This window comes from Rhizobium sp. 3T7, assembly GCF_020166565.1.
In the GTDB taxonomy this organism is placed as follows: Bacteria; Pseudomonadota; Alphaproteobacteria; order Rhizobiales; family Rhizobiaceae; genus Rhizobium.
Genome location: NZ_JAIQXS010000003.1, coordinates 54726 through 278122 on the forward strand (window position 1 = coordinate 54726; position 223397 = coordinate 278122).

At 60.6% G+C, this 223397-nt stretch carries 218 protein-coding genes, 3 tRNA genes and 3 pseudogenes (2 of these 224 cut by a window edge); 107 read left to right on the plus strand and 117 right to left on the minus strand.

What is annotated here, in order from left to right; translation table 11 throughout:
- Positions 1-400: the 5' portion of a GNAT family N-acetyltransferase gene (locus K9B32_RS05470; protein ID WP_224560899.1), read on the minus strand. It extends 56 nt beyond the left edge of the window; 400 of the gene's 456 nt are visible here — the first part of the coding sequence; its start codon is at positions 398-400; its stop codon lies off the left edge, out of view.
- Positions 401-408: 8 nt separating this feature from the next.
- Positions 409-2040: an MFS transporter gene (locus tag K9B32_RS05475; protein ID WP_224560900.1), complete on the minus strand. Its 1632-nt coding sequence runs from the start codon at positions 2038-2040 to the stop codon at positions 409-411.
- Positions 2041-2266: 226 nt separating this feature from the next.
- Between K9B32_RS05475 and rimP the strand changes: the two genes are divergently transcribed.
- The 11 genes from rimP (at position 2267) to K9B32_RS05530 (ending at position 14917) form a co-directional block, all read left to right on the plus strand.
- Positions 2267-2872: a ribosome maturation factor RimP gene (gene rimP / locus K9B32_RS05480; RefSeq protein WP_224560901.1), complete on the plus strand. Its 606-nt coding sequence runs from the start codon at positions 2267-2269 to the stop codon at positions 2870-2872.
- A gap of 61 nt (positions 2873-2933) precedes the next feature.
- A complete protein-coding gene (gene nusA / locus K9B32_RS05485; protein ID WP_224560902.1) occupies positions 2934-4538 on the plus strand; it encodes a transcription termination factor NusA in 1605 nt (534 codons plus the stop codon).
- Positions 4538-5227 (plus strand): RNA-binding protein, encoded by a 690-nt coding sequence (locus K9B32_RS05490; RefSeq protein WP_007798986.1) that lies wholly within the window; start codon positions 4538-4540, stop codon positions 5225-5227. Before nusA ends, K9B32_RS05490 begins: the two co-directional genes overlap by 1 nt.
- Before the next feature lie 102 nt (positions 5228-5329).
- Positions 5330-8053, plus strand: a complete 2724-nt coding sequence (infB, locus tag K9B32_RS05495) for a translation initiation factor IF-2 (protein WP_224560903.1) — start codon at positions 5330-5332, stop codon at positions 8051-8053.
- 75 nt (positions 8054-8128) lie between these two features.
- Positions 8129-8536 (plus strand): 30S ribosome-binding factor RbfA, encoded by a 408-nt coding sequence (gene rbfA / locus K9B32_RS05500; RefSeq protein ID WP_007798984.1) that lies wholly within the window; start codon positions 8129-8131, stop codon positions 8534-8536.
- Positions 8537-8548: 12 nt separating this feature from the next.
- Positions 8549-9481, plus strand: coding sequence for a tRNA pseudouridine(55) synthase TruB (gene truB, locus K9B32_RS05505; protein WP_224560904.1), 933 nt, complete (start codon positions 8549-8551; stop codon positions 9479-9481).
- A gap of 128 nt (positions 9482-9609) precedes the next feature.
- Positions 9610-10461 carry an alpha/beta fold hydrolase gene (locus K9B32_RS05510; RefSeq protein ID WP_224560905.1) on the plus strand — a complete coding sequence of 284 codons (852 nt, stop codon included), beginning with the start codon at positions 9610-9612 and terminating at the stop codon, positions 10459-10461.
- A 157-nt stretch (positions 10462-10618) separates the two neighbouring features.
- Positions 10619-10888, plus strand: coding sequence for a 30S ribosomal protein S15 (rpsO, locus tag K9B32_RS05515; RefSeq protein WP_007528962.1), 270 nt, complete (start codon positions 10619-10621; stop codon positions 10886-10888).
- A gap of 316 nt (positions 10889-11204) precedes the next feature.
- Positions 11205-13346 (plus strand): polyribonucleotide nucleotidyltransferase, encoded by a 2142-nt coding sequence (gene pnp, locus K9B32_RS05520; protein WP_224560906.1) that lies wholly within the window; start codon positions 11205-11207, stop codon positions 13344-13346.
- A gap of 75 nt (positions 13347-13421) precedes the next feature.
- Positions 13422-14438, plus strand: a complete 1017-nt coding sequence (locus tag K9B32_RS05525; RefSeq protein WP_224560907.1) for a class I SAM-dependent methyltransferase — start codon at positions 13422-13424, stop codon at positions 14436-14438.
- A gap of 71 nt (positions 14439-14509) precedes the next feature.
- Positions 14510-14917, plus strand: a complete 408-nt coding sequence (locus K9B32_RS05530; protein ID WP_224560908.1) for an ester cyclase — start codon at positions 14510-14512, stop codon at positions 14915-14917.
- Between the two features lie 53 nt (positions 14918-14970).
- Here the strand turns inward: K9B32_RS05530 and fabI are convergent, their stop codons facing one another.
- From fabI to fabA, 3 genes are read right to left on the minus strand one after another with little or no spacing between them, the layout of a single operon-like run.
- A complete protein-coding gene (gene fabI, locus K9B32_RS05535; protein ID WP_224560909.1) occupies positions 14971-15777 on the minus strand; it encodes an enoyl-ACP reductase FabI in 807 nt (268 codons plus the stop codon).
- 4 nt (positions 15778-15781) lie between these two features.
- Positions 15782-17005 (minus strand): beta-ketoacyl-ACP synthase I, encoded by a 1224-nt coding sequence (fabB, locus tag K9B32_RS05540; protein ID WP_007798970.1) that lies wholly within the window; start codon positions 17003-17005, stop codon positions 15782-15784.
- A gap of 58 nt (positions 17006-17063) precedes the next feature.
- Positions 17064-17579 carry a 3-hydroxyacyl-[acyl-carrier-protein] dehydratase FabA gene (gene fabA, locus K9B32_RS05545; RefSeq protein WP_224560910.1) on the minus strand — a complete coding sequence of 172 codons (516 nt, stop codon included), beginning with the start codon at positions 17577-17579 and terminating at the stop codon, positions 17064-17066.
- 303 nt (positions 17580-17882) lie between these two features.
- Between fabA and irrA the strand changes: the two genes are divergently transcribed.
- Complete coding sequence (irrA, locus tag K9B32_RS05550; RefSeq protein WP_224560911.1) at positions 17883-18302, plus strand: iron response transcriptional regulator IrrA; 420 nt, start codon at positions 17883-17885, stop codon at positions 18300-18302.
- Position 18303: 1 nt separating this feature from the next.
- On the opposite strand, the gene K9B32_RS05555 is transcribed toward irrA, so the two are convergent.
- Positions 18304-18939 carry a trimeric intracellular cation channel family protein gene (locus K9B32_RS05555; protein ID WP_224560912.1) on the minus strand — a complete coding sequence of 212 codons (636 nt, stop codon included), beginning with the start codon at positions 18937-18939 and terminating at the stop codon, positions 18304-18306.
- Positions 18940-19064: 125 nt separating this feature from the next.
- Here K9B32_RS05555 and K9B32_RS05560 point away from each other — a divergent pair, with 125 nt between their 5' ends.
- Positions 19065-19547, plus strand: a complete 483-nt coding sequence (locus K9B32_RS05560) for a hypothetical protein (protein ID WP_224560913.1) — start codon at positions 19065-19067, stop codon at positions 19545-19547.
- Positions 19548-19552: 5 nt separating this feature from the next.
- Here the strand turns inward: K9B32_RS05560 and K9B32_RS05565 are convergent, their stop codons facing one another.
- From K9B32_RS05565 to K9B32_RS05575, 3 genes are all read right to left on the minus strand, one after another.
- Positions 19553-20338: a YdcF family protein gene (locus K9B32_RS05565; RefSeq protein ID WP_224560914.1), complete on the minus strand. Its 786-nt coding sequence runs from the start codon at positions 20336-20338 to the stop codon at positions 19553-19555.
- Between the two features lie 53 nt (positions 20339-20391).
- The gene (locus K9B32_RS05570; protein ID WP_224560915.1) at positions 20392-21114 is read right to left on the minus strand and encodes a YoaK family protein; all 723 of its coding nucleotides are present in this window, start codon (positions 21112-21114) and stop codon (positions 20392-20394) included.
- A gap of 108 nt (positions 21115-21222) precedes the next feature.
- A complete protein-coding gene (locus tag K9B32_RS05575) occupies positions 21223-21516 on the minus strand; it encodes a hypothetical protein (protein ID WP_224561304.1) in 294 nt (97 codons plus the stop codon).
- 512 nt (positions 21517-22028) lie between these two features.
- On the opposite strand from K9B32_RS05575, the gene K9B32_RS05580 reads away from it, so the two are divergent.
- Positions 22029-22556, plus strand: a complete 528-nt coding sequence (locus K9B32_RS05580; protein ID WP_224560916.1) for a hypothetical protein — start codon at positions 22029-22031, stop codon at positions 22554-22556.
- Positions 22553-22867, plus strand: a complete 315-nt coding sequence (locus tag K9B32_RS05585; protein ID WP_224560917.1) for a hypothetical protein — start codon at positions 22553-22555, stop codon at positions 22865-22867. The genes K9B32_RS05580 and K9B32_RS05585 overlap by 4 nt, the downstream gene beginning before the upstream one ends.
- Positions 22868-23581: 714 nt before the next feature.
- Here the strand turns inward: K9B32_RS05585 and K9B32_RS05590 are convergent.
- The 4 genes from K9B32_RS05590 to K9B32_RS05605 form a co-directional block, all read right to left on the minus strand.
- Positions 23582-24022, minus strand: a complete 441-nt coding sequence (locus tag K9B32_RS05590; protein ID WP_224560918.1) for a GNAT family N-acetyltransferase — start codon at positions 24020-24022, stop codon at positions 23582-23584.
- 75 nt (positions 24023-24097) lie between these two features.
- On the minus strand, positions 24098-24376 hold the full coding sequence (locus K9B32_RS05595) for a DUF1778 domain-containing protein (RefSeq protein WP_063828720.1): 279 nt from the start codon (positions 24374-24376) through the stop codon (positions 24098-24100).
- 316 nt (positions 24377-24692) lie between these two features.
- Positions 24693-24768, minus strand: a tRNA-Ala gene (locus K9B32_RS05600).
- A gap of 148 nt (positions 24769-24916) precedes the next feature.
- The gene (locus K9B32_RS05605; protein WP_007798949.1) at positions 24917-25303 is read right to left on the minus strand and encodes a TIGR02300 family protein; all 387 of its coding nucleotides are present in this window, start codon (positions 25301-25303) and stop codon (positions 24917-24919) included.
- 239 nt (positions 25304-25542) lie between these two features.
- Here K9B32_RS05605 and K9B32_RS05610 point away from each other — a divergent pair, with 239 nt between their 5' ends.
- The 3 genes from K9B32_RS05610 (at position 25543) to rpsA (ending at position 28711) form a co-directional block, all read left to right on the plus strand.
- Entirely contained in the window at positions 25543-26184 is a 642-nt protein-coding gene (locus K9B32_RS05610) for an FMN-binding negative transcriptional regulator (protein ID WP_224560919.1), read from the plus strand.
- 8 nt (positions 26185-26192) lie between these two features.
- Positions 26193-26840: a (d)CMP kinase gene (cmk, locus tag K9B32_RS05615; protein WP_224560920.1), complete on the plus strand. Its 648-nt coding sequence runs from the start codon at positions 26193-26195 to the stop codon at positions 26838-26840.
- Positions 26841-27007: 167 nt separating this feature from the next.
- Positions 27008-28711, plus strand: coding sequence for a 30S ribosomal protein S1 (rpsA, locus tag K9B32_RS05620; protein WP_007798943.1), 1704 nt, complete (start codon positions 27008-27010; stop codon positions 28709-28711).
- An 89-nt stretch (positions 28712-28800) separates the two neighbouring features.
- Here the strand turns inward: rpsA and K9B32_RS05625 are convergent, their stop codons facing one another.
- From K9B32_RS05625 to K9B32_RS05635, 3 genes are all read right to left on the minus strand, one after another.
- Complete coding sequence (locus tag K9B32_RS05625) at positions 28801-30348, minus strand: hypothetical protein (protein ID WP_224560921.1); 1548 nt, start codon at positions 30346-30348, stop codon at positions 28801-28803.
- Positions 30349-30579: 231 nt separating this feature from the next.
- Positions 30580-31206: a ribonuclease D gene (locus tag K9B32_RS05630; RefSeq protein ID WP_007798932.1), complete on the minus strand. Its 627-nt coding sequence runs from the start codon at positions 31204-31206 to the stop codon at positions 30580-30582.
- A gap of 74 nt (positions 31207-31280) precedes the next feature.
- Entirely contained in the window at positions 31281-32087 is an 807-nt protein-coding gene (locus K9B32_RS05635) for a MerR family transcriptional regulator (protein WP_224560922.1), read from the minus strand.
- A 202-nt stretch (positions 32088-32289) separates the two neighbouring features.
- Between K9B32_RS05635 and K9B32_RS05640 the strand changes: the two genes are divergently transcribed.
- Together K9B32_RS05640 and K9B32_RS05645 are read left to right on the plus strand one after the other, a co-directional pair.
- Positions 32290-33567, plus strand: coding sequence for a 4-aminobutyrate--2-oxoglutarate transaminase (locus tag K9B32_RS05640; RefSeq protein ID WP_224560923.1), 1278 nt, complete (start codon positions 32290-32292; stop codon positions 33565-33567).
- A 32-nt stretch (positions 33568-33599) separates the two neighbouring features.
- Complete coding sequence (locus K9B32_RS05645; protein ID WP_224560924.1) at positions 33600-35081, plus strand: NAD-dependent succinate-semialdehyde dehydrogenase; 1482 nt, start codon at positions 33600-33602, stop codon at positions 35079-35081.
- An 83-nt stretch (positions 35082-35164) separates the two neighbouring features.
- Here the strand turns inward: K9B32_RS05645 and K9B32_RS05650 are convergent, their stop codons facing one another.
- Together K9B32_RS05650 and K9B32_RS05655 are read right to left on the minus strand one after the other, a co-directional pair.
- Entirely contained in the window at positions 35165-35608 is a 444-nt protein-coding gene (locus K9B32_RS05650; RefSeq protein ID WP_224560925.1) for a PACE efflux transporter, read from the minus strand.
- A 117-nt stretch (positions 35609-35725) separates the two neighbouring features.
- Entirely contained in the window at positions 35726-35935 is a 210-nt protein-coding gene (locus K9B32_RS05655; RefSeq protein WP_224560926.1) for a SlyX family protein, read from the minus strand.
- Positions 35936-36117: 182 nt separating this feature from the next.
- On the opposite strand from K9B32_RS05655, the gene uxaC reads away from it, so the two are divergent.
- Together uxaC and K9B32_RS05665 are read left to right on the plus strand one after the other, a co-directional pair.
- A complete protein-coding gene (gene uxaC, locus K9B32_RS05660) occupies positions 36118-37533 on the plus strand; it encodes a glucuronate isomerase (RefSeq protein WP_224560927.1) in 1416 nt (471 codons plus the stop codon).
- Entirely contained in the window at positions 37530-38984 is a 1455-nt protein-coding gene (locus K9B32_RS05665) for a mannitol dehydrogenase family protein (RefSeq protein ID WP_224560928.1), read from the plus strand. Before uxaC ends, K9B32_RS05665 begins: the two co-directional genes overlap by 4 nt.
- 156 nt (positions 38985-39140) lie before the next feature.
- Here the strand turns inward: K9B32_RS05665 and K9B32_RS05670 are convergent, their stop codons facing one another.
- From K9B32_RS05670 to K9B32_RS05700, 7 genes are all read right to left on the minus strand, one after another.
- Positions 39141-41591 (minus strand): FAD-dependent oxidoreductase, encoded by a 2451-nt coding sequence (locus tag K9B32_RS05670; RefSeq protein ID WP_224560929.1) that lies wholly within the window; start codon positions 41589-41591, stop codon positions 39141-39143.
- A 1-nt stretch (position 41592) separates the two neighbouring features.
- Positions 41593-42468 (minus strand): phosphotransferase, encoded by an 876-nt coding sequence (locus tag K9B32_RS05675; RefSeq protein ID WP_224560930.1) that lies wholly within the window; start codon positions 42466-42468, stop codon positions 41593-41595.
- A 65-nt stretch (positions 42469-42533) separates the two neighbouring features.
- Complete coding sequence (locus tag K9B32_RS05680) at positions 42534-43613, minus strand: ABC transporter ATP-binding protein (RefSeq protein WP_224560931.1); 1080 nt, start codon at positions 43611-43613, stop codon at positions 42534-42536.
- A gap of 24 nt (positions 43614-43637) precedes the next feature.
- The gene (locus K9B32_RS05685; protein WP_224560932.1) at positions 43638-44711 is read right to left on the minus strand and encodes a Gfo/Idh/MocA family protein; all 1074 of its coding nucleotides are present in this window, start codon (positions 44709-44711) and stop codon (positions 43638-43640) included.
- Positions 44712-44732: 21 nt separating this feature from the next.
- Positions 44733-45617: a carbohydrate ABC transporter permease gene (locus tag K9B32_RS05690; protein WP_224560933.1), complete on the minus strand. Its 885-nt coding sequence runs from the start codon at positions 45615-45617 to the stop codon at positions 44733-44735.
- Entirely contained in the window at positions 45610-46566 is a 957-nt protein-coding gene (locus tag K9B32_RS05695) for a carbohydrate ABC transporter permease (protein ID WP_007798261.1), read from the minus strand. The genes K9B32_RS05690 and K9B32_RS05695 overlap by 8 nt, the downstream gene beginning before the upstream one ends.
- Before the next feature lie 5 nt (positions 46567-46571).
- Positions 46572-47858 (minus strand): ABC transporter substrate-binding protein, encoded by a 1287-nt coding sequence (locus K9B32_RS05700; protein ID WP_007798265.1) that lies wholly within the window; start codon positions 47856-47858, stop codon positions 46572-46574.
- Positions 47859-48059: 201 nt separating this feature from the next.
- Between K9B32_RS05700 and K9B32_RS05705 the strand changes: the two genes are divergently transcribed.
- Together K9B32_RS05705 and K9B32_RS05710 are read left to right on the plus strand one after the other, a co-directional pair.
- Positions 48060-48737: a TetR/AcrR family transcriptional regulator gene (locus K9B32_RS05705; RefSeq protein ID WP_224560934.1), complete on the plus strand. Its 678-nt coding sequence runs from the start codon at positions 48060-48062 to the stop codon at positions 48735-48737.
- Positions 48738-48892: 155 nt separating this feature from the next.
- The gene (locus K9B32_RS05710) at positions 48893-50167 is read left to right on the plus strand and encodes a Gfo/Idh/MocA family protein (RefSeq protein WP_224560935.1); all 1275 of its coding nucleotides are present in this window, start codon (positions 48893-48895) and stop codon (positions 50165-50167) included.
- Here K9B32_RS05710 and K9B32_RS05715 read toward each other — a convergent pair.
- The 3 genes from K9B32_RS05715 to K9B32_RS05725 are packed head-to-tail and all read right to left on the minus strand — an operon-like array spanning position 50164 to position 54060.
- Complete coding sequence (locus tag K9B32_RS05715; RefSeq protein ID WP_224560936.1) at positions 50164-51174, minus strand: hydroxyacid dehydrogenase; 1011 nt, start codon at positions 51172-51174, stop codon at positions 50164-50166. The two genes, K9B32_RS05710 and K9B32_RS05715, sit on opposite strands and share 4 nt — an antisense overlap.
- Positions 51171-53027 (minus strand): DUF2264 domain-containing protein, encoded by a 1857-nt coding sequence (locus tag K9B32_RS05720; RefSeq protein ID WP_224560937.1) that lies wholly within the window; start codon positions 53025-53027, stop codon positions 51171-51173. Before K9B32_RS05720 ends, K9B32_RS05715 begins: the two co-directional genes overlap by 4 nt.
- Positions 53017-54060, minus strand: a complete 1044-nt coding sequence (locus tag K9B32_RS05725) for a LacI family DNA-binding transcriptional regulator (protein WP_224560938.1) — start codon at positions 54058-54060, stop codon at positions 53017-53019. Before K9B32_RS05725 ends, K9B32_RS05720 begins: the two co-directional genes overlap by 11 nt.
- 139 nt (positions 54061-54199) lie before the next feature.
- On the opposite strand from K9B32_RS05725, the gene K9B32_RS05730 reads away from it, so the two are divergent.
- From K9B32_RS05730 to K9B32_RS05755, 6 genes are all read left to right on the plus strand, one after another.
- On the plus strand, positions 54200-55489 hold the full coding sequence (locus K9B32_RS05730; protein ID WP_224560939.1) for an ABC transporter substrate-binding protein: 1290 nt from the start codon (positions 54200-54202) through the stop codon (positions 55487-55489).
- Positions 55490-55663: 174 nt separating this feature from the next.
- On the plus strand, positions 55664-56686 hold the full coding sequence (locus K9B32_RS05735; protein WP_224560940.1) for a LacI family DNA-binding transcriptional regulator: 1023 nt from the start codon (positions 55664-55666) through the stop codon (positions 56684-56686).
- 43 nt (positions 56687-56729) lie between these two features.
- Positions 56730-57968, plus strand: a complete 1239-nt coding sequence (locus K9B32_RS05740) for an ABC transporter substrate-binding protein (protein ID WP_224560941.1) — start codon at positions 56730-56732, stop codon at positions 57966-57968.
- Positions 57969-58042: 74 nt separating this feature from the next.
- Positions 58043-58957, plus strand: coding sequence for a carbohydrate ABC transporter permease (locus K9B32_RS05745; RefSeq protein ID WP_224560942.1), 915 nt, complete (start codon positions 58043-58045; stop codon positions 58955-58957).
- Positions 58957-59820, plus strand: coding sequence for a carbohydrate ABC transporter permease (locus tag K9B32_RS05750; RefSeq protein ID WP_132589346.1), 864 nt, complete (start codon positions 58957-58959; stop codon positions 59818-59820). The genes K9B32_RS05745 and K9B32_RS05750 overlap by 1 nt, the downstream gene beginning before the upstream one ends.
- A 26-nt stretch (positions 59821-59846) precedes the next feature.
- On the plus strand, positions 59847-61769 hold the full coding sequence (locus K9B32_RS05755; RefSeq protein ID WP_224560943.1) for a glycoside hydrolase family 127 protein: 1923 nt from the start codon (positions 59847-59849) through the stop codon (positions 61767-61769).
- Between the two features lie 34 nt (positions 61770-61803).
- Here the strand turns inward: K9B32_RS05755 and K9B32_RS05760 are convergent, their stop codons facing one another.
- On the minus strand, positions 61804-62544 hold the full coding sequence (locus tag K9B32_RS05760; protein ID WP_224560944.1) for a type 1 glutamine amidotransferase: 741 nt from the start codon (positions 62542-62544) through the stop codon (positions 61804-61806).
- 117 nt (positions 62545-62661) lie between these two features.
- Between K9B32_RS05760 and K9B32_RS05765 the strand changes: the two genes are divergently transcribed.
- Entirely contained in the window at positions 62662-62958 is a 297-nt protein-coding gene (locus K9B32_RS05765; RefSeq protein WP_224560945.1) for a SelT/SelW/SelH family protein, read from the plus strand.
- A gap of 114 nt (positions 62959-63072) precedes the next feature.
- Here K9B32_RS05765 and K9B32_RS05770 read toward each other — a convergent pair whose 3' ends face one another.
- A complete protein-coding gene (locus K9B32_RS05770; RefSeq protein ID WP_411969679.1) occupies positions 63073-63501 on the minus strand; it encodes a BA14K family protein in 429 nt (142 codons plus the stop codon).
- Positions 63502-63675: 174 nt separating this feature from the next.
- On the opposite strand from K9B32_RS05770, the gene K9B32_RS05775 reads away from it, so the two are divergent.
- Positions 63676-63760 (plus strand) — tRNA-Leu (locus K9B32_RS05775).
- A 175-nt stretch (positions 63761-63935) separates the two neighbouring features.
- Here K9B32_RS05775 and K9B32_RS05780 read toward each other — a convergent pair.
- A complete protein-coding gene (locus K9B32_RS05780) occupies positions 63936-64268 on the minus strand; it encodes a hypothetical protein (protein ID WP_224560946.1) in 333 nt (110 codons plus the stop codon).
- 354 nt (positions 64269-64622) lie between these two features.
- On the opposite strand from K9B32_RS05780, the gene purU reads away from it, so the two are divergent.
- The 9 genes from purU (at position 64623) to K9B32_RS05825 (ending at position 76315) form a co-directional block, all read left to right on the plus strand.
- Positions 64623-65507: a formyltetrahydrofolate deformylase gene (purU, locus tag K9B32_RS05785; RefSeq protein WP_007798326.1), complete on the plus strand. Its 885-nt coding sequence runs from the start codon at positions 64623-64625 to the stop codon at positions 65505-65507.
- 108 nt (positions 65508-65615) lie between these two features.
- On the plus strand, positions 65616-68543 hold the full coding sequence (locus K9B32_RS05790) for an aminotransferase (protein WP_224560947.1): 2928 nt from the start codon (positions 65616-65618) through the stop codon (positions 68541-68543).
- A 520-nt stretch (positions 68544-69063) separates the two neighbouring features.
- Positions 69064-69258 (plus strand): hypothetical protein, encoded by a 195-nt coding sequence (locus tag K9B32_RS05795; RefSeq protein WP_007529092.1) that lies wholly within the window; start codon positions 69064-69066, stop codon positions 69256-69258.
- Positions 69259-69378: 120 nt separating this feature from the next.
- Positions 69379-70410, plus strand: a complete 1032-nt coding sequence (locus K9B32_RS05800; protein WP_224560948.1) for a P1 family peptidase — start codon at positions 69379-69381, stop codon at positions 70408-70410.
- A gap of 18 nt (positions 70411-70428) precedes the next feature.
- Positions 70429-71349, plus strand: coding sequence for a LysR family transcriptional regulator (locus tag K9B32_RS05805; protein ID WP_224560949.1), 921 nt, complete (start codon positions 70429-70431; stop codon positions 71347-71349).
- A 149-nt stretch (positions 71350-71498) separates the two neighbouring features.
- Positions 71499-73028 (plus strand): ABC transporter substrate-binding protein, encoded by a 1530-nt coding sequence (locus K9B32_RS05810; protein WP_224560950.1) that lies wholly within the window; start codon positions 71499-71501, stop codon positions 73026-73028.
- Positions 73029-73075: 47 nt separating this feature from the next.
- Positions 73076-74023, plus strand: coding sequence for an ABC transporter permease (locus K9B32_RS05815; protein ID WP_224560951.1), 948 nt, complete (start codon positions 73076-73078; stop codon positions 74021-74023).
- Position 74024: 1 nt separating this feature from the next.
- Positions 74025-74891: an ABC transporter permease gene (locus K9B32_RS05820; protein ID WP_224560952.1), complete on the plus strand. Its 867-nt coding sequence runs from the start codon at positions 74025-74027 to the stop codon at positions 74889-74891.
- A gap of 32 nt (positions 74892-74923) precedes the next feature.
- Entirely contained in the window at positions 74924-76315 is a 1392-nt protein-coding gene (locus tag K9B32_RS05825) for an amidase (protein WP_224560953.1), read from the plus strand.
- Here K9B32_RS05825 and K9B32_RS05830 read toward each other — a convergent pair.
- The 3 genes from K9B32_RS05830 to K9B32_RS05840 all read right to left on the minus strand — a co-directional run bounded on the left by K9B32_RS05830 (position 76308) and on the right by K9B32_RS05840 (position 79032).
- Entirely contained in the window at positions 76308-77165 is an 858-nt protein-coding gene (locus tag K9B32_RS05830) for an NlpC/P60 family protein (RefSeq protein WP_224560954.1), read from the minus strand. The two genes, K9B32_RS05825 and K9B32_RS05830, sit on opposite strands and share 8 nt — an antisense overlap.
- A 10-nt stretch (positions 77166-77175) precedes the next feature.
- The gene (locus tag K9B32_RS05835; protein WP_007798353.1) at positions 77176-77526 is read right to left on the minus strand and encodes a MarR family transcriptional regulator; all 351 of its coding nucleotides are present in this window, start codon (positions 77524-77526) and stop codon (positions 77176-77178) included.
- Between the two features lie 117 nt (positions 77527-77643).
- Entirely contained in the window at positions 77644-79032 is a 1389-nt protein-coding gene (locus K9B32_RS05840; RefSeq protein WP_224560955.1) for a leucyl aminopeptidase family protein, read from the minus strand.
- Positions 79033-79173: 141 nt separating this feature from the next.
- Here K9B32_RS05840 and K9B32_RS05845 point away from each other — a divergent pair, with 141 nt between their 5' ends.
- The gene (locus K9B32_RS05845) at positions 79174-80004 is read left to right on the plus strand and encodes a tetratricopeptide repeat protein (RefSeq protein WP_224560956.1); all 831 of its coding nucleotides are present in this window, start codon (positions 79174-79176) and stop codon (positions 80002-80004) included.
- A 2-nt stretch (positions 80005-80006) separates the two neighbouring features.
- Here K9B32_RS05845 and K9B32_RS05850 read toward each other — a convergent pair whose 3' ends face one another.
- The 10 genes from K9B32_RS05850 to K9B32_RS05895 form a co-directional block, all read right to left on the minus strand.
- Complete coding sequence (locus K9B32_RS05850; protein WP_224560957.1) at positions 80007-80639, minus strand: LysE family translocator; 633 nt, start codon at positions 80637-80639, stop codon at positions 80007-80009.
- An 82-nt stretch (positions 80640-80721) separates the two neighbouring features.
- Complete coding sequence (locus tag K9B32_RS05855) at positions 80722-81705, minus strand: type II secretion system F family protein (protein WP_224560958.1); 984 nt, start codon at positions 81703-81705, stop codon at positions 80722-80724.
- A 13-nt stretch (positions 81706-81718) separates the two neighbouring features.
- Positions 81719-82726, minus strand: a complete 1008-nt coding sequence (locus tag K9B32_RS05860; protein ID WP_007798366.1) for a type II secretion system F family protein — start codon at positions 82724-82726, stop codon at positions 81719-81721.
- 4 nt (positions 82727-82730) lie between these two features.
- Entirely contained in the window at positions 82731-84200 is a 1470-nt protein-coding gene (locus K9B32_RS05865; protein ID WP_224560959.1) for a CpaF family protein, read from the minus strand.
- Positions 84201-84229: 29 nt separating this feature from the next.
- Positions 84230-85507: a CpaE family protein gene (locus K9B32_RS05870; RefSeq protein ID WP_224560960.1), complete on the minus strand. Its 1278-nt coding sequence runs from the start codon at positions 85505-85507 to the stop codon at positions 84230-84232.
- Between the two features lie 17 nt (positions 85508-85524).
- Positions 85525-86256: a CpaD family pilus assembly protein gene (locus tag K9B32_RS05875; RefSeq protein ID WP_411969680.1), complete on the minus strand. Its 732-nt coding sequence runs from the start codon at positions 86254-86256 to the stop codon at positions 85525-85527.
- A gap of 17 nt (positions 86257-86273) precedes the next feature.
- Positions 86274-87785: a type II and III secretion system protein family protein gene (locus tag K9B32_RS05880; protein ID WP_411969681.1), complete on the minus strand. Its 1512-nt coding sequence runs from the start codon at positions 87783-87785 to the stop codon at positions 86274-86276.
- Positions 87786-87790: 5 nt separating this feature from the next.
- Entirely contained in the window at positions 87791-88609 is an 819-nt protein-coding gene (cpaB, locus tag K9B32_RS05885) for a Flp pilus assembly protein CpaB (protein WP_224560962.1), read from the minus strand.
- Between the two features lie 110 nt (positions 88610-88719).
- Positions 88720-89232, minus strand: coding sequence for a prepilin peptidase (locus K9B32_RS05890; protein WP_224560963.1), 513 nt, complete (start codon positions 89230-89232; stop codon positions 88720-88722).
- 84 nt (positions 89233-89316) lie between these two features.
- Positions 89317-89511 carry a Flp family type IVb pilin gene (locus K9B32_RS05895; RefSeq protein WP_007798388.1) on the minus strand — a complete coding sequence of 65 codons (195 nt, stop codon included), beginning with the start codon at positions 89509-89511 and terminating at the stop codon, positions 89317-89319.
- A gap of 404 nt (positions 89512-89915) precedes the next feature.
- Between K9B32_RS05895 and K9B32_RS05900 the strand changes: the two genes are divergently transcribed.
- The 7 genes from K9B32_RS05900 to K9B32_RS05930 all read left to right on the plus strand — a co-directional run bounded on the left by K9B32_RS05900 (position 89916) and on the right by K9B32_RS05930 (position 95319).
- Positions 89916-90326, plus strand: coding sequence for a pilus assembly protein N-terminal domain-containing protein (locus K9B32_RS05900; protein ID WP_224560964.1), 411 nt, complete (start codon positions 89916-89918; stop codon positions 90324-90326).
- Positions 90327-90436: 110 nt separating this feature from the next.
- Complete coding sequence (locus tag K9B32_RS05905) at positions 90437-91054, plus strand: TadE/TadG family type IV pilus assembly protein (protein WP_224560965.1); 618 nt, start codon at positions 90437-90439, stop codon at positions 91052-91054.
- A complete protein-coding gene (locus K9B32_RS05910) occupies positions 91054-91629 on the plus strand; it encodes a TadE/TadG family type IV pilus assembly protein (protein ID WP_224561298.1) in 576 nt (191 codons plus the stop codon). Before K9B32_RS05905 ends, K9B32_RS05910 begins: the two co-directional genes overlap by 1 nt.
- Positions 91630-91726: 97 nt before the next feature.
- Positions 91727-92947 (plus strand): phosphopentomutase, encoded by a 1221-nt coding sequence (locus K9B32_RS05915; protein ID WP_224560966.1) that lies wholly within the window; start codon positions 91727-91729, stop codon positions 92945-92947.
- Positions 92944-93912 (plus strand): adenosine deaminase, encoded by a 969-nt coding sequence (locus tag K9B32_RS05920; RefSeq protein WP_224560967.1) that lies wholly within the window; start codon positions 92944-92946, stop codon positions 93910-93912. Before K9B32_RS05915 ends, K9B32_RS05920 begins: the two co-directional genes overlap by 4 nt.
- A 106-nt stretch (positions 93913-94018) precedes the next feature.
- The gene (gene upp / locus K9B32_RS05925) at positions 94019-94648 is read left to right on the plus strand and encodes a uracil phosphoribosyltransferase (protein ID WP_024313419.1); all 630 of its coding nucleotides are present in this window, start codon (positions 94019-94021) and stop codon (positions 94646-94648) included.
- A 149-nt stretch (positions 94649-94797) separates the two neighbouring features.
- Positions 94798-95319 (plus strand): TIGR02281 family clan AA aspartic protease, encoded by a 522-nt coding sequence (locus tag K9B32_RS05930; protein ID WP_224560968.1) that lies wholly within the window; start codon positions 94798-94800, stop codon positions 95317-95319.
- A 38-nt stretch (positions 95320-95357) separates the two neighbouring features.
- Here K9B32_RS05930 and K9B32_RS05935 read toward each other — a convergent pair whose 3' ends face one another.
- The 12 genes from K9B32_RS05935 to K9B32_RS05990 all read right to left on the minus strand — a co-directional run bounded on the left by K9B32_RS05935 (position 95358) and on the right by K9B32_RS05990 (position 108491).
- Entirely contained in the window at positions 95358-96149 is a 792-nt protein-coding gene (locus K9B32_RS05935) for an ATP-binding cassette domain-containing protein (RefSeq protein WP_224560969.1), read from the minus strand.
- Positions 96142-98394 carry an ABC transporter permease gene (locus tag K9B32_RS05940; RefSeq protein ID WP_224560970.1) on the minus strand — a complete coding sequence of 751 codons (2253 nt, stop codon included), beginning with the start codon at positions 98392-98394 and terminating at the stop codon, positions 96142-96144. The genes K9B32_RS05935 and K9B32_RS05940 overlap by 8 nt, the downstream gene beginning before the upstream one ends.
- Before the next feature lie 78 nt (positions 98395-98472).
- Positions 98473-99555 (minus strand): substrate-binding domain-containing protein, encoded by a 1083-nt coding sequence (locus tag K9B32_RS05945; RefSeq protein ID WP_224560971.1) that lies wholly within the window; start codon positions 99553-99555, stop codon positions 98473-98475.
- 355 nt (positions 99556-99910) lie between these two features.
- Positions 99911-101230 (minus strand): thymidine phosphorylase, encoded by a 1320-nt coding sequence (gene deoA, locus K9B32_RS05950; RefSeq protein WP_224560972.1) that lies wholly within the window; start codon positions 101228-101230, stop codon positions 99911-99913.
- Position 101231: 1 nt separating this feature from the next.
- Positions 101232-102008: a deoxyribose-phosphate aldolase gene (deoC, locus tag K9B32_RS05955; protein WP_224560973.1), complete on the minus strand. Its 777-nt coding sequence runs from the start codon at positions 102006-102008 to the stop codon at positions 101232-101234.
- Positions 102005-102808 carry a purine-nucleoside phosphorylase gene (locus K9B32_RS05960; protein ID WP_224560974.1) on the minus strand — a complete coding sequence of 268 codons (804 nt, stop codon included), beginning with the start codon at positions 102806-102808 and terminating at the stop codon, positions 102005-102007. Before K9B32_RS05960 ends, deoC begins: the two co-directional genes overlap by 4 nt.
- Positions 102805-103194, minus strand: a complete 390-nt coding sequence (locus tag K9B32_RS05965; protein ID WP_224560975.1) for a cytidine deaminase — start codon at positions 103192-103194, stop codon at positions 102805-102807. The genes K9B32_RS05960 and K9B32_RS05965 overlap by 4 nt, the downstream gene beginning before the upstream one ends.
- Before the next feature lie 4 nt (positions 103195-103198).
- Entirely contained in the window at positions 103199-104170 is a 972-nt protein-coding gene (locus K9B32_RS05970) for an ABC transporter permease (protein WP_224560976.1), read from the minus strand.
- A gap of 12 nt (positions 104171-104182) precedes the next feature.
- Positions 104183-105286, minus strand: coding sequence for an ABC transporter permease (locus K9B32_RS05975; protein WP_132589408.1), 1104 nt, complete (start codon positions 105284-105286; stop codon positions 104183-104185).
- Positions 105287-105293: 7 nt separating this feature from the next.
- Entirely contained in the window at positions 105294-106805 is a 1512-nt protein-coding gene (locus K9B32_RS05980; RefSeq protein WP_224560977.1) for an ABC transporter ATP-binding protein, read from the minus strand.
- A gap of 68 nt (positions 106806-106873) precedes the next feature.
- Positions 106874-107866 (minus strand): BMP family protein, encoded by a 993-nt coding sequence (locus tag K9B32_RS05985; RefSeq protein ID WP_224560978.1) that lies wholly within the window; start codon positions 107864-107866, stop codon positions 106874-106876.
- A gap of 307 nt (positions 107867-108173) precedes the next feature.
- Entirely contained in the window at positions 108174-108491 is a 318-nt protein-coding gene (locus K9B32_RS05990) for a hypothetical protein (protein ID WP_224560979.1), read from the minus strand.
- 229 nt (positions 108492-108720) lie between these two features.
- Between K9B32_RS05990 and K9B32_RS05995 the strand changes: the two genes are divergently transcribed.
- Positions 108721-108810, plus strand: a tRNA-Ser gene (locus K9B32_RS05995).
- Between the two features lie 217 nt (positions 108811-109027).
- Here the strand turns inward: K9B32_RS05995 and msrA are convergent.
- The 8 genes and pseudogenes from msrA to K9B32_RS06035 all read right to left on the minus strand — a co-directional run bounded on the left by msrA (position 109028) and on the right by K9B32_RS06035 (position 118363).
- Positions 109028-109549 carry a peptide-methionine (S)-S-oxide reductase MsrA gene (gene msrA, locus K9B32_RS06000; RefSeq protein WP_224560980.1) on the minus strand — a complete coding sequence of 174 codons (522 nt, stop codon included), beginning with the start codon at positions 109547-109549 and terminating at the stop codon, positions 109028-109030.
- Between the two features lie 137 nt (positions 109550-109686).
- Positions 109687-110991, minus strand: coding sequence for a nicotinate phosphoribosyltransferase (gene pncB, locus K9B32_RS06005; RefSeq protein ID WP_224560981.1), 1305 nt, complete (start codon positions 110989-110991; stop codon positions 109687-109689).
- Between the two features lie 177 nt (positions 110992-111168).
- Positions 111169-111432 (minus strand): annotated as a pseudogene (locus K9B32_RS06010) (hypothetical protein); the annotation flags it as partial.
- 90 nt (positions 111433-111522) lie between these two features.
- Positions 111523-112482, minus strand: coding sequence for a 2-hydroxyacid dehydrogenase (locus K9B32_RS06015; protein ID WP_224560983.1), 960 nt, complete (start codon positions 112480-112482; stop codon positions 111523-111525).
- 8 nt (positions 112483-112490) lie between these two features.
- Complete coding sequence (locus K9B32_RS06020) at positions 112491-114128, minus strand: ABC transporter ATP-binding protein (protein WP_224560984.1); 1638 nt, start codon at positions 114126-114128, stop codon at positions 112491-112493.
- On the minus strand, positions 114125-115273 hold the full coding sequence (locus tag K9B32_RS06025; protein WP_224560985.1) for an ABC transporter permease: 1149 nt from the start codon (positions 115271-115273) through the stop codon (positions 114125-114127). The genes K9B32_RS06020 and K9B32_RS06025 overlap by 4 nt, the downstream gene beginning before the upstream one ends.
- On the minus strand, positions 115273-116367 hold the full coding sequence (locus K9B32_RS06030) for a microcin C ABC transporter permease YejB (protein WP_224560986.1): 1095 nt from the start codon (positions 116365-116367) through the stop codon (positions 115273-115275). The genes K9B32_RS06025 and K9B32_RS06030 overlap by 1 nt, the downstream gene beginning before the upstream one ends.
- 157 nt (positions 116368-116524) lie before the next feature.
- Positions 116525-118363: an extracellular solute-binding protein gene (locus tag K9B32_RS06035; RefSeq protein WP_224560987.1), complete on the minus strand. Its 1839-nt coding sequence runs from the start codon at positions 118361-118363 to the stop codon at positions 116525-116527.
- Positions 118364-118589: 226 nt separating this feature from the next.
- Between K9B32_RS06035 and mepA the strand changes: the two genes are divergently transcribed.
- The 6 genes from mepA to K9B32_RS06065 all read left to right on the plus strand — a co-directional run bounded on the left by mepA (position 118590) and on the right by K9B32_RS06065 (position 124579).
- Entirely contained in the window at positions 118590-119660 is a 1071-nt protein-coding gene (gene mepA, locus K9B32_RS06040) for a penicillin-insensitive murein endopeptidase (RefSeq protein ID WP_224560988.1), read from the plus strand.
- Positions 119661-119748: 88 nt separating this feature from the next.
- A complete protein-coding gene (locus K9B32_RS06045) occupies positions 119749-120129 on the plus strand; it encodes a methylglyoxal synthase (RefSeq protein ID WP_224560989.1) in 381 nt (126 codons plus the stop codon).
- Between the two features lie 37 nt (positions 120130-120166).
- Entirely contained in the window at positions 120167-121192 is a 1026-nt protein-coding gene (locus K9B32_RS06050) for a glucokinase (RefSeq protein ID WP_224560990.1), read from the plus strand.
- Between the two features lie 96 nt (positions 121193-121288).
- Entirely contained in the window at positions 121289-123076 is a 1788-nt protein-coding gene (locus K9B32_RS06055; protein ID WP_224560991.1) for an ABC transporter ATP-binding protein, read from the plus strand.
- Positions 123077-123097: 21 nt separating this feature from the next.
- A complete protein-coding gene (gene dapB / locus K9B32_RS06060) occupies positions 123098-123922 on the plus strand; it encodes a 4-hydroxy-tetrahydrodipicolinate reductase (RefSeq protein WP_224560992.1) in 825 nt (274 codons plus the stop codon).
- A 21-nt stretch (positions 123923-123943) separates the two neighbouring features.
- Positions 123944-124579: a 2,3-bisphosphoglycerate-dependent phosphoglycerate mutase gene (locus tag K9B32_RS06065; protein ID WP_007798485.1), complete on the plus strand. Its 636-nt coding sequence runs from the start codon at positions 123944-123946 to the stop codon at positions 124577-124579.
- 42 nt (positions 124580-124621) lie between these two features.
- Here the strand turns inward: K9B32_RS06065 and K9B32_RS06070 are convergent, their stop codons facing one another.
- Positions 124622-125035 (minus strand): winged helix-turn-helix transcriptional regulator, encoded by a 414-nt coding sequence (locus K9B32_RS06070; protein WP_224560993.1) that lies wholly within the window; start codon positions 125033-125035, stop codon positions 124622-124624.
- 87 nt (positions 125036-125122) lie between these two features.
- Between K9B32_RS06070 and K9B32_RS06075 the strand changes: the two genes are divergently transcribed.
- Positions 125123-125959 (plus strand): oxidoreductase, encoded by an 837-nt coding sequence (locus tag K9B32_RS06075; protein WP_224560994.1) that lies wholly within the window; start codon positions 125123-125125, stop codon positions 125957-125959.
- Positions 125960-125966: 7 nt separating this feature from the next.
- Here K9B32_RS06075 and arsK read toward each other — a convergent pair whose 3' ends face one another.
- The 6 genes and pseudogenes from arsK to K9B32_RS06105 all read right to left on the minus strand — a co-directional run bounded on the left by arsK (position 125967) and on the right by K9B32_RS06105 (position 129904).
- Complete coding sequence (gene arsK, locus K9B32_RS06080; RefSeq protein ID WP_224560995.1) at positions 125967-127211, minus strand: arsenite efflux MFS transporter ArsK; 1245 nt, start codon at positions 127209-127211, stop codon at positions 125967-125969.
- Positions 127208-127950 (minus strand): annotated as a pseudogene (gene arsH / locus K9B32_RS06085) (arsenical resistance protein ArsH). The gene arsK and the pseudogene arsH overlap by 4 nt, the downstream one beginning before the upstream one ends.
- Positions 127907-128329: an arsenate reductase (glutaredoxin) gene (gene arsC, locus K9B32_RS06090; protein WP_224560996.1), complete on the minus strand. Its 423-nt coding sequence runs from the start codon at positions 128327-128329 to the stop codon at positions 127907-127909. Before arsC ends, arsH begins: the two are co-directional and overlap by 44 nt.
- Positions 128326-129021: an MIP/aquaporin family protein gene (locus K9B32_RS06095; protein ID WP_224560997.1), complete on the minus strand. Its 696-nt coding sequence runs from the start codon at positions 129019-129021 to the stop codon at positions 128326-128328. The genes arsC and K9B32_RS06095 overlap by 4 nt, the downstream gene beginning before the upstream one ends.
- Positions 129018-129551: an arsenate reductase ArsC gene (locus K9B32_RS06100; protein WP_224560998.1), complete on the minus strand. Its 534-nt coding sequence runs from the start codon at positions 129549-129551 to the stop codon at positions 129018-129020. The genes K9B32_RS06095 and K9B32_RS06100 overlap by 4 nt, the downstream gene beginning before the upstream one ends.
- Positions 129548-129904 carry an ArsR/SmtB family transcription factor gene (locus tag K9B32_RS06105; protein ID WP_224560999.1) on the minus strand — a complete coding sequence of 119 codons (357 nt, stop codon included), beginning with the start codon at positions 129902-129904 and terminating at the stop codon, positions 129548-129550. Before K9B32_RS06105 ends, K9B32_RS06100 begins: the two co-directional genes overlap by 4 nt.
- 42 nt (positions 129905-129946) lie before the next feature.
- Between K9B32_RS06105 and K9B32_RS06110 the strand changes: the two genes are divergently transcribed.
- Positions 129947-130465, plus strand: coding sequence for a DUF6428 family protein (locus K9B32_RS06110; protein ID WP_224561000.1), 519 nt, complete (start codon positions 129947-129949; stop codon positions 130463-130465).
- A 93-nt stretch (positions 130466-130558) separates the two neighbouring features.
- Here the strand turns inward: K9B32_RS06110 and phnF are convergent, their stop codons facing one another.
- On the minus strand, positions 130559-131290 hold the full coding sequence (phnF, locus tag K9B32_RS06115) for a phosphonate metabolism transcriptional regulator PhnF (RefSeq protein ID WP_224561001.1): 732 nt from the start codon (positions 131288-131290) through the stop codon (positions 130559-130561).
- Positions 131291-131388: 98 nt separating this feature from the next.
- On the opposite strand from phnF, the gene phnG reads away from it, so the two are divergent.
- The 7 genes from phnG to K9B32_RS06150 all read left to right on the plus strand — a co-directional run bounded on the left by phnG (position 131389) and on the right by K9B32_RS06150 (position 136627).
- Entirely contained in the window at positions 131389-131856 is a 468-nt protein-coding gene (gene phnG, locus K9B32_RS06120) for a phosphonate C-P lyase system protein PhnG (RefSeq protein WP_224561002.1), read from the plus strand.
- Positions 131856-132479, plus strand: coding sequence for a phosphonate C-P lyase system protein PhnH (gene phnH, locus K9B32_RS06125; protein ID WP_224561003.1), 624 nt, complete (start codon positions 131856-131858; stop codon positions 132477-132479). Before phnG ends, phnH begins: the two co-directional genes overlap by 1 nt.
- 3 nt (positions 132480-132482) lie before the next feature.
- Entirely contained in the window at positions 132483-133589 is a 1107-nt protein-coding gene (locus K9B32_RS06130; protein ID WP_224561004.1) for a carbon-phosphorus lyase complex subunit PhnI, read from the plus strand.
- Positions 133586-134467 carry an alpha-D-ribose 1-methylphosphonate 5-phosphate C-P-lyase PhnJ gene (locus K9B32_RS06135; RefSeq protein ID WP_224561005.1) on the plus strand — a complete coding sequence of 294 codons (882 nt, stop codon included), beginning with the start codon at positions 133586-133588 and terminating at the stop codon, positions 134465-134467. Before K9B32_RS06130 ends, K9B32_RS06135 begins: the two co-directional genes overlap by 4 nt.
- A complete protein-coding gene (gene phnK / locus K9B32_RS06140; protein ID WP_224561006.1) occupies positions 134464-135240 on the plus strand; it encodes a phosphonate C-P lyase system protein PhnK in 777 nt (258 codons plus the stop codon). The genes K9B32_RS06135 and phnK overlap by 4 nt, the downstream gene beginning before the upstream one ends.
- 65 nt (positions 135241-135305) lie before the next feature.
- On the plus strand, positions 135306-136016 hold the full coding sequence (gene phnL, locus K9B32_RS06145; protein ID WP_224561007.1) for a phosphonate C-P lyase system protein PhnL: 711 nt from the start codon (positions 135306-135308) through the stop codon (positions 136014-136016).
- Positions 136013-136627 (plus strand): DapH/DapD/GlmU-related protein, encoded by a 615-nt coding sequence (locus K9B32_RS06150; protein ID WP_224561008.1) that lies wholly within the window; start codon positions 136013-136015, stop codon positions 136625-136627. Before phnL ends, K9B32_RS06150 begins: the two co-directional genes overlap by 4 nt.
- 88 nt (positions 136628-136715) lie before the next feature.
- Here the strand turns inward: K9B32_RS06150 and K9B32_RS06155 are convergent, their stop codons facing one another.
- A complete protein-coding gene (locus K9B32_RS06155) occupies positions 136716-136928 on the minus strand; it encodes a hypothetical protein (RefSeq protein ID WP_132589465.1) in 213 nt (70 codons plus the stop codon).
- 277 nt (positions 136929-137205) lie between these two features.
- Between K9B32_RS06155 and phnC the strand changes: the two genes are divergently transcribed.
- The 8 genes from phnC to K9B32_RS06195 all read left to right on the plus strand — a co-directional run bounded on the left by phnC (position 137206) and on the right by K9B32_RS06195 (position 144560).
- Positions 137206-138051, plus strand: coding sequence for a phosphonate ABC transporter ATP-binding protein (phnC, locus tag K9B32_RS06160; RefSeq protein ID WP_224561299.1), 846 nt, complete (start codon positions 137206-137208; stop codon positions 138049-138051).
- A gap of 90 nt (positions 138052-138141) precedes the next feature.
- Positions 138142-139047 (plus strand): phosphonate ABC transporter substrate-binding protein, encoded by a 906-nt coding sequence (gene phnD / locus K9B32_RS06165; protein ID WP_224561009.1) that lies wholly within the window; start codon positions 138142-138144, stop codon positions 139045-139047.
- Positions 139048-139115: 68 nt separating this feature from the next.
- A complete protein-coding gene (gene phnE / locus K9B32_RS06170; protein WP_224561010.1) occupies positions 139116-140087 on the plus strand; it encodes a phosphonate ABC transporter, permease protein PhnE in 972 nt (323 codons plus the stop codon).
- 8 nt (positions 140088-140095) lie between these two features.
- On the plus strand, positions 140096-141436 hold the full coding sequence (phnE, locus tag K9B32_RS06175; protein ID WP_224561011.1) for a phosphonate ABC transporter, permease protein PhnE: 1341 nt from the start codon (positions 140096-140098) through the stop codon (positions 141434-141436).
- Between the two features lie 132 nt (positions 141437-141568).
- On the plus strand, positions 141569-142264 hold the full coding sequence (locus K9B32_RS06180) for a DUF1045 domain-containing protein (RefSeq protein WP_224561012.1): 696 nt from the start codon (positions 141569-141571) through the stop codon (positions 142262-142264).
- A gap of 13 nt (positions 142265-142277) precedes the next feature.
- Positions 142278-143417 (plus strand): alpha-D-ribose 1-methylphosphonate 5-triphosphate diphosphatase, encoded by a 1140-nt coding sequence (locus tag K9B32_RS06185; RefSeq protein WP_224561013.1) that lies wholly within the window; start codon positions 142278-142280, stop codon positions 143415-143417.
- A complete protein-coding gene (gene phnN, locus K9B32_RS06190) occupies positions 143414-144013 on the plus strand; it encodes a phosphonate metabolism protein/1,5-bisphosphokinase (PRPP-forming) PhnN (RefSeq protein ID WP_224561014.1) in 600 nt (199 codons plus the stop codon). Before K9B32_RS06185 ends, phnN begins: the two co-directional genes overlap by 4 nt.
- A gap of 22 nt (positions 144014-144035) precedes the next feature.
- Entirely contained in the window at positions 144036-144560 is a 525-nt protein-coding gene (locus tag K9B32_RS06195) for a GrpB family protein (RefSeq protein WP_224561015.1), read from the plus strand.
- A 387-nt stretch (positions 144561-144947) separates the two neighbouring features.
- Here K9B32_RS06195 and K9B32_RS06200 read toward each other — a convergent pair whose 3' ends face one another.
- Together K9B32_RS06200 and polA are read right to left on the minus strand one after the other, a co-directional pair.
- Positions 144948-147296, minus strand: a complete 2349-nt coding sequence (locus tag K9B32_RS06200) for a DNA translocase FtsK (protein ID WP_224561016.1) — start codon at positions 147294-147296, stop codon at positions 144948-144950.
- 172 nt (positions 147297-147468) lie between these two features.
- Positions 147469-150468, minus strand: a complete 3000-nt coding sequence (gene polA / locus K9B32_RS06205) for a DNA polymerase I (protein ID WP_224561017.1) — start codon at positions 150466-150468, stop codon at positions 147469-147471.
- A gap of 423 nt (positions 150469-150891) precedes the next feature.
- Between polA and K9B32_RS06210 the strand changes: the two genes are divergently transcribed.
- Positions 150892-151308, plus strand: a complete 417-nt coding sequence (locus K9B32_RS06210; RefSeq protein WP_016552356.1) for a MarR family winged helix-turn-helix transcriptional regulator — start codon at positions 150892-150894, stop codon at positions 151306-151308.
- 2 nt (positions 151309-151310) lie between these two features.
- On the opposite strand, the gene K9B32_RS06215 is transcribed toward K9B32_RS06210, so the two are convergent.
- On the minus strand, positions 151311-153698 hold the full coding sequence (locus tag K9B32_RS06215; protein ID WP_224561018.1) for an EAL domain-containing protein: 2388 nt from the start codon (positions 153696-153698) through the stop codon (positions 151311-151313).
- A gap of 189 nt (positions 153699-153887) precedes the next feature.
- Between K9B32_RS06215 and K9B32_RS06220 the strand changes: the two genes are divergently transcribed.
- Positions 153888-155276 carry a M20/M25/M40 family metallo-hydrolase gene (locus K9B32_RS06220; RefSeq protein WP_224561019.1) on the plus strand — a complete coding sequence of 463 codons (1389 nt, stop codon included), beginning with the start codon at positions 153888-153890 and terminating at the stop codon, positions 155274-155276.
- Between the two features lie 509 nt (positions 155277-155785).
- Here K9B32_RS06220 and K9B32_RS06225 read toward each other — a convergent pair.
- Both K9B32_RS06225 and K9B32_RS06230 read right to left on the minus strand, forming a co-directional pair.
- A complete protein-coding gene (locus K9B32_RS06225; protein ID WP_224561020.1) occupies positions 155786-155968 on the minus strand; it encodes a hypothetical protein in 183 nt (60 codons plus the stop codon).
- 171 nt (positions 155969-156139) lie between these two features.
- Positions 156140-156466, minus strand: coding sequence for a GCG_CRPN prefix-to-repeats domain-containing protein (locus K9B32_RS06230; RefSeq protein ID WP_224561021.1), 327 nt, complete (start codon positions 156464-156466; stop codon positions 156140-156142).
- Between the two features lie 231 nt (positions 156467-156697).
- Between K9B32_RS06230 and K9B32_RS06235 the strand changes: the two genes are divergently transcribed.
- From K9B32_RS06235 to K9B32_RS06255, 5 genes are all read left to right on the plus strand, one after another.
- Complete coding sequence (locus K9B32_RS06235; protein ID WP_224561022.1) at positions 156698-159046, plus strand: transglycosylase domain-containing protein; 2349 nt, start codon at positions 156698-156700, stop codon at positions 159044-159046.
- A gap of 235 nt (positions 159047-159281) precedes the next feature.
- A complete protein-coding gene (dnaK, locus tag K9B32_RS06240; protein ID WP_224561023.1) occupies positions 159282-161198 on the plus strand; it encodes a molecular chaperone DnaK in 1917 nt (638 codons plus the stop codon).
- Between the two features lie 84 nt (positions 161199-161282).
- The gene (dnaJ, locus tag K9B32_RS06245; RefSeq protein WP_224561024.1) at positions 161283-162410 is read left to right on the plus strand and encodes a molecular chaperone DnaJ; all 1128 of its coding nucleotides are present in this window, start codon (positions 161283-161285) and stop codon (positions 162408-162410) included.
- A gap of 274 nt (positions 162411-162684) precedes the next feature.
- On the plus strand, positions 162685-164520 hold the full coding sequence (locus K9B32_RS06250) for an adenylate/guanylate cyclase domain-containing protein (protein ID WP_411969683.1): 1836 nt from the start codon (positions 162685-162687) through the stop codon (positions 164518-164520).
- 148 nt (positions 164521-164668) lie between these two features.
- Positions 164669-164878: a hypothetical protein gene (locus K9B32_RS06255; protein ID WP_007798606.1), complete on the plus strand. Its 210-nt coding sequence runs from the start codon at positions 164669-164671 to the stop codon at positions 164876-164878.
- Positions 164879-164899: 21 nt separating this feature from the next.
- Here K9B32_RS06255 and K9B32_RS06260 read toward each other — a convergent pair whose 3' ends face one another.
- On the minus strand, positions 164900-165268 hold the full coding sequence (locus K9B32_RS06260) for a helix-turn-helix domain-containing protein (RefSeq protein WP_007798609.1): 369 nt from the start codon (positions 165266-165268) through the stop codon (positions 164900-164902).
- Between the two features lie 316 nt (positions 165269-165584).
- Between K9B32_RS06260 and mbfA the strand changes: the two genes are divergently transcribed.
- Positions 165585-166568 (plus strand): iron exporter MbfA, encoded by a 984-nt coding sequence (mbfA, locus tag K9B32_RS06265; protein WP_224561026.1) that lies wholly within the window; start codon positions 165585-165587, stop codon positions 166566-166568.
- 80 nt (positions 166569-166648) lie between these two features.
- Here mbfA and K9B32_RS06270 read toward each other — a convergent pair whose 3' ends face one another.
- Together K9B32_RS06270 and K9B32_RS06275 are read right to left on the minus strand one after the other, a co-directional pair.
- Positions 166649-167248: a transglutaminase-like cysteine peptidase gene (locus tag K9B32_RS06270; protein WP_007798618.1), complete on the minus strand. Its 600-nt coding sequence runs from the start codon at positions 167246-167248 to the stop codon at positions 166649-166651.
- 151 nt (positions 167249-167399) lie between these two features.
- Positions 167400-168200, minus strand: coding sequence for an alpha/beta hydrolase (locus K9B32_RS06275; RefSeq protein ID WP_224561027.1), 801 nt, complete (start codon positions 168198-168200; stop codon positions 167400-167402).
- 180 nt (positions 168201-168380) lie between these two features.
- Between K9B32_RS06275 and infC the strand changes: the two genes are divergently transcribed.
- The 10 genes from infC (at position 168381) to pheT (ending at position 177571) form a co-directional block, all read left to right on the plus strand.
- Positions 168381-168917 (plus strand): translation initiation factor IF-3, encoded by a 537-nt coding sequence (gene infC, locus K9B32_RS06280; RefSeq protein WP_025658610.1) that lies wholly within the window; start codon positions 168381-168383, stop codon positions 168915-168917.
- A gap of 164 nt (positions 168918-169081) precedes the next feature.
- Positions 169082-169660: a hypothetical protein gene (locus tag K9B32_RS06285; protein WP_224561028.1), complete on the plus strand. Its 579-nt coding sequence runs from the start codon at positions 169082-169084 to the stop codon at positions 169658-169660.
- Positions 169661-169814: 154 nt separating this feature from the next.
- Positions 169815-170354 carry a PepSY domain-containing protein gene (locus tag K9B32_RS06290; protein WP_165933191.1) on the plus strand — a complete coding sequence of 180 codons (540 nt, stop codon included), beginning with the start codon at positions 169815-169817 and terminating at the stop codon, positions 170352-170354.
- Between the two features lie 4 nt (positions 170355-170358).
- A complete protein-coding gene (locus tag K9B32_RS06295) occupies positions 170359-171024 on the plus strand; it encodes a response regulator transcription factor (protein WP_224561029.1) in 666 nt (221 codons plus the stop codon).
- On the plus strand, positions 171021-172373 hold the full coding sequence (locus K9B32_RS06300; protein WP_224561030.1) for an ATP-binding protein: 1353 nt from the start codon (positions 171021-171023) through the stop codon (positions 172371-172373). The genes K9B32_RS06295 and K9B32_RS06300 overlap by 4 nt, the downstream gene beginning before the upstream one ends.
- Positions 172374-172605: 232 nt before the next feature.
- A complete protein-coding gene (rpmI, locus tag K9B32_RS06305; RefSeq protein WP_004108077.1) occupies positions 172606-172809 on the plus strand; it encodes a 50S ribosomal protein L35 in 204 nt (67 codons plus the stop codon).
- Between the two features lie 39 nt (positions 172810-172848).
- Positions 172849-173253: a 50S ribosomal protein L20 gene (gene rplT / locus K9B32_RS06310; protein ID WP_007798644.1), complete on the plus strand. Its 405-nt coding sequence runs from the start codon at positions 172849-172851 to the stop codon at positions 173251-173253.
- A gap of 275 nt (positions 173254-173528) precedes the next feature.
- A complete protein-coding gene (gene pheS, locus K9B32_RS06315) occupies positions 173529-174611 on the plus strand; it encodes a phenylalanine--tRNA ligase subunit alpha (protein WP_224561031.1) in 1083 nt (360 codons plus the stop codon).
- 4 nt (positions 174612-174615) lie between these two features.
- Positions 174616-175110, plus strand: coding sequence for a DUF4160 domain-containing protein (locus K9B32_RS06320; RefSeq protein ID WP_224561032.1), 495 nt, complete (start codon positions 174616-174618; stop codon positions 175108-175110).
- Between the two features lie 37 nt (positions 175111-175147).
- The gene (pheT, locus tag K9B32_RS06325; RefSeq protein ID WP_224561033.1) at positions 175148-177571 is read left to right on the plus strand and encodes a phenylalanine--tRNA ligase subunit beta; all 2424 of its coding nucleotides are present in this window, start codon (positions 175148-175150) and stop codon (positions 177569-177571) included.
- Between the two features lie 52 nt (positions 177572-177623).
- Here the strand turns inward: pheT and K9B32_RS06330 are convergent, their stop codons facing one another.
- Positions 177624-177983 carry a nuclear transport factor 2 family protein gene (locus K9B32_RS06330; protein ID WP_007790898.1) on the minus strand — a complete coding sequence of 120 codons (360 nt, stop codon included), beginning with the start codon at positions 177981-177983 and terminating at the stop codon, positions 177624-177626.
- A 94-nt stretch (positions 177984-178077) separates the two neighbouring features.
- Positions 178078-179073: an aldo/keto reductase gene (locus K9B32_RS06335; protein ID WP_224561034.1), complete on the minus strand. Its 996-nt coding sequence runs from the start codon at positions 179071-179073 to the stop codon at positions 178078-178080.
- Between the two features lie 129 nt (positions 179074-179202).
- Between K9B32_RS06335 and K9B32_RS06340 the strand changes: the two genes are divergently transcribed.
- Complete coding sequence (locus K9B32_RS06340) at positions 179203-180093, plus strand: LysR family transcriptional regulator (RefSeq protein ID WP_224561035.1); 891 nt, start codon at positions 179203-179205, stop codon at positions 180091-180093.
- A gap of 67 nt (positions 180094-180160) precedes the next feature.
- Entirely contained in the window at positions 180161-180778 is a 618-nt protein-coding gene (locus K9B32_RS06345) for a hypothetical protein (protein ID WP_224561036.1), read from the plus strand.
- Here K9B32_RS06345 and K9B32_RS06350 read toward each other — a convergent pair.
- Both K9B32_RS06350 and K9B32_RS06355 read right to left on the minus strand, forming a co-directional pair.
- Positions 180768-181211 carry a GNAT family N-acetyltransferase gene (locus K9B32_RS06350; protein ID WP_224561037.1) on the minus strand — a complete coding sequence of 148 codons (444 nt, stop codon included), beginning with the start codon at positions 181209-181211 and terminating at the stop codon, positions 180768-180770. The two genes, K9B32_RS06345 and K9B32_RS06350, sit on opposite strands and share 11 nt — an antisense overlap.
- 12 nt (positions 181212-181223) lie before the next feature.
- A complete protein-coding gene (locus tag K9B32_RS06355; RefSeq protein ID WP_224561038.1) occupies positions 181224-182171 on the minus strand; it encodes an aldo/keto reductase in 948 nt (315 codons plus the stop codon).
- A gap of 179 nt (positions 182172-182350) precedes the next feature.
- On the opposite strand from K9B32_RS06355, the gene K9B32_RS06360 reads away from it, so the two are divergent.
- The gene (locus K9B32_RS06360) at positions 182351-183337 is read left to right on the plus strand and encodes a Gfo/Idh/MocA family protein (protein ID WP_224561039.1); all 987 of its coding nucleotides are present in this window, start codon (positions 182351-182353) and stop codon (positions 183335-183337) included.
- 3 nt (positions 183338-183340) lie between these two features.
- Here K9B32_RS06360 and K9B32_RS06365 read toward each other — a convergent pair whose 3' ends face one another.
- The 4 genes from K9B32_RS06365 to K9B32_RS06380 are packed head-to-tail and all read right to left on the minus strand — an operon-like array spanning position 183341 to position 185825.
- Positions 183341-183727 (minus strand): GtrA family protein, encoded by a 387-nt coding sequence (locus tag K9B32_RS06365; protein WP_224561040.1) that lies wholly within the window; start codon positions 183725-183727, stop codon positions 183341-183343.
- Positions 183720-184082 (minus strand): transporter, encoded by a 363-nt coding sequence (locus K9B32_RS06370; protein WP_007790878.1) that lies wholly within the window; start codon positions 184080-184082, stop codon positions 183720-183722. The genes K9B32_RS06365 and K9B32_RS06370 overlap by 8 nt, the downstream gene beginning before the upstream one ends.
- Positions 184083-184093: 11 nt before the next feature.
- Positions 184094-184798 carry a class I SAM-dependent methyltransferase gene (locus K9B32_RS06375; RefSeq protein WP_224561041.1) on the minus strand — a complete coding sequence of 235 codons (705 nt, stop codon included), beginning with the start codon at positions 184796-184798 and terminating at the stop codon, positions 184094-184096.
- A gap of 28 nt (positions 184799-184826) precedes the next feature.
- The gene (locus tag K9B32_RS06380; RefSeq protein WP_318013314.1) at positions 184827-185825 is read right to left on the minus strand and encodes a glycosyltransferase; all 999 of its coding nucleotides are present in this window, start codon (positions 185823-185825) and stop codon (positions 184827-184829) included.
- 155 nt (positions 185826-185980) lie between these two features.
- Between K9B32_RS06380 and K9B32_RS06385 the strand changes: the two genes are divergently transcribed.
- Entirely contained in the window at positions 185981-187822 is a 1842-nt protein-coding gene (locus K9B32_RS06385; protein ID WP_224561042.1) for a hypothetical protein, read from the plus strand.
- Positions 187823-187824: 2 nt separating this feature from the next.
- Here K9B32_RS06385 and K9B32_RS06390 read toward each other — a convergent pair whose 3' ends face one another.
- Positions 187825-188061, minus strand: a complete 237-nt coding sequence (locus tag K9B32_RS06390) for a hypothetical protein (protein WP_224561043.1) — start codon at positions 188059-188061, stop codon at positions 187825-187827.
- Between the two features lie 605 nt (positions 188062-188666).
- Between K9B32_RS06390 and xseA the strand changes: the two genes are divergently transcribed.
- Positions 188667-190256: an exodeoxyribonuclease VII large subunit gene (gene xseA, locus K9B32_RS06395; RefSeq protein WP_224561044.1), complete on the plus strand. Its 1590-nt coding sequence runs from the start codon at positions 188667-188669 to the stop codon at positions 190254-190256.
- A 350-nt stretch (positions 190257-190606) separates the two neighbouring features.
- On the opposite strand, the gene K9B32_RS06400 is transcribed toward xseA, so the two are convergent.
- On the minus strand, positions 190607-191089 hold the full coding sequence (locus K9B32_RS06400) for a MarR family winged helix-turn-helix transcriptional regulator (protein WP_224561045.1): 483 nt from the start codon (positions 191087-191089) through the stop codon (positions 190607-190609).
- A 91-nt stretch (positions 191090-191180) separates the two neighbouring features.
- Here K9B32_RS06400 and K9B32_RS06405 point away from each other — a divergent pair, with 91 nt between their 5' ends.
- Positions 191181-192089, plus strand: coding sequence for an EamA family transporter (locus K9B32_RS06405; protein WP_224561046.1), 909 nt, complete (start codon positions 191181-191183; stop codon positions 192087-192089).
- Here the strand turns inward: K9B32_RS06405 and K9B32_RS06410 are convergent.
- A complete protein-coding gene (locus K9B32_RS06410) occupies positions 192037-193290 on the minus strand; it encodes an aminopeptidase (RefSeq protein WP_224561047.1) in 1254 nt (417 codons plus the stop codon). The two genes, K9B32_RS06405 and K9B32_RS06410, sit on opposite strands and share 53 nt — an antisense overlap.
- A gap of 117 nt (positions 193291-193407) precedes the next feature.
- Positions 193408-194124, minus strand: a complete 717-nt coding sequence (locus K9B32_RS06415; RefSeq protein WP_224561048.1) for a glutathione S-transferase family protein — start codon at positions 194122-194124, stop codon at positions 193408-193410.
- A gap of 19 nt (positions 194125-194143) precedes the next feature.
- On the opposite strand from K9B32_RS06415, the gene K9B32_RS06420 reads away from it, so the two are divergent.
- Complete coding sequence (locus K9B32_RS06420; RefSeq protein ID WP_224561049.1) at positions 194144-194650, plus strand: MarR family winged helix-turn-helix transcriptional regulator; 507 nt, start codon at positions 194144-194146, stop codon at positions 194648-194650.
- Positions 194651-194652: 2 nt separating this feature from the next.
- Here the strand turns inward: K9B32_RS06420 and ybaK are convergent, their stop codons facing one another.
- The 4 genes from ybaK to K9B32_RS06440 are packed head-to-tail and all read right to left on the minus strand — an operon-like array spanning position 194653 to position 196991.
- Positions 194653-195126, minus strand: coding sequence for a Cys-tRNA(Pro) deacylase (ybaK, locus tag K9B32_RS06425; protein WP_224561050.1), 474 nt, complete (start codon positions 195124-195126; stop codon positions 194653-194655).
- A 3-nt stretch (positions 195127-195129) separates the two neighbouring features.
- Positions 195130-195480 (minus strand): ArsC family reductase, encoded by a 351-nt coding sequence (locus K9B32_RS06430; protein WP_224561051.1) that lies wholly within the window; start codon positions 195478-195480, stop codon positions 195130-195132.
- Entirely contained in the window at positions 195481-196536 is a 1056-nt protein-coding gene (locus tag K9B32_RS06435) for a succinylglutamate desuccinylase/aspartoacylase family protein (protein ID WP_224561052.1), read from the minus strand.
- A gap of 35 nt (positions 196537-196571) precedes the next feature.
- On the minus strand, positions 196572-196991 hold the full coding sequence (locus tag K9B32_RS06440) for a hypothetical protein (RefSeq protein ID WP_224561053.1): 420 nt from the start codon (positions 196989-196991) through the stop codon (positions 196572-196574).
- 291 nt (positions 196992-197282) lie between these two features.
- On the opposite strand from K9B32_RS06440, the gene K9B32_RS06445 reads away from it, so the two are divergent.
- A complete protein-coding gene (locus K9B32_RS06445; RefSeq protein WP_224561054.1) occupies positions 197283-197846 on the plus strand; it encodes a methylated-DNA--[protein]-cysteine S-methyltransferase in 564 nt (187 codons plus the stop codon).
- A gap of 24 nt (positions 197847-197870) precedes the next feature.
- On the opposite strand, the gene K9B32_RS06450 is transcribed toward K9B32_RS06445, so the two are convergent.
- Both K9B32_RS06450 and K9B32_RS06455 read right to left on the minus strand, forming a co-directional pair.
- The gene (locus K9B32_RS06450; RefSeq protein ID WP_224561055.1) at positions 197871-198527 is read right to left on the minus strand and encodes a LysR substrate-binding domain-containing protein; all 657 of its coding nucleotides are present in this window, start codon (positions 198525-198527) and stop codon (positions 197871-197873) included.
- A gap of 224 nt (positions 198528-198751) precedes the next feature.
- Positions 198752-199033 carry a hypothetical protein gene (locus K9B32_RS06455; RefSeq protein WP_224561056.1) on the minus strand — a complete coding sequence of 94 codons (282 nt, stop codon included), beginning with the start codon at positions 199031-199033 and terminating at the stop codon, positions 198752-198754.
- Between the two features lie 46 nt (positions 199034-199079).
- Here K9B32_RS06455 and K9B32_RS06460 point away from each other — a divergent pair, with 46 nt between their 5' ends.
- Positions 199080-199361 (plus strand): hypothetical protein, encoded by a 282-nt coding sequence (locus K9B32_RS06460; RefSeq protein ID WP_224561057.1) that lies wholly within the window; start codon positions 199080-199082, stop codon positions 199359-199361.
- A 250-nt stretch (positions 199362-199611) separates the two neighbouring features.
- A complete protein-coding gene (locus tag K9B32_RS06465; RefSeq protein WP_224561058.1) occupies positions 199612-200298 on the plus strand; it encodes a methyltransferase family protein in 687 nt (228 codons plus the stop codon).
- Positions 200299-200412: 114 nt separating this feature from the next.
- Here K9B32_RS06465 and K9B32_RS06470 read toward each other — a convergent pair whose 3' ends face one another.
- From K9B32_RS06470 to K9B32_RS28920, 3 genes are all read right to left on the minus strand, one after another.
- Positions 200413-200901, minus strand: coding sequence for a methyltransferase family protein (locus tag K9B32_RS06470; protein WP_224561059.1), 489 nt, complete (start codon positions 200899-200901; stop codon positions 200413-200415).
- 139 nt (positions 200902-201040) lie between these two features.
- A complete protein-coding gene (locus tag K9B32_RS28915; protein ID WP_263490536.1) occupies positions 201041-201310 on the minus strand; it encodes a LysR substrate-binding domain-containing protein in 270 nt (89 codons plus the stop codon).
- Complete coding sequence (locus tag K9B32_RS28920) at positions 201291-201818, minus strand: substrate binding domain-containing protein (protein WP_263490537.1); 528 nt, start codon at positions 201816-201818, stop codon at positions 201291-201293. The genes K9B32_RS28915 and K9B32_RS28920 overlap by 20 nt, the downstream gene beginning before the upstream one ends.
- A gap of 569 nt (positions 201819-202387) precedes the next feature.
- Between K9B32_RS28920 and K9B32_RS06480 the strand changes: the two genes are divergently transcribed.
- Complete coding sequence (locus tag K9B32_RS06480) at positions 202388-202723, plus strand: helix-turn-helix domain-containing protein (RefSeq protein ID WP_224561060.1); 336 nt, start codon at positions 202388-202390, stop codon at positions 202721-202723.
- Positions 202716-203963: a type II toxin-antitoxin system HipA family toxin gene (locus K9B32_RS06485; protein WP_224561061.1), complete on the plus strand. Its 1248-nt coding sequence runs from the start codon at positions 202716-202718 to the stop codon at positions 203961-203963. Before K9B32_RS06480 ends, K9B32_RS06485 begins: the two co-directional genes overlap by 8 nt.
- A 109-nt stretch (positions 203964-204072) precedes the next feature.
- Here the strand turns inward: K9B32_RS06485 and guaA are convergent, their stop codons facing one another.
- The 3 genes from guaA to K9B32_RS06500 form a co-directional block, all read right to left on the minus strand.
- Positions 204073-205635, minus strand: a complete 1563-nt coding sequence (gene guaA, locus K9B32_RS06490; RefSeq protein ID WP_224561062.1) for a glutamine-hydrolyzing GMP synthase — start codon at positions 205633-205635, stop codon at positions 204073-204075.
- A 93-nt stretch (positions 205636-205728) separates the two neighbouring features.
- Positions 205729-206367, minus strand: a complete 639-nt coding sequence (locus K9B32_RS06495) for a 5'-methylthioadenosine/S-adenosylhomocysteine nucleosidase (RefSeq protein ID WP_224561063.1) — start codon at positions 206365-206367, stop codon at positions 205729-205731.
- Positions 206364-206813: a PaaI family thioesterase gene (locus K9B32_RS06500; protein ID WP_007799468.1), complete on the minus strand. Its 450-nt coding sequence runs from the start codon at positions 206811-206813 to the stop codon at positions 206364-206366. Before K9B32_RS06500 ends, K9B32_RS06495 begins: the two co-directional genes overlap by 4 nt.
- A gap of 247 nt (positions 206814-207060) precedes the next feature.
- On the opposite strand from K9B32_RS06500, the gene K9B32_RS06505 reads away from it, so the two are divergent.
- The gene (locus K9B32_RS06505; RefSeq protein ID WP_224561064.1) at positions 207061-208122 is read left to right on the plus strand and encodes a GH25 family lysozyme; all 1062 of its coding nucleotides are present in this window, start codon (positions 207061-207063) and stop codon (positions 208120-208122) included.
- A gap of 44 nt (positions 208123-208166) precedes the next feature.
- Positions 208167-208737 (plus strand): annotated as a pseudogene (locus K9B32_RS06510) (dienelactone hydrolase family protein).
- Between the two features lie 32 nt (positions 208738-208769).
- Here the strand turns inward: K9B32_RS06510 and K9B32_RS06515 are convergent.
- The 7 genes from K9B32_RS06515 to K9B32_RS06545 form a co-directional block, all read right to left on the minus strand.
- Positions 208770-209222: a TspO/MBR family protein gene (locus tag K9B32_RS06515; protein WP_224561065.1), complete on the minus strand. Its 453-nt coding sequence runs from the start codon at positions 209220-209222 to the stop codon at positions 208770-208772.
- Between the two features lie 62 nt (positions 209223-209284).
- Positions 209285-210373 carry a DUF1513 domain-containing protein gene (locus K9B32_RS06520; protein ID WP_224561066.1) on the minus strand — a complete coding sequence of 363 codons (1089 nt, stop codon included), beginning with the start codon at positions 210371-210373 and terminating at the stop codon, positions 209285-209287.
- A gap of 4 nt (positions 210374-210377) precedes the next feature.
- Positions 210378-211472 carry an imelysin family protein gene (locus K9B32_RS06525; protein WP_224561067.1) on the minus strand — a complete coding sequence of 365 codons (1095 nt, stop codon included), beginning with the start codon at positions 211470-211472 and terminating at the stop codon, positions 210378-210380.
- A complete protein-coding gene (locus K9B32_RS06530) occupies positions 211472-213010 on the minus strand; it encodes a di-heme oxidoredictase family protein (protein ID WP_224561068.1) in 1539 nt (512 codons plus the stop codon). The genes K9B32_RS06525 and K9B32_RS06530 overlap by 1 nt, the downstream gene beginning before the upstream one ends.
- Before the next feature lie 46 nt (positions 213011-213056).
- Positions 213057-214337 (minus strand): imelysin family protein, encoded by a 1281-nt coding sequence (locus tag K9B32_RS06535; RefSeq protein WP_224561069.1) that lies wholly within the window; start codon positions 214335-214337, stop codon positions 213057-213059.
- A gap of 139 nt (positions 214338-214476) precedes the next feature.
- Positions 214477-215766, minus strand: a complete 1290-nt coding sequence (locus tag K9B32_RS06540) for an RsmB/NOP family class I SAM-dependent RNA methyltransferase (protein WP_224561070.1) — start codon at positions 215764-215766, stop codon at positions 214477-214479.
- 155 nt (positions 215767-215921) lie between these two features.
- Positions 215922-216284, minus strand: a complete 363-nt coding sequence (locus tag K9B32_RS06545; RefSeq protein ID WP_024317743.1) for a septal ring lytic transglycosylase RlpA family protein — start codon at positions 216282-216284, stop codon at positions 215922-215924.
- 596 nt (positions 216285-216880) lie between these two features.
- On the opposite strand from K9B32_RS06545, the gene K9B32_RS06550 reads away from it, so the two are divergent.
- Positions 216881-218095 carry an MFS transporter gene (locus tag K9B32_RS06550; protein WP_224561071.1) on the plus strand — a complete coding sequence of 405 codons (1215 nt, stop codon included), beginning with the start codon at positions 216881-216883 and terminating at the stop codon, positions 218093-218095.
- A 10-nt stretch (positions 218096-218105) separates the two neighbouring features.
- On the opposite strand, the gene K9B32_RS06555 is transcribed toward K9B32_RS06550, so the two are convergent.
- From K9B32_RS06555 to K9B32_RS06565, 3 genes are read right to left on the minus strand one after another with little or no spacing between them, the layout of a single operon-like run.
- Positions 218106-218978, minus strand: a complete 873-nt coding sequence (locus K9B32_RS06555) for an SDR family oxidoreductase (protein ID WP_224561072.1) — start codon at positions 218976-218978, stop codon at positions 218106-218108.
- Positions 218978-220126 (minus strand): tRNA epoxyqueuosine(34) reductase QueG, encoded by a 1149-nt coding sequence (queG, locus tag K9B32_RS06560; RefSeq protein WP_224561073.1) that lies wholly within the window; start codon positions 220124-220126, stop codon positions 218978-218980. Before queG ends, K9B32_RS06555 begins: the two co-directional genes overlap by 1 nt.
- A gap of 12 nt (positions 220127-220138) precedes the next feature.
- Positions 220139-220831 carry a glutathione S-transferase family protein gene (locus K9B32_RS06565; protein WP_224561074.1) on the minus strand — a complete coding sequence of 231 codons (693 nt, stop codon included), beginning with the start codon at positions 220829-220831 and terminating at the stop codon, positions 220139-220141.
- Positions 220832-221081: 250 nt separating this feature from the next.
- Here K9B32_RS06565 and K9B32_RS06570 point away from each other — a divergent pair, with 250 nt between their 5' ends.
- Positions 221082-221879 carry an undecaprenyl-diphosphate phosphatase gene (locus K9B32_RS06570; protein ID WP_132591873.1) on the plus strand — a complete coding sequence of 266 codons (798 nt, stop codon included), beginning with the start codon at positions 221082-221084 and terminating at the stop codon, positions 221877-221879.
- A 155-nt stretch (positions 221880-222034) separates the two neighbouring features.
- Here the strand turns inward: K9B32_RS06570 and K9B32_RS06575 are convergent, their stop codons facing one another.
- Together K9B32_RS06575 and K9B32_RS06580 are read right to left on the minus strand one after the other, a co-directional pair.
- Complete coding sequence (locus K9B32_RS06575) at positions 222035-222187, minus strand: hypothetical protein (RefSeq protein ID WP_007799501.1); 153 nt, start codon at positions 222185-222187, stop codon at positions 222035-222037.
- Between the two features lie 285 nt (positions 222188-222472).
- Positions 222473-223397, minus strand: partial view of a complex I NDUFA9 subunit family protein gene (locus K9B32_RS06580; RefSeq protein WP_224561075.1) — the 3' portion only. It continues 56 nt past the right edge of the window; only the last 925 of its 981 coding nucleotides appear in the window; its start codon lies beyond the right edge, outside the window; the stop codon is at positions 222473-222475.

A 223397-nucleotide genomic window follows, 5' to 3' on the forward strand; every position in this document is an offset into this window, starting at 1 on the left:
ACCGGATCGAATCCGTCCGTGATTTGTCGCAGGTCAATTGTACTAGACCGCAGCCGCGCTCGGCGCAGCGCGCCATAGCCCATTCGATCAAATCGGAACCGAGGCCTAAGCCACGTGCATCTCTGGCGATCCGCACGCTTTCGATTTGCCCGCGCCACATACCTGTCCGCGACAGGCCGGGAATAAACGTCAACTGCAAGCAGCCGATCACGCGATCATGCTGATCCGCCGCGACGGCGAGCAGTTGGTTGGCATCGGATTCGATTGCCTTGAGCGCGGCAACATACCTGGCATCCGGCGGATCCGAGACAATTTCGCGCGTGGTTCCGAGATCGTCATCTGAAAGCAGCCCGATGATATCAGTCAGATCGGAAGGACGGGCAGGGCGGAAGGAATACATGTCGTGCCTCAATGGTGCAGATCGATCGGCGCCTTGTAGAAGACGTCATCATTCGGTGGAATGGCTTGGCGCTCGATCAGCCGGTGCACCTGCGGCAGTTGCTCGCCGCGGTGGAGCGCGCGCAGCCCTTCGATGTTTTCCGCATCGGCCTGCGTGCGGCGCTGATTGTGCCTGATATATTCGACCCAGGTCGGCGTGTGATAGGTCTCCGTCCATCGGCCCGGCTTTTCGAGATCGCGCATCAGCGCCCAGTTGCGGGCGCCATCGCGAATGCGTATGCGCCGCCGCTCGCCCATCAGCGCCAGAAATTCGCGAACATCCGCATCCGCGATTTCATAATCGATCTGGACGACGATCGGGCCGCTGCGCGGCGTAATATCAAGGCCGAGCGCCGGCTCCGTGAAGCGGTTCAGCGGATCGAGATTGAGCGAGGCAAAGGCCGGCATGGCAAAGCGCAGCCCGACCAAGATGCCGAAGAGCATGACAACGGCGGAGATCAGCAAGGCGTCGGAGACACCATAGCGGTCGGCGGCCACGCCCCAGATCCAGCTGCCGCCGGCAATGCCGCCGAAGGTCACCGTCTGATAAAGCGACAAGGCACGACCGACGACCCAGCGCGGCGTCGACAGTTGTACAATCGTATTGAACAGCGACAGCGCCAATACCCAGCACGCGCCCGATATCGCCAGTCCGGCACAGGTCAGGACGGCAATCGGACTGAAGGCGGCGATCGCGGCGCTCAGCGCAAAGCCGGCGAAGGAAATCCGCACGATCGTCTCGCTCGAAAAGCGTTCGCGCAGCCGATCATTCAGCATCGCGCCGCCGATCGCGCCAACGCCAAAGGAGCCGAGCATGAGACCGTAGGTCAGCGGCCCGCCGACAACGAGGTTGATCGCCACGATCGGCAGCAGGGCGAGAATCGAGCTGGCGCTGATCCCGAAGATGAGGCCACGCAGGAGCACCTTCTGCAGGTTGGGTGACATCGACACATAGCGAAGGCCCGCAAACACCGCACTGCCCAGCGTCTCCCGCGGCAGGGTGGAGGCCGGCAGGCTCGGCTTCCAGCGCATCAGCGCGTAAATCAGGGCGAAGTAGCTCAGGGTGTTGACGGCAAAGGCCGCTGCCGCGCCGGCTGCGGCGACGATGACGCCGCCAATCGCGGGGCCGACGCTGCGAGTGATGTTAAAGCCGACACTGTTCAACGTGACTGCGCCCGGCAGGTCGGCGCGCGGCACCATGTCGCCGACGGACGCTTGCCACGACGGATTGTTGAGCGCCGTCCCGCAGCCGATCAGGAAGGTAAAGAAGAGGAGCAGCCAGGGCGAAAGCCAGTCGAGGTAGGCCAAGACGGTGAGTAGCGCAGAAACCGCGAGCATGAAGTATTGCGCCGTCAGCATGACGCGGCGCCGGTCGAAGCTGTCGGCAAGGGCACCCGACACGAGAGAGAAGAGCATGATCGGCAGCGCTGTCGACGTCTGCACCAGCGCGACCATATTCTCGGATGCCGTGATGGTCGTCATCATCCAGGCGGCGCCGACCGCCTGGATCAATCCCCCGAAATTCGAGGCGAGGCTTGCAAACCAGATCGTCCGGTAGGTTTCGTGCCGCAACGGCGCCAGTGTCGACGAAGTGTAAGGCACGATCCCTCCCGATGCCGGTCCCTCAAAGCCAATATATGGCGAAAGATGCCTCTGGCTAGCGCCGGGGCGCATCCGGAAGGTTGGCGACGGAGCTTGCAATTTTGGAAAAACCGGCCTATATGGCTCTCAAATCTTGATCGTCTTGATGAAGAGTGGGCCGCAAGGACCCGCTCTTTTTTATTACTGCGATCATCCAAAATGCATGAAATTGCGAGGAGCGCATCGCTTGTCGGATCCGACGAAAGCAGACAATGAACTTGAGCCGCGGTTGATCACCGAGACCGGTCTCGACCAGCGTCTTGCCGACATTATAGAGCCCGTATTGGTGGACCTCGGGTTTCGCCTGACTCGCGTGCGGATGCTCAATCAGAACGGCGCCACCCTACAGATCATGGCCGAGCGCAACGACGGAACGATGACCGTGGAGGACTGCGAGGCGGTCTCGATGGCCATTTCTCCGGTGCTGGATGTGGAAGATCCGATCGATCGGGAGTATCATCTCGAGGTGTCTTCGCCGGGTATCGATCGTCCGCTGGTGCGGAAATCGGATTTCACCCGCTGGCAGGGACACCTTTTGAAGTGCGAAACGTCGATCATGATCGGCAACCGCAAGCGCTTCCGCGGCAAGATCGTGGAGAGCGATGCGGATGGTTTCACGCTCGAGCGTGACCAGGTTGCCTATGGCGAAGAGCAGAAGGTTGTTATCCCCTTCACTGCGCTCAGCGATGCGAAGCTCATTCTGACCGACGATCTGATCCGTGATGCACTGCGTGCCGACAAGCTGGCGAAGGCAGAGGTCGCGAACCAGAACGAAGCGGAAGACGAAGAATAAACCGATCAACTTGTGGCTCCAGGGACGGGAACCCGGGACGCCTAGACGGAGAGAAAAGACAATGGCAGTCAGTGCGAACCGGCTCGAACTTCTGCAGATCGCAGATGCAGTGGCGCGCGAAAAGGTCATCGACCGCGAGATCGTGCTTGCCGCAATGGCAGACGCGATCCAGAAGGCAGCGCGCTCCCGCTACGGCACCGAGTCCAACATCCGCGCCGACATCAACCCGAAGACCGGTGAAATCCGCCTTCAGCGTCTGCTCGAAGTCGTCGACAAGGCCGAGGACTATTCGACCCAGATCCCGCTCGAGCTGGCCCGCGACCGCAACCCGGATGCTGCCCTTGGCGATTTCATTGCCGATCCGCTGCCGCCGATGGATTTCGGCCGGATCGCTGCCCAGTCCGCCAAGCAGGTCATCGTCCAGAAGGTTCGCGAAGCCGAGCGTGATCGCCAGTTCGACGAATTCAAGGATCGCGTCGGCGAGATCGTCAACGGCACGGTCAAGCGCGTCGAGTACGGCAACGTCATCGTCGACCTCGGCCGTGGCGAAGGCATCATCCGCCGCGACGAAATGATCCCGCGCGAAAACGTCCGCTATGGCGATCGCGTCCGTGCGTACGTATATGATGTTCGCAGAGAGCAGCGCGGCCCGCAGATCTTTCTGTCGCGCACGCATCCGCAGTTCATGGTCAAGCTCTTCACTATGGAAGTGCCAGAAATCTACGATGGCATCATCCAGGTGAAATCGGTCGCCCGCGATCCGGGTTCGCGCGCCAAGATCGCCGTGATTTCCAACGACTCGTCGATCGATCCGGTCGGCGCTTGCGTTGGTATGCGCGGTTCGCGCGTTCAGGCCGTCGTTGGCGAGCTTCAGGGCGAAAAGATCGACATCATTCCGTGGTCGCAGGATCCGGCAACCTTCGTCGTCAATGCCCTGCAGCCGGCCGAAGTCGCCAAGGTCGTTCTCGACGAAGATGCAGAGCGCATCGAAGTCGTGGTTCCGGACGAACAGCTGTCGCTGGCCATCGGCCGCCGCGGCCAGAACGTTCGCCTGGCCTCGCAGTTGACCGGCTGGGACATCGACATCATGACGGAAGCCGAAGAGTCAGAGCGCCGTCAGAAGGAATTCAACGAGCGCACAAACCTGTTCATGGATTCGCTCGACGTTGACGAGATGGTCGGCCAGGTTCTGGCGTCGGAAGGCTTTGCGGCCGTCGAAGAGCTCGCCTACGTCGACCTTGACGAAATTGCTTCGATCGACGGTTTCGACGAAGACACGGCACAGGAAATCCAGACGCGCGCCCGCGAATACCTGGAGCGCCTGGAAGCCGAAATGGACGAAAAGCGCAAGTCGCTCGGCGTTTCCGACGAGCTGCGCCAGATCGACGGTATGACCGCCCAGATGATGGTTGCGCTCGGCGAAGACGGCATCAAGACGATCGAGGACTTTGCCGGCTGTGCCGCTGATGATCTCGTCGGCTGGAGCGAACGCAAGAACGGTGAGACCAAGAAGTTCGAAGGCCTGTTTTCCAAATTCGACGTTTCGCGCGTCGAGGCCGAACAGATGGTCGTTCAGGCTCGCCTTGCGGCAGGCTGGATCACCGAAGAAGACCTCGCCAAGGACGCGGAAGCCGAAGAAGCTCCCGAGGCCGAGCAGGAAGTATAATGTCCGCGCGTGAGCCGACCGTTTCTCCTGAGGACGACGATCTTGCAGGATATGACGTGAATGGTCGCATGTGCATCGTGACGCGCGAAAGCGGATCGCCGGATGAGCTGATCCGCTTCGTCGCAGCTCCCGATGGGACTGTCGTCGCCGACCTGAAGCGCCAGCTTCCGGGACGCGGCTGTTGGGTCAAAGTCGACCGTTCGCTGGTCGACAAGGCGGTGGCGAAGAAGCTCTTCGCCCGCGCTTTAAAGGCGGATGTGAAGGCGGCAGCCGATCTCGGCGAAACCGTCGAGACGCTGCTCGGGCAGCAATTGATGCAGATGATGAACATGGCTCGCAAGGCGGGCCAGTTCGTTACAGGCTCCGCGAAAGTGGATGCCGCAGTCAGGAGTGGAGCCGCGATCGCCGTGTTCCACGCAACGAATGCCGCCGAGGATGGCGTGAGAAAAATAGACCAGGCTCGCAAGGCTTGGCATCTCGGAATGGAAACCGAGGAGGAAATACCTTCCTTCCGTCTCTTCTCGGAGGACGAAATGGAAGGGGTGATGGGCCAGAACACTTTTATCCATGCTGCAGTGCTTGCAGGGCAGGCGGGTGAGGGTGTAGTGAAGCGCGCAAAGATGCTCGAACAGTACCGTAGTGGCGGTCAGTCCCGGGCACCCGGCGGCGCTGGCCGGCAAAAACAATGATACGGTCACCGGCATCGGCCGGCTGCTACATCATTGATCGACAGTATTTGAACGACAGGGTCTGATGACGTCATCGCTCCCTGTCCGAAGGAACGGGAACGAATGACCGATAGCAATGACGACAAGACACTGAACGGACCGGGCAAGAAAACTCTGACCCTGAAGCCGTCGGGAATGAGCCAGGGCACCGTGCGCCAGGACATGGGCCGCGGTCGCACCAAGGCGGTCGTTGTCGAGACCCGCAAGCGGCGTCCGATGCGTCCGGAAGACGAACGCCCCATCACGCCCGTAGGCTCCGCCCCGGCTCGCACCGAAGCTGCTCCGAGCACGCACCAGCCGCGCCCACCGCAGGCGCCGCAGCCGCGTATTCATCCGTCGGGTGGCCAGCAGTCACGTCCGCAGCAGCCGTCTTCGCAGCCGCCGCGCCAGCAGGATCGTCCGCGTCCGGTGGTATTGAATCATCTTTCGCCGGAAGAAATGGATGCACGCCGTCGCGCACTTGCCATGGCGCAAGTTCGCGATGCAGAGGATGCGGTCCGCCGCGCCGAGGAAGAAAAACGTCGCGCCGCCGAAGATGCTGCACGCCAGGCCGCGGAAGCGGAAGAGGCCAAGCGCCGCGCTGCCGAAGAGGCTCTGCGCGCTGCCGAAGCGGCTATTGCTCCGGCTCCGGCTCCGGCTGCGGTCGAAGCACGTACGGAAACGCCGCGCGTTCAGCCATCGGTCCCGGTCGCGCGCCGGCCTGATGCTACGCCATCCGCGGCTCCGGCAAGGCCTTCTCCGGCCGGCGCCCCTGCACCGGCCGCCGCTCGTGGTCGTCGCGAAAACGAAGATGATGACCGCGGCGCACCACGTGGTGCACCGGCTCGTGGCCGCGTCGTTCGTCCCGAACCGGCCAAGCCCGTAACGACCCGTCCGAAGACCGACGAGGAGCGTCGTCGCGGCAAGCTGACGATCAGCACCGCGGGTGTTGACGATGACGGCAGCGCACGCGGCCGTTCGCTCTCGGCCTTGCGCCGCCGCCAGGAAAAATTCCGCCGCAGCCAGATGCAGGAAACCCGCGAAAAGGTTGTTCGCGAAGTCATCCTGCCGGAGACCATCACCATTCAGGAACTGTCGCAGCGCATGTCCGAACGTGCCGTCGACGTCATCAAGTACCTGATGAAGGAAGGCCAGATGATGAAGCCGGGCGACGTCATCGACGCCGACCTTGCTGAACTCATTGCCGGCGAATTCGGCCACACCGTCAAGCGCGTCTCCGAATCCGACGTCGAACTCGGCATCTTCAATGTTGCCGACCAGGAAGGCGATCGCGTTTCGCGTCCGCCGGTCGTCACCATCATGGGCCACGTCGACCACGGCAAGACCTCGCTGCTCGACGCTATCCGTCATGCCAACGTGGTTGCCGGCGAAGCCGGTGGTATCACGCAGCATATCGGCGCCTATCAGGTCGAACAGAACGGTCAGAAGATTACCTTCATCGACACCCCCGGCCACGCCGCCTTCACGGCAATGCGTGCCCGCGGTGCGCAGGCGACCGACATTGCGATCCTGGTCGTTGCAGCTGACGACAGTGTCATGCCGCAGACGATTGAATCGATCAACCACGCCAAGGCGGCCGGTGTTCCGATCATCGTGGCGATCAACAAGGTCGACAAGCCGAGCGCCGATCCGCAGAAGGTGCGTACGCAGCTCCTACAGCACGAAGTCTTCGTGGAATCGATGGGCGGTGAAGTTCTCGATGTCGAAGTTTCGGCCAAGACGGGCTTGAACCTCGACAAGCTGCTGGAAGCCATCCTGCTGCAGTCCGAAATCCTCGATCTCAAGGCCAATCCGAACCGCACGGCGGAAGGTACGGTCATCGAAGCCCAGCTCGACCGCGGCCGCGGTTCGGTCGCCACGGTTCTTGTCCAGAACGGTACGTTGAAGCCCGGCCAGATCATCGTCGCTGGCGATGTCTGGGGCCGTGTTCGCGCGCTCGTCACCGACAAGGGCGAACACGTCAAGGAAGCCCCGCCGGCCATGCCGGTCGAGGTGCTCGGCCTTTCCGGTACGCCGCAGGCCGGTGACAAGTTCGCCGTCGTCGAAAACGAAGGCCGCGCCCGCGAGATCTCGGAATACCGCCAACGTCTCGCCCGCGACAAGGCCGCGGCCCGCCATTCGGGCCAGCGTGGCTCGCTGGAACAGATGATGACGCAGCTGCAGTCCGCCGGCGTCAAAGAGTTCCCGCTGGTCATCAAGGGCGACGTTCAGGGTTCGATCGAAGCGATCGCCGGCGCTCTCGAAAAGCTGGGCACGGACGAAGTTCGCGCCCGCATCGTTCACTCCGCCGTCGGCGGGGTTACGGAATCGGATATCTCGCTTGCCGAGGCATCAGGCGCCGCGATCATCGGCTTCAACGTCCGTGCAAACGTGCAGGCTCGCACGCTGGCAGAGCGCCAGGGCATCGAAATCCGCTACTACAACATCATCTACGACCTCGTTGATGACGTTAAGGCGGCGATGTCGGGTCTGCTTTCGCCGGAGCGCCGCGAAACCTTCCTCGGCAATGCCGAGATCCTCGAGGTGTTCAACATCACGAAGGTCGGCAAGGTCGCGGGTTGCCGCGTTACCGAAGGCAAGGTCGAGCGTGGCGTCGGCGTCCGCCTCATCCGCGACAACGTCGTCATCCACGAAGGCAAGCTCAAGACGCTCAAGCGCTTCAAGGACGAAGTCTCGGAAGTGCATTCCGGCCAGGAATGCGGCATGGCTTTCGAGAACTACGAAGACATCCGCGCCGGTGACACGATCGAGTGCTTCCGCGTCGAGCACATCACCCGTACGCTCTGATCGTGTGATATTGGAAATTTGGACGGGCGCCGGATCATGTGAGGCCGGCGCCCGAACCTTTTGAGGCAAAGAAAAATGGCAACAAGACCAACAACCTCCGCACCTTCGCAGCGCATGCTGCGCGTCGGCGAGCAGGTTCGCGCCGCCATCACGCAGGTTCTGCAGCGCGGCGAAGTGCGCGATGACGTGATCGAGAAGACCGTCATTTCAATCTCGGAAGTCCGCATGTCGCCCGACCTGAAGATCGCGACGGCCTATGTGACGCCGCTCGGCGTGACGGATCATGATGCGGTTATTGGTGCGCTGAACCGCAATGCGAAGTTCATCCGCGGCCGTCTCGGCCCGCAGCTGCGGCAGATGAAATACATGCCGGAAGTTCGCTTCCGCGACGATACGAGCTTCGACAATTATAAGAAGATCGACGAGTTGTTGCGCTCGCCAGAGGTGAGCCGCGACCTCGATCACGACACTGAAGACGAATAGTAGAAGAGACTGATGTCCAAACCACGTAAACCGAAAGGCCGCCCGATCTCGGGTTGGCTGATCCTTGATAAGCCGGTCGATTTCGGCTCCACTGAAGCCGTTTCCAAGATCAAGTGGCTGTTCAAGGCGCAGAAGTGCGGTCACGCCGGAACGCTCGACCCGCTGGCCTCGGGCATGTTGCCGATCGCGCTTGGCGATGCGACGAAGACCGTTCCCTACGTGATGGACGGCCGCAAGATTTACGAATTCACCGTGACTTGGGGCGAGGAGCGCGCAACCGACGATCTGGAAGGCGATGTAACGAAGAGCTCTGACAAGCGCCCGAGCGAACAGCAGGTCCGCGACCTCCTGCCGAAGTACACTGGCGTCATCAGCCAGGTTCCACCGCAGTTTTCCGCCATCAAGATATCAGGCGAGCGTGCCTACGACCTGGCCCGCGACGGAGAGGCGGTGGAAATTCCCTCCCGCGAGGTCGAGATCTTCCGTCTGACACTATTGTCCTGCCAGGATGCCAATACGGCACATTTCGAAGTCGAATGCGGCAAGGGCACGTATGTGCGTGCGCTGGCGCGCGATTTTGGTCGTGAACTCGGCTGTTATGGCCATATATCAGGTCTGCGCCGCAGCTTCGTTGCGCCCTTTGCCGAAGAGACCATGGTACCGCTCGCCGATCTCGTCGCGCTTGAAGCGATCGAAGACACGGACGATCGGCTTGCTGCCCTGGATGCTCTGCTGATCGATACCAGCGAAGCGCTTTCCTCGCTGCCGCATCTCGTTGTCAATGACGACCAAGCGCATCGGTTGAAGATGGGTAATCCGATCCTCGTGCGTGGTCGCGACGCGCCCGTTGCCGAAAGCGAAGCCTACGCCACGTCCCGTGGCAAGCTGATCGCGATCGGCGAGATCGGCCAGGGCGAGTTCCGTCCGAAGCGCGTCTTCGGCTGAGGTTCGCTAAACCTCCGGTTTCGGGTCGCTGCAGGCCGGAAAAACCACAGATAGCAATTGTCAACTTTCACCATTGGGATATGTTTCCCTGATCTGGGCCAAGGGTCCTTCAGATCAGGGAGACAGTCATGCGCAGACTTGCAGCCGGCATCCTGATGTTCTTCGCGGCGGTTTTGATGGCCGCCAACGTTTACTCTGCGGAGCGCTGGGCGACGTTGCCAGCCTTTCCACCAATGCCCACTGCAAAGACGAGTGGCATGGCCCCCGCCAACGACATCAAGATGTATTATGCCGAATACGGCGAGGGTGATCCGATCCTGTTCATTCACGGCGGGCTCGGTAGCGCCGATGTCTGGGGCTATCAGGTGGCTGAGTTTGCGAAGGATCATCGCGTGATCGTGGCCGACAGCCGCGGACACGGTCGTTCGACGCGCAACGGGCAGCCGTTCGGCTATGATCTGATGACCTCAGATTATGTCGCTTTGCTCGAATACCTGAAGCTCGACAAGGTGACACTGGTCGGATGGTCGGATGGCGGCATCATCGGCATCGATATGGCGATGAAGAATCCGGAGAAGTTGACGCGCGTGATTGCGCAGGCTGCGAACGTGACGACCGATGGCGTGAAGCCCGACATTATGACCAACAAGACGTTCAGCGACTACATCAATACGGCCGGCGAGGCTTACAAGAAGCTCTCGCCGACGCCGAGCGATTACGATGCTTTCGTCACCCAGATCTCGGCGATGTGGGCGAGCCAGCCGTCGTGGACTGCCGATGACCTTGGCAAGATCAAAGTACCCGTCACTCTGGCGATTGGGGATCATGACGAGGCTGTCAAGCTTGACCATACCGAGATGATGGCCAAACAGATTCCAGGGTCGAATCTGGTCATCCTCAAAGACGCGAGCCACTTCGCCATGCTGCAGGACCCCGACGGGTACAACGCAATGATACGCGAGGCGATGGCCGGCCGGTGACGAATCGGCCATCTGCGGCATGCCTCTTTCCATTGCAGCGCATTTGGTTTATACGCAGCGCCAGCAATCGGGCTCTGCCCGGATGCATTCGCGGCCGAAGCTGGACGACATCCCGGCTTTTGGCGACCTAATCTCCTCTCATAGAAAGGAACATCCGATGTCGATTACTGCTGAGCGCAAGACGGCTCTCATCAAGGAATACGCAACGTTCGAAGGCGACACCGGTTCTCCGGAAGTTCAGGTTGCCATCCTGACCGAGCGTATCAACAACCTCACGGAACACTTCAAGGGTCACAAGAAGGATAACCATTCCCGCCGTGGCCTGCTGACGATGGTTTCGAGCCGCCGCTCGCTTCTTGACTATCTCAAGAAGAAGGACGAAGGCCGCTACACCAAGCTGATCGGCAGCCTGGGTATCCGCCGCTAAGACTTCTCGGCGGGCGCTCCTCTTTCGGACGCCCGCCGGATTTTTTCGGGGAGACTTCCCCATCCCGCCACGTGTGGCGGACTGCTCGGCAGACCCGGATGGGCCGGTTCTGCCAAACCAACCGTTGACCTGTCATGGGGCAGGATTGCCGGATGCTTTTGGCCAGAGCTTCACAAGCTTTGGCCCGGTCTCTTCGGAGATCGATGATGCAAAGCCTCCCGTTGTCTTGCCCATGATGCGTCACACCGATTGCAGTTGACCGTGCGCCGTGCCTTGGAAGGCGACGTGCATGTTCCTGCATTGAAGGACAAGACATATGTTCGATACTCATAGTGTGGAAATCGAGTGGGCAGGCCGCCCGCTGAAGCTCGAAACCGGCAAGATCGCCCGCCAGGCTGATGGCGCCGTTCTCGCGACCTATGGCGAAACCGTGGTTCTCGCCACCGTTGTCTCCGCCAAGGCGCCGAAGCCGGGCCAGGACTTCTTCCCGCTGACCGTCAACTACCAGGAAAAGACCTACGCAGCCGGCAAGATCCCCGGCGGCTATTTCAAGCGCGAAGGCCGTCCGAGCGAAAACGAAACCCTCGTTTCCCGCCTGATCGACCGCCCGATCCGCCCGCTCTTCCCGGAAGGCTACAAGAACGACACGCAGGTCGTCGTCACCGTCATCCAGCATGACCTGGAAAACAACCCGGACATCCTGTCGATGGTTGCTGCTTCGGCAGCTCTGACACTCTCCGGAGTCCCCTTCATGGGCCCGGTCGGCGGCGCTCGCGTCGGCTACATCAACGGTGAATACGTCCTCAACCCGCATCTCGACGAGATGGACGAGTCGATCCTCGACCTCGTCGTTGCCGGCACGCACGATGCTGTTCTGATGGTTGAATCCGAAGCCAAGGAACTCAACGAAGAAATCATGCTCGGCGCCGTCATGTTCGGCCACCGGGGCTTCCAGCCGGTTCTCGACGCGATCATCAAGCTCGCCGAAGTCGCCGCCAAGGAGCCGCGCGACTTCCAGCCGGAAGACTATTCCGAACTCGAAGGCGAAATGCTGAAGCATTTCGAAGCCGAGCTTCGCACCGCCTACAAGAACACGCAGAAAGCTGAGCGCTACGCTGCCGTCGACGCCGTCAAGGCGAAGGTCAAGGCGCACTTCCTGCCGGAAGAAGGCGAAGCCAAGTACACGGCCGAAGAAGTCGGCGCGATCTTCAAGCACCTGCAGGCAAAGATCGTTCGTTGGAATATCCTCGACACCAAGAGCCGCATCGACGGTCGCGATCTCGAGACCGTTCGCCCGATCGTCTCCGAAGTCGGCCTCCTGCCGCGCACGCACGGCTCGGCGCTCTTTACGCGCGGTGAAACACAGGCGATCGTCGTTGCGACGCTTGGCACCGGCGAAGACGAGCAGTATGTCGACTCGCTCACGGGCATGTACAAGGAGCGCTTCCTGCTCCATTACAACTTCCCTCCCTACTCGGTTGGCGAAACCGGCCGCATGGGCTCCCCGGGCCGCCGCGAAATCGGCCACGGTAAGCTCGCATGGCGCGCTATCCGTCCGATGCTGCCGACTGCTGAGCAATTCCCCTACACGCTGCGTGTCGTTTCCGAGATCACCGAATCGAACGGCTCTTCCTCGATGGCAACCGTCTGCGGCACCTCGCTTGCTCTGATGGACGCCGGCGTTCCGCTCGCTAAGCCGGTTGCCGGTATTGCCATGGGCCTGATCCTCGAAGGCGACCGCTTTGCGGTCCTGTCCGACATCCTCGGTGACGAAGACCACCTCGGCGACATGGATTTCAAGGTCGCTGGTACGGCCGACGGCATCACTTCGCTGCAGATGGACATCAAGATCGCCGGCATCACCGAAGAGATCATGAAGGTCGCTCTCGGCCAGGCTCAGGGCGGTCGCGCCCACATCCTCGGCGAAATGGCAAAGGCCATCACCGAGAGCCGCGGCCAGCTCGGCGAATTCGCTCCGCGCATCGAAGTCATGAACATCCCGGTCGACAAGATTCGTGAAGTTATCGGCTCCGGCGGCAAGGTCATCCGCGAAATCGTTGAAAAGACGGGCGCAAAGATCAACATCGAAGACGACGGCACGGTGAAGATCGCCTCTTCTTCCGGCAAGGAAATCGAAGCCGCCCGCAAGTGGATCCACTCGATCGTTGCAGAACCGGAAGTCGGCCAGATCTACGAGGGCACGGTCGTCAAGACCGCCGACTTCGGCGCGTTCGTCAACTTCTTCGGCGCCCGCGATGGCCTCGTCCACATCTCGCAGCTTGCTTCCGAGCGTGTTGCCAAGACGCAGGACGTCGTCAAGGAAGGCCAGAAGGTCTGGGTCAAGCTTCTCGGCTTCGACGAGCGGGGCAAGGTCCGCCTGTCGATGAAGGTTGTCGATCAGGCGAGCGGCCAGGAAATCCCTGCCGACAAGAAGAAGGAAGAAGCTGCAGCCGAGTAAGCTGCGCCTTCCCAAGACGTCATGGGCGCGGGGTAATTTCCGCGCCCTTTTTGTATTCGAGGACGAGATAGACCCATGAGCAGCGAGACGCTGAAGACACTGTTCCACCCCTTTGTAAGCGGTACCGTCGAGGCGCCTGGCGAGGGCGAGCACGTGCTTTTCCTCGGTGCCAAGGCGGGCTTCGCGCTGCCGGAGGCCTTTGCCGCCTCGCTGAGCGCCGTACAGGGCCTCCGGCCACTTTACCGGCAGTTGCTCGCCCAGCGCATCGAAACCGCACCTGAGATCGAAGGCGAGGACTACGACGCCGTTCTAGTGCTGTGCAACAAGCATAAGGGCGAGAACGAGGCGAATATCGCGGCTGCCCTTCAGCGTGTTAAGGTCGATGGCCTCATCGTGATTGCCGGCGGCAAGGAGGATGGCATCCAGTCGCTGCGCAAGCGGATGGAAAGCCTCGGCCTCGAGGTCGAGCATATGCCGAAGTATCACGGCGTCGCACTGTGGTTCGCGCGGCCGGCCGATATCAGTGAGATCGTCGGCAAGTTCGCCAGACGGCCGGTTCGTGTCGACGGTCGCTTCGTGGCCGCGGCGGGCATGTTCTCGCACGACCGCATCGATGACGGATCCGAGCTGCTCGCCTCGCGCCTGCCTTCTGATTTCACCGGCGATGTCGCCGATTTCGGCGCCGGTTGGGGTTATCTCTCGGTCGAACTGGCGCAGCGCTCGCCCGGTGTCAGCCGTCTCGACCTCTACGAAGCCCATCACGCCGCTCTGGAGGCCGCCAAGGCAAATCTGGCGGAGAATTGCCCCGATGCGCCTGCTCGCTTCTTCTGGCTTGATCTGGCAGGCGAACCGGTCAAGGACAAGTACGACCTCATCATCATGAACCCGCCCTTCCATGAGGGCCATGCGGCGGAGCCGTCGCTCGGTCAGGCGATGATAAAGACGGCTGCGTCTGCACTGCGCGGCGGCGGGCGCCTGCTGCTGGTTGCCAATCGTGGCTTGCCCTATGAGCCCGTGCTGGCTGCGAACTTTAAGGAAAGCGGCGAGACGTGCCGCAATGCCCGCTTCAAGGTGCTTTGGGCGAAGAAGTAAGCTGTCCGCATAGGCAGCCTTGGGAGATCTGCCAGACTTGCAGCAGATGGAGAGACAACGGGGGAAGATGCATGGAGACGGAAGCCAACAAGACGCTCGTGAGGGCGTATGTCGAGGCATTCAATCGCTTCGACATGGCGGCACTGCGAGAGCTGTTTGCCGCCGATGCGCGGGTTTACGGTGTCTTGGGATATGGAGGCCTGGATGACGTCGAACCCATCTGGCGTGAGCTCCACGAGGGTATGAATATAAACCTCGAGATCCTCGATATCGCCGCGGAGGGAAGGAATGTCGTGGTCCGCTTTAGGGAACGCGGGCGCTATTCCGGCTTCTTTCGTGGACTCGTTGGTCATGACCCGACCGGCAAAAGCTACGAGGTCACTGCAATGGAATGGTTCGTCGTCGAAAACGGAAAGATTACGACCCGCTGGGGCGCCAGGGATTCTGCGGCTATCTTGCGGCAGGTCACTCATCCCTAGAGGATGGGTTTTGAAGAAAAGCCGGGCTCGTCTTCAAGCCCGGCTTTCCGTCTTTATTCCACGTCTGCCCTGCGCAGCGCGTCGAGCGTCGGCATCGAGGTGATGTTGAACCCGGCATCGACGAAATGGATTTCGCCGGTCACACCAGCGGAAAGGTCGGACAGCAGGTAGAGGGCGGAATTGCCGACCTGATCGATCGTCACCGTCTTGCGCAGCGGCGAGTTGCGCTGGTTCCACGAAAGGATCGCGCGTGCATCGGAAATGCCGGCGCCGGCTAGCGTCCGGATCGGGCCGGCGGAGATCGCGTTGACACGGATGCCGCTCGGGCCGTAGTCCGCAGCCAGATAGCGTACCGACGCCTCGAGAGCGGCCTTCGCAACGCCCATGACATTGTAGTTCGGGATGACGCGCGTCGAGCCGTTGTAGGTCAGTGTCAACATAGAACCGCCTTCATTCATCAGCGGTGCGCAGCGCTTGGCGATTTCCGTGAAGGAGAAACAGGATATCACCATCGTGCGGCTGAAGTTGTCGCGCGTCGTGTCCGCGTAAAGTCCCTTCAACTCGTTTTTGTCGGAGAAACCGATGGCATGAACGATGAAATCGAGGCTGCCCCATCGCTCCTTGATGGCATCGACGGTGGCATCGACAGAGGCGATGTCCTCGACGTCGCAAGGCAGAACGAATTCGGATCCGACTTCAGCGGCCAGCGGCTTGACCCGCTTGCCGAGAGCGTCACCTTGATAGGTGAAGGCGAGTTCCGCGCCCTGCGCTGCCAGAGCCTTCGAAATTCCCCACGCGATGGAATGGTTGTTCGCGACGCCCATGATGAGGCCGCGCTTACCCTGCATAATTCCCGTCATACTATTATCCGTTGTAGCGCTGGAAGACGAGCGTGGCGTTCGTGCCGCCAAAGCCGAAAGAGTTGGAAAGGGCGATGTCGATCTTGGCATCGTCGATGCGCTTGCGAACAATCGGAACGCCGTCGAATTCCGGGTCGAGCTCGGTGATATGCGCGCTTTCGCCGATAAAGCCGGCCTGCATCATCAGCAAGGAGTAGATCGATTCCTGCACGCCCGCTGCGCCCAGCGAGTGGCCCGTCAGCGACTTGGTCGACTGGATGTGCGGAATCTTGTCGCCGAAGACTTCGCGGATCGCGCCGATCTCCTTGCTGTCACCAACAGGGGTCGAGGTGCCGTGCGTGTTGATATAGTCGACATCGCCCTTAACGGTCGCGAGCGCCTGGCGCATGCAGCGGATCGCGCCTTCACCCGACGGAGCGACCATATCGTAGCCGTCGGAGGTCGCGCCGTAGCCGACGATTTCGGCGTAGATCTTCGCCCCACGCGCCTTGGCACGCTCTAGCTCTTCCAGGACGAGGACGCCCGCACCGCCGGCAATGACAAAGCCGTCGCGGCTCACATCATAGGCGCGCGAAGCTGTATCTGGCGTGTCGTTGTACTTGGAAGACATGGCGCCCATGGCGTCGAAGAGATTCGACATCGTCCAGTCGAGGTCTTCGTGGCCGCCGGCAAACATGACGTCCTGCTTGCCCCACTGGATCATTTCCGCGGCGTTGCCGATGCAGTGCGCCGAGGTCGAGCAGGCCGACGAGATCGAGTAGTTGACGCCATGGATCTTGAACCAGGTGGCAAGCGTCGCCGATGCCGTCGAGGACATCGCCTTCGGCACGGCAAACGGACCGATGCGCTTCGGGCTGTTGTTTTTGATGGTGATGTCGGCCGCTTCGATCAGCGTGCGCGTCGACGGGCCGCCCGAGCCCATGATGATGCCCGTGCGTTCGTTGTTGCTGATATCGCCTTCTTCCAGACCGGAATCCGCGATCGCCTGCTTCATGGCGACATGGTTCCAGGCGCCGCCCTGTGACAGGAAGCGCATGGCGCGGCGATCGACCAGATCGGTCGGATCCAGCGTCGGGCGACCCCATACCTGGCATTTGAAGCCGTGTTCGGCAAAATCGTTGGAGAAGGAAATGCCGGACTTGGCATCGCGCAGCGAGGCAGTGACCTCGGCGGCATCATTGCCGATCGAGGAAACAACGCCCAGACCCGTGACAACTACCCGTCTCATGTGTTTCGACCTTTTCGTTTTTTCTAACTTGGAAACCGGGCATGTATGCCCGGTGCAATCAGGCTTCTTTGTCCTTGGACAGGCCGACGCGCAGGTCGGTGGCCTGGTAGATGGTTTCGCCGTCGGCCTTCAGCCAGCCATCGGCGGTGCCGAGAACCAGGCGGCCGCGCATGACGCGCTTGAAATCGATGCCGTACTCAAGCAGCTTCGTTGTCGGGCGGATCATGCCCTTGAACTTCACTTCGCCTGTTGAAAGCGCCATGCCGCGCCCGGGCTCGCCCAGCCAGCCCAGGAAGAAGCCGGTCAGCTGCCACATGCCGTCAAGGCCAAGGCAGCCCGGCATGATCGGGTTGCCTGCGAAGTGGCATGGAAAATACCAGTCGTCAGGCTTCACGTCGTATTCGGCGCGGATGTAGCCCTTGTCGAAGGTGCCGCCGGTTTCGGAAATGTCGGTAATGCGATGAACCATCAACATCGGGGGGAGGGGAAGCTGCGCGTTGCCCGGACCGAACAGTTCGCCGCGGCCGCAGGCCAGAATTTCCTCGTAGTTGAAGCTGGATTGTTTCGTCGCCATGAAAACTCTAATTCCCCCCGCAACTATGCCGATGGATGTGAACGTTTAGTCCAACTTCAGCGGAAAATGAAGCATAAGCATGACTGAGCTTCACCCACCTTCGGAGGACCGGCTGCGCGCCTTATTTGGTGGTCGCATACAGGAAGGCCAAGCCCCCGGCCAGCACTAATTGCGTCAAAAGCCCGATTTTGCGGCGCTTTAGCACTCTTTGTCCCCATTGAAACTATTGAAACGCTTTTGCGCAAAAGTTATATGGCTAATGAAACCTGATTGCTTGACGCTAGATTAACCGGAGTTCGTTGGATGGTGGCAGAGGCCCCGCTTACCATTGAGGCACGGCTGAGGCACGCCGGCCTACGTCCGACGCGCCAGCGCGTCGCGCTCGGCGACCTGCTCTTTGCTAAGGGTGATCGGCATTTGACGGTTGAAGAACTCCATGAGGAGGCTGTGCAGGCGGGCGTGCCGGTGTCGCTGGCGACCGTCTACAACACGCTGCACCAGTTCACCGAGGCCGGCATGATCCGGGTTCTTGCGGTCGAAAGCGCCAAGACCTACTTCGATACCAACGTCTCCGACCATCACCACTTCTTCATCGAAGGCGAAAACGATGTGCTCGATATTCCGGTCAGCAATCTGACCATCGGCAATCTGCCGGAGCCGCCGGAAGGCCTCGAAATCGCGCATGTCGACGTGGTGATCCGCCTGCGCCCGAAGCGGCGCTGATTCACATTACATCATCAGGGTGCCGGCCGGGCTTGGCCTTGTAGGTTGGGAAGGTCCAGCCAAAATATAGCGCGCCGCCACGCACGGAGAAGGCCGCGATGACACCGACCGCGGAGGCTGCGTAAAGCGGTAGGTCGAGCGCGTTCGCAGCTGTAAACAGGCCGCCGCCGACAAGTGCTGCCGTGATATAGATTTCCGGCCGCAACAATACTGACGGCTCATTGGCCAGAAGATCGCGCAAGATCCCGCCGAAGGTTGCCGTCAGTGTTCCGGTGACGATGCCGATCGTTGGCGAGCCGGTGGCCGCGAGGCCCTTTGCCGCACCCATCACACAATAGGCGGAGAGCCCGATGGCATCCAACCAGATCAGCAAGCGATAGCGCGACTCGACAAGGTGGGCGGTAAAGAACACCAGGATGCCGACGGCGCAGCAGACGATAACATAGGTCGGGTTCAGCACCCAGAATACCGGCACGCGGCCAAGGATAATGTCGCGCACCGTGCCGCCGCCAGTGCCGGTAACGATCGCAAAGAAGAGAAAGCCGATCAGGTCGAGCTGCTTGCGCGAAGCCGCGAGCGCGCCTGTTGCCGCAAAGAGCGCAACGCCGGCATAATCCACGTAGACGAACAGCGGCATGCAGTCCTCCAGAACCGACGTGTATCTTTGCGAAATATGAATCACGGCGGCAAGGGCGGCGCAAGGCGGATCAAGCAAACTGCGCGGCCAACAGCGTCCTTATCCGACCAAAAGAGAAGCCCCTCGTGAAAACGCTCCTGATCGCTCTGAACATTGCCGCGTTACTCGCCGCCCCGGTTGCGGCCTTCGCCCAACAGTCGCTTATCTCGGACCCGGAGATCTATGAGAAGAAGCACTTTCAGGAGCAGTGCACCAAGGCCGAATTTTCGGATGGCTACGTCATCCGCCAGGATATCAACAATGACGGCCTGATAGACGCCGTCGTCAACGAGGGCGAGCTGACTTGCGACGGAGAGAAGGGTCCGCAGTGCAATGACGACGGCTGCACCTACAATTTCTATCTGCAGGTCGCCGAGGGCGGCTATTTCATGATCGCGACCGCCCAGATCTACGGCTATGATTTCGTGAAGCGCTTCGGCAACATGGTGCTGGCGATGAAAATGCACCCGCGCTTCTGCGATCGCCCGGATGTCGAAAAGGAGAAGGAGCCCTGTATCGTCACGGCCCGTGTGCGCGGCACCAAGTTCGTGACGATCTCAAAGAAATAGCGCGGTCAGCCGGGATAGAATTCTGAGGTCCGGCCGGCAAGATAGTAGCCGACAAGCCCGAACCATTCGCGGATTGCTGTCGCCAGGTTCTGAGAGTTTCGGCTCGGCTGTGTGAAATCGAGGCCAAGGCTCTCCCGCCCGTCGGTCCGGTAGTCGGTCGGCCAGGGCACGACGTCGATATCAAGCTTGCGGAAAATGCCGACAGACCGCGGCATATGATAGCCTGAGGTGATCAGCAGGCAATTCGAAAGGCCTTGGCTCGCCAGGAGTTCCTTGGTGTTCATGGCGTTTTCGAACGTCGTCCGCGACGTCGTTTCTTCAACCAGGCGTTCCCCGCCGACACCAAACATCGGGAAGAAGCGCGCCGAAATCACCGCGTCGCCTTCATAGATTCCGGAGATCGATCCATCGCCGCCCGAAATCAAGATTCGCGCCTGCGGATATTTCTGTGCCAGACGCAGCGCCTCGACGAAGCGATCGCCACCGGCATTGAGCTCGATGCCGTGGCGGGCGGTGTTCACCTCGTTCTCGAAAGCGCCGCCGAGCACGATCATGCACTGCAGATTTGCCGGATCCTGCGGTTTAACAAACCGATCCTCCAGCCCCTGCAGAAGGTAGTTGCCGACGGTCGTGTAGAGCGTGACGAACAGGATGAGGCCCGCAATCGCGGAGGAAACGAGGCTTGTCGCGCGCCGGCGGAAAAGACCCGCTACCAGGGCAAACACGACGAAAAGAAAAGCGAGCGACAAAGGTTGCCCGAACACCCAGACGAGCTTTGAAAAGAGAAACAAGGATGCCTTCCTCTAGCGGTTTCCGCGTGCCCTCTATCTGATTCGATGGGGTTTTATTGCGACCGTGACTTCATATGCACTGGCGAGTTTGGCGCGGCATTGAACCGGCGTTGCGTGCGTTTCGGAATTAAAAGGGTGGCGAGCGCAACCAGCATCGCAAAAACGGCAATCAGCCAGAGCGCCGCTGCCCCCGCGATCTGTGTCAGCAGCGCCCCAATGATAGCCCCACCCAGCATGCCGACCCAAGGCACGATCTGGATCGTCCAATCCGATCGCCTGTCGCCAACGACCCAGCGTCCGAGACCGCGTCCGAAACGCGAAAGTGCCCCTGTCACATAGGTCAGCCCGATCGGCAGCCCTTCGATCTGCTCCACGGCCGCGTTCACCATCCCCATGGAAGCAACGATGAGATAAAAGCGCGGCATCGCCAAGTTCCCGCCCGCCATGAGGGAGGCCGTTGCCAGCGCGATGCTGACGCATGAAAGCACGGCGAAGGTGCGCCGGTCCGAGAAATGTGCGATCACGATGCCAACGGCATTGCCAAGCACGAAGACCATGATCGCCGAGAGAAGAATGGCTGCATGACGCAAATCCCCATTTCCGAGCGACAGGGCAGCACGGGTCGTGTTTCCCGTCATGAACGACACGAAGTCTCCCGTCAGTGCAAGGCCAGTCGCATCGGTCATACCGGCCAAAAAGGAGATCGCGCCGGCAAGAGTCAGGCCCGTTGCCGTTCTGCGCGTATGGATAAGCCGCCGTCGTCTTTCTCGTGTCATTGAACCAAGGCTCCAGTCCGCCGGACAAGTCGGCATGGAAACCATAGTCGCCGTTGCTAAAAATTTGGCAAAGCATCGGCGTGCGAAGCGCCGCGGCAAACTGTTTCTTCAGTTGATCGTGACTCTGCCTGAATTCGGCGCACTTAACATGTAGTGCTGCTCTATCGGGTCGCGGTGGCTCATCGGCCAAGCCAAACCCGTGAGGGCTGGGAGGTAGGGGTCCGGAAGGAACTTGTCTTCGGTCTCCTTGCGATTCAGCATGCCTACCAATTCGCCGCCTTCCTCAGCGGTCACCATATCCATGACAAACCCGTCGAGCACGGCCTTCTGGCCGGTGACGTCGTCAAACACTGTCCAATAGATGTTGAGGTTCTTGTGCAGGCTGTATCTCTGGGCTTCCATGGGAAAATCCTCCGGCTTTCCGATATCGCCAGGCTTCCGCGCGGAATTGGGTGGTGGCGCAGAACCTTTGAACACCCGGTAAGAAGACCATGATTGCTCCGCGAAATGAATCGCACGCGCGTATAGGCAGCCTATCCGTTCGGATAGGATCCTGAGTACAGGGAAACCGAAGGATCTGCTCTGGCCCTTTGCCAGCAGGCGTTAAGACGCAGGCCTTTTAATGCAATAAGACAGTCAGCACCATCTGCTTGGTAGATTTGGTGGAGCTAAGCGGGATCGAACCGCTGACCTCTTGCATGCCATGCAATGGGCCATCGTTTCCGGGTGTTTCCGCATGCCGTCGCGCCTTGCCGTAACACCTTTCATTTCAATGAAAATCTAGTACCATGCCTCCGTATGTTTCCGCTGGTTTCCGATTTCGTGCTTCCCCCGTGTTTCCCTAGTTAGGCGCCGCGAATGCCGATAAGGGGATTTGCCGTACCGATGCAGAGTGGGACATTATCGGCCGCTATATGATGAGGGATACATGTGTCCTCACCAAGCGGCTCGCCGCGAAGTTTCGACAGGCCAACCCGACAGCTTGTTTCGTCGTCATGTCGGTGGAGGATGCCCAAGAGAGACTTGAGCGGGCGACAACTTATGTTCCAAAGGGCCGGACGGAAAAGGCCCTTGCCGCGAAACGCGCGCTGAAGGAGCGGTATATCGCCGAAAGTGAACGTCAGCTTGTTCTCGCTCGCGAATACCATGCCGAGACCACCCGCCTCCGGATAGCTGCAGGCGTTGACAAAGCTAAGCGACGCGTCGGCCATGCAGAGACCGCAGTCAGTGATGCATGCACAGACATCTCCCAGGCTGCGGCATTCACTCCTGAAGGTCTGCGCATCAAGGCCGAGGCAATCAAGGCGAGCGGCATCTTCGAAGCCTTCAGGGGGTCGGGCGGGATTATGGCTGAGATGGCCAGTTTCGTTCAGTCGGTCATAAACCTTGCCCCGAAGTCGGTTGCCATCCACGTCGCTGATCTCGACAAGGTGGCCTCATGAACTCGCACATCCGAGTCCTTCAATTCGGCCGCAAGGCGGTAGAGGCTAAGATTGAGGAACTTATCGATCTCCTCGATCAACTCGACGGCGATGCGGATCTTGAAGACGGCGCCGACGATGAACCATCTGTCGGCTCTGCATGGGTAGGAAATCGAGTGGTAGACGACATTGAGTTCGACGAGGCGGAGCGAGGCATCGCTGATAAGGACGCGCTTGAACTTTTACAGAGTGATGGTGGGTTCGGGGAAGGGTTCCACTTCGACGGTTCCGGTCAGGCGATAGCACGTAAGATGCTTCGTGGCATTCGTTGAGGCAGGTAATCGTTAGCAGATGGCATCGACCTTGACGTCTCATTCCTTTCAGTGTCAGTTCGCTCTGGCGGCACTGAGAGGAACGAATGTCCAAAGACCAGAAGCCGCCGCATATCCATCTTGCCGTCGAAAATGACCACGTGAACTGAATCGGCGTAATGCCGAGTTTGATCTACGTTGGCCTCTCAAGAGGTTGGCCGCCAACGTCCTTCGGATTGTGCGAGGCGCTGGCCGCCCGGAAGAGCTTGGGCGCCAGTGTGCCGAGGTAGTGCAAGCCTATCGCGACTATCATGATGCCCTGGGCGAATGGCCCAGTTCCTTCCTGATCTCTGACATTCTCTCCCTTCGCCATCGGGAGTATCACGCGAAGACCGACCGAGCGTGGGAATGGGAGGATGGGGTTCGGCAAATGGTCGCCGGGGGTCTGCAGATTGCTGCGTTGCAACTGCTGGCTCAGAATACCCAGGAGCGCGCTGGGGAGAGATGTTTGATGGGCTGCGTATTATCGAAAAGCAGCGAAGTGAGAACGCCGCCGCTCGTACGCCCAAGCTGAGGAAGCCCGCAAAGCGCAAAGCGAAGCCGCAGGGGGCAGCGGCTCGTAGAAGACCACAGATCGACTAATCCTAGGTTCCGGAAAGTTAAAGGTTATCGGCACTCAAAAACGTGCCCAGATCAGCAAACTAGGGATAGAACGGGTGCGCCTTCTGCGTGGTGTTAGCCTGTGGCCTCGTTCAGAGAAGCTGCTATGTCCTTAGTCGGCAGAATGAGACGCCGCTCCATGTTCTTCGTCTCCTGGAAGCCGAATTTTTTATAGAAAGTGACGGCATCATCATCGAAAGCGTGGATTATCACGGCGCGAAAAGCGACTACTTGCGCGGCGGACACCACACTCATGAGCGCGTTTTTGAGGAGCGCTTTGCCAAGACCATTACCTTGATGATCGGCATCAACCGCAAGTCGGGCTAGAACTGCAATCGGAATTTCGGTGGGAGCTTTTGACCCTTTCACCGATCGGGAAACATCGCTTCGGTGTATCATGCCTGCACAAACCGAATGGTAACCTACGACTTTGAAGTTTTCGTCCGCAATTACAAATGTACGGGTGTATCCCTGCTCCTGATTATGTAAGGCCATTTCCTTTAGCCACGAATCCAAGGAGGGCTTCCCCGAAGAGAAGCCCTCAATGATGTGCTGATTTGTAATAGGGCAAGGCTTCCGATACGGCAAACGTCAGTCCATCCAATCTACTTTGGTCTGAAAAAGCTTGACCAAGTTGTCTCTGGCGACGCCTGGAGCAGCAAGCTGCTCACTTACAGCTTCAAACACGTCAGCGGAAACGCCTATGAATCGTTGATCTAGCAACTCTTCCTGCGCGGTATACACAGAGGCTTCGGTCATGAACGCAGTTATGCTCTTTCCACAAACCTCAGCAGCACGTGCAATTAGATCATGCGTTTCCGGTTCAATCCGAAGATTGACGGTTTTGGTTTTCCTAGGAGCGGACATCATACTTCTCCATCAATCGCACAGTTGATTTTGATTTGTGCGACGTACTCGATGAACGTTCGGATACGACCATGTGTAGTCAATGTAAATACGTTTCTATAATTTTCAATTACTGAAAAGGTTGCATTTCCGCTAATGCGCTGAATCCATTTCTGGATTTTTGTCATTGCGTAGGTTCGTGCGCCGACTCTATGAGCACAGAGGAGGATGCTGATTTCAGACATCAGCGCTCGTACTTCCCTGGTGCTTCCCCGGAACGAAGTCAATTTTCGTCACGGCCGAAGCCAATCTATATGGAATTGATCTTGCAGGGAAAATTTGGTGGAGCTAAGCGGGATCGAACCGCTGACCTCTTGCATGCCATGCAAGCGCTCTCCCAGCTGAGCTATAGCCCCATCAAGGCAGTCCGGCGAGCCGGTCCTGGGATGCTTCGCGAAGGCTTGCCTCGCGGAGTGGCGGCTTCTTACTTCCGGTTTTGGGAGATAGCAAGCCAAAAAAATCGGCCCGGCGAAATTTTCTCGTCCGGGCCGACACTTAATCGGATCAGACTTCGTCTTCGTCGCCGGTGACGCCGATGATGTCGCTCATGTCGTCGTCATCATCATCTTCGTCAGCTTCGAGAAAGGTGTCGTCGTCATCGCCTTCGATTTCGACATCGTCATCGCCCATATCTGGAATATCGTCGCCGGATGCGCCTTCATCGGCGTCCTCGAGCGAAACGAGTTCGACTTCCGTGCTTTCGGTATCGACTTCCGCCACTTCCTCTTCATCCTGGGCTTCAGCCGCTGCAGCAGCAGAGGTTTCCTCGAAGAAGGAAAGGGGATAGGACTTGCCGGTGTAAGGAGAAACAATCGGATCCCGGTTCAGGTCGTAGAACTTCTTGCCGGTTTCCGGATCGGTACGCTTCGTTCCAAGTTCAGCTTTCGCCACTGTAAGCCTCGTGAGAATGGCCGAATCAAGATTCGGCAAATGCCGTGAAAACCGGCGTTCTATTCGGAATTTATAAGCCGGTCCCCATAATCGTTGCAGCACGGCATGTCAAAGCCAAACTTCATGCATCGCTCATGCGCGCCCGATGACCGGCGCCGCCATTTGTGGTAGTGAGCCGGCGATTGTTCGTTTGCAAGGCAGATCGGTGTGTGGCCGGCTGCCGGAATGGGTTTAAGACAATGTACCAGCCGCCGCATTTTCGTGAGGAAGACCTAAGCGTCCAGCACGCCTTGATCCGGGCGCATCCGCTCGGCTTGCTGATCACCGCGGGTGCTTCAGGCCTGATGGCGAATTCGGTTCCCTTTCATCTCGATGCAGCAGCTTCCCAGAAGGGCACGCTGCGCCTTCACCTCGCCAAGGCCAATCCGCAGTGGCGCGATATCGGGGCGGGCGCCGACGTGCTTGCAGTGTTCCAGGGTGCCGATGCCTACATTACCCCGTCCTGGTATCAGACGAAGCAGGAGACCGGCAAAGTCGTGCCGACCTGGAACTACGCCATCGTGCAGGTGAGGGGCAGGGCGCGTGTCATCGACGATGCGGCCTGGTTGCTTCAGCAGATCAACGCGATCACCACGCAACAGGAAGGGCCACGTGACAGGCCCTGGGCGGTCGGCGACGCGCCGGATGATTTCATTCGCGCGCAGTTGAAAGGCATCATCGGCGTCGAGATCGAGATTGCCGCGATCGAAGGCAAGTGGAAGGTAAGCCAAAACCGACCCGTTGCCGATCGCGAGGGCGTTGCTGCCGGTCTCGGCGAAGAGGCCGGTCAGGCAGACATGCTCGATCTCGTCCGCCGTTACGGCGGACTGACAGAGAAATGAACGGATAAATGAGCTCCAAACAGTTTACGATTGCCATCGATGGGCCTGCCGCGGCCGGCAAGGGAACACTCTCGCGCCGCATCGCGGAGACCTACGGATTTCATCATCTCGACACGGGACTGACCTACCGCGCGACTGCCAAGGCTTTGCTGGATGCTGGCCTGACGCTCGACGACGAGGCCGTGGCGGAAAAGATGGCGCGCGAGGTTGAACTGGCCGGACTCGATCGCGATATACTCTCGAAGCACGAGATCGGCGAGGCGGCCTCGAAGATCGCCGTCATGCCCGCGGTGCGGCGTGCACTGGTTGAGGCACAGCGGCGGTTTTCGGAAAAGGCGCCCGGAACGGTGCTCGACGGCCGTGATATCGGCACCGTCGTCTGCCCGGCAGCGCCGGTGAAGCTCTATGTGACGGCAAGTCCCGAGGTTCGGGCGAAGCGCCGCTACGACGAAATAAGAGGCAACGGAGGAATTGCCGATTTCGATGCCATTTTCGACGACGTCAAGCGCCGCGACGAACGCGACATGGGACGGGCCGACAGCCCTTTGAAACCAGCCGAAGACGCGCACTTGCTTGATACGTCGGAAATGAGTATAGAGGCCGCGTTTCAAGCTGCGAAATCGATCATCGATGCAGCTTTGAGCCGAAGTACCTGAATTCGAGCGATTTGCCCAAGCGTTGGCTGGGTCGCTTTTGAAGACTAAGCCTGAAATTCCGTCCAAGCGCCGGATTGCTTCCCGACAGGAGGCGGACTGGGTTCAGGCCCGTTCAACACGAACCAACCGGCGCATACGTATCCGGATTCGGATATGCAGGAGATTACATGTCAGTAGCTACTCCCTCTCGCGAAGATTTCGCGGCCCTTCTCGAAGAGTCCTTTGCCAAGCACGACCTGGCTGAAGGGTATGTCACCAAGGGCATCGTAACGGCAATCGAGAAGGACTCTGCCGTTGTCGACGTCGGCCTGAAGGTCGAAGGTCGCATCCTACTCAAGGAATTCGGCGCCAAGGCCAAGGACGGCTCGCTCAAGGTCGGCGACGAAGTCGAAGTTTACGTTGAGCGCATCGAAAACGCTCTCGGCGAAGCTGTTCTGTCGCGCGAGAAGGCTCGCCGCGAAGAAAGCTGGATTAAGCTCGAAGCCAAGTTCGAAGCTGGCGAGCGCGTTGAAGGCGTCATCTTCAACCAGGTCAAGGGCGGCTTCACGGTCGATCTCGACGGCGCGATCGCCTTCCTGCCGCGTTCGCAGGTCGACATTCGTCCGATCCGCGACGTCACCCCGCTGATGCACAACCCGCAGCCCTTCGAAATCCTCAAGATGGATAAGCGCCGTGGCAACATCGTCGTATCGCGTCGTACGGTTCTGGAAGAATCCCGTGCCGAGCAGCGTTCTGAAATCGTTCAGAACCTCGAAGAAGGCCAGGTTGTTGACGGCGTCGTCAAGAACATCACCGACTACGGTGCGTTCGTTGACCTCGGCGGCATCGACGGCCTGCTGCACGTCACCGACATGGCATGGCGCCGTGTGAACCATCCGTCGGAAATCCTGTCCATTGGCCAGCAGGTCAAGGTTCAGATCATCCGCATCAACCAGGAAACCCACCGCATCTCGCTCGGCATGAAGCAGCTCGAGTCGGATCCGTGGGATGGCATCCAGGCCAAGTATCCGGAAGGCAAGAAGATTTCCGGTACCGTCACGAACATCACCGACTACGGTGCGTTCGTCGAGCTGGAGCCGGGCATCGAAGGCCTGATCCACATCTCGGAAATGTCCTGGACCAAGAAGAACGTACACCCCGGCAAGATCCTGTCCACGAGCCAGGAAGTCGAAGTCGTCGTTCTCGAAGTCGATCCGTCCAAGCGCCGTATTTCGCTCGGCCTCAAGCAGACGCTGGAAAATCCGTGGGCGGCATTCGCTCGCAACCATCCGGCCGGCACTGAAGTCGAAGGCGAAGTCAAGAACAAGACCGAATTCGGCCTGTTCATCGGCCTCGACGGCGATGTTGACGGCATGGTGCACCTCTCCGACCTCGACTGGAACCGTCCGGGCGAACAGGTCATCGAAGAGTTCAACAAGGGTGACGTCGTCAAGGCTGTCGTTCTCGATGTTGATGTCGAAAAGGAGCGGATCTCGCTCGGCATCAAGCAGCTCGGCAAGGATGCTGTCGGCGAAGCAGCAGCTTCCGGCGACCTGCGCAAGAATGCAGTCGTTTCCTGCGAAGTTATCGCAGTCAACGACGGCGGCATCGAAGTGAAGCTCGTCGACCACGAAGACATCACCTCGTTCATCCGCCGCGCAGACCTGTCGCGCGACCGCGACGAGCAGCGTCCGGAACGCTTCTCGGTTGGCCAGGTTGTTGACGCCCGCGTCACCAACTTCTCCAAGAAGGACCGCAAGATCATGCTGTCCATCAAGGCTCTGGAAATCGCGGAAGAGAAGGAAGCTGTCGCTCAGTTCGGTTCGTCCGACTCCGGCGCTTCGCTCGGCGACATCCTCGGCGCGGCTCTGAAGAACCGCGGCGGCGAATAATCGCCAGCCTCAGGCTTGAAGAATCAAAGAACCCGCCGGAGCGATCCGGCGGGTTCTTTGCATTTCCGCTGCTGGTGTAGGGTCGCGGGCTATTCCCAGTCGACCTTGCGCCGATAGCGCGTATAGGCTTCGTCCGGGCTCGCCGCCATTGGCAGGGCCGGTGCCGGACGGTGAGGCGGCGTCCCTGCCTTGATCTGGCTTTCCCGGGCGGCCACGGCAGCGGCGGCTTCGTCGTCGACTGCGACACCCGTCTCGTCCTCGTTCGGCGGCTCACCTTGCTGGTCCGCATCCTCCTCCGACGGCTCGCCGCCGTTGTGATCTTCGCGGTACATCTCATGGGCGCCGCTATCGTCGGCCTCGTCCTTCGAGAATTCGTAAGGCTGCGTCGCGTAAGGAACGCCCTCGATGATCTTCATCAGCACCGGCACATAGGTTTCGTCGATGGCCTGCTGTACGATCAGGGGCATTGGGATATCCGGAGCCGGATGTTTCTTCGCTGTTGCGATAGCGGCTTCGCCTGCCGGCTGTTCCCCGACAATCGGCGATTGGCGCGCCATGCTTTCCGGCAGGGAGGCGCGATCAGGCAGCGCAGTCAACTCCTCCGGGAGATCGGTCAGGATACTCTCATCGAGGATGATGTCGATTTCGACTGCCGGATCCGGTTCGGCTGCCTCGAGCAATACTTCTGTTTCCTGGTCCTGAATGATTGTTACGATCAGCTTCGTCGTATCGTCCGAGAGGGATGCAGGTATCGCCGGCCAACTCTTTGGAATGATGGGATCGACCTTGGATGCTGGCCCGTGCGTGTTCCCTTGCACTGCTTTGTGCGCCGACTCGACCTCTTCCTCGGACGCTACACTTTCTTGCAAGTCTTCGCCGAGCTCAGGGAACACTTTTTCGCGGGCTGCCTCGACGGCCGACTTGGCGAGAGGCTCGTCGGCAGGGACAGATCCTTTGATGAGTTGGACCTGTTGGCCGTCTGCATCGAGATAGGCGGCGGCAACGAGCGCCGTCTGCGGCCGCAGAGCTTCCGGCTCCTGCCTCGTTGCGACAGGAGTCCGCGCAGCGCCAGCCAGATTGTCCCGATGGATGCTGATTTCGGTGCGCTGCTCCTGGCGCAGCGGCGAGGCATCATTCTGGCCGTAGGAGCGAACCACGGCGCGGGCCGCGAGATCGCGATCCTTGTAGCGAATGGTTTCGAGATAGGTGGCAATGCGGGCGGCCTCCGGTCCGGCCGGGTTTCGGAGCGCCTCAGCGAGCTGGCGAAGCGGGACTGCATGTCCCTGCATTGCAAGCTGACGCTCTACCTGCTCGATTTTCGCCGGCGGCAACTTCTGTATCGCGGTCGCAAGGCGGGAGGCAAAGATAAGATCTGTTTCGTCGTCCTCTCGCGGGATTGAAAGCGCCTCGCTGGTCGCATTGAGGACATCAAGAAGGGCATCGACCATGCGTGCACGTACGGCCAGCAGGAGGATGTTGAGTTTGCCGGCAATCGAGGAGTTGAGATCCGCGCCCTGGATCTGGCTGACCGGAGCAACGGCACTGGCAGTGCGCACCAGGCCGTCGGTGCTGACGGCGGTCGTCTGGCTCTGGGTGGATAAACTCGCATTTGACGCTGAACGAACCGGAGTCAACATGCCATGCTCCTTCTTTCGTAAAGTGCGATGAAAGCAGGTTACAAGAAGGCCGCGCTCATCCGGCCCGTCGCATTCCCCGGCAGTTCCTTCCTGCGCGACGTGACGCTCCATCGCGCCGTCGAATGCATAAAAATTGGTAAAGAATTTAACGAAGCGACGGTTAACGAATTGCTAATGGCCAGTGCGCGGATGGCCACGCCCGGTTCTATCTTTGCAAAATCCAGAAATGTCTCAGCTATGCGCGAAGATGTCGGCTTCTTCCCAGCCGAGCAGATCGAGCTTGGCGCGTGTCGGAAGGAATTCGAAGCAGGCATTGGCGTGATCCATGCGGCCGTCGCGCACCAGCCGTTCCGTCAGCTTGTCGCGCAGCGCATGCAGATAGAGCACATCAGAGGCGGCGTATTCCAATTGTGCCTGAGATAGCGTCGCGGCTGCCCAGTCGGACGACTGTTGCGTCTTGGAAATATCGACGTCCAACATTTCCTTGAGATTGTCCTTGAGGCCGTGCCGATCGGTGTAGGTGCGGATGAGGCGTGAGGCGATCTTCGTGCAGAAGACCGGTTGGGCGGTGACGCCGAAGGTATGAAACAGGACGGCAATATCGAAGCGGCCATAGTGGAAGATCTTCTGGCGGGAAGGGTCGGCCAACATTGCAACGAGGTTCGGCGCGTCCTTTTGGCCGGCAGCGATGCGGATTACATCGGCTGAACCGTCGCCCGACGAAAGCTGCACGACGCACAATCGGTCGCGGCGCGGCACAAGCCCGAGCGTTTCGGTGTCGATGGCAATGGCTCCGGTGTAGCGCGCAGCATCCGCCGCGGAAATATCACCTTCATGGTAACGTATGGTGGCTGCCATCGATCTCGTCTCTCACTCAAACTGTCACTTGTGGCGCTATAGCGCAAAGCCATGGCGGGCGATACCGCCAAGGCTTAAAATGTCGGCGGTGTATTGATCCAGATGAGAATGGTTTCGCCGTCGTGACGGTTGCGCCAGGAATGGTAGCGGCGGCTCTCGAAGTAAAGCGAATCGCCAGGCCCGAGGTCGAAAAACTGGTCGGAATCGAGCACGAGTTCGAGCCGTCCCGACAGCACGTGCATGAACTCTTCCCCTTCGTGCCGGTAGGCGCCCTCGCTTGCCGCGCCGGGCGCGAGCACGAACCGGTGGCAATCCATCATGGTTCGGCCCTCGGCCAGAAGCTGGACCGAGACACCAGGCGTCGTCTCCGGCCATGTACGCCAGGCGCCGGCGCGGACGACCACAGGCACGTCGTCGCGTTCTTCGCCGGACAAGCGGGAAACCGTTGTGCCGTAATATTCGGCAAGGTCGTGCAGCGTCTTGAAGCTCACGCCTTGCGAGGTCCGCTCAAGCGTGGACAGCGTCGAGGCGGCAATACCGATGTCACCTGCGACCTGATCCAACGTCTTTCCCGCGCCATGGCGAAGGCTGCGCAGGCGCCGCCCGAGATCCGACGAGTCGGCTGTGTCCGAGTTTTCCGACGGTTCCTCGCCTTCCAGCGCCTCGCGAATGGCCGCCGGATTGAGGCCGCGCTCGGTTCGATACCAGGCTATCTTTTTCAACCTGGCCACGTCCTCGGCGCTGTATTGCCGGTGTCCGGTCTCTGAACGGTCCGGCACGACGAGGCCCTGGCTTTCCCAAAGGCGCAAGGTGGATGCGGAAACGCCCGCTGATTTCGCCGCCTCCGCCACCTTGTAGCGCACGGTCGTCCCATTGCTCATAAGCCAAATATTCCCGGTTCGCTTGTCTTCTTGAGGCCGTTTCCCGGCCCTTCTTTTCTTGAGGGACCATCGCCGAAAACAGCGACGGTTTGAAGCGGAAAATGCCGCTTGCTTTCTTGCAGGAAAAATGTAGGAATTTTCTACACCTCTTGCCGAAGTTATGCAAGATAGTTCATCAATTCCAGAGCGCAGGAACGCACCGATGACCGCGACCACCCTCACAGACCGGAAGAATGCCGCCATTTCGCGCGGCGTTGGCATGACCACGCAGATCTATGCCGACCGCGCGGAGAATGCCGAAATCTGGGACAAGGAAGGTCGCCGCTATATCGACTTCGCGGCCGGCATCGCCGTTCTCAACACTGGCCATCGCCATCCGCGCGTGATCGCCGCCGTCAAGAATCAACTCGATCACTTCACCCATACCTGCCATCAGGTCGTGCCCTACGAAAACTATGTGCATCTTGCTGAGCGCCTGAATGCGCTGACGCCGGGTAATTTCGCCAAGAAGACGATCTTCGTCACGACAGGCGCCGAAGCCGTCGAGAATGCCGTGAAGATCGCGCGTGCCGCAACCGGTCGCTCGGCCCTCATTGCCTTCGGTGGCGGCTTCCACGGCCGCACCTTTATGGGTATGGCGCTCACAGGCAAGGTCGTGCCCTACAAGGTCGGTTTCGGCGCGATGCCGGGCGATGTCTTCCACGTCCCGTTCCCGGTCGAGCTCCATGGCGTGACACCGGATCAGTCGCTGGCCGCGCTGAAGAAGCTGTTTGCCGCCGATGTCGATCCGCAGCGCGTTGCCGCAATCATCATCGAGCCGGTGCAGGGCGAGGGCGGCTTCTATGCGGCGCCGGTTTCGTTCATGAAGGCACTGCGCGAACTCTGCGATCAGCATGGTATCCTGTTGATTGCCGATGAGGTCCAGACCGGCTTTGCCCGGACTGGCACGATGTTCGCGATGGATCAGCACGAGGTCGCGCCCGACCTGATGACCATGGCCAAGAGCCTCGCCGGCGGCTTCCCGCTGGCGGCCGTCACCGGCCGTGCCGAGATCATGGATGCGCCTGGGCCCGGCGGCCTTGGTGGCACCTATGGCGGCAATCCGCTTGGTATCGCGGCTGCTCACGCAGTTCTTGACGTCATCAAGGACGAAGATCTCTGCAACCGCGCCAATCAGCTCGGCAGCCGGTTGAAGCAGCGTCTGGAATCGTTGCGCGAAAAGGCGCCGGAGATTGTCGATATCCGTGGCCCGGGCTTCATGAACGCGGTCGAGTTCAACGACAAGACGACAAAGCTGCCGAGCGCGGAATTCGCCAACAAGGTGCGTCTGATCGCGCTCGAGAAGGGCCTGATCCTTCTGACCTGCGGCGTCCATGGAAACGTCATCCGCTTCCTCGCCCCGATCACCATCCAGGACAGCGTTTTCGGTGAAGCGCTCGACATTCTGGAAGCCTCGATCCTCGAAGCAAGCGGCAAGTAAGGCGATAGCTTCTTTGCCCGGAGTTACATGACATGGCATTCACGACTGCACTGACAAAACACGTTCCGTTTTCCTCGCCCTTCCTGCGCGATGCCGGTTACATCAACGGTGTCTGGACAGCCGGTGGCGCGACGAAGACCTTCGACGTCCTCAACCCTGCCACGGGCGAGGTTCTCGCCTCGCTGCCCGACATGGGCGGCGCCGAAACGCGAGAAGCGATCGATGCCGCCTATGCCGCGCAGCCGGCCTGGGCCGCGCGCCCTGCCAAGGAACGCGCCGGTATCCTCCGCAAGTGGTTCGACCTTATGGTCGCCCATGCCGATGAGCTGGCCGCCATCCTCACCGCTGAAATGGGCAAGCCCTTCGCGGAGGCCCGTGGCGAAATCCTTTACGCCGCCGCCTATGTAGAATGGTACGCAGAAGAAGCTAAGCGCATCTATGGCGAGACGATCCCCGCGCCGTCGAACGATAAGCGCATGATCGTCATCAAGCAGCCCGTCGGCGTCGTCGGCACGATCACGCCCTGGAATTTCCCAGCCGCGATGATCACCCGCAAGATCGCACCGGCGCTCGCCGTCGGCTGCACCGTCGTTTCCAAGCCGGCCGAGCAGACGCCGCTGTCGGCACTGGCGCTCGCGGTTCTTGCCGAGCAGGCCGGCATCCCGGCCGGCGTCTTCAACGTTATCGTCGGCGAAGACGGCCCGGCGATCGGCAAGGAACTCTGCGGCAACGACAAGGTGCGCAAGATCAGCTTCACCGGCTCGACCGAGGTTGGCCGCATTCTGATGCGCCAGTGTGCCGATCAGATCAAGAAGATCAGCCTCGAGCTCGGCGGCAACGCGCCCTTCATCGTCTTCGAGGACGCGGATCTGGACGCAGCGGTCGAGGGCGCTCTGGCGTCGAAGTACCGCAATGCCGGTCAGACCTGCGTCTGCGCCAACCGCCTCTACGTGCAGTCGGGCGTCTATGACGCCTTCGCCGCCAAGCTTGCCGCCAAGGTCGAGACGATGGCGGTCGGCGACGGTTTCAAGGCAGGCGTAAGCATCGGTCCTTTGATCGATGAGCAGGGGCTGGCGAAGGTCGAAAGCCACGTGGCGGATGCGGTATCGAAGGGTGCTAGGATCCTGACGGGCGGTAAGCGCGTCGAAGGTGCCGGCACTTTCTTCACGCCGACCGTGCTCACCGGCGTCACCCGCGAGATGAAGGTCGCGCGTGAAGAGACGTTCGGTCCCGTTGCCCCGCTGTTCCGCTTCGATACCGTCGCGGATGTGATTGCTCAGGCGAACGACACCGAATTCGGTCTTGCTGCCTATTTCTTTGCTGGCGATCTGAAAAAGGTCTGGCGCGTCGCCGAGGCGCTGGAATACGGCATGGTCGGTATCAACACCGGCCTCATGTCGACGGAAACGGCGCCCTTCGGCGGCATCAAGCAATCCGGCCTCGGTCGCGAAGGCTCGCGTCACGGCGCCGAGGATTATCTCGAAATGAAGTATATCTGCATGGGCAATGTCTGAGCGACATCTGGCTCAGATGCGTTGAGACAACAAGAAAGGGATCGCCGGTAGCGGCGATCCCTTTCTCTTCGACTGCGTGATGCCTAGCTTTGCGATGCTTGCGTGACAGGCTGCCAATCCGACAGTGGGAAGATACGGTCATAGGCCCAGTTGAAGACGAAGGCGTAGACCATGTAGAAAAGCGCGAAGGATACGTCCATCATCAGCGCTTGTACGACACTGATGCCGAGGTACCACGCAATCATCGGCAGCAGCGCCAACAGCAATCCCACCTCGAACATGACAGCATGCAGCACGCGGGTCGCGACACTCTTCTGCGTGCCGCCGGTCAGGCGCTGCATCAGGTGGTCGAAGCCGAGATTGTAGATGTAGTTCCACATCGTCGCCAGCGTTGCGCCGGCAACGCCGACCACGCCGATATCGGCCATGGGCATGCCGAAGGCCAGCGCACCGAGCGGCGTGACGAGCGCTAGTCCAATGAGTTCGAAGCTGATGGCGTGACGGATACGGTCTGCGGTTTTACGCATAGTTACCCCAACGGGAATGTTCGGGTCGTCCCGAGTTGATGCCCGTACTGGGGGAGGTCGTCCTCACGCCCCCTTAATAGGTATTCCGGCCGCCGAAAACAAGGGTCGGAGCTTTGTTCAGTAGTGCGGGGGTCGCGTAATGGCGGGGGCTTCCAGTGATTGCTCCTCGACCGACAGAAACCGCTCCGTCAGCCTGTCGAGCTTGGCGCGTGTCTGCTCCATCACCTTCCACTGTTCGGCCAGTTGATCGGACAACTCTTCGATCGTCTTCGCCTGATGGGCGACGATTTCCTCGAGCTTCGTCACGCGGCTCGTCTCTTCGGACATGGAACCTCCTTGCCGCAAGCGGCCAATTTCATCCGCATCTGAAAAGCGGAAATAGTCCGTACGGTCAATCATTTCGAGGGTTGGGCGGGGCGATTTGAGAAAGCGAACTGTTTGGTTACTAAAAGCCCTTGCCGCATTCCGACTTGTGGGGTAGGCCGGTAGCCCTTCAGGGAGGAATTCTCATGGATGTTGGAAACGGCTTTCTTCATCCGGACCGGCTCTTTCCGGCCGATCCGACAACACGCACGATCGCGCGGGACCTTTACGAGACGGTTCGCACGTTACCGATCGTAAGCCCGCACGGGCATACGGAACCGTCGTGGTTTGCCGAAGACAAGCCATTCGAGGATGCTTCTTCGCTCCTTGTCATCCCAGATCATTATCTCTTCCGCATGTTGCATAGCGTCGGCGTCAAGCTTGACGATCTCGGCGTACCGCGCCTCGACGGCAAGCCGGTCGCCAAGGGCCGCGACATCTGGCGCGCTTTCGCCACGCAGTACCATCTCTTCCGCGGCACGCCCTCCAGCCTGTGGGTCGATCACGCAATGTCGGCCGTCCTCGGCTGCAAGGAACCGCTGACGCCTGAAAATGCCGATGCGCTCTACGACCATATCAATGCGCAGCTGGCGCTTCCCGAGTTTCGCCCGCGCGCCCTGCACAAACGCTTCGGTATCGAGACGATCGCCACGACCGAAGGCGCGCTCGACCCGCTGGTGCATCACCAGAAGATGGCGGAAGACGGCTGGGTCGGCCGCGTCCGCACCACCTACCGGCCGGATAGTGTCACCGACCCGGATGCCGTCGGCTTCCGCGAAAATCTCGTTCGGCTTGGTGAACTGACCGATTGCGACGTGACGAAGTGGGATGGGCTGATCGATGCCCATCGCAAGCGCCGCGCCTATTTCCGCAAATACGGCGCGACCGCCACCGACCATGGCGTGCCGACGGCCTTCACGGCGGACCTGCCGCTTGCCGACAAGCAACGGCTGCTCGACCAGGCGCATAAGGGTACGCTGAGCGCCGAGCACGCTGAGCTTTTCCGGGGACAGATGCTGACCGAGATGGCCGGACTTTCGGCCGAAGACGGCATGACGATGCAGATCCATGCCGGCTCGCGCCGCAACACCGATCGTGAACTGTTCCAGACCCGTGGTCCGAACATGGGTGCGGACATCCCAACGCCGACCGATTGGGTCGGCGGTCTCTCTGCCATGCTCGCAAAGTACGGCCATGCGCCGGGTCTTCGCGTCCTCCTGTTCACCCTCGACGAGACAACCTATGCCCGCGAGCTGGCGCCGATGGCCGGCCATTGGCCGTGCCTGATGATCGGCCCGCCCTGGTGGTTCCACGACAGCCCGAACGGTATTCGGCGCTACCTCGATCAGGTGGTGGAAACGGCCGGTTTTGCCAATCTGGCAGGCTTTAACGACGATACGCGTGCTCTTCTGTCGATCCCGGCTCGCCATGATGTCTGGCGCCGCGAGGTTTGCCGCTTCCTGGCGCAGTTCGTGACGGAACACCGGATGTCCCGCAAGGAAGCCGAGACTGTCGCCGGCGAACTCTCCTACGGAAACGCGAAGAAGGCATACAAGCTGTGATCGAACGTCTGACGAGCCTTTCCGGCCTCGCGCCGACCCCAAAGCTTCCCGGCTATGATCGCAAGGCGCTGAAGCCGGGTATCCTGCATCTCGGTCCGGGCGCATTCTTTCGCGCCCACTTCGCCCCTTTCACCGATGCCGCGATTGCGGTCGCTGGCGGCGACTGGGGCATCGAGGTCGCGAGCCTGCGCACGGCCGACGTTGCCGATCACCTGAACGAGCAAAACGGGCTCTACACGATGCTCGTGCGCGACACCTCGGGCACGACGGCGCATGTCATCGGCCCGATCCTGCGTGCCCATGTCGCGACCCGCAACCCCGGCGATCTGCTCGCCAGGCTCGAGGATCCTGCCATCCGCATTGTCAGCCTGACGGTGACGGAGAAGGCTTACGGCTTCGACCCCGCCACGGGCGGGCTTGACTTGAAGCACCCCGACATTGCCGCCGACCTTGCCAATCGCCATGCACCCCGTGGCGTTATCGGCTATCTCGTCGAAGGCCTTGCGCGCCGCCGCGCCAAGGGTATCGCGCCATTCACGCCGCTCAGCTGCGATAACCTGCCGAGCAATGGCGCCGTGTTGAAGCGGCTCGTGCTCGAGTTTGCCGGTCGCATCGATCCGGAACTGAGGCAGTGGATCGAAGAGAAGGTACCCTTCCCATCGACCATGGTCGATCGCATCACGCCGGCAAGCACGGATGCCACCTATCGCGATGCCGAGAGGCTCACCGGCAGGCAGGATCTGGCAGCGATCGAAACCGAACCCTTCACGCAATGGGTGATCGAGGATCACTTCGCCAATGGCCGCCCGGAATGGGAAAAGGCCGGTGCGCTGATGGTCGAGGAAGTCTCGGCTTACGAAAAGATGAAGCTGCGCATGCTGAACGGCGCGCATTCGCTGCTCGCCTATCTCGGTTATATCGCCGGCTATGAATTCATCCGCGACGTCATGGATGATACCGGCCTGGCAGCCCTTGCGCGTCGGCACATGAACGCAGCCGCTGCCACGCTCGATCCCGTGCCCGGCATCGATCTCGAAGCCTATGCCGACGAGTTGATCGCACGCTTTGCAAACAAGGCGATTGCCCACCGCACCTATCAGATCGCCATGGATGGCACGCAGAAACTGCCGCAGCGTCTTCTGGAGCCCGCGACCGAGGCTTTGGCGCATGGCGCCAAGGCTGAGACCTACGCGATCGCCGTGGCAGCCTGGATGCGCTATGCCGTTGGCGTTGACAGGAACGGCAAAAGTTACGAATTGCGCGATCCCCGCGCGGCGGAAATTGCTGCGCTGTTGGCCGACGTGCCGCGCAATGGCGGCGCGGTGTCGAAAGCGCTGTTCGGGCTGCCGGGTCTCTTCCCGGCGGCGCTGTCCGGGAATCTCGCGTGGACGGAGGATGTGGCGAACAAGCTGGAGATCCTGATCCAGGACAACAAGCTGCCGCTGTTTTGAGAAAGGCGCGGCGATGGTCGCGCTCGGCGCAGCATGGTTTTTCCAGGCAGGTTATTAGCGGCTGTGCATCCGGGGTGATCGCCGGGCGGCTGCCCGCGTCCAGTCCGTCATTCCTGTGACAAGCACAGGAATGAAGGCCTAAGAGCTCAGCGCCGATCATCCTTTCACGCGCACCATCTCTGGATCGTAGAGCGGCTTCAGCGCGACCCGGCAGGGCACGCGCTTGCGCGCCACGTCAAGCTCGTAGTTGCCGGAGAGCACGAAGTCTTCGCTCACACCTTCCGGGTTGCGGACATAGCCGTAGCCGATCGGCTTGCCGATCGTGTAGCCGAAGCCGCCGCTGGAGAGCCAGCCGACACGCTTGCCGTTGCGGTAGATCGTCTCGCGGCCAAGCAGCACGATATCGGGATCCTCCGGCACGAAGCAGGCCAGCATCTTCTTCACGCCCGACGCCAGTTGTCGTTCTATGGCCTCGCGGCCGCGAAACGGCGTGGTCTTTCGGGTCTTCACCGCCCAGCCAAGCCCGGCTTCAACAGGTGTGTGATCCGGGCCGATATCCGAGCCCCAGGCGCGATAACCCTTTTCGAGGCGGCAGCTTTCGATCGCACGATAACCGGCATTGGTAAGCTGCAGCGGACCGCCTGCCGCCATCAGCGCGTCATAGACCGTCGTTGCGTATTCGACCGGTACATGCAGCTCGTAACCGAGTTCCCCGACATAGGTGATGCGTAAAGCCCGAACCGGGCAACCGGCAATGCCGATTGTCTTGATCCGGCCGAAGGGGAATGCGGCCTTGGAAACATCGCTCGTCGTGACCTTCTCGAGCACGGCGCGGGCATTCGGTCCCATCAGCGACAGGACGGAATAGGCGGAAGTGACATCGACGAGTTCGGCCTGCATCCCATCCGGAATATTGCGCGCGATCCAATCGAAGTCATGCGTCGCGAAACCGGTGCCGGTCACGATGTAATACTCGTCTTCGGCCACGCGTGCGCAGGTGAGGTCGCACTCGATGCCGCCCTTGTCATTCAGCATCTGTGTGTAAACAAGCGAGCCAACCGGCTTCGCCACGTCGTTGGAGGCGATCCATGACAACGCCGCCTCGACATCGCGCCCTTTCAGCACGAATTTGGCGAAGGACGTCTGATCGAACATCACGGCGGCCTCGCGCACAGCCTTGTGCTCACGACCGACGGCTTCGAACCAGTTCTGGCGGCCGTAGGTGTAGATATCCTTCGGCTCCTCGTTGGCGAAGAGATCGGCGAACCAGTTGGGCCGCTCCCATCCGAGCTTTTCGCCGAAGCAAGCGCCCTGTGCTTTCAGCCGGTCGTAGAGCGGTGATTTGCGGCATGGCCGTCCGCTTGAATACTCTTCAAAAGGGAAGGCCAGTGTGTAGTGCTTTCCGTAAGCTTCAAGCGTGCGGGTACGCACCCAGTCCGTGTCGAAATGCGGGCGCCCGAAGCGGCGGATATCTACCGGCCAGAGGTCATAGGGTGGTTCGCCCTCGGTGACCCATTCGGCGAGTGCCATGCCGGCGCCGCCGCCGGAGGCGATGCCGAAGGCGTTGAAGCCGGCGCCGACGAAGAAGTTCTTCAGCTCCGGCGCTTCGCCGAGAATGAAGTTGCCGTCAGGGGTGAAGCTCTCCGGTCCGTTCAGCAGCTGCTTGACACCGACATTTTCCAGCGCCGGCACGCGGCCGAGCGCCTGTTCCATGATCTGTTCGAAATGGTCGAAATTGCTGTCGAGCAGCGTGTAGTGGAAACCATCGGGGATGCCATTCTTCGCCCAGGGGATCGGGTGCGGCTCGTAGCCGCCCATGACGATACCGCCGACCTCCTCCTTGTAGTAGGTCAGCCGGTCTGGATCGCGCAGTGTCGGCAGGTTCGAGGGAACACCGAAGGATTCGGTGATGATGTACTGGTGCTCGACGGAAACCAACGGCACATTGACGCCGAAGCGCGCCGCAAAGGCCCGCGTCCATTGCCCGGCGCAGACGACGACACGTTCACACTCGATGCGTCCACGCTCGGTGATGACCGCGCGAATCCGGCCCTTGTCAATCTCGAGGTCGATAACCTCGGTATCCTCGAAGATCGAGACGCCGGACATGCGGGCGCCTTTGGCCAGCGCTTGAGTGATATCGGAGGGGTTGGCCTGGCCGTCAGTCGGCAGAAAGGCAGCGCCGACGAGATCGTCTATGGTCATCAACGGCCAGAGATCGAACGCCTCCTGTGGTGTCAGCAACTGCATTTCGAGTCCGAAGGATTGCGCGGTCGTCGCCTGCCGCTTGACCTCGGTCCAGCGTTCTTCGTTGCAGGCGAGGCGCAGGCCGCCATTCATCTTCCAGCCCGTCCCGAGCCCCGTTTCGGCCTCCAGCTTCTTGTAGAGATCGACGGAATAGCCGAGCAACTGGGTGATGTTGGCACTGGTGCGCAATTGGCCAACGAGCCCAGCGGCATGGAAGGTCGTACCCGAGGTCAGCTTCTTGCGCTCGAACAGCACCGTATCCGTCCAGCCGAGCTTGCCGAGATGATAGGCCGTCGAGCAGCCGATGATCCCGCCGCCGATGACAACCGCCTTGGCGGTCTTTGGCAATTCCTTCGTCATACTATCGATCCTGTTCGAATGCATCGTAGGCGCGCTCGAAGCGCGCAAGATTCTCGGCCGTATAGCCGGCATAGTCGAAATCGATGGTGGAGTGGATTTCGGACACCATACTCCACAGCGTCTCGCGCAACAGCGAGGCGCATTTCATGGCGTGATAGCGCCGCCCGAGATCCGCAGTCAGCGGCAGCTGATAATAGGTCTCGAGCATCGATCGCTCGGTCGCCTCGGAGAACTCGCTGTTGGAGGCGAGGCCGCCCAGATCGAAAAGCGGCGTGTTGAACCCCGCGTAGTCCCAGTCGATCAGCCATAGGCGCTTGCCATCATCGAGAAAGTTGGCGGCCAGCATGTCGTTATGGCCGAAGGCGATCTCGAAGGGGCCACCCGCCGCCTCCAGCTTTTCGGCTTTTGCCAGAAAATCCGGGAAAAGCCCGCAATAGGGGCTGCTGGCGGCCTTCAGATTGGCGATGTAATCGCGGATGACGTGGAAGACCCAGAAGATCGCCGCCGCGCCGCGAAATTCACGGGCGATGTCATGGTGGCAAGCCCGCACCAGCGGGATGACGCGCTCCAACATCTCGGTGCGTCGCAGGTCTTCAGGCGAGAGCGCCTTCGACTCGATGTAGTCGAGAACCAGCGCACCCGGCGCATGATAGATGACCGCCGGCGATAGCCCTGCTGCATGCGCGGCGCGGCTGGCGGCGAGCTCGTTCTGTCGGCTGATATGATGAACCGGAATGTCCTCTCCAAGCCGGACGACGCGGCGCACCGCGCGATCCTGCACGAGATAATTCCGGTTGGTGATCCCGCCGGCGATCGGCACAATTTCAATCGGACCCTGCCAGATGCCAAGCGCATGAATCCGATCTTCAGGCGTCACGCTTTTCCCTTTCGTGGCCTATCCTATTGAAATCATGGCCAGAGCGGGATCGGCTGTCAAGCGCGCTAGATGGCTGCGCCCGATGCGTCGAATATGTGGCACCGCGCCGGGTCGAAGGAGGCTCTCACGTTCGTCCCGCGCTCCACCTTCTGCTGTCCGTCGAGCGCGATCGTCAGCTGCTGTCCGTCCGGCGTCGTGGCGTAGAGCATCGTCGCGCCGCCGAGGTTTTCGACTAGATCGACATTGACGGTAGCAAGTGTGATCCCGCTGTTTTCGAGCACGGAAAGATGCTCCGGACGGATGCCGAAGGTCACAGTCTGGCCGGCTTCGGCCCTCAGCCGCCGCGGCAGGCGAACGGAGTTGCCGCAGACATTGATGGTCGTCTCGGCTTCGCCCACCTGCTCGACCCGCGCCTGTAGGAAGTTCATCTTCGGGCTGCCGATGAAGCCCGCCACGAAACGATTGGCCGGATTGTTGTAGAGATCGAGAGGTGCCCCGACCTGCTCGATGCGGCCGGCGTTCAGCACCACGATCTTGTCCGCCATGGTCATGGCCTCCACCTGGTCGTGGGTGACGTAGATCATCGTATTGCCGAGGCTGCGATGCAGCCGGGAAATTTCGACGCGCATCTGCACCCGCAGTTCCGCGTCGAGGTTGGAGAGTGGCTCGTCGAACAGGAAGATGCGCGGCTCGCGCACGATCGCGCGACCGATCGCCACGCGCTGGCGCTGGCCGCCGGACAATGCCTTCGGCTTGCGTTCCAGCAGCTTTTCGATCTGCAAGATCTCGGCAGCGCGTCTCACCTTCGGCTGGATCTCGGTCTTCTTGTAGCCGGCCGTCTCAAGCCCGAAGGCAAGGTTCTTGTAGACCGACATATGCGGATAGAGCGCATAGGACTGGAACACCATCGCGATGCCACGCTTGGCTGGCGCCACCTCGTTCATCCGCTCGTTGTCGAGCAGAAGCGCACCACCGGTGATCTCCTCAAGACCGGCGATCATGCGCAGCAGCGTTGACTTGCCGCAGCCCGAAGGGCCGACGAAGACCGCGAACTCGCCGGGATCAATCTTCAGGTCGATACCGTGGATGACGTCCAGGGCGCCGTAACGCTTCTCGACCTTCTGGAGAACGACGCTTGTTGCCATGATCTCAGGATCCTCCCTGGTCCGTTATTTCGTGTGAGCACGCCAGTCGGCGTACTTCGGGCTGTCCGATCCGATCGGCAGGATGACTTCGCTGCCGGTATCGGACGATTGATAGATGGCGGTGACGAGCTCCAGCGCACGGCGCGCATCCTGGGTCGTCACCGGCAGCGGCCCGTTGCCGCTGAGATAGGCATGGAATTGTTTCATCTGCGTGGTGAAGCGCGGTGCGACCGGCCGCCAATCGCCGGTGACGGCATCGATGCGCGCCTGCACGTCGTCATTCGCGGCGATGATCTTCCAAGGGTCCTTGCCCGGCGAATAAGGTTCGTGATTGCTCTCGAAGGTGACGTTCTCGAAGTGCAGCCGCAGGCGGCTGATCTGCTCCTGCGAACCAAGAGTGCAAGAGAGCGACACGAAGGCGCCATTCTGCATCAGCAGGCTTGCCGAGGCGCAGTCTTCGACCTCGATGTCGTTGACGCGGGTCGCAACACGGCCGAACACCTTTGAAACCGGGCCCATCAGGTGCAACAGCATGTCGTGCAGATGCAGCGCGTGGGTCACGAGGACGCCGCCAAGCTCGGTCGCCCATTTGCCGCGCCACGGCACGGAATAATATTCGGGCGTCCGCAGCCAGAACGTCTCCACCGAGCCTATGTAAGGCTTGCCGGCGATGCCGGCCTCGATGATCCGCTTCGCCTTCTCGATGCCGTCGCCGTAGCGATACTGGAAAATCGGCATCAACGTGCCGATGGCTGCCTTTTCCGCCTCCATGATCGTGTCGACGCCCGAGAGCGAGCCAGTCAGCGGCTTTTCGCAGATGACGTGCTTGCCCGCAGCCAGCGCCGCCACCACCTGCTCAAGATGAATGCCGGGCGGCGTGCAGATATCGACGATGTCGACGCTCTCGTCGGCCAGCACATCGGCAAACGAGGTCGTGCGCTTGGCGATGTCGAACTCGTCGCCGATCTCGCGCAGCCGCTCTTCATTCAGGTCGCAGATCGCCACGACCTTGAACTTGTCGGGATGCGGCAGGTAGCCTTCAACGATGTGGGAACGGCCGATGCCGCAGCCAACGATCGCAACATTCTTGATACTCATTGACCTAAATCCGTAACTGCATCAGCGCTTCATGCCTGTCGTGGCGATGCCTTCGATCAGCAGTCGCTGGAAGAACAGGAAGAAGAAGAACACCGGCACGAGCGTCAGCGTGGACATGGCAAACAGACCGCCCCAGTCCGATGCGCTGGTCGAGTCGACGAAAGTGCGCAGACCGAGCTGGATCGTGTAGGTGTTCATGTCGTTGAGGTAAATCAGCGGGCCGAAGAAGTCGTCCCAGGTCCAGATGAAGGAGAAGATCGCGGCGGTCGCCAGCACTGGCAGCGACAGCGGCAGCATGATCTTCCAGTAGATCCGCCAGGGGCTGCAGCCGTCCATCATGGCGGCTTCATCGAGTTCGCGTGGGATGCCGCGGAAGAACTGCACCATCAGGAAGATGAAGAAGGCATCGCTTGCCAGGAACTTCGGCACCACGAGTGGCAGGATGGTGTTGACCCAGCCGAGATTGAGGAACAGCACATACTGCGGAATGAGCGTCACGTGATACGGGATCATCAGCGTGCCGAGCATGATCGCAAACCAGAAGTTCCGGCCGGCAAAGCGCAGGCGCGCAAAGGCATAGGCTGCCAGCGAACAGGCAACGACATTGCCGATGACGGTCAGCACCGAGATGACGAGCGAGTTCCAGAAGAAGCGACCGAAGGTGATGTCGAGCCCGGTCCAGCCGCGAAGATAAGATGAAAAGTCGATCGACGACGGAATGAGCGAGGTCGACGAGAAGATCTCGTTTTCCGGGCGGACCGAGGCCGAGACCATCCACAGCAGCGGATAGAGCATCAGCAGCGAGCCAAGGATCAGCAGCGTGTGGATCGCAACCGACGCCGGAAGGCTGCGCTTGGTGATGTCGGATGGCGGTGCCGCAACCGCGGTGGTGATCCCGTTAGTCATCGTAGTGCACCCAGTAACGCGAGGTCAGGAAGGAGAAGGCCGTGAAGATCGCGATGATCAGCACGAGGATCCAGGCGAGCGCCGAGGCGTAGCCCATGCGGAAGTTTCCGAAAGCCTCCTGATAGAGATAGAGCGTGTAGAACAGCGTCGAGTTGATCGGCCCGCCCGTTCCGCCTGAGATAATAAAAGCCGGCGTGAAGGCCTTGAAGGCGTCGATCGTCTGGACGACGGCATTGAAGAAGATGACCGGCGTCAGGAGCGGCAGCGTGATCTTGTAGAACTGCCGGAACTTGGATGCGCCGTCGAGGCTGGCGGCCTCGTACATATCGGTCGGAATCTGACGCAAGCCGGCGAGGAAGATGATCATCGGCGAACCGAACTGCCAGACGCTCAGCGCCACCAGCGTGTAGATGGAATAGCTCGGGTGCGAGATCCAGCTCGGGCCTTCGATCCCGAAATGGGCGAGCGCCGCATTGACCAGACCATCGCCGGCAAAGAGCTGTCGCCAGAGGACGGCGATCGCCACGCTGCCGCCGAGCAGTGACGGCAGGTAGAAGATTGCGCGGTAGAGCGGCAGGCCGCGAACGCCCTTGTTGAGCGCCATCGCGACCAGGAGTGCGAAGGTCAGCTTGAACGGCACGGACAGCACGACATATGTCAGCGTGACCGTCATTGCCGCGGCAAATTTCGGGTCGGCGGTTGCGATGCGCACGTAGTTCGCCGCTCCAACCCACTCGGCCGACCGGATCATGTCGAAATCCGTGAACGAGAGGTAGAGCGAGATGACGGCCGGTCCGAGCGTCAACCCGAAAAAGCCGATCAGCCACGGCAGGAGAAAGAGGTAGCCTGGAGCATTGGCAGTCCAGAGGCGTTTGAAACGCCCCTGGGCCGCCGCCCCATATTCACTCTTGATGGCGTCCGGGGCGGTCGTGCGCATCACATCACTCATCCGCGTCAGCCTTTGGCGAGCAGGCGGCTGATCTCATCGACCAGTTGCTTGCCACCGTCGCTCGGCGAAAGCTGGCCGAAAGCGACTTGCTCGGCGATGGTGCGCAGCACCACCTGGCCTTCGCCGGCGCCTGAGGGGGGCGGCGGCGGCAGCTTGCCCGCGAGGTCGCCGAGACCGCTGACGTAGTTGAGCGGGACTTTGCCCGTTTCGTCGAGCTTGGCGGCCACGACGTCGCGCATCGCCTTCGATTCCGGAATGCCGCGTTCGACGTCGAGCGCGAGAGCAGCATCGGGATTGGTGACGAAGAAATTGACGTAGTCGACCGCCTGGTCAATCACCTTCGACTGCGAGGATACGGAGAAGAACATCGATGGCTTGCGATAGTGGCCGCCCTTCGAATCCGGCTTGATGCGCATGTAATTGGTCAGCGCCAACTTGTCTTTGCTGATGGCCTGGAAGCCGACGAACTGGTTGCTGTGCGCGTAATCGGCCGCAGCCTTGCCAAGGGTGAGCGGGCTGGTGTCGATCGTGTCCTTGTAGAGCGCCTGAACGTCGGGCGGTACGCAGGCGCTCGCCTCGCGGAATTTGCTCCACATGTCGAACCATTCGGAAGCCTCTTCGGCGCCGAAAGCGATCTTGGAATCGGCCGTGTAGAGTGCTTTGCCGCGCTGGCGGAGATAGTTTTCCAGAAGCGGTTCGTTGCCGCTACCGTCGGCAAAGCCGTAGAAGCCCTTGCGCTTGCCGGCCTTGGTGATCTCGGCGCCGATCTTGCCGAATTCCTCCCAGGTGGTTGCCTGTGTCGGCAGGTCGACACCGGCTTCCTGGAACGCGGTGGTATTCAAGACCGTTGATGCGGCGTTTGCGCCGAGGCTGACGCCGTAGAAGTGTCCGTCAACGCTGCCGCCCTCGATCTGTGCCGGGTCGAAGTCGCCAAGATTGAGCTTGGCCGGCATGTAGGATTCGAGTGGGGCGAGCGCGCCGCGCCGCGCATATTCGACGATATAGCGGTAGTCCATCTGGATGACATCGGGCGCATTGCGGCCGGCGACCTGCGTCGCCAGGCGTGGCCAATAGTCTCCCCATCCGAGAAATTCGCCGGTGATCGACGTTCCCGCATTCTTCGTCTGATAGAGCTGCGAAACCTTGTTGGTGCGGTCGGCGCGCGGCTGCGAACCCCACCACAGAAGCCGCAGGCGGGTATCGGCGGCAAAGGCCTTCGATCCCAGTGCGGACAACGAAAGAAGCGTTGCTCCCCCCGCCATGAAATTACGTCTGCTTACGCGTAGTGTCATCTGTTCTCCTCCTCCCTTGGGGAACGCCTCCACACGTTCCTTGCTGGTTTCTCTTGCAACAAATAACCAATTGGTTACAAGCTATGGACAAGCTTTGAGCCTGTCAAGCGCTGATGTGATAGTGCTCCTCGCGGTTCTCGTTTTTTACAACTTGCTCACAACGTACTATGAGCGCATTGGGGAATTAAGAAAGGTGGGTCGATGGACAGCGCCAGCGAAAATAGGGAAAAGAAGACAGCAAGGCGTCAGTCATCCGAGCGGGTCTTGCAGAGAGACCCGGAGCGGACGCGCGCGGCAATCCTCCAAGCAGCAACAAAGGAATTCGCCGAAAACGGCATGGGCGGGGCGCGCGTAGATGCGATCGCCGAGCGAGCCGGCACCAATAAGCGCATGCTCTACCACTATTTCGGCGACAAGGAGCAACTCTATCTGCGGGTGCTTGAGGAGGCCTATGTCGGCATCCGTACGGCGGAGCGCGAGCTTCACATCGGCGACCGCACGCCGCAGGAAGGGATTGGCGAACTGGCGCTGTTCACCTGGCGCTATTTCCTGAAACACCCCGAATTCCTGAGCCTGCTCGGCACCGAAAACCTTCATCGCGCGCGTTGGCTGCGCCAATCCGTTCGGCTCAAGGAACTGCATTCGCATCTGATCGGAGAACTTGCCGAGGTGCTGGAGCGCGGCAAGAAGGCTGGCATATTTATTGCCAGCGCTGATCCGCTGAATGTCTACCTGACGATCGCCTCGCTCGGGTACTTCTACCTCTCCAACCAGTATACGCTTTCGACGATCTTCGGCCGTGACCTGGTCGAACCGGGCAATCTCGACGCCTGGGAACGGCACATCGTCCATGTGACGCTCGCGTCGATTTCTGCCTGATCTGCGAAATTCGCGATCGGCTATTGACAGTGGACGGCGTCTACCATCAGGTAACTGTTTAGTTACAGCCTGATATGGTCCGCAGATTGGGGAGCCGCGACTTGTTGGGCACCAGACCAATTTTCGTTTCATGACGCATGAAGGAGGATCATAGGATGGAGAAACGTCGCTTTGCCTTGATTGGAACGGGAAACCGCGGCACAACCATGTGGGGCAAGGAACTGCTTGCCGGCTGGCGCGAGCATGTGGATCTCGTCGCGATCGTCGACACCAATTCGCTGCGTGCCGAGCGGGCCCGCACGATGATCGGCAGCAATGCGCCGATCTATGAGAGCATCGACGCCATGCTGGCCGAACAGCAGGTCGACCTCGTGATCGTCTGCACGCCCGACTATACGCATGACGATATCGTCGTCCGTGCGCTGGAAGCGGGCATCGACGTCATCACAGAAAAACCGATGACCACCGCTGTCGACAAGATCCGCCGTATCCTCGATGCCGAAAAGCGCACAGGCAAGCGCGTCGACGTCTCCTTCAACTACCGCTATGCGCCGACAGCCGCCAAGATCAAGGAACTGCTGAACGCCGGCGAGATCGGCCGCGTGACTTCGGTCGACTTCCACTGGTATCTCGACACCAAGCATGGCGCGGACTATTTCCGCCGCTGGCACGCCTATACGGAAAATTCCGGCAGCCTTTTCGTCCACAAGGCGACGCACCACTTCGATCTCTTGAATTGGTACCTGGATAGCGACCCGGATGCAGTCACCTCTTTTGCCGATCTGCAGAATTACGGCCGCAAGGGACCGTTCCGCGGCCCGCGCTGCAAGCTCTGTCCGCATACCGGCGAATGCGACTACTATCTCGATCTCGAGGCCGATCCCTTCCTCGATTCTCTGTACGAGGATCCGTCGAAGATCGACGGCTACTTCCGCGACGGCTGCGTTTATCGCGAGGATATCGACATCCCCGACACGATGGTCGTCAGCATTCGCTACAAGAACAATGTCCACGTCTCCTATTCACTGAACACCTTCCAGCCGATCGAAGGCCACCACATCGCTTTCAACGGCACGCAAGGGCGCATTGAGTTGAGGCAATACGAGAAGCAGCCGTGGGAAACACCTGATGAGGACACCATCGTGCTCGTACGCAACTTCCCGAAGGACAAGGATGCCGTCGAGCGGATCGTCGTGCCGCACTCTCCGGGCGGCCATTACGGCGGCGACGACCGGATGCGCAACATGATCTTCAAGCAGGGCATGGACGACAAGCTCGGTCAGCGGGCCGGAACGCGCGCCGGCGCCATGTCGGTCCTCTGCGGCATTGCCGCTCTGAGCAGCTCGCGCACCGGCAAGGTCGTGAAGATCTCCGACCTGATGCCGGAGATCGTCGCGGGTGGCGCTCCGGCAAGTTTGAAGGCTGGCTAAGCGATGAGCGCCAGATCGCTACGCAGGATTTGATAGAGGAGCGGTTCGCTTTTGACGAACCGCTCTATTTCATCGACCACCATGTCGCCGAGCCGGCCGCGCTCCAGCCCCACTGCGCCGGCGATATGCGGTGTCAGGAAGACATTCGGCAGGTCGTAGAAGGCGGAAGCCTTCTCCGGTATTTCAGGATCCGTCACGTCGATGATGGCGTCGATCCGCCCGGTGGCAAGCGTCTTCAGCAGCGCGGCTTCGTCGATCAGAGCGCCGCGCGCCGTATTGATCAGCGTGGCCCCATCTTTCATCAGCGACAGTTCTTCGGCTCCGATCATATGACGTGTCGACGGCAGCGAGGGTGCATGCACGGAGACGATGTCGGATTGTTTAATGAGCGTAGGCAGATCCGCCTTCTCGGTTCCAAGACTGATCGCCTCGGCAGTGTCGACGGTGGGATCGAAGAGAAGCACGCGGTATTCGAATGGTCGCAGCAGTTCGATAACCCGTCGACCGATGCGGGAGGCGCCGACAATGCCGACCGTGCGACGATAGTTGCCGATTGCCAACCGCTGCATCGCATGCGTCCGGTCGCGGTTGCGTTCAGTGACGTAGAGGTCGCGGAAGCGGAACACCTGTTTGCCGGCGAAGATGATCGCCGCAAGCGTAAACTCGGCAACAGGGATCGAATTCGCCTCTGCCGCATGCGTCACGGCAATCCCGGCATCGAAGATCTGCTCGTCGACAATCCCCTTCACGGTCCCGGCGGCATGGGCGATCAGCCGCAGCCCGGGAGCAGCCGAAAGGACCTCGCGCCCGACATAGGGGGATCCCCAACCGGTGATGAGGATGTCGGTCTCGGCGAGAATACGCCGGGAGCGATCGTCATCGAAGCTCTGGAGTGGTTGAGGATCGAGAAGGTGGCCCATTTCACTTAGGCGACGCAGCGCCGCGGGGGTCAAAACATGCTCCGTCCGGGACGGCTGCATAGCGAGCGCAATGAAGTGGCGCTTCATGGCATCTGTCCTGGCGCTTCTATGGCACTCACCCTGAGACCTCGATTTGCGACCAGCGCTTCGAGTTCGGCAATATCAATCGCCCGCGGTGGGGTGATCCAGGCACCGGCTACGGTACCTGTGTCGTTTGCGGCAAGCACGGCTGTCATCAGGATTGTCCGGCCAGCCGGTACTTCTCCACGCAACTGCGGCACCAGCGTCTTGGCGACGATCATGTTGGTATTCGGAGGCGCCTTCTGCGTCAGGCCCGTGCGCGGCACCTCAGAACCGATGTCGAGAATGCCGCTGAAATCCTCTTCGCCGATCGCGTAGGCGCTCGAGCCCTCCGCGACCAGCGTATCGAGCTCGAAATCGCGACGCGCAATCGCAAAGCCGCCTTCCGCCGTCTGCAGCGGCCGTGGCGTGTTGATGCGGTGAACGCGGATGTGCCAGGGCGCTGCCGGCACCAGCCAGGTTTCGACCTCCACGTCCCGGAATGGTGACCACTTTGAGTAGAGAACGTTGCTCGCAAGCTTGGCTTCCTGGTTGGTCTCCCGAACCCGGTAGTGCAAACCGTCATCGCTGAAGGCGAGGGTCGAATCGAGGGCCGCGCCAGCGAAGTTGCGCTCGTCGGATTCCACACTGAAGCCGTAGCGGCTGGAATAGGCGAATTTCGCGTATTTCTCCGTGCCGAACCGCATCTGCAGGTTCTCCTGGCCGGAGGAGAGCGCCACCACGTCGCCGGCGTTGCGCATGATCACCATGCCGGGATGGCGTTGCGGCAGGACACTCGCCGTCTCCTGAGGCGGCGTTTCCTCGGTCGTCCAGAAGGGGTGATTTTCTGCGAGGGCAAGCGGCAGAAACGCCTTGAAGGCCCAGTAGGGCGAACCGGCGGAATTGTAGTTCTCCGACATCAGCAGGTTGGGATAGCCGAAACCGATCGACAGAATGCCGTCACGGTTCGTCATTGGCTTGTCCTTCCACCAGCGCAGATGCTGAAGGCACAGGCTCTTGATCTCGCCCCAAGGCAGCGCTTCAAGATCGGCAAAGGCAAGCGCTGACCAGAAGCCTGCACACGCGAAACGGTAGGTCAGGCTGCGGCCGAACGGGATCGTCGCCCCATCCGAGCCGAACCAGTGCTTGAAGTCGTTTGCGAAGAGGAGGGCGCGCTCGCGATAGCGCTTTGCGTAATCGTCATCGATGAGCTTGGAATAGATCAGGCCGTAGAAATGCATGGCGAACGGGATGTAGTGGTCGATGCGGCGCACATTGCCGTCACGGTACCATCCGTCGCCGATGTAGAAGCCCTCCAGCTCCTCGAGATATTGCTTGGTCAAGGTGCGGTCGAAACTGGCGCCGACGCCGTCGAGTGCGATGTCGACGAAAATGCGGAAGAATTTCCAGTTGTTGTCGGCATAATCGAACTGCCGCGCGTGCTTGAGGTAGGCGACGACGTTGTCGCGTGCCCGGCCGCCAAGCGGCTCCCAGACCTTCTCCGGCACGAGCGCCAGCGCGAAACCCAGCGCCGCAAGCTCGACCATGCGCTGGTCGCGGCCGTTGACGGTTCCCCAATATTCGGGGTGTTTCGGGTCGGTACCGTTGGCGATGCCTTCGGCAAAGCGATGCCACTCCGTAAATTCGCCGCCGCCGGCTCCTAGCGGCGCCAATCCCCAGAGCGGCCGCGCAAAGCCCTCGAGATCCGCTGCAGCGCGGTCGAAATGCGCAGCCGCTCCGTCGAGCCGCACGCGCGCATTGCCTGCCGAGAAATAGGACAGCAACGGATCGAAGAGGTCGCGAAGCGCGCGCGACATATCTTCGCGCGTTTTCAGCGGGTTGTTGGCGAGCGGATTTGCACTGGCAGGGTCATAGGTCATCGGCATTGCTCTTTGAGGAGTGCGGGACGGTGCCGCCGGCAATCGGCACGACGGCATGGCAAATCTGGCGGGCGGGGGCGGCGCGGTCCTTGAAGCGCGCAACCATGAGACTGGCAGCCTCCCTGCCGAGCGTCACGCGATCCACACGCATGGTCGACAGCGGCGGGTTGGTCATCAGCGCGCAGGGAAGGTCGTCGAAGCCGACAATGGCGAAGTCATCGGGCACGCGCAGCCCGGCCTCGGTTACAGCCTCGAGAACGCCGACGGCGATGAAGTCGTTCATGCAGAAGGCGGCGGTGAAACCAGCATTCTCGCCGAGGACGGCGGCCGTCAGTTCATGCGCCTCATGGCTGGCGCTCCCCTGGAAGGTCATCGACACGAGCCGCCCTTCGGCGCCTTCGACCTCGGCAATCGCAGCCTTGAAACCCCGCACGCGTTCGCGAATGGTGTGACGATGCGATCCGGTCAGATGTAGGATCCGGCGGTGGCCGGCATTCAGTAGGCGGGTGGTCGCTTCATATGCGCCGAAGAAATTCGATGGCGAAACGCCATCGAGCCGCAGCCGCGGATCGGTGCCGTTGACAAGTACTGTCGGAATCGCCGCGTCCTCCAACCAGGCGCGCAACTCGGCGCTCGGATCGATCCCGACCAGGAACAGTCCGCCGGCGCGCGCCGTCTGCATGTATTCGTGAACGACATCGGGCGTCGCCCGGTTCTCGCGAATCAGCCGCACCTCAAAGGGTATGCCGGCGTCAAGTGCGCCGGCGCGCAATCCCTCGACGATCCCTTCGTAAAAGACGCTCAGCCCCCCGGTTACGCCATCGCTTGCAATCAGCGCCAGGCCGCCGCGCAGCGGGCCGGTCACGGTGCGGGCCGAATAGCCGTTTTCGGCCGCCACTTTGAGAATATGCTGGCGCACGCTCTCGCTGATGCCGGGCTCGTTGGCGAGCACGCGGGATACGGTGGATACGGACACGCCCGCCATTGCGGCGATATCGGCCTGTCTCAGGCGCTTGGTCTTGATCTCGTTCATGACAACGAAATTATGCAAATAATGCAAATTTGCAAGAGAAAGATAATTTGTTGCATAGGAGATTTTTTTGCGTAATCTACGCCGCATGGCCCGTTAAGCTGTTGGAGGATGGCGGGGCGATGAAAGAGGAGGATGAAACATGCAGGTCAATCGCCGTTCATTTCTGATGGGCTCGGCAGGTGTCGCTGCCGGGCTGGCCTTCGGCGCCGGAAACGCAATTCCGGCCTTTGCGGACGACGCCAAATTGCGTGCCATGTGGTGGGGATCGAACGATCGTGCCAAACGCACGCTCGATGTCGCCAAGCTCTACGAAAGCAAGAATCCCGGGGTCTCGATCGTTGGCGAATCGCTGAGCGGCGACGGCTACTGGACGAAGCTCTCCACGCAGATGGCCGGCCGCGCCATCGCCGACGTCTTCCAGCTCGAGCCGGGAACAATCTCGGACTATTCCAAGCGCGGCGCATGCCTGCCGCTGGACGAATTCGTCCCCTCGACATTGAAAGTCGATTCCTTCGGCAAGGACATACTGAAGCTGACGACGGTGGACGACAAGCTCTACGGCATCGGTCTCGGTCTCAACTCCTTCGCACTGTTTTTCGACCAGACGGCCTTTGAAAAGGCCGGCATTTCGGTGCCGACGGCGGATCTGACCTGGGATGAGTACGCCAAGCTCGCGGTCGAACTCACGAAAGCCGGCGGCAAGGATAACTACTGGGGCGGCCCTTATGGCGCGCGCTACGCCTACGTCTTCGATGCTTGGCTGCGCCAGCGCGGCAAGAGCCTCTATGCCGACGGCAAGCTCGGCTTCAATGTTGATGACGCAACGGCCTGGTTCACCTATTGGGAAGATCTACGCAAGAAGGGTGGCACGGTCGCGGCAGACGTGCAGACGCTCGATCAGAATACGATCGACACCAACTGCCTGGCGCTCGGCAAGTCGGCGATGGGTATGGCCTATTCCAACCAGCTTGTCGGCTATCAGCTGATTTCCAAGAACAAGCTCGCGATCACGCTCCTGCCGCGTGAAAAGAAGGGTGGTCCGTCCGGCCACTACTATCGCCCGGCGTTGATCTGGAGCGTTGGCGGAACCACGAAGAACGGCGAGGCTGCGGCCAAGTTCATCGATTTCTTCGTCAATGATGTCGAGGCTGGCAAGATCCTTGGCGTGGAGCGTGGCGTGCCCCTGTCGCCTGCGGTGCGCGAGGCGATCCTGCCCAACCTTAATCCGACCGAGCAGGCCACCGTGAAGTATATTAACCTGCTGAAAGATCAGGTCGGCGAATATCCGGCGCCCGCGCCGCTCGGTTCGACCCAATTCGATCAACGCGTCTTCCGCCCGATCGCCGACGAGCTCGCGTTCGAGCGGACGAAACCTGCCGAAGCGGCGGCACGTCTCCTGGAAGAAGGTAAGGCGACGATCAAGGGCTGATCGCACGCCACATCGGCTAAGCTTTGGATCGCGGCGGCCATTGGTCTGCCGCGTTTTTCTTTGTCTCCAAATGCTTTGATGACAATCGTATGATTTTTGCGTGAGAAAACCTTTTCTCACTTGACGCAAAAGTTGGGAAAAGCTTTTCTCATCCTTAAACGAGGAGAAAGCGCGGTGAACATCGCGGGAGGAAAAAGAGGCCGGATCACCATCCACGACGTCGCGGCGGCGGCGGGGGTCAGCATTTCGACCGCCTCGAAGGCTCTGAACGAGACCGGTCGCATGAGTGCGGAAACCCGCGAGCGCGTAAAGCGCATTGCCGGCGAAGTTGGTTTCCGCCCGAATGCGCTCGCCCGGGGCCTCTTGAGCAAGCGCAGTTTCACGATCGGCCTGCTGACCAATGATACCTACGGGCGCTTCACGCTGCCTGTGATGGCCGGCATTTCAGAGGCGCTCGTCGATCACGGCGTATCGGTTTTTCTGTGTGCGATCGAAGATGATCCGGCGCTTGGCCAGATTCATGTCGACGCAATGCTCGAAAAGCAGGTCGATGGCATCATCGCCACCGGCAAGCGATTGGATCGGCAGCTTCCGGTCGATCTGTCGAACCTGCATGTCCCTGTCGTCTACGCATTCACAGAGGGGACGCCGGCAAGCGTCATCTTCCGCTCCGACGACGCGCAGGGCGCGCAATTGGCGGTGGAGTGGTTGGTCAAAATGGGCCGTCGGCGGATTGCCCATGTGACTGGGCCGGAGAGCTTTTTTTCCGTCCGCGAGCGCGCGGATGCCTATCGTGATGTCATTGGCGGCGAGGGCCTCGTCATGTTCGGCCATTGGGCGGAGGCCTGGGGGCACGAAGCCGTTGCAGAGATCTGGAACGGCGAGAGCGAAAAACCGGACGCCATCTTCTGCGGCAACGATCAGATCGCCCGTGGCGCTGTGGATGCGCTCCGCGAGCGCGGTGTTCGCGTGCCGGAGGATGTTTCCGTGGTCGGCTTCGACAATTGGGAGATTGTCGCCGGCCAGACGCGGCCGCCGCTTACCTCCGTCGATATGGAGTTGAAGGAGCTGGGGCGCCAGGCCGGATTGACGGTTCTGGCGCTGGCGGAGGGACGCCCGGTTGAACCAGGCGTCAGGAAATTGCCGTGCCGTCTCGTGGTGCGGCAGTCATGCGGGGCCCAAAACCCCAGGAGATGAAGAACCGGCGCGGAGGAGATGCGCCAATTTGGGAGGAAGTGCCATGATTAAGCGTCTGCTGGCTGCGACAAGCGTTGCCACCCTATGCCTGGTGTCCGGAGCATCGGCCGCCGAAAAGGTCGAAATGTGGGTCCGCACGGGTATCGGCGAGTCCTTCAAGAAGGTCGTCGAAGCCTACAACTCCAGCCACGAGAACCAGGTTGTTGCGACGGAGGTTCCGTTCTCGGAACTTGTCCAGAAATACGCAACGGCGATAGCCGGCGGCCAGGCGCCTGACGCCTTGTCGATGGACCTTATCTACAACCCGGCCTTTGCCGCTGCGGGACAGTTGGAAGACTTGACGGATTGGGCAAAGAAATTGCCCTATTTCAATTCGCTGTCGCCATCGCATGTTCGCCTCGGCACCTATCAGGATCGCGTCTACGGCCTGCCGCTTTCTGTCGAAACGTCGGTCTTCGCCTGGAACAAGGACCTGTACAAGAAGGCTGGTCTCGATCCTGAAAAGGCGCCCGCGACTTGGGAGGAAATCACAACCAACGCCGAGAAGATCCGCAAGCTCGGCGACGATACCTACGGCTTCTATTTCTCCGGCGGTGGTTGCGGCGGCTGCATGATCTTCACGTTCACGCCGCTCACCTGGGGTGCAGGTGCAGATATCCTGTCGGCCGATGGCAAGACGGCGACGCTTGACACCCCGCAGATGCGCAAGGCCGTCGACTACTATCGCGACATGGTGAAGAAGGACCTTGTCCCGGCAAGTGCTGCCAGCGACAATGGTGCCAACTTCCTGACCTTTACCAATGGCAAGATCGGTCAACAGAGCCTCGGCGCATTCGCGATCGGCACGCTTGTCACCGAGCATCCCGACATCGACTTTGGCGTGACCCTCATCCCGGGCGTTGACGGCAAGCCGTCCTCCTTCGCCGGCGGTGACAACTTCGTCATCACCAAGGGCACCAAGAAGATCGATGCCGTGAAGGAATTCCTCGAATACATTTATTCGATGGACGGCCAGAAAGTCATGGCGAAGTACGGTAGCCTGCCGACCCGCGGTGATATCGCCGACAACGTGCTCGCGGGTCTCGATCCAAGGATGCAGGTCGGCCTGAAAGCCATCTCCGTCGCAAAGACACCGTACACGCTGCAGTTCAACGATCTGATCAACAGCGCCAACGGTCCGTGGGCAACCTTTACGAACGCCGCCATCTTCGGTGACGACGTCGACGGTGCCTTCAAGAACGCACAGTCGGAGATGCAGTCGATCATCGACAGCGGCCAATAATCTCCCAACGGCCGTGGCCGGAGGGTGGTGGCAGTCCTCCGGCCGATTTTATCAGGATGATGCGGAGTGTTTCGATGACCGTGACGGGTCGAAAGCAGACAGCATGCGTGCGCAGACGTGCCCCGAGACCGGAATGGACCGGTCTCCTTTATATCGCTCCAGCGATGCTTTTGGTGATCATGTTCTTCGTGCTGCCGGTCGGGTTCACCGCCTGGATGAGCCTTCACAACTGGCCGCTGATGGGGGCCTCGCGCTGGATCGGCTTCAACAACTACTTCCGCATGTTCAATGACGGCCGTTTCGTCGCGGCGCTGAACTTCACCGCCTATTACACGGTCATCGTGACGATCCTCATCTTCGCGGTTGCCTTTCCGCTTGCTCTTTTCGTCGAGCGGCAGCGGGCCTTCGTCAGTACCTATCGCACCGTCATCTTCCTGCCCGTCGTCGTCGGTCTAGCGTCGGCGTCGCTGCTGTGGGTATGGCTTGCCAATGTCGACAGCGGGTTCATCGGACCTTCCTTGAAGGCGCTCGGACTTGTCGAGAAGAGCCCCAATCTGCTTGCCACCTTCGACAGCGCATTCCTGACGATCTGCGTCATGGTGGTGTGGAAGATAGCCGGCTTTACAATGATCATCCTGCTGACAGGATTGCAGGCAATCCCGGCCGATCTGACGGAGGCCGCCGTCGTCGATGGGGCAAGCTGGTGGCAGCGTTTCCGCTTTCTGACGCTGCCGCTGATGCGCAGGACGATCGCGCTCGCGCTCATCATTTCCGTGACGGGGTCGATCCTCGCCTTCGATCAGTTTTACATCATGACCTCAGGCGGACCGCAAAACCGTATGATCTCCGTCGTCTACTACATCTTCAACCAGTCTTTCGTGTCCTTCAATCTCGGATATGGCGCGGCTTTGTCGATTGCGCTTCTCGCCATTCTCGTGGTCATCAGCGTCGCGCAGCTCTGGCTGCTGCGTGTTGGGGAGGAGAGCTGATGAGCCTCGTCACCGGTCGCAAGAGAAGCCGCGAAATCCGTGGGCAGGCCGCCTACCACGGCACCGGAATAGCCGTTGCCATTTTCTTTCTCGCTCCGTTTGTCATTACGCTGCTGGCCTCGTTCCGGCATGGAACGGAGGCGCGGCTGCCGCCGCTGCCGCCATGGCCGACAAACGGCATCAGTTTCGATTCATACCGTTCGCTCGACAGTTTCGGCGCCGGCATTTTGCAGCACACCCTCAATTCGCTCATCGTGTCGCTTGCGACCGTTGTGCTGACCGTGGTGATCAGCCTACTCGCCGGCTACGGCTTTTCGCGCTATCGCTTCCCGCTGAAGAATGTCTTCTTCATCCTGATCATCGCGACGCTGATGATCCCGTTCCAGTCGATCCTCACGCCGCTCTTCATCATCCTCGCCAGGCTCGGGCTCAACAATTCGCTCTTTGGCCTGACGCTGGTTTACGTGACGCTGCAACTGCCGTTTTCGGTGTTCATGATGCGCAACGCCTTCGATGCGGTGCCGAAGGAGATCGAGGAAGCAGCGCGCATCGACGGCGCCCACGATCTGAAGATGCTCGTGCTGGTTCTGCTGCCGCTCGTACTGCCGGGTGTCGCGACGGTGGCGATCTTCGCCTTCCTCAATGCCTGGAACGAATTCCTGGCCGCGCTTGTGCTGCTTTCCAGCAACGAGAAATACACGCTGCCTGTCCTGATGATGGCGGTGCGCGCCGGTCGCCTCGGGGCGATCAACTGGGGTGCCGTGCAAGCGGGTGTCGCAGTCATGACCATCCCTTGCCTCATCGTCTTCCTGCTTCTGCAACGCTACTACATGCGCGGGCTCATGGCCGGCGCGGTGAAATGATTTCTGAAAGAGAGATGGATCAAGCCATGAACAAGTTGAAAAGAGACCGCCAGTTTCGTCCGCTTCCCGTGCCTGATGTCGATGTGCACGGCCTCTTCGGGGAGCGCCAGGACGCGATCTGCGATTCCACCGCTGAAACGCTGCTCGACCGTTGCGTCGAGGCGGGGATGCTGCGTGCGATCGATATCGACCAGCCGAGCCCCGGGATCGTGATCCCGATCGGCCCATGGGGTGGTTCTACGCAAATGTTCTGGGACAGCGATTTCGGCAAGTCGATCGAGACGGTTGCCTATTCGCTCTATCGCCGCGCCAATCCCGCTCTGGAAGCCCGCGTCGATGCCATCATCGACATGTATGAGAAGCTGCAGGACAAGGACGGCTATCTGAATGCGTGGTTTCAGCGGGTTCAGCCCGACCGCCGCTGGACCAACCTGCGTGACCACCACGAACTCTATTGTGCCGGCCACCTGATCGAGGGCGCCGTTGCCTACTACCAGGCTACCGGCAAACGCAAGTTGCTCGATATCATGTGCCGCTTTGCCGACTACATGATTACCGTCTTCGGCCATGGACCGGGCAAGATCCCGGGCTATTGCGGTCACGAGGAGGTCGAACTGGCACTGGTCAAGCTTGCCCGTGTGACGGGCGAGAAGAAGTATTTGGACCTCGCCAAATTCTTCATCGACGAGCGCGGCACCGAGCCGAACTTCTTCACCGAAGAAGCAATTCGTGACGGCCGCGATGCCGCCGACTTCCATCAGAAGACCTATGAATACGGCCAGGCGCACGAGCCGGTTCGCGAGCAGAAGAAGGTCGTTGGTCATGCCGTGCGCGCCATGTATCTCTATTCCGGCATGGCCGACATCGCGACGGAGTATAATGACGACAGCCTGACCGGGGCGCTCGAGACGCTCTGGGACGACCTGACGACCAAGCAGATGTACGTCACCGGCGGCATCGGGCCGGCGGCCGCGAACGAGGGCTTCACCGACTACTACGATCTGCCGAACGAAAGCGCCTACGCCGAAACCTGCGCATCAGTCGGCCTGGTTTTCTGGGCGAACCGCATGCTCGGACGCGGCCCGAACCGGCGCTATTCCGATATCATGGAGCAGGCGCTCTACAATGGCGCCATGGCCGGTCTGTCGCTCGACGGCAAGACGTTCTTCTACGAGAACCCGCTGGAAAGCGCCGGCAAGCACCATCGCTGGATTTGGCACCATTGCCCCTGCTGCCCGCCAAACATTGCCCGGCTGCTCGCCTCGATCGGCTCCTATATGTACGGGGTCGCGGAAGATGAGATCGCCGTCCACCTCTATGGCGAAGGCAGGGCGCGATTCAAGATGGCGGGTGCCGATGTTGAGCTGACGCAGAAGACCCGCTACCCTTGGAACGGCGCCGTCCACTTCGACGTCAAGGCGAGCAAGCCGGCGCGGTTTGCGGTTTCACTGCGCATTCCGGAATGGGCAAAGGGCGCGACGCTGGCCGTCAACGGCGAAACGATTGGTCTTGGCTCAGTCGAAGTCGATGGCTACGCCCGCATCGAACGCGAATGGCGCGATGGCGACAAGATCGATCTGAACATCCCGCTGGAAGCGCGCTCCCTCTGGGCAAACCCGTTGGTGCGCCAGGACGCCGGACGCGCAGCACTGATGCGCGGCCCGCTCGTCTATTGTGTGGAGGCAACGGATAATGGGGCAGGCCTGAACGGCATCCGGCTTGGCGAAGACATTGCGGCAAAGACGGCGGAGATCGCCGAGCTCGGTGGTGCGATTGCCCTCGATATTCCTGTGACGAAGGATGAGGCGGATTGGGGCGAGACGCTCTATCGCACCAGGCCTCCCGCGGCCGAGAAGGCGACAGCCCGTTTCGTGCCCTACCATCTCTGGGACAATCGTGCGCCCGGTGAAATGCTCGTCTGGGTCCGTTCCGCGACCCAGCGTGAGTGATGCCGCGTTAGTTCGCCAACTGTCGTCGCCGGCTTTATCTGCCGGCGACTGCCTTGGGTTGCCGCGGCGCCTCCGCTTTGATCATGCATACCCAATTGCGCCCGATCGCAAGGCCGCTTGCATCTGATTCGCTCGCATGCTTGGCAGCAAGCTCCGCATAGCCTTCATGCCAGCCCGGCTCCATCTGCTCGATCGAAGCGGCAAATTCGGCCTTCCAGCTGTCGATCACCGATGCGCTGGCCTCGAAGTGGAACTGCATGCCATAGGCCGCGCGTCCAACGCGAAACGCCTGGTTCTCCGTCAGGCTGCTTGTGGCGAGACGTGTCGCGCCCTCCGGTAGCGTAAACGTGTCACTGTGCCACTGGAAGGTTGTGAAATCGTCCGGGAGGTCGAAGAGCAGTGCATCCGTCTCGCCCTCCTTGGACTTGCTGACCGTGTGCCAGCCGAACTCCAGTCCGGCGTTCAGATGGTTCTCCGCGCCGTAAGCACGCGCGAGAATCTGTGCGCCGAGGCAGATACCGAGCACTGCCTTGTCGTCCTCGACGAAGTCGCGCATCAATTGCGCAAGCGTCGGCAGATACGGATAGTTCTGATCATCGATCGCATTCTGCTCGCCGCCGAGCACCATCAGAGCGTCATGATCGGCACTGCCCGCAGGCAGCTTGCCGTCGATCCAGGGACGGAAGCGCTCAATCTCTGCGTTGGCCTCCGCCAGCGCCACGCCCAGCGAGCCAAGCGGCGTGCTCTTCATGTTCTCGATGACGGCGACCCGCATCAGCATCTCCAATACGATCTTCGGCTCGGACAGGAACACCAAGCGCTTGGTGATTGCAATATCGATTGCGCCACACCTCGGCAGTTCTTAAATCGGCATGACGAAAGGAAACCTGACATGAGTGACAAGAAAGCCCGCGTGACGATCCTCTACTGCACCCAATGCAACTGGCTACTGCGTGCCGGCTGGATGGCGCAGGAGCTTCTGCAGACCTTTACCGACAGCGTCGGCGAGGTGGCGCTCATTCCTGGCACTGGCGGCAACTTCGAAATACGGGTCGATGACGCGCTGATCTGGGAGCGCAAGCGCGATGGCGGCTTTCCCGGTCCGAAGGAGTTGAAGCAGCGCGTCCGCGACATCATCGAGCCCGGCCGGGATCTCGGCCACGTCGATCGCGCCTCGCTGGAAAGCTGAACCTGAATCAGGATGATGTTAGGCCGACCGGTCTAAAATCCGTATCCTGAACTGCTTTAAATAGCTGGAGCGGGATTTCAGCCGAAATCCGCTGACACTTTTCGGCGTCCCGCTCTAGTCATAGGGCGAATTGCAGGTCTTGTAGATGCCTTCGTAGGTCACGAATCGGTCGGTCTTCGGATTGTAGGTCCGATACTGATTTCGGCACCAATCCACGTGGAATTGTCGTCCCTGTGTCTTCGGCTGCACCGTGCGCACGGGCGGCGGATCATAGTAAAGCGGTGCAGGCCCCCGCGCGCCTGGCCGATAGTAAGTCGGGCCGGTGGCTGTCGGCGGTCGATAGTTTGGCTGCACATAGGACGGGCGGAACGATTGCACCGGCCCGAAGGTAAAGCAGCCACGCGCGTCGCACATGGTCGAGCCCGCATGGACGATGTCCGATTGGCCGGCGGCGGGCGCAAACATGCCAAGCGGCATCGCAAACGTCGCACAGGGCAGCAGCGAGAAGAGCGCGATCAGGCAGAGATTGTGAAGGCCAGGCATCGGACGATCCTTTCTTGCTACACATATAGGGCGGATTGCGCTGATCGCTACCGCCGCCTCAGATTGCGCCGCCGTCAACCTACGCCGGCATCAACGACTTTTTTGCTGCCTGTCGGGAAAACTACAAAAACCCTGTTGACAGCAAGAGGCCACCCCCGTACATGGCTCTCCGTCGCCCAGATGGCGGAATTGGTAGACGCGCAGGTTTCAGGTACCTGTGCCGCGAGGCGTGGAGGTTCGAGTCCTCTTCTGGGCACCATTCCCTTTGAACTGCAAGTGAAAGCCGATACCAACGGCTTCCCGGTTCTTCCCCCTAGAAGACATTGCCAGCGAAGGTCACGGCGTCCGGTCAGGCTGCTGATTGTAGTCATCCTTGGGGTGCCCGGCCTCACCGTTCTCCGACCACTCGCATCCAGCCTTTGGCTAGCGCAGCCTCAGCGAACCGGCTGATAGTGTCCGCGCAGCGGCACCTGCGTCCCGACGCTCTCCACGCCGTCACGATCGCAGACATAGACGAGGGTCGGCAGCCCGCCGGTACGGAAGATCTTATCGTATCCGCGGCGAAGCGGCCGCGTCTCCGTCCGGCAGTTATACTGTTCTTCGTCCTTCGGCCCCGGCCGCGCCTTGACGCCCGGCAGGTTCACGTAGGGATAGACCGACTGGGTCTGTGCTTCGCCGGCGCGCCGCCAGTCCGTGGCAAAGCTCGCTCCCGGCGCCAGGCTTGCGCCGGCGGCCATGGCTATCAACAACGCTCTTGCGAACCGCATATTTGCCGCCTCGCCGGATAACGGACTTCATTTTCTTCGTGGATGTAGGCGCACCCGCGATCCGCATCAAGCAAGCGGATCACTCTGTCGGCCGTCATCTCGAAAACGTGACTTCGTCGAGGTGAGTTGCCTGCGGTGCTGTGTACGGCGGGGATACGCGTCTTGACGACGCAAGCGGAACGGAGTTTTGCGAGCTCTGCCGTAAGTTGGTCGTGACGGGGAGACGCAAGGGCCTGCAAGGTTCTGACGGTTTCTCTTGCAAATAGTTGCACGAATGAAGGCGCGGTGCTCTATCCGTGACTTTCGCTTTGATCTAAGCAGCCGGCCGATAGGCGGCGCGAGAGGACGGAACAGATGACGAGCTATGTATTGACGGTGACGTGCAAGTCGACGCGCGGGATCGTTGCAGCGATTGCGAACTACCTGGCTGATCAAGGCTGCAACATCGTCGATTCGTCGCAGTTCGACGACCTCGATACCGGCAAGTTCTTCACCCGTGTTAGCTTCATTTCAGAAGAAGGTGTGGGCCTTGCGGCGCTGAAAGAAGGCTTCAAGCCGGTCGCCGAGAAATTCGAAATGGATGCTGAAATCCATGCTGGCGACAGCCGCATGAAGGTGCTTCTGATGGTGTCCCGTTTCGGCCACTGTTTGAACGACTTGCTCTACCGCTGGAAGATCGGTGCTCTGCCGATCGATATCGTCGGCGTGGTCTCCAATCATTTCGACTATCAGAAGGTTGTGGTGAACCACGATATCCCGTTCCACCACATCAAGGTGACGAAGGAAAACAAGCCGCAGGCCGAGGCTCAGCTCCTCGACCTCGTGGATCAGACCGGCACCGAGTTGATCGTGCTCGCGCGCTACATGCAGGTCCTTTCCGACGCCATGTGCCGCAAGATGTCGGGCAGGATCATCAACATCCATCACTCCTTCCTGCCAAGCTTCAAGGGCGCCAACCCATACAAGCAGGCCTATGAGCGCGGCGTGAAGCTCATTGGTGCCACGGCGCACTATGTGACGGCGGATCTCGATGAAGGGCCAATCATCGAGCAGGATACGGCCCGCATCACGCACGCTCAGAGTGCGGACGACTATGTCTCTATCGGCCGGGACGTCGAGAGCCAGGTGCTGGCGCGCGCCATCCATGCCCATATCCATCGCCGCGTTTTCCTGAACGGCAACCGCACGATCGTATTTCCCGCAAGCCCGGGCAGCTATGCCTCCGAGCGCATGGGCTGATCGCTGCGGCGGGTTGCCGTTGAGTGAGTGAGATCTCCTCGCTTGCCGGTGGCAAGGATTCGATTATCTGCTTAGTCTGCAAAATCGAATCATGCCGCGGGGGATGCCATGACTGACGAGACGCTTGCCGATCGCGCGATGTTGCCACGCCCTGACGTGAGCGCCGCGGAAGCTGGCGACATTCTTCAGTCGCGCTATGGCTTGTCGGGTACGATCACTGAGCTCGGCAGCCAACAGGACCGCAACTATCGTCTGGATACGGACGAGCGGCGCTACGTGTTGAAGATCTGCCACGTGGCGTACGAGACGCTAGAGCTCGAGGCGCAGAACGCGGCCATCCACCACATCACTACGAAGGAGGGTGCACCGCGTGTCCCGCGGGTGATCCCGTCGACCGACGGCCAGGACATAGTTGCTGTCACCGTCCGCGATCAGACCTATCAGGTTCGCCTTCTGGAATATCTGGAAGGTGAGGGGCTGACGCATCGGAAGTATCTGCCGAAGGAGTCGGTCGCGGCACTTGGGGGGCTCTGCGCACGCCTGGCGAAGTCGCTGTCCGATTTCACGCATCCCGGACTCGATCGCAGCCTGCAATGGGATTTGCGCCGTGCCGGTCCAGTCGCCGTCCAGCTGCTGTCGGCGATCACCGACAGCGCTGCGCGCGATCGCATCGCCAAGACGATGGTATCAGCCGTGCGGCGAATCCAACCCTTGGCGCCATCCTTGCGTCTGCAGGCCGTGCACCACGATGTGACCGGCGACAACGTCGTCAGCCGTCGCGACGATCGCGGCCACCTGGTTCCAGACGGCGTCATCGATTTCGGCGATATCATCCGCGGTTGGCTGATCGGGGATCTGGCGGTCACCTGCGCCTCACTGCTGCACCAGGCAGATGGCGATCCGCTCTACATTCTTCCTGCGGTAAAGGCATATCACGAGGTCTATCCGCTCACCGAAGAAGAGCTGCGGGCGCTCTGGCCACTGGTCGTTGCCCGCGCCGTCATTCTTGTCGCCAGCAGTGAGCAGCAGATCTCGATCGACCCCGAGAACGACTATGTTCGCGGCAATCTCGAACTTGAGCGCCGCATATTCGATACGGCGGTATCCGTTCCGTTCGAACTCATGGAGATCGCTGTCCTCAAGGCAGTCGGTATCGAAACGGCCGCGCTGTCGTCGGAGAACTGGCAGCCGCTGTTGCCCGATGTCGATCCGGCGACCATTTCCTTCGTCGATCTCGGTGTCCAGAGCCCGCATTTTGCCGCGGGCAACTGGTCGCAGGCCGACATGGATTGGCGGCTGCTTGCCCGCGCGGCGGCGGAGACCGGTACCGCGGCGACGCGCTACGGTGAATACCGATTGTCGCGCTCGAAGCTTCTGAGCGCCGCCCCGTCTTCAACCTTCACACTGCATTCCGATATCTGCCTCGCAGGCGGCACCACGGTTGTTGCTCCATTCGCCGGGAAGGTGAGTTGGAAGAACCACCATTTCGTTCTGGCAGGCGAGGGCATCAGCCTTCATCTCGACGGAGTTGAGCCGTCGCTTGAGGATGAAGCAGAGGTCGAAGCCGGGCAGTCGATCGGGAGGGTCTCTGGCGAAGACGGCTCTCTCGGTGGGCTGCGCGTGCAGCTCTCCACCCTGCAAGGCGCGGAGCCCCCGCTGTTTTGCGCCCCGCAGGAAGCGGTCGCCTGGTCTGAACTGTGTCCGTCGCCAGCCGCCCTTCTCGGCCCCGATGTGAATGCGCGCAAGCCGGTGTCGGCGGAACTGTTTGCGCTCAGGCAGGCCCATCTCGCAAAGCCGCAGAAGAACTACTACGAGATGCCGCCGCACATGGAGCGCGGTTGGAAAGAGCATATGTTCGATGTCGAAGGCCGCGCCTATCTCGACATGCTCAACAACGTCACGATCCTCGGCCATGGCCACCCGCGCCTGGTGGAGGCGATCAGCGAACAGTGGCTGCGGCTGAACACCAATTCGCGATTCCACTATGCCGCCATTGCCGAATTTTCGGAGCGCCTTGCATCACTTGCCCCGGAGGGGCTGGACACGGTGTTCCTCGTCAATAGCGGATCGGAGGCAAACGACCTCGCGCTACGGCTTGCTTGGGCTCACACCGGCGCCAAACACATGCTCAGCCTTCTCGAGGCCTATCACGGCTGGTCGGTTGCGAGTGACGCAGTCTCCACGTCAATCGCCGACAACCCGCAGGCTATGACGACGCGGCCCGACTGGGTGCATGCCGTTCACTCGCCAAATACATATAGGGGTGCCTTCCGTGGGTCGGAATCAACGATCCACTACCTGGAAGCGGTCGTTGAGGTCCTTGAGGCCATCGACGCAAAAGGCGAGGGGCTGGCCGGCTTCATCGCCGAGCCGGTCTTTGGAAATGCCGGCGGAATTTCGCTTCCGGACGGTTACCTTGCGGCGGTTTATGGGCAGGTCCGTGCTCGTGGCGGCGTCTGCATCGCCGACGAAGTGCAGGTGGGTTACGGACGGCTTGGGCACCATTTCTGGGGTTTCGAGCAGCAGGACGTCGTCCCCGACATCATCACTGTCGCGAAGGGTATGGGAGACGGGCATCCGCTCGGCGCTGTGATCACGACTAGGGCCATCGCCGGTTCACTAGAGAAGGAAGGCTATTTCTTCTCGTCCACGGGCGGCAGCCCTGTCAGTTGTGTGGCCGGTATGACGGTGCTCGATATCATGGCCGATGAAGGTCTGCAGGAGAACGCGCGCGATGTCGGGGATCACCTCAAGGGTCGTCTTGTGGCGTTGATCGAACGCTATCCGATCGTCGGCGCCGTGCACGGCATGGGACTTTATCTTGGCCTCGAACTGGTCCGCGACAGAACGACGCTGGAGCCGGCGACCGAAGAGACCGCGGCAATCTGCACCCGACTCCTCGATCTCGGCGTCTTGATGCAGCCGACTGGCGATCACCTGAATGTGTTGAAGATTAAGCCGCCGCTCTGCCTGACGGTCGAGAGTGCCGATTTCTTCGTCGACATGCTGGAAAGGGTGCTCTCGGAGGGGTGGTAGGCCGTTTGTGGCAGCGTTAACCATTTCGGTCATTTCGAGGTTTTCCGTCTTTTAATCAAATGCCCCATTGCCGGAATCAGCAGCACTTCCTATGTCTGCTCCGTGATCGAAAGAGAGCTTCGGACCGTCACGTGAATTGCACAAAGACTTGATAGGGTTCTTGCAGTCAATTCGAGCATGATGGAATGAAATTTTCCGAATGGTCGATTTTTTGACATGTTTCGGAATATGTTTCTGACAGACTGCGATGTATAGTCTACCAATGAAGTAGATTAATAGCGGAGTCGTCGCCGGCCCTGGAACACCAGGGCCTTCAGCAAGCGCAACGCCAGAGAAAGGAACGAGACATGACTGACATCGATACTCTCGCCAATTTCCTTGGGCGATCCGTGCTTGGCAATGACCGTCCGGGCGCCCTCTCCCGCCCGAACTGTCGAATGTGACCTTCGTCCACCTTTAACGGAATCAGACAAGTCAATTCGCCATCGCCAGCGCATACCGCGCGGCAGGAGTTCTACGCATGAAAAAAGAAGTAATCGAGTACGCAGGTGTTCCCGTCGGGATCGTCATCCCGGATGAGAACCGGTTGAAGTTCATCGCAGTGAAGTTTCACGTTCACGATCTGGACGAGCAGCATTTCAGCTCGCCGGCGGAAGTGAAGCTCGCTATCCATGATCTGATGACCCGCCGCCACCCGAAGCCCATCCATGCCTGAGAGCATGAAGCACGGCCTAACAAGCCTTGACGGATTTCAGACCGGTCTTGCCAAAGGTGAGGCCGGTCTTGTCTTTTGATCGCCGTTGCGGTCCTATCGCGCGCTCTTGCTTAAACAAGGATGACGCGCGTGCTCAATCTGATCACCGACATTGAAGGAGTCTCCGTCGGGAACGCGACGGATCTGAAGCTCGGCTCAGGTGTGACCGCAATCGTCTTCGACGAACCTGCGACGGCGTCCGGCGTGGTACTAGGCGGTGCTCCCGGCGGCCGCGACACAGCTCTTCTCGATCCGTCGATGACGGTCGGCGCAGTCGACGCCTTCGTGCTTTCCGGTGGCTCCGCATTCGGCCTTGACGCAGCAGGCGGCGTTCAGGCGGGTTTGCGGGAAGTCGGCCGAGGCTTTCCGGTCGGCGATGTGAAGGTGCCGATCGTTCCCCAGGCGATCCTGATGGACCTGCTGAACGGCGGTGACAAGAACTGGGGTCTGCAGTCGCCCTATCGCGACATGGGCTATGAGGCTTTCAAGGCGGCGGCGAAAGGGCCGTTCGCTCTCGGTACCGTCGGCGCTGGCGCGGGTGCAACGACCGCGACTTTCAAAGGGGGGCTCGGTTCGGCAAGTGCCGAAACCAGCGCTGGCCTGAAGATCGCGGCGATCGTCGCCGTCAACGCGCTTGGCTCGGCGACGGTGGGGGAGGGGCCGCATTTCTGGTCGGCGCCCTTCGAGCAGAACGGAGAATTTGGCGGCCTTGGCTTGCCCTCGCCGATCTCTGAAGCTGACACCCGCATGCGGCTGAAGGGCATGAGCACCACGGCGACAACAATCGGCGCCATTGTGACCGATGCCGAATTGACCAAGCAGGAGGCACATCGCCTGGCGATCATGGCTCACGATGGTTTCGCGCGCGCCCTGCTGCCGGCACATCTGCCGCTTGATGGCGATACCGTCTTTGCGGCCTCGACGGGCAGGAAGCCGCGGCTGGATCTTTGCGCTTTTCTGGAGCTCTGCCACTTTGCTGCAACGGTAATGGCGCGCGCCATCGCGCGTGGCGTCTACGAGGCCACCGTTCTTCCCGTCGCCGGCGCGCAAGAGGCTTGGCGAGACCGCTACCCGGATCGCGCAAGATCGCCTAAACAGGGCGACATTGCCTGAAGCGGCGGAGACCAAGACATGCAGATCCGTGCCCTGATGTATTTCGACGAGCTGGTGCGCACCAACTCCATGCGCCAGGCCGCGGAGAATCTGAACGTCGCGCCGACGGCGATCAGCCGCCAGATCGAGAATCTGGAGTATCACTTTGGCGCGCCGCTTGTGGAGCGCAGCGCCCGCGGCGTCAAACTGACCGCCGCCGGCGAGTTGCTTGCGGCGCGCGCAGGACGGACGCTGCGCGAACTCGATCACGTCGGCCAGCTTATCGAAGACCTGAAGGGGTTGCAGCGCGGCAAGGTCAGCATTTATGCCAACGGCGCCACCGTCGCCAATCTGCTCGCTCCGGCGCTGGCGGAATTCAGCTTGAAGTATCCAAAGCTGCGCTTCGAGGTCGCGATCACCAGCGCGCGGCAGGCGATCGAAGCGGTCAACGGCGCGGAAGCCGATATTGCCGTGACGTTGTTCGCGCCACCGCTGTCGGGTACGAAAGTACGACTGCGCTCGGAAATCGCCTATGATCTGATCGTTGCTCCAAAACATGTCGCCGCGGAACGGGCCGAGATCCAGGTGAAGGATATCGCCGCCTACTCCCTGGCGCTTCCCGACCAGTCTTTCGGTTTCCGCCAGGCTTTCGATGCGCGCATCGAGAAGGATGGCCTTGATGTTGAGCCCGTCTTCGTCACCAGTTCGCTCGAAATGCTCAAGGAGCTGGTTTTGAGCGGCGCAGCCGTAACTCTGTTGCCGGCGTTGACCGTCCGTCGCGAGATCGAGGCAGGCCAGCTTCGCGCCATTCCCTTGGCCGGCAAGAATGCAATACGCACCCATGTCGATCTCTGCGTCGCTCCGGACCGCCAGCTTTCCTTTGCGGCAACAAAGTTGGTGGATTTTATTGAACGGTTCATGCGTGAGCGCGCGGAAACAAGTTTGCAGGCAAAAGATTAGCCCCATGGACTTGCTCGGAACACATCTTCGAGTGTAGCAATTTCGGCTACACTGAGAACACATAATCGCCATTGTGTGTGCACTCCGACAGTGACACCTTAGCGCGCGTAAAGGTCATCGCTACGGCGGCGGCCAGACAGGGGAATATAATGATGAAGGTTTCGCTTGCGCCGTCGGCGCGGCTGGTTCGGCGGCTCTATCTCGGCGCGGCCGCTTCGGTCGGCGTCGCTCTGCTGGGGCTTACCCCGGCGGAAGCCGCCAAGACCACGCTGACCCTCGGTATGACGGTAGAGCCGACTGGCCTGGATCCAACGATTGCGGCCCCTGTCGCAATTGGCCAAGTGACATGGCAGAACATCTTCGAAGGACTTGTCGCAATTGATGAGGACGGCAAGGTCCAACCGCAACTCGCCAAGAGCTGGGAAGTCTCCCCGGACGGCCTCGTCTATACCTTCAAGCTACAAACCGGCGTCAAATTTCACGATGGCGAGGCTTTCGATTCCGCTGCGGCGAAGTTCGCGCTTGATCGTGCCCGCGGTGCCGATTCGGTAAACCCGCAGAAGCGCTTCTTCGCTTCGATTGCTTCCATCGAGACGCCCGACCCGGAAACGCTCATCCTGCATCTCTCGGCTCCAACGGGCAGCCTCCTCTATTGGCTCGGCTGGCCAGCCTCCGTCATGGTGGCGCCGAAGTCTGCCGCCGCAGACAAAACCACGCCTGTCGGCACCGGCCCGTTCAAGTTCGTGAATTGGGCAAAGGGCGACAAGGTCGAGCTCGAAAGGAACGCCGACTATTGGAATAAAGATGATGCGGCAAAGCTCGACAAAGTGACCTTCCGCTTCATCGCCGATCCGCAGGCCCAGGCCGCGGCGTTGAAGTCGGGCGATGTCGACGCCATTCCGGAATTCGCGGCGCCCGAGCTGATGAGTTCGTTCGACGGCGATGCCAAGTTGGTGACTAAGATCGGCAATACCGAGCTCAAGGTCGTGGCCGGCATGAACAACGCCAAAAAGCCATTCGACGACAAGCGCGTGCGTCAGGCCCTGATGATGGCGATTGACCGCAAGACGGTTGTCGACGGTGCCTGGTCCGGCCTCGGCACGCCGATCGGCAGCCACTACACACCGAATGATCCGGGTTATATCGATCTCACCGGCGTTCTGCCCTACGATCCCGAAAAGGCCAAGGCACTGCTTGCCGAAGCCGGCTATCCCAATGGTTTCACCTTCACGATCAAATCGCCGCAAATGGCCTATGCGCCACGAAGCGCACAGGTCATGCAGGCAATGCTGGCTGAAATCGGCGTGACGTTGAACATCGAGCCGACCGAGTTTCCGGCCAAGTGGGTGCAGGATGTCATGAAGGACCGCGCCTACGAGATGACGATCGTCGCCCACGCAGAACCGCTCGACATCGACATCTACGCCCGCGATCCTTACTACTTCAATTATAAGAATCCGGCTTTCAACGACCTGATGAAGAAGGTGCAGGAAACCTCGGATCCTGCGGCGCAAGCGAAGATCTACGGAGAGGCTCAGAAGATTCTGGCCGAGGATGTGCCGGCGCTCTATCTCTTCGTCATGCCCAAGCTCGGCGTCTGGGACAAGAAGCTGAAGGGTCTCTGGGAAAATGAGCCCATTCCCTCGAACGTCCTCACGAAGGTCTCCTGGGAAGACTGATTGCGGATGGATGACATGGCGGGGCGGCAAACAGTACCGGACGTGAAATGATAGCCCTTCTGTCCCGTCGCCTTGTTGGTCTGATCGCAACGCTCGCCGTCGTTTCCCTGTTGATCTTTGCTGTGATGGATTTTCTGCCGGGCGATCCGGCCTCCATCATGCTCGGTACGTCGGCGGCGCCGGAAACGCTGGCAACTCTCCGTCATGAACTTGGCCTCGATCAGCCGCTCTTGTGGCGCTATGGTGAATGGCTCGCCGGCGTATTCCGCGGCAATCTCGGCCAATCCTATACCTACGGCGTGCCGGTTGCCGGGCTGATCCTTGAGAGATTGGCGGTGACGCTGCCCCTGGCGCTGATGGCAATTGCGCTCTCCGTCGCCATCGCCATTCCTCTGGGTGTCCTAGCGGCCGCGCATCGCGGTGGGCTGCCGGATGCAGTGGTTTCGGTATTTTCGCAGATCGGCATCGCCGTTCCCGGTTTCTGGGTGGCCCTGTTGCTGATCATGCTCTTCTCGACTGCGCTCGGCTGGATGCCGGCTGGAGGTTTCCCGGGGTGGGGTGTCGGCATCTTGCCCGCTTTCAAGGCACTTGCCATGCCCGCAATAGCGCTTGCCTTGCCGCAGGCAGCCGTCCTGACGCGCGTCACGCGCTCTGCCGTTCTGGAGACCCTGCATGAGGATTTCACGCGAACAGCGCTTGCCAAGGGACTGTCGAAGCGCCGGGTCCTGTGGCGCCATTCGGTGCCGAATGCCCTCGTTCCCGTTCTGACGATCCTGGGCTTACAGTTCACTTTCCTGGTCGCGGGCGCGGTTCTTGTCGAAAACGTTTTCAACCTCCCAGGCCTCGGTCGGCTTGCCTATCAGGCGCTGTCGCAACGCGACATTATCGTCATGCAGGATGTCGTGCTGTTCTTTGCCGCGCTCGTTATTGTCATGAACTTCATCGTCGATCTCTCCTATTTGGCGATCGACCCGCGCTTGCGAAAAGGCGTCTGATATGGCGCCCATCGTATCCAATCAAATGAACGCTCGGCGCCGGCGATTTGAAATTAGCCGGAGAACGGGTCTGGTGGTGGGCGGGGGCATCATTGCTGTTCTTGTTGTCGTCGCGTTGCTGTCGCTTGTCTGGACACCGCTGCCGCCGGCAAAGATGCAGATCATTCACAAGCTGCAGCCACCCTTTGCGTTCGGCGTTCTCGGCACCGACCAGTTTGGCCGGGACGTCCTTTCGATGATGATGGTCGGCTGCTGGAATTCTCTTTCGATCGCCATCGCCGCCGTGTTGATCGGCGGGACGCTCGGATCAATCGCCGGTATCTCGGCCGCCGCCGTGCGGGGCACATTCGAAACATTGCTGATGCGCGCCTGCGATGTCGTCTTCGCACTGCCGCCGATCCTCTCGGCAATGATGCTGGGAGCCTTTCTCGGTCCGGGTCGACTGACGGCGATCACTGCGATCGCGACATTTATGATTCCCGTGTTTGCGCGGGTCACGCTTGCCACAGCCCTGCAGGCGTGGAGCCGCGACTATGTGCTCGCCGCTCGCGCAATCGGGAACAGCCGCTTCACGATCTCCGTTCGACATGTGCTGCCTAATATCATCAGCCAGATCATCGTCCAGGCGACGATCCAATTGGGGCTGGCAGTGCTGACGGAAGCGGGCCTCAGCTTCCTTGGCCTCGGTATCGCGCCACCGGCTCCTACCTGGGGCCGCATGCTTGCTGACGCACAAACTTACCTTGCACTCGCGCCGTGGCTGGCAATCCTGCCTGGGCTTGCCATCGCGCTCTGCGTCTTCGGCTTCAACATGCTCGGCGATGGGCTGCGCGACATGCTCGACCCTCGCGAGGCGAATCGCCGTTAGTTTTCGAAACCACAGGCCCGGATGACAATGCCATGTCCGAAACCGACTTAACGATCCGTGACTTGAGGCAGCGTTTTGCCGATCGCAGCCTGTCGCCGCTCGAATATTGGTTGGCGTTGGAGCGACACATCGAAGCGTGGGAGCCCGCCATCTGCGCCCTTTACGCCTACGATCCAGAGGCGGCGCGCAAGCAGGCGCAGGCTTCGACCGACCGATGGATGAAAGGCGGGACATTCGGCCCGCTCGACGGCATCCCGGCGACGCTGAAGGAGTTAATCGCCACCAAGGGGCAACCGGTGCCGCTCGGGACCCGAGCCGTCGAATTGGTGCCTGCGACCGAGGATGCCCCCCCCGCCGCGAGGCTGCGCGAGGACGGCGCCGTGATCTTTGCGAAGACAACCTGCCCGGACTATGGGATGCTCTCCTCAGGCCTCTCGAGCTTCCATCCTCTGAGCCGAAATCCCTGGGATACGACGCGGAATCCTGGAGGATCGAGCGCCGGGGCCTCCGCCGCGGCCGCCGCGGGTTACGGACCTCTGCACGTCGGTACCGATATCGGTGGGTCGGTGCGCTTGCCGGCTGGCTGGACAGGCACCTTCGGCTTCAAGCCGAGCCATGGCCGCATACCTGTCGATCCGTTCTATGTCGGCCGCTGCGCCGGGCCAATGACGCGTACCGTCGAGGATGCCGCCTACGCAATGGCCACGCTCTCGCGCCCTGACTGGCGTGATGGCACCAGCCTGCCCCCGAACGATATCGACTGGTTGGACCTCAACACGGATCTCCGCGGCCTAAAGATCGGGTTGATGCTCGATGCCGGATGTGGCCTTGCGGTCGACGACGAGGTACGTGCGGCGGTCGAGGTGGCCGGTCAGCGATTTGAAGATGCGGGCGCAATTGTCATTCCGGTTCAGCCTGTTCTGACGCGGGTGATGCTCGACGGACTGGACACATTCTGGCGGTCCCGCTTCTGGGGCGATATCGAGAATCTGAGCCCGGAGCGTCGAACCAGAATTCTGCCTTACATCTACACTTGGGCCGAAGGCGGCGCCTCCATCAGCGGCGCCGAGGCCGTCAGGGGCTTCAATCAGACGATCGAGATGCGCAAAAGCTGCGGCCTGCTGTTCACGAAGGTCGACGCCGTGATTTCGCCAACCAACCCCATTGTCTCCTATCCGGCAGACTGGGCTTCGCCGACGAACGATCCGGCGCGCCCCTTCGAGCACATTTGCTTCACCGTGCCGTGGAACATGTCCGAGCAGCCCGCCGCGTCGATCAACTGCGGTTTCTCGCGCTCCGGAATGCCGATCGGCCTGCAGATCGTCGGTCCGCGCTTCGACGATATGCTGGTGCTGAGGCTGTCGAAGGCTTTCGAGAGCTGGACAGGCGGTGTTAGGTCATGGCCGAAGCCGCCGGTCAGGTGACCGGGCGGCGATAGCCCGTCGGCTGTTGGTAAAGCCAGCCGATGCGCTTGATCGCCTCCTCGAGGTTTTCGCGAGCAACCGTCATCGTATGTCCGTTGGCATGAATAATCGTTTCCGGATCTTCCAGAACGGCAACGTGACCCTTCCAGAAAACCAGGTCGCCTCGGCGCAGTTCCGACCGACCGATCGGCTCCCCAAGGTTTGCCGACTGCATGTCGGTGTCGCGCGGCGCGCTTCGTCCGGTCATCAGCATCGAAAGCTGGACGAGGCCTGAGCAGTCGATGCCAAGCCCGGAGCGACCGCCCCAGAGGTAAGGCGTCTCGATGAATCGGCTTGCCACGTCGACATAATCGCCCCCTTCGCCTGCGCCGATCGGCTGCAGATGCTTGGCAAAGATCGCCGTACCGTCGTCCAGCATCGCATAGCGGTTGCCGCGCGTTTCGGCCTCGCCGACAATCCGAACCCGGCTGCCCATGGACAAGATGCTCTTGTGGGGTTTGCGCAGCTCAGCTTCCAGATAGAGAAACGTCCGCTGAACCGTGACGATATGCGTCGGCTCAACCAGCGCATCCGAAAGGGCGGCCTCCGGCAGATAACCGACATAGCCATCGGAGGCGGCCTTGATCCAGCACCAGCCGTCTGCTCGGTCGAACACGGTAACGTCCTCGCCGAGGAGCAGTTCTGTATCGATCCCCTTGGCGACATCCGGTGCGGGTCTGAGCCCAACGACGGGCACGCCTACACGGGCCGGCGTGCCAGAAACGAAGCGCAGGGCTTCCACACGTCCTTCCAGTCCAGCCTCGGCGAGGTCCGGTCGGTAGGCATGAAGGCGGCGATCAAGCATCGTCATCGTATCCCTTTCACGGCGTCAGGCGGCGACCCTTGTCGCGCACGAGATCACCAAGCTTTTCCAGATAGAGCGCCCCGCCGACGGTGCGCTTTATCACGACGTTTCGCCGGTCGCGTTCGTCCCGCACACGGTCGACCAGACCCATATCTCCCATCGTATCCAGTGCCCGGGTAATGACAGGCTTGGTCACGTTGAGCGTCGCCGCCAGGCCGCGCACTGTATGCGGTGGCGGCACGAGATAGATATGCAGCAGGATCGCCATCTGGCGCAACGTCAAATCGCGATCGTCGAGCCTGACCTGATCGAGCGTCACACCATGCCACAGGCCCAACGCCTGCGAAGCCGTCAGTTCGATCGGCATGGGTCCTCCGGAAACTCGTTACGCTCGCGTTCCATTTTCCGGCAGTGCACCGTGCGACGCAATGGGGCGGCAAACTTTGCCGCCCGTCACGGTGAATAAAATTTTAACGATCGCCGCCTAGCGTACGCTTTGCCGGATGTGATGGTAGAGCGCGCGAATTGCCTGCGCCTCGCCGCCGCCAGGAGAGTGCGGTCGTTCGGACGGCGCCCAGCCGTAGATATCGAAATGCGCCCAACTCGTGGTGGTGGAGACGAAGCGCTTCAGGAACAGGGCGGCAGTGATCGCACCCGCCATGCCGCCTGCCGGTGCATTGGTGATGTCGGCAAACTTGGCGCGAATGTCCTTTTCATAGCCAGCGTAGAGCGGCAGCCGCCAAAGGGGATCGTCGGTCTCGAGGCTTGCCTCGGTCAGGTCTTGGGCCAGTTCGGCATTATCGGTAAAGAAGGGTGGCAGGTCGGGACCGAGCGCCACGCGGGCAGCACCCGTCAGCGTCGCCATGTCGATCAGGAGGTCCGGCGCGTCCTCATCTGCATAGGCAAGCGCATCTGCGAGGATCAACCGGCCTTCGGCGTCCGTATTGTCGATTTGCACCGTCAGCCCCTTGCGGCTCCGGTAGATGTCACCCGGGCGGAAGGCATTGGACGAGATCGAGTTTTCGACGGCAGGAATGATTACCCTGAGATCGACCTTGAGCTTGGCGTCCATGATCATCAAGGCGAGGCCCATGACGTTTGCCGCGCCGCCCATGTCCTTCTTCATCAGCAGCATCGAAGACGCCGGCTTGATGTCGAGACCGCCGGTATCGAAGCAGACGCCCTTGCCGACGAGCGTGATCTTGCGGTGCCCCTTCTTGCCCCAACGCAATTCGAGCAGGCGCGGCGCATCGGCGCTGGCGCGGCCGACGGTATGGACGAGCGGAAAGTTCTGTCGGAGGTCGTCGCCGCTGACGACGTTGATCTCCGCCTTGTAGTGGGCCGCCAGGCCGCGGAAGGCTGCTTCCAATTCGTTCGGCCCCATATCGTTCGTTGGCGTATTGATTAGGTCGCGTGCCAGGAAGACGCCGGCCAGCTGCCGCTTGATGTCAGCTCCATCGGCATCGCGCGGGATCATCAGCGTGGGCGCCGAGGTTTTCTCCGATTTGTATCGGTCATAGCGATAGCTGCCGAGGCCGAAGCCAAGCGAAAGGCGGTTTGCCGTGAGCGGCGCCGTTTCGATGTGCCAGTCGCCGGCCGGCAGCGCGCGCGCAAGCTTGCCGGTGATGTAGGGTTGTTCAGACGGATTGGTGCCGAGCCCGAACAGGGCGCCACCGAGATGGCCTTCGTCCGTCGGAACGAGCAGCAGCGAGCCGCTCTCGGCCTTGTAGCCAGCCTTCTTGGCCCAATCGAGTGCGATCGGATCGATCGTGCCCGTTTCGATATGCGCGGGAGTGACGGCAAAGATCGGCAGCGTCGAGCCACCCTTGCTGTTGAACGGTGTCGGTCTCTCGATGAACTGATAGGGTGCCATGAGTATCCTTTGGGGCGTCCGGGAATCGCGTCTTAACGGTCTGTTAGGGTTAACAGACTATTGCTGGAGTGAAGATTGCGTCAAAACCTTTCCCTGTTCCGTTTTGAGGTCAGACGCCGATTCGGATCTCAGGGACGCACGATGCCTGCTTCGGCCAATACTTTGCTTGAAACCCGTGTTTTTCAGGGCGTGGCGACTGCGCTCGTCGTACTGGCGCTTGCCGGTTGCACGACGACCAAGGACCGCATGACGACCGGATCCGTGCCGACGCTCACCAAGCCGGTCGAAACGATGAATGAAGTCGAGCTGCGCAGCTCGACCGAGCGCGTTGGACAAGCATACGAGAAAAATCCTCGTGATGCCGCCAATGGCGTGAACTACGCCAACCTGCTGCGCATGCAGGGCCGCGACGCCCAGGCACTGGCCGTCATGCAACAGGTTGCGATCGCCAACCCGAACGACCGAAACGTTCTGGCCGCCTACGGAAAAGCTCAGGCCGCAGCCGGTCAACTGCAGCAGGCGCTCGATACGATCGGTCGCGCCCAAACGCCCGACCGTCCCGATTGGAAATTGACATCGGCCGAAGGTGCCATCCTCGATCAGCTCGGCCGCTCCGCCGAAGCCCGCCAGCGCTACCGTGAAGCGCTCGACATCCAACCAGGCGAGGCATCGATCCTGTCCAATCTCGGCATGTCCTATGTGCTGACCGGCGACCTGCGGACAGCCGAGACCTATTTGCGCCAAGCGGCAGAGCAGCCCACGGCCGACAGTCGCGTTCGCCAGAATCTCGCACTGGTCATTGGTCTTGAGGGCCGGTTCCCCGAGGCAGAGAAGATTGCGCGCGGAGAGCTTTCGCAGCAGCAGGCCGATGCCAACGTCGCCTATCTGCGCTCGATGCTGTCGCAGCAGAATTCCTGGCAGAAGCTTGCGGCCAAGGATGGCGGCGGTAGCGCTCCCACCAGCACCAACTGACATCAGCGGCCGGCCAGCCCCGAGGTGACGAGCTGTACGCCGAGGCCGGCCATCACCGTCCCGGCCAGGCGATCGATCCACGTCTTCGCAGCCAGATAGAGCCGTCTCGGATGTCTGGCCGAGAACGCGAGCGCTACGACCGCGTACCAGCCGGCTTCAACCGTAAAGACGCCGATCGGCACTGCGAAGATCAGCCCGAGTGGAACCGTCTTCGGCAGCAAAGCTGCAAAGATGCTTGCGTAGACGACGATCGTCTTTGGGTTGCTAACCTGCGTCAGCAAGGCGGTGGTAAAGCTTCGGGCGAGTGCCCGACGATCGCTTCCCGCATCTCCGACATGGATCGGCTCGCGTGCCCCGCGCCAGATTTTGAAGGCGATGTAGACGAGATAGGCTCCGCCAGCCACCTTCAGAACCAGATAGAGCCATTCGAATTGCGAAAGCAGCGCTGTTAGTCCCGCGAGCGCCAAGATGCTGAACGCAACACCACCAATCCCCATGCCGAGCGCCGCCGCAAGCCCGTCGAGACGTGAACGCGACATTGCAATACGTGAAACGAGAACAAAACTCGGGCCGGGGCTCATCGCCCCGATAGAGAGAGCAGCGATGATGCTCAGGAAGATGCTTAGGGACGACATCAACGGCTCCTGCCGGCTTACGGAGATGTCGGTTAGCCTATGCGCAATGCTTTGAGATGACCAGCCCGGCGGAAATGGCTGGCTAGAAGCGGTCGGCGACCTGGATGCCAGCCGGGCCGAGGATGACGGCGACGAGAACCGGCAGGAAGAACAGGATCATCGGCACCGTGAGCTTCGGCGGCAGGGCGGCAGCCTTTTTCTCAGCCTCGTTCATGCGTTCGTCGCGACCTTCCTGCGCCAGTACGCGCAGTGCCTGCGAAACCGGTGTGCCGTAGCGATCCGCCTGGATCAGCGCCTGGGTGACGGACTGCACCAATGGGATCTGCGTCCGTAGGCCGAGGTTTTCCAGCGCAACGCGTCGGTCGGGAAGGAAGGAGAGTTCGGCCGTCGTCAGGATCATTTCTTCCGCCAGCGGCGGGGAGGCCTCGCCCAGCTCTTCCGAGACACGGCGCATGGCTGCCTCGATCGAAATACCCGACTCGACGCAGATCAGCATCAGGTCGAGCGCGTCGGGCCATGCACGCTTGATGGAGTGCTGGCGCTTCGACATCCGATTGGAGATGAAGATATTCGGCGCATAGAAGCCGACATAGGCTACGCCAAGTGTCACGAGAAAGCGCATCGGCGTCGGCTTGTCGGCCAGATGATCGAGACCGAAGACCCAGAAGACCGCAAGGCCGAAGAACAGGAATGGCAGCAGGAAACGCGCGACAAGGAACATATTCAGCGCATTTTCCGAGCGGAACCCGGCGGCGCGGAGTTTGTTCATGGTGTTTTCGTCGACCAGCGCCTCGCGGAGGTTGAACTTCTCTACGATCTGCCGAACAGAACGGTTGTTCTGGGTACGAAGCGTGGTCTTTCCGCTCGTATCGGCGTTCATGCGCGCGCGTTCGCGGGCGCGGATCTGTTCGCGTTCTGTGGAAACAGCCTTCATGCGCTTGTTGAGGTCACCACGTTCGAAGAACGGGATCGCGACAGTGTAGAGGCTGGCGAAAACCGCGATCGCGACCAGCACCGCGATCAGCATGGCGGGGTCTGTCAGTTTACTAGCGAGATCAGATGACACGGCCCGTCCTCCATCAGATGTCGAAATTGACCATGTTGCGCATGACGAAAATGCCGATCGACATCCAGACCGCCGAAACGCCCATGATCAGATGGCCGCGAGGGTCAGTGAACAGGATCAGCATATATTGGGGCGATGTCAGATAGACGAGCGTTGCGACGATGAACGGCAGCGCACCGATGATGACGGCAGAGGCCTTGGCTTCCATCGACAGTGCCTTGACCTTCGCCTTCATTTTCTTTCTGTCGCGCAGCACTTTGGCGAGGTTGCCGATGGCCTCCGAGAGGTTGCCGCCTGCCTGTGACTGGATCGCGATGACGATCGCAAAGAAGCTCACTTCCTGCAGCGGCATGTAGTTGCTCATACGCGCGCAGGCATCCGGCACACTGAGACCCACCTGCTGTGATTCCACAACGCGACGAAACTCGCTTTTCACGGGATCCTTGCCCTCGTTGGCAATGAGCCGGATGGCGTCGTTTAGTGGCAAGCCAGACTTGATCGAGCGCACAATGACGTCGAGCGCATTGGGAAACTCCGCGAGGAACTTGTTCTGACGCCGCTTGATGAGAAAGCCAAGCACCCAGCGCGGCAGCCCAAGCCCGGCAATGATGGGCAGGCCGAGCACGACCATAACAGGTGCATCGGCCAGAAACGCCACGAACATCAGGACAAGGCCAAAAATAGCGCTGAACATATAGAAGCGCCCGGGTGTGATCCGGAGACCGGCCTGCGTCAGCCGCGACTTCAACGACAGCTTTTTCTTGGTGTTTTCCTGCTGGCGCTTCTCGAGATCCTTCAAATTGTCCTGCACCGATTTGCGGCGCTTCGACATTTCCTGGACGCGGTCACGAGCCGCCTTGACGCTGGCCTTGTCAGCCTCAGCCGAAACGACACGGTTGACGCGGTTTGCCGACTTCTTCTCGGTCTCGATCCGCGCGAAGAGAAGGCCATAGCAAACGGCACCGGCCGCGACGGCGGCAAGCACGATAATGGCCAACACGACAGGATCGAACCCGAACATCTTACTAATCCTTGGACTTGGCTTCCATTTCGTCGAGGGCGGCGGCAAGGCGCTTTTCTTCGTTGAAGTAGCGTGCGCGATCCCAGAAATGCGGCTTGCCGATACCGGTCGATTTGTGCCTTCCGATCAGACGGCCGGAGGCGTCTTCGCCTTCAATTTCGTAGCGCATCAGATCCTGGGTGATGATGACGTCGCCTTCCATGCCGATTACTTCGGTGATCTGCGTGATGCGACGCGAGCCATCGCGCAGGCGCGCCGCCTGGACAATGATATCGATCGAACCGGAGATGATTTCGCGCACCGTTTTCGCCGGTAGTGTGAAACCACCCATTGCGATCATCGACTCGATACGGCTGAGGCATTCGCGCGGCGAGTTCGAGTGGATCGTGCCCATGGAGCCGTCGTGACCGGTATTCATTGCCTGCAGCAGGTCAAAGACCTCAGGTCCGCGCACTTCACCGACGATGATCCGTTCCGGACGCATACGCAGGCAGTTCTTGACGAGGTCGCGCATGGTGATCTCGCCTTCGCCTTCGATGTTTGGTGGGCGGGTTTCCAGGCGCACAACATGCGGTTGCTGCAGCTGCAGTTCGGCCGTGTCTTCGCAGGTGATGACGCGCTCATCGGCGTCGATGTAACGCGTGAGGCAGTTGAGCAGCGTTGTTTTGCCCGAGCCGGTACCACCCGAAATGACGATGTTGCAGCGAACGCGGCCGATGATCTGGAGCAGCGTCGCCCCTTCCGGCGTGATGGCGCCGAAGCGAACGAGTTGCTCGAGGTTCAGCTTGTCCTTCTTGAACTTACGGATCGTGAGTGCCGGTCCGTCGATGGCGAGCGGCGGGGCAATGACGTTGACGCGGGAGCCGTCGGGCAGACGGGCGTCGCAGATCGGGCTTGATTCATCGACGCGACGGCCAACCTGGCTAACGATGCGCTGGCAGATCGACAGCAGTTGCGAATTATCGCGGAAGCGGATTTCGGACTCGATCGTCTTGCCGCCGACTTCGATGAAGGTCTGGCCAGCACCGTTGACCATGATGTCGGCGATGTCGTCTCGTGCAAGCAACGGTTCGAGCGGACCATAGCCGAGAACGTCGTTGCAGATGTCCTCGAGCAGTTCTTCCTGCTCGGAGATCGACATCGCGAAGTTCTTGATCGTGATGATGTCGTTGACGATATCGCGGATTTCTTCACGTGCGCTTTCACCGTCGAGCTTGGCAAGCTGCGAAAGATCAATCGTATCGATCAGCGCGGAGAAGACCTGCGCTTTGGTATCGTAATATTCGTCTGTACGGGTAGGACGCTTTCGCTGCGGCGTCTGCATCGGTGGCGGTGAAACCTGTTGACGGGGAGGCTCGCGCTGCGGTTCGACCAGAACCGCAGGTGCTGACGGGGAGGATTGTTGCGCCGGCTGAGGCGGTGCGAACGCGCCACCCGCCTTGCCAAAACCCTCGTTTCCGCGCTTTCCGAACATGCCTTATTCCAATCCACTCTTGGCGGGCGTCATTTGCGTTTCAGCAGGCCGAGCAATCCGCCCTTCCGTGCCTTTTTGATAGCAATCCGCCCGGTTACGACGTGCGATATCTGCGAGAATGTTTCTGCGGTTGGCGACTTTGCATCCATCTCCGAAATCATCCTGCCACTGTTGGCCGCGTTACCGAAGAGGTTGGCATCGAAGGGGATGATCGCGATCGGATCGGTTTCCAGTGGCTCGCAGAAATCGGAGGGGCTGATCTCCGGCCGCTTCGGCATGCCGACCTGATTGAGGATCAGATGCGGCATCTTGTCGTTGGGCCGCATCTTTCTCAACGCGTCCATCATGTTCTTGGCGTTACGCAGGTTGGCGAGATCGGGCGACGCGCAGATGACAACCTCGTCGACGCTAGCCAGCACGGAGCGCGTCCATTCCGACCAGGCGTGAGGCACATCGAGTACGGTGACAGGCGCGTTGCGCTGAAGGACATCGAGAACAGGCTGGAACGCCTGTCCTTCGAAATCATAGGCGCGGTCGAGAAGCGAGGGGGCAGCGAGCAGCGATAGATGCTCCGAACATTTCGTCAGAAGACGGTCGAGAAATACCTCATCCAACCGGTCAGGCGCGTAGACGGCCTCGGCAATGCCCTGTGTTGGGTCTTGGTCAAAGTCGATGTTGGCCGTGCCATAGGGCAGATCGAGATCGGCCAGGATCGTTTCGGTCGAAAACAGGTTGGAAATGCCGAAAGCGCAATTGTGGGCGATCGTCGATGAGCCGACACCGCCCTTGGCGCCGATGAAGGCTATGCTGCGGCCAAGCGGCTCGGCATCCGGGTCTACGAAGATCGTCGCCATCGCCGCCATGATGTCAGGCATGGCGACTGGCTGGACCATGTATTCGGAAATGCCGTTGCGCACGAGTTCGCGGTAAAGCGCGATGTCGTTGTAGTAACCGACGATGATGACCTTGGTGGAAGGGTCGCAAACGGCGGCAAGCGGCGCCAGCTCGCTCAGCAGGTTCGCGGCTCCCGCCTTGGTTTCGAGAATGATCAGATTTGGTGTCGGCGCTGTCGCGAACATGTTCGCCGCGGCCCCAATGCCGCCGCTGGTGATCCGCAAGCCGACCTTGGACATGCGGCGGTCATGGCTGCAGCGTTCCATGACCCGCTGCAGTTCCTCGCTCTCGCAGAAGGCGTGCACCGATATGCGAGGGAGTGGGCGCATGTTCTCGAGTTCGGCCATGCGAATGGCGTCCTCGGCGTTGCGTAGCTCGGTGGTATTCTTGATCTCGTATTCGACGGTACTCATTTTCGGTCCTACCCCGATCAGAAGCTGTTGGCGCTGCCGCTGACTTCCTCGATATTGCTCGTCCGTTCGCGATATTCCTTGATCGCGGCGTTGCGGCGGGTCGCATCGATCGGAGTCATGCCGCGAGGTGCGATTAGGTCTTCCGGGTTCGCTATTTGTGCAGCCAGGTTGTTCTGCGTTGCGCAGCCGAAGTTGTAGTAATTCTGGTTGCTGAAATCGTTGATCATGTCCCTCGGCCATTGACCGCACTGTGAGGTCATCGCCGTCGTCCCGACGAAGGTCAGGCGGATGGGGGCAGCGTCGCCGATACCAGTGGCCGCGTAAGTGCTGTTGACGATCTTGGAGCTCGCGATGCCGCGGGCCGAGAGTTCGGCGCGCACCTGGCCGCGCAACTGACGTGCGGCTGCCGCATTTGGCGATCCCTCGGGCGTCAGCAGATAGACCGGTCCGGTCGCCCGCGACGTGTAGTTTTGCGCGAAGCCGCGGATCATGTCGCGCTGGGCGATGTTGAGGCGGCGGTCAGTGGAGGCGACCGGGATATCGACCGATTGCTCGGCTTCGGCCACCACGATCGGGTGGCGCTGGCGATAGTCGTCGGGGATGCCGCCGGTCGTCAGTTCGTCGTGGGAGGCGCAGCCGGAAAGCAGGGCGGCCGCCACCGCGACCATGGGCAGCAGCGATTTCGAAAGGCGGGATTCATGCGCGGTGTTCTGCTTGCGGGCCATCGGCTGATCTCTGTGTTGTGCCATTGCTGATCCTGCCGCGCTCATTTGTAGATGAACCCGATGGAGCCATGGAATTGAGCGTCGGCGACGGGCGTTTCGCGGCCGCCGTAAACCTTGTTGACGCGATTGAGCAGGAAAGCCGCAGCGTCGTTCTCAGGGCTGAAGTTGTCATCCGGACGGTTGAGCTGATTGCGGGCGACCGGGCGGACGAGATAGGGCGTTGCGATGATAACAAGCTCGGTTTCGTCACGCTCGACCGTGCGCTGCCGGAACAGTGTGCCAAGCAGCGGGATCTTGTTGACGCCGGGCGTACCGTTCGAGGTCTGCGCAACGTTGTCGCGGATCAGGCCAGCAAGCGCGATCGAGCCGCCGGAGGGAAGCTCGATGGAAGTCTCGGCGGAGCGGCGTTGATAGGTTGGCGTCGAGCCGGACACCGAAGGTGCAGGCTCCGATACGTTCGTCTTGATCTCCAGGCTGATGCGACCGGAGGAAAGAACCACCGGCTTGAAGGCGAGATTGATGCCGTAGTTGTAGGGGACAATCGTCGTGTTGCCGTCGTTGTCGGTCGTGGAATAGAGTACCTGGCCGCCCGAATTGAACGTCGCGGCCTGCCCGGAAATCGCGGTCAGGGTCGGCTCCGCCAGCGTCTTGACCACCTTGGCCTGCTCAAGCGCGCTCAAGTATGTCGAGATATCGTACTTTCCAATCGAGCTTTTGAAGAGTGCTGCCAGACCGCCGCCAATTGTCGCCGTTGCGCCGTTAACGCTCGGAGAACCCAGTTGCGCGACAGTCAGCCCCCCCGAATTCGAAACCAGATTGTCGAAGCCGAGCTGCTTCAACACCTCTCGACGCACCTCGGCGATGGTGACCTTGAGCGTCACTTGATCTTCGCCCTGGATCTGCAGGAGATTGACCACCTGCGAGACTTGGCGACCTTCAGCAAACAGTGCCACTGACCCTTCTCCGCCCGAGCCACTGGCTGTTTCCGTACGCGTTGTCGCTTCGCCACCTTTCAGGAAGACCTGTGCAAGGTCGGCCGCCTGGGCAGCGTCCTGTGGCGTGCGTACCGTGCCTGTCAGCACGATGTTGTCTGACACGATCTCGACTTTGATGCAGGAGTCCGGGATGAAGCGCCGGAGATTGGCTTCGAGGCCCGCGACATCGCGCTCGATCGCGATATCGAGGCTGACGATCTGCTGGCCGTCGGCGCCGAAAATGAAGATGTTCGTCTGCCCGACCGTCTTGCCGAAAAGATAGATGCGACGCGAGCTGCGGGTGACTGCGTCGGCCATGGAAGGGTCCGAGACGAGGATATCGTGGGCATCGGCGGGCAGATCGACGACGATCGCCTTCTTCAGACCGAGTTTCAGGCTGCGATGAGCACCGGGACCCGTCTGGGTTATCGTGACCATCCCGTCGGAATTGGCCCAGGCGGCCCTTGCGCCGAGGACGGGAGCAAGAAAGCCCGGCGCCATGCCGGAGAACCCGATCGCAAAGGACAAGCACCCCGCCATCAAGGGCTTCATATGGCGCTTCAAATTGCCCATTCCCATTTCCTTTACTCGGCCTTCGGCGCGCTGCTGCTGCTGTCTGTAACGATTGAGCCTGATTTGATGACTTGGACGATGGCGCTGCCGTTATCGCCGCTGAGGAGGTAGTCCGCAGCGCTGGTATCCTGCTCCTGGGCGTCGGCGACGGAGCGCAATGCCAGCGACAGCCGGTTGGCCATCTGCTGGGCAACGGCCAGCACCTTGGTTTGGTCAGGAGTAAGCTCCAGGGTCGCGGTCGTTCCGACGACCGCTTTGGAGCCGTCCTCTTTTTCCTGGATCTGTTGGTCGATCGCGAGCACGCGCACATTGCTGAGCACCGTCTCGGTCAGATACTTGTCGGCTTCCTTGGACTTGCGGACCATGATGACGTCGACGCGGTCGTTCGGCAGGATGAAGCCGCCGGCACCCGTGGAAACCGAGATTTCGGTTGCGACGGCACGTTTTCCGGAGGGCAGGAGCGAGGACATGATGCGGCTGTTTGAATCGGCGATCTTTTCCGCGCGGATCGGTTCGCCCTCGAAGATAGGCAGGCGAACGACGGCGCCCTGCATGTCTTTCAGCGCGTCGGGCTTGTCGGCTTCGGTGATAAAGCCCTGGACGACGCCACTCTGCGGCCACCCCATCCAGTGAACCGCCTTGTCATCCAATCGTGCGCCGACCGGGAGATTGGCGCTGGAGACGAGCACGTTGACAGTCGGCTCCTTCTCGACGACCGACTGAACCTGGGTGACGACGGAACCGCGCCCCGCGAGGCTCATCGCCAGCACGCCGGCAAGGCCGGCTGCAACGACAGCCACTCCAAGTATTAAAAGGCGCGCGGGTTTCATCGATCATTCCTCGGGGATTCGCGATATTCGCCCCGAAGAATGGCCTGTAATTGGTATAATTATAGTTAATGAAAGCCTTCGATTTTAAGTTAACAGAAGCTTAAGCGCCTCTATTTCAGGTTTTGCAACGCTGCAACGAAAAGCGGCGAGGAGGGGAACGCAATAAAACCGCCCGCAGCGATAGCAATGCCATAGGGGATCTTCTTGGCGACGAGAAGCGAATCCGGTACTCGTAACCCGATTGTCGTGATCACGTCGCTCTGCATTCGTACCATGAGGATGGCTGCGGTCAGCAAGCCACCCATGATACCGACATAGCCAATGAATTCTACCAACGGTTCTCCGAAACCGAACCAGACGGCTGCGGCAGTCAACAGCTTCGCATCCCCCCCGCCCATAATGTTGAGGGCGAAGAAGACAAAGCAGGAAGCAAACACGACGGCAGCACCGAGTAGATGGTAGCCGAACGTCTGCCAATCCATCCCAATGAAGGGGGTCAGCGCAAGGAAAGACAGCAAAAGAATTGCTGAGATGCGGTTCGGGATGGTCATCGTCAATGTGTCCATCACCGCCGCGAATGCCAGGCACATCGGAAAGATGGTAATGATGACGCTTGAAGTCATGACCTGATTTACCTCGAAAGCCGGACAAAATGCAAAGCCGTCCTGAGGGTCAGGACGGCCTCTTTCCTCAACGGCGGCTTGGCATCAGCAGGTCATGTTGCCGGTGCCGCAGGCGCTGTTCATCTTGTTGGACAGGCCATTGAAGAGGTTGTTCAGTTTGCCGCCCAGTGCGGTTGCGCCGGTGATGAGCGCGACAGAGATAAGCGCTGCGATCAGGCCGTATTCAATTGCGGTCGCGCCGGATTCGTCCTTCAGAAAACGGCTAACAAGCTTGGTCATGGTAACTCCTAACTCCAGTTGAGGTTCAGCACGTCCGCCAACTGTTGCCGTTGATCGGATTGCTACAATTTAACCAACGCCTGTTTCTATCAACTTAAAGAGTTGGGTTACCACTTCGTAAATGCCGAGCGACACTTAAGAATGGTAAGTATTCTCTTTCCTGAATGTTTAGAAATCTAGGAAAGGCGCCGCGTGCCTTGCAGTAATTTAAGTTTCCGTTGCTTGTTGGAGCTTCCGCCGATGCTCGGGGCGATCAGCAAGCGCATTGCATCACGAGGGAATTGTCTCTTTATGGGTGCGAGCCGCTGGAATCCTGCGCACGTCAGAACAGAATTAAAGCTTCATTCACCAATTTTTCTCATGCTGTTTCGTAAAATCGCCGTAACTCTTGAGAGAGAATCAAAATGTCGCCGAGTGGCAAGAGGATCATCCTAGCCAGCTTTCTTGCCGCCGCCGGCTTTAGCGAATCCGTGTTCGCGCAGCAGGATACCCTGCGGGTCTATATGGACCAGGCGCGCGTTTTGAAGCTTGATCGCCCGGTGAGCAAGGTCATCGTCGGCAACGCCAAGGTTGCGGATGCTACAGTCGCCGACGCGAAAACGATCGTGCTGACCGGACGCAGTTTTGGAACCACCAACCTTGTGCTGCTCGACGCGGATGGCAATGCGATCTTGGACGAAAGTATCCTAGTCTCTATCGACGAGGCAAACACCGTCCGTGTCTTTCGTCAGACGGAGCGCTCGGTCCTTTCCTGTACCCCCAACTGCGAACAGCATAGCCAGCAAGGAACCGAGGCTGCAGCGGCGGCCCAATAGTTAGACGCCAGATCTCGTGAACCTCCGTTAAACTTCTGATCCGGCTTGAAACGGAAAATCAACGATCACCCTTTAAAACCGTGTGGTCGAAGCTGTCCCGGATGCATGCCATGAAGGAAACGGATCAAGCGGCGGACGCGGCCTCCCGCCCCCCTCGGCGGAAGCGGCCGCGGTTAACCGCATTTGCGCGCTCTCGCGACGGGTCGGCCGCTATCGAATTTGCACTCCTCGCCATCCCCTATTTCATGGTGGTCTTTGCAATCATCGAGACATTCATTGCCTTTGCCGGCGAGGAACTCCTGTCCAATGCGGTGGATACGATGAGCCGCAAGATGCGAACCGGACAAATCACGCCCGCGAATACGGATGTGGCAGCTTTTCGCACGGCGTTCTGCAACGAGATTTCGATTCTGATAAAGTGCTCTACAACGGAAGTGGCCACACCGAGCAAGCTGTTCATCGACGTGCAGAACTTCGCCACCTTTGCCGCCATTCCCACGACGATACCGAAGACGTCCACCAGCGCCTATGCCGACATCAAGACCTCTGATTTCAAATATCTTCCCGGTGGCTCGGGCACGATCAACATGGTTCGAGCCTACTATCGCTGGCAAGTCATAACCGACCTGATCAGGCCTTATATTACAAACGTGCGCCCTACTGATGGGTCGTCGTCATACTTTCTGATGGTCGCCACGACGGCGTTCCAGAATGAGCAGTACCCGTGATGGCAGGCCGTGGTGTACTGATCCGGCTTCATCAACTCGCAAGACGCTTCGTCGGCGACCGGCAGGGCGTGGGTGCGATCGAGTTCGCCATCCTGTTCCCGATCCTGGTAATGCTCTATGTCGGCGCATTCGAGATCACGATTGGTCTCAGCATGAGCAAGCGTGCAAGCCGTGCAGCCGGGATGATCACGGATGTCGTGACGCAGCAAAAGAGCGTAACCAAGTCCTGGCTTGCCGATATGCCCTCGGTCGCCTCCGCGGTGTTCGTTCCCTATGGTTCGACCGGCCTTACCATCAAGATCACGGGCATCGCTCTGGATGGTACCGCAAACCCGACGGTGGCATGGTCGTGGGCGCAGGATGGCAGCCGTCCATACGTGGCGAATTCCGCCACGACGGTGCCCGCCGATATGAAGAAAGCGAATATCTTTCTGGTTCGTACCGAGCTGAGCATTCCGTATAAGCTGTTCCTGTTTGCGCCGAACTTGGTACCGAACGACAGCACGATCACGATCAGTCGCAATTATTATTACCTGCCCCGTGCAAGCGATACCGTCACCTGCGGCGATTGCTGACGCCCCAAGCTCGTTTGCCAAGTCCGCTCTGCCGTTATAAGGCTTCAGGAGTGGTCCGTGATGCGCGGGCCGTCAATTTTCTGTCGCTAGGTGGAGCATGGCGCGAGCCTTTCTTTTCGTTCTGGATTCATTTGGTGTCGGCGGGGCGCCGGATGCGGCTGCCTACGGCGACGAGGGCGCCGACACGCTGGGACACATCGCGGAATTCTGTGCGGCAGGCGCTGCCGATCGCGAGGGATTGCGCTCGGGGCCCCTCCAGCTTCCGAATATGTCGGCTCTTGGTCTGGTCCATCTCGCCAAGGCAGCCTCGGGACGCTTCCCGGCCGGTATGCCGGTGCCGGAAAAGGTCTATGCGATGTTCGGTTCGGCCAGCGAAGTTTCGCGTGGCAAGGATACTCCATCCGGCCACTGGGAAATCGCCGGGACGCCGGTAACATTCGACTGGGGCTACTTTCCGACTGAGGGCGAAGCCTTCCCACCGCAATTGATCGAGGCGCTCTGCAGGGCCGCGGACGTTCCGGGGATCCTCGGCAATTGTCATGCCTCCGGCACCGACATCATTGCCCGGCATGGCGAAGAGCATATCCGGACTGGAAAGCCGATCTGCTACACCTCGTCCGACTCCGTCTTCCAGGTTGCCGCGCACGAGACGCATTTCGGCCTCGACAGGCTCATGACCTTCTGCACGATCGCGCGGGCGCTGCTGGACCACCATAACATCGGCCGCGTCATCGCGCGGCCGTTCGTTGGGGAAACCGCCTCCAAGTTTCAGCGTACCGGAAACCGGCGCGACTTCTCGGTGCCGCCGCCCGAGCCGACACTTCTCGATCGGTTGGTCAAGGAAGGTCGCAAGGTCCATGCCATTGGCAAGATCGGCGACATCTTTGCGCATAAGGGAGTGTCCCGGGTGGTCAAGGCGAATGGCAATGAGGCGCTGATGGATGCGAGCCTCGCAGCCATGGACACCGCCGAGGATGGCGACCTGGTTTTCACTAACTTTGTCGATTTCGACATGGTCTATGGCCATCGCAGGGATGTAGCGGGCTATGCCGCCGCCCTTGAAGCCTTTGATTCCAGGCTACCCGAAGTGGGTGGCAAGCTGAAGCCCGGCGATCTCGTCATCCTGACCGCCGATCACGGCTGCGATCCGACGTGGCGTGGCACGGATCACACGCGCGAACGGGTGCCGATCATTGCCTATGGACCGGGGCTTCGTTCTCGCGATATCGGCATACGCGCCACCTATGCTGATATCGGCGAGACGATCGCCCGGCATCTGCGCATTCCGCCGGGCGCGCACGGGAGAAGTTTTCTATGACATCGCATTTGAAGAAGGTCGAGCTGCACTGCCATCTGGAAGGTGCGGCACCGCCAACGCTTACCTTGGCGCAGGCCCGCAAGTACAACATCGACATTAGCAGCTACCTGACCGATGGCGCCTATGTCTGGCATGACTTCGCAAGCTTTCTGCAATGCTACGATAAGGTCTCCGAGGTCTACAAGACCGAGGAAGACTACGCGCTGCTGACCGAAACCTATCTTGAGGAACTCGCCGCTATAGGCACGATCTACAGCGAGCTGATCGTGTCTCCCGATCATGGCAAGCGGATCGGGCTTGGCGCGGACGCTTACATCGAGGGCGTGTGCGAGGGAATTCGTCGTGCGAAGGCGAGAAGTGGTATCGAGGCACGTCTGATTGTCACGGGGGAGCGTCATTTCGGTCCTGAGAGTGTCATTGGCGCCGCGGAATATGCTGCCAAGGCAAAGAATCCGCTCATCACTGGTTTCAATCTTGCCGGTGAGGAGCGGATGGGTCGGGTCGCCGATTATGCGCGTGCCTTCGATATTGCGCGTGATGCGGGGCTCGGCCTCACCATTCACGCGGGCGAAGTGTGCGGTGCCTTTAGCGTTGCCGATGCGCTTGACGTTGTCAGGCCCTCGCGCGTTGGGCATGGAGTGCGCGCGGTCGAGGACATGGATCTCGTGAAGCGGCTCGCCGATCTCGGAACGGTGCTGGAAGTGTGTCCCGGCTCCAATATCGCGCTGAAGGTCTTTCCCGATTACGCATCGCACCCGCTGCGAAAACTCAGGGACGCCGGTATACGCGTGACGATCAGTTCGGACGACCCGCCGTTCTTCCACACGTCGCTGAAGCGCGAGTACGAATTGGCCGCCGATGCCTTTGGCTTCAGCGATGCCGCGATCGATGAGATGACGCGAACTGGTATCGAGGCAGCCTTCGTTGATGAGCCGACGCGCCAGGCGCTTTTTGCCCGGATGTGATCGGCTCGCCTTGGGATCAGGTTGCAAAATGGCATCCGCTCTTGCGGTGGAGGCAATTTCCATGGAAGAAACATCCGATAAGAACAACGACAGAAAGGGCTCGGCCATGGACGGCGTAACGGTCATCGATCACCCGCTTGTGCAGCACAAACTCACGATCATGCGGCGCAAGGAGACATCGACCGGAAGTTTCCGTCGGCTCCTGCGCGAAATCTCCACGCTGCTCTGCTACGAAGTGACCCGCGATCTGGAGCTCACGATGGAGACCATCGAGACTCCCCTGCAGACGATGGAGTCGCCGATCCTTGAGGGTAAGAAGCTTGTCTTCGCCTCGATCCTGCGGGCCGGCAACGGCCTTCTCGAAGGCATGCTTGACCTTGTGCCGTCGGCGCGCGTGTCGCATATCGGCGTCTACCGCGATCACGAGACGCTGCAGCCGGTCGAATATTACTTCAAGGCTCCCGAGGACATCTCCGAGCGCTTGATCATCGTCGTCGACCCGATGCTCGCGACCGGCAACTCGTCGATCGCCGCGATCGACAAGCTCAAGGAACGCGGAGCCCACAACATTCGTTTCCTCTGCCTTCTGGCCGCGCCGGAGGGCATCAGGAATTTCCGCGATGCGCATCCCGATGTTCCCGTCTTCACCGCCTCCATCGACAGCCATCTGAACGAGAAGGGCTACATCATGCCCGGCCTCGGAGACGCCGGCGATCGCATGTACGGCACGAAATAATTCGCAAACCGTTTACCAGTTGATGGCCCGGACACGCTTGCCGGGCCATTTGCTTGCCGGCATTAGCAACTTGTCAGCAATTATTGCGTAGCAGGTAGAAGCATGGCCACGCATGACGCGGGGTTTATACAGGAAGGATTTCTGTCCCGATGCTCCTGCGTACCGTAATTTTTGCAAGCGTGGCTGCTGCGCTTGCCACACAAATACCGTCCCTCATGGGAAAACCCAGAAGCGAATCGGTCGTCTCGGCCAACTTCGTAACAGGCAGCGCCGGGCAGGTGCCTGCCGCGGCGGTTAATGGTGGCACGATGCGCCTGCAGGCCGATGCCCAGGGACATTACTCCGGAGACTTCAGGATCAACGGTCGACAGGTCCAGGGCCTGATCGACACAGGCGCGACCTATGTCGCGCTGAACGAGAGCTTCGCCCGACGCCTTGGCTATACCGGCAACCAGCTCGATTTCCGCTATTCGGTAAACACTGCCAACGGCACCACGAAGGCGGCGCACGTCATATTGGATCGAGTGGAAATCGGTGGGATCCGCGTGCGCGACGTGGAGGCTTTCGTGCTGAAGGATGATGCCCTTTCCTTCACGCTCGTCGGCATGAGCTTCCTGCGCAAACTTGCCTCCTATTCCGTTGCAGACGGATCGCTCAGTTTGAAACAATAGAAGATCCGGGTATCGGGATCCTTCTTGCGCGTGCGGCATCATGACCGATCAACGCTTCTTGCCTCGTCGGCCGTCAGTGCACTCTTCCGGGTGCCGGAGACAATGATCTCCAGGACCTCATGCTCGTCCGTGTTCCTGACATGGCGGTCGCCGACATACTCGCCGCGCTTGAGAACCATGACGCGATCGCCCACCGCAAAAATGTCAACCAGACGATGCGAGATAATGATTTGGGCAACGCCTTGTTTCTTCAGCTCCAGCATCGTTTCGAGCAGCCGCTCGGTGGCCATGACGGAAAGGTTGGCGGTCGGCTCATCGAGGATCACGACGCGCGGTTCAAAGGAGATCGCGCGGGCAATGGCCACGGATTGCTGGCGGCCACCCGACAGGCTCTCGACCTTCTGATAGACGGAATTCACGTCGACTTTGAGCCGTTTCAGAACGCTGTCCGCTTCGGCATACATTTTCCGTCGATCGACGAAGGGGCCTTTGAGGGGCCAGCGACCGAGGAAGATGTTCTGGCCGACATCCATGTTCCCGCAAAGTGCGAAGTCCTGATAGATCATCTCTATTCCGGCGTCACGGCTCTCGTGCGGGCTCTTGAAGTACACCGGTTGCCCGGCAACCAGGATTTCGCCGGAATCGCGCTGATAGGCGCCGGTTAGGATCTTCATCAGCGTCGACTTGCCGGCCGAATTGTCCCCGACCAAGCCAAGAATCTCGCCAGGATAAAGGATGAGATCGACTTTGCGGAGCGCCTGCACTGCTCCGAAGGCTTTTTCGATGCCCCGCATTTCCACAATCGGCTGTAAGGGCTGTACGTCAGCCATGGATGTGCTCTCCCGTTGGCGCGGCTGCCGCGAAACGGGTTCGCAGTCGGCCGAAGAGATTGGCCTGTCGCACCCAGATGTCGATCAGCACTGCCACGATGAGGATGACCCCAATGAAGACATTGATCCAGTGCTGCGGCATGCTGAAGCCCTGGACGTTGAGCTGCAGGAGTGCACGCACGAGCGTGATTACGGCTGCACCTGCAAGTGAGCCGATCATCGTTCCGTAACCGCCGAAGATCGATCCGCCGCCGATGATGACGGAGGCGATGGCGTCAAGCTCTCGGAACTGGCCGGCAACCGGGTTGAAGCTGCGGAAGTAAGCGACGTTGATGATCCCGGCCATGGTCGCGCAGAGAGCGGCCAGCATCAGTGAGATGAAGCGCACGCGGTTGGTGTTGATGCCGGCATAAGCGGCCGCGCGCACGTTGCCACCCGCAGCGCAGACCTTCAGTCCAAACGGTGTGTAGGCAAGCACGATGCCGGCGAGGAGGGCGACGAAAAACATAAAGATCGTCTGGATGCTGACGACCTCGGCCACCGTGCGAATGATGCCCGATGGTAGCGAAAGGCCGAAATGCAGGAGAACGTCATTCACCTTGCGGCCAAGCAGGTTGTAGCCTTCGGGCCAGCCGGTCAGTTGCTGGCCGGCGACAAACCAGGCGGCGAGACCTCGAGCAATGTAGAACATACCGAGCGTGGCAATGAAGGCCGGCAGCTTGAAGCCGACTGTGACGACGGCATTGACGAAACCGGCAGCCGTCCCGGCAAGCAGACCCATCGCCACGGCGGTAAACGGATCGGCGCCCAGCACCTTCAGGAAATACGCAGCGGCGCTCCCGGCAAGCGCAAGCACGGCCCCAACGGAGAGATCGATATCGCCGGCTGTAATGACATAGGTGAGCCCGACGGTAATGAGCGCCAGCTCTGTGTAGTTGAGCAAGATCGCAAAGGTGTTGGGCAAGTTCCACCAGTAGTCCGGCCTCAGCGCCAGACCGGCCAACCAGAGCACTGCAGTCAGGATGATGGCCAACGCGTCGCGCCGCGCAAAGAACTTGCCGAGCCCCGTGGCCGAGAGTGCAATGTCGGTCGCCATCGCCCCTTTAGTCTGGACACCTTCCAGCGCCACGCCGCCGGTCTCATAGGCCGGCGGCGGTGGTCGACTGCGGAGCCAAGCCCAGAACCGGGCAGCAATCTGACGTCGAATGAGGAAGGGTTCGATGAGCACGGCCGTGACAAGAAGCAGGCCCAAGAAAACCAATACGGCACCGGCGGGCAGGGTAAACCTGGCGCCGACGGCAATGCTCTCCCCATCGATAACGACGGTGCGCGTGATCGGCCAGCCTTCGCGCAACACCTTGTCGATCAGCACGACGACTGCGGCGCCTAGGCAAGACCCGATGACGCGCCCGCGCCCGCCGAGAATCGATGCGCCGCCAATGACGACAGATGCGATAGCAGTAAGTTCCCAGCTGACGCCGTAGAGAGGGGTGACGCCCTTGTCCTGCGCAGCTGACAGGAGCGCGGAAAGCGTCGCGCAAAGCGATGATAGCAGATAAGCGCGAATGCGTACCCACCGCGTGTTGATGCCGGCATAGGCAGCAGCTTGCTCGTTTCCCCCGGTCGCGAAGGTCTCGTAGCCCCACCGGGTCTTGGCAAGTACATAGGCACCGACGATGGCGACGAGGAGGAAGATTACGATCTGGTTATTGAAACCGAAAACGTTGATCTCTCCGAGATGGAAGAAGAGCGGATAGTCTTTGGCTTTGCCGGAATAATAGATCGCCTGACCGTGCGTAAGCGCGAGAACGAAGCCGCGACCGATAAAAAGCATCGTCAGCGTTGCAATGAAGGCGGGCACTCTCAGGATCGTCACGAGGACGCCGTTGACGAGGCCAACCACTGTGCCGAGCAGCAAACAGAAGATTGCGGACTCGATGACGCCGAAGTCGAGAATGTTTGACGCAAAAAGCCTGGCGAAAACCACGGCGATCAGGCCGTAGGTGGAGCCGACCGAGAGATCGAGATCCTTGTTGGCGATGACAAAGGTCATGCCGACCGCGATGATTCCGACACGGGATGTATCGCGAAGTAACGCCAGAAGGGCTTCCGTAGAACCAAAAAAGGCCGGATTAACGACGGCGCCGCCGAGGTAGAGCAGGGCGAGGAATATCAGCAGCCCAGCCTCCCAGCCGCCGACGAGCTGAGGCGGCGCACGGCCTAGCGATGTCGTCGTGGACGCCATGGTTTCCGCCGATCAATCTTGCCGTCGCGATGCGGGAGGCTTGCGTCATCCCGCATCGATCTCAGGCGTTTCGAACCGTTAGTTCTCGAAGCGCTTGCCAACTTTTGCGACGTTCTCCTTCGTCACCAATTGGGCACGCGTGTCCAGGTTGGCGGCAGAAATACCGCGATCGATCTGGAGGTAAAGCTGCATGACAGGCCAGAAGCCCTGCAGGAAGGGTTGCTGCCCCAGGGAGCCGGTCAGGTTTTCAGCGGCGATCCCCTCTTGCTGTGCCGGGCCGAGATCGAACCCAAAGGCGCAGAACTTGCCGGTCTTCCCCATCTGTGCGACCGCCTTCACGAGCGGCGGCGTAAAGACGTTGTTGGCTGTAAACGCGCCGACTGCGTCGCCACGGGACTCGAAGAGCGAAACAAGCGCGTTGACGGGATCATTCGGATTCGTGTCTATGCCGACATTCTCCGGCCCGGCATCAACCTTAAAGGCGTCAAGCTTGCCGGCATCCTTTAGCGTCTTGACGATGGCGTTGAAGGCGGCGGTCACGCGATTATTGACCTCGATGTTGCCCATCGCGGTAGACGACGGCAGCAGGATCGAGCCGCTGGTCGCGCCGCTGTCAAGCACGCACTTGGCAAGCGCCTCGCCGCCGATTGCCGCAGCCGATGCATCCTGGCCGGTGTGACTTATGCCGTTGCGGTTCAGGATCGTTGCATCGAACGAGTTGGTTGTGGCGACCGGTATGCCTGCCGCCTTGGCTGCCTTGACGATGTCATTGTAGGCGCCGATCTGCGGCGTTGTCATGATGATGCCGTCGATTGTCGGGTCCTGAACAATCTGGTTCAGGATCTCGATCTCACGCGCCGGATCGTCAACCGGTGATTCCGAGCCGAGCAGCAGGATCTTGGCACCGATCATGTTGCCGGCAACGGTTGCACCGACATAGACGGGGTCAAAAAAACCATTGCCTGCCGTATGCGTCACAATCGCGAAGGTCAAATGACCATCAGCCGAATGGAAGTTTTTCGTGTCGGGCGCTTCCTTGGCAGCTTCGGCAAAATCATAGCCGCCAACCGCTTTCTCAACACCGCCCGACTGCGCAAATGCATGCGTAACGCCGAGCGACAGTACCGCAGCAGACGCCGCGTACAGCAAAGTCCGCCTCATGATTAGTCCTCCCTTGAGCCAAAGGGAGGAAAGCCGTTCGGGCGCAATTTATAGAGAGCGAAGGCCCGAAGGCTTCCTCCCATGCGCTAATATTCTGCGCAATTCCAATGCAAGTAAACGGCGAACTCATCGTAGGGGCGAATTTGTTCGCCTCGTAAGCATCTCTTGGTTGCTTTTGCTGGCAAATAGCCGCCGAAGTCGTGTTTGGTGCCTACAAGAAGGCATGGGGGCGCGTAATTCTAGCGCTGTCGTCCCGCCTTCTCCTTAAAGAATGATGACCTTTCATCCACGCAGGCCGATATGAGTTTTCTCAGGAAGCTTGCCTTCTATTCCGTTTCTGAGGAGTTCCTCAGCCTCAGGCAATAGCCACGATGCGCTCGCAAACGACATCAGGGATTGCAGGTTGGCGTTCGCCGATCCTGTAGTTGGCAGCCAGGGCAGCGATTGCCGCATCGGCTGAATCCTCGCTGGCGGCATGCACCAACGCAATCGGATCGCCTCGCTCGACACGGGTGCCAACCGGCAGAATGTCGGATATCCCAACGCGGTGATCGATCCTGTCGTCCGGATGCCGTCGTCCCCCCCCGAGATCGACGATGGTCATACCGATCTCCCGTACGTCGCAGCCCGAAAGCCAACCGGACTGAGGAGCAGGAACCGCTTTGGTTACTGGCGCTTTGACGAGGTATTTGTCTGGCTTTTCCAAGAGATCCGAGGGACCGCCAAGCAGGTGGACCATACGGCCGAAGTTTTCGGCTGCTTTGCCTGTGGAAAGGGCGTCCGCGGCCTTCGTTTCACCGTCCTGCAGTGACGAAGCCATACCTGATTTCATCAGCATCTCGGCCGCAAAGGCCAGCACGGCCCCCTCGAGGCGCGTATTCTTCTTCCTGCCGGCCAGAAACTCCAGGCAATTACGGATCTCGACGGCGTTTCCTGCAGCATCCGCGAGCGGCTGGTTCATGTCGGTGATCAGCGCCGACGTCCTGACGCCAGCGCTATTGGCGACATCGACAAGCGCGCGTGCCAGTGTCTCGGCGTCTTTCGGCTCGGCCATGAACGCGCCGCTACCGACCTTGACATCGAGCACCAGTGTCTGCAGCCCGGCCGCGAGTTTCTTCGACAGGATGGAGGCGGTGATGAGGGGGATCGAGTCGACGGTCGCGGTGACATCTCGCACGGCGTAGAGCTTGCCATCCGCAGGTGCAAGGGTTCCGGTCTGGCCGATGATGGCGCACCCGACATCCTTCACGACCCTGCGGAAAAGCGTTGCGTCAGGGGTGATGGTGTAGCCGGGAATGGCCTCGAGCTTGTCCAGTGTCCCCCCGGTATGGCCGAGACCGCGCCCGGAAATCATCGGAACCGCCAAGCCGCACGCTGCCGCGATTGGTGCAAGCATCAGGGAGACATTATCGCCGACGCCGCCTGTCGAATGCTTGTCGGCGATCGGCCGGTCTATGTCTGCCCAGCTGAGCGTGTCGCCCGAACGCGCCATCGCGAGCGTCAGCGCAACAACCTCGTCCCGCGACATGCCCTTGAACCAAACTGCCATGGCGAAGGCGCCAATCTGCCCTTCCGAAAGCTGACCGGACGCAAGTGCGGCGATGAACGATTGGATGTCCTCTTCGGAAAGCGTTCCGCCGTTTCGTTTTTGGCGGATGATCTCCTGCGGGATCATTTCAATAGCTCGATGCGGCAGCGGGAGCAGACTGCGTGCCGCTGAGAACGGCAAGGATGTCGTCGAGCAATCCGGACGCGCCGAAACGGAAGGTGGATGGCATCGGCCAGTCGGGCGCCATGATCGTTTCCGCAAGGCTCAGATAGAGGGCCGCGTCCGGGACCGAGCCGATACCACCCGCCGGTTTGAAGCCGACCTTGTGGCCGCTCTGGCGGATGACCCGCAACATGATATCAGCCGCTTCCAACGTCGCATTGACGGAGGCCTTGCCGGTCGATGTCTTGATGAAATCGGCACCGGCCTCGATCGCAAGTTCGGAGGCACGACGGATCAGCGCCGCATCCTTGATCTCGCCAGTCTCGAGAATGACCTTCAGGAGGATCGGATCCTTGCATTCGGCGCGGACGGCCGCGACCATATCGGTGACGGCCTTGCCGCTGCCCGTCATGAATTTGCGATAAGGGATGACGAGGTCGATTTCATCGGCGCCATCTGCGATCGCCTCGCGGGTTTCGGCGGCGACGTCGGCAACTTCCATTTCGCCCAAAGGGAAATTGACGACAGTCGCAATGCGTACCGGATGACCTGTACCGAGAATGGCGCGGGCATGGGCGACGAAGCGCGGCCAGATGCAGATCGCTGCGGTGTTGCCGTAGGGTGTCTGAGCCCGCGCGCACAGCGCGTCGATCTGCGCCTCGGTGCAGTCGTCCTTGAGGTTGGTCAGGTCGAGAAGCGAGAGTGCGACGGCGGCCGTCTCCTTGCTGGAATGACTGGTCATTGTTCGCGTTCTCCTGCAATCATTTCTTTTAGTATGGCGGCGAGGCGTGCCCCGCCGATCGGAGCCATGTCCTTGGTTTCGTCATGGCTCAGTTCGCTGCCGGTCATACCGGCTCCATAGTTGGTGATAACGGACGCTGCCGCAACCCTTAAGCCCAGCATTCGCGCGATAATGACCTCCGGCACGGTCGACATGCCAACGGCATCTGCGCCGAGAATGCGGGCCAGCCGGATTTCGGCGGGCGTCTCGAAGCTCGGACCGGAGAACCACATATAGACGCCTTGCGACAGGGCGATGCCGATCCTTTCTGCAGCCTTGCGCATCTCGTCGGCGAGGCCTGCATCGTAGGCGCTGGTCATGCCAACGAAGCGGCGGTCGCTTTTCTCGCCAATGAGCGGATTCATGCCGGAATAATTGATGTGATCGGTGATCTGCATCACAGAGCCGGGCGGCATGTCGTCCCGCAAGGAGCCGGCGGAGTTGGTAAGGATCAGCGTCTCGATGCCAAGACCCTTGAGTATTTCGATCGGCAGCCGCATCGCGCCCGCGTCGCCCTTCTCGTAGAAATGGACCCGACCGGACAGCATGATAACGGGAACGCCGCCAAGCGAACCGGCAACCACCTCGCCGGCATGGCCCGAGACGGCGCTGACCGGGAAGCCCGGCAAATCATGATAGGGAATGCGCTGCGCATCCGTCATTTCGCCGACCAGCGAACCAAGGCCGGAGCCAAGCACGATGCCAACACGCGGCGAAAGGCCGCCGAGCCTGCCGGCAAGCACGTCCATCGCGGCACTCATCCGAGTTGGGTCTCGAAGCTGAACGGCAGGAGCTCGTCCATGGTCATCGTCTTCTTCACGCCGGCTTCGTCGCACAGATAGATCTTCGTATCCTTGGAAGCGAACTCCGAGATCTTCTGCCGGCAACCGCCGCAGGGCGGGCAGAGCGGCAGCTTCTCGGCGATCACCGCCATTTCGACGATCTTCTTGGCACCGCCCATGATCATGGCGCTGATCGCCGTCGGCTCCGCGCACCAACCCTGCGGGAAGGACAGGTTCTCGATATTGGCGCCAGTGTAGACCTTGCCGTCCTCGGCGCGGATCGCCGCGCCGACGGGAAACTTCGAGTAGGGGGCGTGAGCGAAGGCCATAGCCCCGCGAGCGGCTTCGAAAAGATCGTGGGACATGTTCTCAACGTTCCTTCGTATAGGGGACACCACCCGCCTTCGGCGGGATTGCCACGCCGATGAAGCCGGCGAGCAGGATGCAGGTGAGGATATAGGGCAGCGCCTGGAAGATCTGCACTGGCACTTCGCCGATCAGTGGTACCTGCTTGCCCTGCATGAAGTTTGCCAGCGCATCGAGAAAGCCGAAGAGCAGGCAGGCGAACATGACGGGCACCGGCTTCCACTTCGCAAAGACCAGCGCTGCAAGCGCAATGTAGCCCTTGCCGGCCGACATGTCCTTGATGAAGGCCGCTGACTGCGCGATCGCCAGGTAGGTTCCGGAAAAGCCGCAGAGGATGCCGGCGCACATGACCGCGCGATAGCGCAGCCAGCTCACAGAAATGCCGGCCGTATCGACAGCGCCCGGATTTTCGCCGACGGCGCGCAGCCGCAGGCCGAAGCGGGTGCGATAGAGAATCCACCAGGAAAGCGGAACCGCGAGGAAGGCGAGATAGGTCAGGATGTTGTTGCCCGAGATCACATTGGCGTAGAGCGGGCCGATAACCGGGACGCCGCGCATTGCGTCGGCACCGGGCAGCACGATCGGCGAGAAGCGGGCTTCGGGAAGCAACTGCGGCGTACGACCACCCTGGCCGAACCACGCACCGCCGAGGACGATCGTGATACCGGCGACGAAGAAGTTGATCGCCACGCCCGAGATGATCTGGTTGCCGCGATTGGTGATCGAAGCAAAGCCGTGGACGAGGCTGAGCGCCACCGAGCAAATAATGCCGGCGCCAAGACCGAGCCAAGCCGAGCCAGTCAGATACGCGACGCAGGCTGCCGCAAACGCCGAACCAAGCATCTTGCCTTCGAGGCCGATATCGAAGATGCCGGCACGTTCGGAAAACAGACCTGCCAGCGCCGTGAAGATCAGCGGGATCGACAAGCGGATCGTGGAACTCAGGACGCTGATGAAGATGTCGTAATAATCCATCGTCCGTTCCCCTCATGCGGCCTTGAACTGTTGGTAGACGCGAACCATCGCAGGTCGGAACATGTATTCCAGGGCGCCCGCGAAGAGGATGACGAGACCCTGGATGACCAGAATCATTTCGCGTGTGATAGTCGGCATCTCGAAGGAGATCCAGTCGCCACCCTGATAGAGGATGCCGAAGAGGATCGCCGAGAAGATGATCCCGACGGGATGATTTCTCCCCATCAGCGACACGGCGATGCCAACGAAACCGGCGCCGCCCACGAACTCCACCTGCAGACGCGCCGACGATCCCATGACCGGGTTCAGCGCCATCATGCCGGCAAGCGCGCCTGACAGCAGCATGGCAATCATGACGATACGAGCATAGGGAATGCCGGCATAGGCCGCCGCGCTCTGGCTGACGCCAAGTGTCCGCATCTCGAAGCCGAGCTTGGTGCGCCAGATCAGCAGCCAGACGAAATAGGCGGCAACGAGCGCGATGAGGAAGGAGACGTTGAACGGTGCGGCGCCAAGCTTGGCGCCGAAAAGGTTCATTAGCCAGCCGAGCTTCGGCAATTGACCGCCTTCAAGGAAGGTCCGCGTTTCCGGAGCCATCTTGCCGGGCACGATAAGCACATGCACCAGCAGGTACACCATCAACGCCGCGCCGATGTAGTTGAACATAATGGTGGTGATGACGATATGGCTGCCGCGCTTTGCCTGCAGGAACGCGGGGATGAACGCCCAGGCGGCGCCAAAGAGACCTGCGCCGACGACCGCCACCGGCATTGTCACATACCATGGAACATAGTGGTCGAGCGCCAATGCCACCAGCGCGCAACCCAGGCCGCCGAGGTAGGCTTGGCCTTCCGAACCGATGTTGAACAGGCCCGCATGAATGGCCACCGCTACGGAAAGACCGGTAAAGATGAAACTCGTCGCATAATAGAGCGTAAAGCCGATGCCTTCGCCGCTGCCGAGCGCGCCTTCGATCAGCAACGACAGGGCGGCAAGTGGGCTCTCCCCGATCAGCCAGACGACGAAACCGGAGATCAGGAAGGCGACTAACAGGTTCAACAGCGGGATGAGGCCGTAGTTGATCCAATTTGGAAGTGGAACAGAAGCAGTGCTCATCAAGGCCTCACGCGGCAATGCCGGCCATCATCAGGCCGAGGGTCTGTTCACCGGCATCGGGCGTCTTCTCGCCGACAACATGGCCGGCAAACATGACAAGGATACGGTCTGAAAGGGCGCGGATTTCGTCGAGTTCGACGGAGACGAGCAGGATCGCCTTGCCCGCGTCGCGCATCTCGATGATCCGGCGGTGAATGAATTCGATGGCGCCGATATCGACGCCGCGGGTCGGCTGGCCGATGATCAGCGCTGTCGGATCTCGCTCGATCTCGCGCGCCACGACGATCTTCTGCTGGTTGCCGCCGGAGAAATTCGCGGTCTTCAGCCGCGGGTTCGGCGGGCGGATGTCGTATTTCTCGATTTTCTCCATTGCGTCCTTGCGGATCGCGTCGAGATCGAGCAGCGGGCCCTTGCTGTAGCCGGGATTGCGATGGTAACCGAGGACCGAGTTCTCGTATTCCTCGAACTTCAGCACCAGCCCCATGTGATGCCGGTCTTCCGGAATATGGGCGAGACCAAGCTCGCGCAGCCGCGCAGGATCGGCCTTGTCGATCGTTTGCCCGTCGAGGAAAATCTCGCCGGAATGCGGCTTGCGGATGCCTGATATCGCCTCCAGTAATTCGGACTGCCCATTGCCGGCAACACCGGCAATGCCGACGATCTCGCCGGCGCGGACATCGAAGGATACGTTGTCGACCATGATGACGCCGCGATTGTCCTTAACCGTGAGGTTGCGGACCGACAGGATCACCTTGCCCGGATTGGCTTCGCCCTTCTGCACGCGCAGCAGCACGCGACGGCCGACCATCAGCTCGGCAAGCTCCTCCACCGTCGTCTCGGCTGTCTTGCGGGTCGCGACCATCTCGCCACGGCGCATGACTGACACGGTGTCGGTGATCGCCATGATCTCGCGCAGCTTGTGAGTGATCAGAATGACGGTCTTGCCTTGGTCGCGCAGGACACGAAGGATCTTGAAAAGATGGTCAGCTTCGGCCGGAGTTAGCACGCCTGTCGGCTCGTCGAGAATAAGGATCTCGGCGCCGCGGTACATGGCCTTGAGGATCTCGACGCGCTGCTGCAACCCGACCGGAAGCTCTTCGATCAACGCATCGGGATTGACCTCGAGGCCGTAGTCCTTCTCCAGACGCCGCAGTTCGGCGCGCGCCGAAGAGACGCCCCTCGCCAGCAACGCACCGCCCTCGGCCCCAAGCATGATGTTCTCGAGCACCGTGAAATTGTCGACCAGCATGAAGTGCTGGTGCACCATGCCGATCCCGGTGGCGATCGCGGCCTGGCTGTCCTTGATGGTCACGGGATTGCCGTTGACGCGGATCTCACCACTATCGGCATGATAGAAACCATAGATGATCGACATCAAGGTCGATTTGCCGGCACCGTTTTCCCCGATGATGCCATGAATCGTGCCCTTGGCGACGGTAAGATTGATGTCCTTGTTGGCGTGAACGGCACCGAATTTCTTGTCGATGCCCACAAGTTCGATAGCGGGCGTGTCTGTCACAGCAGGCTCCAAATACGAAAAGGGCGTATGACGGAGCAACTCCGCCATACGCCCGTCTCAGTCACGTATCACTTCGGGCAAGCGTTGTCCGTTGTGTAGTCGTGAACCTTGATGGTTCCCGCGATGATGCCTTCCTTGGCCTTGTCGAGCGCGGCCTGCATTTCCGGCGTGATCAGGGCCTTGTTGTTGTCGTCGATGGCGGCGCCAACGCCGTCCTCCTTGACGCCGAGCGCCAGGACGCCGGCCGTGAACTTGTCGCCCTTGACGTCGCTGAAGCCGTTGTAGACGGCGAGGTCAACGCGCTTGACCATCGAGGTCAGGACGGAGCCCGGGTGAAGGTGATTCTGGTTGCTGTCGACGCCGATCGAGAGCTTCTTGTTGTCGGCGGCCGTCTGCAAGACGCCGAGGCCGGTTGCGCCCGCTGCCGCGTAGATGACGTCCGCGCCCTGATCGATCTGGTTCTTGGTGAGTTCGCCACCACGGACCGGATCATTCCAGGCAGCGCCCGTCGTGCCGGTCATGTTCTGGAACACCTCGACATCGGCCTTGACGGAGCGTGCGCCCTGCTCGTAACCGCATTCGAACTTGCGGATCAGCGGAATGTCCATGCCACCGACGAAGCCCACCTTGCCGGTCTTCGAAGCGAGGCCTGCGAGAGTGCCAACGAGGAAGGAACCTTCTTCTTCCTTGTAGACGACGGAACGGACGTTCGGCTTGTCGACGACGGCGTCAACGATGACGAACTTTGTGTCGGGAAACTCAGCCGCGACCTTCTCGATGGCCGAGGTCCAGGCAAAGGAGACGGCGATAACCGGGTTGAAGCCACGGCTTGCAAAGTTGCGGATTGCCTGTTCGCCCTGGGTGTCGCCGGTCGGCTCGAAGTCGCGATAAGCGATGCCGGTTTCTTTCTTGAATTTCTCAGCGCCATTAAAGGCTGCTTCGTTAAAAGACTTATCGAACTTCCCGCCGGTGCCGTAAACGAGCGCCGGCTTGACGTCGGCGGCGAGCGCCGTCGTGGACATGGCAGCCACGGCCAGGAGAGTCAGAAGGGATTTTTTCATGAGTTGCAGCCCTGTTGTTTCTATTTGTTTGGGTCCTCCCGCAAGCCCGTTCAGGCATGTCTGCGGAACCACCGACCTCCCCCCGGAGGCCTGGCTGGGCGCATCCTTGCATGGCTCAAAAAAAATTTCACGAGAAATTTTTCGACTGGTAAAAATTTGCCGCAATTGCCAAAAATCAGCTCAGACGGGCTGATTTTTGCTCAAAATCATCGTCGGGTTGCGATTTTTCTAGCCAATCCAGGCGTGACGACCGTTGCGATATCGTCGTCTGATGTCGGGCTGGGGATGTCCAGGACAATGCTGCTTCTTATGCGGCAAAGCGGCCGGCGATCGGCGGTTTCTTGTAGCCCGCCATCCACAACAGCAGCGACAGCACCAGAAACACGGCGAAGGCCGGCTGGAGCATCAGCCACTGAAAGGCGAGGGTATAGAACCGCGGGTGGATATAGTAGGCGATCGTTGCTTGCAGGCTTTCCAGCGACGACGGGCTCAGATCCTGCCACGCGTCGCCCATCCGCGTTATGACCACGGAGGAGGCGGCAACGGACTGAATTGAATCGATCGTTCCGGCAATCACGGCAACAGCCAGCGCAACAAGACTCGCCAAACGCAAAAGGAAACGCATCGAACTCTCCGGCCATCAAGTGCACCGGGCTCTCGCCCGGCCAGCCGTGCCATTTTCCACCTGTAATAAAAGATAGCTACGGGCCGATGGAACTGCAATGGAAGGCTTAGCCGCACTTTTACCGGAAGAAGTCAAAAAACTGTTAGATTTGGGTTGATCGGCGAAAATTCATCGGTATATATCGCGGCCGTTCCGACGATTTGCATCCTCGCCGATGCAGACCGCCAAAGGACAGGTGGCCGAGTGGTTGAAGGCGCACGCCTGGAACGCGTGTGTACGTGAAAGCGTACCGAGGGTTCGAATCCCTCTCTGTCCGCCATTTCTTTCAAGGAAGTGATTTGTTTACAACTGCTTGGGAGATCACGTGGCAACGGTTGCGCGTCTCGACCGACCGTCTGCATGGGCATGATGGCCGCTTGAATGGCGATCGAGGGCAAAAGCTTGCTTCTTGATGTGCGTTACCTCCCGACCTCCATCCCGAAATGCAAAAGGCCCTGCCTGACGGCAGGGCCTCCTTCGTTTCGCACACGTTCCGGTCATCCAACGGCTGCGGTGTCTTGCTGCCGTTTCGGCAACTTCCACCCGGGTCGGACAAAGTGGCATGTGTATCCGTTCGGAATGCGTTCCAGATAGTCCTGGTGCTCAGGTTCCGCTTCCCAGAAATCGCTTGCGGGAACGACTTCGGTAACCACTTTCCCGGGCCATAGACCCGATGCGTTTACGTCAGCAATGGTGTTTTCGGCGGTCAACTGCTGTTTGTCGCTCGTGTAGAATATCGCCGACCTGTAACTGGCGCCGAGATCATTGCCTTGCCGGTTGAGTGTCGTCGGATCATGGATCTGGAAAAAGAACTCGAGGATGTCACGGTAGCTGATCTTCGCGGGATCGAACATGATCTCGATCGCCTCGGCGTGATTGCCGTGATTCCGGTAGGTAGCGTTTGCCACCTCGCCACCGGTGTAGCCCACGCGCGTGGACACGACGCCCGGATAGCGTCTGATGAGATCCTGCATGCCCCAGAAGCAACCGCCTGCCAGCACCGCACGCTCTACAGTCATTGGATCATCCTTTCAGGTCAAAGATGGGCGTCAAACTTCGGCAGCCCGCGCTCGCACTTCCCTAGATGGGGACCGTGCCCGGCTTTTGCCAGTCTCGGCGCGGTTATCGCGGCTCCGTCCGGCGTCACGGAAATCTCTCAGACAAGCACCGCCTGATCGACGCGGTCTTCCGTCCCGAAGAATTTCAGATAGCGCTGGACCTCCGCCGGATCGCCAGTCGCCTTCTGCGGATTGTCCGACAGTTTCACGGCAGGGCGGCCGTTGGCGTCGATGACCTTGCAGACGATGGAGATCGGGTTGAGCCCGGAGATCTCGGTCGGTGCACAGCCGGCGAAATCGTTGGTGAGGTTGGTGCCCCAGCCGAAGCTCATGCGCACCTTCCCCTCGAAGTACTTGTAGGTGTCGATGATGGCATCGACATCGAGCCCGTCCGAAAAGATGAGCAGCTTCTGGCGCGGATCGCGGCCCATCTTTTTCCACCACTCGATGATCTTCTCGCCGCCCTCGATCGGTGGTGCGCTGTCCGGACGGAAACCAGTCCAATCAGCGACCCATTCGGGCGCGTCGCGCAGGAAGGCGGCGGTGCCGAAGGCATCCGGAAGGACGATCAGCAGGTTGCCGCCGTAGAGCTTGTTCCAGTCGCGCAGAACTTTGTAGGGGGCGTTGTGCAACTCGGCGTCGTTCTTCGCCAGTGCTGCGGCCACCATCGGCAGTTCGTGGGCGTTCGTGCCCACCGCTTCGAGATCGGAATCCATGGCGAGCAGGACGTTACTGGTACCGGTAAAGGCGGGACCAATGCCTTCCTTCAGCGCCTCGACGCACCAGCGCTGCCACAGGAAGCTGTGGCGGCGGCGCGTACCGAAATCGGAGATGCGCAGACCGGGCAATTCGCGCAGTCGCTCCACCTTTTCCCACATCCGTGCCTTGGCGCGGGCATAGAGTACATCGAGCGTAAACGGCCCGAGCGCCTTCATGGCCGAGCGCGACCGAAGCTCGTTGATGATGGCGAGCGCCGGAATTTCCCACATGGTCGTGTCCTTCCAGGATCCGTGGAAGTCGAGCACATATTGGCCATCGCGCTTCGACAGCTCGTATTCGGGCAGCTGGAAATGCGAGAGCCAGGCTAGGAACTCAGGCTCGAAAATCTGCGCGCGCCCGTAGAAACTGTTACCTGCGAGCCAGATCATCTCCTTCTTGGAGAGGCGGAGCGAACGGGCATGATCGAGCTGCTCGCGCAATTCGCCCTCGTCGATCTCTTCGGCCAGCAGCACGCGTTTGGTGCGGTTGATGAGCGTGAATGTGGCGTTTACATCAGGATAGAGCTTCCAGATCATCTGCAGCATGAGCAGCTTGTAGAAATCTGTGTCGATCAGGCTGCGAACAATCGGATCGAGCTTCCAGGTGTGATTGTAAACGCGCCTTGCGATATCGGTCTTGGCCATGAACTCCGCCCATTCCCAAACCGGACAAATCGCGTCATAAGCCGACGCACGAAGACCGGCTCGTGCGCCTTCTTATCGAAAAATCAGCCGGTAAAGTCCAGCGCAAATAGAAAGCACCCTGCCGGCTGTGCGACAGGATGCTTGCTTGTGACCGCCTGACCCGCGCGGTTCTTATTGCGCCGGGGCATTCGGGGTTGCCGGTGCCGGCTGTGCCGATTGAATTTGTTGTCCAGGTTGCTGCGGAGCGATGTCCGCCGCCTCCTTCTTGCCCCAGATTTCAACGGGGATCCATACGATGAAGGCAAGCGCCAACGCGACGATCAGGACCATAAGAATACGAGTGCCCATTCGGCCCTGCTTCGCCTTGACTGACGAGATCGTTTCTTCGGCGTGGAGCTTGCCGCCGGACTTTTCCCAGCGCGTTTCCGTCTGGTGAGCCATGTCTTTCTCCTTCCGGAGTCGCGCGAGCCATTGTCGGCCCCGCACTTCATCTGGGAGAAAAACGAATGGCGCGCAGCATGGTTCCTGCGCTCAATAGCCCACCTGTCTGTCGACAACGAATCGCAGCGGCTCGCCGCTCTCATAGCGGGCGATCTGGCGCTCCACGTGCCGGAAGAGCGCGGTTTCATCGGATACGGCAGCATCGTGCGGCGTGATGAAAACGTTCTCCAGCTCCCAGAGCGGATCGTCGGACGGCAGCGGCTCGACCGCGAATACGTCGATCGAGGCGCCCCCGAGCACACCGCCCTGAATTGCGGCGACGATGTCGGCCTGCACCTGGCTCCTTCCCCGCCCAGCATTGATGAACACCGGCTTGCCGAGCGCGCCGCCCTGGCGCAGTTTTGAAAACAGCGCCGCATTGTAGAAGCCGGTCGTCTCGGGCGTCAGCGGCAGCAGACCGACGAGAAAATCCGTTCTGGAGAGGAATTCATCGAGCTGACCGGAATCGAACGTCTCGATACCCTCGATATCCTTGCGGCTGCGCGACCAGCCGATGACGTTGAACCCCATGACCTTCAGCTTGTACGCCGCGTCCTGTCCGAGCACGCCAAGGCCCATGATGCCGACGGTGATCTCGGACGCTTCAGGCGGAACCAGCTTGCCCCAGATGCGCGCCCGCTGGTCCTTGTCGTGCTGATGCTGCTGTCGGAGGTGCATGAGGCACTGCATCACCACCCATTCGCTCATCCGGGTCGTCAGGCTGCGGTCGGAGAAGCGAACGATCGGCACATCAGGCAAGCCCGGCAGGTTCATGAAGCTGTCGACGCCGGCGCCACCCGAGAAGATGACCTTGAGATTGGGAGCGCGAGTGAAAAGATCCGCGTTCGGCTTCCAGAGCAGCGCATAGTCGATGCCGGTCAGATCGCGATCCTTGTTTGCGGGATCGGCGAGATTGATGCTGCCGCGATCCGGAAAAGCGCTCTTGAGGATGCGGGCAACGGTGTCGGGGTCGAACTTGAGATCGACGAGAATGGGCGGTCTTGTGGGCATGATAGTCTTTACTGTTGGATGGCGGGCGTCGGCACCGCCTCGATGTTGAAGGCGGCAGCCATCAGCGCCTTGGTGTAGTCGTCCTTCGGCGCACCGAAGATCGCAGCGGACGGGCCTTGCTCGACGACCTTGCCGAAGCGCATGACGATGACGTCGTTCGCCAGCGCCTTCACCACCTTCAGGTCGTGGCTGATGAAGAGGTAGGCGAGATCATGCTTCTTCTGCAGGTCGCGCAGGAGGTCGACGACCTGCGCCTGGACGCTCATGTCGAGCGCCGATGTCGGCTCATCCAGCATCACGAAGCGCGGTTTAAGGACCATGGCGCGGGCAATGGCGATGCGTTGGCGTTGTCCGCCGGAGAATTCATGCGGATAGCGCCAGCGGGTCAGCGGGTCGAGGCCGACTTCCTCCAGCGCCCAGCAGACGCGTTGATCGCGTTCCTCGTAGGAGAGCGACCGCTCGTGCACCTTGAGGCCTTCCGCGATGATGTCGCCAACCGACATGCGGGGGCTGAGCGAGCCGTAGGGATCCTGAAACACGACCTGCAGCTGATTGCGAAGCGGCCGCATTTCCGTAAATGAATAGCTGGCTATATCCTTGCCGACGAAGCTGATCCGACCCTGCGACGAAATCAGCCGCGTCAGCGCGAGACCGAGCGTTGTCTTGCCCGATCCGGATTCGCCGACGACGCCGAGCGTCTGCCCGGCGCGCAGCTGAAGATCGATACCATCGACGGCCTTCACATGGTCGACGACCTTGCGCATGAGCCCGGCCTTGATCGGAAACCAGACGCGGATATCCGATCCCTGCATCACGACAGGCTTCGAGGAATCCGCAATCGGCGGCTCGCCACGCGGCTCGGAGGCCAGCAGATGCCGGGTATAATCGTGCTTCGGATTGCGGAAGACCTCTTCCACCGTGCCGGTCTCGACGATCTTGCCCTTGGTCATTACGCAGACCCGGTCGGCGAACTTGCGAACAATGCCAAGGTCGTGGGTGATGAAGAGCATCGACATGCCATGCTGGCCCTTCAGCTGCCGCAGCAGCTCCAGAATCTGTGCCTGCACGGTCACGTCAAGCGCGGTCGTCGGCTCGTCGGCGATCAGCAGTTCCGGTCGGTTGGCGAGCGCCATGGCGATCATCACGCGTTGCCGCTGGCCGCCGGAAAGTTCGTGTGGATAGGCTTTCAGCCGCTTTTCCGGCTCGCGGATACCGACCTGGTTCAGCAGTTCGAGAATCCGCTTGCGCGCGCCCTGACCGGTCACACCCTGGTGCAGTTCGAGGATCTCGGCGATCTGCTTCTCGATCGTGTGCAGCGGGTTGAGCGAGGTCATCGGCTCTTGGAAGATCATCGTGATGTCATTGCCGCGCACCGCGCGCAACGCCTTGTCGGATGCCTTCAAGAGGTCCTTGCCCTTGAACAGGATTTCGCCGGAGGGATGGCTGGCTGAGGGGTAGGGGAGCAGACGCAGGATCGAATTGGCGGAGACCGATTTGCCCGAACCGGACTCGCCGACCAGCGCCACGACCTCGCCCTTGCGAATATCGAAGGAGATGTGATCGACGGCCAGCGATGTATCGCCGCCCTGGTGGAACGCCACCGAAAGCTCGCGAACGGACAGTAGTGTTTCGGCAGCGTCACTCATTGAAACGTCTTCCTGGGATCGAATGCATCACGAACCGCTTCGCCGATGAAGATCAAGAGCGATAGCATGATCGACATGGTGAAGAACGCCGTCAGCCCGAGCCATGGCGCCTGCAGGTTGGCCTTGCCCTGCGCGATCATCTCGCCGAGCGAGGGGGAGCCGGGCGGCATGCCAAAACCGAGGAAGTCGAGCGAGGTCAGCGTCGTGATCGAGCCCGACAAGATGAAAGGCAGGAAGGTGAGCGTCGCCACCATCGCGTTCGGCAGCAGGTGGCGCCACATGATTGTCCGGTTGTTCACCCCGAGCGCACGGGCGGCACGCACATATTCGAAATTGCGGGCCCGCAGGAATTCCGCGCGCACGACGCCGACGAAGCCAACCCATGAGAAGAGCAGCATGATCCCGAGCAACACGAAGAAGCCGGGCGGCAGGATGGCTGCGATGATCAGCAGGATATAGAGCACCGGCATCGACGACCAGATCTCGATGAAACGCTGCAGCAGCAGGTCCGTCCAGCCGCCGAAATAGCCCTGGATCGCGCCGGCGCTGACGCCGATGATGGCCGAGCAGATCGTCAACACCAGCCCGAACAGCACGGAGATGCGGAAGCCGTAGATGACGCGGGCAAGCACGTCCCGCGCCTGATCGTCAGTGCCGAGCCAGTTGAGATTGCCGAAGTTGCAGCCGGGGTCGGCCGCTCCTTGCGGATATCCGGAGCAGCGCTCCTCCTTGTTCATCAGCCAGAAGGGTGGGGTCGGCGCCGAATGCGGGATGTTCGAATTGACAGAGCGATAGGAGTAATGGATCGGCGGCCATATCATCCAGCCGTTGGCGTTGATCTCGTCCGATATGACGTCGGAGCGGTAGTCGGTTTCAGCCAGGAATCCGCCGAACTTCTCTTCGGGATAGTTGACCAGAACTGGGAAGAGGATCTCACCCTTGTAGGAGGCGATGATCGGCCGGTCGTTGGCGATGAACTCGGCAAGCAGGCTGAGCACGAACAGGACAAGGAACAGCCACAAGGACCAGTAGCCGCGCCTGTTGGCCTTGAAATTCTTCCAGCGGCGGACGTTGGTCGGTGACAGCAGGCCTTTGCGCGGCGGCTTGACCGGCGTTGCGGTCGTCGGATTGGCGGCGGTGTCCATCAGACGTCCCTCCGCTCGAAGTCGATACGCGGATCGATCCACGTGTAGATCAGATCGGAAACCAGGCTGACGAACAGGCCGAGCAGCGAGAAGATGTAGAGCGTCGCAAACACGATCGGATAGTCGCGGTTGACCACCGAGAGATAGCCAAGCCGCCCCAGGCCATCGAGCGAGAAGATGTTCTCGATCAGCAGCGAGCCGGTGAAGAAGGCGGAAATGAAAGCGCCGGGGAAGCCGGCGATGATGATTAGCATGGCGTTGCGGAAGACGTGTCCGTAGAGCACTTGGCGCTGGTTCAATCCCTTCGCGCGAGCGGTCACGACATATTGCTTCTTGATCTCCTCGATGAACGAGTTCTTGGTCAAGAGCGTCGTCGTGGCGAAGGCCGCCAGCGAAAGCGAGATCAGTGGCAGCGTCAGATGCCAGAAGTAGTCGAGCGGCTTCTGCCACCAGGCAAGCTGGTCGAAATTGTCGGAGACAAGGCCGCGCAACGGGAACCAGTCATAGAAGGATCCGCCGGCAAAGAGCACGATCAGCAAAATACCGAACAGGAAGCTTGGAACCGCATAGCCGATGATGATGACACCCGACGTCCAGACGTCGAACGCGGAACCGTCCTTGACGGCCTTGCGGATTCCGAGCGGGATCGAGATGCCGTAGGAGAAGATCATGATCCAGACGCCGAGCGAGGCTGAGACCGGCAGCTTTTCTTTGATCAGGTTAAGCACCGTAGTGTTGCGAAAGAAACTCTCGCCGAAGTCGAAGCGGATGTAGTTCCACATCATTTGGCCGAAGCGCGTCAGCGGCGGCTTGTCGAAACCGAACTGCTTTTCGAGCTTGGCAATCAATTCCGGATCAAGCCCCTGGGCACCGCGGTATTTCGAGCCGCCTTCGTCAAGGCCGCCGCCGCCGAGAAGATCACCGCCGCCGCCGGAAAGCCGCGAGTCCGCGCCCTGCGCATCGCCGGTCAGCTGTGCGATGACCTGCTCGACTGGGCCGCCGGGCGCGAACTGGATGACAGTAAAGGAAATGGCCATGATGCCGATGATCGTCGGGATCATCAAAAGCAGGCGGCGAAGGATATAGGCGCCCATCAGTGAAGGCCCTTCCGGGAAAGCTTGCGTCGAGCGCTGTCCAGTCTATCGCCGTTCAATCCGTGCGGTCTCCTTGTGGTGTGGCCAAGCGCGCTACGCCTTGTCCTGATTCGCATCGTTCATTTGGAGCCCAGCCGTCAGGCCAATGCAAGCCTGCTCATTTTGACGCGGCGGATGACCACCAGGCATCGGGGAAGCCGGTCGCGTAGGTCGGATATTCGGCCGGCCGGGTGATAGTGTTCCAATAGGCGATCGATTGCGTACCGCGATAAAACAGTGGCACGACATAGTGCCCCGCCAAAAGCACGCGGTCGAGCGCCTTAATCGCCGCCACCTGCTCGTCGCGGTTGGGGGCGAAGATCACCATGCGGATCAGCGCATCGATCGCCGGATCGGCGATGCCCGCATAGTTGCGTGAGCCCTGCTGGTTGGCCGATCCCGAGCCCCAATAGTCGGCCTGCTCGTTGCCGGGGTTCATCGTCTCGGCCCACACGTTCCAGATCATGTCGTAGTCGAAGCTGCGCACCCGGTTGGTGTATTGCGAGGCATCCACGGTCCGGACGCGCGCATCGATGCCGATCTTCTTCAGATTGTTGGTATAGGGCACCGCCCAGCGTTCCAGCATCGGGCTCGACAGCAGGATCTCGAAGCTCATCGGCTTGCCGGTCCTGGTGTTGACCATGCGGTTGCCCTTGATCTCCCAGCCCGCTTCCTTGAATAGCCCGATCGCCTTGCGCAGGTTGTCGCGGCTCTTCTGCGGATCGCCGCCGACCGGATTGGTATAGGGGGTGGTGAAGACCGCGGGCGACAGCTTATCCTTGAGGCCGTTCAGGATCTCCAGTTCGCGGCCCTGCGGTAGCCCCGAGGAGGCGAGCTCGGTGTTCCAGAAATAGCTGTCGATGCGCTTGTAGGTGTTGAAGGCGACGGTGCGGTTCAGTTCCTCGAAGTCGAAGCCGTAATTCAGCGCCTCGCGAACCTTTTCGTCCTTGAAGATATCGCGGCGCGTGTTCGGTACCAGGGCCTGCATGATGCCGGTGGCGCGCAGTGCGTTGGCGACGTCCTCTTTCTTCACGCGCCCGTCCTTGACGGCGGGGAAATCATAGCCGGTCGCCCAGCGTGCCGCCTGCGTCTCCTGCCAATAGTCGCTGTTGCCGGCTCGGAAGGCTTCGAACTCCACGTCCCGGTCGCCGAAATAGGTGTAGGTGATCGAGCCGAAATTGTTCTGGCCGACATTCACGTTGAGGTCCTTGCCCCAATAGTTGTCGCGCAACTCGTAGCGGATCGTTGCGCCCGGCGCGAAGGCAGCGATCTTGTAGGGGCCGGATCCCATCACCGGCTCGAGCGTCGTCTTGGTAATGTCACGCGGCTTGCCGTCAGGCCCCGTGCCCTCCCACCAGTGCTTCGGCACTACAGTCAACTGACCGAGGATATTGGGAAGCTCCTTGTTGTTCTTCTCGTCGAACGTGAAGGTCACGTCGCGTTCGCCGGTCTTTTCGGCCTTGACCACGTGCTTGTAGTAGTTGGAGGCGAGGGGATTGAGCTCCTTTGTCTTGTCGAAGCTGAAGATCACGTCCTCGGGCGTCACCGGCTTCCCATCCGCCCACTTTGCCTCGGCCCTGAGTCGGAACGTCGCGTTCGAGACGTCGTCGGGATAGGAAAGGCCTTCCGCCAGCAAGCCGTAGGAGGCGAGCAGCTCGTCGTCGGCCGATTTCATCAGCGTTTCGAAAGGCAGGGTCAGGCCGACCGCCGTTTCCCCCTTCGAAAGCAGCGGGTTGAAGGTGTCGTAGGTGCCGGAGGCGGAAAGCCGCAGATTGCCGCCCTTCGGCGCATCCGGATTGACGTAGTCGAAATGCTTGAATCCCGGCTTGTATTTCAGCTCGCTGATGACGGAACTGCCGATCTGGAAATTTGGCTCCTGGGCAACGGCCTGCAAGGGCAACGCCAATGTGCCGAGAAGAGAAAAGACCACACCAAGTTTCGACCGCGTAAGCGCCATTCGCCAACCCCGATTATTGTCTGCTTTCGCCGACAATAGGCGAAAAGCAGGCGAAAAACAGGTGAGGCGACAGTTTTTGTCCGGTTCGCAGGATCGTGAGCATTTGTTGCCCGGGTAAGCTCGGGATTCCCTGCTTATGCAAAACATCGATTCACCAAAATTGCTTTTCACGGTAGATTCGATTGCAAATCACTCGGCCGCGGGCCACAGACGCTCAGGACATGGCATGGCTCTCCATACCACCAGGACTTTCCAGACATTTTTGAAATTGGCATTCGCCGGCGTGCTCGGCGCAAGCCTTGTCGCCGGCGATGCCAGCGCCGAGCAGAAGCAGCCAAGTCCCGGGAGCGCCAAGGCCCTCTTCGGCGCCGTCGCACTGCCAAATCAAGGGGCGGCGCAGCCCTTCGGTTTCTACGCGAAAGGCTGCATGTCCGGCGCCGTGGCGCTGCCGACCGACGGTCCGACCTGGCAGACCATGCGGCTTTCGCGCAATCGTCGCTGGGGCAATCCCGCGATGATTTCACTGTTGGAACAGTTGTCCCGTGATGCGGCAAAGTACGACGGATGGCCGGGCTTGCTGGTCGGCGACATTTCGCAGCCGCGCGGCGGACCAATGTTCAACGGCCATGCCTCGCACCAGATAGGGCTTGATGCCGACATATGGCTGACGCCAATGCCTGCTCACCCGATGAGCGTCGAGGAACGCGAAAGCCTGCCTTTCACGACAATGCTGCAGAAGGGTGCCTTCCTGACAATCAATCCGAATGTCTGGACCAAATCGCACGCCCGGCTGCTGATGCGCGCGGCGAGCTATCCTCAGGTAGAACGGATTTTCGTCAATCCGGCCATCAAGAAGAAGATGTGCGACACCTGGACGGGTGATCGTACCAATCTCGGCAAGCTTCGCCCGATTTACGGTCACGATTCCCACTTCCACATCCGCATGAAGTGCCCACCGGGCGCAGCCTCTTGCAAGCCGCAGGCGCCGGTGCCTGCTGACGATGGATGCGGCAAGTCGCTGGCATGGTGGTTCACGAAGGAACCATGGGCGCCGCCGAAGCCGCCGAAGCCCGATGCGAAGCCGGTCAAGCCGCGCGAAGTGATGGTCTCCGATCTTCCGAACGCCTGCTCGTCGGTTCTCACAGCGCCGTCCGTCGACTCGGTGCAGACGGCCACCTTTGGCGGCGCTGCTGCTGCCCCGGAGGTCGCGCCGATGGCGGTGATGCCTGCCGCGGTGTCTGACGAGGCGCTGCCAGCCATCGGACCGGTACCGGACGACAAGCCGTCCGGCGAGTGAGGCGCTGGCAGCGCGGTGGTCTTTCAAAAGACGGGCGCTTCGTATAGAAGCAGCCAAATCGATTGAATTTCAGGTGGAGGTCCTTTTCATGGCCGGCGGCAAGTGCCTTGCATTGATTGCGCATGACCAGAAGAAGGATGACATGGCGAAGTTTGCACGCCGCAACCGCGAGACATTCGCGAACTGGAGAATCGTCGCCACGGGCACGACCGGCGGCCGGGTGTTGGAGGCCGCTCCTGATCTCGACGTGACCCGCTTGAAAAGCGGCCCGCTCGGCGGGGACCAGCAGATCGGCGCTCTTATTGCCACCGGCGAAGTCGATGCCTTGATCTTTTTTGTCGATCCTCTGACGCCAATGCCGCATGACGTCGATGTCAAGGCTTTGATGCGGCTTGCAATCGTCTACGATATCCCGATGGCGCTCAACGAAGCGACCGCCGACAAGCTTATTGCCACCCTTCACGCGTAAACCGGCGCTTGAATAGCGCGCACGCACGGAACCTGCCATGCCACAGCTCGATACCAGCGAAACTGCCATGCCCTTTCCGATCCTGATCGGCGACATCGGCGGCACAAATGCGCGTTTTGCGATCATCCCGGACGCTGCGGCCAAGCAGATCCATTTTCCCAATGTCCGCACCGCCGACTTCGAGACGATCGATGACGCGATCCGTAGCTGCATTCTCGAAAAGAGCAGCTTGCGGCCGCGTTCGGCGATCCTGGCGGTGGCCGGCCCGATCAGCCGGGACGAAATACCGCTGACCAATTGCGACTGGGTCGTCCGCCCGCGAACCATGATCGATGGCCTCGGCATCGAAGACGTTCTCGTCGTCAACGACTTCGAAGCGCAAGCACTGGCAATCGCCAATCTCTCTGATGACAACCGCGAGCGCCTTGGCGATGCAGCGGGTGACATGATCGCATCCCGCGTCGTTCTCGGCCCAGGCACCGGTCTCGGCGTCGGCGGGCTCGTTTACGCGCAAGCGTCCTGGATTCCCGTGCCTGGCGAGGGTGGTCACGTCGATCTCGGGCCGCGTACTGCACGCGATCTGCAGATCTTCGCGCATGTGGAGACGATCGAAGGCCGGATTTCGGCAGAGCAGATTCTCTGTGGCCGCGGCATCGTCAATCTCTACCGGGCAATCTGCACGGCGGATGGCGTTGCCCCCGTCTACTCCGACCCGGCAGACATCACCTCGGACGCGCTCGCTGGTTCCGACAAGGTTGCCGTCGAGACGATCAGCCTGTTCTCGACCTATCTCGGCCGCGTCGCCGGCGACATGGCGATGATTTTCATGGCGCGCGGCGGTGTCTTTCTGTCAGGCGGTATCTCGCAGAAGATACTTCCCGCGCTCAAGAAGCCAGAATTCCGGGCTGCGTTCGAGGACAAGGCGCCGCATTCGGCGCTGCTTGCGACGATCCCGACCTATGTCGTCACGCACCCGCTTGCGGCTCTTGCAGGGCTTTCGTCCTATGCCCGCAAGCCAGAGAGCTTCGGCGTCTCGACCGACGGCCGCCGCTGGCGGGCGTAACGGCTCTGGTCAAAAGGCCGCCAACTCTTTATAGAGCCGCGCGAGCGCACGCAGTCATGAGGACATGCGTGTCCTGACACACAGGAAGACTGATTTTTGCAAGCACCGGACACCAAGCAGACGCCTGTAAACAGCGATAGCATCACCGGCATCTTGAAGCGCATCATCGCAGAAAACGGCCGTGATCATCTTTGGGGCTATGTTTTTGCCATCAGCTGCCTCGTCATCGTTGCCTTGTCGACGGCATATACCGCCTGGATCATGAAGTCGGTCATCAACGAGGCATTCGAACACCGGCGCGCGGACATTGTCTGGGTGATCTGTTTTACCATCTTCATTGCCTTCGTGTTGCGCGGTTTTGCGAGCTACGGCCAGGCGGTGGTCCTTTCCAAGATCGGCAACAACATTGTGGCGCGGTACCAGCAGCGTGCCTATGCGCACCTCATGAAGCTGTCGCTCGGCTACTTCAACCAGACGCGCTCGGCCCACGTCGTTGCACAGCTCAATCAAAACATCAGCGGCATCCGCGATGTGATGAACCTGACGATCACGTCGACAGTGCGCGATCTCCTGACGTTTATCTCTCTGCTCGCCGTGATGATCATTCAGGATCCACTGCTCAGCCTTGCGGTTTTCATTCTGGCACCACCTCTTCTTTACGCGTTGCGATACGTGTCGAAGCGGCTTCGTGTGGCAACCAAGGATGCAATCCACGTCAACAGCCATGTCGCCGGTGCGATGCAGGAAACCATCCAGGGTATCGCTATCGTCAAGGCCTTCACCATGGAGCGCCAGCTGGGGCAGAAGGTTGACAGGCTGGTGGAAAGCGCCGAACGGCGCGCAAATCGCATCGCCCGCCTGTCTGAGCGGACAGCGCCGCTGACGGAAAGCTTCGCCGGCCTGGCGGTGGCCAGCGTCCTTGCCTATGCCGCCTACGGCACGATCTATAACAATATTCCGCCAGGCGCTTTCTTCTCCTTCGTAACGGCGTTGCTGCTGGCCTATGACCCCGCGCGCCGCCTCGCACGTCTTCAGGTGCAGATGGAGCGTGCCGTCGTCAACGCCCGCATGATCTATGAATTCCTCGATACGGTGCCGCATCAGCGCGATGTGCCCGGTGCAAAGGCGCTCGTCGTTACGGAAGCCAAGATAGAGTTCCGCAATGTCTCTTTCGCTTATGGTGAGGATGAAGTCCTTAGGGATGTCAGCCTTGTCGCCGACGGCGGAAAGACAACGGCGCTTGTCGGGCCATCCGGCGCCGGCAAATCGACGATCATTACGCTCATTCCGCGCTTCTACGATCCGAAGGCTGGGCAGATCCTCATCGACGGCCAGGATATTGCGCATGTGACGAAACAATCGCTGCGCGAGCAGCTGGCCTATGTTTCCCAGCAGCCGTATCTCTTCGAAGGTACGATCCGCGACAACATCCGCTATGGCCGCCAAGAGGCTACCGACGAGGAAGTGGAACGCGCCGCCCGCCTTGCCTATGCACACGACTTCATCCTGGCGCAGTCCCAAGGCTACGACACGCCGGTTGGCGAGAATGGCGTGACGCTCTCGGGCGGTCAGCGTCAACGCCTTTCGATCGCCCGTGCTCTGGTGCGCAACGCTCCGATCCTGCTCCTCGACGAAGCGACCTCGGCGCTCGACACGGAGTCGGAAGCGGCCGTTCAGAAGGCGCTCGATGAAGCCATGGTCGGCCGCACGGTGGTCGTCATTGCCCACCGCCTTTCGACCGTCGTGCGCGCCGACAAAATCGTCGTCATGCAGCAGGGCCGGATCATGGAGGAAGGCAATCACGAGAGCCTTGCGCAGCGCAGCGACGGTCTCTACGCTCGCCTCAACAATCTGCAGAGGCCAGCAGCCTCCGATGCCCGCTGACAAATAGGATGATCGACTGACATGAGCGATGCTGCGATGAAACTGGTAGTGGTTGGCGCGGCAGGGCGCATGGGGCAGACGCTCATCCGTCTTATTCACGCGCTCGATGGCGTGACACTGCATGCCGCGGTCGAACGCGCGGGCTCTCCCTTCGTCGGCAAGGACGCCGGCGAAATTGCCGGCCTTGGCACGAATGGCGTCACCATCAGTGATGATCCGCTGGCGGCCTTTCTCCACGCTGAAGGGGTTCTCGATTTCACATCCCCTGCCGGCACCGTCGAGTTCGCGGCTCTGGCCGCTCAGGCACGCATTGTCCATGTGATCGGGACAACCGGCTGCTCGGCGCAGGACGACGCGAAGATTGCGGCCGCCGCCCGTCACGCCCGGGTGGTGAAGTCGGGCAACATGGGCCTCGGCGTCAACCTGCTCAGCGTCCTTGTCGAGCAGGCCGCTCGTGCGCTCGATCCGGCCGACTGGGATATCGAAGTCCTCGAAATGCATCACAAGCGCAAGGTCGACGCGCCCTCGGGCACGGCGCTGCTTCTTGGCGAAGCGGCGGCCAAGGGCAGGGGCATCGATCTCGCATCGAAGTCGGTGCGCGTGCGCGACGGCCACACCGGACCACGCGAGCAAGGCACGATCGGCTTTGCAACCCTGCGCGGCGGCTCGGTTGTCGGCGAGCATTCGGTGATCTTTGCCGGCGAGGGCGAAACCGTGACCATGTCGCACAGCGCCACCGATCGCTCGATCTTCGGCCGCGGCGCCGTCAAGGCAGCGCTCTGGGCGCGCGACAAGAAGCCCGGTCTCTATTCCATGCTCGACGTGCTCGGGCTTTCTTCAAAGTAATCTTTTTCGGAGGCATTTTTCATGAGCGGCACTCTCGTCCTCGTTCGCCACGGCCAGAGCGACTGGAACCTCAAGAACCTTTTCACCGGCTGGAAGGACCCTGATCTGACCGAGCTCGGCATTCAGGAAGCCAACACCGGCGGCAAGGCGCTGGTCGATTACGGCATCAAGTTCGATGTCGCCTTCACGTCCGACCTGAAGCGCGCTCAGGACACGTTGAAGATCATCCTCGACAATGTCGGCCAGCCGGACCTCAAGACGTTCAAGGATCAGGCGCTCAACGAACGCGATTACGGCGATCTCTCGGGCCTCAACAAGGATGACGCCCGCGCCAAGTGGGGCGAAGAGCAGGTCCACATCTGGCGCCGCTCTTACGACGTTCCGCCTCCGGGAGGCGAAAGCCTGCGCGACACCGGCGCCCGCGTCTGGCCTTACTACCTGACGGAAATCCTGCCCCGCGTCCTGCGCGGCGAGAAGGTGCTCGTTGCCGCCCACGGCAATTCGCTGCGCTCGCTGGTGATGGTGCTCGATCGCCTGACCAAGGAACAGATCCTGGCGCTCAACCTCGCGACCGGCGTTCCCATGGTCTACAAGCTCAACGCCGATTCCACCGTCGCTTCCAAGGAAGTGCTCGGCGACATGTCCGGCGCGCATTGATATAAAAGCGCCGCGCTTCATTTGAGAGCGCGGCGCGTTCTTCTAGCGCTCTGCCGCGTCCGTTGCCCGTGACGCCTTCGCGCGGGCGGCCTCGAAATCCGGCAGGCGATTGGCGATCCACTGCCAGAGCGTCACGACCTCCACCAGAAGCTCGCCGCCAAGCGGCGTCAGTTCGTATTCCACGCGTGGCGGCACCTGCGGGTAGAGTGTGCGTGTCACCAGCCCGTCGCTCTCGAGCGTCCGCAGTGTCTGCGTCAGCACCTTCTGGCTGATCCCCTCCACCCGTTCCAGAACGCGCGAGAAGCGTAAGGGCCCGTTGGCCTCCGCCAGTATGTGCATGACCCGCAGCGGCCATTTGGCGCTGGCGCGTTCCAGCATCTCGCGAGCAAGCGTGTCCTGCGCGTCCGTCAGCGTTTCGCAGAAATCGAATGTACCATCGTTGATCTTAGTTACCATTAGGTATGTATAGCTCCTGCGGGTTCCTTCTTTCAAGATGAAACCGAGTTGCCTATATGTCCTTCGATAGAATAAGGAGATTTTCGGATGTCGCAGATTTGGTTGATTACCGGCAGTTCCCGTGGGCTCGGCAGGGCGCTCGCTGAAGCGGTGCTGGCGGCAGGGCACAGATTGGTCGCAACGGCGCGCGATCCGTCGCAGCTTGACGATCTCAAGCAACGCTTCGGCGCCAGCATCCTGACAGCCACCCTCGATGTAACCGATGAGCGGGCTGCCGCAGCGGCCGTGAAGGCGGCGGTCGATCGGTTTGGCCGGCTGGACGTGCTCGTCAACAATGCGGGTTACGGCGATGTCGGCTCGATTGAAGATACAAGCCTAGCCGACTTCCGCGCCCAGATCGAAACCAACCTCTTCGGAACCATCATCGTCACCAAGGCAGCGCTGCCGCTGATGCGCGAGCAGGGCTCCGGTCACATCATCCAGTTTTCCTCCGTGGGCGGCCGCATCGGCCCGGCCGGTCGCGCGCCCTATGCCGCGGCCAAATGGGGCGTCGAGGGTTTCTCTGAAGTGCTCGCCCGGGAGGTCGGCCCGCTTGGCGTCAAGGTGACGATCGTCGAGCCCGGAGGCTTCAGGACCGATTTCGCCGGCTCGTCCACCACACTTCGGGAAGGCCGGCCGGAATACGACGACACTGTCGGCAAGATGGCGCGCTATCAGCGCGACTATACGGGCAACCAGCCGGGCGATCCGGCAAAGGCAGCAGCCGCCGTCGTCCATCTCGCCAGCCTTGCCGAACCGCCGCTGCGCTTGCTGCTTGGCAGCGATGCTGTGTGTGGCGTCGAGCAGAACGACGCCGTACGAGCCAAGGAGCAAGCGGCTTGGCGGGACCTCAGTGTCTCCACCGATTTCGAGCCCGGCGGCTGACGAACAGTCAGCGGGGAAGCTCGTCGCCAGGTAGCGTCGTAAGATGTGATCGGTAAGGCAGCTGCCCCAATCGGCCGATCGCGGCAAATGCCAGGACGGCGATCGCACCGACGACGGCGGTAATCGCGAGCGACCACGACGCGCCGATGTTCTCCATCATGAACGCGAGGATAAATGGGGCAGTCGACGAGATCATCAGGCGAATGGACAACACGTGCCCCTGTCGTCGCCCGTAGCCTTCGCTGCCAAAGAGTACGAGCGGCAAGGTTCCCTGCACGATGCTGCTCAGTCCCGAGCCAAGGCCGAAGACGACGGCAAAGACCAATGCGCCCGGTACCGACGGGGCGGTGACGATCAGAATGATCAGGGCCGCCGGCAGCAACACGGCGGAGATGAACGCCAGCGTCAGTTGCGACAGTCCGCTCCCGAAGACCATGTTGATGAAGCGGCTCAGCACTTGCGACGGCCCAAACAGTGTCCCGACTATCACCGCCATCGCTCCAAGCCCAAGTCCGGATAATACCGGAACCATGTGCACGAGGAGTGCCGCGTTGACGAAGCTCTGCAGCGCAAACCCGATGACCATCAGGATGAAGGCCGGTGTTCGCACGGATGGCGGAAGGCTCGGTTCGACGTGCTTTGCCGCTTCGTTCTTTTCCCGTTTGCGCGTTTCGCTGACGCTGCGCGACAACCATGCATGAATGGGTAGGCAAACCAGAAGATTGATAGCCGCGAAGATCAGATAGACGTCCTGCCAGGGCATGTGCGCGTTGAGCGCCGTGGCGATCGGCCAGAAAATCGTTGAAGCAAAGCCGGCGATCAGCGTCAGATAGGTGATGCTGCGCTGGGCAACCTTCGGCCTGATCTGGACGAGCAAAGCAAAGGCGGCCCCATATTGGACCAGATTGGACGCCGTCTCGATCGCGATCAGTGCGGCGACGAAGGCAGCCTTGCCGGGAGCGAACGCGCAGGCGGCAAGCGCTGCGGCGGCGATCGCCGAGCCCGCCGTCATGACTCGGCCGGCGCCAAAGCGGTCAATCCACCTGCCCATCGTCGGCGCCGCCAGGCCGCCGATCAGGAGAGCTACGGACAGCGCACCAAAAATCCATTCCGACGACCAATCGAGATCCCGCGCCATGTCAGGCGCAAGGATGCTGAAGCTGTAATAAAGCGTTCCGTAGCCGATGATCTGCGTCAGACCGAGGGCGAGGATTGCCGCGACAGGGGAGCGTTCGGTGCTGGTCGTCGTCATTGGGATTTGAGGCTCACGCGCTGTTTGAGTTTTTCGGCCTCCTCCTTCCGCTCGCTGGAGCGATCGGTGAGATAGGCCGAAGCATCGCGCGTCAGCAAGGTGAACTTCACGAGCTCCTCGCACACATCGACCACGCGGTCGTAATAGGACGACGGTTTCATGCGGCCGTCGGCATCGAACTCCTGGAAGGCTTTGGGCACCGAGGACTGGTTGGGGATGGTGATCATCCGCATCCAGCGGCCGAGGATGCACATCTGCCCGACCGCGTTGAAGGATTGCGAGTCGCCGGAGACCTGCATGACGGCGAGCGTCTTGTGCTGCGTCGGCCGGACCGATCCGACCGACAGCGGGATCCAGTCGATCTGCGCCTTCATGATTCCGGTCATCGCGCCATGGCGTTCGGGCTGACCCACACCTGGCCTTCAGCCCATTCAGACAGCGCGCGCAGCTCCTGCACCTTGGGATGCGTCACCGGAGCGCCGTCGGGAAGCGGCAGGCCTTCCGGATTGAAGATCCTAATATCGCAGCCGAAGTGCTCGAGCAACTGTGCTGCCTCCTGCGCAAGCAGGCGACTGTAGGATACAGTCCTCAGGGAGCCATAGAGGATCAGGATGCGCGGCTTGTGGGTCGAGAAGGGCGGCCGCAGCGCCGCCAAATCCACTTGGCGCAAATATGTCGGGGATGCGGCAGGCAGATCAGACAATGCGCTTGCCCTCGGCGTCGAGCACCTGTTCACCATCCTCTTTGGTGAAGGCGCCTTTGTGGGTGTCGGGCAGAATATCCAGAACGACTTCGGACGGGCGCGCAAGCCTGCTGCCGAGCGGCGTGACGACAAACGGCCGGTTGATCAGGATCGGGTCTTTCAGCATCGCGTCGAGCAGTTGATCGTCGGTCAGGGCAGGGTTGTCGAGACCGAGCTCCGCATAGGGCGTGTCCTTGTCCCGGATCGCCTGGCGCACGGTCAATCCCGCGTCGGCGATCATTTTCACGAGCAGCGCACGCGACGGCGGGTCCTTCAGGTATTCGATGATATCAGGTTCGATGCCAGCGCTGCGGATCATCGCCAGCGTGTTGCGCGACGTGCCGCATTGCGGGTTGTGATAGATGGTGACGTTCATAGCGTTGCCTCCGACGATACGGTTGACGAAGCACCTGGCTGCAGGAGCCAGGTAAACAGGAGAAGGGCTAAGACCGCGCCGGCGATCTCAGCAACCCAGAAGCCCGGTAAATCGACCGGGCGGATCCCGGAGAAGGTGTCGGTCAACGACCGTGCCAAAGCGACGGCGGGATTGGCGAACGAGGTCGAGGCGGTGAACCAGTAGGCGGCCGTGATGTAGAGCCCGACCAGCCAAGGCACCGCCCTCTGTTCGAACTTGCTGCCGGCGAGGATCACCGCCACCAGCCCGAATGTCGCGACGCCTTCGGAGAACCACTGCGCGCCGCCGGTACGAGCCTTGCTCGACATTTCGACCAGCGGCAGGCCGAACATAAGGTGGGCGGCGATTGTGCCGGCCACGCCGCCGGCGATCTGAGCCAGGATGTATCCCCCAAAGTCACGCTTCGGCAACTTGCGAGAGATCGCAAAAATCAGCGAGACCGCCGGATTGAATTGGGCTCCGGAGATCGGGCCGAGGATGGTGATCAGCACCACAAGGATCGCGCCCGTCGCCAGCGTGTTGCCTAACAATGCAAGCCCGACATCGCGGGTCAGCGATGCCGCCATGACGCCGGATCCGACCACCGTTGCGACAAGCATGGCTGTCCCAAGCCCCTCGGCAACAAGCCGTCGCGGCAGATCGAACCCGGTCATCGGTTTGCCTTGGATGGTTTTAAGGTCGCGCCTTCCATGGCACCGATCTGATGCAGGTGCGTTTCCAGCGCAAGCTTGTCGATCGAGGATAGCGGCAGGCTCAGAAAGGCGGTGATGCGATTCTTCAGGAAGCGGGCGGCTTGCGCGAAGGCGCGGCCCTTGTCGACTTCGCTGCCTTCGACGGCAGCGGGATCCTCGACGCCCCAATGGGCGGTCATCGGATGGCCGATCCAGACCGGGCAGGCCTCGCCGGCGGCGCTGTCGCAGACCGTGAAGATGAAGTCCATCTCCGGCGCGCCCGGCTCGGCGAACTCGTCCCAGCTCTTCGAGCGGAAGCCGGTCGACGGATAGCCCTGCGCTTGCAGCTCCTTCAATGCATAAGGGTTGACCGCTCCCTTCGGCTGGCTGCCGGCCGAATAAGCCTTAAACCGGCCTTTGCCCTCCGCGTTGAGGATGGATTCTGCCAAGATCGAGCGAGCGGAATTGCCCGTGCAGAGAAAGAGCACGTTGTAGACGCGGTCAACGCTCATGGTAATTTTTCCTCCATTTTAGGGGCGCAACAGGCCACGACCTCTGCGGCGGGCGCGCAAATTTCCGGGTGTCCGGAACAGCAGTCTTCCATCAGGAAGCGAACCAGGCCGCCGAGCGCCTCATAGTTCGCGGTGTAGATGATCGATCGGGATTCGCGTTGCTGCGCGATCAGGCCAGAGCGTTCCAGTTCCTTTAGATGGAAGGAGACGTTGGACGGCGATACATCTGCCTCTTCCGCGATCGCGCCTGCCGCCATGCCGTTTGGGCCGGCGACCACAAGCATGCGGATGATGCGCAGGCGAGTTTCCTGAGACAGCGCGCCAAACGCGACGAGGGCTTGACGTTGATCCATATTTCAACAATCCTTGAATGATTGAAATGAGGAATAACGCAGATGAACGCGATCGACAATAGCAAAGTTCAGGAAGACGATATCAGCCTCGGCCTGTTGCTCGGCACACTTTCCGGTGCCAAGGATTCTCCGCTGATATTCTATTACGACGGGCGACCGGTGAAGCCTGGATACCACGTTACCGAGGTCAAGGCCGGTCAGTTCTCGGCGCTGGACTGCGGCGCCAACCCGGAAGCATGGACAGAGATTTTCATTCAGCTCTGGGATATCGAGGAGAGCGACCGCACCCATATGCCTGCTGGCAAATTCTACGCGATCATCCGCAAGGTCACGGAGCACGTGAAGCTCGATGATTCAGCCAAACTGACATTCGAAGTCAGCGACGGCCTTCAACCGATGCGGCTCTACCGCGCCGCGATGCCAACGCTGCGCGCCGGCACTATGCACGTCGAGCTATCGCCGCGGCCCGCCAGCTGCAAGCCGCGTGATCGCTGGCTTGCGGAACAACAGACACAATCCTGTTGCGCTCCTACAGCGGGAAGGAACGCCTGTTGCGGCTGACGCCGCAGAGCGATTTCGCATGACTGTCAGACAAGGCGCATAAAACCAATGCTGGTTTTGGAAGGCCGGGTCCTCCGGCGCGCCCGGCCTTTCTCAGTTCTCGATCGTGAATTGCACCCGATCCGCCGAAAACCGACTGATCGCATATTGCACTGGCACACCCTGTAGATCTGTGTTCATCGCCTTGGTGATCAAGACGATCGCCCCCGGCGTCAGCTCGAGTGCGGCAAGATCGGCGGCGTCGGCATGGGCGGCGGTGACCTCCGTCGTCGCGCGCACGTAGTCGGACAGGCCGAGTTCGGCAAAGGCCCGGGTGATCGATTCCGTCTTCTCGTAGGCCGCCGGCATGCCGGCAAAGCGGTCTGCAGGAAACCAGGTCGTTGCGCAGGAGACCGGCCGATTGTCGGCCTTGCGCACCGTCTCCATACGGATCACCGGCGCGCCCGGCCGCAGTTTCAACCAGCCGGCCACCTCTTCGTCCGCTCTCTCTTCGCTATGCCCAAGCAGCAGCCCGCGCATTTCGCGCGCCTGCCCGCCGATCCCGGCCGTGAACCGGGTACGCTTGGTGATCGGAAAGTTCAGCCGTTCCTTGCGCTCGATCAGCGTGCCGCGTCCCTGCACGGCGCGCACAATGCCTTCCTGGGCAAGAGCGGCAATCGCGCTTCGCACCGTATGTCTGTTGACGCCGAACTGCAGGGCCAGCACCGTCTCCGGCGGCACCATGCCGGTCTCGTCATAAGCGCCGGCGCTGATCGCCTGGCGAATGCGATCGGCGATCTGACGCCAGAGTGCCACGCCCGTCTGCCTTTGTACCTGCCCAGCCATTTTGCCCCTTGATGTCACACGCTTGTCACGTCGGCAATTTAAGCGTAACCATATCTTGTATAGTTGTCTATATCAATAGACATGTAAAGGATGTGGCTATGACCTTAGCGGAAGAGAATGAGCCGGCGGCAGGTGGGCGCAAGCGCGTCGTCGACCTGCTTGCGCGCGCGGAACGGCAGGAACTGCTCGAGGCGTGGGACAAGCTGGCGGAAAAGCCTGCGGTCCAGCCGGTGCGCGGACCGGAAACAGGCCTCGTCATGGTCCGCGGCCGCATGGGCGGCGGCGGTGCGCCTTTCAATCTCGGTGAAGTGACAGTGACGCGTGCCACCGTGCGCCTTGCATCCGGCACTGTTGGCCACGCACAGGCACTCGGCACAGACCGCGAGAAGGCACGGCTTTCCGCCATTTTCGACGCGCTCTGGCAGGAGCCGGCCACCCAGCACTTCGTCGAGCAGACACTTCTCGCGCCGATCGCAGCGCGCGTGGCCGCAGCCGAGGGCCGTAGGGCCGACGAGACGGCCGCGACCCGCGTCGATTTCTTCACCATGGTTCGCGGAGACGACTGATGAGCCTCAAGACGGAAGCCCCCAAGAATGATGCGTTGGCCGGCGGCTTTGCTGAGCCGGTCTTCCACGCACAGAGCGTATTCAAGCTGATGATGGATGCGATGGGGCGTCCAGGCCTGATCCAGACGGTCGCTCCCCACGCCGCGCCTCCGGCGCCGCTCGGCGTTGCGGCTGGCGCAATCGCGCTGACCCTGTGTGATCACGACACCCCGGTCTGGCTGTCTGCCGGGCTCGCAAGGTCCGCCGTGCCGCAATGGCTCGGCTTCCACACCGGCGCGCCGGTCACATCGGAGAAGGCCGAAGCGCGCTTTGCCTTCGGCGAAGCCGGTGTGACGCTGTCCTCCTTCGGGCTCTTTGCCGCCGGCACGCAGGAATATCCCGACCGCTCCACGACCCTTGTCATCGAACTGGCGGATCTCGAAAGCGGCAGAAGGCTGGCGTTGATGGGACCGGGCATCAAGACGGTGACTGATATCGCGCCCATCGGTCTGCCCGATACTTTCCCGCGGCTCTGGACGGAGAACCGCGCACTGTTCCCGCGCGGCATCGATATCGTGCTGACCTCCGGCAGCCGGTTCCTCTGCCTGCCGCGCACCACCAAGATCACCGCAACGGAGATGTGACTCATGTATGTTGCTGTCAAAGGGGGCGAGGCCGCCATTGCCAATGCCCATCGCCTGCTGGCGGATCGCCGTCGCGGCGACCGTTCGTTGCCGGCTATCGGGATAGATCAGATCGTCGCGCAGCTGGCGCTGGCCCTCGACCGTGTTATGGCCGAAGCCTCGCTCTACGATCGCACGCTCGCGGCCCTCGCCGTTCGCCAGTCGCGGGGTGATATGATCGAAGCGATCTTCCTTCTCCGCGCCTACCGCACGACGCTGCCGCGCTTCGGCTATAGCAAGCCGATCGACACCGCCCGCATGAAGATCGAGCGCCGTGTCTCCGCCACCTACAAGGATCTTCCGGGCGGCCAGCTGCTCGGCCCGACCTTCGACTATACGCATCGCCTTCTCGACCCGTCGCTGTTGACCGACGAAGCCATCGGGGAGCCGACGCTCCGCGATGCCGAAACCGGCCGTGTCATGCGCGTTTCGGAAATCCTCGCTGCGGAGGGTCTGATCGAGGGCGACGGCGAAATGCCCGAAGATCACGAGATCGGCGACCTGACGCGCGAGCCGATGGAATTCCCAATGACCCGCGATCTGCGGCTGCAGGCGCTGGCTCGCGGCGATGAAGGCTTCCTCCTGGCGCTCGGCTATTCGACCCAGCGCGGCTACGGCCGCAACCATCCCTTTACCGGCGAAATCCGCATCGGTGAAGTCGAAGTGGAGTTCGATGTTCCTGAACTCGGCTTCGCGGTCTCGTTCGGCACGATCCAGGTTACGGAGTGCCAGATGGTCAACCAGTTCAAGGGTTCGTCCAAGGCACCGCCGCAGTTTACCCGCGGCTATGGCCTGGTGTTCGGCCAGAGCGAGCGTAAGGCAATGTCCATGTCGCTTGTTGATCGCGCACTACGCGCCGAAGAGCTCGGCGAGGACATTACGGCTCCGGCGCAGGACGAGGAATTCGTCATCTCGCATTCAGACAACGTTCAGTCGACTGGCTTCGTCGAGCATCTGAAGCTGCCGCACTATGTCGACTTCCAGGCGGAACTCGATCTGGTCCGCCGCATGCGCAACGAATTCGAAGCCGGCCGCATCGGCGGCGACGACACCATCAAGGAGGCAGAATGACCAATCTAGCTACCTACAATTTCGCCTATCTGGATGAACAGACGAAGCGCATGATCCGCCGCGCGATTCTGAAGGCGATCGCCATACCCGGCTATCAGGTGCCCTTTGCCTCGCGCGAAATGCCGATGCCCTACGGTTGGGGAACCGGCGGTGTGCAGGTGACGGCCTCGATCATCGGTCCGGACGACGTACTGAAGGTCATCGACCAGGGCGCCGACGACACCACCAATGCCGTCTCGATCCGCGCCTTCTTCCAGAAGGTCGCAAACGTCGCGGTGACGACCCACACGAAGGATGCGACGATCATTCAGACGCGCCATCGCATCCCGGAAGAGAAGCTCGGCCTCAATCAGGTGCTGGTCTACCAGGTGCCGATCCCCGAGCCGCTGCGCTTCCTCGAGCCGCGCGAGACCGAAACCCGCAAGATGCACGCGCTTGAGGAATACGGCCTCATGCATGTGAAGCTTTACGAAGACATCGCGCACAACGGTCGCATCTCCAAAACCTACGCCTATCCGGTCAAGGTCGCCGGCCGCTACGTCATGGATCCGTCCCCGACGCCGAAGTTCGACAATCCGAAAATGCACATGTCGGACGCGCTGCAGCTTTTCGGGGCAGGACGCGAGAAGCGCATCTACGCCGTCCCGCCCTACACCGAAGTCGTCAGCCTCGATTTCGAGGACTACCCCTTCGAGATCCAGCGCTTCGGCAAGCCTTGTGCACTCTGCGGCGCTGAAGAGGTTTATCTCGACGAGGTAATCCTCGACGACAAGGGCGGGCGCATGTTCGTCTGCTCCGACACCGACCATTGCGAAGACCGGCGCGCCCACGGGCATGTCGGCGAGATGTTGGCACCCAATCAGGAGGCTGCCGAATGAGCGACACCCCGCTTCTCAAAGTCAATGACGTCTCGAAGTTCTACGGCAACCGCATCGGCTGCCGGAACGTCTCCTTCGAGCTCTGGCCCGGCGAAGTGCTCGCCATTGTCGGTGAATCCGGCTCGGGCAAGACCACGTTGCTCAACTGCATCTCGACCCGTCTGATGCCGACGACCGGCAGCGTCGAGTACCATATGCGCGACGGCGCCTATCGCGATCTCTACCGCATGAGGGAGGCCGAGCGCCGCTTCCTGATGCGCACCGACTGGGGTTTCGTGCATCAGAATCCGGCTGACGGCCTGCGCATGACGGTCTCTGCCGGCGCCAATGTCGGTGAGCGCCTGATGGCGATCGGCGACCGCCACTACGGCAACATCCGCTCCACCGCCGTCGACTGGCTGCAGCGCGTCGAGATCGACGAAGGCCGTATCGACGATCAGCCGCGTGCTTTTTCGGGCGGCATGCGCCAGCGCCTGCAGATCGCCCGCAATCTGGTCACCGGCCCGCGTCTGGTCTTCATGGATGAGCCGACGGGCGGCCTCGACGTGTCGGTGCAGGCCCGCCTGCTCGATCTCGTCCGCGGACTCGTCAACGATCTCGGCCTTGCGGCGATTATCGTCACCCACGATCTGGCCGTCGCACGCCTGCTGTCGCACCGCATGATGGTGATGAAGGATGGCCATGTCATCGAGCACGGATTGACCGATCGCGTCCTGGACGATCCGCGCGAGCCGTACACGCAGCTCCTTGTGTCCTCCATCCTGCAGGTCTGATCGCGATAGGCCATTCGGAATCCGGCTATCGGCATTCGTGGCAAGCGAAACTAAGGAAAGAAATCATGGCAACGCCACTCGTTGTTTCTGAAGTCGCCAAGAGCTTCACCATGCACCTGCGCGACGGCATCAAGCTGCCGGTCGTTTCGGACGTGTCCTTCTCCGTTGCGTTAGGCGAATGCGTCGTCCTTGGTGGCCCCTCGGGCATCGGCAAGAGCTCGCTGCTCAAGATGATCTATGGCAACTATGCCGTCGACAGCGGCCAGATCCTCATCAAGCATCACGACAAGATCGTCGATCTGGCAACGGCCGACCCGCGCACGATCATCGATGTGCGCCGCCATACGCTCGGCTATGTCAGCCAGTTCCTGCGCACCGTCCCGCGTGTCGCGGCAATCGACGTGGTTGCCGAGCCGCTGGTCGCCCGCGGCGAGAAGGCGGAAACGGCGCGGGCGAAGGCCGCAACCCTTCTCTCGAAGCTGAACTTGCCCGAAGCGCTCTGGCAGCTGCCGCCCGCCACCTTCTCCGGCGGCGAGCAGCAGCGCGTCAACATCGCCCGTGGCTTCATCACCGAGCATACGGTCCTGCTGCTCGACGAGCCGACGGCCTCCCTCGATGCCAAAAACCGCGCCGTGGTTGTCGGCATGATCGAGGAAAAGAAGAAGGCGGGTGTCGCGCTCCTCGGCATCTTCCACGATGAGGAAGTGCGCGAGGCCGTCTCCGACCGTATACTCGACGTCCAGAAATTCTCGCCGCGAAAGGCAATCGCCGCATGAGCCGCAAGATTGGCCTGGAGCCCTATTTTCATGAAACCGCTTCCGTGAAGAACGCCACCTTTGGCCGCTTCACGGAAGTCTCGGAGCGCTGCCGCATCGAAGAGGTCGAGTTCGGCGACTACTCCTATGTCATGCAGGATGGCGCGATCTGGTGCGCGACGATCGGCAAGTTCGTCAACATCGCCGCCTCGGTGCGCATCAATGCCACCAACCACCCGACCTGGCGCGCGACGCTGCATCACTTCACCTATCGCGCCGCTGACTATTGGTCGGATGCCGATATGGAGACCGATTTCTTCGAATGGCGCCGCTCCAACCGCGTCGTTATCGGCCATGACGTCTGGATCGGTCACGGCGCCACCATTCTACCCGGCGTCAAGGTCGGTAACGGCGCCGTCATCGGCGCCGGCGCGGTCGTCTCCAAGGATGTCGCCCCCTACACAATCGTCGGCGGCGTCCCCACCAGGCTGATCCGCGAACGCTTTCCGAAAGAGGTCGGCGAACGCATGGACAAGCTAGCCTGGTGGGATTGGGAGCATGACCGCCTGCGGATCGCCCTGCAAGACTTCCGGAACCTGAGCGCGGAAGATTTTCTCGCGCGCTACGAATAGCGACAAAAGCCCCTCAGTTTTCTTAGGGGCCATTCCCCGACGTTTTGGTCCGCGAAGGCCGGCCGCCCACGGCAGGCCACGCCGTATCCTATGGATTTGGGTTCTTCGCCAATTGCCATTCGCCGGTCTCGTCCGGCTCTACACGCTTGTTGCCGCGGTAGAAGATCGGCAGTCCGGTCTTTTTATCCATGGAGAAGCGGCTGGGCGTGAACTTTTCGTCCTCGTGTCCTCGGATGGCGAGGCCAAGTGCCTCCTTAAACTTCCCGGCGTTGCACAGGCTTTTGAAGAGAGTCTGATCCATCGCTTTACTCCAGCATCCTCGATGTCCCTTGCGTTGCCTGCCATCGACCGGTGATCGGGTCAACTGTCAACAACCCACTTCGTGTGCAATCGCCAGCCGGCTGCGATTGGCAGGACCTCTCTGCATGTTGTTTATCCGGCACACAACCAGGCCGGATTTTAGCGGGCCGCCAAAGCCTCGATTATGACAGTCCTTACACAAAACTGACATTGGAGCTTCATCAACCGGGACTAATGCACTCCCTCATATCGCGTTTGGGCTATGAGGGAAGAGCATGATGTTCGAGCTGAAGAATGTCACCCGCCGTTTCGGAAACAAGACCGCCGTCGATTCCGTGACGCTCGACATTCCTCAGGGCCAGATGGTCGGCATCATCGGCCGTTCCGGCGCCGGCAAGTCCACGCTTCTGCGCATGATCAACCGCCTGCAGGAACCGACGTCAGGCTCGATCCATTTTGCCGGCGTTGAGGTCTCGAGCCTCCGTGGTCAGGCCCTGCGCAACTGGCAGCGTGATTGCGCCATGATCTTCCAGCAGTTCAATCTCGTCCCGCGTCTTGACGTGTTGACCAACGTCATGCTCGGCCGTCTGAACCATCGCTCGACCGCAATGAGCCTGCTCGGCATCTTCACCCGCGAAGAGCGCATTCATGCGATCGCAGCTCTTGAGCGCCTCGGTATCGAGCAGACGGCACTGCAAATGGCTGGCACCCTTTCCGGCGGTCAGCAGCAGCGCGTCGCGATTGCCCGCGCCCTGATGCAGAACCCGAAGATGGTGCTTGCCGACGAGCCGATCGCTTCGCTCGATCCGCTGAATGCCAAGATCGTCATGGACGCGCTACGCGACATCAACGAGCGCGAAGGCATCACCGTCGTCACCAACCTTCATACGCTGGATACCGCCCGCAACTACTGCGAACGCATCGTCGGCATGGCCGCTGGCCGCGTCGTGTTCGACGGCAAGCCGTCCGAGCTGACGGCCGATGCCGTCAAGCAAATCTACGGCACCGACAAGGATGGTGCCGGCATCGACGAGACGATGACCTCGACGTCGATCAACATTCCCGCGGCTGTAGCCGCCCAACAATCCGCCGGCTTGCAATCGCTGGCGCTGGCCGGTCTCTGAGAGGGCCGGCCTCGATCGTAAGCCCGCGTTATGGGCACATTTCTTCTTAACCAGAGATCGCCGGGAACACCGGTCAATCAGGAGAGTACCATGTTGAAGAAAGCACTCTTTGCCGCGACGGCGCTGTTTGCGCTTGCCGGCGTCTCGCATGCTGCAGACCTCAAGGAATTCCGCGTCGGCATTCTCGGTGGCGAGAACGAAACCGACCGCCTGCGCAACTACGCTTGCCTGGCCGACCACCTGAAGACCGAGTTCGGCTTCGAGAAGGTTTCGCTCTTCCCGGCTGCTGATTATGATGGCGTTATCCAGGGTCTGCTCGGCGGCACGCTCGACTTTGCAGAACTCGGCGCTTCGGGTTACGCTGCAATCGCCATCAAGAACGACAAGGCTGTTACCCCGATCCTCACGACGGTCCAGAAGGACGGCTCGACCGGCTACCACTCGATCGGCCTGGCTCTGAAGTCCGCGGGCATCAAGGACATCAAGGACGCCAAGGGCAAGAAGCTCGGCTACGCCGATCCGGACTCCACCTCGGGCTACCTCATTCCGCTGACACAGATCCCGAAGGACACTGGCATGCCGAATGACCAGTACTTCGCTTCCACGCAGTTCAACGGCGGTCACGAGAACAACCTTCTCGCTGCCTATGACGGCAAGGTCGACATCGCTGTTGACGACTCTTCGGGTATCGGCGATTTCAAGGACGGCTACACCTCCGGCACCTTCCGCAAGGCTGTCGACAAGGGCACGGTAGACCCGAACAAGCTCGTCGAAGTCTGGCGTTCGCCGCTGATCCCGAACGGTCCGCTCGTTGTTCGCAACGAACTCGGTGCTGACTGGCAGGCAAAGCTCACCGACTTCTTCATGAAACTCCCGGCAAAGGATGCCAAGTGCTTCGCAGCCATCGAAGGCGGCGACTACCAGGGCTACACCAAGGTTCAGCCTGACTTCTACAACGCCATTATCGACGCTCGCAAGGCTGCCATCGGCGGTTGATCGATCCTGATAGCTGGAGGGCGGCCGTTGCAGGCCGCCCTTTTCCTGCGAAGAAAGCGGACACCTTCATGACTTTTGCCGATCCCAACGCCCACGCGCCGGCCACGCCGCAAAGCGCCCGTGAAATCGGTGACGCCTGGAGCAAGATGGTGGCCCGCCGCCGCCTCTATACCGGCCTCGGCCTGGTGATCCTGTTTGCCGCCTTCGTCGCCTCGATGCGTTTTGCCGATGAAAGTAATGCCGGCCATTTCTTCGAGCGCCTGCCGCATCTCTTCGATTTTTTGAGCTGGCTCATTCCAAAGGATTGGAATGACGTCTGGCGCGCCCTGTTCGACATCGCAAGCCCGACCCAGAAGACCGGTGAAGAGCATAATTTCGCCGAGGGCCGCGTCTATGTCTGGGGCGGCTTCTATATCCCCGAATATTTCGAGCTGATGATCATCACGATCAACGTCGCGCTCGTTTCGACGATCATCGGTTTCATCTTCGCCGTGCCGCTGAGCTTTCTCGTGGCCCGCAATCTGGCGCCGTCCAATCCGCTGCGCATCATCGCCAAGCGTCTGACCGAACTCCTCCGCGCCTTCCCCGAGATCGTTATCGCCGGCCTGTTTTCAGCCATCCTGTCGATCGGTCCAGTTGCCGCCATCATCGCCGTCAGCCTGCACACCATCGGTGCGCTCGGCAAACTCTTCTACGAAGTCGTCGAAAACATCGACATGAAGCCCGACGAGGGTATGAAGGCCGTGGGCGCCAGCTGGTCGGAGCGCGTGCGCTTCGCCGCCATGCCGCAGGTCATGCCGAACTTCGTCTCCTACGCACTGCTGCGCCTTGAGATCAACGTTCGTGCCTCCACCATCATCGGTGCGGTCGGCGGCGGCGGCATCGGCGAGGAGCTGAAGCTGTCCATCTCGCGCGGTTTCGGCGCCAAGACGATGGCGCTCGTTCTCCTGCTTTTCATCACTATCGTTGCGGTCGACCAGTTCTCCGCATGGCTGCGCCGCCGCCTCGTCGGCGAGCACGCCTTCCTTCTGCAGCATTGAGGTCAGCCATGACGGTGATCGACGCCAACCGGATGCACGAAATCGAGCAGCGCTACCCGGAATATTTCAAACGTTCCTTCCGGCAGCGCTTCGGCGGCCTGATGATTGTGATCGCGACGCTTGTCTATGCGCTTTACGCAACCTGGTTCTTCGACTTGCCAAAGCTGCTTGCCGATGCCCATTGGGAGCGCGTCGGCCTCTATCTCAGCCAGTGGGTAAGCTATGATGTACAGCCCGAATTGCGCATCGGCGATGACGGCATCACGATCAAATATCCGCGCTTCTCGCCGCTTGGCGACAACCCGCATCCCGATTGGGTCATCAACAATCCGGATGGCAGCGTCACCGTGTCGGTCAGTGACATGGGCCGCACGGTCACCGCCTCCAAGACGGAGACGGTCGTCACCGCCCACGGCATCAGCGTCCCGGTGGAAGTCTCCAGCGGCGCGCCGAAGGTCATCGGCCCTGTGCCGAGCTGGATGACGGTCTATGACGACAACGTCCTGGCGGATTTCGGCTTTGCCGGCGACGTCAGTATCTCGGCCGATCGCGTGAAGGTCCGCAAGCGATTCCTCGGCTGGGCGAATTTCGTCTTCGACACCCAGTCACCCTTCTTTGACAAGCCAGCGAGCGAGGTCATCCGCCTGATCGTTTCTGGACCGGAACTGAAGCCTGGCCAATCCAATCTGTCGCTCGCCTTCGATAATATCTGGCATAACAGCGCCTGGCAGCACGGCGACGTCTGGACCAAGCTGTTCCAGACCATCGTGATGGCCTTCCTGGGAACGCTGCTCGGTGCGTTGCTCGCTTTCCCGCTGGCGTTTCTGGCTGCGCGCAATATCACCCCGAACAAGGTACTGAACCAGGTCCTGAAGCGCTTCTTCGACTTCCTGCGTTCGGTCGACATGCTGATCTGGGCACTCTTCCTGACCCGCGCCTTCGGCCCCGGCCCCTTGGCTGGGTCCGGTGCGATTTTCCTCACGGAAACCGGCACGCTCGGCAAGCTCTATTCCGAAGGCCTGGAGAACCTCGACAACAAGCCGCGCGAAGGCATCAAATCGACCGGTGCCTCCACCGTGCTCACGCATCGCTACGGCATCATCCCGCAGATCGTTCCGGTTTTCGTCAGTCAGACGCTCTACCAGTGGGAATCGAACGTCCGTGGCGCCACCATCATCGGCGCGGTCGGCGCCGGCGGTATCGGCCTCAAGCTTTGGGAGGCAATGCGTACCAACGCCAACTGGGAAAATGTCGCCTATATGGTGCTGTTGATCCTTATCGTCGTTTTCCTGTTCGACATGGCCTCGAACGCGCTGCGCCATCGGTTGATGGGCACCAAGGCCCACTGAAAAAAGCGCAGGATCGTTCGGGATCATCATCATTTTGTCACGGAAATCTTTTAGCCGGAAGCCAGCTTGCGGCGGCGGTCAAATCACTGAAGACTGCAATCCGCATTCCGAACGATTCCCAGGATACGAGCCTTGCGCTACGCACTCTATTTCACGCCGCCGAAGGATGATCCTTTGAACGGCACGGCCGCGCTCTGGCTCGGCCGCGATGCTTTCACCGGCGAAACTTATCCGGCTCCCGATCATCCTGGCCTGCCGGCCACCGAGCAGTTCGAGCTGACCGCCGAGCCTCGCCGCTATGCCTTCCACGCGACGATCAAGGCACCGTTCCATCTGGCCGCCTCCGTGACCGAGAAGGATCTGGTTCAGGTCGTAGAGGATTTCGCCGCTCGTACGCCCGCCTTCGAGATTCCCGAGCTGGTGCTTGGACAACTGGGCAAATTCTTTGCGCTGGTACCCGCTTTTCTGCATCCGCCGCTTCAGGATTTCGCAGCCACGGTGGTAAAATCCTTCGAACCGTTTCGCGCCGCGTTGTCGGATGCCGATATCGCGCGCCGCAATCCGGAGAAACTGAGCGAGAGCCAGAGGGCCAATCTGTTGCGCTGGGGTTATCCCTATGTGATGGATGACTTCGGGTTCCACATGACGTTGACCGGCCAGGTGCCGCAGGAGCGCGCTGGGATAATGAAGGCCATTCTGGCAGAGCGTTTCGCCGCTTTTACCGGCCGGCCGCTCCCAATTGGCGGCCTTGCCGTTTTCGTTGAGGAGGCGCGTGGCGCGCCGTTTACAGCCCATTCCTGGTGGCCGCTTGCCGGCGCGAAAAACTGAGAGACCATAGTCGATGACCGCAGAAACCGTCTTCTCCAACGCCCGCATTGTCCTCGAGGATGAAATCGTCGAAGGCTCGGTCCTCGTCCGCGACGGCAAGATTGCCGATATCTCGACAGGCAGCTCCCATGTCGGCGAGGATTTCGAAGGCGACTATTTGATCCCGGGTCTCGTCGAGCTCCACACCGACCATCTCGAAGGCCACTATTCGCCACGTCCAGGCCTGCGCTGGCACAAGACGGCGGCGATCCAGGCGCATGACGCCCAGATCGTCACATCAGGCATCACCACGGTCTTCGATTGCCTCCGCATGGGCGCTGACGAAGACGGCGGCTTCGAGCATGGCGAGATGCGCGAGATGGCCGATGCAATCCAGAAGGCCGAGCAGGAAGGCCGCCTGCGCGCCGAACACCTGCTCCACCTGCGCTGCGAGGTCTCTGCCGACAACGTGCTGCAGCACTTCGCCGATTTCGAAAACGATCCCTATGTCCGTCTCGTCTCGCTGATGGACCACGCGCCCGGCCAGCGCCAGTTCCAGACCATGGATCAGTACATTTTCTATTACCAGAAGAAGCGCGGTCTCTCCGATGCCGAGTTCGCCAAGTTCGTCGATCGCCGCGTGTCGGAGTCAGAGCGCAACTCGACGCCGCACCGCGTGGCCATTTCTAAGGTCTGCGCTGAGCGCGGCATCACCGTTGCCAGCCACGACGACGCAACGCTCGCCCATGTCGACGAAGCCATCGAGAATGGTGTTCGCCTGGCCGAATTCCCGACCAGCTTCGACGCGGCCAAGGCGTCGCACGAGCATGGCATGAGCGTGTTGATGGGCGCCCCGAACATCGTGCGCGGCAAGTCGCACTCCGGCAACATTGCCGCCCGCGATCTCGCTGAACGCGGCGTCCTCGACGTTCTGTCCTCGGACTACGTCCCGCTCAGCCTCCTTTACGCTCCCTTCTTGATTGCCGACGAAGTCGAGAGTATTTCGCTGCCGAAGGCTATCGCCATGGTCACCGCGACCCCGGCTCGCACCGTCAGCCTCAATGACCGCGGCCGCATCGCTCCCGGCCTGCGCGCCGATCTCGTCCGCGTGTTCCGCGACCACGGCGTGCCGGTCAGCCGCTCTGTTTGGCGCGAAGGGCGCCGTGTCGCATGAACCCGTCGCACGAACCCCACATCGTTCCGGGCACCGAACGCGGCATCATGGTCGTGGTCGTCGGCCCGAGCGGCGCCGGTAAGGACACGCTGATGGCGCTGGCCGCCAAGCACTTCAAGGGCCGTCCTGAGGTGCATTTCGTCCGCCGCGTCATCACCCGCCACACCCATGCTGGCGGCGAGCAGCATCTCGCCGTGTCGGACCAGGGCTTTGCGTCGATGGAGCAGGCTGGAAGCTTTGCCGTTTGGTGGGAAGCACACGGCCTGAAATATGGCATTCCGGCCGAGGTGTCGGTCTCGCTCGCGCAGGGAAATCTGGTCATCGCCAATGGCTCCCGTTCGGCGCTTCACCATTTCAAGGCGGTCTTCCCGCGGCTCAAGGTCATCAATGTAACGGCGACTGCCGAGGTGCTGGCCAGCCGTCTGGAAGCGCGCGGCCGCGAGACGCACGAAGACATCATGGCGCGTCTTGCTCGCGGTCCACTCACCGTGCGCGGCGACTACGACGTGACCGACCTCGACAACAGCGGCTCGCTGGAAGAAGGCGAGGGGAGGATCGTGGACGCGCTGAACGGCTTCCTCACGGAAGTGGCCTAGGATCGGCTGACACGGAGGGGGCATGCGGCCGATCAGGGTTCTCGACTACGATCCGGCATGGCCCGCTCTCTTCGACGCCGCAAGGTGTGAACTGCTGGCGCTGGCGGCGGATCGCGTCCTTGCAATCGAGCATATCGGCAGCACGGCGGTCCCCGGACTAGCGGCTAAGCCTAAGATCGATCTTGATGCCGTGCTCGTGGACAAAGCTGCGTTGGCTGCGGTCGGCGCCTTGCTTCCCTCCGCCGGTTTTCAGGATCATGGCGATCCCTACGGCGAAGGCCGCTGGCTCTTCACGCGCGATCACGAAGGCTATGGCTTGCGCCTCTATCTCTGCACACCTGATAATCCGGCCCACCGCGACCGCATCCGGTTCCGCGATTATCTGCGCGCTCACCCGCAAAGAGCAAACAAGTATCAGGCGCTGAAGCGTCACCTTGCCGGCGAGGCCAACGGCGATTGGGATATCTATACCGGCGGCAAGAGCGATTTCGTCGCCGAGACGCTACGGCTCGCGGCCATCGAGGCCGAACGGTCTCCGCGCGGATAATTCTCGTGCGCGGAGAAATAATTCCTGAGGACTTCAACGAATTGAACGAGCCGTTCGTCCCCGCCGATCCTCGCGTCAATGATCTGCCGCGCACTGATGGCGTCATTGGACAGGGAGGCGGGTCGCGAACCGGATATGACAAAACTGGTCGAAAGTCCGGCGTTCGGTGATGATTGCAGGAGGTGGATCGCGGCCGTCAGGGCCGATGATCCACCCTGACGGAGGACTAAGACACGCCTGTTGGCCCGGAAGAGCGGGGGCCTCGATGCGATCGGGCGGTCTGTAGCGCCTGACATTCCATATCCATCAAGACCGCCTGCCCATTCCCAGCTAGGCCACGCCGTACCGGACCACTCTCCGGCGCGGATATTGCTGCAACCCTCTGCGTCATTCGTTCTCGCCGCCGCGTCCAGCCACGATCTCGCGCTTGCCGACATGGTTTGCCGGGCCGACGAGACCTTCCTTCTCCATGCGCTCGACGAGCGAAGCCGCACGGTTGTAGCCGATGCCGAGACGGCGCTGGATGTAGGAGGTCGAGCACTTCTTGTCGCGCAGCACCACTTTGACGGCCTTATCGTAGAGGTCGTTCCCGTCCTCGGCGGCCATGTCGCCCTTGTCGAAGACGGCGCTATCCTCTTCCTCGGCATCTTCCTCTTCGTCGGCCGTCACGGTGTCGAGATATTCGGGCCGCCCCTGCGTCTTCAGGTGCGCGACGACCTTCTCCACTTCGGCATCCGAAACGAACGGCCCGTGTACGCGCGAGATCCGCCCGCCGCCCTGCATGTGCAGCATGTCGCCCTGGCCGAGCAGTTGTTCGGCGCCTTGCTCTCCAAGGATGGTGCGGCTGTCGATCTTCGACGTCACCTGGAAGGAGATGCGGGTCGGGAAATTTGCCTTGATGGTCCCGGTGATGACGTCGACCGAAGGGCGCTGCGTCGCCATGATAAGGTGGATGCCAGCCGCACGCGCCATTTGCGCGAGGCGCTGGATCGCCCCTTCGATTTCCTTGCCGGCGACCATCATCAGGTCGGCCATCTCGTCGACGATGACGACGATGTATGGCATCGGCGTCAGGTCCATCTCCTGCTGTTCCTCGATCGGCGCACCGGTGCTCCTGTCGAAGCCGGTCTGAACCATGACATAGATGGTCTCGCCCTTGTCGCGCGCCTGCGCCACGCGGCTGTTGTAGCCGTCGATGTTGCGCACGCCGAGGCGCGACATCTTGCGATAGCGATCCTCCATCTCGCGCACCGCCCACTTCAGCGCCATCACGGCCTTCTTGGGGTCGGTGACAACGGGCGTCAAAAGGTGCGGAATGCCGTCATAGACGGAAAGTTCCAGCATCTTGGGATCAACCATGATCAGGCGGCACTGTTCCGGCGACATCCGGTAGAGCAGCGACAGGATCATCGTGTTGATGGCAACCGACTTGCCCGAACCGGTGGTGCCGGCGACAAGCAAATGCGGCATCTTCGCGAGCTCCGCGATGACCGGCTCGCCGCCGATCGTCTTGCCGAGGCCGAGCGCCAGCTTGTAGCCGCTCTTCTCGAAGTCTTGGCTTTCGATCATCTCGCGGAAATAGACGGTTTCGCGCAGCGCGTTCGGCAGTTCGATGCCGATGACGTTGCGGCCGGGAACCACGGCAACACGCGCCGACAGCGCCGACATCGAGCGGGCGATATCGTCGGCCAGGCCGATAACGCGCGAGGACTTGACGCCCGGTGCCGGTTCGAACTCGTAAAGTGTGACGACGGGGCCGGGGCGGACATGGATGATCTCGCCCTTGATGCCAAAATCCTCGAGGACGCTTTCGAGGAGGCCGGCATTCTGCTCCAGCGTTTCCTGCGACATGATCTCGCCAACGCGTTCGGGCGGCTCCTGCAGCAGCGAATGCGACGGGAATTCGTAGCCGGAGGCATCGACCCTCGAGGGCACGATCGTCGGCGCGGCAAAGCGCGGTGCCGGCGCGAGCGGTTGCGGTGCCTGCGCACGAACTGGCAGCGGAGCGATCGGCAGGGTTTTCGGCTGGACGACCGCTTCTTCCACACGGCTCTGCTCGGCCTCTGCCGGGCTTTGTGTTGCGCGGGTGCGCGTCAAACCAGCAGCTGGTTCGACTGAAGGCGGAGCGACCGGCTCCGGCGTGGGAGCAACGGTAGTCGCCGGTTGTTGCCGACCTGGCCGCCACTCCATGACGCGGAACCGGCTGATGATCGATTCGGGGCTGACCTCTGCCTTTGGCAGGGAAACGACCGGGGGCAACAGGATCGGTTCGGCGGCCGCTTCCTCGAAGGCCATGACTTCCCAGAACGCGAAGTCCGAGATGGACGCCAGTTCAGTGGACGCGCGGACAATGGTGTGGGTTTCAGGCTCGACCGAACTCATCGGCGATACGGCCGCGGTCGGCTGCACTTCTATCACAGGCGGGATCTCGGCTTCATAGACCACGAGCGGAATGTTGGCGGCAACAGACGCCGGCGGCTCCACGCTCGCGCCGATTTCCGCCGCAACGCGTTCCTGCAGCGCAAGCGGCGCCGTGCGAACGGGTGGCGCCGGCACGCGTTTCGGATTGATCAGATTCTCGGGCGTGCGGGTGAACCGCACATTCGGAGCCAGTGAGAAATTGCTCTGCCAGATCGGTGCCGTAGGCTTCTCGCCTGCGTATTCCTGCAGCTGTTCACCTTCGACTTCCGCGGAAATCTCCTCGGCCTCTGTCAGATTGGTTCTAGGAAAGCGCATACGACCGCTACTCACTCATGATTAGCAACTAATACCCGCTCTCGAATTAGGAAATGAAGGTTAATAAGTTCCTTCCATCCGCACCATCACTCGACGAAGAATATAAAGAAAAATATGTAATATCAACTACTTGAAAGGTGATGAAAATTTTAATGGATTTTCGACGAAGCGCTCAGTGCGCTTCGTCCCAGTTGGTCGCCGAACGTGCATCGACCTTCAGCGGCACGCGCATTTCAAGCGCCGGCATGGTGGCATTTTCCATGACTGAAACGATGATCGGTGTGGCCTTTTCGACATCAGCGTCCTCGACCTCGAAGATCAGTTCGTCATGCACCTGCAGGAGCATGCGGACGCGATCTCCAAGCCCCGCCTCGGCAAGCGCCGGTTCCATCTTGATCATTGCCCGGCGAATGATGTCCGCCGCCGATCCCTGGATCGGGGCGTTGATCGCCGCACGCTCGTTGAAGGCGCGAACGGATGGGTTCGAGGAGCGAATCTCCGGGTAGTTGATTCGCCGCCCGAAGATCGTCTCGACGTAGCCCTTGTCGCGCGCCATCTGCTTGCGGCTGTCCATGTAGTCGCGGATGCCGGGGAAACGCTCGAAATACTTCTTGATGTAGTCGCCCGCTTCCGAGCGCTCGATCGAGAGCTGATTGGCAAGACCGAAGGCGGAAATGCCGTAGATGATCCCGAAGTTGATCGCCTTCGCGCGACGCCGCACCTCGGACGGCATGCCCTCGACCGGTACGCCGAACATCTCCGACGCGGTCATGGCATGAATGTCGACGCCATCGGCAAACGCCTGCGTCAGCTGCGGAATCTCGGCCACGTGCGCCAGCACACGCAGTTCGATCTGGCTGTAATCAGCCGAGATCAGCTTGTGGCCCGTCGTCGAAATGAATGCCGTGCGGATCTTGCGGCCTTCCGCCGTGCGCACCGGAATGTTCTGCAGGTTCGGTTCCGAGGACGAGAGGCGGCCGGTCGTCGTCGAGGCCAGCGAATACGAGGTATGGACCCGCTTCGTCTGGGGATGGATGTATCCCGGCAGCGCGTCCGTGTAGGTCGATTTCAGCTTGGTGAGCTGGCGCCAGTCGACGATCTTGCGCGGCAGTTCGAAGCCAGCGGCAGCGAGGTCTTCGAGCACGCTTGCCGATGTCGACCATTGCCCGGTCTTCGTCTTCGTGCCGCCGGCAAGTCCCATCTTGCCGAACAGGATGTCGCCCAGCTGCTTTGGCGAGCCGATGGTAAAGCGCCCACCGGCGAGCTTGTAAATTTCATCCTCCAGCGCCGCGGCGCCCTGTGCGAGATCGCCGGACAGGCGCGAGAGGATCTGCCGGTCAACGGTGATGCCGCGTGCTTCCATATGCGCCAGAACCGGAAGCAAGGGCCGCTCGAGGCGTTCGTAAACCGTGGTCAGCTTCTCAGCCGCAAGGCGTGGCTTGAGGACAAGCCAGAGTCGCAATGTGATGTCGGCATCTTCGGCCGCATAATGTGTGGCGCGATCAATATCGACGAGATCGAATGTAATGTTCGACTTACCGCTGCCGGCCACGTCCTTATAGGCAATTGGCGTATGACCGAGGAGCTTCTCCGAGAGTGGATCCATCCCGTGGGCGCCGGTTCCCGCATCCAGAACGTAGGAGATCAGCATCGTATCGTCGAAGTTCTTCGTTTCGACGCCGTAACGCTTCATCAGCAGGTAGTCGTATTTGAGGTTCTGGGCGACCTTCAGGATCGACTCGTCTTCCAGCAGCGCCTTCAACCGGGGCAGGGCATCGCGCATGGGAATCTGGTTGTCGGCGAGCCCGCCGCCGAGCAGATCGCCGACGCCTGTTTTGTGGCCGATCGGGATATAGGCGGCGCGGATACCGGTGCCGGTGGCGTTCTTGTCGTTGTCGGCGATCGCCATAGAGAATCCAACGAGCTCCGCCTGCATCGCATCGAGCGACGTCGTCTCGGTGTCGAAGCCAACCAGTCCCGTCTCGCGCGCATCGGCAATCCATTTGTCGAGCGTCGCGACATCGCGGATCGTGACATAGCGCGAGTGGTCGAAGGGCAGGGAGGCAAACGCCTCGGCGCGCGCCTTGGCAAGATCGCCAGGCAGGAAGGTGCCTTCACGACCATTCCCGCCATTCGCCTTCGCGGGAACGGGCACCGACTCGCCGGCGACGTCGGGAATGCCACCGGCAACTGGCTCGGGCTGGGCGACGTCGAGATCGGGGCCGCGTGCCGCCGCGCCCCACTCGACCGGGACGTCGACGGCATCGATCGCGCTGGCATCGCAATCGCAGGCATCGGCCACGCGCCGCGTCAGCGACGTGAACTGCATTGCCTTCAGGAAGCCGATCAGCTTCGGTCCGTTCTGCGGCTCGAGTGTCAGGTCTTCGACGCTGAGTTCCAGCGGAACGTCGGTGCGCAGCCGCACCAGTTCGCGCGACAGGCGCGCCTTGTCGGCATTCTCGATGATCGTCTGCCTACGCTTCTCCTGCTTGATCTCGGTCGCGCGCTCCAGGAGCGCGTCGAGATCGCCGTATTCGGCGAGCAGCTGCGCCGCTGTCTTCGGGCCGATGCCGGGGATGCCCGGTACGTTGTCGACCGAGTCGCCGGTCATCGCCTGAAGATCGATCATCTTCGCGGGCGGCACGCCCCATTTCTCGATGACATCGGGAATGCCGATCTGCTTGTCCTTCATGCTGTCGTACATGTGGACGTTCGGCGTCACGAGTTGCATCAGATCCTTGTCCGAGGACACGATCGTCACGTCGGCACCGAGCGCTTCGGCCTGGCGGGCGTAGGTCGCGATGATGTCGTCTGCCTCGAAGCCCTCTGTCTCTATGCAGGGCAGGTTGAAGGCGCGCGTGGCGTGGCGGATCAGGCCGAACTGCGGAATGAGCTCCTCGGGCGGCGCCGAGCGATTGGCCTTGTAGGCGTCGTAGAGATCCTTTCGGAACGTCTTTGCCGAATAGTCGAAGACGACGGCAAGATGCGTCGGGGTCACCCCGACCGACGTGTCGCGTGCATCGGTCAGGAGCTTCCACAGCATGTTGCAGAATCCAGACACCGCGCCTACCGGCAAACCATCGGATTTGCGCGTTAGCGGAGGGAGTGCGTGAAAGGCTCGAAAGATGAAACCGGAGCCGTCGACAAGGAAAAGATGATCGCCTTTTTTCATGGCGTCATGGATAGCGCGGCGACCCTGGAAGGTCCATATAAAGTTCCGAGGGAGAAAAGATTCCGCCTCACCAAACTGTTACTAATTTGTAATAGTCAATCCTCGGTTTTCCCTTGAAAAGCCACATTCCCGATCACAAATGATTACTACCGACGTTTGATCGTGTTGATCGCGTCGAGGGTCTGATAGCTGGCTTGTCCCCCGCCGCATCGGACTTGGACAAAGGCCTTATCCCCTCTCCGGGCCTTTGTCCCCATTTTAGAGCCGCCATAGCCACACCTCCAGGCTATGGCGGCTTTGTTTTTCTGCTCTATCTTTCAAAGGACAGCCTGCGATGAAAGTATTTGCGGTGCATCGCATGCGTTTTGTTGAATTGTTTTGTCGAGTATTTTGCGACTAACTGAGAAGATGGGAATTAATCGTATGGACTCGGGAGCCTATCTTGCCAGCCAGCTGGCCAAGGGCTTCGCTCGTTCGCTGCAGCAGCGCGCGGCGAGGCTCGGCTTTTCGCCAGGGCAGTTCCCGGTTCTTCTCGAACTCTGGGCCGAGGACGGGCTAACCCAGAAGCAGTTGCTGGCTCGCGTCGATATCGAACAGGCGACCATGGCAAACACGCTTGCACGCATGGCGCGCGACGGGCTGATCGATCGTCGTCCGCATCCGTCCGACAAGCGCGCCCAGCTGATCTTCTTGACGGATAAGGCCAAGGGCATGGAAGACGACGCGATCGAGGCGGCGCGTGAAGCGGATCTCGCGCTGTTTCAAGGCTTCAAGAGCTTCGAACGCGAGCTGACCCTCGAATATATCCGTCGTCTTCTCGACAACGCCAAGAAGCTTTGAGCCTATTCCGCCGCCGTTATGGTGGCTGGAGCATACGGCCGATCCAACTCGCCGCCGTGGGTTGCGAGGAAGCTCTCACGCGCTGCCAGCTTGACGCTCGGCTCGATATCAGGCTTGCCGAGAAGCAGTCCCTGCATCTGCTCGCAGCCTTCCTCGATGACGATCTGGCGCTGGAGTTCCGTTTCGACGCCTTCGGTCACAACCTGAATCCCGAGGCTGTGGCCAAGGCCGATGATGGCGCGCACGATGGAACGGGCGGCTGCGTCATGCTCGAGAATGCCGGTGAAGCTGCGATCCACCTTGATCTTGTCGAAGGGCAAGGCGCGCAGGTTCGAAAGCGATGAGAAGCCCGTTCCGAAGTCGTCCATGACGATGCGCACGCCAAGTCCATGCAGACGCATCAGCGTTGCGATGACATTGCTTCGATCACGCACGAAGGCAGCTTCGGTAATTTCCAGTTCCAGCCTCTCCGGGGCCAGCTCGGTCTCTTCGAGGATCGCCGCAACCCGCTCGCAAAGGTTCGGGAGCATGAACTGCACCGGCGAGACGTTGACGGCGATGGACAGCGGCTGCGGCCACCGCGCCGCTTCGGTGCAGGCCTGGCGCATCACCCACTCTCCAAGCTGCACGATCACGCCGCTTTCCTCGGCGATGCCAATGAAGACCTCCGGTTCACTCATGCCGTGCCCGGGCCGATTCCACCGCATCAGGGCTTCATAGCCGGTGACGGTATCCGTCCTGCTGTCGAGGATCGGCTGGTAGCTTACGCAGAGCTGGTTGCGCGTGATCGCATGGCGCAGCTCCGCCTCGATCTGGCGACGGGCGCGTACGGCTTCGTCCATTTCCGCGTCGAAGAAGCAGGCCTTGCCGCGCCCGGCATGCTTGGCACGGTAAAGCGCCGTGTCGGCGTTGTCGCTAAGCTCCTCCGCCGTGCGTCCGTCGGTAGGATAGACGGCAATGCCGACGCTGATGCCGACGGCGGTCGGATCGCGGGCGATATCCATTTCAGCGGCGAGCCCGTCAAGAATAAGCCCCGCAAGCTTGCGCGCGGCGTCCGGCTGCTGCTTGCCCGTCTGGATGATCGCGAACTCATCGCCCCCAAGTCGGGCGACCGTGTCGCCATCATCGGCCACGCGCTGCAGGATTGTCGAAACCTTGCAGAGGATGCGGTCGCCCTCCGCATGTCCGAAAATGTCGTTGACGGCCTTGAAACGATCGAGGTCCAGACAGAAGACGGCAATCTGCGTGCCTTTGCGCTGGGCCAATTGAAGAGCGTGGCGAATGCGCGTGTCGAACAGCGAGCGGTTCGGCAAGCCGGTCAAAACGTCGTGCTGCGCCAGATGTTCGATCATTTTCTCGGCGCGCTTACGTTCGGTGAGATCGCGAATCACCAAGACGTCGCAGTTGCGCCCGCGATAGACCATGCGACGGGACAGAATCTCAACCGGGATCTCGTGGTCGTCTTTGCTGGTCAGCAGCGTCTCCTCGCGGGAGGCCGGCGTGCTGCCATCCATGCTCATCAAAACGGAGGTCGGATCAGCCCCGAGCAGCTCGGCCAAGTGCCAGCCCGACATTTGCTGGAAGCGTTCGTTGGCGTCGACGATCTTTCCTTCGCGCAGAACGAGCAGCCCCTCCATCGAGGCGTTCGCGAGGCCGCGTAGATCGGTCAGATGGCTTTCGAGAAATACGGCGCCGAGAGCGACGAGGATCAGGGCCGTCGACACTGCCATGATGATCGCAGCCAGCACCTTCGGCTCCAGAACGGTTGCGGTTGCGCTTCGTCCGGGCTCGGGAATGAGCGTTATGCTGCTCATCGAAATGAAATGCATCACTGCGATGGCGAGCACCAAGGCGATCGCCGACCCCAGCAGCCGTTTTGCCCCCTCGAGCCTCTTGAAGGAGAGAAAGGCCATGCTCGCGAGTGTCGCGCCAATCAGCAGTGCGATCAGCGTTGCTGAGAGATCGTAGACGATGTCAACCTGGGCTTCGATCGCCCGCATGCCCGTCAGGTGCATGGAACCGATCCCGAGCGCCATCAAGATGCCACCGGGCACGAAGGAATACTCGCTCGTGCCTTCCGCGGACACCAGGATGGCCAGCCAGGAGACACATATCGCCAACACAACGGAGAGTGTTGTCAAGCCGAGACCATAAGTGATCGTGAAGCCGCCATCATAGGCCAGCATTGAGATGAAGTGCGTCGCCCAGATGCCGACGCCACAGGCAAATGCCGATGCCATGATCCAGGTTCGTTGCTGCCCGGGATCGCATTCCTGGGCGCGGAACAAGAGCAGCATCGAGGCAAGGTTGCCGATCAGGCAAACGATGACGGCAGCAACAATTAGGCGCCAGTCATGGTTGTCGCGAATGCAGGTGACTACAGAGAACATATCTCACCTCGAACACATTGTTGGCATGCTATTTAGCCTTCACTAAATAACTGTAAATTGTATCCGCGATTTCATGCCCTCGTCTTCAGGTGAGTCTCCCGGCGATCCGTTTCCCCTCGGAACTTTTTTCAACTCGAAAGCGATTTGCCTTTGGTCTATCGTCCCGCCGAATTTCGAAAGGAGTCGAAAATGACCGACGTAACGCCAGTGCTTTTGCGCGCGGACCAGAATTTGCCGTCAAGCCTCGACAAGCTGTTTGAGCTCTTGAGGATCAAATCCATTTCCACCGACCCGGCCTTCAAGGCCGAGTGCCGCAAGGCGGCCGACTGGCTGGTCTCCTATCTCAAGACACTGGGTTTCGATGCTTCCGTGCGTGACACACCCGGCCATCCCATGGTTGTCGCCCATCATGCCGCTGCGAGCGCCGACGCGCCGCATGTCCTTTTCTACGGCCACTACGACGTGCAGCCGGTCGATCCCATCGAGCTTTGGGAAAACGATCCGTTCGAGCCGTCGATCAAGGATGTTGGCAATGGTCGGAAGATCCTGACGGGTCGCGGCACAGCCGACGACAAGGGCCAGTTGATGACCTTCGTCGAAGCCTGCCGCGCCTACAAGGAAGTGAACGGCACTTTGCCCTGCCGCATCACTATTCTTTTCGAAGGCGAGGAAGAATCCGGTTCACCGTCGCTGAAGCCTTTCCTTGAGGCCAACGCCGCCGAATTGAAGGCCGACTACGCGCTCGTCTGCGACACCGGCATGTGGGATCGCGATACGCCGGCGATTGCCGCAGCACTTCGCGGGCTTGTCGGGGAGGAGGTCGTCATAACGGCCGCCGACCGCGATCTGCACTCCGGCTTGTTCGGCGGTGCGGCCGCAAATCCGATCCACATCCTGACGGCTGCGCTTGCCGGCCTGCATGATGAAAGCGGCCGCATCACCCTTGAAGGCTTCTATGACGGCGTCGAGGAAACCCCGGCCAATGTCAAAGCGTCCTGGGAAACTCTCGGCAAGACCGCGGAGACCTTCCTGGGTGAGGTTGGTCTGTCGATCCCCTCTGGTGAAAAGGGCCGCTCGGTCCTCGAACTGACGTGGGCACGTCCGACCGCTGAGATCAATGGTATCTGGGGTGGCTATACCGGGGAAGGCTTCAAGACAGTGATCGCGGCCAAGGCCTCCGCCAAGGTTTCCTTCCGCCTCGTCGGGACGCAGGACCCGGATGCCGTCCGGGAAGCCTTCCGCAGTTATGTTCGTTCGAAAATCCCGGCGGATTGCTCTGTCGAATTCCACCCGCATGGCGGCTCGCCGGCCATCCATCTCTCCTACGATTCGCCGGTGCTGACGAAGGCCAGGAATGCGCTTTCCGACGAGTGGCCGAAGCCCGCCGTCGTCATTGGGATGGGCGGATCGATCCCGATCGTCGGCGACTTCCAGAAGATGCTCGGCATGGAATCGTTGCTGGTCGGCTTCGGCCTCAGCGACGACCGCATTCACTCGCCCAACGAGAAGTACGAGCTTACTTCCTATAACAAGGGCATCCGCTCCTGGATTCGCATCCTGGAAGCGCTGGCCAAGTAACAGAAAGCCTGCTCTTTTGAGAGCCTGAAAAACAAAAAGGCCGGAACAAGCCGGCCTTTCGTCATCCGCTTCACTTCGATGCCAGTACATCCGTGGTCAAGGAGGAAGCGAATGTTGCAGCCAGAGTGATCGCGAAAGGTTAACCAATGGCTAATTTGAGAGCCGCGATCAAAACGATGGAAGCGGCAACGTTGCTTGCGCGCACAGCTTACCATCGGCTGCAATATGCTGGTTCCTATGTCGGAATGCCGACCTCGCGTTTCAAGTAGGGCTAACTTTCTGCGTTTCGAGCTTTCAGGTGTTCGACGAGGCCGCTGCAGCGGCCGCCCTTTTGCTCGCTTGCCGAGAGGGAGGCGTCCACAGGCGACATGGGAAGGCCCGGCGCTCTGGGAGAGACACCGGGCCTGATCGCGATCGGCACGTTTGAGGGGAGACGGCCGACCTTCAGCGAAACGTATAGGGCGTGTTTCGCTACGGACTTAATTCACTAGGCCGCTAATGGTTCCCTGCTACCAGAGGGAAACGGAGTTCTGCCGACAGACGAGCAGCTCGCGCATCTCTGCGAACGGGCCGTGCAGCATCTTCAGGCGGCTTTCTTCCATCTTTGTCAGCCGGTAGCGGCGCGCAAACTCATGCACGCTCCAGACTTCGCGCAGCTGGAATTCTTCGATGTTGCTAATGTCGATGCTCATGAAATGCCTACATATTGCGCGTGCTGCACTAATCCTGGGCGCAATTCGGCATGCTATATGTCAGATTTGTGACGGTAGCAACGAATGGCAGCCATGCCAAAAAAGCGTGGCTTCGTAAATGAAACAAAGCCCGGCCGAGTGGCGCGCCGGGCTCTGGTTTGAACGGCGTAATCAGCGCCAGCCGTAGCGATCGCGAGCCCATGGCGGCGGACGATCCCATCCGTAGGACCGCTCATAGCGCCAGCCATAGCGTGGCGGCGGGCCGCCCCATCCATAGCGACGATCAGAACGCCATCCGTAGCGCGGCGGTGGCGGGCGGTTCCAATTCGGTCGGCAATTTCCCCACCGAGTGAGATGATAGCCGCGGCCGCAAGCGTAATCGACAAGTACCGTATTCTTGCCCACAGCGCCGTTCACTGGCACAATCGGCATCGCTTCAGCCGCGGAAACGCCAAATCCACAAATGGCGATCGCGGCTGCAATCATTCTCATACGCATCTCTGCACCTCTGTTATGCAAGTCCCTTGCACGTGGATTAGAGAGCCGGTTGGGTGAACGGGGGCTGAACCAAATTTGACATTATTGGGGCAGCGTTGGCCCTTCTAACCACTTCTTAACCACCCCTTAAATCGCCGCATTTAAAGTTCAACCGGGCGGAGAACCGTTTGGCAAGGCACGGCTTCTGCGGCGTCGTTGCTCAGAGCGAAGATGGGGTGTACCGGGTACTAGATGGCGGGCAGAGGCAAATCACGCGACAGGATCGAACCCTCGTTCAGCGGCCGCGATGACCGTGACGATGATGACGATTTCGCGCTCGATGCCGACGACCGTGTGGTCCGTGGACGCTCAAGCAAGCGCGTGGCTCCAAAATCGTCTCGGGCACGGCAGCCCGAGCGACGCAAACGCGACCGCCGGGAGCGTGAAGGCGGAAGTTTCTTCGGCTTCATCCGCCGTATCGTCTACTGGTGTATTGTTTTTGGCATTTGGGCCGGCATCGGCGTCGCTGGCCTCGTCGTCTACTACGGGTCGCGCATGCCGAGCGCCAGCACCTGGGCCATTCCCGAGCGTCCCCCGAACGTCAAGATCACAGCTGTTGACGGCAGCGTCCTCGCCAATCGTGGCACGACGGGCGGCGAAGCGCTCGCGCTCGAAGACATGTCGCCCTACATCCCGGAAGCGATCGTCGCCATCGAAGACCGTCGCTTCTACTCGCATTTCGGCGTGGATCCCCTTGGCCTTGCGCGCGCCTTCGTCACCAACCTGACGGCCGGACACATGGTCCAGGGCGGTTCGACGTTGACGCAGCAGCTTGCAAAGAACCTCTTCCTGTCGCCGGACCGCACGCTGGAGCGCAAGGTGCAGGAAGTCCTGCTCGCGCTTTGGCTGGAGCAGAAATACACCAAGGACCAGATCCTTGCGATGTATCTCAATCGCGTGTTTTTCGGCTCGAACGCCTATGGCGTCGAAGCCGCCTCTCGCCGTTATTTCAACAAGTCCGCACGTGACGTGAACCTTGGTGAGGCAGCCCTTCTCGCCGGTCTCGTCAAGGCACCGTCGCGTCTGTCGCCGGCCCGCGATCCTGAGGCAGCCAATGCCCGCGCGCAGGTGGTGCTGCAGACGATGCGCGATCAGGGCTACATCACCGACGATGAAGTGAAGACCGCCATGTCGCAGACGCCGGCCAAGGCGAAGCGCTACTGGTCGGGCGCTGGGCACTATGTCGCCGATATGGTGATGGACCAGCTACCCGGCCTGATCGGCGACGTCAGGGAAGACATCGTCGTCGACACGACGATCGACAAGACGCTGGAAAAGCGGGCCGAGCAGTCGCTGAACGACGTATTGAGCAAGGATGGTGCCAAGCTCGATGCCTCGCAGGCAGCACTGGTTTCGCTTGACGGGACGGGTGCAATCCGTGCGCTCGTCGGCGGCAGGGACTATGCCGACAGTCAGTTCAACCGCGCCGTCACCGCCAAGCGCCAGCCCGGCTCGTCCTTCAAGCCGTTCGTCTACGCTGCAGCGCTGGAAAAGGGCCTGACGCCGTTCTCGGTATTCAATGACGCACCGATCCGGATCGGCGATTGGACGCCGGAGAACTACGAGAAGAAGTACAATGGCGAAGTGACGCTGGCGACGGCACTTGCAAAGTCTCTGAACACCGTCGCCGCCCAGCTCGTGATGTATGACGGACCGGACCAGGTCATCAAGCTCGCGCACCGCCTCGGCATCGAATCGGAACTGCAGCCGAATGCCTCGATTGCTCTTGGCACGTCGGAAGTGTCGCTGACAGAACTCACCGCCGCCTATGCCGCCTTCATGAATGGCGGCTACAAAGCGACGCCGCACGTGATTCGGCGTGTGACGACGGCCGACGGCAGCAGGGTGCTCTACGAGAACACCTATGACAATCCGCCCCGAGTCCTGTCGGAGGCGATTGCTGCCAACATGAATACTATGATGATGGGCGTCATCAACGAGGGGACCGGCAAGAGCGCCAAGCTCTCCGGTTGGCAGGCGGCTGGCAAGACCGGCACCACCCAGAATTCGCGCGACGCGCTCTTTGTTGGCTTCACCAGTAACCTTACAACCGGCGTCTGGTTCGGCAATGACGATGGCAAGCCGATGAAGAAAGTGACGGGCGGCGGCCTGCCGGCCAAGGCATGGCAGGAGTTCATGGTTGCCGCACACAAGGGACTGTCGCCGGCACCGCTCTTCGGCAACGGGCAGTTTATGGCAGATCCCGCAGCCAATCCCGGTTTCGGCGATCAGCCGATGGCGTCGGTCGAGCCTGACACGGCGCCGCCGCTTGAAGAGCCGACGACAATCGGCAGCATTCTTTCCGGTGTCTTCGGGGGCGGGACCGATGTTCGTGAGCGCTATCCACAGGCGACCGACCGACCAAGACGTCAGCCGATGGCTCCGGTTAATGGCGGTCCGGTGCCTCCGGCCGACATCGCTCAAGACGGCGATGATGGCTACGGCGACGCGCTGCCGCCGGGTGATATTGGCGAGCCTGAACCGTCGCCGACGGGCAGGCCGAGACGGACGACCTTGCTCGACTTGATCATGGGGCAGTAGCCAAAGCGTTTGGCCGGAAAAATGCCATTTTTCTGCGCCTGTCGAAATTAATTGCTGGGCGCTTGTTTTGCTGGTTTTCTGGCTATTTCTCGCCTTGCAGTCCCGAAAACCGCTCCTTATATACGCCGCATCACCGCAATCACGATTGCGTTAATCTTAAAGACCCATCCCGTAAGGGGCTGTCAGGGAAATGCCTTCTCGGGGTTCCGACAGCTTGCTTCAAGGAGAGAATGACATGGCAAAAGTAATTGGTATCGACCTCGGAACGACAAATTCCTGCGTCGCAGTCATGGACGGCAAGGACGCAAAGGTCATTGAGAATGCGGAAGGCGCGCGCACGACCCCTTCCATGGTGGCATTTTCTGACGACGGCGAGCGCCTCGTCGGCCAGCCGGCCAAGCGCCAGGCAGTCACCAACCCTACGAACACGCTCTTCGCAGTGAAGCGCCTGATTGGCCGCCGCTACGAGGATCCGACCGTTGAGAAGGACAAGAGCCTCGTCCCCTTCCACATCGTCAAGGGCGACAACGGCGACGCCTGGGTCGAAGCCCAGGGCAAGTCCTATTCTCCGGCGCAGATCTCCGCGATGATCCTTCAGAAGATGAAGGAAACCGCTGAGTCCTATCTCGGTGAAAAGGTCGAAAAGGCCGTCATCACCGTTCCTGCATACTTCAACGACGCACAGCGCCAGGCAACCAAGGATGCCGGCAAGATCGCTGGCCTCGAAGTTCTCCGCATCATCAACGAGCCGACGGCAGCAGCGCTCGCCTATGGTCTCGACAAGAAGGACGGCAAGACCATTGCCGTTTACGACTTGGGTGGCGGTACCTTCGATATCTCGATCCTCGAAATTGGCGACGGCGTCTTCGAAGTGAAGTCCACCAACGGCGATACCTTCCTCGGCGGTGAAGACTTCGACATGCGTCTGGTCGAATACCTCGTTGCTGAATTCAAGAAGGACAACGGCATCGACCTCAAGGGCGACAAGCTTGCTCTGCAGCGGCTCAAGGAAGCTGCTGAGAAGGCGAAAATCGAACTTTCGTCCTCGCAGCAGACCGAAATCAACCTGCCGTTCATCACCGCCGATGCGACCGGTCCGAAGCACCTGACGCTGAAGCTGACGCGCGCCAAGCTCGAAAGCCTGGTCGACGATCTGATCCAGCGCACGATCGCACCGTGCAAGGCAGCTCTGAAGGATGCAGGCGTCACGCCTGCTGAAATCGACGAAGTCGTCCTCGTCGGCGGCATGAGCCGCATGCCGAAGGTCCAGGAAGTCGTCAAGCAGCTGTTCGGCAAGGAACCCCACAAGGGCGTCAACCCTGATGAAGTCGTGGCACTCGGCGCCGCTATCCAGGCCGGCGTTCTGCAGGGCGACGTCAAGGACGTTCTGCTTCTTGACGTAACCCCGCTGTCCCTCGGCATCGAGACCCTTGGCGGCGTCTTCACCCGTCTGATCGAGCGGAACACGACGATCCCGACGAAGAAGTCGCAGACCTTCTCGACCGCTGACGACAACCAGCAGGCGGTCACCATCCGCGTTTCGCAGGGTGAGCGCGAAATGGCTGCCGACAACAAGCTGCTCGGCCAGTTCGACCTCGTTGGCCTGCCGCCGGCACCGCGTGGCGTTCCGCAGATCGAAGTCACCTTCGATATCGACGCCAACGGCATCGTTCAGGTTTCGGCCAAGGACAAGGGCACCGGCAAGGAACAGCAGATCCGCATCCAGGCCTCCGGTGGCCTCTCCGACGCCGACATCGAAAAGATGGTCAAGGACGCGGAAGCCAATGCCGAAGCCGACAAGAAGCGTCGCGAAGGCGTGGAAGCCAAGAACCAGGCCGAAAGCCTGATCCATTCCACGGAAAAGTCGCTGAAGGATTACGGCGATAAGGTCTCCGAGGCCGACCGCACCGCGATCTCCGATGCGATCGCTGCTCTGAAGTCTGCGGTCGAAGCAACCGAGCCGGATGCCGAAGACATCAAGGCAAAGACCCAAACCCTCATGGAAGTTTCCATGAAGCTGGGCCAGGCGATCTATGAAGCCCAGCAGGCCGAGGCCGGTACGGCTGATGCCTCCGCAGCCGGCGGCGATGACAATGTCGTCGATGCCGACTACGAAGAAGTCAAGGACGACGACCGCAAGAAGTCCGCTTAAGCGGGACGAAACGGTCAAGCTTGAAACTGACATTCCGGCTGCCTCCGTGGCAGCCGGAAATCCATTTCCGGGGTCTAATCCTTAATGGCAAAAGCCGATTTTTACGAAACGCTGGGTGTCGCCAAGACGGCGGACGAGAAAGAGCTGAAGAGCGCCTTCCGCAAACTCGCCATGAAGTTCCATCCGGACAAGAATCCGGGCGACCATGACGCCGAGCGCAAATTCAAGGAAATCAACGAAGCCTACGAAACGCTGAAGGATCCGCAGAAGCGCGCGGCTTACGACCGTTACGGTCACGCCGCCTTCGAACACGGTGGCATGGGCGGTGGCGGCGGCGGTTTTGGCGGCGGCGGATTCTCCGACATTTTCGAGGATATCTTCGGCGAGATGATGGGCGGCGGTCGTCAGCGGCAGCGCTCGTCCGGCGGCCGCGAGCGTGGCGCCGACCTTCGTTACAACATGGAAATTTCGCTGGAGGAATCCTTCTCCGGCAAGACGGCGCAAATTCGCGTTCCGACTTCGATTACCTGCGACGTCTGCTCAGGTTCGGGCGCCAAGCCCGGTACGCAGCCGAAGACCTGCGGCACCTGCCAGGGTTCGGGCCGCGTGCGCGCTGCCCAGGGCTTCTTCTCGATCGAGCGTACCTGCCCGACCTGTCATGGTCGCGGCACGATCATTCCCGATCCCTGCATGAAGTGCCATGGCCAGGGTCGCGTCACCGAAGAGCGGTCGCTCTCCGTGAACATTCCGGCCGGCATCGAAGACGGCACCCGCATTCGCCTGCAGGGCGAAGGCGAAGCCGGTATGCGCGGCGGTCCAGCGGGCGATCTCTATATCTTCCTGTCGGTCAAGCCGCATGAATTCTATCAACGTGATGGCGCCGACCTCTACTGCACCATCCCGATCTCGATGACGACGGCGGCTCTCGGCGGCACCTTTGACGTTGCGACGCTCGACGGCACGAAGTCACGCGTGACCGTGCCGGAGGGCACGCAGGCCGGCAAGCAATTCCGCCTGAAGGGCAAGGGTATGCCAGTGCTGCGTTCGCCCCAGACCGGCGATCTTTACATTCAGATCCAGATCGAGACTCCTCAGAAGCTGACGAAGCGCCAGCGCGAACTTCTTCAGGAGTTCGAGCAGCTTTCCTCGAAGGAGAACAATCCAGAATCGACCGGGTTCTTCGCGCGAATGAAGGAATTCTTCGAGAACTGATCAATAAGGCATGAAATGCGACAGAGGCCCGGTTGTTGTTGCAACCGGGCCTTTGTTGTTTGTTGTTGCACTCTGCCTATGCAGGGTTGTTTCAATGGCTCGACTTTCATACTCAAAATCGCTTTATAATCTTGTATCAACCAAATGATTGGCAGGACATTAAGATAATAACAGGCTAAATTAGCAGACATAGCAACATTACATCGCCGGGGGACACTTGGAACGCCGTCTCGCAGCCATCCTTGCAGCAGACATCGTCGGCTACAGCCGATTGATGGGCTCAGACGAATCCGGGACGCTGAGTGCGGTGAAAAATTGCCGCACCGAGCTCCTCAATCCGAAGATTGCTCAGCATCGCGGCCGCATCGTCAAGCTGACCGGCGATGGCATGCTGGTCGAATTCTCCAGTATCGTGAACGCCGTCGCCTGCGCTGATGAGATTCAGCGGGAGACTGCTCAGCGAAATCTGTCCGTGCTGGAGGACAAGCGAATTGAATTTCGGATTGGCATTCATCTGGGCGATGTGATTGTCGAGGATGGTGACATTTTCGGAGATGGTGTGAATGTTGCCGCGCGGCTTGAGACACTGGCCGAGCCTGGCGGCATTGCCGTCTCCGCCTCCGTCAGGGACCATGTCGGAACCCGGCTCGACCTTTCTTTTGAAGACAGGGGCGAACACAGGCTCAAGAACATCAAGGAGCCGGTGAGGGTCTACGCGATCTCGCCACGGCGGGCGCTGCCATTGAAGGTGAACAAGGCCGCTTTGACCGCGGCCAGGGAAAAGCACAAGCAGCTCGTCGCCGTGCTGCCGTTCACCAATATGAGCGGCGACGCCGAGCAGGAGTATTTTTCGGACGGTATCACTGAAGACATCATCACCGATCTCTCGAAGATATCGAACCTTTACGTTGTCGCCCGCAACACCGCCTTCACCTACAAGGGCAAATCCGTGCAAGTGAAACAGGTCGCAGCCGAGCTCGGTGTCGACTTCGTTCTCGAGGGGAGCGTCCGCAAGGTGGCGCAGCGCGTGCGCATTACGGGGCAGCTGATCGATGCGAGGAATGGCGGGCACCTTTGGGCGGACCGCTTTGACCGCGACCTCACCGATATTTTTGCGATCCAGGACGAGATCACCCACGCGATCGTTGATCAGCTCAAGATCAAGCTGCTGCCCGAGGAGCGGCGGGCAATCGAGGCGGAACCGACAAGCAACGTCGAGGCTTACACCTACTATCTGCGCGGCCGGCAGCTTTCCCATACCTGGACGAGGCCTTATCTGGTCTTGGCCCGGCGCATGTTTGCAACGGCTGTCGCGCTGGATCCGGAATATGCGCGTGCCTATGCCGGCATGGCCGATTGCGAGTCGGCACTTCGCGACTGGCATGCGGGAGAGTATACGCTACAGGGAATTCTCAATCTAAGTGCCAAGGCGCTTGCGCTCGATCCAAATCTTGCGGAGGCGCATGCCTCGCGGGGGCTGGCGCTGCACCAGGATGGGCGAGACGAGGAGGCGCTTGTCGAGTTCGAAAAGGCGCTTGCGCTGGAGCCCGATCTCTATGAGGCGAATTTCCACTATGGTCGTTTCCTTTTCATGCAGGGCAAGTTCGAGGGCGCGATCACCTTCTTCACAAGGGCGGCCGAGATACGCCCCGACGACTATCTCTCGCCGATCCATCTGATGAGTGCATGTCGATCGCTCGGCCTGATGGAGGAACGGGCGCATTGGGCGCGCGTATGCATCGAGCGTGCCGAAGAGGCCTTGCAGCGGCATCCGGAAAACTCGGGGCCGGCCCATCGCGGTGCGCTTGCATTGGCGCACATGGGCGATGCGGAACGAGCAAAAGAGTGGGTGAAGCGCGCGCAGACGATCGATCCGGATGACATCGTTGCACAATATAACATCGCTTGCGTTTATGCGCTGTTGAACGAATGCGACGCCGCGCTCGACCTGTTGGAGGAGCTGTTGCCGCAGTCATCCTGCTATCACATCCTATGGTTCAAGCATGATTCGGACCTCGATTCCGTGCGCGATCATCCACGGTTTGAGAAAATGCTGGATGCGATCGAGGCATGTTCGGCCTCCCTCGACTTTAGGGTCGCTTCGGAATAGCGCCGGCGCCTGCCCAATTGTTCCATTCTGAAACAAGCGGAAATGCACATCTGTCTTGCGTTAACGCAGGCAGTGGATGCCGCTTTGCAAAGACAAGCAAAGCGGCCAGTATTCTGCCGGGGATCAACCAAGAACAAGGGCAACTTCCATGACGGCAGCAGCCACTACTCTGTCTTTGCAGTCCGATGATGTCGACGTGCTTGCCGGTGCGCTCTACGCGTGGTGTGCCGAGCGCAATATCAAGATGCGCAGCCAACAGGGACTTTCAATAGCGAGCATCGCGATCGATCTCTATCACGCAGGTCATCATACGCAGGACGATCTGCTCGTTGCGCTTCATGAACGCGACTTGCACTGACGCGAAATGAAAGGCTCTAAATTAGCCTAAGGCCTCGGCGTAGGTTTCACCGGACATAATCGAGAGAATCGTCTTCACGGCCTCCTTGCCAGCCGTGGAGAGAAGCCTGTCGTAGTGCATGGCCAGCTCATAGGCTTCGGGGCTGAGGCCCTGCTTTCCCGCGCCATCATTGGGATTGGCGCCTTCGAACAATTCGGAAATATCCACACCCAGAAAGACCGCAATCTGGTGCAGTTTGCTCGCTGATACGCGGTTGGTGCCCTTCTCATATTTCTGAATTTGCTGAAAAGTCAGCCCAAGCGCCTCCCCCAGTTCCAGCTGCGATATGCGTCTTTTGGACCTGAGTGCCCGAACATTTCTACCGACAATAATATCTACCGGATCTGGCACCGTGTTGTTCCCTTATTAGGCAATTATATTTGCGTAGTACTATGCCCGCGTTTTGCAATATCTCAACCCGTCCGTTGCAAAATTCAACCAGCTTTTTCTGTGGTTTTTCGGTGGTATGCCTAGACTTTCGGCGTAGGGACCGACCCTGGCGTGCACATTATTTGGGATGCCAGTTAAGGGCGGGAAATCAGGCCTGGACGGCACTTGATTTTACTTGTGGTACTCGCGCGCCGAATTCTCAGTCGGCCCGTGGCGGGCAACTTGACCAGAGCCAGCGCAGTGCATATTTTAGAATAATTCTAAAAATGAGGTTGTTATGCTGCATAGGCTTTTTGGATCATCCAAGCGTTCCTTTGACTCTTTGTCCGAGCAGGAAATACTGGCGCTCGCTATCGGCTCCGAAGAGGACGATGCGCGCATTTATCTCGCCTACGCCGACATGCTGCGGGGCGAGTACCCCGCATCCGCCAAGGTCTTCGAGGAAATGGCTGAGGTGGAGGACACGCATCGAAAGTCCCTGATCGAAATCTATCGCCAGCGGTTCGGCGAGCGCATTACACTCATTCGTCGGGAACATGTTCGCGGGTTTTATGAGCGGAAGCCCGATTGGTTGCGGCGCAGCCTTTCATTGGAGAGAATCCGGGGTGAAGCGGTGGCCATGGAACAGCAGGCCTATCGCTTCTATGTCGAAGCGGCGAGCCGCGTTACCGATGCCAATACCCGGCAACTGTTGGGAGACTTGGCGCTGGCCGAGCAAGGCCACGAAGAGATCACCCATATGTTGGGCGACAAGCACACGCCTGAGAATGTGAAGGCGGAGGAAGACCTTGCTGCGCGCCGGCAACTGGTCCTGACCTATGTACAGCCTGGTCTTGCCGGTCTGATGGATGGCTCGGTCTCAACGCTGGCGCCGATCTTCGCCGCTGCCTTTGCGACCCAGGACACTTGGCAGACGTTTTTGGTTGGCATGTCCGCCTCCGTCGGCGCCGGCATCTCGATGGGCTTCACGGAAGCGGCCCACGATGACGGCAAGATTTCTGGCCGTGGTTCGCCGATCAAGCGGGGTCTCGCCTGCGGCGTCATGACCGCCCTTGGTGGTCTTGGCCACACCTTGCCTTACCTGATCACAAACTTCTGGACGGCAACGACGATGGCGGTGATCATTGCGATCTTCGAGCTTTGGGCAATCGCGTTCATCCAGAACAGATTTATGGAAACGCCGTTCTTGCGTGCAGCTTTACAGGTGGTCGTCGGCGGCGGTCTTGTCCTCGGTGCCGGCATCCTGATCGGCAACGGCTGAACCCCAGTTCCCGAGCAGCAATCAACGCAGTCCCAAAAGACCGGCCTTTTGCCGGCCTTTTTTGTTCCATCCGATATCGTCTACTTCAGAGCACCGACGAGAACGTCGCGGCCATTTTCGATGGTGACCCAGCGGCCGGCATTGGCGCTCGACTGTCGCTTGATGAACGAATAGGGCGTGTCGAACCACGGCTTGACGTTGGAGGCCAGGTTGTCGAGCACGAAGTCACCGTGGCTGGTGCGCAGCGTCAGCACGGCATGGCCTTCGCCATCGGGTTTGCGAACCACGGTGAGAAGAAGGTTAGCCGGCGAAATGCCGCGCTGGATCAGGATACGGCGCTTCAGCAAGGCGAAGTCTTCGCAATCGCCGGCGGTTGTCGGATAGGCCCAGACCTCATCCTTGCCGTAGATTTCCTTGTCGGTCATCGGAGTGATGCTGTTGTTGACCGTGGCGTTGACCGATCGCACCATTCCCCATTTCGCATCCGACATCTCAGCCGGCGAGACATTGCGGTTCGGGCCGCACTCATTGCGATGGGTCTGGCAGAAGTCGTAATGGCCGATCGGCTGGGAAGTGGCCGCGCCGGTGACCATCGAGAGGTTGTTGGTGGAAGCCGGCGTCGCGGCTGTAGACATAGCAAACACGGCCATCATGGCCACGAGGAAACCCTTGATTCGCACGCCCGCTTTTCCCTTGCATCGCCCATGTATTGTTAACAAAAAGTTAACGGACGGAGGCTCGAAGAGTCAATCGTTACTTCTGGGGAGGGGCTTGCTACCCACCAACATGGTTAAAATCCGTTAGGATTTGGCACAGGTGATATCGTTTGGCTTAGCGGATCAGCCCTTTGACAGCAGCAAGCATACGCTCGATGTCCTGGGGCCGCGAAAGCCGGTGATCGCCGTCACGCACGAAGGTTAGAACGACGTCGTCGGCGGGGAGGTGTTCCACGAGCTTCATAGCATGTTGATAGGGAACGTCGGGATCCTTCATCCCTTGCAGGATATGCACTGGGCAGCCGGTCTCGATGATGCCCCTGAGCACGCTGTTGTCGCGCCCATCCTCCATCAGCGCCCGTGTATAGATGTTCGGCTCCGGGCTGTAGGCCGACCGCTCTTCGAAGTAGCCGCGCTCGGCAAGGGAGGCTTTTTCTTTCTTCGTGAGGTTCGGTTCGATCAGATCGGAGGTGAAGTCGGGAGCCGGCGCAATGAGAACCATGCCCTCCAGCTTTGGCCCGTCCTGCAGCTTGGCGAGTTCCTGGGCGAGCCGCAAGGCAATCCATCCACCCATCGACGAGCCGACGACGAGGATGCTTTCGGGTGCTGTATGGACGATAACCGCAAGCGCTTCCTCCAGCCAGCGCGAGATCGTCCCGTCGGTAAACTTGCCGCCGGATAGGCCATGACCGGAATAGTCGAGGCGCAGGCAGGCAAGGCCGTTTTCCGCGGCAAACCTGTCCAGTTCGATCGCCTTGCTGCCGCTCATGTCGGAGCGGTATCCGGATAACCAGACAAGGGTTGGGCCGGCCGCTTGGCCGGATTGGCTTCGCGCGATGTAGGCAATCGCGCGCGCGGCCTCGCCTTCTCCGACGGTCAGATATTGATGGTCATGGATGAGATTTGCGTCAAACATCGCGGAACTCCAGTTGTTTTGGCCTATAAAACAGATTCTTGACAGGCTGACAGCAGGTGTTTTTTCCGCTAAAGAGTGTTACCGACTCCGTTGCAGCAATGGTGAAACCACGTTTTGTGCTTCCGTTATTGGGAGTGCCGAGGCTGCAGCGATCCGAAACAACGCGAGGAGAATACGACCATTCGCAGACCCTTTAAAGCCGACGCGCCCGTGAAGGAAGGGCCGCGCTCGAACCGGGAAATTCGCATCCCCCGAGTTCAGCTGATTGATGCTGAAGGACAGAACTTGGGCGTTGTGCCCACCGACCAGGCCTTGAAAATGGCTGAGGAAGCCGGTCTCGACCTGGTGGAAATCTCCCCAAATGCCGAACCGCCTGTGTGCAAGATCCTCGATCTGGGCAAGCTGAAATATGCCAACCAGAAGAAGGCCGCCGAGGCGCGCAAGAAGCAGAAGATTGTCGAAGTCAAAGAAATCAAGATGCGCCCCAACATCGACACCCATGACTATGAGGTGAAGATGAAGGCGATGGGCCGTTTCTTTGAAGATGGCGACAAGGTGAAGGTAACGCTGAAGTTCCGCGGTCGCGAAATGGCGCACCAGGAGCTTGGCATGAAGCTGCTGCAGCAGGTGAAGGCCGACACGACCGAATATGCCAAGGTTGAAGCCGAGCCCAAGCTCGAAGGCCGCCAGATGATGATGGTGCTCGCGCCGAAGTGAGGCGCGTCGCCACTCTCGTATCAAAGCCGTCCGTAAGGGCGGCTTTTGTATTTTGGGCTGATGTTTGCCCAAACTGACAGGACGCTGACAAAAGCGCTCAACGGTCTGTCAGCGAGACCTTGATATTCTGCACTCAACAGAGAAGAGCGCAGAAAGCAAAGATCATGAAAAAGAACATCTCACGCACGCTCCTGGCGTCCGCCGCGGCACTTGCAGTGACCCTATCTCTCCCAACAATTCAGACGTTCGGCCCGGACCATTTCTCGTCGGCTGCGTTTGCCCGTGGTGGCAGCGATGACGGCGGTGGCAGCGGTTCTGGCAGCAGCGGCGGCGGCGGCAACAGTGGTTCCGGTCGCAGCGGTGGCAGCGACGATCACAGCGGTAGCGGACGCGGTGGTGACGATCACAGCGGTCGAGGCGGTCATGACGATGGGGATGACGATCATGGCCGCGGCCGTGATGATGGCGCTGAGCACGATCGCGACGACGACAATCCCGGTGAACGCCATGGCGGCCGCAACGACAATCGCCCGGAAGTGACGCTCTCGGTGTCGGAGGCGAGCCTCACGGGGCTGTTGAACGGCTCGCTTGCCGCCGTGGACCAGCTTGGTCGTCGGCTTGAGGTCGAGATTGAGCTTGAAGATGGAACGCGCGTGGTGGTCGCGCATCCCCATAGAGGGGATTTTGTCCGAAATCCTGGCGCAATCACCAGCGTCACCATAGTTCCCGCTTCGGCGCAATAATCTGCCCGGCGCGGTCTTCCGGCCACCCCTTCGGAAGAAAGAACTCCGCCGCGCCCCGGCGGAGTTCTTGGATTTTTGGAGCCTTGTCTCGTCGCGACAATGCGTTCAGTGTAGGTTCCGTGGTTGCAGATGCATTGAGGTACTTAGAAGTTCAATGAACACAAGCCGTCGCGATTTGATGACGATGTTGATGCTGGCGGTGGGGCTTGCCGCCGCCGGTCCGATCCTCGTTTCCCATGCGCAAGCCAAGGATGGCGGCAGCGATGATGGCGGCGGCGGGAGCGGTTCAAGTGGCAGTGGCTCGTCCGGCTCTTCTGGTTCTTCCGGGTCCAACTCCGGCAGCGGCAGTTCCGGCTCGGGTTCCGGTTCCGGTTCCGGTCGCGGCGACGGTCACGACGATCATGGGAACGATGATGATGGTGACGATCACAGCGGCAGCGATGACAGCGGTAGCGGACGAAGTGGCCGCGCCTCGGACTATGATCGGGCGCGTGATGCCGTCCGCGAAGGCCGGATTCTTCCACTGAAGACGGTGCTGGAGCGCATTGACGCAAAACGCTACGGGCGGGTGATCGACGTCAACCTCAGGCGATCCATGTTCAGCGACGTCTATCAGGTGAAAGTGCGCGACGGGGCAGGGGCGATCAGGACGTTGCGCGTAAATGCTCGAAACGGAGTGCTGCTGGGGGGATAGGGGCATGCGAATATTGCTGGCGGAGGACGATCCCAATATTTCCGGCCACGTGGTCGAAAAGCTTGGGCGGGAAGGCTACCGCGTCGAGGTGTTTGCAAGCGGCCCCGATGTATGGGAGGAAGGAGAAACGGGCGATTACTCTGCCATCATCCTCGACCTTGGATTACCCGGCATGGATGGTCTCTCCATCCTGAAGCGGTGGCGCGGCGCAGGCATCAACACGCCGGTTCTCGTTCTCACGGCCCGCGGCTCGTGGATGGAGCGCGTCGACGGCTTTGACGCGGGGGCTGATGATTATCTGCCGAAGCCGTTTCGCACCGAGGAGCTGCTGGCTCGCCTGAGAGCGCTTCTGCGCCGCACCGGCGCTGTCGCCGCGCGTGTGAAGTCCGCCAACCGCTTCACGCTGGATGAAAGCGCAAGACGCGTGACCTTCGATGGACGCGAACTCGACCTCAGCCCGCTGGAATACCGCATGATCGCGCTTTTCATCGGCAAGCCCGGGGAAGTGCTGAGCCCAACCGAACTGGCAAGCCAGGTTCAGGGACGCGACGACGATTCCGCCAAGAATGCCGTGGAAGCCATGGTGGCGCGACTGCGAAAAAAGACGGATAGCGACGCCATCGAGACCCGGCGCGGCTTTGGCTATGTCCTGCCGGAGCGGCCGCGGTGATCCACTCGCTGCATTTTCGCCTGGCTGCTGGAGCGCTCATCGCGATCGCGCTGGCGTTGACGCTCGTCTGGGCGGTGCTGAGCCACCTATTCACGGACTATCTGGCCGACCAGTATTCCAACGAAATGACATCGGTGATGGACTCTCTGGCGGCACAGCTCGCCGTGGAGAATGGCGCTCTCGAATTGAAGAACGAGCCTGCCGACTCGCGATTCCAGATACCGGCGGGTGGCCGCTACTGGCAGATCTCGCTTGATGGCAATGAGGAGCCTTTGCGCTCCCGCTCCCTCTGGGACGAAGAGATCACCGCGGATGCACTATCCAAGGACATGTACTGCGGGTTCCGCGAAACCGACGGGCCGGATGGCTCGCCGCTGCTAGTGTCGATGAAGACGATGACACTCGGCGAAGGCGCCGCAAGCAAGAACTTTACCGTCTATGCCGCTTTCTCCAAGCCGGAGATGGAAGCAGCCCTTGAGACCTATCATCGGCCGTTGCGGCTGATGCTGCTTTCCACCGGCGGCATGCTGCTTCTGGCCGCTTTTCTGCAGGGGTGGGTCGGCTTGCGCCCGCTGGTGCGGCTTCGCGACCGCGTCGCCGATATCAGGGCCGGGCGCAGCTCTCATATCGGCACGGAGGGACCCAGCGAAGTCAAGCCGCTGGTTCGCGAAATCAACCTACTGCTGAGCGAGCGGGAGACGGCCATCGAGCGCGCGCGCGCGCGCGCAAGCGACCTCGCCCACGGTTTGAAAACGCCGTTGACGGTGTTGTCGCACCTGGTTGAAGCCTTGCCCGAGGGCCAGCGCGAAACGGCATTGCAGCAGATCGAACTCGTTCGGCAGCGCGCCGACCGTCAACTGCAGGCGGCCCGCATGGGTGTGGAGCAAATGGCCACCACATCGCTGCTCGGCATCTCGGGAAAGCTCGTCAATGTTTTGACGCCTTTCACCGAAGAGAAGGGGATCGACTGGCATCTTGATATCGATCCGGCCCTGACGGTCCAGGCAGATCCCGCCGACATCGCCGAGGCATTGGGCAATGTGCTCGACAATGCCGTGCGCTTTGCCAGAACGCGGATCGAGCTCTCTGCCGGTCGCTCACAGGACGATGTCGTGCTCAGCGTTTCCGACGATGGCCCGGGTGCCGATCCCGACAGCTACGATCTGATGTTGAAGCGCGGGGTGAGGATCGACGATGGCACGGCGGGAACCGGACTCGGGCTCGCCATATCGGGCGATATCCTTGAGGCTTACGGCGGCAGGCTCGATCTTTCCGCCTCTCGATGGGGCGGGCTCCAAGTGAAATTGATGCTTCCGGCCATGGCCGGCCGGCCTTCCGCCGTTGCCTAGAAGATTCATCTGCCGCCCCGTTGCACTTTTATGACGCTGCGGTTATAAGCGCGCGTCCGAACTGACCGGCAGGGCATGCCGTGGCAGTTTCGAATGCTTGCGGAACGGTTCGTCACCGGAGCCGCAGATCAACAACAAGCGCTCCCGCACCTTGTTGCGACGGCCGGAAACCGGGCATCGCGAGAAGGCTTCTTTGGTGAAGCAGCCGGGGGTACAGAAACGGAGTAGCAAAATGCCCAAGATGAAGACGAAGTCCTCCGCCAAGAAGCGGTTCAAGATCACCGCGACTGGCAAGGTCAAGGCTGCAGCTGCTGGCAAGCGCCATGGCATGATCAAGCGTACCAACAAGTTCATCCGCGATGCACGTGGCACCATGGTTCTCGCAGAACCGGATGGCCGCAAGGTCGTGAAGAACTACCTGCCGAACGGTCTCTAAGACTATTCCGCGAACGCTTTAGATTAAGGAGATCATGAAATGGCACGTGTAAAAAGAGGCGTTACCGCCCACGCCAAGCACAAGAAGGTTCTGAAGGCCGCCAAGGGCTTCTACGGCCGTCGCAAGAACACCATTCGCGCCGCGAAGGCTGCTGTCGATCGTTCGAAGCAGTACGCTTACCGCGATCGCAAGATCAACAAGCGCAACTTCCGCGCCCTCTGGATCCAGCGTATCAACGCTGCCGTCCGCGAATTCGGCCTTACCTACGGCCGCTTCATCGACGGCCTGAACAAGGCTGGCATCGAAGTTGACCGTAAGGTTCTCTCCGACATGGCAATCCACGAGCCGGAAGCATTCGGTGCACTCGTTGCTGCCTCCAAGAAGGCTCTCGAGTACCTGAAGGACGCCGGTACGAAGAACGAGTTTGAAGCAGCCGTCAACTAAGCCGGCGCTATTCGAACTTTTGCTTCGATGATTTTGAACCCGCGCTGGCCAGGGGCTTGCGCGGGTTCTTTGCATTTGGCGCAATGGCGATTGAGCGGCACAGCCCGTGATTGGCTGGCTCCTCTCTCGACGTCCCGGGCTTTTTGTGGTGTGCCCGGTTGATTGGCCGCGTGCACATGGGTAGTGATCTGCGACGCTTCATCGTGGCGACCAGCTATCCGATGCATGTTCTCGTGAATTATCGACAAGACTGACGCCCTGTGAGGCAGGAAAAGATGACCGAACTCGAAACCCTGGAAAAGCAACTTCTGTCTGATGTGGCAGCCGCTGCCGACGAGCCGGCGCTCGAAGCCGTGCGTGTCGGCGCACTCGGCAAGAAGGGTTCGGTCTCCGAGCTCCTGAAGACGCTGGGCGCGATGACGCCGGAAGAGCGCCAGACGCGTGGCGCCGCCATCAACGCGCTGAAGAACGCCGTCACGGACGCGATCACGCAACGCAAGGCGGAGCTTAAGAAGTCCGCGATCGATGCGCGCCTGAAGGCAGAGACGGTCGACGTCAGCCTGCCGGTCCGCTCTTCTCCGGCCGAGCGTGGCCGCATCCATCCGATCAGCCAGATCATCGACGAGATCACCGCGATCTTCGGTGACATGGGCTTCTCGATCGCCGAGGGCCCCGATGTCGAGACCGACTACTACAATTTCACGGCGCTGAATTTCCCGGAAGGTCACCCGGCCCGCGAAATGCACGACACCTTCTTCTTCAATCCGGATGAGAACGGTGAGCGCAAGGTGCTGCGCACCCACACCTCGCCGGTGCAGGTGCGCACCATGGAAGCGCAGAAGCCGCCGATCCGCATCATCATCCCGGGCAAGACCTACCGCCAGGATTCGGATGCCACGCACTCGCCGATGTTCCATCAGGTCGAAGGCTTGGTCGTCGACAGGAAGGCGAACGTCGCCAACATCCGCTGGGTGCTCGAAGAGTTCTGCAAGTCCTTCTTCGAGGTCGATAGCGTGACGATGCGCTTCCGCCCGTCCTTCTTCCCCTTCACTGAACCGTCCTTCGAGGTCGACATCCAGTGCGACCGCTCAGGCCCGATCGTCAAGTTCGGCGAAGGCACCGACTGGATGGAAATCCTCGGCTGCGGCATGGTGCATCCGAACGTGCTGCGCGCCGGTGGCCTCGATCCGGATGAATATCAGGGCTTTGCCTGGGGCATGGGGCTCGACCGCATCGCCATGCTGAAATACGGCATGCCCGACCTGCGCGACTTCTTCAACGCCGATGTCCGCTGGATGACCCATTACGGCTTCCGCCCGCTCGACATGCCGACCCTGTTCGGCGGATTGAGCGCGTAAGCCAATGCCGACCTTGCTGATCCGGCATGGGTACAAGTTCAGGTTCTACGCTTTGGATGTCGGCGAACCACCGCATGTCCATATCGTCAAGGATGGAAAGTCCCTGAAGGTCTGGCTGAAGAGTTTGGAAGTCGCGCAGAACAAAGGCTATAGTGATCAGGAGATTGGAAGGCTGCTCAACGTGGCCTCCGAGCATCGTGACGAATGGATAGGCGCTTGGGACGACACTTCTTTGGCTTTTGAAACCGACGAAATGCAACCAGTTCGGGCTTGGTGCGCCGGTGGTGAGGTCTGTGTCGCGCTCGCGGACGGGCATGTCATTGCAAAGCCTCTTTGGTGGTATCCCTTCCTGTCGGAACTCGACGATGGCGAACTTAACGACATCGAGTTGATGTACGAAGGGATTTGGTGGACCGCCATCGACGAGGGTATTTCGGTTAAAAGCATGTTCTTGGGCATAAAGGCCCCTGGCGCCAAGGCCCCGGAAAGGGCTGCCTGACCGACCGATTGATGATTTTTGAGACGAGAACAAGACAATGAAATTCACGCTTTCCTGGCTCAGGGATCATCTTGAGACCGACGCCACCCTCGATGAAATCTGCACGCGGCTGACCGAGATCGGGCTCGAGGTCGAGAATGTCGACGACAAGGCGGCGTTCAAGCCCTTCGTCATCGCCAAAGTCCTCTCGGCCGAAAAGCACCCGCAGGCCGATCGCCTGAAGGTCCTGTCGGTCGACACGGGCAAAGGCGCGCCGGTCCAGGTCGTCTGCGGTGCTCCGAATGCGCGCGCCGGCCTGATCGGCGCCTTTGCGGCGCCCGGTACCTATGTTCCCGGCATTGACGTAATACTTGCCGTCGGCAACATCCGCGGCGTCGAAAGCCACGGCATGATGTGCTCCGAGAAGGAGCTGATGATCTCCGACAATCACGACGGCATCATCGACCTTCCCGAAGATGCGCCGGTCGGCCAGAGCTACGCCGCCTACGCTCATCTCGACGATCCCATGATCGAGATCAACCTGACGCCGAACCGTCCGGATTGCACGTCGATCTACGGCATCGCCCGCGATCTGGCCGCCTCCGGCCTCGGCAGGCTGAAGACGCGGGCCGCCCCGTCCTTTGCCGTCGAAGGTGAAACGACCGTCAAGGTGACGCTTGATCTCGATGACGAGAAGCTTTGCCCCGGCTTTGCGCTGCGCCTCGTGCGCGGCGTTAAGAACGGCCCGAGCCCGAAGTGGATGCAGCAGCGTCTGCTCGCGATCGGCCTTCGCCCGATCAACGCGCTGGTCGATATCACCAACTACATGACCTTCGACCAGGGTCGCCCGATGCACGTCTTCGACGCTGCCAAGGTCAAGGGCAACCTGACCGTGCGTCGCGCCAGGGACGGCGAGACGGTGCTTGCGCTCGATCAGCGCGAATACAAGCTTGGCCCCAACAATGTCGTGATCGCTGACGCTGATGGCATCGAGTCGATCGGCGGCATCATGGGCGGCGAGCATTCCGGCTGCGACGAGAACACAACCGACGTGCTCATCGAGAGCGCTCTCTGGGATCCCATGAACATCGCGAAGTCCGGTCGCGGCCTCGGTATCATCACCGATGCCCGCTACCGGTTCGAGCGTGGTGTCGATCCGGAATACATGGTGCCGGGCCTCGAGCGGACCACCGAACTGGTCCTCGACCTCTGCGGCGGCATCGCGGCCAAGGCCGACGTCGTCGGCTACAAGGGCCATGAACCGAAGATTGTCGATTTCCCCTATTCGGAGGTCAAGCGCCTGACGGGTCTTGAGGTCTCCACCACGGAAAGCACCGAGATCCTGACGCGCCTCGGCTTCAAAGTCTTCGGCTCCGGCGAGCGGGTTTCGGTCGCCGTTCCCTCCTGGCGTCCCGATGTCGACGGCAAGGCCGATCTCGTCGAGGAAGTCATGCGCATCCATGGCGTCGACAACATCAAGCCGGCGCCGCTGGAAAGCCATGCGGCCGTCAACGGCAAGATCCTGACGACGCTGCAGATCCGCACCCGCATCGCCAAGCGCGCACTGGCCTCGCGCGGCATGCTGGAAGCGGTCAACTGGTCTTTCATTTCGGAAGATCAGGCGAAGCTCTTCGGCGGCGGTTCGCCGGCGCTCAAGCTTGCCAATCCGATTGCATCAGACATGTCCGACATGCGCCCGTCCCTGCTGCCGGGCCTGCTCAGCGCCGCCCAGCGCAATGCCGACAAGGGCTATGGCGACGTCGCCATTTTCGAAGTCTCCGGAACCTATGAGAACGACCGGCCGGAAGGCCAGCGCCGCGTCGCCGGCGGCATCCGCCGCGGAACCGCATCGTTGGCCGGCGCTGGCCGCATGTGGTCGAACAACGCCAAGGGCGGCGGCAAGCCGGTCGATGTCTTCGATGCCAAGGCCGATGCGCTCGCCGTGATCGAAGCCTGCGGTCTGCCGATGGGCAATATCCAGATCGAGCAGGGCGGACCGGAATGGTATCACCCGGGCCGCTCCGGCACGATCAAGATGGGGCCGAAAATCGTTCTCGGCTATTTCGGCGAGTTCCATCCTTTAACGCTGGAAGCACTGGATGTGTCCGGCGCGCTGTGCGGCTTCGAAGTCTATATCGATGCGATGGCCGAGCCGAAGAAGAAGGCGACCCGCACCAAGCCGGCACTGGAGCTTTCGCCGTTCCAGGCCGTCAAGCGCGACTTCGCCTTTGTCGTCGACAAGTCGGTGGAAGCGGGCGCGATCATCAAGGCCGCATCGGGCGTCGACCGCAAACTCGTAACTGGTGTCAACGTCTTCGACATCTTTGAAGGTGCATCGCTCGGCGAAGGCAAGAAGTCGGTGGCAATCGAGGTGCAGATCCAGCCGGTCGAGCGCACCCTGACCGACGAGGATTTCGAGGCACTGACTGAGAAGATCGTCGCCAGCGTGACGAAGTTCACCGGCGGCGTCCTCAGGGCCTGAGGATATCGCGTTTTTTTTAGATCAAAGGCCGGCGATAGTCTCGCCGGCCTTTCTATGTGTGGAGATAATAGAGTTTGTTGACGATCATCCAGCGGCCCTCGATCTTCAGCATCGACAGATAGTCGGTGAAGCGCATGCCAGCGAAATCGTCACTGACCTTCACGCACGCCGCATCGCCGACGACGTCAAGCATCTGGATGTCCATATGGGGCTGTGTTGTGGGCGGCGCCGAGCCCTCGGCGACGATCGCAGCGATGAATTCTTCCCGGTTCAGCCACTCCACGGCGTTTTCGTAGTGCCCGATAATGTCGCATCGCGGATGAAAGGCCTTCCGCAATGCAGCTTCGTTCGCGAAGGTCATGCCTTCGACATAGAGATGAACGACTGCTTCGATTGCTTGCTGGTCCGACATGTCTCACCTCGCCAGAACATGTCCATAGCATAGTGCAGGGACGGCTTGCGGCAAGGTCGCCGAAGGATGCGGTATGCATTCGAAGCTTCAACCTTTAGAGGTTGGTCATCGCCAGCGATGCATCCGAGTAGCGCTTGCCGGCGATCTGATCGAGCCGAATGGTCTCGGTCAGTTCGGTCAACTCCGTCTTGCTCAGCACGATATCGGCCGCAGCGGCATTCTGCTCCAGATGGTTGGTCTTGCGCGCGCCAGGGATCGGCACGATGTCGTCGCCCTGGTGCAGGACCCAGGCGAGGGCCAGCTGCGCGGTGGTGACGCCCTTTTCCTTCGCGAGCGCTTCAAGCTTGGCCACGAGCGCGGCGTTCGCGTCGAAATTGCCGGACTGGAAGCGCGGCAGCTGGCGCCGGTAATCATCTGCGTCGAGGTCTTCCAGCGTCTGGATCGCCCCAGTCAGAAAGCCGCGTCCGAGCGGGCTGAAGGGTACAAAGCCGATGCCCAATGCGCGGCAGGTATCGAGAACGCCATCTTCGGGATCGCGGGACCAAAGCGAATATTCGCTCTGCAGCGCCGCAATCGGGTGGACGGCATGGGCGCGGCGGATCGTGGCGCTGCCGGCCTCGGAGAGCCCGAGTGCGCGAACCTTGCCTTCCCGCACCAGCTCGGCCATGGCGCCGACGGTCTCCTCTATCGGCACATCAGGATCGACACGATGCTGGTAGAAGAGGTCGATCGTCTCGACACCAAGGCGCGTCAGCGAGGCTTCGGCGACCCGCTTCACATTTTCCGGGCGGCTGTCGACACCCGTCGCTGCGGCCGGCCCTGACTTTTCGGGATCGAGCTTGAAGCCGAACTTGGTGGCAATCACGACGCGCTCGCGCACCGGCTTCAGCGCCCGGCCGAGAAGCTGTTCATTGGTGTAGGGGCCGTACATTTCGGCGGTGTCGAAGAAGGTGACGCCGAGTTCGACGGCGCGGTGCAGCGTCTTGATCGCTTCCTTTTCATCGCTGGCGCCATAGGCGGAGCTCATGCCCATGCAGCCGAGGCCGACGGCAGAGACGATCAGATCGTTTCCGAGCTTGCGGGTTTTCATGCGGAGGCTCCTTTGTCGCGCGAAGTTCAAATCGCGGTCGATGCCGGCGGTACCCGACCTAACGTAGCGCCCGATCAATCATCAGAAAATACGTGCAATACATAACAGCCTGTTCTAATGATTAGATCAATGAACCGGACACAGCTTGCCCAACTCGCCGTTCTTGCCGCCGTTTCCGAACGGCAGAGTTTTCGTGCGGCTGCCAAGGAGTTGGAGATTGCGCCCTCTGCCGTCAGTCATGCGATCTCCAGCTTGGAGCAGAGCCTTGGCGTTCGACTTCTGGCGCGGACAACGCGTAGCGTGGCGCCGACCGAAGAGGGCCGCCTTTTGTTGCAGCGCCTGAGGCCGGCGCTGGACGAGATCGGGATCGCGCTGGCAGCCGTCACCGAGGCCGGCGGAAGACCGGCCGGCAATCTACGCATCACCGCCCCACGCTTTGCCTCGGATATCCTGCTTGCGCCGCGGCTCGGCGAGTTCCTGAACCGCTATCCCGACATCACCCTCGAAATTGCCAATGAGGATGGCTTCACCGATATTGTCAGGGAAGGTTTCGACGCCGGCATTCGGTTGGAGGAGAGCCTCGAGGCGGATATGATCGCAGTGCGGGCCTCGCCCAGCCTGACGACGGTGATTGCGGGTTCTCCCGAATATTTCGGGCGGCACCCCAAACCTCTGCATCCTTCCGATCTCGTCCACCATCGCTGCATCAAGCGGCGCTTCACCAACGGTACGATCTACCGCTGGGAGTTCGAGAAGGACGGGCAGGAACTCGTCGTCGCAGTTGATGGGCCATTGATCGTCGCCGAGGACAGGCTGGCGCTGATGGCGGCGCTGAACGGCGCCGGGCTCGCCTACCTCTTTGATCTGCGCGTCGAGGATGAACTGGCAAGCGGCAAGCTCGTGCGTGTGCTCGAGGACTGGTGTTCACCCTATCCCGGGCCGTTCATCTACTATCCCAGCCGCCGCCAGATGAGGCCGGCCCTGCGCGCCTTCATCGACTTCTTCAGATATAGCCCATAGGCGTGCGAAGACGGGTGGTCCGCAGCGCGTCGATTGGGGAGGGTCGCATGGAAGCAGGAGACGGTGTATGAAAAAGCCGGGTTCGATGAAGGGCTTGGAGGAACTCGGACGCGCGCGTCTCTCGAAGAATTTCTTCCTCCGGGATTTCCTGCATTCCGAAATTGCCGATTTCTACCGCATCCCGAACGTCCCTGATAATCCCGATCTGGCGATTGAAGCGGGGAAGCGGCTCTGCGAGGAACTGCTGGAACCGCTGCAGGCGACCTTCGGCAGGCTGCACATCCGCTCCGGCTATCGCTCGCCTGAGGTCAACCGGTTCGGCAACCGCAACAATCTCAAATGCTCGTCAAATGCCGCGACGGCAGCCGATCACATCTGGGACCTTCGCGATTTTGACGGCTGCATGGGGGCGACCGCCTGCGTCGTCGTCCCGTGGATGATCGACAACTACAGCAACGAGGAGGACTGGCAGAGGCTTGCCTGGTGGATCCACGATTATCTGCCCTATGCCTCGCTCTGCTTCTTCCCCAAGCTCTGGGCTTTCAACATCCAGTGGCATGAGCGGCCGCGGCGCGTGATCCAGAGCTATGTGAGACCACGCGGCATCCTGACGAAGCCAGGCATGGAAAACTGGGAGGGCAGCCACGCCGGCTTCTACGAGGACTTCCCGCCGCTCAGAAATTGATGCGGTAGCGAATGTGGCCGTCGCTCTCGACGTAGCTGTCGTAGAGCGCCCGCGCCGTCTTGTTCTGCTCGCTGGTGTGCCAGTAGAGCCGCGACCAGCCGTTCTTCCTGCAGAGCGAAACGAGGTCGTCCATCAAGGCCCGGCCGACACCCTTTCCGCGTGCGGCCGGATCGACGAAGAGGTCTTCGAGATAGCAGTCCTTGCCGCGGATCCAGGTGCCTTCATGCGTCAGGCTGAGCGTGAAGCCTATGACCTTGCCGTCCACCTCGGCGACACGCATGAAGATCGCCGACGCCGGATCGGAGACACGGCGCCACGTTGCATCGGTGATATCAGGGTCGACCGTGACTTCGTAGAAGGCGAGATAGTCGGCCCAAAGCTCGCGCCAGCGCGCTTCGTCCTCGGGTCTCGCATCGCGGATCGTCACGGTCATCGTTCCCTCCCGTCAGGCGCCGGCCTTGTCGAGCAGCGCCATCGCCTCGTCGGAGAGCGAAAGCGTCGCTGACTTGGTCAGGCTCTCAAGCTGCGACAGGCTGGTGGCGCTGGCGATTGGCGCCGTCACGCCCTTCTTTCTGAGCAGCCAGGCCAGCGCGATCTCTGCCGGCTTGGCGCCCGTTTCCGCAGCCACCTTGTCGAGGGCGGCGAGGATGCGCAACCCCTTGTCGTCGAGATATTGCGCAACCCGGCCTTCGCGGGCGCGGCCTTCCGTGTCGGCCTTCGTGCGATATTTTCCCGAAAGAAAGCCGGCGGCAAGGCTGAAATAGGTGATGACGCCGATGTCTTGCCTGGTGCAGAGATCGGCCAGCGGCCCCTCGAAGCTCGCGCGTTCATAGAGATTGTATTCCGGCTGGATAACGTCATAGCGCGGCACGCCGGCCCTCTCGGCCGCATCGAAGGAGGCCTGGAGTTGCGCAGCGTCCAGGTTAGAGCAGCCGATCGCGCGGATCTTGCCCTGCTGCTTCAGCTTCGCGAACGCGCCGAGCGTTTCCTCGTAGGGCGTGTTCTCATCCGGCCAGTGCGAGAGGTATAGGTCGATATAGTCGGTCTGCAGGCGGCGCAATGAATCCTCGACCGCCTTCAGAATGTAGCTCTCCTTCAGCGTCTTACCCTGGCCCATGTCGGAGCCAACCTTGGTGATGATGACCGCCTTGTCGCGGGACACCTTGCCGCGCTTCAGCCACTTGCCGATGATCTCTTCGGAATCGCCGCCCTTGTTGCCCGGCACCCAGGCCGAATAGACGTCGGCCGTGTCGATCGTGTTGAACCCCGCAGCGAAGAACGCGTCGAGAATGCCGAAGGAAGTCTTCTCGTCGGCGGTCCAGCCGAAGACGTTGCCGCCGAAGGCGATCGGGGCGATCGAAATGCCAGTTTTCCCAAGACGGCGCATATCCATGGCGCTCTCCTAAAGTGCTGAATTGATTGAAATCGCTGACGCGGCAGAACGCCGCCGGGGATTAACCTAGCGCGGCCACGGCCAGATGGAAACCAACTCCGCGAATTGTGATCGCGCCATTGCGCCGCGGTCGTCGCCTCACTAAGGTGCCCGAAAATCGAACCAGGAGGACCCAGGCTATGCTGCGTTTTGGTATTCTTTCGACCGCGAAGATCGGCCGCGAACTCGTCGTCCCGGCCATCCAGGACGCGGAAAACTGCGTCGTGACGGCGATTGCCAGCCGCGATCTGGCCAGAGCGCGCGAGATGGCGGATCGCTTTTCCGTTCTCCACGCCTTCGGCTCATACGAGGAAATGCTGGCCTCCGACAAGATCGACGCCGTCTATATCCCGCTGCCGACCTCGCAGCACGTCGAGTGGACGATCAAGGCCGCCGATGCCGGCAAGCATGTGCTCTGCGAAAAGCCGATCGCGCTCAGGGCCGATGAGATCGACAGCCTGATCGCCGCCCGCGATCGCAACAAGGTGCTCATCACGGAAGCCTACATGGTCACCTATACGCCGGTCTGGCGGAAGGTGCGCTCTTTGATCGCCGATGGCGCAATCGGCACGCTCCAGCACGTCCAGGGTGCCTTCACCTATTTCAACCGCGACCCGGGCAACATGCGCAATATTCCCGAGCTCGGCGGCGGCGCGCTTCCCGATATTGGCGTCTACCCGACGATCAGCACGCGCTTTTCAACCGGTAAGGAGCCGCTGCGCGTCCAGGCTGTCACCCGCCGCGACCCGGAGTTCGGCACCGACATCTATTCCAGTGTCAAGGCCGACTTCGGTGACTTCGAGCTGAGCTTCTATATCGCCACCCAGCTTGCCAACCGCCAGGTCATGGTGTTCCACGGCACCGATGGCTTTATCGAGGTCAAGTCGCCGTTCAACGCCGACCGCTGGGGCGCCGAGGAGATCGAGCTCACCAACCGCAGCCACAATGAATCGACGATTTTCCGCTTCCCGGATAGCCGGCAGTACAAGCGCGAAGCCGAAGCGTTTGCGCGTGCAGCCAAGGGCGAGAAGGAAGAGGTCGTGACGCTGGAGAGCTCGAAGCTCAGCCAGAAATTCATCGATGCGATCTACCGCGCCAGTGAGAAGGATGGCTGGGAAACGGTCTGACGTTTACTCGCCGCGGAGCACAAATCGCAGGTAGCCGAAGCAGCCGAAACCTAGCGAGGTGACCGAGGCAAATGTCATCGCCGCCAGCGGCTGCAGCGATGGCGAAATCGCGATCAGCGAGGCGAACAGACCGTAGTTCAAGAGGACGGCGATCGTCAGGATGGCTGCGACACCGGCGTCGCTGACGGCCAATCTGCCGCCAGTGGTCACTTTGCTCCAAGGCAACAGAGTGCGCATTGCAATGAGTGCGGCAAGCAGGCTGAGAGCGCGTGCGATGAAGGGGCTCAGTGCGGTATGCAGCAAGAGATAGAGTAGGAGATCCGCTGCCACGCCGACGATCGACAGTGCAAGGAAGCGCCAAAACAACGCACTGCGCTCGCGCTCAGCCATTGATCGCCAGCATACCCGCTATGATAAAAACTGCACCTATCGCGTAGCGCAGCGTCAGGGCTTCGCCGAGAAAAACCTGCGCCAGCAAGGGCACGAAGCAGAACGTCAATCCCATGAAGGAGTAGGCCATGGTCAATGGCACCGCCTTGAGGACATAGATCCAGATGATAGTGCCCAGACCGTAAAGCAGAAGCGCGGCAATCAGGACAGGGTTGAGAAACAGCGCGAGCAGATTGCGTACGCTAAGTTCGCCGGCGGTCGCACTCGTCATTTTGAACAGGACCTGGCCGGAGGCGATGAGCAGCGGCGTGCCGATGAGGCCGACCCAGTTGCTGATTGAAAGGTTGGAGAGCATGAGGCCGTCTTTCAATTCGCAGCTTGCCTGTCTTCCATGTAGAAGATGTCACGGCCGATATCTTCGCAGACGAATGTCGGGGGGACCGGGTGAACGGCTCGCAGAAACGAGTACGTATACGGGAAGAAGTTGAAATGCGGATTGAACGTGTAGCGATATTCGCGCTCCCGCGGCACGACGATGATGAGTTGTCGCTTGGCGATGCGGCGCAGTTCCGCGATGGCTTGCCGATAGTCGAGAATATGTTCGATGACGTGCGTGCAGATCACGGTGTCGAATTCGCCATCGGCGAAGGGCAATCTCTCCACCTTGGCGGCCACATATTCGATGCCGGGTAGCGACGAGGCGTCGTCAATCACGAAATCCACGCCGACGAGGCGGGCAAGGTTTGGATGGGCCGACTGGATGCGGGAGAGCAAGGCGCCGGTGCCGCAGCCGACGTCGCATACGCTTGCGCCTTCGATCGATCCGACAATCCGGGCGATGCATGCTGCGGAGTTGTCGGTACCTTCATGGACACGCGGATGATTGCGGTAGAGCTCGGCATACTCCTCCGCGGAAAGGAATGGTGCCCGTTCGCGGAACTTCGCTAGCTGACTGATATGGTCACCCCAGACGCGCTTCGCCGCCCAGCGAAAGACGCCGGAGTCCCGCAGAAATGGCGGCAGAACGTCTTCGAGAACGAAGCGAATTCGGTTCGTGGTTTCTCTGTTCATGAAAATTGTACCGTGTCACGCTGAGCAATCATGCGATGCGAGCCGTCTTTTTGGGTGGGGCAGTCGTACGCTCGACCGTCGTCGATCCGCTACTTCTGGCCGCGACGTTCAAATAGGAAATGCGCAGCTGCTCGGAGCGCGAGCGCGCGACGGAATCGAGAATGAGACCTGCGGTGAAGACCATGAACGAGATCATCATCAGCGCCATGGACAAGACCCAGGTCGGCATCCGATTGACCAGGCCGGTTTCGAAATATTCCATCAGGACGGGTGCCATGAAAGCCATGCTTGCCAGCATGAAGAAACCGCTGATGATGCCAAAGAAGGCGAAGGGTCGTGTCTCTTTCATCAGCATCGCGAACATCCAGAGGATCTTGGCACCATCCTTGAAGGTCGAAAGCTTAGAGTGAGAGCCTTCCGGCCGGCGGCCGTAATCGAGTTCCAGCTCGCTGACGGGCAGTTTCAGGCGCGACGCATGAACGGACATTTCCGTCTCGATCTCGAAGCCTGCCGAGACGGCCGGGAAACTCTTGACGAAGCGCCGAGAGAAGACGCGGTAGCCCGAGAAGATGTCGGTAAAATCGGTCCCGAAGATGGTTCGGTACAGCATGTTGAAGATCTTGTTGCCGAAGGCATGCCCCTGTCTGCCGGCGTCGGCATGCACGCCGCGCCGCGTGCCCACCACCATGTCGGCGCGCTCGGTCAGCAGGGTGCGGATCAGTTCCTCGGAATCGTCAGGCGAGTACGTTCCGTCGCCATCCGCCATGATATAGATGTCGGCGTCGATGTCGGCGAACATGCGCCGGACAACATGGCCCTTGCCCTGCCGCCGTTCGCGCACAACGTTAGCGCCGGCAAGCATTGCGTGGAGCGCAGTGCCATCCGTCGAGTTATTGTCGTAGACGTGGATTGGCGCACCGGGCAGCGCGGCCTTGAACCCCCCGACAACGGCGCCGATGGTCGCGGCCTCGTTGTAGCAGGGTAAGAGCACGGCAATATTCAGATTGTCGATACGCGATCCACTCATGATCACACCCGTGGCGAAGATATCCGCACAAGAATAAAGGGCGGCCGTTAACAAGTAGCTATGAAGTCCGTGAAAACCGTCTGTCAGCAGGACTTTTACGGTTTCTTGATAGGCGAGGGGTAGGATCTCGGCACTCAAACGGTGAGATCCGCTTCATGACGAATGTTGCCCAGACGATCGATGATTGCGCGTCGGCGTCGTTGATCGCTAAGCTGCGTGCCCTGATGTGCGGGCTACTGCCGTCCGTTCTTCTTTACAGCGCACTGCTGATTGCTGCAATCCTCGCTCTGAAGCTGCCTGGCGCAACCGACTATGTCGGCGCCGATAACGATGACGGCATGCGGCTTGTCGAAGTACGCGATTTCCTGAACGGGCAGGGCTGGTTCGACCTGATGCAATATCGCATGGGACTGGGCGCGGGCACCTTGATGCACTGGTCCCGGCTGATCGATCTTCCAATCGCTACGCTGATCAGGCTTTTCGGTTTCTTTCTCCCGCAGGAGCGCGCGGAAGCGTTTGCACTTACCGTCTGGCCGCTTTCCCTGACCATTCCCAGTCTGTGGGCCGTGGGACTTGCCGGGCGCCGTATCGGCGGCACGTTTGGAATGCACATTGCGTTGGGACTGACGGCATTTCTGCTGGTCTCGAGCAACCGCTTCCTGCCGGGCGCCATCGATCACCACAATGTCCAGTTCGCACTTGTCGCGATCATGACCGCGATGCTGCTCGACGAAGACCATCGACCGCTCAGTTATACCATCGCCGGATTGGCGGCCGCGACAGCTATCGCGATCGGAGCCGAAACGACGCCGTTCGTCGCGGCGGTATGCGTGGTTGTCGCCGTTTCGTGGGCGTGGGAAGGCGAGCCGTTTGCGCGCGCCGCCAAGGCTTTCGGGCTCACCTTGGCTCTGTCCATCAGCCTGTTTTTCTTCGGTACCGTTCCGCCGCGTCTCTATTCGGCGGTCACCTGCGATAACCTGTCGCTCAGCTACTACAGCCTTGCGACGATCGGCGGCGGCCTGTTGCTCATTGCCGCCACTTTCGCAAGTAGAGGAATCCGGTTGCTGCGCTTTGTCGCTTTGGGCGGGATCGGCGCGGTCGTCCTCACCTCTGCCATCACGATAGCTCCACAATGCCTCCGCAATCCGCTGGCTGATCTCGATCCGCTTCTTGTCAAGCTCTGGCTGGACCGCGTGCAGGAGGCGCAATCGATGCTTGCGCTCAATAGGCAGGATCCTTTTACGTTGGGCTTCTACTACTCGACGGGGGTCTTCGCACTAGCCGTCTGTGTGTTCCGCCTCGTTTACGGGGATCGTGTGCGGGTGCATCTGGTCTTGCTTCTTCTCCTCGGCGTGAGTTGGGCAATCGCCGCCTTTCAGGTGCGCGGCACGATGTTTTCCAATCTGCTCGCAATCCTGCCGCTGACATTGTTGATCATCGACATGCGCCGGATATCGGCCAGCGACAGCGACGATGTCGCGGCCGCCTTCTGCTACCTTTCCACGGTTCTCATGAGCGTGGCGGCGGTTTGGGGGCTGGCAGGCGGGCTTATCGGCATGCAGGTGGGAAATGGCGAAAGCATCCTGCAGGCTGCGGCCGCAAAGCCGTCCTGCTCATCGAAGTCGTCTCTGGCGCCATTGACCGAAGTGCCGATCGGCCTGGTAGTCGCGCCGTCCGACGTGGGCGTCTCGATTCTCCGCTTTACCGAGAATCGGATATTGGCAGCGCCGTACCATCGAAACCAGGGTGGCATGCTCACGGAACTGCATATCGGCTTGGCAGAGCCACGGGAAGCCGAGGCATTCCTGAAAGGTGCAGGCGCCACGGTTCTGGCCTTTTGCGCCGATAATCCGCAGACCAGGGAGCTTGCGGAAATGAAGCCGGATGGCCTCTACGCACAACTGGCGAAAGGCGTCGTTCCGGCTTATCTGAAGCCCATGCCGACGCGTGATGGCACGTCTATTCGGTTCTTTCGCTACGTGCCTGCCGGCTCGTAGGTTCAGACGAAGCGCCGGCGATCCCGCATGCGATCGAGAGCGTAGAGGCCGAGAAGGCAGATCAGAAGGCCGCTGTCGTAGCAGACAATGGCGACGGCAAGGTCAACGATCGAGGTGGTTGAGACCCAGGCTGCGCAGGCGTAGACGGCGCACACAAGGAAGCCGACCAACACCATCGAAAAGATCGAGCGCATTGGTGCGGTAACGAAACCCAGTATTGTGGCCGTCAGGGCGATCATCAGCGTCTCCTGCTTCGCTCCAGTATAGCCGGCTTTGTCTTGTCAAACAATTAATCGAGCAGTTTGTTACCGCTTTCCGCAGTGTTTCCAATCGGCACAGTGACGATGTGCGGCATAACGGACGACCTAAGTCGTCCCGAGAATGCTCTCTGCTGACGTGCCGGTGGCATGGACCCGAGAAATTCGCAGCGGCGGTATCCAACCGCCGGACACCGAGGCAAAGGTAAGGGTCTGCCCGGATGCCATGGTGACACCAGATCTCCGCCAATGCCGACATAAAGTGCCCTCGTGATTTCGGCGAGGTCGAGATTATCATTGGGGAGGACGGCGAAGCCGGCGCTCGCAGGACCCGTGAGCGAGAGCGCATGGGAGGCGAAGCGGTCAGACATGGAAACTGCTATTGTCGTTTGTCCGATCATCGCTTTGCAGGGATTGCCGGGGAAAACCGAGAGGTAGTCGATCGCCGACTTTCCCATTCGCTCTGTCTAAGCCTTTGACATAATTAAAAAAAGGACTGCGCCAACAGTTGCCGTCATTGAGCGGCACATAAAAATCATCCCCTTTTGGCGGCTGCTCTTTGCTGCCCGATCGGCTAGAACAGGACTATGAGCAACGTCTTCGAGAATGATTCGCCGAGCAATCTTACCGAGTACTCGGTCTCGGAACTTTCCGGCTCGATCAAGCGCACGGTCGAGACTGCCTTCGACCAGGTGCGCGTGCGCGGCGAAATTTCCGGATACAGAGGCCCGCACTCGTCCGGGCACGCCTATTTTGCCTTGAAGGACGATCGCGCCCGCATCGACGCTGTCGTCTGGAAGGGCACCTTCTCCAGGCTGAAATTCCGCCCCGAAGAGGGGATGGAGGTGATCGCCACCGGCAAGGTGACGACATTTCCCGGCTCATCGAAGTATCAGATCGTCATCGAAACGCTGGAGCCTGCCGGCGCTGGCGCACTGATGGCGCTGATCGAGGAGCGCAAGCGCAGGCTTGGCGCCGAAGGCCTGTTCGACCCGTCCCGCAAGCGGCGGCTGCCGTTCATGCCAAGGGTGATCGGTGTCGTGACCTCACCGACCGGCGCCGTCATTCGCGATATTCTCCACCGTATCTCCGATCGTTTCCCGGTTCACGTCATTGTCTGGCCGGTAAAAGTGCAGGGTGACGGCTCCGGCGAGGAAGTCGCCAACGCTATCAGAGGCTTCAACAATTTCGAACCACGCGGGGAGATGCCGCGCCCGGATGTTCTGATCGTTGCGCGTGGCGGTGGTAGCCTCGAGGATCTCTGGAGCTTCAACGACGAAATCGTTGTACGCGCCGCCGCCGAGAGCCAGATCCCGTTGATCTCTGCGGTCGGCCACGAAACCGACTGGACGCTGATCGACTACGCTGCCGACGTGCGTGCGCCGACGCCGACCGGTGCGGCCGAGATGGCGATTCCCGTGAAGGCAGAACTGGAGGCGCAGACGGCGGCGCTTGCGGCGCGTCTGCAGGGCTGCATGAGCCGCCGCATGGATCATCATCGCCAGTCGGTGCGGGCGTTGATCCGAGCGCTGCCGTCGCTGGATCAACTGCTGGCCCTGCCGCGACGCCGGTTCGATGAGGCCGCCGCCGGTCTCGGTCGCGGCCTCGAACTGAATACGATCAACAAGCGCCGCAGCTTTGAGCGCACTGCTGCGCATTTGCGTCCCGATGTCCTGTCGAACCGCATCACCGAGCGTCGCCAATACCTGAACGAACGGATGACGCGCGCCGAGCGGACTGTCGAGCGCCTTATCGATCGCTCGAAATCGCGGGTTGGCCGCGCAGATGCGATCTTCGCGACCCTGCCGGCGCGCCTGAAAACGCAGACCGCTCGGCTGCGTGATCACCTTGCCAATCTCTCACGTCACGCCGATACGGCTGTCAGGCATCAGCTGACGCGGGCACGCGGCGAGCTCACGGCGCAGGATCGCGTGCTGCAATCCTTGTCTTACAAGAATGTCTTGAAGCGCGGTTATGCCGTTATTCGTGACGACGAGAACAGGCCGGTGTCGCAAGCCGCAATGCTGTCATCGGGCGCAGGCATCTCGATCGAGTTCGCCGACGGCCGTGTCGGCGCGGTAACCACCGACGGAGGCCCGCCCTCCGCCGCGCAGAAGAAGCGCGCCGCAAAGCCGCAGGATGAACAGGCGCCGCCGAAGCAAGGAAGCCTATTTTAGGCAACGTCGTCGGCTCAATTGCAGCGCCGACATCATTGAGATGCAACATGTACGTGTCATTCTTCTCGTAAGCGGGAGGGCGTGACATGAGACTTGCGTCGTTCAATGTCGAAAACCTGTTTGATCGTGCGAAGGCGATCAACCTGGAAACTTGGGCCGCCGGCCGGGTTGTTCTCGACCGCTTTGCCGAATTGCAGAAATTGCTGGGCCGAAGCGCTGGGAGACCTATCCGGAACTGACCGAGCCCAAACACGCCGCGTCGGATCACGCGGCGATATGGGTCGATCTCGATATCTAGAGGAGCACTCCCAACTGTTCCGCGCAATCGGCTCACCGCGTGAACATCTATGCTACTCGAAGGTCGCTAGGAACTTGCGCAGTAGGGCTTCCAGCTGAGCCTTCTCCTCCGCGCTAAAGCTCTGCATCAGGCGCTGCTGATTGGCCACATGGGCGCCAACGGCGCCTTCCACGGCGGTAAACCCTGCTTCGGTCAGCGCAATGAGCACGCTCCGCCGATCGTCCGGATTGAGAACACGCTCGACCAATCCGGCCTTCTCCAACTGGTCGATCCGGTTGGTCATCGTGCCGGAACTGACCATCGTCATCGACAGCAGATCGCCTGGCGAGAGCCGATACGGTGCGCCCGAGCGCCTGAGGGTCGCCAGCACGTCGAAGGCGGAGGAGGAGAGACCGTGCTGTTGAAGCACCTGTTCGACCTCGCGGGCGACATGCGTGGTCAGCCGCTTCAGCCGGCCCATGATGCCCATCGCCTCGGTATCGAGCTCGGGGCGTTCCCTGCTCCACTGCGCAAGTATCTTGTCAACGCGATCCATCGGCCAGCTCCTCAGGAGACCGTTACCATCACATATCTTGACGTCAAGATAAAATGTGCTAGACATTTATCTTGAAATAGAGATTCTTGAAATGAAGAGAACTGGACCGCCACTTTCCGATGTGCTGATGACGGCGTTGGCCCCGACGATCTGGGGCAGCACCTATCTCGTTACCACATCCTTCCTTCCACACGGATATCCGCTGACAGTGGCCTTCCTGCGCGCTTTGCCGGCCGGGCTGCTGTTGCTTGCGATCGTTCGACAACTGCCACGGGGCGTCTGGTGGTTTCGCGCCTTCGTGCTCGGCGGCCTCAATTTTTCGTTCTTCTGGGCGATGCTGTTCGTGTCGGGCTATCGTCTGCCAGGCGGTGTCGCAGCGACAGTTGGCGCCATTCAGCCGCTGATCGTCATCCTGTTGTCGCGCATTTTCCTCGGCAGGCCGATCCACGCCCTGGCCGTTGGGGCTGGACTGATCGGGATGACGGGTGTCGCCCTGCTTGTCCTTACGCCCAACGCAGCGCTGGATCTGATCGGCGTCGTTGCTGGTCTTGCCGGCGCGGTTTCGATGGCGTTCGGCACCGTGCTGACGCGACGTTGGGTTCCGCCGGTTTCGAATCTTGCCTTTGCCGCATGGCAGCTCACGGCCGGCGGTATCCTGCTCGCGCCCGTCGTATTCTTCTTCGAACCCGCGCTGCCGGCGCCGACCGCGACCAATGTCCTCGGCATGGCCTATCTTGGCCTGATCGGCGCGGCGTTTACCTATCTGCTGTGGTTCCGGGGACTTGCTCGCCTGGAGCCCTCCGCGGCGGCCTCATTGGGTTTCCTGAGTCCGGTCACCGCCACCCTTCTCGGTTGGCTGGCTCTCGGACAAAGCCTGACACCCGCGCAGCTTTTCGGCTTCGCAATGGTGGTTGCGAGCGTCTGGCTCAGTCAGCGCACGATGTCCGTCAGGCCCATTCGCCCTGACGCATCACCGGAACGCGCGAGCCGTCCGGCTTGATGCCGTCGATATCGACCTGGCCCGAGCCGATCATCCAGTCGATATGGATCAGGCTCGAGTTGCCGCCTTGGGCCTTGATCTGCTCTTGAGTCAGGCTTGCGCCGTTGACGAAGCACTTCGAATAGCACTGGCCGAGCGCGATGTGGCACGAGGCGTTCTCGTCGAACAGCGTGTTGTAGAAGAGAATGCCGCTGGCCGAGATCGGCGAGGAATGCGGCACCAGCGCCACCTCGCCGAGCCGGCGCGCGCCTTCGTCGGTGTCCAACACCTTGTTGAGTACTTCTGCGCCGCGCGAAGCCTTTGCTTCGACGATCCGGCCGCCTTCGAAGCGAACTTGGATATTGTCGATCAGCGTACCCTGATGCGACAAAGGCTTCGTGCTCGAGACGTGGCCCTCGACACGCAGCGCGTGCGGCGTCGTGAAGACTTCCTCGGTCGGAATGTTCGGGTTGCAGGTAATGCCGTTCTTGGCGGTCGACGCGCCACCGTGCCACTCGTGACCGTCGGCAAGGCCGACCATCAGATCGGTGCCGGGTCCGGTAAAGTGCAGGGAAGCGAAGCGTTCGCCATTCAGCCAGCTCGATCGTTTGGCAAGGCTGCCGTTGTGCTCGGCCCAGGCGGCGATCGGGTCTTCGACATCGACGCGCGATGCGGCAAAGATTGCCTTTGCGAGCTTGGCGACCGCGATGGCCTCCGGATCATCAGGAAAGACGAGCGCCGCCCAAGAGGGGTTGGGATAAGAGACAATGTTCCAGTTGATGTCGAAATTTGAGATCTTCTCCAGCGCCGGCTTGTAGGCGGCGGAGTTCGCCCGGTTGGCACGGCCAACCTTTGCCGGATCCTGCTCCGAAAGCAGCATCGGATTGTCGCCGGCGACGGCGAGGCGAGCAGTGCCCCTGGCGTAGGCCTTGGCCATGCCGTCGTAGAGCCAGTCGGATGCGCGGTCGAAGCTCTGATCGTTGCCGTATCGGTAGCGCGCGAGCGTCGATTCCTCATCGGAATAGAATGCCGTCACCAGTCCGGCGCCCGCCATATAGGCATGCTTGGTGATCAGGCGGACGAGGGGTAGGGCGACTACGGGAGCCGTGATCACGAGATCCTGGCCCGTTTGCAGCTGCAGCCCAACCTTGACGGCCACTTCCGCCAGCTTTTCAAGTTTTGCAGGATCCACGGAGGTCTGGCTTTGCGGCATGAAATTCATGATCAGTCACTCCTCGAACAAAACGGATTGGCCGGTAGACTTAGACCCCTTTGCGGCGAAATTGAAGCTCGCTTGTCGACCGATGGCGCTCTTTGCCGCCATCGATCTACACACGGATCACGCGGCCGAAACGGATGGCTGCTGCAACAGCACCGCGTCGTGACGTTTCAGGAAGGCCATCAGCCGGTCGGCATAGTCCGGTCCGACCGCAGCCTTCACACTCGGTCTTTCGGACAACGCTGTCCGCCAGGCCTGGACGCTCGGCAGGCCGGCAAAAACGCCGCTGTCACCGATGGCGTCAAAGACGTCGAAGTACCGAAAGATCGGCGCAAATACGGTATCGACCATGCTGAAGCTATCGCCCGCGAAGTAGGGACCACTCCTCAGTTCCGTTTCGATGGTCGCGAACTTCGATGCGAGCACCTGCCGTTTCGCCTCCAGCTGCATGCGGTCTTGCGTGGTTTCGTAGACCCAGAGGTCGGACAGGATCGAAGAGCCGAACTCCATCCAGCCGCGGTGACGGGCGCGCGTAAGCGCGTCGGCCGCATGAAGGCGGTGACCGTCCTGCGTCTCTTCCAGATACTCACAGATGACGCTGCTTTCGAAGAGGATGTCTTGATTGCCGTCGCTGTGGCGAATGCAAAGCAGAGGCACTTTGCCCAACGGCGAGATCTCGAGAAACCAGCGAGGCTTGTCGGCGAGATCGATGTTCACGCGCTCGAAGGGCACTCCTTTTTCCGCAAGCGCGATCGTGGCGCGCTGGACGTAAGGGCAAAGGTGGTGGCTGACGAGCAGCAGAGCCGAACCGGATGTTTGGATAGGCAAATGATCCATGGCGCAATCTCCATTGTAGATGCAATTGCATATAATAGTCGTTGCGCCGGGATTCAAGATAGATGTAGATGCATATATGAATGAAAAACAGAACGATGCGACGCCCTCCGATGCGGTGACAGATGCCTGGATCGGGCTGATGCGCGCCCAGCAGCGGCTGCTCGGTCAGATCGAGGCGGATCTCAAATCAGCCGGACTTCCGCCGCTTAGCTGGTACGATGTGCTCTGGGAACTCGTGCGGTCGCCGCAGGGCAGGTTGCGGCCGTTCGAAATCGAAGAGCGCACGATGCTTGCCCAATACAATCTTTCGCGCCTGATCGATCGCCTCGAGAAGGCGGGGCTGGTGCAGCGCGAAACCTTTGATCAGGATGGACGCGGACAATGGGTGGTCGCTACCGAGGACGGCCGTTCCCTGCAGAAGCGGATGTGGCAAGTCTATGCCAAAGCCATCGAGGACAATTTCGGCGCCAAACTGAGCGAGGCCGATGCTGCGGCACTCACCTCTTTGCTGGCGCGCTTCAGCTAAGACTAGGCAATGAGGGGTGCCGCTGCAGCCTTCAGCGTCTTCAGTGCGTCTTTCGGGTCAAGCCGAACCTGCAGCCCGCGTTGCCCGCCATTCATGTAGACGTGCGTTTCAGTCAGCGCTGCCTTTTCGATTGCCGTCGGGACGAGCTTCTTTTGTCCAAAAGGGCTGATGCCGCCGACGTGGTAGCCCGTCAGGCGCTCGGCATCGGAGGGCTTCATCATGTTGGCGGACTTTCCGCCAAAGGCGCTTGCGAGCTTCTTCATGCTGACCTCGCGATCCGACGGCACGACGACGCAGACGGCCTTGCCGTCGACCTCCGCCATCAGCGTCTTCAACACGCGATGCGGCTCCTCGCCAAGTGCTTCCGCAGCCTGCAGACCGACTCGCTCTGCATTCGGGTCGTAGTCGTAGCTATGGACCGTGAAGGCAATCCCGGCCTTGCTCAGAACCTGCGTGGCGCGCGTGGTTTTGGACATCAATCAGGCCTTGAAGAAGCTGCCGTAGGTCTCGGGCTTGAAGCCGATGAGCAACTTGCCGTCCGCCTCGATAACCGGCCGCTTGATCATCGATGGCTGCTCCAGCATCAGCGCGATCGCCTTGCCCTCGTCGAGATTTTCGCGCTCGGCCTCAGGCAGCTTGCGAAAGGTCGTGCCAGCCCGGTTAATCACCGTTTCCCACCCGGCTTCTTTTGTCCAGGCCTGCAGGTGTGCGCGATCGATTCCGACGGCCTTGTAGTCATGAAACTGGTAGGCGACGTTATGCTCTTCCAGCCAGTTGCGGGCCTTCTTCATGGTGTCGCAGTTCTTGATGCCGTAGATGGTGACGGTCACTTAGTTCTCCAGCGTTCCAGGCTTGCGTGTCGCCTTGCTGGCGGTCTTGCAAGCAATCTTCATCATGTCGGCGCCGCGACGAACGAGCCGTTGAGAGGTGCGCATCACAATCAGGCCAGCCTGCGGCGCACGAATCTCGACGCTGCCGTCAGCCATGCCGGGGCGGGTGATCAACGTCGCAAGCACGTCGCCTTGGCCAACCCATTCGCCGATATTGCGGTGGAACAGGACCGTGCAGGCCTCCGGCGCACGGACCATCTCGATATTGTCGAGTGGGACGGCGGGGCCATCGAAAGCGGGCAGCGAGACGGTGACGTCGATTGCGCCGCGGCTCGCCAGAAACTTCCACAATCCCTCGGCATCCTTCTTCGCCATGTCAGGATAGACATCACGGCGGCCGCGAAGTTCGACGGTTACAGACAGCTTGCCGGGCAAGCGCGACTGCTTCTCCGACGTCTCGCATTTCCAGGCAAAACCGACGGCCTCCTCGAAGGCGGAACTCTCGCCGTCGGACAGAAGAACGGCTTCCATCTCCATCGCGGAGGCCAGGTCGGCCGCCTCAGGCCAGAACGCCTCGTCGATGTAGGCATACTGCAGTGATTCATCATCGCAATGCAGGTCGATTACCAGATCGCAGCCGAGCGCCATGTGCAGCAGCTGGCGCTTCAGTTTGTCGACGGCCGAAAGGCGCTCGAGGTTCTCAAGCAGTCCGTCGCGATCCTTCACCGAGATCAGCGGAAATTCGCGGTTGAAGTTGGTGCGCGATCCAAGATCGAACCGGCCTTGGAGTTCGCCGAAATGAGACTGGGCCGCACCGATCGGGTTGGCATGTGGGACGACAATGATGTCGCTTCTGATTTGGCCGGCACTTTCGGACTGGCGCAATTTTTCGCACAGAAAGTGCACCAGGGCCGTGCCCGGCAGTTCGTTGGCGTGCAGAGCGGCCTGAATATAGACCTTCTGTGCCGCTGGATCGCTGCCCTTGAAACGGAGAACGGGCAGCCGCCATTCGACACCCGCCGTGTCGCCCGCAATGATGATCTCGGACGCATTCATGTTGTTCTCCGCTTCATGCCGTCGTCGCAGGAGCTTTAAGCGACTTCAATAGCCCGAGGCAAGCCGTTATCCTTGCGCCCGCAGCGGCCAACGATCGACATACTCGTAGCCATGTCGCCCGGGCGATTGCGGAGCAGCACGAATTCGCGCGCGGCGACGACCACGCGTGTCTGCACAGTGACACGCGGCATCACCTGGCTATCGTAGAGCCGCGTCGCATGTGGCTGAAAGTTGCGATTTATTCTGGCGTCTTCTCCGAGATTGCGCATTTCGACGCCTACCCGACAGGCCGCGAAGATCACTGCATCTGAAATCCGCGCGCTCTGTTCGACGTTGTAGAGCGAGACATGCAGAAGCTCGGGTGGACGCGGCGAGGGAAGGGAAGGTGATCCAGCTGCAGCCGCCTTGGATCTCCAGGCATTCGCAAAGCGATTGTCCGTCCGGCAAAATCGCAAAGAAGAGATTCTCCTTGTCGAAGCGTAATGCGCGCGGGCTGATTTTCGGGGAAGCGAACTCGAAGGATATCTGTAGACTCTGTTCGTGCATGACCGGCTACCGGGACATCCGCTCGACCTTTCGTTCTCCACGGAATGTGGGGATCGTATCATCTGATCTCGCACCACAGAACGAAAAGAGAACATTTATTGTGAGTCGCGGCGGTAGCGTTTGGTGCTGCGCAAGAAACGGGTTGAATTCAGCGCTCGGCTGCACGATTTTCAGGGTGATCCAGCATGGAGGCAGTGACGATGAAACAGGCAACGCACCACTATCTGATCTTCGAAACCGTCGGCGGTTTCTGCGGCATTGCCTGGAACGCTATCGGCATCACGCGGTTCCAATTGCCGACGTCGAGTGCAGATTCGACCGAGCGCCTTCTCCTGCGTCGCATTCCGGGCGCCGAGCCCGCGACGCCAACGCCCGCCATCACAGACGCCGTAGCGGCGGTAAAGCGCTATTTCCAGGGAGAGCCGACGGACTTCTCGGCCATCAAGCTCGACCTCACTGGCCAGGACCCCTTGTTCAAGCAAATCTATGATGCCGCGCGGCAGGTCGGCTGGGGCCACACGACGACTTATGGCGCTCTTGCAAAGCAACTCGGCGCCGGGCCGGAGGCGGCGCGCGATGTCGGCCAGGCGATGGCGAAAAATCCGGTGGCGTTGATCATCCCGTGCCATCGTGTACTTGCGGCCGGAAACAAGATCGGCGGCTTTTCCGCACCGGGCGGTTCGTCATCGAAGCAGAGGATGCTCGAACTTGAGGGCGTCAGCATGGTGCCGCCGAAACCGGCGCAGCAGTCCCTCGATTTCTGATCGGATTGTAGGGCGGTCTTGATCTCAAGCAAGGGAGCTATCGTTCGCTTCCAGAGCGCCGCACGTCTCAAAGAGGATCGATCGCACCCAGCGGTGGCCGGGATCGCGATGCGTGCGTTCGTGCCAGACCGCGAGCTTGCTGAAGCCGGGGAGATTGACTGGAGGTGCAAACATTGCGAGCCCGTCGCCGTCCCCCACCAGACGGCGCGGAATGACGGCGATCAGATCGGTCATACGCAGCACCTTGGCGAGCGCCAGAAAGCTGGCGACCGACAGCACGACTCGGCGTTCTCTTCCGAGCTTCGCCAGAGCATCGTCCGTCACTCCCCAGAATTGCTGGCCGCCGTAAGATACGAGCGCATGATCGAGAGCGCAGAACCTATCGATTGTCACAGGCGCGGTCGCCGCATCGGGATGATCGGCGCGCAGCGCGCAGATATAGCACTCGTCGAACAAGCACCGGGCGTGTACGTCAGGCGGCACCTCCTCTGGCGTAATCAGTGCTAGATCAAGATCCCCGTTTTCAAATTGAGCTTGGACGCGACCGTTGTCGGCGGGACGCACGGCAACGCGAATGCGAGGTGCTCTCCGCCGCAACTCCGCCAGAAACGGGAGACCCAGAACGGCAAACCGGCTGAAGATCTCGCGAAGACGAAACCGAATCCGATGATCAACGGTCATCAGGTGGCTGGACGGCCTGGTAGATGCCGCCCGCCGCGAGGCTGGAAAATAGGACGTGCGGACTGCGCCCGTTAGAGCGCTGTTGCGCCCAAGAGGATCGGATTCACTGAAACCCAACGGCGCCAGAAAACATGCGCGGCAGCGACGAGATAGAGGCAATCCACGCGACGACATCGGCGGTGAAAACCCACCGAGGCCGCGCTACCGTCTTCCGCGCTGCCGCCCTAATCCGTGCCGTGCTTGGCGCGGAAGAACCACCCGAAATACAGACAGACAAGAAAGAGCACAAAGTGGATCGTGCCGCGTAGGGCGCTAAGGTGAGGCGACTGGACGGCATTGGTCCACATCAGCGGGATCGGGATCTTCGCCAGGTAGAAGTAGAATTGCATGCCGCTGCTGACAAAGAACGCGCCGGCGAGGAATTTGCGGTACTCGCGGTATCGCACCGCAACGTAGAGCATCGGCAGCCCGATAACGATGATTGCGGCGACAAGATAGGGAAGCATGGCTCCTCCTCGGACGGCCACTTGCCGCCGGCCACTTCGCTTGTATATGCTGAATTTGTCAAACAAGTCACGCAAGGACGGGCAGCGGTTCGTAGAGGATGTGGCTCGGCTGCTCGCACCTTGGGACGTTCCGCCCATCGCCGCCCGGCTTTACCGGCATCTGCTTCTTTGCCCCAGCCTCGACCAGATCACCGAGGACCTCGGGATCAGCAAGAGCTGCGCAGGGATGGCGGCGCGATTGTTGGAGGGCTACGCGCTTGCGCGTCGCCACAGCGAGCGTGGAACAAAGCGCGCTTTACGCCTCTGGCCGACCATTACGAAGCCATGATCGGGCAACAGAACCGGCTCCTCGACGCAATGGCCGAGCAGCTGGCGGCCGGAGCCGGAGTCGTTCCGCCCAAGGAAGTAGAAACGCACGTCTCGAGGAGATGGCTGAATCCTATCGGGTGATGCGCGGCGCGCCATGGAAGGCGCCATGCGCCGCCGGAAGCTGAGTCGCCGACCGCGATGAGAGGCGAAATCTCGCGGCGACGTCCCATGCGGAAGAGTCAATAGCATTGACCGGGAGAGGGAAAGAAATGAGCCTCGCTCTGAAACTTCTTGCCCAGACAATCGTCTGGTTCGGTCTCATGGGCGCGATCATCTTCGGTGGCGCAGGAACGATAGACTACACCGGCGGGTGGCTCTATCTGGGCGTGATGATCGCCATCTCAGTTGTATTTGGACTGCACATGGCGCGCGTCGATCCCGGCTTGCTTCAAGAGCGCCTGAAGCCGCCCGTGCAAAGGGACCAACCGCTCGCGGACAAGCTGGTCCTCATCCCAATCCTGCTTCTCATGTTTGGAGGGATGGGACTCATGGCAGCGGATGCTGCGCGCTGGCACTGGTCGAAAATGCCACCTTCCTTGCAGTGGGCAGGATGCGGCTTACTCCTGGCGGCGATATTGTTCATATACTGGACCATGCGCACGAACAGCTTCGCGGCGCCGGTCGTGAAAATACAAAGGGACCGCGGGCAGGCGGTCATCACAACAGGCCCTTATGCCATCGTCCGCCACCCGATGTATTTCGGCGCGCTTTTCTACATCGCAGGGACGTCGCTCGTGCTCGGCTCCTGGTGGGGACTTGCTACGGCGCCGCCTTTGCTAGCCCTCTTGCTCGGCATCCGGATCGGCGTCGAAGAGAAGGCACTCCGCATGGGTCTCGAGGGCTATGACGATTATGCGCGCCGCGTGCGCTACCGTCTGATTCCGCTCATCTGGTGAGACGGTACATCCTGCACGGCAACGCGCGAGCAATCGACGGGCGGCGGGAAACAAGATCGGCGGTTTTTCGGCGCCGGGGAGGCCTGCGATCGAGCCAACCCGCTCGTTCAATGGTTACAGCCAGCGACGAACTCGAACCTTATAATCGCGGTAGGCACCGCCGAAGCGCCGTTCGAGATAGGCCTCCTCGCGTGCGACTACGGCGTATCGCATGATGACGGCAATAGGCAGCACGAGCATAAGAATCCACGAACTGCGTGCAGCCAAGCCGATCCCGGTATAGAGGAGGAACATGCCGACGTAGACGGGATTGCGGCTCAGGCCGTGAATACCGGTCGTCACCAGCGCGCGTACAGGCCGATTGCCGGGCACCGGTGTCCCGGCCCGGGAGAAGTTCCAAAGGCCAGCGGCGAATACAGCAATACCGAGGAAGATCAAACCGCCGCCTGCTACCCAGCGCACCCAAGCAGTCTCGGGCAACGCGAACGGCGGAAGCAGCACGCGATCGAGCACGAGCCCCAGGATCAGGCAGCCGAGAAAGAGCAATGGCGGCCGTATTCTGGGGCTCGCGGTATCACGGTCCTGTTCGCTGGTAGTGTTCATCGGGACGTCCAGTTCTGCCAAGCAATCGATCGATTGCTCACGATCCGGCTAGAATTGACAACTAGGGTGTCATTTTAGCATTGACAATCGAGGCCGGCCACCGCTCGGAATTGCAGCCGTAGGCTCGCTTTCGCTGATCCTACGTCTGCTTTCCCTGTTGCGGCGGTTGCGAGCCGGTCGCCGCTTCCGCCCTCCAGCGTGCATCCGTCAGGCCGGCGATCAGGAAATCCGCCAAGGCAGAGACCTTCGCGGGACGTGCGCGAGCGGTCGGCGTCACGAAATACAATCCACCTTCCGGCAACCGCCAATCCGTGAGAACAGGTTCAAGCTGATCATTCGGAAAATACTCAGCCGCGATAAACTCTGGGAGTTCGGTGATCGCCAGGCCCTCAAGCACTGTCGGTAACAATGCCTCGGCACTCGTTCCCCGTAGCGGCCCTGGGCGTAATCACAGACTCTTCACCTGTTTCCCAGTGCGTGAAGCGCCAGACGTAGTCCTTCGCGCTTTTGTTGTAGCTGAGGCATTGATGGGTGACGAGATCATGCGGATGCTGCGGACGGCCATGCCTTGCAATGTAGGCCGGCGATGCGACAACGAACCGTCGCACAGGTGCGATCAGCCGCGCTACGAGCGATGAGTCTTCCAGAACGGCGATGCGTAGCGCGGCATCGAAGCCGTCGCCGATCAGGTCTGCCTGCGCATCGGTCAGATGAAGGTCGATTGCGATGTCCGGGTAGCATCGAAAGAACTCCGGCAGCATGGGTGCGACCCAGCGCGCGCCGAAGGACAGCGGGGCGGCGAGTTTCACGAGGCCTCGCGGGCGGCTGGAGGCTTCGCGGGCGAAGTCCTCGGCCTCTTCTGCGTCCGCGAAGATCTTGGAGGCCCGTTCGGCGAGCGTGTGACCGTAGTCAGTCAACGCAAGCCGCCGGGACGAAGGCGCCTACCGGATCCTCAACCTACGATATGGCCGCCGACCCCCCCTCACTCCCACTCGATTGTTCTAAACCCAGTTAGTCCCTTGATCTAGCTTGGTTTTTTCTCGATTGACGCGCGAAAAGCCGACCCACGGGCCGTCAAAATCTTACGGTGTTGATTTTAAAAGAAAAATTGCACAAGAAATATTTTGCGCGGTTTCGGTATCTATCGAGGCCGATCGCCTCTCGAAACTGATTTTCGGCTGCTCGTCGTCGGCTCCAGAGCCCACCGAAAAGTACCGTCATCTCTCTATAGTAGATTTTGCCCGATCGAGAGTTCGTGCCTGCGGTTCTTCGTGGCCTCCGACGCCGCTAGCGCGCTTTAGCGCGGTGCCTCGGTGGGGGGGTGGGGCCGGGCGCGCTCGACCGCCCCTACGCTTCACCGCTAACTTTCTGGCGGAACCGGGCAGTTCCCACAGCCCGTAAACACCGGGATCGACGCCAGTCGGGGCTAGAAAAATTGTAATCTTCGTGCTACATATTCACCCGATCTGTAGTGCGAAGGTGGCAAATGCCTACTCCACATACCCCTCCGGCGGCCGTACGCCGCGCCCTGCGGAAGCTCGGCGCGGACATCCACGACGCCCGCCGCCGTCGCAAGCTGCCTATGGCGGTCGTGGCGGAACGTGCCTTCACATCCCGGTCGACCCTACAAAGGGTCGAAGCCGGCGACACCAATGTCAGCATAGGCATCTATGCCGGCGTGCTGCAGGCACTCGGCCTGCTCGGCGGCCTGAGCCAGGTCGCCGACATCAGCAACGACAGCGTGGGACAGGCGTTGGCCAGCGCCGATCTGCCCAAGCACATCCATCTCAAGCGGTCATCCGGATCGTCCCGCGATGGCTGACTTCGAGGTCCATATCGATCTGGACGGCCGGACACGCCCGATTGGACTGGCGAGAAGCAATCGCGTCCGCGGCACGGAAACGATCCTCTTCGAATATGACGATACGTGGCTTGAGGATCCGGACCGCTTCTCTCTCGAGCCGGCCCTTGCTCTGACCCGCGGCGCCTTCGCCCCTCCTGCCGGACTGGCAACCTTCGGGTCCATTGGCGACTCGGCGCCCGATACCTGGGGTCGCCGCCTGATGCAGCGTGCCGAACGCCGCCTGGCGGAGCGCGAAGCTCGCGCCGTTCGCACCCTCGCGGAGAGCGATTATCTGCTCGGTGTCGCCGACGAGACCAGGCTTGGCGCGCTCCGCTTCCGCTGGGTCGGCGACGACGTTTTTCAGGCGCCGATCCGCGATGGCGTTCCCGCCCTGATCGAACTTGGCAGACTGCTCCAGATCACCGAGCGGATTCTCCGAGATGAGGAAACTGACGAAGATCTCCAGCTCATCTTTGCCCCCGGCTCCTCCCTCGGCGGCGCGCGTCCGAAGGCATCGGTCATTGACCAACATGGTCGCCTCTCCATTGCCAAGTTTCCGAAGGAGACCGACGACTACAGCATGGAGACCTGGGAGGAGATCGCGCTGCGGCTTGCCGGGCGGGCCGGTATCGCCACTCCCGACCACGAGCTGATCGATGTCGCCGGCAAGGCGGTGATGCTCTCGCGGCGGTTCGATCGCGATGGCGCGACCCGTATCCCGTTCCTGTCAGCGATGGCGATGATGGGCGCCAAGGATGGCGAGCGCGGCAGCTACCCGGAGATCGTCGATGCCCTCGCGCAGCACGGTGCCCAGGGAAAGACCGACGCCCATGCTCTCTATCGGCGCGTGGTCTTCAACGTCCTGATCTCGAACGTCGATGACCACCTGCGCAATCACGGCTTCCTGTGGTTGGGAAAGGCGGGATGGTCGCTCTCTCCGGCTTACGACCTCAATCCTGTTCCAACCGATTTGAAGGCACGGGTGCTCACGACGAACATCGATCTCGACGAGGGCACCTGCTCCGTCGATCTCCTTGAAGCAGCATCGGAGTTCTTCGGCCTCACTCTGCCGCAAGCGCGCACCATCATCAAAGAAGTCGCGGCGGTTACCGCGACATGGCGGGACACCGCCGAGATGGTCGGCGCTCGATCGGCGGAGATCAACCGCATGGCCAGTGCTTTCGAGCATGACGATCTCAAGCGGGCGCTGGCGCTATGAAAGGACCTTCCTGCACAGCTTCGATCCCCCAGCATCCAGCCCTGTCACTGGCGCGACCGTCGACCTTGACGTCTCGGAGATTGAGGACATACCGCCGGATAGACAAAAATCATTCCCACTCGATCGTGCCAGGCGGCTTCGAGGTGACGTCGTAGACGACACGATTGATGCCGCGCACCTCGTTGATGATGCGGGTTGCGGCGCGGCCGAGGAACTCCATGTCGTAGTGGTAGAAATCGGCGGTCATGCCGTCGACGGAGGTGACGGCGCGCAGTGCGCAGACGAATTCGTAGGTGCGCCCGTCGCCCATGACGCCGACGGTCTGGACCGGCAGCAACACGGCAAACGCCTGCCAGATGGCGTCGTAGAGACCGGCCTTGCGGATTTCGTCGAGATAGATGGCGTCGGCTTCGCGGAGAATCTCCAGCTTTTCGCGGGTGATGCCGCCCGGGCAGCGGATCGCCAGACCTGGACCGGGGAAGGGGTGGCGGCCGATGAATGAATCGGGCAGGCCGAGCTCCTTGCCGAGCACGCGGACCTCGTCTTTGAAGAGCTCGCGCAGCGGCTCGACGAGCTGCATGTTCATGCGCTCCGGCAGGCCGCCGACATTGTGGTGCGACTTGATCGTCACCGACGGGCCGCCGGTGAAGGAAACGCTTTCGATTACATCGGGATAGAGCGTGCCCTGGCCGAGGAAGTCGGCGCCGCCGAGCTTCTTCGCCTCTTCCTCGAAGGTCTCGATGAACAGCCGGCCGATGATCTTGCGCTTCGTCTCGGGATCGCTGACGCCTTCGAGCTCGCCGATGAACTTGTCGGAAGCGTCGACGTGAACCAGGTGCAGGTTGTAGTGTTCGCGGAACATGGCGACGACGTTGGCCGCCTCATCCTTGCGCATCAGGCCGTGATCGACGAGCACGCACGTCAGTTTATCGCCGATCGCTTCGTGGATTAGAAGTGCTGCAACGGAACTGTCGACGCCGCCCGAAAGCGCGCAGAGGACGCGCTTGTCGCCGACCTGCTCGCGGATCGCTTCGACCGCCTTCTGGCGATAGGCCGACATCGACCAGTCGCCCTTGATGCCGGCGATGTTGTGAATGAAGTTGGCAATCAGCTTGGCGCCGTCAGGCGTGTGCACGACTTCGGGATGGAACTGCACGCCGTAATATTTGCGCTTCTCATCGGCGATGAAGGCGTAAGGCGCGTTCGGCGACGTCGCGACGACTTCGAAGCCTTCGGGGAGTGCCGTGACGCGGTCGCCGTGGCTCATCCAGACCTGATGGCGCGAACCCTTTGACCAGAGGCCTTCGAACAGGGCGCTGTCTTCGTCCACCTCGAGGAAGGCGCGGCCGAATTCGCGGTGGTGGCCGCTCTCGACCTTGCCGCCGAGCTGCATGCACATCGTCTGCTGGCCGTAGCAGATGCCGAAAACGGGCAGGCCGCTGTCGAAGATGATATCAGGCGCGCGGGGCGAGCCTTCATCGACCGTCGAGGCCGGGCTGCCGGACAGGATCACGGCCTTCGGCCGCAGGCGCTTGAAGCCTTCTTCGGCGGACTGGAAGGGAACGATCTCGCAGTAGACCCCAGTTTCGCGCACGCGGCGTGCGATCAGCTGGGTTACCTGGCTGCCGAAATCGACGATGAGAACGCTGTCTGGATGTGCTGTCTGGGTCATGGCGAGCCTTTAATGAAAAGCACCCGGTCTTGCAATGCGCGAAATCCTTCGCTGGAGGATTTTATTGTCCTGATTGTCCCTGTTTTGCAGGCTCTAGAACCAGAATACGCCGTCCTCCAGCGCCGTAAACAGGCTGTCGACGGCATAAGACAGCTTGCGGTCGACGACATGCAGGTATTCCGTCCAGCCGGAAATATGCTGCAGCTCTTCCACGCCGTCGGAAATCCCGCGTAGGCCGATCAGCGGCAGCTGGTATGCCTGGCAAGCGCGCAGGATTGCGAAGGTCTCCATATCGACCATGTCTGCGGCGATACCGTTATAGGCCTGTCCCGACACGACATTGCCGCCGGTTGAGAGGCTCGCCTCGGGAATGCCTGGTATTCTGAGTGGCAGATCGACGATGGCGGGCAAGTCGAGAAACGGCGTGCGCCCCTTCTCGAAGCCGAGCGGCGATGCGTCCATGTCGCGATAGGAAACGGAGGTTGCCTGATAGACCTCGGTCTGTTCGAGCTTTGCCGACCCGGCCGAACCGAGCGACACGACCAGCTGCGGCAACTCGTCGGTCTGCTCCAATTGCGCGAGCGCCCGGGTGAGTACGATGGCCGCCTCGATCGGACCGACCCCTGTCATCAGCGGCTCGAAGCGAGAGCGCAGGAAAGGACCATACTCGGCCTCGGCCGCCATCACGAAGAGAATGGACTTGCCGGCGACCGATTTCAGCTCAAACTTCATCCCGAAATGCCCTCTCTGCCACGGATGATCATCATGGTGCTTGTCATGGAAGCGATCAGCTTTGCCGGTCCGTCGCCGATCGCGTAACCGCGCCCGTCCGCAACGATGATGTTCGATCCCGGCTTGGTGATCTCGCCCCGAAAGAGGAAGCGATCACCACGCCCCGGCGACAGCAGATTGACCTTGAATTCGATCGTCAGAATGGATGCCTCGGCATCGATGACGCTGTAGGCGGCAAAACCGCAGGCAGAATCGAGGGCAGCTGAGATCACGCCGGCATGCAGGATCCCGTGCTGCTGAGTGAGCTTGACGTCGAATGGCAGCTCAATCTCCACCATTGCCCGCTCGACGCGCGTCAATTCGGCGCCGATCGTGTGCATCGCCGCCTGGCGCGCAAAGTTTTTCCGAATCCGCTCGTGGAAATCGCCACTGTCGTTGTCAGTCATCGTTTCGCCTTTCTTGCGAGCGCGAAAGTGGCATGGTGCGCCGCGTCAGACAAGCGGTTCCCGGAAATCAGTTGGCGCAGCGCTCCCGCGCGATTTGCTGCCGCCTACCGTTTGACCGCGCGTGCCAGCGCCGGGCGTAAAGATTGGATTCAGTCTTTTTTGGTAAATCTCCGTTAGCCATTGCTTCTCAGTGGTTCCCCGGTGGCAGCGAATCTGCCGTCGACAGTTGTTTTGCGTGCGGGTTCTTATGCGTCTATCGGCTGCGTCAGCTTTCTTCCTTGCTTGCCTTGCTTTGTCAGGCTGCACGTCCAGTTTGGGACCGGACAGCCTCGTTGCAGGAGCGCCATCGCGTGAGATGACCAATTCGGTCACGCGCCCAAGCGCTCCCGTGCCGGCAACGACGGTGCCGTCGGCTGATGTCGCGGAGACGCCAGCGTCAGCCGCGCCGCGACAGGAGGAATTGGCTTGGGCCGGCCCGGTCCCCCAGCCGCAAGCCTTCATGCCGCAGGCAGGCGTGGTCGCTGCGCCCATGCCTTCCGAAAGGCCGGTTGAAACAGTGGCGCCGGCCGTATTGGCGCCCGCAGCACCCGAAGCCGACGAGGCGCCGCGGACACGTTCGCGGATCTACAATCACCGTTTCCGTGACGTCAAACCCATTAACTTCGGCTCGTCGTCGCCGCGAAAGCTCGCCGTTCATGGCGTCGACGTTTCGCGATGGCAGGGTGACATCGACTGGCAGAAGCTGAGGACGCAGGGCGCGAACTTCGTCTACATCAAGGCGACTGATGGCGGCGATCATCTTGATCCGATGTTCCGAAAGAACTGGCGGGACGCCAAGCAGGCCGGAATGAAGCGTGGCGCCTATCACTTCTTCTATTGGTGCCGCACGGCAGGCGAACAGGCGGACTGGTTCATCCGCAACGTTCCCCGGGAAGCCGGAGCCTTGCCACCGGTTATCGACGTCGAATGGAACGGCGAGTCGAGCTGCAAGCGGCGCGTCTCGCCCGAGAAGGTTCGCGAGAAGATGCAGGTCTTCATGGACAAGCTAGAGCGGCACTACGGCCAGCGGCCGATCATCTATACGGCGCCGGACTTCTACCGTGACAACCTGAAGGGCGCGTTCCTGAACTATCCTTTCTGGCTGCGTTCGGTTGCGGCACACCCCTCCAAGGTCTATCCCGGACGCCGGTGGGTATTCTGGCAGTATTCGGGCTCCGGCATCTCGCACGGTGTCGACGGTCGGATCGACCTGAACGTGTTCCACGGCAGCGAGGATGATTGGCACGACTGGGTCGCCCGCGCCGGTTGAGACGCTGCCTGTTTCGCCCGCGAGAAACAATCGGGAGGTCCGCCATGGTAGAAGTTGTGCTATTTCACCACGCGCTTGGATTGACGCAGGGCGTTATCGCTTTTGCTGCAGACCTGCGAGCCGGTGGACACGTCGTTCATACGCCCGACCTATTTGCCGGCCGGACGTCGACACCTCGGAGCAGGGTGTGCAGCATGCTCAGGAGATCGGCTTCGGCGAGATTATCCAACGCGGAGCCCGCGCCGTGGATGCGCTTGCGAGTGAGCTCGTCTATGTCGGTCTCTCCCTCGGTGTTCTCCCGGCGCAGTATCTGGCTCAGACGCGTCCCGGCGCGCGGGGCGCGATCTTCCTTCACGCCTGCTTGCCGCGTTCGGAATTCGGTTCGGCTTGGCCGAAAGCCCTGCCCGCGCAGATCCATGCAATGGACGCCGACCCGTTCTTCGTGGGAGACGGTGATATCGAGGCGGCGAAGGCGCTGGCCGGCGAGTCGGCTGAGGTCAGGCTTTTCCTCTATCCGGGCGACGAGCACCTTTTTTCCGACCGGTTGCTCGCGGCCTATGATCCAGCCGCGCTGTTCTTCAACGGCGATTGCTCGACTTTCTCGCGGATCGATAACTATTCGCTCGTGTCGCGCGGCGGGCAAATTGCTAGTTCAAATAGACGATCGAGGCATTGAGCAGCGCCTCGAAGCTCACCCAGACGGCATAGGGAATGAAGAGCAGCGCCGAAATTCGGTCCGATTTCCAGCGGTTGACGACAAAGGCAAGGATCAGCGCCAGCAGCAAAACGATCACGACGAACGCAGCCGATGGCATCCGCAAGCCGAAGAAGGATGGAGACCAGAGAAAATTCAGCACCATTTGCCAGGCCCAGACGAGCATGCCGATCGAGAGGTGTCCGCGCAGCCACGTCCGCGCCCCGGCAATGCCGATCAGCGCATAGAGAACGAGCCAGACGGGCCCGAAAATCCAATCAGGTGGATTGAACGCCGGCTTGACGAGAGATTGGTACCATTCCCCGGGCGGATTGCTGACGCCGATAACCACGCCTCCACCCAGCGCGATTGCGACGAAGACGACGTAGGTCAGGGTCCTGCTCATTCGCCTGACATAGGGCGGCTCATATCCGTGAACCAGATCGCTAGCGATCTTTTGCGCACAATTCAGATGGTCGCAATTCGTACGATATGCTGGTCCCAGGCGACGTCGCTCTGCGTTGATAGAAACCCGCCTTCATAGGACGACACGGCAAAACCGCTCCTGGCAGCGGCAATGCCTGCCGCGTCCGGCACGAACTCCTCATGGAGCACCCGACCGCTCTTCGCATCGATCGTCACGGAAGCACCGCCCTTGGGGGAGGTGACGCCGACCAGCCCTTCCATCCGATTGATTGCGATGGCGCCGACATAGTTTGCGAGCCGGCGTGTGGTCTCTTCCGGAAGATCGACAAAGCGCAGATCCTCGCCTTTCGCAAACGAGCCGACGAGCGGCGGCAGGTCGTTGCGATGGCCCTCGTATTGGCAGGCAAACCAGATGCGGCCGCTGTCGTCGACATCGACGTGCCGTGTAGAGAGTTGCGCCCACTGCGATGGCAAGGAGCGTTTTTCGATCAGCGTTCCCGTTGCCGCGCCTATCAGCGTCAGCGACGGTTGCATGCTGGATAGGTTGAGCTTCGTGCGGCCGAGGTCCGGATGCGTTTCGATCCCGCCATTGGCGACGATCAGCATGCGCCCGTCGTCAGACACGGTCATGTCATGCGGACCGACGCCGTAGGTCTCGAACTCGCCGATACGCTCAAAACGGCTCGTCGCGTCGTAAAGGCCGATCACGCCACGGTTGGTGTCGAAGGCGTTCTCGCTGGCATAGAGAAGCCGGCCACTCGGTGAAAAGGCGCCATGGCCATAGAAGTGGCGACCCTCGGCAGCCGTGATGATGATCGGCTCTTTCCTGCTGCGAGAATCGAAGATCATCGCATAGGTGCCGGGGCGGCGGGCAAACGCGACAGTCTTTCCCGTCATTTGGCTGAAGGCCATGCCATGCGCTCGTGCCGGAAGTGCGACTTGATCGATGATTTCACCGCGCTCCGAAACGGTGGCAACGGCGTAGGATCCGTTTGCCGTTCGCATACCAGATGCATAGACAGCATCCGCGCGTTCCAGCGCCATGAGCGCACGTGGCTGGAGAGCGGCCAGGAATGTCAGTCCGGCGGCTTTCACGAAACTGCGCCGGTCGATCGCCGAGCTATTCCACATGGCCTCAATCGCCGTCCGAGAAAGAGAAGCCGGCTGACAGGCCGATCGCTGCGCCGTAATCATCGCTGATTTTGGTGATCAGTTCGCGCGTACTGACGAGAAGGGCATCGAGCTTTGCTTTCTCCTCGGCACTGGTCGCAACTTCGATATCCGGGTTGAGCTTCGGCACGGTCTCCAGCAGCGACTTGAAGCTGGCATCGATCGCATCGGCGATGGGCTTCTTGTCCGCAGGTAAAAGCTCGGCCATGCCGGCCTTTTGCCAGAGCGTGCGCAATCCTTCGAGGTTGGCCGTCATCGACTTCCACGTGTTGTGGGAGCGCCAATAGATCGCCATGCGCGGACGTGGTGTGGTGTCCTTGCCCTTGTAGAACTGCTCGAGCCGCTGGTCGCGGACGGTCTCCGCGCCATGAACGAGAATCCCGAGCAGCGCGGTCACCGCTTCCTTGTTGTCCATGAAGTCTGCGCTTTGCGGGCCCGGATGCTTCCAGCTCGCCTGCACGCCATCAGGCTTTTCCCAGGCCGCGACGACTTCGCCGGCCTCGCGCTGGACGTTGCCGGCAATTGCAGCGCCATAGAGGCATCGGAAGCTGTTCTTCTGCTTGGTCAGGTCTTCGGAGCCGGTGCCGTAAAGCACGTACTCAAGCGCCGTCAGTCCCTGCAGCGCCACGCTCTTGCCGGCGATTGCGTCGACTGTCGCATCTTTGGGGTCGGCCTTGGCGATCAGAGCCTGAACTTGTTTCAGGCCGACGCCCTTGCGATCGGGATAAAAAAGGATGTGCTCGAAGAGATTGTCCTGGATAACCGGCCCGGTCTGGACAATCTCTATGACCGACCAATAACGGATCGTGTCGTCGAAGGCCGATTTCGCCTTGTCGAGTGTCTGCTGGGTCGCGTCATCGCAGAGGTCCTTCATTGCCGTTGTCAGGCGCGCTGCCGATTGCTGGGCATTGCGGTAGCCAGGGCGGATTACGTCATCGACTGCCCGCTGCATCACTGCGGATACCGCCTCCTCGTTCAGGCCGGCTTGCGGTACAGTGGTCTGGGCGGCAGCGGAGGCAGCAAGGGCAAGGGAGAGAACAAGGGGTTGCCAAAGGCGCATCAAAGGGACTCCAGGAATGTAATCAGTGCCTGCCGGTCATCCTTCGGCAGGGATGCGAAAGCGTCACGCGCCTTTTGCGCCTCGCCGCCATGCCAGAGAATCGCTTCGGTGAGATTTCTGGCGCGTCCGTCGTGGAGGAAAAAGCTGTGCCCGCTGACAGTCTGGGTCAGACCTATACCCCATAGTGGCGGCGTGCGCCATTCACGACCGTTGGCGCTTCCGACTTGTTGTCCGTCCGCAAGACCGTCGCCCATGTCATGCAGCAGCAAGTCGGAATAGGGCCAGATCAGCTGGAAGGATTGGGCCTTGTCGGCGCTGTCGCGGCGCGTGACGAACTTCGGCACGTGGCAGGAGATGCAGCCGCTTTGGTAGAAGATCTTCTTGCCCCGCAGGGTTGCCGGAAAGCTCGCCTTTCGCCGCGCAGGGACGGCCAGGTTGGCGGAATAGAAGGTGACGAGGTCGAGGATCGGGCCGGGCGCCTCCTCCTTGCCTAGGCGCTTCTGCACGCCTGTCGGCATCTTCTGGCACTCTGCTTCGGCTTTTGTGCAGTCGCCGTGTGGGTCGGGCCGGTCGGAGTTCGAAATGCCAATGTCGTTGGAAAAGGCATCGGCGCTCTGATCACGCACGCTTGCATTCTGGGCCTTCCAACCGAAGCGACCGAGCGCGATCTTACCGGTGCGGTGATCACGCACGATCGCCGCCTTGCCATGGATGCCGTCGCCGTTCGCATCGTCCGGATCGGCGTGGGCTAGGATGTCCGCCTCGGGAATGGCCTCGATCAGGCCAAGCCCGATCATCGCGGGCGCGACGCGTGGCGAGATCGTTGTCGCGGGGTCGAGTGGCCCGTAGCCAAGGTTGGTCACCGCATAGGTCGGACGGCGCAGCGAGGCCGTTTCGCCGTCGCCAAGCCTCACAGGCTCCTCGGTGTAGCGGATCGCCATCTTGCCCTCGGAGGGAAGACCCGGAACTGCAAGATCCTGCAACTGGTGGCCATAGACAGGGTCGGGGAAGTTGACGGTCTCGGCGGTGGCGATTGCGCGTTGCTCCTCCGGCGTGATCGCCGCGCGCGATAGGCGCAGGAACATCGAGGTGGCGCTGACGCCGCCTTCCGGGGGCTTTCCGCGGCCGTCATTCAAATGGCAACTCATGCAGGAGCGGGCGTTGAAGAGCGGCCCCAGGCCATCCGAGGCCTGCGTCGAGGAGGGGGCGGAAACCCAGAGCTTCTTGAAGAGGGCATTTCCAAGACGGAACGGCTGTTCTTCCTCAAAGGGGATCGTCGCGGAAATATGCGAAAAGGAATCCTCTGTGACCGGATCGATGGAGGTGGCGCCGCCGGCCTGCATCGCCTCGTATTGCTCGACCTTGGAAAAATCGGTGGTCGGTCGCGTCACATCGGCGACGCGTTTCATATCTGCCTCGGAAAGATCGGTTCGCTTTGTCGGGAGATCGAAATCGGACGCCAGGGCGACAGAAAATCCGGCAATCGCGGCGCAGAACACTGCGCTACCGAGAAGACGAGGGGCCGGTCTGGAAGGCATCGGGGGTTCGGGCCGCTCCGCCAAACAAAGCGGCCCGCCTTTTCACTTATTGGAAGACCGCGCTAGGGTTATCCAAGCTGTCGGAACCTTCAAGCTTCACCGTGCCGAGATCGAGTGCGGCAATAACGCGCTGCACGGACTTGGTCTGGTCGACGAGACCGTCGATGGCAGCCTGAACGACGGCGTTGCCCTTCTTGTTGCCTTCGCCGATCATCTGGTCGTACTTCTCGACATTCTGACCGCGCTTCGCCATGACCTGCATCGCATCGAGCGTCTTCTTCAGCTTCGCCTGCATGTCCTTGTCGAGCTTGTTGTCCTTGGCTGCGACGAGATCATGCAGCGACGGACCCTTTATCTTCGTGCCGTCGACGCGCGTGTAATCGCCGGTGTAAGCGGCGGCGATGCCGATCGCGTCGTTGAGGTGCGAGTTGTAGGTGTTGTCGGAGAAGCAATCGTGCTCTTCTTCCGGATCGTGCAGCAGCAGGCCGAGCTTCATGCGCTCGCCGGCCAGCTCGCCGTAGGAGAGCGAACCCATGCCGGTCAGGATGGCAACGAGGCCGGCCTTCGGGTCTGCTTCGACATGCTTGGTGGCTTCGCCATCCGGAGCCCAGTTGTTGGTCATTTCCTGAAGGTCGGAAACGAGAAGCGTGGAGGCGGACTTCAGATACTCTGCGCGGCGATCGCAATTGCCGTGCGTGCAATTCTTGAGGTCATAATCGGTCGCAGGGCGGTTGCCAGCACCTGGACCCGTGCCGTTGAGGTCCTGGCCCCAGAGCAGGAACTCGATCGCGTGGTAGCCCGTTGCGACATTGGCTTCGACGCCGCCGGCTTCTGCCAGCGTGCCAGACAGGAATTCAGGCGTCAGCTTGGACGCGTCAACGTCCTTGCCGTCGATCTTGATCGTCTTGTTGGCAATGACGTTGGCCACATAGAGCGAGTTCTCGTCGCTCTCGGTGCCGTAGGACGGGTCGACATAGTCGATCAGGCCTTCGTCCAGTGGCCAGGCGTTGACCTTGCCTTCCCAGTCGTCGACGATCGGGTTGCCGAAGCGGTAGACTTCCGTCTGCTGGTAAGGGACGCGAGCCTTGATCCAGGCGGCGCGGGCAGCCTTCAATGTTTCATCGGTCGGGTTCTTGAGCAGGGCGTCGATTGCCGCGTCGAGAGCTTTCGCCGTGGTCAGCGAGTCTTCGTACTTGGCATGTGCAACTTCGGCGTAATGCTTGACGACTGCAGCAGCATCCGGTGCCGCGTAGGCGGGAATGGCAAGCAGAGCGGTTGGGGCCACCGCCAGCGCCACAGCTGCGCAAAAATTCTTGTTGAGTTTCATAATCCTCTCCTGCGCGGACGTTCCGTCTGAGGTCCGACGAAAAATCTCTTCGCCCAAAAGCAAACTGGTGTCAAACACTCTAGTTTGGAATGATTTTAAGTATATTCGCCGCCGTTGCTGGGGCGCGCCGAGTGAATGCTCAGCCTTTCCTCTGCATGCGGCAGAAGAAGAAACCGTCTGTATCGGTGGAGGCGGGCGTCAGGGTGATGGTCCTGCTGTCGGACGAGCGGGGCCGTGGACTGTCCTTTCCGAATAGTCCATCCCAGGCAGGCAGGGCACTGACGATTTCGTAGTCGCCGTTCTCGGTGGTGAATCGCCGGACCTGTTCCTCGTTTTCCTGCGGCAGCACCGAGCAGGTCACATAGATCAGCTCGCCGCCCGGGCGGACAAAGGCACTGGCCTGCTTGAGTGCATCTTGCTGCTGGGCGGTGCGCTCATCGAGGTTCTTGGCGGTCAGCCGCCATTTGGTGTCAGGCCGCCGCCGCCATGTGCCGGTTCCCGTGCATGGCGCATCGACGAGCACCTTGTCGCAGCGATCGCTGAGGCTCTTCAAGGCCTTGGCGTCATCATGCACTTGGACATTGCGGGTTCCCGCACGCTTCAACCGCTCGATGATCGGAGCGAGCCGCTTGCGATCCGCATCGTAGGCGTGGACCTGGCCTTTGTTGTGCATGGCCGCCGACATGGCGAGCGTCTTGCCGCCGCCGCCCGCGCAGTAATCGAGAACCTGTTCGCCGTCTTTGGGAAGCACGAGATCGGCAACGATCTGCGATCCCTCGTCCTGTACTTCGAACCAGCCTTTCTGGAACGAAAGCTCGGCTGTCACGTTTGGAAGCCGTGAGGCTCCTTCGCCGGCGGGAATCCGGATGCCGTACCGCGCGATCGCGGCCTCGTGTGCGCCGGCTCTTTCGAGCGCCTTGACCGTCTTGTCGCGGGTGGCTTTGAGGATGTTGGCGCGCAAATCGAGCGTGGGACGCCCGGCAAGGGCCTGCGCCTCGGCGAGCCACTGATCGCCGAAGGCACGTTCAAAGGAGGACTGCACCCATTCGGGAATATCGCCCTGAACATGAGCCGGGGCGTCGGCCAGCCGGCGGCTGTTGAAGGCGGAGAGCTGCGCTTCGGAAAGCGGGCTTGGCGCGAACTTGTCGTCCGTGAGATCCGCCGCAAGGCTTTCCGGCGTGAAGCCCCACTGCCGGAACATGACGGCATGGGCGATGGCGGATGCGCTATCGTCGTCCATCAGCCACGCGTGGGAGAGGCGCATACGAAGCGCATCATAGACAATATTGCCGATCGCCGCGCGATCGCCGGATCCGGCGAAGCGATGAGCGAGGCCCCAGTCCTTCAATGCATCGGCTACAGGCCGTCTGCGGGCATCGATATCTGCAAGAACCGAAATCGCCCCTTCGAGCCGTCCGCCCAAACGCATTCACACAGCTCCTAGTCGCCTCGGGTCAAAATACCGGGCTTGTGAACAATCTGCAGGAAGCGCGACAGACGCAGCAGATTGTACACAAGTCTTCAATCGCGTCGTACTCGCGATTGGCGGCAAGAGCAAGCGGACCCCTCGGGCCGACAGATGCTTTAGCCTATGACCTCGTAGCAGACCTTCGCGGTGCCGCTGCTGACCATACCAATGTTCTGGGCGGCGGCGCGGGAGAGATCGAGGACGCGGCCACGAATGAATGGGCCACGATCGTTGACGCGGACGACGACACTGCGTCCGTTTCTACGGTTGGTAACTTTCAGCTTCGTACCAAATGCCAGTGAACGATGTGCTGCAGTATTGATGGTCGGGTTCATACGTTCCCCGGAAGCGGTTTTGGAGCGAAGTGCGTACCATGAAGCGCCACCGCAACCATTTGCAGCAAATCCTTCAACGGGAAGGATGGTAGAACAGGCTGCAATAGTTGCTGCTGCGATAACAGAACGGCAAATTTTCTTCAAAACGGATTGTCCCTCAACTGTTGAACTCGCGCCTTGTGGGCGGTGGGAGGGTTGAATCCGGCCAAGTGTGGCGAAAAAGTGCCCCCAATTATCACGGAATATTACAAAGCGTAATATTTGTGATGGCAAGATGCGCGACATGGAGTCGCTAAAAAACAAGGAGATGGGAAAAAAGATAATGAAATCAAGTAAAATTAGAACGTTTTTTGCAAGGCCAAATCCACGCAACCCACGATCACAAAACTAACGAAAATAATTTTGCGTGATCGCCATAATTACTGCCTCATTTGAGCAAATTCAGGGGCCGTTAACCATAAACCGGCACTGGATTGTGCGCGCTGTGTCGGCGAGGTAGGAATTTTCTACCCTTTTGCTGAACTGCTGATGGCTGCCTTGGACAACCACAGGAAGTAAAATCTGCAGCCCGCTCCCGCAGCGTTGGTAACGCATGATATGAAGCTGGCAGGGGAGTTTGCCGAGGTATCGCACAAAAAGCACGACGGCGTTGTCGAAAATGCGGCTGTGCGAACGTCTTAGCTTGCAAGCGCGCAAAGAGTGCGCGCCTCGTCAACTTGGGCAGGGAGGCTGCGGAAGTTATGAGCATACCGTACCGTTGGATTATTGTCGCGGCCGGGGCATTGATGACCTGCGTTGCGCTCGGCGCGATGTTCTCACTGGCGATCTTCCAGGAGCCGATCGCCATCGAGACTGGCTGGTCACACGCGGGTATCGCGGCTGCGATGACGCTCAATTTCATTGTTATGGGCATTGGCGGCTTTCTCTGGGGCGCCGCAAGCGATCGCTTCGGTCCGCGCATTGTCGTTCTCATCGGCGCAGGCGCGCTTGGGCTGGCACTCGTATTGGCAAGCCGCGCGGAGACCCTTCTGCAATTTCAGCTGACCTACGGCATTCTCGTCGGACTTGCGGCCAGCACGTTCTTTGCACCGATGATCGCCACGACGACAGGTTGGTTCGAGAAGAACCGCAGCCTTGCCGTCTCATTGGTTTCTGCTGGCATGGGTGTCGCGCCGATGACGATCTCGCCCTTCGCGCGCCTGCTTATCTCTGCTTATGATTGGCGCACCGCAATGCTGTTGATCGGCATCACGGCATGGGTGCTGTTGATACCCGCAGCCTTGCTCGTCCGGCGCCCGCCGGCTGAAGCGAGCGACGGTGCCGTCGCCACTATATCGAACGGCGAGCGACCCAAACTCTCGCGGGTGTTCCGCTCACCGCAATTCATTGTGCTCGGCCTGACGTTCGCTGCCTGCTGCGCCGCGCATTCCGGCCCGATCTTCCACATGGTCAGCTATGCCACGATCTGCGGCATCGCACCGATGGCTGCCGTCAGCATCTACAGCGTCGAGGGGCTTGCGGGGCTCGGCGGCCGGCTTCTCTATGGTGGGCTTGCCGACAGGATCGGGGTGAAGCCCGTCCTCGTTACCGGCCTGCTCGTCCAGGCGATCGCGCTGGCAACCTATCTCTTCGTCAGCCGGCTCGGCGAATTCTATGTTCTCGCGATTATCTTCGGCAGTGCCTATGGCGGCGTGATGCCGCTTTATGCCGTGCTTGCGCGGGAATATTTCGGGCCGCGTATCATCGGTACTGTGTTCGGCGCAGCCACAATGCTGTCCAGCCTCGGTATGGCATTCGGGCCTCTGATCGGCGGCTGGATCTTCGACACGTTCCACAACTACTCGTGGCTCTTCATTGGATCCGCGCTGGTCGGGCTGGGCGCGGCGGCGATCGCACTGGCGTTCCCGCCGCTCGCAAGGGTAAAGACCGAACCGGCTCTCGGTGTCTCGGCCTGAGGCGGTGCCGCTAACCGCGCCAGCTTTTGCTCTGCATCAGCTGCGCGAGCGAGGCGGGATAGGTTGGGAAGGAAAACGTGAAGCCAGCGGCCTTCAGCTTGGCGTTCGAGACCCGCTTGTTCTCGCCGTAGAAGGACCGCGCCATCGGCGTGAGTTCAGCCGTCTCGAAAGGCTGTTCCGGCGGGGGCTCGACGCCCATCAGGCGTGCGGCCTCGACAATGACGTCCTGCGGCGGGCCGGGCAGATCGTCCGTCACATTAAAGATGCCGCCGAGCCCGCGCTCGGCGAGAAACCGCGTCGCCGCGCCGATATCCTCCACGCGGATCCGGTTGAAAACCTGATCCTTCTTGATCAGCCGTCGCGCGCTGCCACGTTCCAGATTGCAGAAGGCATTGCGGCCCGGGCCATAGATGCCGGAGAGGCGGAGAACGGCTGCCGGTATATCGGCCTCGGCGCCGATGGCCATCCAGCCATCTTCCGCTTCCAGCCTCTCCTTTGACCGCCCGGAAACCGGCGTGCATGGCGTGTCTTCGGTGACCCAATTGCCCTTGTGATCGCCATAGACGCCGACCGTGGAGAGGTAGCCGATCCACTGGAGCTTAGGCATCATCTCCCGCAAGCGATCGCCCGCCAGCCTGATCAGTGGGTCACCATTTTCCCGCGGTGCAATGGAATGCACGAGATGCGTCGCCTCCCGGATTGCCGCGCGCAAGTCGTTCCCCAGGGTGTCGCCGTCGAAAAGGAACGCGTTAATGCCCTGGCCGCGCAGGGCAGCTGCTTTGTCGTCCGTCCGTGTGGTCCCGGATACGCGCACTCCATCAGCAATGAAGGCCTTGCCGATTGCCTTGCCCGAATAGCCGCAACCGAAAATCATCACATCCATCACACAGCTCCCGCTAGCCGCCACTCGTTCAGGACATCGCCGTCCGACTCATCGGGCCTTTGTGCCGCAAAGGCAAAAAATTCTCCAGCCTCAAGAAGGCGCGAAAGCGCCCAAACCGCCATGCCACGCACGACGGGCGAGGGGTCCTGTGACAGTTCCCGACATCGCTCGACAAATCGGCGGTCGCCCGAATTGCCGGCGGCGATGAGCACATTCCGGATGAATCGATCGCGGCCGATACGTTTGACCGGCGAACCGCTGAAGAACGTGCGGAAGGCGGCGTCGTCAAGGCTGAGCAGGAAGTCGATCGTGGGTTCCTTGAGGTCCTCGCGGGCCTGCAGCTTCATCTCGGACGCCTCGTGGGCAAATTTGTTCCATGGACAGGCGGCAAGGCAATCGTCGCAGCCATAGATCCGATTGCCGATCAGCGGGCGCAACGCCGGATCGATCGGCCCCTTGTGCTCGATGGTCAGGTAGGAGATGCAGCGCCGCGCGTCGATTTGGTAAGGACCGGGAAAGGCATTGGTCGGGCAGATGTCGAGACAGGCGTGGCAGGAGCCGCAGTGGTCGACTTCCGGGGTGTCGATGTTCAAATCCGCGGTCGTGAACATTGAGCCGAGGAAAAGCCAGGAACCGAGCTCACGGCTGACGAGGTTGGTGTGTTTGCCCTGCCAGCCGAGGCCGGCCGCGGCAGCCAGCGGCTTCTCCATCACCGGAGCGGTGTCGACGAAGACCTTTACATCCGCCCCGGCGCGCGCTGCAAAGCGCGTCGCAATCTCCTTCAACCGCCCCTTGAGGACGCCATGATAGTCGCGATTGCGCGCATAGACCGAGATCGCAGCCTTGTCGGGCTTTGTCAGAACTTCGCGGGGATCTTCGTCGGGTCCGTAATTGAGGCCGAAGACGACAATCGACCGGACATCGCTCCAGAGCGTGCGCGGATCGCCGCGCCTGTCACGGGTTTCCGCCATCCACTCCATCGTGCCATGCCGCCCCGCGTCGATGAATTCGCCAAGCCGCTCCTTGGCCTCCGGTATGGCGTCCGGCTGCGTGATGCGACAGAGGTCGAATCCCAACGCCTTTGCCTCCGAGCGAACGAAGGCGGTGAGAGTGTCGCGGCGTTTCTGTTCCTTGTTTTCCGTGGCCATCGAAGGCCCTCGTCAGAAGTCCAGATCGGCGTAGTGCGAAACCGGCGTCAGGCCCCGCACACGCTCAGTGAGCAACGGTCGGAAGGATGGACGTGACTTCAGGCGCTGATACCACTCTTTCACAAGAGGGGCTTCCGACCAGTCGATTTCACCGAGATAATCGAGAATGGAAACGGCGGAGGCAGCAGCCAGATCGGCATAGCTCATGCGGTCACCCGCCAGCCACTGGCGCGAGCCTGCGAGCCATGTCAGGTATTTCATGTGCTGGCGGATGTTCGCCCGCGCCGTGCGAAGGATCTTCGAGTCAGGCGCGCCGCCGCCCTGGTCCGCCGTCATCTGCAGCTTATAGACGCGCTCGCGGGCAAGCGGCTTGGTCACGTCGGTTTCCATCTTCTGCATGAACCATTCCGTCAGCCGGCGAATTTCGGCGCGCTGGAATGGATCTTCGGCCAGCAGCCGGCGGTCACGCTTGAGCACGCCATGCGTCTCGTCGAGATATTCGGAGATCACAGCGGCGCCGCACAGCGCGCGCATGCTGTCGTCGACATAAACCGGCAATGTTCCGGCTGGATTCAGCGAGAGGAAATCCCGGCGTTTCTCCCATGTCTGTTCCTCTATCAGGTCCGCCTGATAGCCGTACTCCGTCAGGATCAGCCGGACGAAGCGTGATGCGGATGACATAGGGTGATGGTAGAGCGTGGGCATCGATTCTCGGATTTTTTGAGGGGTGTGGCACGTTGCAGGAGCGCGATGATTATAGCGCCCTAGTCATGACTCATTCGTTGAAGCTATAGGAGCTTGGCCCTTCCAATACAAGCGAGTCGGGCTGCCGACCGCCTGGACAAGGGAAGTATACGTGCCCGAAAACCGATTTTTTGCTTTCTCGCCCTGCCTTCGTCACTTCCAGACGCCATAACCCCACCGCAAGCTCGACCAAACTCCACGGAGAGAATTTATGGACTATGTGAACTCTATAATTCTAGGCATAATAGAGGGAATTACCGAGTTTCTGCCGATCTCGAGCACCGGTCATCTTATCATTGCTGAGCAATGGCTTGGCCATCGATCGGACATGTTCAACATCGTCATTCAGGCAGGCGCGATCCTCGCCGTCACCATCATTTACTGGCGTCGTCTTCTGGATCTCGTTCTGGGCTGGCGTGATCCGCGCAACCGGTCGTACGCCGCTAAGCTGATTGTCGCATTTCTCATCACGTCGATCCTCGGACTGATCGTGAAGAAGCTCGGATTTCAGCTGCCTGAGAATGCGACGCCGATCGCCTGGGCGCTGATCATTGGCGGTGTCTGGATGATCTTTGCTGAATGGGCGGCCGCCCGCCGACCGCCCCACAAGGAGATAACCTGGCTCGTTGCCATCTTGGTCGGCATTGCCCAGGTGGTCGCCGGCGTCTTCCCGGGAACGTCACGCTCCGGCGCAACAATCTTCGTTGCCATGTTGGCAGGTACCGGCAATCGTGCAGCAGCAACCGAATTCGCTTTTCTGGTCGGCATCCCCACAATGTATGCCGCAAGTGCCTACGAATTGGTGAAGACGTTCAAGGATGGTGGCGCAGCAAACGAGGACTGGACAAGCCTCGGAATCGCCTTCGTCGTTTCGACGATTGTCGCATTCGTCGCCGTGAAATGGCTGCTGTCCTACATCAGGAGCAACCGGTTTACGGCGTTTGCGATCTACCGCATGATTCTCGGCGGCATTCTGCTCGCAATGGCGGCGACCGGGATGATTGCCTGAGACGGCTTTTTGATTGCCGCATTCGGGCACCGATGGCGCGGATGCGGATTGCGCGCTGAAGCAACGAACAAACACCATGAAGCGCGGGGGCTTCAGCCTCTGATCGAACCTGCGGTATCTGATAGAAAAACCGGCGCTACGGCGCCGGTTTCTTGTTATCGGCTGATGGAGCCGGTCTCGCACGGATCAACGCCGTAGGCTGGCGAGCACTCGCCCTTCACCGCTGCAACCGAACCGGGTGCAATGAAGGAGCCTGCCAGAATCACCAGCGCCGCACACGCAAACAGGAGCGCGATTGACCTACCCATCGAAAAAAGCCTTTCAAAAGTCGTTTGCGCGCCGTCAAGGCGCTGAGTCCATTGGGAGACGCGCGGGGTGTGTAGTCAGTGGAATGACAAATAGCAATAAATCTTCCTGCTAAATTTGGTGTTAATTCCGCTAATTTTTTCGTGCGGCTTTTATGCAACGAATGCCTGGCGGACATAGAGAAAAAAGCATCCACAACTTGCGCGATTCCGGAAGACTCTTCCAAGAAAAATGCCGCCCGCGAGGTCACGAGCAGCACTACTGATTACAAGATCGACAGCTGGCCTTTAGGCAGCCTTGCCTGATCCAGTGTATTGGCCGTGCGGACGATACTGCACGAGGTACGAGGCGATCACCGAGCTCACCAGAGTTGGAGTGATGCCGATGCCCTTCAAGGTGCGGCCCTCGGCTTCCGCTTCCTTGGAGACGATGCTGTTCTTCTTTAGAAGCCGTACCTGATCTGCGGTGATCGGCGGCGTGATGAATGGAACGAGCGAGGCAACACTGCCGATCAGCGAGGCAATGCCGAAAGGAAGCGAGACCAGGCGATTCTTGCGCCAAGTTGCCTTCAGCATGATCTCGAGACATTCACGGAACGTCAGCACTTCAGGTCCGCCAAGCTCGTAGACTTCGCCTGCGGTCACCTTGTTCTCGACGGCTTTGGCTACGGCCTCGGCTACGTCGACGACATAGACCGGCTGGAACTTCGTCTTGCCGCCACCGATCAACGGCAGGAAGGGCGAGATGCGCGCCATGTCGGCAAACTTGTTGAAGAAGCCGTCCTCGGGTCCGAAAACGACCGACGGGCGGAAGATGATGGCATCCGGCTTGATCGCGTGGATCGCCGCCTCGGCGCGACCCTTGGTGCGGGCGTATCCGGAATCGGAATGGGCGTGAGCGCCGATCGCCGAGATGTGGATCAGCTTGGCGCCGACGCCGCGAGCCGCCTCGGCGACAGCGCGCGCACCGAATTCCTGGACCGCTTCGAAGGAATTGCGGCCGGTCTCGTGCAGGATGCCGACACAGTTGACGACGTAATCGGCGCCTTCGACGGCGCGGTCGACCGAGTTGCGGTAGCGCAGGTTTGCCTGGACGAAGGATATCTGTCCGACATTGCCAAGCGGTTGCAGGAAGCCGGCGAGGTCAGGGCGGCGGACGGCAACGCGGATGCGGTAGCCGCGCTTTGCCAGCACGCGTACGATATGCCTACCG

What these genes read in the sequence shown, in the direction of transcription:
- nusA (WP_224560902.1), top strand. Translation starts at nt 2,934, where the DNA reads ATGGCAGTCAGTGCGAACCGGCTCGAACTTCTGCAGATCGCAGATGCA.
- K9B32_RS05490 (WP_007798986.1), top strand. Translation starts at nt 4,538, where the DNA reads ATGTCCGCGCGTGAGCCGACCGTTTCTCCTGAGGACGACGATCTTGCA.
- infB (WP_224560903.1), top strand. Translation starts at nt 5,330, where the DNA reads ATGACCGATAGCAATGACGACAAGACACTGAACGGACCGGGCAAGAAA.
- rbfA (WP_007798984.1), top strand. Translation starts at nt 8,129, where the DNA reads ATGGCAACAAGACCAACAACCTCCGCACCTTCGCAGCGCATGCTGCGC.
- truB (WP_224560904.1), top strand. Translation starts at nt 8,549, where the DNA reads ATGTCCAAACCACGTAAACCGAAAGGCCGCCCGATCTCGGGTTGGCTG.
- K9B32_RS05510 (WP_224560905.1), top strand. Translation starts at nt 9,610, where the DNA reads ATGCGCAGACTTGCAGCCGGCATCCTGATGTTCTTCGCGGCGGTTTTG.
- rpsO (WP_007528962.1), top strand. Translation starts at nt 10,619, where the DNA reads ATGTCGATTACTGCTGAGCGCAAGACGGCTCTCATCAAGGAATACGCA.
- pnp (WP_224560906.1), top strand. Translation starts at nt 11,205, where the DNA reads ATGTTCGATACTCATAGTGTGGAAATCGAGTGGGCAGGCCGCCCGCTG.
- K9B32_RS05525 (WP_224560907.1), top strand. Translation starts at nt 13,422, where the DNA reads ATGAGCAGCGAGACGCTGAAGACACTGTTCCACCCCTTTGTAAGCGGT.
- K9B32_RS05530 (WP_224560908.1), top strand. Translation starts at nt 14,510, where the DNA reads ATGGAGACGGAAGCCAACAAGACGCTCGTGAGGGCGTATGTCGAGGCA.
- fabI (WP_224560909.1), bottom strand. Translation starts at nt 15,777, where the DNA reads ATGACGGGAATTATGCAGGGTAAGCGCGGCCTCATCATGGGCGTCGCG.
- fabB (WP_007798970.1), bottom strand. Translation starts at nt 17,005, where the DNA reads ATGAGACGGGTAGTTGTCACGGGTCTGGGCGTTGTTTCCTCGATCGGC.
- fabA (WP_224560910.1), bottom strand. Translation starts at nt 17,579, where the DNA reads ATGGCGACGAAACAATCCAGCTTCAACTACGAGGAAATTCTGGCCTGC.
- irrA (WP_224560911.1), top strand. Translation starts at nt 17,883, where the DNA reads ATGGTGGCAGAGGCCCCGCTTACCATTGAGGCACGGCTGAGGCACGCC.
- K9B32_RS05555 (WP_224560912.1), bottom strand. Translation starts at nt 18,939, where the DNA reads ATGCCGCTGTTCGTCTACGTGGATTATGCCGGCGTTGCGCTCTTTGCG.
- K9B32_RS05570 (WP_224560915.1), bottom strand. Translation starts at nt 21,114, where the DNA reads ATGACACGAGAAAGACGACGGCGGCTTATCCATACGCGCAGAACGGCA.
- K9B32_RS05575 (WP_224561304.1), bottom strand. Translation starts at nt 21,516, where the DNA reads ATGGAAGCCCAGAGATACAGCCTGCACAAGAACCTCAACATCTATTGG.
- K9B32_RS05580 (WP_224560916.1), top strand. Translation starts at nt 22,029, where the DNA reads ATGATGAGGGATACATGTGTCCTCACCAAGCGGCTCGCCGCGAAGTTT.
- K9B32_RS05585 (WP_224560917.1), top strand. Translation starts at nt 22,553, where the DNA reads ATGAACTCGCACATCCGAGTCCTTCAATTCGGCCGCAAGGCGGTAGAG.
- K9B32_RS05595 (WP_063828720.1), bottom strand. Translation starts at nt 24,376, where the DNA reads ATGATGTCCGCTCCTAGGAAAACCAAAACCGTCAATCTTCGGATTGAA.
- K9B32_RS05610 (WP_224560919.1), top strand. Translation starts at nt 25,543, where the DNA reads ATGTACCAGCCGCCGCATTTTCGTGAGGAAGACCTAAGCGTCCAGCAC.
- cmk (WP_224560920.1), top strand. Translation starts at nt 26,193, where the DNA reads ATGAGCTCCAAACAGTTTACGATTGCCATCGATGGGCCTGCCGCGGCC.
- rpsA (WP_007798943.1), top strand. Translation starts at nt 27,008, where the DNA reads ATGTCAGTAGCTACTCCCTCTCGCGAAGATTTCGCGGCCCTTCTCGAA.
- K9B32_RS05625 (WP_224560921.1), bottom strand. Translation starts at nt 30,348, where the DNA reads ATGTTGACTCCGGTTCGTTCAGCGTCAAATGCGAGTTTATCCACCCAG.
- K9B32_RS05630 (WP_007798932.1), bottom strand. Translation starts at nt 31,206, where the DNA reads ATGGCAGCCACCATACGTTACCATGAAGGTGATATTTCCGCGGCGGAT.
- K9B32_RS05635 (WP_224560922.1), bottom strand. Translation starts at nt 32,087, where the DNA reads ATGAGCAATGGGACGACCGTGCGCTACAAGGTGGCGGAGGCGGCGAAA.
- K9B32_RS05640 (WP_224560923.1), top strand. Translation starts at nt 32,290, where the DNA reads ATGACCGCGACCACCCTCACAGACCGGAAGAATGCCGCCATTTCGCGC.
- K9B32_RS05645 (WP_224560924.1), top strand. Translation starts at nt 33,600, where the DNA reads ATGGCATTCACGACTGCACTGACAAAACACGTTCCGTTTTCCTCGCCC.
- K9B32_RS05650 (WP_224560925.1), bottom strand. Translation starts at nt 35,608, where the DNA reads ATGCGTAAAACCGCAGACCGTATCCGTCACGCCATCAGCTTCGAACTC.
- K9B32_RS05655 (WP_224560926.1), bottom strand. Translation starts at nt 35,935, where the DNA reads ATGTCCGAAGAGACGAGCCGCGTGACGAAGCTCGAGGAAATCGTCGCC.
- uxaC (WP_224560927.1), top strand. Translation starts at nt 36,118, where the DNA reads ATGGATGTTGGAAACGGCTTTCTTCATCCGGACCGGCTCTTTCCGGCC.
- K9B32_RS05670 (WP_224560929.1), bottom strand. Translation starts at nt 41,591, where the DNA reads ATGACGAAGGAATTGCCAAAGACCGCCAAGGCGGTTGTCATCGGCGGC.
- K9B32_RS05680 (WP_224560931.1), bottom strand. Translation starts at nt 43,613, where the DNA reads ATGGCAACAAGCGTCGTTCTCCAGAAGGTCGAGAAGCGTTACGGCGCC.
- K9B32_RS05685 (WP_224560932.1), bottom strand. Translation starts at nt 44,711, where the DNA reads ATGAGTATCAAGAATGTTGCGATCGTTGGCTGCGGCATCGGCCGTTCC.
- K9B32_RS05690 (WP_224560933.1), bottom strand. Translation starts at nt 45,617, where the DNA reads ATGACTAACGGGATCACCACCGCGGTTGCGGCACCGCCATCCGACATC.
- K9B32_RS05695 (WP_007798261.1), bottom strand. Translation starts at nt 46,566, where the DNA reads ATGAGTGATGTGATGCGCACGACCGCCCCGGACGCCATCAAGAGTGAA.
- K9B32_RS05700 (WP_007798265.1), bottom strand. Translation starts at nt 47,858, where the DNA reads ATGACACTACGCGTAAGCAGACGTAATTTCATGGCGGGGGGAGCAACG.
- K9B32_RS05705 (WP_224560934.1), top strand. Translation starts at nt 48,060, where the DNA reads ATGGACAGCGCCAGCGAAAATAGGGAAAAGAAGACAGCAAGGCGTCAG.
- K9B32_RS05710 (WP_224560935.1), top strand. Translation starts at nt 48,893, where the DNA reads ATGGAGAAACGTCGCTTTGCCTTGATTGGAACGGGAAACCGCGGCACA.
- K9B32_RS05715 (WP_224560936.1), bottom strand. Translation starts at nt 51,174, where the DNA reads ATGAAGCGCCACTTCATTGCGCTCGCTATGCAGCCGTCCCGGACGGAG.
- K9B32_RS05720 (WP_224560937.1), bottom strand. Translation starts at nt 53,027, where the DNA reads ATGACCTATGACCCTGCCAGTGCAAATCCGCTCGCCAACAACCCGCTG.
- K9B32_RS05725 (WP_224560938.1), bottom strand. Translation starts at nt 54,060, where the DNA reads ATGAACGAGATCAAGACCAAGCGCCTGAGACAGGCCGATATCGCCGCA.
- K9B32_RS05730 (WP_224560939.1), top strand. Translation starts at nt 54,200, where the DNA reads ATGCAGGTCAATCGCCGTTCATTTCTGATGGGCTCGGCAGGTGTCGCT.
- K9B32_RS05740 (WP_224560941.1), top strand. Translation starts at nt 56,730, where the DNA reads ATGATTAAGCGTCTGCTGGCTGCGACAAGCGTTGCCACCCTATGCCTG.
- K9B32_RS05745 (WP_224560942.1), top strand. Translation starts at nt 58,043, where the DNA reads ATGACCGTGACGGGTCGAAAGCAGACAGCATGCGTGCGCAGACGTGCC.
- K9B32_RS05750 (WP_132589346.1), top strand. Translation starts at nt 58,957, where the DNA reads ATGAGCCTCGTCACCGGTCGCAAGAGAAGCCGCGAAATCCGTGGGCAG.
- K9B32_RS05755 (WP_224560943.1), top strand. Translation starts at nt 59,847, where the DNA reads ATGAACAAGTTGAAAAGAGACCGCCAGTTTCGTCCGCTTCCCGTGCCT.
- K9B32_RS05760 (WP_224560944.1), bottom strand. Translation starts at nt 62,544, where the DNA reads ATGCGGGTCGCCGTCATCGAGAACATGAAGAGCACGCCGCTTGGCTCG.
- K9B32_RS05765 (WP_224560945.1), top strand. Translation starts at nt 62,662, where the DNA reads ATGAGTGACAAGAAAGCCCGCGTGACGATCCTCTACTGCACCCAATGC.
- K9B32_RS05770 (WP_411969679.1), bottom strand. Translation starts at nt 63,501, where the DNA reads ATGCCTGGCCTTCACAATCTCTGCCTGATCGCGCTCTTCTCGCTGCTG.
- K9B32_RS05780 (WP_224560946.1), bottom strand. Translation starts at nt 64,268, where the DNA reads ATGCGGTTCGCAAGAGCGTTGTTGATAGCCATGGCCGCCGGCGCAAGC.
- purU (WP_007798326.1), top strand. Translation starts at nt 64,623, where the DNA reads ATGACGAGCTATGTATTGACGGTGACGTGCAAGTCGACGCGCGGGATC.
- K9B32_RS05790 (WP_224560947.1), top strand. Translation starts at nt 65,616, where the DNA reads ATGACTGACGAGACGCTTGCCGATCGCGCGATGTTGCCACGCCCTGAC.
- K9B32_RS05795 (WP_007529092.1), top strand. Translation starts at nt 69,064, where the DNA reads ATGAAAAAAGAAGTAATCGAGTACGCAGGTGTTCCCGTCGGGATCGTC.
- K9B32_RS05800 (WP_224560948.1), top strand. Translation starts at nt 69,379, where the DNA reads ATGACGCGCGTGCTCAATCTGATCACCGACATTGAAGGAGTCTCCGTC.
- K9B32_RS05805 (WP_224560949.1), top strand. Translation starts at nt 70,429, where the DNA reads ATGCAGATCCGTGCCCTGATGTATTTCGACGAGCTGGTGCGCACCAAC.
- K9B32_RS05810 (WP_224560950.1), top strand. Translation starts at nt 71,499, where the DNA reads ATGATGAAGGTTTCGCTTGCGCCGTCGGCGCGGCTGGTTCGGCGGCTC.
- K9B32_RS05815 (WP_224560951.1), top strand. Translation starts at nt 73,076, where the DNA reads ATGATAGCCCTTCTGTCCCGTCGCCTTGTTGGTCTGATCGCAACGCTC.
- K9B32_RS05820 (WP_224560952.1), top strand. Translation starts at nt 74,025, where the DNA reads ATGGCGCCCATCGTATCCAATCAAATGAACGCTCGGCGCCGGCGATTT.
- K9B32_RS05825 (WP_224560953.1), top strand. Translation starts at nt 74,924, where the DNA reads ATGTCCGAAACCGACTTAACGATCCGTGACTTGAGGCAGCGTTTTGCC.
- K9B32_RS05830 (WP_224560954.1), bottom strand. Translation starts at nt 77,165, where the DNA reads ATGACGATGCTTGATCGCCGCCTTCATGCCTACCGACCGGACCTCGCC.
- K9B32_RS05835 (WP_007798353.1), bottom strand. Translation starts at nt 77,526, where the DNA reads ATGCCGATCGAACTGACGGCTTCGCAGGCGTTGGGCCTGTGGCATGGT.
- K9B32_RS05840 (WP_224560955.1), bottom strand. Translation starts at nt 79,032, where the DNA reads ATGGCACCCTATCAGTTCATCGAGAGACCGACACCGTTCAACAGCAAG.
- K9B32_RS05845 (WP_224560956.1), top strand. Translation starts at nt 79,174, where the DNA reads ATGCCTGCTTCGGCCAATACTTTGCTTGAAACCCGTGTTTTTCAGGGC.
- K9B32_RS05850 (WP_224560957.1), bottom strand. Translation starts at nt 80,639, where the DNA reads ATGTCGTCCCTAAGCATCTTCCTGAGCATCATCGCTGCTCTCTCTATC.
- K9B32_RS05860 (WP_007798366.1), bottom strand. Translation starts at nt 82,726, where the DNA reads ATGTTCGGGTTCGATCCTGTCGTGTTGGCCATTATCGTGCTTGCCGCC.
- K9B32_RS05865 (WP_224560959.1), bottom strand. Translation starts at nt 84,200, where the DNA reads ATGTTCGGAAAGCGCGGAAACGAGGGTTTTGGCAAGGCGGGTGGCGCG.
- K9B32_RS05870 (WP_224560960.1), bottom strand. Translation starts at nt 85,507, where the DNA reads ATGAGTACCGTCGAATACGAGATCAAGAATACCACCGAGCTACGCAAC.
- K9B32_RS05875 (WP_411969680.1), bottom strand. Translation starts at nt 86,256, where the DNA reads ATGGCACAACACAGAGATCAGCCGATGGCCCGCAAGCAGAACACCGCG.
- K9B32_RS05880 (WP_411969681.1), bottom strand. Translation starts at nt 87,785, where the DNA reads ATGGGAATGGGCAATTTGAAGCGCCATATGAAGCCCTTGATGGCGGGG.
- cpaB (WP_224560962.1), bottom strand. Translation starts at nt 88,609, where the DNA reads ATGAAACCCGCGCGCCTTTTAATACTTGGAGTGGCTGTCGTTGCAGCC.
- K9B32_RS05890 (WP_224560963.1), bottom strand. Translation starts at nt 89,232, where the DNA reads ATGACTTCAAGCGTCATCATTACCATCTTTCCGATGTGCCTGGCATTC.
- K9B32_RS05895 (WP_007798388.1), bottom strand. Translation starts at nt 89,511, where the DNA reads ATGACCAAGCTTGTTAGCCGTTTTCTGAAGGACGAATCCGGCGCGACC.
- K9B32_RS05900 (WP_224560964.1), top strand. Translation starts at nt 89,916, where the DNA reads ATGTCGCCGAGTGGCAAGAGGATCATCCTAGCCAGCTTTCTTGCCGCC.
- K9B32_RS05905 (WP_224560965.1), top strand. Translation starts at nt 90,437, where the DNA reads ATGAAGGAAACGGATCAAGCGGCGGACGCGGCCTCCCGCCCCCCTCGG.
- K9B32_RS05910 (WP_224561298.1), top strand. Translation starts at nt 91,054, where the DNA reads ATGGCAGGCCGTGGTGTACTGATCCGGCTTCATCAACTCGCAAGACGC.
- K9B32_RS05915 (WP_224560966.1), top strand. Translation starts at nt 91,727, where the DNA reads ATGGCGCGAGCCTTTCTTTTCGTTCTGGATTCATTTGGTGTCGGCGGG.
- K9B32_RS05920 (WP_224560967.1), top strand. Translation starts at nt 92,944, where the DNA reads ATGACATCGCATTTGAAGAAGGTCGAGCTGCACTGCCATCTGGAAGGT.
- upp (WP_024313419.1), top strand. Translation starts at nt 94,019, where the DNA reads ATGGACGGCGTAACGGTCATCGATCACCCGCTTGTGCAGCACAAACTC.
- K9B32_RS05930 (WP_224560968.1), top strand. Translation starts at nt 94,798, where the DNA reads ATGCTCCTGCGTACCGTAATTTTTGCAAGCGTGGCTGCTGCGCTTGCC.
- K9B32_RS05935 (WP_224560969.1), bottom strand. Translation starts at nt 96,149, where the DNA reads ATGGCTGACGTACAGCCCTTACAGCCGATTGTGGAAATGCGGGGCATC.
- K9B32_RS05940 (WP_224560970.1), bottom strand. Translation starts at nt 98,394, where the DNA reads ATGGCGTCCACGACGACATCGCTAGGCCGTGCGCCGCCTCAGCTCGTC.
- K9B32_RS05945 (WP_224560971.1), bottom strand. Translation starts at nt 99,555, where the DNA reads ATGAGGCGGACTTTGCTGTACGCGGCGTCTGCTGCGGTACTGTCGCTC.
- deoA (WP_224560972.1), bottom strand. Translation starts at nt 101,230, where the DNA reads ATGATCCCGCAGGAGATCATCCGCCAAAAACGAAACGGCGGAACGCTT.
- deoC (WP_224560973.1), bottom strand. Translation starts at nt 102,008, where the DNA reads ATGACCAGTCATTCCAGCAAGGAGACGGCCGCCGTCGCACTCTCGCTT.
- K9B32_RS05960 (WP_224560974.1), bottom strand. Translation starts at nt 102,808, where the DNA reads ATGAGTGCCGCGATGGACGTGCTTGCCGGCAGGCTCGGCGGCCTTTCG.
- K9B32_RS05965 (WP_224560975.1), bottom strand. Translation starts at nt 103,194, where the DNA reads ATGTCCCACGATCTTTTCGAAGCCGCTCGCGGGGCTATGGCCTTCGCT.
- K9B32_RS05970 (WP_224560976.1), bottom strand. Translation starts at nt 104,170, where the DNA reads ATGGATTATTACGACATCTTCATCAGCGTCCTGAGTTCCACGATCCGC.
- K9B32_RS05975 (WP_132589408.1), bottom strand. Translation starts at nt 105,286, where the DNA reads ATGAGCACTGCTTCTGTTCCACTTCCAAATTGGATCAACTACGGCCTC.
- K9B32_RS05985 (WP_224560978.1), bottom strand. Translation starts at nt 107,866, where the DNA reads ATGAAAAAATCCCTTCTGACTCTCCTGGCCGTGGCTGCCATGTCCACG.
- K9B32_RS05990 (WP_224560979.1), bottom strand. Translation starts at nt 108,491, where the DNA reads ATGCGTTTCCTTTTGCGTTTGGCGAGTCTTGTTGCGCTGGCTGTTGCC.
- msrA (WP_224560980.1), bottom strand. Translation starts at nt 109,549, where the DNA reads ATGACTGTAGAGCGTGCGGTGCTGGCAGGCGGTTGCTTCTGGGGCATG.
- pncB (WP_224560981.1), bottom strand. Translation starts at nt 110,991, where the DNA reads ATGGCCAAGACCGATATCGCAAGGCGCGTTTACAATCACACCTGGAAG.
- K9B32_RS06015 (WP_224560983.1), bottom strand. Translation starts at nt 112,482, where the DNA reads ATGCCCACAAGACCGCCCATTCTCGTCGATCTCAAGTTCGACCCCGAC.
- K9B32_RS06020 (WP_224560984.1), bottom strand. Translation starts at nt 114,128, where the DNA reads ATGAGTGACGCTGCCGAAACACTACTGTCCGTTCGCGAGCTTTCGGTG.
- K9B32_RS06025 (WP_224560985.1), bottom strand. Translation starts at nt 115,273, where the DNA reads ATGGACACCGCCGCCAATCCGACGACCGCAACGCCGGTCAAGCCGCCG.
- K9B32_RS06030 (WP_224560986.1), bottom strand. Translation starts at nt 116,367, where the DNA reads ATGGGCGCCTATATCCTTCGCCGCCTGCTTTTGATGATCCCGACGATC.
- K9B32_RS06035 (WP_224560987.1), bottom strand. Translation starts at nt 118,363, where the DNA reads ATGGCGCTTACGCGGTCGAAACTTGGTGTGGTCTTTTCTCTTCTCGGC.
- mepA (WP_224560988.1), top strand. Translation starts at nt 118,590, where the DNA reads ATGGCTCTCCATACCACCAGGACTTTCCAGACATTTTTGAAATTGGCA.
- K9B32_RS06045 (WP_224560989.1), top strand. Translation starts at nt 119,749, where the DNA reads ATGGCCGGCGGCAAGTGCCTTGCATTGATTGCGCATGACCAGAAGAAG.
- K9B32_RS06050 (WP_224560990.1), top strand. Translation starts at nt 120,167, where the DNA reads ATGCCACAGCTCGATACCAGCGAAACTGCCATGCCCTTTCCGATCCTG.
- dapB (WP_224560992.1), top strand. Translation starts at nt 123,098, where the DNA reads ATGAGCGATGCTGCGATGAAACTGGTAGTGGTTGGCGCGGCAGGGCGC.
- K9B32_RS06065 (WP_007798485.1), top strand. Translation starts at nt 123,944, where the DNA reads ATGAGCGGCACTCTCGTCCTCGTTCGCCACGGCCAGAGCGACTGGAAC.
- K9B32_RS06070 (WP_224560993.1), bottom strand. Translation starts at nt 125,035, where the DNA reads ATGGTAACTAAGATCAACGATGGTACATTCGATTTCTGCGAAACGCTG.
- K9B32_RS06075 (WP_224560994.1), top strand. Translation starts at nt 125,123, where the DNA reads ATGTCGCAGATTTGGTTGATTACCGGCAGTTCCCGTGGGCTCGGCAGG.
- arsK (WP_224560995.1), bottom strand. Translation starts at nt 127,211, where the DNA reads ATGACGACGACCAGCACCGAACGCTCCCCTGTCGCGGCAATCCTCGCC.
- arsC (WP_224560996.1), bottom strand. Translation starts at nt 128,329, where the DNA reads ATGAACGTCACCATCTATCACAACCCGCAATGCGGCACGTCGCGCAAC.
- K9B32_RS06095 (WP_224560997.1), bottom strand. Translation starts at nt 129,021, where the DNA reads ATGACCGGGTTCGATCTGCCGCGACGGCTTGTTGCCGAGGGGCTTGGG.
- K9B32_RS06100 (WP_224560998.1), bottom strand. Translation starts at nt 129,551, where the DNA reads ATGAGCGTTGACCGCGTCTACAACGTGCTCTTTCTCTGCACGGGCAAT.
- K9B32_RS06105 (WP_224560999.1), bottom strand. Translation starts at nt 129,904, where the DNA reads ATGGATCAACGTCAAGCCCTCGTCGCGTTTGGCGCGCTGTCTCAGGAA.
- K9B32_RS06110 (WP_224561000.1), top strand. Translation starts at nt 129,947, where the DNA reads ATGAACGCGATCGACAATAGCAAAGTTCAGGAAGACGATATCAGCCTC.
- phnF (WP_224561001.1), bottom strand. Translation starts at nt 131,290, where the DNA reads ATGGCTGGGCAGGTACAAAGGCAGACGGGCGTGGCACTCTGGCGTCAG.
- phnG (WP_224561002.1), top strand. Translation starts at nt 131,389, where the DNA reads ATGACCTTAGCGGAAGAGAATGAGCCGGCGGCAGGTGGGCGCAAGCGC.
- phnH (WP_224561003.1), top strand. Translation starts at nt 131,856, where the DNA reads ATGAGCCTCAAGACGGAAGCCCCCAAGAATGATGCGTTGGCCGGCGGC.
- K9B32_RS06130 (WP_224561004.1), top strand. Translation starts at nt 132,483, where the DNA reads ATGTATGTTGCTGTCAAAGGGGGCGAGGCCGCCATTGCCAATGCCCAT.
- K9B32_RS06135 (WP_224561005.1), top strand. Translation starts at nt 133,586, where the DNA reads ATGACCAATCTAGCTACCTACAATTTCGCCTATCTGGATGAACAGACG.
- phnK (WP_224561006.1), top strand. Translation starts at nt 134,464, where the DNA reads ATGAGCGACACCCCGCTTCTCAAAGTCAATGACGTCTCGAAGTTCTAC.
- phnL (WP_224561007.1), top strand. Translation starts at nt 135,306, where the DNA reads ATGGCAACGCCACTCGTTGTTTCTGAAGTCGCCAAGAGCTTCACCATG.
- K9B32_RS06150 (WP_224561008.1), top strand. Translation starts at nt 136,013, where the DNA reads ATGAGCCGCAAGATTGGCCTGGAGCCCTATTTTCATGAAACCGCTTCC.
- K9B32_RS06155 (WP_132589465.1), bottom strand. Translation starts at nt 136,928, where the DNA reads ATGGATCAGACTCTCTTCAAAAGCCTGTGCAACGCCGGGAAGTTTAAG.
- phnC (WP_224561299.1), top strand. Translation starts at nt 137,206, where the DNA reads ATGTTCGAGCTGAAGAATGTCACCCGCCGTTTCGGAAACAAGACCGCC.
- phnD (WP_224561009.1), top strand. Translation starts at nt 138,142, where the DNA reads ATGTTGAAGAAAGCACTCTTTGCCGCGACGGCGCTGTTTGCGCTTGCC.
- phnE (WP_224561010.1), top strand. Translation starts at nt 139,116, where the DNA reads ATGACTTTTGCCGATCCCAACGCCCACGCGCCGGCCACGCCGCAAAGC.
- phnE (WP_224561011.1), top strand. Translation starts at nt 140,096, where the DNA reads ATGACGGTGATCGACGCCAACCGGATGCACGAAATCGAGCAGCGCTAC.
- K9B32_RS06185 (WP_224561013.1), top strand. Translation starts at nt 142,278, where the DNA reads ATGACCGCAGAAACCGTCTTCTCCAACGCCCGCATTGTCCTCGAGGAT.
- phnN (WP_224561014.1), top strand. Translation starts at nt 143,414, where the DNA reads ATGAACCCGTCGCACGAACCCCACATCGTTCCGGGCACCGAACGCGGC.
- K9B32_RS06195 (WP_224561015.1), top strand. Translation starts at nt 144,036, where the DNA reads ATGCGGCCGATCAGGGTTCTCGACTACGATCCGGCATGGCCCGCTCTC.
- K9B32_RS06200 (WP_224561016.1), bottom strand. Translation starts at nt 147,296, where the DNA reads ATGCGCTTTCCTAGAACCAATCTGACAGAGGCCGAGGAGATTTCCGCG.
- polA (WP_224561017.1), bottom strand. Translation starts at nt 150,468, where the DNA reads ATGAAAAAAGGCGATCATCTTTTCCTTGTCGACGGCTCCGGTTTCATC.
- K9B32_RS06210 (WP_016552356.1), top strand. Translation starts at nt 150,892, where the DNA reads ATGGACTCGGGAGCCTATCTTGCCAGCCAGCTGGCCAAGGGCTTCGCT.
- K9B32_RS06215 (WP_224561018.1), bottom strand. Translation starts at nt 153,698, where the DNA reads ATGTTCTCTGTAGTCACCTGCATTCGCGACAACCATGACTGGCGCCTA.
- K9B32_RS06220 (WP_224561019.1), top strand. Translation starts at nt 153,888, where the DNA reads ATGACCGACGTAACGCCAGTGCTTTTGCGCGCGGACCAGAATTTGCCG.
- K9B32_RS06225 (WP_224561020.1), bottom strand. Translation starts at nt 155,968, where the DNA reads ATGAGCATCGACATTAGCAACATCGAAGAATTCCAGCTGCGCGAAGTC.
- K9B32_RS06230 (WP_224561021.1), bottom strand. Translation starts at nt 156,466, where the DNA reads ATGCGTATGAGAATGATTGCAGCCGCGATCGCCATTTGTGGATTTGGC.
- K9B32_RS06235 (WP_224561022.1), top strand. Translation starts at nt 156,698, where the DNA reads ATGGCGGGCAGAGGCAAATCACGCGACAGGATCGAACCCTCGTTCAGC.
- dnaK (WP_224561023.1), top strand. Translation starts at nt 159,282, where the DNA reads ATGGCAAAAGTAATTGGTATCGACCTCGGAACGACAAATTCCTGCGTC.
- dnaJ (WP_224561024.1), top strand. Translation starts at nt 161,283, where the DNA reads ATGGCAAAAGCCGATTTTTACGAAACGCTGGGTGTCGCCAAGACGGCG.
- K9B32_RS06250 (WP_411969683.1), top strand. Translation starts at nt 162,685, where the DNA reads ATGGGCTCAGACGAATCCGGGACGCTGAGTGCGGTGAAAAATTGCCGC.
- K9B32_RS06255 (WP_007798606.1), top strand. Translation starts at nt 164,669, where the DNA reads ATGACGGCAGCAGCCACTACTCTGTCTTTGCAGTCCGATGATGTCGAC.
- mbfA (WP_224561026.1), top strand. Translation starts at nt 165,585, where the DNA reads ATGCTGCATAGGCTTTTTGGATCATCCAAGCGTTCCTTTGACTCTTTG.
- K9B32_RS06275 (WP_224561027.1), bottom strand. Translation starts at nt 168,200, where the DNA reads ATGTTTGACGCAAATCTCATCCATGACCATCAATATCTGACCGTCGGA.
- K9B32_RS06285 (WP_224561028.1), top strand. Translation starts at nt 169,082, where the DNA reads ATGAAAAAGAACATCTCACGCACGCTCCTGGCGTCCGCCGCGGCACTT.
- K9B32_RS06290 (WP_165933191.1), top strand. Translation starts at nt 169,815, where the DNA reads ATGAACACAAGCCGTCGCGATTTGATGACGATGTTGATGCTGGCGGTG.
- K9B32_RS06295 (WP_224561029.1), top strand. Translation starts at nt 170,359, where the DNA reads ATGCGAATATTGCTGGCGGAGGACGATCCCAATATTTCCGGCCACGTG.
- rpmI (WP_004108077.1), top strand. Translation starts at nt 172,606, where the DNA reads ATGCCCAAGATGAAGACGAAGTCCTCCGCCAAGAAGCGGTTCAAGATC.
- rplT (WP_007798644.1), top strand. Translation starts at nt 172,849, where the DNA reads ATGGCACGTGTAAAAAGAGGCGTTACCGCCCACGCCAAGCACAAGAAG.
- pheS (WP_224561031.1), top strand. Translation starts at nt 173,529, where the DNA reads ATGACCGAACTCGAAACCCTGGAAAAGCAACTTCTGTCTGATGTGGCA.
- K9B32_RS06320 (WP_224561032.1), top strand. Translation starts at nt 174,616, where the DNA reads ATGCCGACCTTGCTGATCCGGCATGGGTACAAGTTCAGGTTCTACGCT.
- pheT (WP_224561033.1), top strand. Translation starts at nt 175,148, where the DNA reads ATGAAATTCACGCTTTCCTGGCTCAGGGATCATCTTGAGACCGACGCC.
- K9B32_RS06330 (WP_007790898.1), bottom strand. Translation starts at nt 177,983, where the DNA reads ATGTCGGACCAGCAAGCAATCGAAGCAGTCGTTCATCTCTATGTCGAA.
- K9B32_RS06335 (WP_224561034.1), bottom strand. Translation starts at nt 179,073, where the DNA reads ATGAAAACCCGCAAGCTCGGAAACGATCTGATCGTCTCTGCCGTCGGC.
- K9B32_RS06340 (WP_224561035.1), top strand. Translation starts at nt 179,203, where the DNA reads ATGAACCGGACACAGCTTGCCCAACTCGCCGTTCTTGCCGCCGTTTCC.
- K9B32_RS06345 (WP_224561036.1), top strand. Translation starts at nt 180,161, where the DNA reads ATGAAAAAGCCGGGTTCGATGAAGGGCTTGGAGGAACTCGGACGCGCG.
- K9B32_RS06350 (WP_224561037.1), bottom strand. Translation starts at nt 181,211, where the DNA reads ATGACCGTGACGATCCGCGATGCGAGACCCGAGGACGAAGCGCGCTGG.
- K9B32_RS06355 (WP_224561038.1), bottom strand. Translation starts at nt 182,171, where the DNA reads ATGGATATGCGCCGTCTTGGGAAAACTGGCATTTCGATCGCCCCGATC.
- K9B32_RS06360 (WP_224561039.1), top strand. Translation starts at nt 182,351, where the DNA reads ATGCTGCGTTTTGGTATTCTTTCGACCGCGAAGATCGGCCGCGAACTC.
- K9B32_RS06365 (WP_224561040.1), bottom strand. Translation starts at nt 183,727, where the DNA reads ATGGCTGAGCGCGAGCGCAGTGCGTTGTTTTGGCGCTTCCTTGCACTG.
- K9B32_RS06370 (WP_007790878.1), bottom strand. Translation starts at nt 184,082, where the DNA reads ATGCTCTCCAACCTTTCAATCAGCAACTGGGTCGGCCTCATCGGCACG.
- K9B32_RS06375 (WP_224561041.1), bottom strand. Translation starts at nt 184,798, where the DNA reads ATGAACAGAGAAACCACGAACCGAATTCGCTTCGTTCTCGAAGACGTT.
- K9B32_RS06380 (WP_318013314.1), bottom strand. Translation starts at nt 185,825, where the DNA reads ATGAGTGGATCGCGTATCGACAATCTGAATATTGCCGTGCTCTTACCC.
- K9B32_RS06385 (WP_224561042.1), top strand. Translation starts at nt 185,981, where the DNA reads ATGACGAATGTTGCCCAGACGATCGATGATTGCGCGTCGGCGTCGTTG.
- K9B32_RS06390 (WP_224561043.1), bottom strand. Translation starts at nt 188,061, where the DNA reads ATGATCGCCCTGACGGCCACAATACTGGGTTTCGTTACCGCACCAATG.
- xseA (WP_224561044.1), top strand. Translation starts at nt 188,667, where the DNA reads ATGAGCAACGTCTTCGAGAATGATTCGCCGAGCAATCTTACCGAGTAC.
- K9B32_RS06400 (WP_224561045.1), bottom strand. Translation starts at nt 191,089, where the DNA reads ATGGATCGCGTTGACAAGATACTTGCGCAGTGGAGCAGGGAACGCCCC.
- K9B32_RS06405 (WP_224561046.1), top strand. Translation starts at nt 191,181, where the DNA reads ATGAAGAGAACTGGACCGCCACTTTCCGATGTGCTGATGACGGCGTTG.
- K9B32_RS06410 (WP_224561047.1), bottom strand. Translation starts at nt 193,290, where the DNA reads ATGAATTTCATGCCGCAAAGCCAGACCTCCGTGGATCCTGCAAAACTT.
- K9B32_RS06415 (WP_224561048.1), bottom strand. Translation starts at nt 194,124, where the DNA reads ATGGATCATTTGCCTATCCAAACATCCGGTTCGGCTCTGCTGCTCGTC.
- K9B32_RS06420 (WP_224561049.1), top strand. Translation starts at nt 194,144, where the DNA reads ATGCAATTGCATATAATAGTCGTTGCGCCGGGATTCAAGATAGATGTA.
- ybaK (WP_224561050.1), bottom strand. Translation starts at nt 195,126, where the DNA reads ATGTCCAAAACCACGCGCGCCACGCAGGTTCTGAGCAAGGCCGGGATT.
- K9B32_RS06435 (WP_224561052.1), bottom strand. Translation starts at nt 196,536, where the DNA reads ATGAATGCGTCCGAGATCATCATTGCGGGCGACACGGCGGGTGTCGAA.
- K9B32_RS06445 (WP_224561054.1), top strand. Translation starts at nt 197,283, where the DNA reads ATGAAACAGGCAACGCACCACTATCTGATCTTCGAAACCGTCGGCGGT.
- K9B32_RS06450 (WP_224561055.1), bottom strand. Translation starts at nt 198,527, where the DNA reads ATGACCGTTGATCATCGGATTCGGTTTCGTCTTCGCGAGATCTTCAGC.
- K9B32_RS06455 (WP_224561056.1), bottom strand. Translation starts at nt 199,033, where the DNA reads ATGCTTCCCTATCTTGTCGCCGCAATCATCGTTATCGGGCTGCCGATG.
- K9B32_RS06460 (WP_224561057.1), top strand. Translation starts at nt 199,080, where the DNA reads ATGCTGAATTTGTCAAACAAGTCACGCAAGGACGGGCAGCGGTTCGTA.
- K9B32_RS06465 (WP_224561058.1), top strand. Translation starts at nt 199,612, where the DNA reads ATGAGCCTCGCTCTGAAACTTCTTGCCCAGACAATCGTCTGGTTCGGT.
- K9B32_RS06470 (WP_224561059.1), bottom strand. Translation starts at nt 200,901, where the DNA reads ATGAACACTACCAGCGAACAGGACCGTGATACCGCGAGCCCCAGAATA.
- K9B32_RS06480 (WP_224561060.1), top strand. Translation starts at nt 202,388, where the DNA reads ATGCCTACTCCACATACCCCTCCGGCGGCCGTACGCCGCGCCCTGCGG.
- K9B32_RS06485 (WP_224561061.1), top strand. Translation starts at nt 202,716, where the DNA reads ATGGCTGACTTCGAGGTCCATATCGATCTGGACGGCCGGACACGCCCG.
- guaA (WP_224561062.1), bottom strand. Translation starts at nt 205,635, where the DNA reads ATGACCCAGACAGCACATCCAGACAGCGTTCTCATCGTCGATTTCGGC.
- K9B32_RS06495 (WP_224561063.1), bottom strand. Translation starts at nt 206,367, where the DNA reads ATGAAGTTTGAGCTGAAATCGGTCGCCGGCAAGTCCATTCTCTTCGTG.
- K9B32_RS06500 (WP_007799468.1), bottom strand. Translation starts at nt 206,813, where the DNA reads ATGACTGACAACGACAGTGGCGATTTCCACGAGCGGATTCGGAAAAAC.
- K9B32_RS06505 (WP_224561064.1), top strand. Translation starts at nt 207,061, where the DNA reads ATGCGTCTATCGGCTGCGTCAGCTTTCTTCCTTGCTTGCCTTGCTTTG.
- K9B32_RS06515 (WP_224561065.1), bottom strand. Translation starts at nt 209,222, where the DNA reads ATGAGCAGGACCCTGACCTACGTCGTCTTCGTCGCAATCGCGCTGGGT.
- K9B32_RS06520 (WP_224561066.1), bottom strand. Translation starts at nt 210,373, where the DNA reads ATGTGGAATAGCTCGGCGATCGACCGGCGCAGTTTCGTGAAAGCCGCC.
- K9B32_RS06525 (WP_224561067.1), bottom strand. Translation starts at nt 211,472, where the DNA reads ATGCGCCTTTGGCAACCCCTTGTTCTCTCCCTTGCCCTTGCTGCCTCC.
- K9B32_RS06530 (WP_224561068.1), bottom strand. Translation starts at nt 213,010, where the DNA reads ATGCCTTCCAGACCGGCCCCTCGTCTTCTCGGTAGCGCAGTGTTCTGC.
- K9B32_RS06535 (WP_224561069.1), bottom strand. Translation starts at nt 214,337, where the DNA reads ATGAAACTCAACAAGAATTTTTGCGCAGCTGTGGCGCTGGCGGTGGCC.
- K9B32_RS06540 (WP_224561070.1), bottom strand. Translation starts at nt 215,766, where the DNA reads ATGCGTTTGGGCGGACGGCTCGAAGGGGCGATTTCGGTTCTTGCAGAT.
- K9B32_RS06550 (WP_224561071.1), top strand. Translation starts at nt 216,881, where the DNA reads ATGAGCATACCGTACCGTTGGATTATTGTCGCGGCCGGGGCATTGATG.
- K9B32_RS06555 (WP_224561072.1), bottom strand. Translation starts at nt 218,978, where the DNA reads ATGGATGTGATGATTTTCGGTTGCGGCTATTCGGGCAAGGCAATCGGC.
- queG (WP_224561073.1), bottom strand. Translation starts at nt 220,126, where the DNA reads ATGGCCACGGAAAACAAGGAACAGAAACGCCGCGACACTCTCACCGCC.
- K9B32_RS06565 (WP_224561074.1), bottom strand. Translation starts at nt 220,831, where the DNA reads ATGCCCACGCTCTACCATCACCCTATGTCATCCGCATCACGCTTCGTC.
- K9B32_RS06570 (WP_132591873.1), top strand. Translation starts at nt 221,082, where the DNA reads ATGGACTATGTGAACTCTATAATTCTAGGCATAATAGAGGGAATTACC.
- K9B32_RS06575 (WP_007799501.1), bottom strand. Translation starts at nt 222,187, where the DNA reads ATGGGTAGGTCAATCGCGCTCCTGTTTGCGTGTGCGGCGCTGGTGATT.